The sequence below is a fragment of the Streptacidiphilus jeojiense genome (assembly GCF_000719095.1).
Taxonomy (GTDB): Bacteria; Actinomycetota; Actinomycetes; order Streptomycetales; family Streptomycetaceae; genus Streptacidiphilus; species Streptacidiphilus jeojiensis.
The window spans coordinates 114,558-342,519 of the sequence record NZ_JOEH01000006.1; the positions used below are offsets into that span (position 1 = coordinate 114,558).

A 227,962-nucleotide genomic window follows, 5' to 3' on the forward strand; every position below is an offset into this window, starting at 1 on the left:
CGCCGCGGTCCTGGCGGAGCTGCTGGAGCAGGTGCCCGACCTGGACACCCCGGTCGAGCAGCTGTCCCTCAGCGACCGCCAGGCCTGCGGGATCGCCCGCGCCCTGGTGCGCGGCCCCAAGGTGCTGATCCTGGACGAGGCCACCAGCGCCCTGGACGTGGCCACCCGGGACCGGCTGTTCCGGGCCGTCGCCCGGCGCAAGGCGGAGGGCATGTCGGTGCTGTTCGTCTCGCACCGGATGGACGAGGTGGACGCCATCGCCGACCGGGTGTCGGTGCTGCGCTCCGGCGAGTCGGTGGTCACCCTGGACGCGGCCGAGGCCACTACGGCCGAGCTGGTCCGGCTGATGACCGGCTCCGAGCACCTGGCCGGCGCGTCCGCGGCCGACGTCGCCGGGCGCGCACCGGACCCGGCGGCTCCGGTGCTGCTGCGGGCCGCCGGGGTGCGGCTGCACCCCGGCGCCGAGCCGGTCGACTTCGAGCTGCGGGCCGGTGAGGTGGTCGGCCTGGCCGGACTGGAGGGCCACGGCCAGGACGCCTTCATCAAGGCGCTCTGGGAGGGACCGCCCGGGGAGGGCTCGGTGCTGCGCACCGTCGACGGCACCGGGGCGCCGATCCGCTCCGAGCAGCAGGCCGCCGCGGCGGGCATCGGCTACGTTCCGCGGGACCGCAGGGCCGAGGCCTTGTTCGGGACCATGTCGATCAGGGAGAACTTCAGCGCCGCGACGCTCCGTCAGGACCGCCGCTCCGGACTGCTCTCCCGCAGGGCCGCGCAGGAACGGTTCGCCCCCTACCGCAGCGCGCTGAAGATCCGGATGGGCCGCGGGTCGGACCCGGTCTCCACCCTGTCCGGCGGCAACCAGCAGAAGGTGGTCATCGCCCGCTGGCTGGCCCGCGACCCGCAGGTGCTGCTGCTCAACGACCCGACCCGGGGCGTCGACATCGGCGCCAAGCGCGACATCTACGCGCTGCTGGCCGAACTGACAGCCCGTGGGGTGGCGGTGGTGATGCTGTCGACCGAGGTCGACGAGCACATCGAGCTGATGGACCGGGTGCTGGTCTTCCGCGAGGGAGCCCTCTCGGCGACCCTGACCCGGGCCGAGCTGACCCGGCAGTCCCTGGTCGCCGCCTTCTTCGGCCGCACCGTCGACGAGGGCCCGGTCAGCGGCACCGTCGCCGGCCCTGACGCCGGCCCCACCACCCCCGCACTCACACCGGACGGTGCCGCATGACCGCCCTCGCCTCAGTCCGGGCCCTGCTCGCCCGGCGCCCCTACGCCTTCGCGGCGCTGCTCACGCTCACCCTGCTGCTGATCGACATCGCCGTGCAGCCGGCCTTCGCCGCTCCCTCCAACTGGCCCGCCGTACTGGCCTCCTTCGCCCCGCTGGCCTGCGCGGCGATGGCCAGCACCCCGGCGATCCTGTCCGGCGGCGGCGGTATCGACATATCCATCGGCCCGGTGCTGACCCTGGTCAACATCGTCATCGTGGCCGACCTGCTGCCCAACGGTCTGACCTCGCCGCTGCTCGTGGTCCCGATCTGCCTGGCCGTCGGCGCCGCCATCGGCGCGATCAACGGCTTCATGGTCGCCGTGCTGCGGTTCCAGCCGGTGGTCGCCACCCTGTGCGCCAACATCGTCGTCGGCGGCCTGGCCACCCAGGTCCAGGGCGGCTCGGTGCCCACCGGCAGCACCGGCTGGACCAAGGACCTGGCCGGCTCCTTCGGTCCGGTCCCCGGCGCGCTGCTCACCATCGGCGCGCCGCTGCTGATCTGGGTGCTGCTGGCCCGCACCCCCTTCATCAAGGCCCTCTACGCGGTCGGCGGCGACGACGCCACCGCCTACTCGGCCGGGATGAACGTCCCGGTGGTGCGGATCGCCGCCTACGCCCTCGGCGGCCTGTACGCGGGCATCGCCGGCATCGCGCTGATGTCCCTGATCAGTGAGGGCGCGGCGAGCATGGCCACCCAGTACACCCTGCTGGCCATCGCCTCGGTGGCGCTCGGCGGCACCGCGCTCAGCGGCGGCCGCGGCTCGCTGGTCGGCTCGCTGCTGGGCGCAGGCAGCATCTACCTGATCAACAACCTCCTCAATGAAGTCAATGTGTCCACCCTGTGGTCCACCGCGATCTACGGGGCGCTGCTGCTCTTCGCCGTGGTCGTCGGAGCGGTGCTGACCAACACCCGCCGGAGGACCGCATGAGCGACACCGCGCTGACCGACACCCCCGCCGCTCCGGAGACCGCCGGCGGACGCCCGCCGCTGGTGGCCCAGCTCTCGGACTGGCAGCGCCGCTTCCCGCTGCTGCAGATCGTCGCCCTGGTCGCGCTCTACGGGTACGGGCTGGCCACCATCGACGGCTTCGGTTCGCACCGGGTGCTCTACGCGATCCTGATCAACGCCTCGCTGCTCGGTCTGGCCGGCGCCGGACAGACCATCGTGGTGCTGGTCGGCGGCATCGACTTCTCCATCGCCGCCTTCATCTCGGCCGGCGACGTGGTCATCGCCGAGCTGTGCGGCACCTACCACTGGTCGGTGCCGGCCGCGGCGGCGGTCGCGCTGGCCGTGGGCGCGGCCGGCGGGCTGGTCAACGGGCTGCTCTCGTTCCGGTTCAAGGTCGAGCCGCTGATCGTCACGCTGGGCGTGAGCGCCCTGGTCTCCGGACTGCTGCTGAAGTGGATCAACGGCGCCGCCACCGGGGTCACCCCGGCCTGGCTCGGCGACCTCACCGCCGCCAACGGCACCACCTTCGGCCTGGCGATCCCCCCGGTGGTGCTGATCTGGGCGCTGGTCGCCCTGGTCATCGGCCTGGTGCTGACCCGTACCCGGGCCGGGCGCCACCTCTACCTCACCGGGGTGAACCAGCAGGCCGCCAAGCTGTCCCTGGTGCGCGTCGGCCGGACCTGGATCTGCGCCTACGTGGCCAGCGCGGTGCTGGCGGTCTGCGTGGGCATCCTGCTGGCCGGCTACTCGGGCTCGGGCAACGTCACCGTCGGCGACCCCTACCTGTTCCAGTCCCTGGCCGCGGTCATCGTCGGCGGCACCATGTTCGGCGGACGCGGCGACTACTGGCGCACCGTCCTCGGCGCGCTGGTGCTCTCGGTGGTCGCGCTGCTGCTCAGCGCCGCCCAACTGCCCTCCGCCGAGCAGCAGATGATCACCGGCGGACTGATCCTCGCGGTGGTCGGCCTCTACGGTCGCGAACGCCGCCTGCGCGACCGCATCTGACCAACCGTCACCCCATCCTCCAGGCCAGTCGCCTGGACCACTGACCTGCCGTCATTCCCGACGGCACCGGCCGGTCACTTCGTGCTGCGCCGGTACGGACGACAAAGGAGTTGTTCATGACCTTCTCCCCCCGCACCAGCCGGGTCTCGCGACGATCGATCATCGTCGCCGGCTCGGCGGCAGCAGGCGCACTGCTGCTCAACCCGGTCACCGCCGTCGCCGCCCCGAGTACGGTCGGCGGGGGCCGGGAGCTGACGGTGGGGGCCGGCGAGTCCCTGACCGTCTCGGCCACGACCAGGCTCAGCCGCCTCACCATCGCCTCCGGCGGCTCGCTGGTCGCCCCGGACGGCTACAACCTGACGCTGACCGTCGGCGGCGTGGAGACCGGACAGCTGCTCACCGCGACCGGCGGCACCGTCACCACCATCCAGCCCGGCGTCTACCGGGGCGACGTCGTGCTGACCGTGGCCGTGGCCAACCCGATCGCCTTCGGCAGCCTCACCTTCCCGTTCCGCCAGGCCCTGTACGTGGACGGCGACGGCGTCTCCCGCACCAAGTCCGTGCTGGCCGGCGTGGTCGGCGGCCAGGTCACCGACTCCTACGCCCGCAACATCCGGCTGCAGTCCACCGGCGAGGCCTACAACGGCGTCTACGTCGCCGGCGGCTCCTACGCCCTGCGCAGCCCCGGCGTCGCCTTCGACGGCAACGGCCGCTGCGACTTCGTCGGCTACGGCGCGGCGATCGTCGGCACCGGCACCACGACCACCCTGGTGGTCGAGGACGCCACCATCGACAACACCGGCGTGGTCCGCACCGGCGTCATCGCCGACGGCGGCGCCAACATCGTCGTCAAGAACTCCACCATCAGGGTCAAGGACGGCGTCCTGCCCTCCGACTACCGGTCCACCGTCGACACCTCGGTGATGGAGTCGGCCCCCTGGATGCTCAGCATCGGCGGCAACGTCCGCGCCACCAACCTGCTGGGCACCGAGACCCGTGCCTCGTACGTCAACTCCAGCATCGAGTCCGAGAACTGGGGCGCGCTCTCCACCGACAACGGCCAGGACGGCACCCTCACCGCCATCAACTGCCGAGTGGCCAACACCGGCACCGCCGGCGGCTACGGCTCCTACGCCATCGGCAACGCCACCGAGAACTTCCTCGGCTGCCGGTTCGACGTGGCCAGCTACGCCACCATCAACCGTGGCGGGACGGTCTACTACGCCGACAGCACCCGCGCGGCGGTGGCCGCACTCAACACCAGTCTGGAGCTGGGCCTCAGCGCCCGCGAGCTGGCGGCGATCCCGGTGCGCAACACCGTCATCGACTCCAAGCGCTTCGGGGTGATGTGGCACGGCGCCGGCAGCGTCGACATCAGCGGCGGCACGGTGCTCAACTCGCGCACCGCGACCTTCCTGGACAAGGGCCAGCAGGTCTCCATCGTGGTGGACGGCTCCGGCGGCGCCCGGCTGAACCCGGGCAACGGCATCCTGGTCCAGGTGATGGAGAACGACGACCCGGGACCGCAGATGGTCAACGGCGTGCTGCTGAACACCGGCGTCTACACCGAGCCGACCACCGCCGCCAGCAAGGACAGCAGCTTCGACAACACCGCCGCGCACGACACCGACGCGGTCGCCGCCTTCACCGACATCCGGCTGAAGGGCGACTTCTACAACGGCATGCGCGGCGGCCTCAACCTGGTGCTCACCTTCACCCGCAGCCAGGTCGAGGGCGTGATCTCGGCGACCACCACCAAGCACCACATCGACAGCATCGGCGCGGACCAGTACCTGCAGCTCGGCGAGGTCACCAACACCCCGGCCGCCGCGGTCAACAACGGCGTCGTGGTCTCGCTGGCCGCCGGCTCCCGCTGGACCGTCACCGGTACGTCCTACCTCACCAGCCTCACCCTCGCCGCGGACGCCGTCGTCACGGCCCCGCGCGGACGCCAGGTCACCATGACGGTCGACGGCACCACCACCGCCATCGCCGCGGGTGCCAGCTACAGCGGCGCCATCGTCGTCCAGGCCGGCTAGCCGGCAACGCCAGAAGGCCCGGCTGCTCTCCGGCAGCCGGGCCCTTGCTGTTGCGGTCTCAGGACGGGGCGATCATCCCCGCCGACAGGTCGATGTCGGCGCCGCAGAGGCCGGGCATGCCCAGCATGGCGATGAGCGCGGCGGCGACCTCGTGGTTCTCGACCAGGCGGCCGAGGGCGGCGCGGGACGCGAAGGCGTGCTCGGCGGCTTCCGGGGTGGTGCCGGTGAGTTCCGCCTCCAAGCGGAAGTTCCGGGCCATCCGGGGGCCGCGGATCGGGCCGGGGGAGAGGGAGTTGACGGCGACTCCGGCTGGGCCGACCTCCCCGGCGAGGGTGCGGGTGAGCCCGAGCAGGGCCATCTTCGAGGCGGTGTACGGGGTCCGGTTGAGCAGCGGGCGCTTGCCGCTGACCGAGGCGACATTGACCACGTCGCCCCGGCCCGCCGCCAGCATCGGCGGCAGGAAGGCGCGGCAGAGCAGGTAGACGCCCCGGACGTTGGCGGCGAACACCTCGTCCCATTCCGCCGGGTCGATCTCGACCAGCGGTTTGACCGGTCCGGCGATCCCGGCGTTGTTGACCAGGACGGAGACCTCCTCCCCGGCCTGCGTCAGCCCGGCCGCGAGCGCGGCCACCGAGGCCGGGTCGGCGACGTCGGCCAGGGCGGTGCGTCCGCTGCCGCCGGCCTGCTCGACCCCGGCCAGGGTCTCGGCCAGGGTGGCGGGATTGCGGCCGACCAGGAGCACCCGTACCCCCGCTACGGCCAGCGCCAGTGAGAAGGCACGGCCGAGCGGGCCGCCCGCGCCTGTCACCAGAGCAGTCCTGCCTGACAGCGCGGTACGGCCCGCCAAGGGCGCAGCGGTGCTCACCGGCCTTCCGCCCAGGGCAGCTCGTCGCCGGCCGCCCTGGAGGCGCGCAGGTCGCCGGAGCGGGCGTGGCCCTCGAACAGCTCCACCCGGGCCGCGCGCCCGCACAACCGGCCCAGCAGGGCCTGCGAAGCGGTGTCGGTGACCTCCTGGTAGGTGACCGTTTTCAGGTACTTGCCCACCCACAGCCCGCCGGTGTAGCGCGCGGCGCCCCGGGTCGGCAGCACGTGGTTGGTGCCGATCACCTTGTCGCCGAAGGAGACGCAGGTGCCCTCGCCGAGGAACAGCGCGCCGTACTGGGTCATCCGCTCCAGCGCCTCGCGCGGGTCCGCGGTCAGCACCTCCACGTGCTCGAAGGCGAAGGCGTCCGCCAGCTCGTACAGCTCGTCCAGCGAGTCGACCACGACGACCTGGCCGTGGTCGCGCCAGGCCGGTCCGGCGAAGTCCCTGGTGGGCATGGTCGGCAGCAGCCGTTCGACCTCGGCGACGGTGGCCTCGGCGACCTCGCGGGAGGTGGTGATCAGCACGGCCGGGGAGTCGGGTCCGTGCTCGGCCTGGGAGAGCAGGTCCACCGCGCAGGTGAACGGGTCGGCCCCGTCGTCGGCCAGGACCAGGATCTCGGTGGGCCCGGCGAACAGGTCGATGCCGATCTGCCCGAAGAGCTGACGCTTGGCCTCGGCGACGTAGGCGTTGCCGGGCCCGGCGATGAGGTCGACCGGCTGCATGGTGCCGGTGCCGACGGCCATCGCGGCCACCGCCTGCACCCCGCCCAGCAGCCAGATCTCGTCCGCCCCGGCCAGGTGCGCGGCGGCCACGGTCGCGGCCGGGATCTCACCGCGGATCGGAGGGGTGCAGGCCACCACCCGGGGCACCCCGGCCACCTTGGCGGTGACGATGGTCATGTGCGCGGAGGCGGTCAGCGGGTAGCGTCCGCCCGGGATGTAGGCGCCGGCGGCCCGCACCGGGATGTGCTTCTGGCCGAGGCGCACCCCCGGCAGCGTCTCCACCTCGAACTCGCCCATGGAGGCGAGCTGGTGCTGCGCGAACGCCCGGACCTGGTCCTGGACGAAGCGGATGTCCTCGATCACCCGGTCCGGGACGGTGGCGACGATCTCGGCGACCTGCCGGTCGCTGAGCCGGAAGGACTCCGGGGACCAGTTGTCGAACTTCTCGGAGTACTCCCGGACCGCCGCGTCGCCGCGCTCGCGGATGTCGGCAATGACGCCGGTGACGGTCGCCCGCACCGCGTCCAGGTCGGCGGCGACGCTCTCCTGGGAGACGGCGTGCTTGAGAACGGTCTGTGCCATGGTGGTGGCCTTTCGGGGGAAGCTGAGGGGGAGGCGAACTGACGGGGGGTCACACCGGCGGGGCGGTGAAGAGCACGTCGGGGTCGTTGAACTGGTCCTTGGCCACCGACTCGCTCATCGGGTCGGCCGTTCCCCACTGGTCCTGGACCATCGGGTCGTCCACGTCGTGCCGGCCCGGGTGCCACAGGTCCTCGTCCAGGATCGCCAGTTCGGTGGTGTACTCCACGGTGTTGCCGTGCGGGTCGTGGAAGTAGGAGAAGGTGTTGTCGCCGGCCAGGTGGCGGCCGGGACCCCAGGTCAGCCGGGTGCCGGCGCGCAGCGCGCGGCCGGTGCCGCGCATGTACTCCTCGACGCCGCGCATCTCGAACGAGGCGTGGTGCAGCGACACATGGGGGCCCCGGGCGATGGCGAAGCTGTGGTGCAGCCGGTTGCAGCGCATGAAGTACATCAGGTCGCCCATGTGGTCGGAGTAGAGCGTGTCGGTGAGCCGGAACCCCAGGTGGCGGGCGTAGAAGTCACGAAGGCGTTCCGGCTGCCGGGAGTTGACGACGCAGTGGGAGAGCCGGACCGGGATCGCCTCGCGCTCCTCGATCCTGCGGTGGGTGCGGGTGGCGACGTCCGCGGACACCTCGACCACCCTCCCGTCCGGGTCGAAGAAGCGCAGGCCGTAGCCGCCGCCGGGGGTGTCCATCGGGCCCGGCTCGCGGACCAGGGCCACTCCTGCCGCGATCAGCTCGGTGGCCAGCCGGTCCACGTCGGCGACGCTGCCGGCGCCGAAGGCGACCAGGTCCATCCGCTTCTGCCGGTCCTTGCGGACCCGGACCACGTACTGCTCGGGGCTGCCCTCGGCGGCGAAGAAGGCCAGCCCGCTGTCGTCGGCGACCTCGGTCAGGCCCCAGGTGTCCCGGAAGAAGGCCCGCTGACGCTCGAAGTCCGGTACGGCGAGCGCGAAGTGACGCAGATGGGTGACGGGTTGGAAGGTCATCGGGGTTGGCTCCTCATGCTGCGGTGGTCGTCCTGGGCGGTCATGCTGCGGTGACGGTGTTGCGCTGCCGGCCCAGGCCGGTGATGGTGCCTTCCAGCACGTCGCCGGGCTGGAGGAAGACACCCCAGTGCGCGCCGTTCCCGGCCGGGGAGCCGGTCAGCAGCAGGTCGCCGGGGAGCAGCGTGGTGGTCGCGGAGGCGTACTCGATCAGCCGGGGGATGTCGAAGATCATGTCCTTGGTGGACTCGTCCTGCCGGACCACGCCGTTGTGGCTCAGGGTGATCCGCAGGTCGCCCGGGTCCCCGACGAAGGCGGCCGGGACCAGGTAGGGGCCGAGCGGCAGGAAGGTGTCGGCGTTCTTGGCGGTGAACCAGTCGGTGCCGATCGCCTTGAGGTCGGGGCGGTAGAGCCGGTCGCGGGTGGTGAGGTCGTTGCAGATGGTGTAGGCGGCGACATGGTCCATCGCGTCCTGGCGGCGGATGGAGCGGCCGCCACGCCCGATCACCAGCGCCAGCTCCAGCTCCCAGTCGTGCTGGACGCCCTCGGCGGGCAGCACCACCCGGTCGTAGGGGCCGCAGACCGCCCGCGGGCTGCCGAGGAACAGGTACGGGACGCCGTTGCGGGCCCGCTCGGCCATCATCAGCTCGGCGTCGGCGCGGGCCTCCGCCGGGGTGGCGCCGTGCACGCTCTGCTTCTCGGCGGCCACCAGGTCCACCACGTGCCGGCGGTAGTTGGCGCCGCTCTGGAGGATCTGGCCAGGGGCGATCGGGGCCAGGACCCGCAGCGCGGACCGGTCGTGCCAGTCGCCCGAGGCGGTGTCCGCGGCCAGCCCGGTCAACTGCGGCAGCACGGCCTCCCAGTCGGCGAACAGCGCGAAGGTGCTGCCCGCCAGCGGGGACAGGTCCCGCACCCGGGCGCCGGCCAGCAGGCCGGGGAAGGCCGGCCCGCCGCTGGAGAACGTCCCCAGCGCGAAGGGACCGGCGAGGGCGGGATCGGCGTCGGTGGTGGGCGGGGCGGTCTCGGGCACGGCGGCTCCTAGGCGGTGCTGGGGTTCTCCTCAGAAAGCTAGGCAGTCGCGGCGGGCGGCGGAAATGCCCATCCGCGATGCCTGGCATCGGGCCGGGCATTGCCGTGCGGGATGGAAGACCTTGCGCGAGGCGATAGCTCCATCCGTTGACGTTGGATCGGGCCCGACGCCAGGGTTCCCACCAGGACTCCAACCCCCCTGCGAGCTGCCGCCGTCCCGCACGGCCGGCACCGCTGCCTCCTGAAGCGACTGAACTGACTCTGAGGAATACCTATGGCCGTCTCGAAGGTGCTCGTCGTCGGCGGCGGCATCACCGGAAGTGTGCTCGCGCTCGCCCTGGCCCGGCGCGGGGTGGCGGTGGACCTCGTGGAGATCTCACCGCAGTGGTTCGGCGTCGGCCACGGCATCACCGTCCAGGGCAACGCGCTGAAGGCGCTGCGCAGCGTCGGCGTGCTGGACCGGGTGCTGGCCAAGGCGGTCCCCTTCGACCTGATGCGGCTGCGCCGGGCGGACGGCGGCCTGATCGTGGAGCTGGAGACCCCGCACACCGGCGGCGAGGAACTCCCGTCCACCGCCGGCGCCCTGCGCGCGGACCTCCAGGACGCCCTGTGCGACGCCGTCTACGCGGCGGGCGTGCGGGTGCGGCTGGGGCTGAGCGTGACCGGCTTCAAGCAGGACGAGGACGAGGTGGAGGTCGCCTTCACCGACGGCACGTCCGGGCGCTACGACCTGGCGGTCGGTGCCGACGGGCTGAACTCGCAGATCCGCGGGCTGCTGGGGATCGGGACCCGGCCGCGTCCGGTCGGCATGAGCATCTTCCGGGTGGTCGGCGAGCGGCCCGCGGAGATGGACTGCGCCGAGGTCTACTACGGCGGCCCGCGCTACAAGGCCGGCTACTCGCCGATCTCCGACACCCAGTGCTACGCCTACCTGCTGGACGAGAACCTGGACCCGGCCCTGATCGGCCCGCGCGCCCCGCTGGCCCTGCTGCGCGAGCGCGGCGCCGGCTACGGGGGGACCTGGGGGCGGGTCATCGCCGGCCTGCCCGAGGACGCCGCCGTGGACTACCGCTGGATCGAGTCGGTGCTGGTGGACCAGGACTGGTTCCGCGGCCGGGTGATGATCGTCGGCGACGCGGCGCACGCCTGCCCGCCGCTGATCGCCCAGGGCGCGGCGATGTGCGCGGAGGACGCCGTGGTGCTGGCCGAGATGGTCACCGGCGAGGGCGAGTTGGCCGGGATACTGAAGGCCTACATGCAGCGCAGGATGCCCCGGGTGCGCGCGGTGCTGGACAACTCGCTGCAGCTGGCCGAGTGGGAGATCCATCCGGAGACCGAGGGCGCCGACCCGGCCCGGATCATGTCCGAGACGCTGGAGTTCCTCAAGGCGGAGGCGTGACCGCCGCAACCGCCCCCGCCGGGGCGGCCGTGGTGGACTTCCACGGCCACCTCGCCGTCCCCGAGGCCGACGCCCTGGTCGCCGGGACGGACGGCTTCGCCCGCGAGCTGACGGCGGAGCAGCGCTCCCACTCGGCCGAGTCGCTCGTCCTGAACCGGCATCAGCTGGCGAGCAGGGCCCGGCAGTTGACGGACGTCCGGCGGCGCATGGCCGACCTCGACGCGATGGGCGTCGACGTCCAGGTGGTCGGCCCGATGCCGATGCACCACTACTGGGCCGGCCCCGCCCTCGCCGCCGAACTGGCGGAGACCGTCAACGCCGCCGTCGCCGCGCACTGCGCCCAGGCCCCGGAGCGGCTGCGCGGCCTGGGCACCGTCCCGCTCCAGCACGTCGACCTGGCCGTGCGCACCCTGCACCGGGCCCTATCGGTGCACGGGCTGGACGGGGTGAGCGTCTCCACCACCGTCGAGGGACGGGAGCTGGCCGACCCGGTCCACGACCCGTTCTGGGCGGCGGCACAGGAGGCCGGAACCCTGGTCTTCCTGCACCCCTGGGGCTGCTCGCTGGGCGAGCGGCTGGCCACCCGCTACCTCGGCAACACCGTGGGCCAGCCGGTGGAGACCACGGTGGCGCTGTCGCACCTGATCTTCACCGGGGTGCTGGACCGCTTCCCCGGGCTGCGCCTGGTGGTGGCCCACGGCGGCGGCTACCTCCCCACCTACCTGGGCCGCTCGGACCACGCCTGGCAGCACCGCCCGGACGCGCGCGGCTGCGCCGAACCGCCGTCCGCCTACCTGGAGCGGCTCTGGTTCGACGCCCTGGTCTACACCCCGACCGCGCTGCGGCAGCTGGTGGCGGCGGTCGGCCCGGACCGGCTGGTGCTGGGCACCGACTACCCCTTCGACATGGGCGTCGACGATCCGGTGCAACGCCTGGACGCCGCCGGCTTCGCACCCGGGATCCGCGCCGCCATCGCCGGAGGCACCGCGCTCCGGCTCCTGCAGCAGAAAGGCCACCGACCATGACCACGCTCGGCCCGATCGAGGAGGAGCTGGCCAAGGCCCGCGCCGCCTACCGCAACTGGGGCCGCTGGGGCCCGGACGACGTGCTGGGTACGCTCAACCACCTCGACGACGCCAAACGCGCCCACGCCGCCGGGCTGGTGCGACGCGGCCGGGCGATCTCGCTGGCGCTGGAGTTCAACGAGGACGGTCCGCAGCGCGGCTTCCGCGGCCGGATCAACCCGGTGCACTACATGAAGGACACCGGCACCGACGCCGCCGCCGACCGGCAGGGCTTCCCGCACGGCTTCGGCGGCGCCGACGACCACGTGGTGATGCCGCTGCAGGCCGGCACCCAGTGGGACGGCCTCGGCCACATCTACGACAACAAGCGCGCCTGGAACGGACGTTCCTGCACCATCGTGAACGGGAACGGCGACAGCGTCACCGGCATCGAGCACATGGCCGACGACTTCGTCGGCCGCGGCGTGCTGCTGGACGTCGGCCGGGTGGTCGGCGAGGACGGGATGGAGCTGCCGGACGGCTTCGCCATCACCGAGGAGCACCTGCGCGCCACCATCGAGGCGCAGGGCCCGACCTCCAGCGTCCGCCGCGGCGACATCGTGCTGATCCGCACCGGCCAGATCAACCGGGTGCGTCGCAACGGCGGTTGGGGCGAGTACGCGGCCGGGGCGGCGCCCGGGATGTCCTTCTCCACCCTGGGCTGGCTGCACCGCACCGAGATCGCCGCCGCCGCCACCGACACCTGGGGGTTCGAGGTGCGCCCGTACGAGTTCCCCGACCCCTGCATGTCGCCGCTGCACCAGATCGCCATCCCCAACATGGGCCTGCCACTGGGCGAGATGTTCGACCTGGAGGCCCTGGGCGCGGACTGCGAGGCCGACGGGGTGTACGAGTTCCTGCTGGTCGCGGCGCCCATCCCGGTGACCGGGGCGGTCGGCGCACCGGTCAACCCGATCGCGGTCAAATGAACGGTTTCACCGGCACCCTCCACCTGCCCGGGGACCGGGACTTCGAGCAGGCCTGCGTCGGCCGGGTCTTCAACGCCCGCCGCCCCCCGGCCACCGAACGCCGACCCGCCGCGGTGCTGGAGGCGGCCACCGAGCAGGACGTGGTCGAGGGCGTGCTGCTGGCCCGGGAGCGCGGCTGGCAGGTCGCGGTCCGCTCGGGCGGCCACAGCTGGGCCGCCTGGAGCGTCCGCGAGCAGGCACTGCTGATCGACCTGGGCCGCTTCCACGAGCTGCACTACGACCCCGACACCGGCATCGTCGTCGCCACCCCCTCGGTCCGCGGCGGCGACGAGCTCAACCCCTACCTGGCCGGGCACGGTCGCTTCTTCGCCGGCGGGCACTGCCCCTCGGTGGGCATCGGCGGCTTCCTGCTCCAGGGCGGGCAGGGCTGGAACGCCCGCGGCTGGGGCTGGGCGGCCGAGAACGTCGTCGCCGTCGACGTGGTCACCGCCGAGGGCGAGCTGGTCCGCGCCGACGCCGAGCAGAACACCGACCTCTACTGGGCGGCGCGTGGCGCCGGACCCGGCTTCCCCGGCGTGGTCACCCGCTTCCACCTGCGCACCCGCCCGCTGCCGCAGGCGCTCACCCACACCGTGCACGCCTATCCGCTGGAGCTGTTCGACCAGGTGATGACCTGGCTGCACACCGTCCACCACACCGTGGGCGACTGCGTGGAGATCGTCGCGCTGACCCAGACCCCGCCCGGCCACGAACGTCCGCTGTTGCTGGTCACCGGCCTGGCCCTGGCCGACACCCCGGCCGAGGCGGCCGAGGCGCTGGCCCCGCTGCACGCCAACCCCCACCGCGAGCAGGCCCTGTTCCGGGTCGAGGCCGAGCCCACCACCTTCGCGGAACAGCTGGCCGGGCAGCGCACGGCCAACCCCGAGGGCCACCGCTACCTGGTCGACAACGCCTGGCTGCGCGGCAGCGCGGCCGAGGTGGTCCCGGCGATGCGGACGGTCTTCACCGGGCACCCGGTGCCGGGGGCCTTCACCATCTGGTTCTCCATGGCCCCGCTGCGGGCGCTCCCGGAGATGGCCTTCAGCCTGCAGTCGGAGATCTACTGCGCGGCCTACGTGGTCCATGACGACCCGTCACAGGACGCCCGGCTGCGCGACTGGCTCGACGGCGCCATGGCCGAGCTGCAGCCGGTGACGGCGGGTCAGTACCTGGGCGACTCCGACTTCACCAACCGTCAACTGCGCTTCCTCGGCGACGAGCAGTGGGACCGGCTGCAACGGATCCGCGCCGACCGCGACCCCGGCGCGCTGTTCGCCGGCTACCTCACCGCCACCGGGGACGCCCCCGCCAACCGCAACCACTGGGAGTCCTGAGATGCGCTTCGCCACCTACGAGAGCAGCGGGGCCGAGCACTCGGCCGTCCTGGACGCGGACGGCGACCGGCTGCACCCGCTCGACGAGAGCCTGACCGCCCTGGTCACCCGCGGCGACCCGGACGCCCTGCGCGCGGCGGGGGAGCGAGCCCTGGCCGGCCCGGCCGGCCCCCGGCTCGCGGAGGTCCGGCTGCTCGCTCCGTTCCAGGCCCCCAGCATCCGCGACTTCGTCGGCTTCGAGGCCCATATCGAGGGGGTGTCCAAGAGCCTGGACGGACTGGAGCACGTCCCCGAGGTCTGGTACCGGGCGCCCGCCTTCTACTTCACCAACCCGCACGCCTCCTACGGCGCCCACGACGGCGTCCCGGTGCCGGCCGGCTGCCGGGTGCTGGACTTCGAGCTGGAGGTCGGCGCCGTCATCGGCCGCTCCGGGCGGAATCTGACCCCCGATCAGGCCGGTGCGCACATCCTCGGCTACCTGGTCTTCAACGACTGGTCGGCCCGCGATCTGCAGAAGCCCGAACGGGAGCTGGGGCTCGGCTTCAGCAAGGGCAAGGACTTCGCCAACACCCTGGGACCCTGGCTGGTCACCGCCGACGAGGTGGAGCAGCACCGGGACGCCGACGGCTATCTGGACCTGGCCATGAGCGTCAGCCTGAACGGCGGGCTGATCGGCCGGGACACCCTCGCCAACGCCTCCTGGACCTTCGAGGAGATGATCGCCTACGCCACCCGGGACGCCTGGGTCCGGCCCGGCGACATCCTCGGCTCGGGCACCTGCGGCTGGGGCGCCCTGGCCGAACACTGGGGCCGCAACGGCGAACGCACCCCGCCGCCGCTGCAGCCCGGGGACGAGGTGACGCTGACCGTCGAGGGCCTGGGCACGGTGAGCAACCGGATCCTGCCCGGTCCCGAGCAGGCCTATCTGCCCCGGGCCCGCAAGCGCGGCCGCAGCCCGCGCCCCTGAGCGTGACCGTGACCGTGTGGGCAGGCTGTCAAAGCCGGATCGGACCTTCCCGGCAGCCGGTCGGCTGGTTACAGTCACATTTCGTTCGACCGGTGCGGACGACGACGTCCCACCGGGTTCTGGAAGGACGTGGGCGGATGGGCCTGGGAGCGATCGACCTGAACCTGCTGGTGGCGCTGGAAGCGCTGCTGGAGGACCGCAATGTCACCCATGCGGGGCTCAGGCTCTGCACCAGCCAGTCGGCGATGAGCGGCTCACTGGCCCGGCTGCGCCGCCACTTCAACGACGAACTGCTGGTCCGGGTGGGCCGCGAGTACGAGCTGACGCCGCTGGCCGAGCGGCTGCTGCCGCTGGTGCAGGACACCCTGCACAAGGCGGAGGAGGCACTGTCGCTCACCAAGCAGTTCGACCCGGCCCGCAGCCTGCAGCGCTTCTCCGTGGTGATGTCGGACTACATGATGTCGGTGCTGGTCCAGCCGCTGCTGGAGGCCATCGGCGCGGAGGCCCCGGACGTGCGGATCGACTTCCATCCGCTGGTCTACGGGCAGCCCGAGTCGGACACCCTGCTGCGCTGCCACGACATGATGCTGGTGCCGCTGGGCTACCAGCTGCCGGGCGTGAGCGAGGCGGTGATGCACGACCGCTTCGTCTGCATCCTGGACCGGGACAACCCCCGGCTGAAGGACGGCCGGCTGACCCTGCGCGACCTGGCCGAGATGCCGCATGCCGCGGCGTCGTTCGGCAAGAGCCAGACCCCGGCCGGACGGCAGCTGGAGACCCTGGGGATCAACCCCAAGGTGCAGGTCAGCGCGCCCGGCTTCGGCGTGCTGCCGTTCCTGGTGGCCGGCACCGACATGGTCGCCCTGGTGCCGGAGCGGCTGGCGCGCCGCTTCGAGGACTTCACCAGGGTCGTGGTGGTGCCGACCCCGTTCCCGGACGTGCCGCTGGTCGAGGCGCTGTACTGGCACCACAACCGGCACGCCGACCCCGGCCACACCTGGCTGCGCGAGACCATCCGCCGGGTGGGCGCCGAACTGGACGCCGGCCGTCCCGCCCAGGACGCGGCGACTGTCGGTCCCGTGGATGAGACCCATCAGGACCGTGAATTTCCGACCCTGGTCAAGGCCTCCTAGGTTCAAAGGGGCGGGTGTCCACCGCATCCGCCCCCGAACCGGCAACAGGAGGACAGCGTGAGCCGCAGGCGTCTGGAAGGCCGTACCGTCGTCATCACCGGTGCGTCGCAGGGACAGGGCGCCGCTGAGGCCGAGGCCTGCGCCCACGAGGGGGCCAGAGTGGTCGCCACCGATGTGCTGGACGAGGCCGGCGAGAAGCTCGCCGCCTCGCTCCGGGCCCAGGACCTGGACGTCGAGTACCGGCACCTGGACGTCACCGCGCCGGAGGACTGGTGCGCACTGGCCGACTGGCTGGCGGAGCACCGCACTGCGATCCATGGACTGGTCAACAACGCCGGCATCCCGATGCGGGCCCGGCTGGGCGCGGTGGAGACCGCCGACTGGAACCGGGCCTTCGCGGTGAACACCACCGGCCCGATGCTGGGCATCCAGGCACTGGCACCGCTGATGACCGCCGGCGGATCCATCGTCAACATCGGTTCGGTGGCCGGGCTCACGGCCCACCACGCGGTCGCCTACACCGCCAGCAAATGGGCACTGCGCGGCCTCACCCGGGTGGCGGCCCTGGAGCTGGCGCCGAAGGGGATCCGCACCAACATCGTCCACCCCGGCTTCATCGACACCCCGCTGATGGCCTCGGCCAACCCGGTCTTCGCTGCGGCACATCTCTCGCTGACCCCCCAGGGCCGTCCGGGCCTGCCGGAGGAGGTCGCCCCGCTGATCGTGCACCTGCTCTCGGACGAGTCGAGCTACACCAACGGCGCCGAGATCACCGTGGACGGCGGCTACGCCGCGCACGGCGGGGTCAAGGCGATCACCAACGCGCTGGACGCCGACCGGTAGCACGCGGACGGCCCGCTCCCCGTTGCCGGGAGGCGGGCCGTTGTCGGGTGCTGATGGTGAATCAGACGTCCTTCCCGATCAGTTCGATGAGGTTGCCCTCGGGGTCGGCGACCCAGGCCATGTGCACCCCCGGCTCGGGAGAGGGGCCGGGGGCCATCACCTCGGTCGCACCGTGGCCGACCAGGGTGTCGTAGAGCGGCCGCAACTCGGGGACGGTCAGCGCGAAGTGTCCGTACCCCTCGTGCAGGGCCGCCTCCAGCGGGTTGGCGCCGCGCGGGCCCGGCGCGGAACCGGTGCGGTGCAGCAGCTCGATCCGCCAGCCGCGCGGATGCTCCAGCACCACGGCGGACAGGCCGGGCCCGTCCAGGGTGAACTCGAAGACGGTGCGCAGCCCGAAGGCCCTGCTGTACCAGGCGGTGGCCGTCGCCAACTCCCGGACGTTGATGCCCACATGGTCCAGTCGTGCTCGCTGTGTCGTCATCGCTCAGCCCGCCATCGCGCTGTCGCCGCCGTCGACCATCAGATTGGCGCCGTTGACGAAGGCCGCCTCGTCCGAGCAGAGGAACGCCGCCGCGCGGGCGATGTCCTCGGGCTGTCCGATCCGCCCCACCGGGATGCGCGCCTCCAGAGCCGCCCTGGGGCCGTCCGGGTCGTCCAGGAACGAGGCGGTGGCCGAGGTGCGGGTCATGCCGGGGGCGATGGAGTTGACGCGGATCCGGTGGGGTGCGCCGGCCGCGCACAGGTGCTTGGTCATCGCCAGCACTCCGCCCTTGGCGGCGCCGTGCGGCACCATCGGCATGAACAGCGCGCCGCGCTCGGCCGCCACCGAGGCGACATTGAGCACCGCGCCGCCGCCCCGGGCGATCAGATGGGGCCAGGCGGCCTGGGTGCAGAAGTAGGGGATGTCCAGCTCGTTCCTGAGCGTGAAGTACCAGTCCTCGGCGGGCATCGAGGCGAACGGGCCGTTCCGCAGTGCGGAGGCGTTGTTGTAGAGGATGTCGATGCCGCCGAAGGCCTCGATCCCGGCCTCGATCCAACTGCGGGCGCCGTCCTGGGTGGACAGGTCGACCGGGGCGAGCGACCGCATCCGGCCGCCGGCCTTCTCGACCAGCTCCACGGTCCCGGCGTCGGCCTCGGCGTCGATGTCGCAGCCGAAGACCCTGGCCCCCTCGGCGGCGAACACCAGCGCGGCGGCGCGGCCGATGCCGGCCCCCGTCCCGCTGATGAACGCGGTCTTCCCGTCAAGCCGTCCCATCGCACGCACCTCTCCTCGTCCGCACTGTCGCGGCGCTTGCAGAGTAGGAACAGCGCCGCTACGGGAACAAGGCCTCACCTGCGGTTTCGGCATCACACCTGGGTATGCCTGGCATCTATGTCTCCTGGCTGCGGACCGTAGTGGGCTGGTCGCGCACGCTGTTAAATCAGCAGAGCCCCGCGCCCCTGGGGGCTGCAACTGAACCGCTGTGGGTGAGTTGCAGGACCGTTGGGGGCGCGGGGAACTGCGCGACCCTAGCCCTGCACCGCGGCGAACCGTCCCGCGACCCGAAGATCCGCCTCGATCCGCCCCGCGGCCTCGCGCAGCGCGGGCAGGACGTCCGCCAGGGTCTGCTCCGGGCTGTTCCGCTGAGCGTGCATCGCGGCGTTGACCGCCGCGACGGTGCGCCCCGCTCGATCGCGGACCGCAACGGCGATCGAGCGCAGGCCGTGCTCCAGCTCGTCGCTGACCATGGCGTAGCCCTGCGCCGCCACCCGGTCCAGCAGTGCGGCCAACTCGGCGCGGTCGGTGCCCCCGCGCTGTCCGGCCAGCAGTACCTGCCCCATCGCCGTCGCCTCGGCCGGCAGCCGGGTGCCCACGTCGATCCGTACGGCCATGATGCGTTCGCTGGCGGCCCTTGCGGTGTAGCGGATGTCGGTGCCGTCGAGCACCGCCATCGACGCGGAGTCGTGCAGCCTGGAGCAGAGGTCGCGCAGGTGCGGCTGGGCCAGTTGAGGCAGCGTCAGCCGGGAGAGCGGGGCGAAGCCCAGGTCGAGCACCTGCGGGGTGATGCCGAACTCCCGTCCCTCCTGGGCGATGTAGCCGAGGTGGTGCAGTGTGATCAGGGCCCGTCGGGCGGTGGCCCGGGGAAGCCCGGTGGCCTGGGCAACGGCACTGAGGGTGAGCCAGGACCGCCCGCTGCCGAAGGCGGTGAGCACCGAGAGCCCGCGGGCCAGCGACTCCACGAAGTCGGAGCCCGCCTCCTGCTTGGCGTCCGCAGTCCAGGCGACCGTTGGCCGTTCGGACTCCGTAGTCGGGGGAGGGCCGTGGCGCAGCTCCAGCTCCATCTCCCCGGTCGCCGCCAGCAGTTGCGGCAGCAGTGCCGCTCGCAGGTCCTCGGCGGTGTGCCTGCTGGTGTGGCTCACCACGCTGACCGCGCACACCTGGCGTCCGGCCGGATCCCGTACGGGGGCCGCCAGGGCCACCAGCCCCGGCTCGATCAGCTGGTCGTCCACCGACCAGCCGTCGCGCCCGGCCTGCTCCGTCCGCTGCTCGAACGAGAGCGAGGCACCGGCGGCTGCGGAAGGCGGCGGCAGCGCGGGCCAGTCGTGGGGCTCGTGGGCCGGGCGGCCGCGGTCCGCGGCGAACAGCGGACCGGGTGCGGTGCGGTCGGCCGGCAGCAGGTCGCCGATCCGGAAGCTGAGCGACAGCGAACGGCGCCGGGTCGCCTGGTGCACGAAGCGGATGCCGTCGCGGTCCGGCACGGCGATGGAGACCGACTCGTCCAGCGCGTCGGCCAGCCGGTCGGCGTGCGGGCCGAGCAGGTCCGGCAGGCCCACCGCGAGCAGGTAGGCATTGCCCAGCTCCATCAGCGGCGGCGCGAGGACGACCTCGCGGCCCTCGGTGCGGACGTAGCCGATCCGGGCCAGGGTCGCCACGATCCGGTCGACGGTGGAGCGGGCCAGGGCGGTGCTGCGGGCGAGCTCGCCGGGGCTGCGACGGCCGCCGGGGGCGGCGGTGAGCTCCCGCAGCACCGCGATGCCACGGATCAGCGGGCCGACGGCTTCGGCGGGCGGAGGCAGCGGAGGCAGCTGGGGCATGGGCTCCTCGGGTGTTGACAGGGTCGCCGGGTCTGCGCAGACTGCGGGTACGGCATTTGCGAACAATAGTTCACCAGGCGAACACCGTATGTCAACGATGACAGATCTGTCGAAGGACCGGGAGTCCGATGAGCACCGCCCCGCCCTCCAGCCCCGCCGGGGTCCTGACCCAGCAGGACATCGACCGCGAGATAGCCGCCGCCCGCAAGGCGTACCAGGCCGAGGGCGTGCCGCGGCAGCACCCCGCGCGGGACTACCCGCCCTATCGCAGCAGCACCCTGCGGCATCCCACCCGGGCGCTGGTCAGCCTGCGCGACCCGGAGGCCGCCGAACTGCGCGGGCCGGTCTTCGGCGCCACCGACGTCACCGACCTCGACGCCGACCTGACCCGGCAGCACCACGGTGAACCGCTGGGGGAGCGGATCACCGTCACCGGCCGGGTCCTGGACCGGGCCGGACGTCCGGTCGCCGGCCAGCTCCTGGAGATCTGGCAGGCCAACGCCTCGGGCCGGTACGCCCACCAGCGCGACCAGCACCGGGCCCCGCTGGACCCCAACTTCACCGGCTCGGGACGCTGTCTCACCGCCGCCGACGGCAGCTACTCCTTCACCACCATCAAGCCGGGCCCCTACCCCTGGCGCAACCACGACAACGCCTGGCGCCCCGCACACATCCACTTCTCGCTCTTCGGCACCGCCTTCACCCAGCGGCTGGTCACCCAGATGTACTTCCCCGGCGATCCGCTCTTCCGGTACGACCCCATCCTGCAGTCGGTCACCGACAGCGCGGCCCGCGAGCGGCTGGTCGCCGCCTACGAGCACGACCTGTCGCGGTCCGAGTGGTCGCTCGGCTACCGCTGGGACATCGTCCTGGACGGCCCGGCCGCCACCCTGACGGAGGAGGAGCACTGATGGCCCAGCAACTGCCCACCCCGGAACATCCTCTGACTCCGGCGCAGACCATCGGCCCCTTCTTCGGCTATGCGCTGCCGCACCCGGCCGGCGGTGACATCGCCCCGGTCGGCCACCCCGACGCCGTCACCGTGCACGGCACGGTCCTGGACGGGGCCGGGCAGCCGGTACCCGACGCCGTGGTCGAGACCTGGCAGGCCGCCCCGGACGGCAGCCTGGACGGCGCGCCCGGATCGCTGCCCCGCAACGGCGTCGACGGCGGGCCCCGGCCCCGCAACGGCGTGGACTTCACCGGCTTCGGCCGGGCCTGCACCGACGCCGCCGGGCACTGGTCGGTGCGCACCCTGCCCCCGCCTGCGGACCGCCCCTACCTCGCCGTCTGCGTCTTCGCCCGCGGTCTGACGCACCATCTGTTCACCCGCGCCTACCTGACCGATCCCGGACCGGGGGACCTGCTGCTGGACGATCTGGACGCGGCACGCCGTGACACGCTGATCGCCCGTCGGCAGCCGGACGGCACGCACCGGTTCGACATCCGCCTGCAAGGGGAGAAGGAGACGGTCTTCCTTGACTTCCCCGAACAGTGATTCCCCGAACAGTGACGACGTGGGCCTGCTGGCACCGGTCAGCGCGGGCAGCGAGGCCGAGTCCGCCACCGGCGACCGGGCCTTCCTCCAGGCGATGCTGGACGCGGAGGCCGCACTGGTCCGGGCCCAGGCCGCTGTCGGCCTCGCCCCGGCCTCCGCAGCCCGCGCGGTGACCGAGGCCGCCCGGGCCGAGCGGTTCGACCCGCGTTCGCTGGCGCTGCGGGCCCGCGCGGGCGGCAACCCGGTGATCCCGCTGGTCGCCGACCTCGCCGCGGCCCTGCCGGAGGCCGCGGCAGCCCGGGTGCACCAGGGTGCGACCAGCCAGGACATCATGGACAGCGCGATGATGCTGATCGCCTCGCGCACCCTGGCACCGCTGCTGGACGACCTGGCCGCCACCGCGGACACCCTGGCCGCGCTGGCCGCCGAGCACCGGGCCACCCCCATGCCCGGACGCACCCTCACCCAGCACGCCGTGCCCACCACCTTCGGCCTGAAGGCCGCCGGCTGGCGGGCGCTGGTGCTGGACGCGCACGCCAGGATCGCCACCGTCCGCGCCTCGCTCCCGGCCCAACTCGGCGGAGCGGCAGGCACCCTGGCCGCCTTCCACGCCTACGCCGAGGCGACGGGACAACCCGTGCAGCCGCAGCCGCAGTCGGAGGACATCGGCCTTCGCCTGGTCGCCGCCTACGCAGCCGAACTCGGGCTGGCCGAGCCGCAGTTGCCCTGGCATGTGCTGCGCACCCCGGTCGCCGACCTCGGCGCCGCGCTGGCCTTCACCGCCGGTGCACTGGGCAAGCTCGCCGCCGACGTCCTGGTGCTCTCCCGGACCGAGATCGCCGAACTGGCCGAAGGCACGGGCGGCGGCTCCTCGGCCATGCCGCACAAGAGCAACCCGGTCCGGGCCACGCTGATCGCGGCCGCCGCCCGTCAGGTCCCGGCCCTGGCTGCCATCCTCCTCGGCTCCATGGCAGCCGAGGACGAGCGCCCCGCCGGCGCCTGGCACGCGGAGTGGCAGCCGCTGCGCGACACGCTCCGGCTCACCGGCGGCGCAGCCCGCGACGCGGCCGAACTGGTCGCCGGACTGAAGGTCAACAGTCATCTGATGTGGAGTCATCTCACGCTGACCGACGGTCTGCTGGTCTCCGAGCGGCTCAGCACGGTGCTCGCCCCGCTGCTCGGCCGGGACCGGGCCCGCACGCTGCTGGTCGGCGCCTCCCGCCGGGCGGCCGAGCTGGGCATCCCACTGGACGAGGCGCTGCGGGAACTGCTGGACGAGTCCGACGAGTTGCTTCCCGACGGGCAGTCGCCGAAAGACCTGCTCCCGCCCGCCCGGCTTCGGGAGCTCACCGACCCCACCGCCTACCTCGGCTCGGCCGTGGCACTCACCGACCGGGCCCTGCGCCGAACCGCCGTTCACAAGGACGACCTCCGATGACCACCTCGCTGCTGCACCACCGCTCGGACGGCGCGTCCGGGGCACCCGCACTGCTGCTCGGCCCCTCCCTCGGCACCAGCCTCGCCCTCTGGGACGCGCAGGCGGCAGCTCTGGCCCGCGACTTCCATGTGGTGCGCTGGGACCTGCCGGGCCACGGCGGCTCCGCCGCCGACCTGGTCGCCGCCGGTGCCACCGTCGCCGACCTGGGCCGGCTGGTGCTCGACCTCGCCGACTCCCTCGGCCTGGAACGGTTCTCCTACGCCGGGGTCTCCCTCGGTGGCGCGGTCGGCAGTTGGCTCGCCGCCGAGCACCCCGAGCGGGTCGGCGCGCTGGCACTGATCTGCACCTCCGCGCACTTCGGCGGCGCCGAACCCTGGCGCGAACGCGCGGCCTTCGTCCGGGCCGAGGGCGACCGGGCCATGGCCGAGCTGGCCGGCTCCGCCCCGGCCCGGTGGTTCACCGACGGCTTCGCCCCGCCCGACCGGCTGATCCACGACCAGCGCACCGCCGACCCCGCCGCCTACGCCGCCTGCTGCGACGCCCTCGCCGCCTTCGACCTGCGCGGATCGCTGGCCCGGATCACCGCTCCCGCACTGGTCCTGGCCGGACGCGAGGACCGTGCCGCACCGCCATCGCATTCCCGCGAACTCGCGGACGGCATCGCCGGATCGACCCTGCTGGAGCTCCCCGGCGCCGCCCACCTGGCCCCGGTCGAGCAGCCCGGAGCAGTCCTGCACGCCCTGCGCACCCACTTCCTGAGTGACCGTCATGCTGCCGGGATGTCCGTCCGCCGTGCGGTCCTCGGCGACGCGCACGTGGACCGGGCGGTGGCCCGTACCACCCCCTTCACCGCTGACTTCCAGGACTTCATCACCCGCTACGCCTGGGGTGAGATCTGGACCAGGCCCGGTCTCGACCGCCGCACCCGCAGCTGCATCACCCTCACCGCGCTGGTCGCCGGCGGCCACCACAACGAGCTCGCCATGCACGTCAGGGCGGCGCTGCGGAACGGGCTGACCCCGGACGAGATCAAGGAGGTGCTGCTCCAGTCCGCCGTCTACTGCGGAGTGCCGGCCGCCAACTCCGCCTTCGCCGTCGCCGATGCCGTGCTTCAGGAAGAGGCCACCCCATGACCGCCCCTGCCCCTGCCCACGCTCCCACCCGCACCACCGTCGGCATCGTCGGAGCCGGCCCGGCCGGCCTGCTGCTCGCCCGCCTGCTGCACGCGTCCGGCATCGACTGCGTCGTCCTGGAGAGCCGTGACCGCGGCTATGTCGAGCAGCGGCAGCGCGCCGGAATCCTCGAACAGGGCACGGTGGACGTACTGCGCGAGTCCGGCGCCGCCGAGCGGCTGGACCGCGAGGGCCTGCCCCACGACGGCATCGAGCTGCGCTTCGACGGTCGCGCGCACCGGATCGACTTCCCGGCCCTGACCGGCGGCCGCCGGGTCTGGGTCTACGCCCAGACCGAGGTGGTCAAGGACCTGGTCGCGCTGCAACTCACCCACGGCGCACCGCTGTTGTTCGAGGCCCAGGTCACCGCGGTCGAGGATGTCGAGAGTGCGCAACCCGCCCTCCGCTACACCCACCAGGGCGTCGAACGCCGGCTGGAGTGCGACTACGTGGTCGGCTGCGACGGCTTCCACGGCGCGGTGCGCGAGGCGATACCCGCCGGGGCCAGGCAGACCTTCGAGCGCGGCTACCCCTACTCCTGGCTGGGTATCCTGGCCGACGTGGCACCGTCCAGCGACGAGCTGGTCTATGCCCACTCCCCGCGCGGCTTCGCCCTGTTGAGCATGCGGTCGCCGACCGTCAGCCGGCTCTACCTCCAGGTGCCCAACGGCACCGACCCGGCGGACTGGTCCGACGAGCGCATCTGGGACGAACTCGACGCCCGCTTCGCCCTCGCCACCGGCGACTGGAAGCTGGCCCGGGGCCCGATCACCGCCAAGTCCGTTCTGCCCATGCGCAGTTCGGTTACCGAGCCGATGCGCCACGGCCGGCTCTTCCTGGCCGGCGACGCCGCCCACATCGTCCCCCCGACCGGGGCCAAGGGCCTCAACCTGGCCGTCGCCGACGTCACCGTCCTGGCCCGGGCCTTCACCGCCCTGCACCGATCCGGCTCCACCGAACTCCTGGACGGCTACTCCGCCACCTGCCTCAACCGCGTCTGGCGGGCCGAGCACTTCTCCTACTTCATGACCAGCACCCTGCACACCGCCCCGGAGCAGTCCCCCTTCGACACCCGCCTCCAGCTCTCCCAACTCGACCGCATAGCCGCATCCCCGCACGCAGCCGCCGAACTGGCGGCCAACTACGCGGGCCTGCCGCTGGTCTGACCGCTGTCCGTGGTGACCTGTCCGACTTCGGGGAGCCGCCGGTCCTGCGCCGAGGTGGGGACCATCCGCGCGACCGCGTCGGGCATCGCGCCGACCGTGAACACCCGGATCCGGTCGTCGACGGCGACGGTGACGAAGGAGGCTTCGGACGGCACCAGGTCGGGCAGTGCGGTCGTGTGGGACCCGGCCTCCAGATCGCCCTCGAAGACCCGCAGCGAGGTGCTCCTGGGCTCGGGAGGAGTGAACGAGGTTGCCCACAGCGCCTCGACGGTGACATGCGCGGGCTCGTCGAGCGTCAGTTGCACACTCCGGCCTGCGTCGTCGTAGGCGATGGCGGCACGGTCGGGGCCGCTTCGCGCGTCGGAGGCGGCGGCTTCGACCTGGGCCGCGATGAGGCCGGCGATACCGGCCAGTCCCTGGACGAAGCCCACCCGCGGGTTGCGCCTGGAGACCTCGTCCCGCAGGTACTGCTTGGTCTCGGCCGGAACCATCCCGCCGAAGACCAGGAGGTCGAGTTCGGTGACGTCGTAGTCGTCGAGGACACGGTCGAACTGGTTGGTCGCGTCGGCGGTGTAGCCCTTGGCGCGCAGGATGTCGACGGTCGCGACCAGCACGCTGGGGCTGCGGCCGACCACCAGGACCCGTTCGGGGTGGTCGGCGGGTGGAGCGTTCATCTTCGCTTCCTCCATGTTGGCCTTACCAATGTTGGTTCAACCAACATAGAACATGTTGGCCGCCCCCACAATTGGTAGCCTGCAGGCATGCCTGCGCATCCCGTTCAGCCCGGCCGCACGCCGGACCGGCTCAAGTCCCGTCCGACCTGGCTCGTCAGCCGCGCCTACGCGCGCTCCGCGGCGCTGCTGGTGGCCGGGTTCGAGGCCGAGGGCAACGGCCTGCGCGGCTACCACTACCGGCTGCTCGCCGCGCTCGAACAGTGGGGGCCCGCGAGCCAGGCCGACCTCGGCCGCGACACCGGGATCGACCGGAGCGACGTCACCGCGGCGCTCACCGAGCTCGAAGCGCGCGACCTGGTCGAGCGCAGGGCCGACCCCGAGCACGGGCGCCGGAAGATCGTGACGATCACGCCCCGGGGCCTGGACGTCCTGGCCGATCTCGACACCATGGTCGACCGGACCCAGGACGCCCTGCTGGCGCCGCTGACGCCGGCTCAGCGACGCCAGTTCGTCAGCCTCCTGTCACGGCTGCTCGACTAGATGATCTATTCCAAGCATGCGGAGGGTAGTCGACTGCACAATCGTGGCTGTGACTGAGAATTTCGATGGGCTGGCTCGCTGTTGGTGGGAGGGTCAGCGGTTGGCCACAGGCACCCGTGTCGAGCGAGAGCGCTGGAGCCTGGGAGAACCGTCCGCGGTGTTCGCGGGCTACGAGGCGGCCAGGGAGCGGATAGATCAGGGCGGCGTGAGGGCCCTGGACTTCGTCATGGCCCTGCTGCAGTCGTCCCCGGACGATTCCGGAGGGGCTCAGGTGGGTGCAGGGCCCTTGGAGGACCTCATCACCGAGCACGGGAACGAGCTCTCGCTGCAGATCGAGGAGCTGGCGCGCCGCAGTCCGCCGTTCCGTCGTGCCCTGGCCTCGGTGTGGCTGGACAACGGGACGCTGGCGCCGGCGGCCGAGGAGCGGCTGGCTCGGTGGATACCCGCGGTGAGTGCCTGTAAGCGCCAGGGCCGGTAGCCGAGGCATCCACGGCAGGCTTGTCGCAATCTCCTGCGCAGTCGAAGTGAGGGAGTCCAACGTCGGTGTGTGAAGACAGGGTTGGACTCCCTCGCCACCGCACTCTATGTGAAGACCGACGACCTGCTGAAGGATTCGCCGCAGTTCGGCCCGTGGCGGCCGGCCGTGGGCATTGCGCCGCAGCTCAGCGACGCCGAACTGGTGACCCTGGCGATGATGCAGGCCATGCTCGGCTTCACCTCCGAGGCCCGGTGGTTGCGGCACGCCCGCGCCCACCTGCGGCACCTGTTCCCCTACCTGCCCCAACAGCCCGGCTACAACAAGCGGCTACGCAAGGCTGCCGACCTCATCCGGCGCGTCACCCGCACGCTGGCCCGGGACACCACACTGTGGGTCGTGGACTCCACGCCCGTCGAGTGCGGGCGCTCCCGCGAGACCGTCAAACGCTCCGACCTGGCCGGATGGGCCCAGTACGGATACTGCGCCAACCGGCGCCAAAGCAGATGAGCGCCAGACGCTGCTGGACCTGCTCACGGTCGAGCCCCAGCTCACCGCTGAGCGTCCGGGGCAGGCGCTGATCGGAGACAAGAACTACTTCGGCCGCGAGTTCGAGCAGCAACTGGCCGAACTGGACATCCGGCTGCTACGGCCAGCCCGCAAGGGCGAGGCCGAGCGGCCCGGATCCCAGCTGTTCAAGCCACTGCGACAGGTCATCGAATCGATCAACGAGACCTTCAAGGGCCAACTCGACCTCGAACGACACCGCGGCCGCACCCCTGGCGGCGTGGCCGTCCGCGTAGGTGGCCGCTGAACTGCCGGAGGCGTCGAGACGCCAGAGGATGCCGTGCTGGTTGACCCCGCCGCGGGCGTCGTCGACGTACCACTCGCCGTTGTGGGACAGAGCGCCCTGTAGGCCGACCGCCGCGGTCTGCTCCACCTCTTCGGCCACTGCTTGGCCGCTGGAGTTGGTGTCGAGGAGGTAGTCACCGGCACTGCCGATGCCGTAGCGGAGGAGTCGGGCGGGCGTGGTGCCCCCGGAGGAGAACCACTCGTTGGCCACCAGGCTGGGCGGGTTGGAGCTGCGGTCGAGCGATACCGAGGCCAGGCAGGGCAGGTGGGTGTCATCCGTGGAGGTGCACTTCTGAGCAGTGGCGTAGCTGTAGGAGCCGATGGCCGGCATGACGTACTGGTACGAGTCGGCCGAGTAGCCGCCGGTGACCTTGCCGACCGAACTGGAGTTCACCGTGGCCTGGAGGATCTGCGACATGCTGAAGACGTACAGGGCGTTGTAGTCGGCGTCGCCGTTGGAGGCGGTGACGATGAGCTTGTCGCCGTACCAGACCATCCCGCCCAGGTGGGAGACCAGCGGACGGAAGTCGGTGCCGCCGTTGGTCGGCACGACGAGGAGAACCCAGCGGTAGCTGAGTGCTGACGGACTGTCAGCGTCGATGAAGGCGACCCGGGCCCAGTCGTCCTTGGTCGCATCGTGTCCGGCGGGGTCGGTGCTGGTGTTGTAGGACCAGCCGGACAGCAACACCTTGTGCGAATGCCACAGGCCGTCGGCGGACGCGTCGCCCGAGGAGGTGACCGACTGCGGCAGCCAGAGCTGGGTGTCGGCGTCGCCGCTGTCCCAGCAGTACGCGGACGAGGCACTCGGGTTGATCGGCAGCGCGGCGGTCTCCGTGCTCGCGCAGTCCGCGAGGTTCCGCATCGGGTGATTGGCGCTCGCCAGCACGTCGGAGGCGTCGACGACGGGCATTTCGGAGTCGAGTTGGGTGAGAGTGGAGGGTGCGTCCTGATGCGGGATCAGGGCCGTCTTGGCCAGGTCCGAGGCCGCGGTCAACGGGGTCAGCGCGCCGGGCGGATCTCCCGGGTCGGCCCCGGCTCCGGTGGCCCCGGCCAAGAGCGTCACGAACGAGAGCAGGAGCGCCGCTACGGCCCTCGCGGAAGCCACGGTCACGGAACTGCGCATGGGTACGCTCCCCCTCCGGTCACCCACATGCCGGGCCGTCCCGCACGGCACTCGGGTGAGGATCCGGTGAGAACCGTAACAGGTCTGACGGACCGGAGGACCTGACTCCTGATCTTGGATCCCCGCGACTTACAGGGCGCGGTGCATGATGTGCAGCCCGACGTAGCCGGCGGTCGGGTGCCGGAAGCCCTCCGGCAGGGTGCCCAGCACCTCGAACCCGAGCGACCGGTACAGCTGGACCGCGTGCACATTGGTCTCGACGACCGCGTTGAACTGCATCGCCCGGAAGCCGGCCGCCCGTGCCCACTCCAGGGTGTACTCGCACAGGGCCCGACCCACGCCCTGGCCGGTGTGCGCCGGATCGACCATGTAGCTGGCGCTCGCGACGTGCGAGCCGTTGCCCATGTGGTTGGTGTTCATCTTGGCCGTGCCCAGGACCGTCCCGTCCCCGTCCCCGTCGACGGCGACGACGGTGCGGTTCGGCGCGGACAGTAGCCACCAGTCGCGACCCTGCTCCTCGCTGAGATCGGTCGGATAGGTGAACGTCTCGCCCGCGGCGACGATCGTGCGGAAGAACGGCCAGATGGCGGACCAGTCCTCGACCCCGGCTTCCCTGATCAGCATGGGAACAGCATGACGGTGGGGCTCGCAGGTCCGCCAACCCTTTCCCCGCCCGGCGCCGGCAGGCTCAGGCCGCGACGGTGGGGTGTACCCGGCGCAGGCGTTCCGGGGTGGTCGGTGGCGGGGTCTTGTGCAGGAAGGCCCGGCGCAGTTCGTGGTAGGGCTCGTCCGGGGCGTAGAAGTTGCGGTACATGTGGGCCAGCTCCTCGGACCGGTACCAGGCCAGCGGCCGCTGGGCGTCGGCGTGTTCGCGGGCGCGGCGCTTGGCGGCGAGGCGGCGGGGCCAGTCCGCGGAGCCGGCCAGTTCCTGGCCCAGGGCGGCGGCCTCCTCGGTGAAGCGCTGCGGGGCGCAGCCCAGCACCCGGTCGATCAGGCCGAGCCGCAGCGCCTGCGTGGCGATCAGCGGCAGGGCCTCACCGGTGAGCCGTTCGGCGGCGTCGGGGCCGACCCGGCGCGGCAGGGTGCTGGTCCAGTACTCCGATCCGTACAGGCCCATCAGCCGGTAGTGCGGGTTGAGCACCGCGCCGTCGCGGACCCAGACCTCGTCCGCGGCGAGGGCCAGCATCAGTCCGCCGGCCGCCGCGTTGCCGCCGAGCGCGGCGACGGTGATCCGGTCGCGGGTGTTGAGGACCGCCTCGACCACGTCGTCCATGGCGTTGATGTTGGCCCAGGACTCGCGGGCCGGGTCGGCGGCGGCCTCGATCGCGCCGAGGTGGATGCCGTGCGAGAAGACGTCCCGGGAGGCGCCCAGCAGCAGCACCCGGGTGGGCCGGTCCAGGGCGTACCGGTAGCCGGCCAGCAGCCTGCGGCAGTCGCCGGTGCTCATCGCCCCGCCCGGGAAGGAGAAACGGAGCAGGCCGACCGGCCCCTGCTCCTCGTAGCGCACGGTGCTCCAGGTCAGCCGGGATCCCGACGTCCCGGACGGTAACGGAACGTGCGGAGCGGGCAGCTCCGGGACGCCGCGCAGCTGCCCGGCGAGGGCGTCCGCGGCCGGGGCCTTGGCGGTCGGCGGTCCGCCGCGCAGGCGGCGCGGCCGGGCGGAGGTGATCCAGACCGCGCCGTCGGCGGTGGCCCGGCAGACCGCTCCGCCCCGGGTGGCCAGGAAGGCCCCGGGCCGGTGGCGGCCGGGCAGCAGCGGTCCCTCCTCGGGCTGTCCGCCGAAGAGGAAGTAGCGGCGTCCGCCGATGCTGTCCAGGACGCCGGGGCTGGAGTCGGCGATGCGCAGCGCCCGCGACGCGGTGGCGGTGCTGTCGCCGGTCCAGTCGATGCGGCGGGCCTCCTGCCGGTAGTACGGACGGGCCACCCCGGGCGGCGCCGGCCTGGGCCGGAAGTCGCCGGCGGCGAAGCGCCGTACCGCGCGCTCCACGGCGCGGGAGGCCGCGTCGGAGAGCTCGTTGCGGTAGACGTCGCTCTTGCTGATGCCGCCGGGCAGCTCGGGGATGTCGAACGGCTCGGCCGCCCAGATGTCCCCGGCGTCCATCTCGCCGACGGCCTGCAGCACGGTGACGCCCCACTGCCGCAGGCCGGCGCCCAGCGCCCAGTCCAGCGAGGAGGGGCCGCGGTCCCCGGGCGGGCCGGGGTGGACGATCAGGCAGGTGCGGGTGGTCCAGACGTCCTGGGGGACGACGCTGGTCAGCATCGGGCAGACGATCAGCTCGGGGTCGTGTCTGCGGACGGCCGCCCGCAGCTCCGCGCCGGTGTCCAGGGCGAGGGCGACGGCGGTGTCGTGGCCCAGCGCCGCGAGCTCCAGGGTGATGCGCTGGGTGAGGCTGTTGAACGCGCTGGCGAAGACGAGGATGCGGAGTCGTCGGGCGTGCAGTCGTGGGGACATACGAGCCTCCGGCGGAACGGTGGGGTGCGTTGCGGAAGGGCGTCTGCACAGGCGTGCCTGCATATGACGCCGTCCCTACCCGACCGCAGGATCGCTACGCTTCGAAGTCGTCATGTGACACTGCGTCAGAGGTCTTGACTCCGATGTGCGGTGACGGACCGTGTCGGCACACCAGCCCCAGGCCCCGACCTCGGACCTCTGGCACCCCACCTGTTGCCGCCTCGGTGCCGACCGGTCGCTCCCCGCAGCCGTCGCCGACCGAAGCGCGCCCCGCCGACCGACCGCCGCCCGCGCTCCCGCACGCCCCCGCACAGCCCTTGCACACCCCCGACACACGTTCGGCGCCCGATTCATGTCCTCCTTGAGGAGGAGAACGGGTGCATCGCTCGAACCACCCCCACCGCCGGTTCGGTACATCGCTGGCGGCTCGTGGCGGGGCGGCGCCGGAAACTAGCGTGAGGACGTCCGCAGATACGCCCGCTGAAGTCCGTCGAGGAACCCACGTCATGATCGAAGCTGTCGGCCTGACCAAACGCTACGGCCCCAAGACCGCGGTGGAGGACCTGAGCTTCACCGTCCGCCCCGGCATCGTCACCGGCTTCCTCGGCCCCAACGGCGCCGGCAAGTCGACCACCATGCGGATGCTGCTCGGGTTGGACGCCCCCACCGCGGGCCACGCCACCGTGAACGGCCGCCGCTACGCCGACCACCCCGCGCCGCTGCGCGAGGTCGGCGCGATGCTGGAGGCCCGCGCCGTGCACACCGGGCGCAGCGCCTGGAACCACCTGGCCGCACTGGCCGCCACCCACGGCCTGCCGATGCGCCGGGTGGACGAGGTGGTCGACCTGGTGGGCCTGCACGAGGTGGCCCGCAAGCGCGCCGGCGCCTTCTCGCTCGGCATGGGCCAGCGCCTCGGCATCGCCTCGGCGCTGCTCGGCGACCCGGCCACGGTGATCCTGGACGAGCCGGTGAACGGGCTGGACCCGGAGGGCATCCTCTGGATCCGCAACCTGATGAAGTCGCTGGCCGCCGAGGGCCGCACGGTGCTGGTCTCCTCGCACCTGATGAGCGAGATGGCGCTGACCGCCGAGCACCTGATCGTGGTCGGCCGCGGTCGGCTGATCGCCGACACCTCGGTCGCCGAGTTCACCTCGCGGGCCTCGGTCGGCCAGGCCGTCCGGGTCCGCACGCCCGACTCGGTGCGGCTGGGCGAGCTGCTGCGCGAGCAGCCGGGCGTGGTGGTGACCCCGGACCAGGACAGTGCGGACGTGTTCGACGTCAGCGGCGCCGACAGCGAGCAGATCGGCCGGCTCGCGGCCCTGAACCAGCTGGTGCTCTTCGAGTTGACGCCGCATCAGGCCTCGCTGGAGGAGGCGTTCATGGAACTGACCAAGGACGCAGTCGAGTATCAGACGGGCACTGCCCGGACCGGCACCGCGCAGCGGACCGCCGACGAGCGTGTCAAGGAGACCGCAGCATGAGCGCCGTCCTGGAAGCAACCCCCATCGCCACCACGCTGCCGCCCGAGGCGGAGACCCGGGTGACCCTGGTCCGGGTGCTGAAGTCCGAGTGGATCAAGTTCCGCTCGCTGCGCTCCACCTACTGGACCCTGGCCGCGGGCATCGTGCTGACCGTGGGCTTCGGCGCCCTGCTCTGCTGGGCCATGCTGGACCACTTCAACCAGCTGCACGCGGACGAGCGGGCCTCCTTCAACCCGACCGACCACAGCCTGCGCGGCTACTACCTGGCGCAGATGGCCATCGGCGTGCTCGGCGTGCTGATGTTCACCGGCGAGTACTCGACCGGCATGATCCGCGCCACGGTCTCCGCCGTGCCCAAGCGGCTGCCGGTGCTGTGGGCCAAGGCGCTGGTGTTCGGCGCCGCCACCTGGGTCGTCGGCACGCTGTCCGCGCTGGCCGCCTTCTTCATCGGCCAGGCCATCTTCAGCAGCAAGCACCTCGGCGCCTCCTTCGGCGACCCCGGTGTGCCGCGCGCGGTCTTCGGCCTGGGCCTCTACCTCACCGCCATCGGCCTGATCGCGGTGGGCCTGGGCGCGCTGCTGCGCAACACCGCCGCCGGGATCGCCTCGCTGTTCGGTCTGCTGCTGGTGCTCCCGCTGCTGGTCGAGGCGCTGCCCAGCAGCTGGCAGAGCGACATCTCGCCGTACCTGCCGGGTGCGGCCGGGGCGGCGCTGTTCACCCTGCACGGCGATCCGGGCCAGCTCAGCCCCTGGGTCGGTTTCGGAGTGCTGTGCATCTACGTGGTCGCGGCCCTGGTCGGCGGCGCGGCGGTGCTGCGCCGTCGGGACGCCTGACCACAGCTGGCACACAGCCGCCGCACGGCCTGCCACGGCCGTGCGGCGGCCCCCGCGGAGAAGGGTGTGAGACTGGTGGACATGACCGGGAAGCGTCTCGACCTCACCCCGCTGCGGGGGCTCGTCACCAGTGCGGGCCGCGGCCGCCATGCGACGGCCGTCGACACCGTGGTCGCCCTGCTGCTGATGCTCACCTCGCTGGGGCACGCCTTCGCGGCCCACGGGCCGGGTCTGCTGCTGCTGAACGCCGCCCTGGTGCTGCCGCTGGCCCTGCGCCGCACCGCGCCGTTCCCGGTGTTCTGCGTGGTCGCCGCGGTGGCCTTCGTGCAGTGGCTCACGGTCAGCGGCGGCATGCCCAGCGACGTTGCCGTACTGCTGGCGCTGCACACCGTGGCGGTGCACTGCCGCCGGGCCCAGACCTGGCTCGCCTACGGCGTCTGCGAGCTGGGAGCCCTGCTCGCCGCGCTGAGCTGGCCCGGCCTGAACCACCGCTACGGCGACGGGGTCCCGATGGGCCAGACCGATGTGATCGTCAACACCATCAAGGTGTTCCTGCTGTTCTCCGGCACGGTCACCACCGCACTGGTGCTCGGCTTCAACGTCAGGGCCAGGCGCGGCCGGCTCGCCAGCCTGGAGCAGCGCGCCCTCGACCTGGAGCGGCAGCGGGACCAGCAGGCCGCGCTGGCGGTGGCCGAGGAGCGCTCGCGGATCGCACGTGAGATGCACGACATCGTCACCCACAACCTCTCGGTCATGGTCGCCCTGGCCGACGGTGCCGTCTACGCCAACCCGCACGCCCCCGAGCGTGCCACCGCAGCGATGCGGCAGTCCGCGGAGACCGGGCGCCAGGCGCTGACCGACATGCGCCGCTTCCTGGGCGTGCTGCGCGCGGACGAGCCGGAGGCACTGCGGCACCCGCAGCCCGGGATCGGACAGCTGGAGGCACTGGTGCGGCAGGTCCGCGCCGCCGGGCTGCCGACCGAGCTCGCGGTGTCCGGGGCGACGGAGGCGGTCTCGCCCGGCGCCCAGCTGACGGTGTACCGAGTGGTGCAGGAGTCGCTGACCAACACCCTCAAGCACGCCGCCGGGGCCACGGCGGCCCGGGTGGCGGTCCAGGTCGAGGGCGCCTCGATGACGGTGGAGATCAGCGACGACGGCCACAGCGGGGCAGTCGTGTCCGACGGCGAGGGCCACGGCCTGATCGGCATGCGCGAGCGCGCGGCCGCGTTCGGCGGCGGGCTGACGGCGGGACCCGGGCCCGGCGGCCGGGGCTGGCGCGTCAGTGCCACCTTCGACCTGGCCGAGCCCGGCCTGGAACCCGCACCCGCCCCGATCCCTGCGACCGCCCCCGCCCCTGCCCCTGCCCCTGCCGCCTCCCCCGAGCCGGAACCGGCGCTCCCGGACCCCGCCCGCCGTCCCGAAACCGCCGAACTGGAGCCCGCGTGACCATCCGGGTGCTGCTCGTCGACGACCAGCCGCTGCTGCGCGTCGCCTTCTCCCTCGTCCTGGAGTCCCAGCCGGACCTCGCCGTCGCCGGCGAGGCCGCCGACGGTGCCGAGGCGGTCCGGCTCGCCCTGCGGGAGAAGCCCGAGGTGGTCCTGATGGACGTGCGGATGCCCGGCATGGACGGGATCGAGGCCACCCGCCGGATCGTCGCCGAGTGCCCCGGCACCAGGGTGCTCATCCTCACCACCTTCGACCTGGACGAGTACGCCTTCGCCGGGCTGCGCGCCGGCGCCTCCGGCTTCCTGCTGAAGAACGCCCGCCCGGAGGAGCTGCTGGAGGCGATCCGGGTGGTCGCGGCCGGCGAGGCGGTGGTGGCGCCCAGGATCACCCGCCGGCTGCTGGACACCTTCGCCTCCCGGCTGCCGGTCGAGGGCGGCGAGGCGGCGACCGCCCTGCAGTCGCTCACCCCGCGCGAGCAGAGCGTGCTGGTCCAGGTGGCCCGCGGGCTCTCCAACGCCGAGATCGCCGGCGTCCTGAACCTGGCCGAGAACACGGTCAAGACGCATGTCAGCCGGGTGCTGATGAAACTGGGCCTGCGCGACCGGGTGCAGGCCGTGGTCTTCGCCTACGAGAACAACCTGGTGTCCTCGGCCTGACCGAGCACGACCGATCCGGCGTGTGATCGCCGGTGATCGGGCAGAGTTGGGGCATGGGTACGGGATTCAGCGGTGAGGTGGCCGAGTACTACGCCAAGTACCGGCGCGGGTATCCCTCCGGGCTCTTCGACGCGCTGCAGGCGGAGTTCGGATGGACCAAGGACGACGCGGTTCTGGATCTGGGCTGCGGGACAGGCCAGTTGGGCGTTCCGGCGGCGGCCAGGGTGGGCGCGGTGATCGGACTGGACCCCGAGCCGGACATGCTGCGGTTCGCCGGGGAGGCCGCCGCGGCGGCCGGGGCCGGCAACACGGTGTGGGTGCTGGGGTCCGACGCGGACCTGCCGGAGATCGGAGCCCAGATCGGCACGGGGAGACTGGCGACGGTCCTGGTGGGGCAGGCACTGCACTGGATGCGCCACGAGGTGCTGTTCCCCCGGCTGTTGCCGCTGCTGCGCCCCGGGGGAGGGGTCGCGGTGGTGGCCGGCGGAGCCCCGCTCTGGCTGCAGGACTCCGACTGGTCGCATGCGCTGCGGGACTGCCTGGAGGCCTACTTCGGCACCCGTCCTGGTCCGACCGGCGGCGGCTCCCCGCACGACCGGGCCCGCTACGCCCGGGCCCTGGAGGCCGCCGGGTACCGCGACGTGGGGGAGATCGCGCTGCGCCACACGGACGAGTTGACGGTGGATCAGCTCATCGGCGGACTGTTCTCGACCTTCTCGGCCGAGTCGCTGCCCCCGGAGCCGCAGCGCACCGAGTTGGCCCAGCGGATCCGCTGGTCGCTGCCGTCCGGGAAGCCGCTGATCCAGGACGTCGAGGTCACCGCGGTGCTGGCACACGCTCCGTCAGGTCCGCGCTGAGCGAAGGCTCGTGGAGCAGCGGTTCCTGGCGCAGCAGCTCGTCGGCCGACCGCTCACCGGGCCCCGCCGCGGTCCGGCGGGCCCGGGCGACGGCCGCGTACGCCTGGGCCGTCGCCTCCGCCGGGGTCCCGGTGAGCCGGATCGGGGCGCCGAAGTGGACGTGCAGGTCGGGGCGGCGCAGCGGTGCGGTGACCAGCCCGGCGAGCTGCTTGCCACGGCTGCCGGAGGTGATCCTGCGGGCGCCGGTCTGGCCGACCGGGACCACCGGCGCCCCGGTGGCCAGCGCCAGCCGGGCCAGGCCGGTGCGGAAGGGCTCGGGGTCGCGGTCTCCCGAGTCGCGCCGGCGCGGCAGCCGTCCCTCCGGGTAGATCACCACCACCCGTCCGTCCGCCAGCGCCTCGGCCGCCGTCACCAGGGCCTCCGCGGCCCGCTGCTCGCCGCGGCGGACCGGGATGTGGCCCTCGGCGCGCAGCCGTCCGCCCAGCACCGGGATCCGCCACAGCCCGGCGGCGGCCAGCACCACCGGGTCGGGCACCCCGCGCCGGGCCAGCGCCGCCAGCACCACGCCGGGATCGATCAGCGAGCTGTGGTTGGCCGCGACGATGCTGCCGGGCGCGGGACCCTCTGGGGCGTCGCCGGTGACCTCCAGATGTCCGAGCAGAGGCAGGACGCGGCGGGCGAAGTCGCTGAGCATGGGCCCCATTCTGGCCGAGGGCACGGCGGCCGTCGTGAGTACGCCTACCCGGGTAGTGCTGCCGATTTTCCCCTGACAGAAGGTGTCAGTGGATGTTCCGACACTGATGGCATGAACCTCAGCCACCACCACCACCAGCGCCGGGCCGAGCGCCTGCTCGTGCCGGCCGCCTTCGCCACCGCCCTCGGCAACAACGTCCAGCTGATCGCGGGAGCGCTGCTCATGATCAGGGAGCAGCGGACGATGATGGCCGTGGGCTGGCTGTTCATCGCGGTCGCCGGACCGCAGGCGCTGCTGTCGCCCCTCTTCGGACGGATCGCCGACCGCTTCGACCGGCGGGCGCTGTGGATCGGCTGCGACGCCACCAGCGCGGTGCTGGCCCTGGGCCTGCCGCTCTGGCTGGCCTGCGGCGGCGCCCAGGGCCCGGGCGTCTACACCGCCAACCTCGCTCTCGCCGTCGTCAGCGCCCTGTTCTTCCCGGCCAGCTCGGCACTGATCAAGGAGCGGGTGGCACCGGAGCGGCTCCGGCGGTTCAACGCCCACTACGAGACCGGGACGCAGGCGGGGATGCTGCTGTCGGCGACGGTGGGCGGGCTGGCGGTGCAGGCCTTCGGCGCGGTGCCGCTGCTGGTCTTCAACGCGGGGACCTTCGCCGTCTCCGCGCTCTGCGTCGCCGCGGTGGGACGCCGGACCGAGGCCGCCGCGCAGACAGCCCCTGCCGATGCCCCTGCTTCCCCCGTCGTACCCGCCATGCCCGCTGTCCCCGCGCAACCGCTGCGGGTCCGTCGCTTCATCCTGCTCTACGCCCAGGGCAGCGTGGTCGTCACGGTCTTCAACGCACTGCTGCCCACCGCCGTCATCGGCGAACTCCACCTGGGCGCCGGCATGTTCGGCGCCGTGGACGCCCTCGGCAGCCTCGGCTTCCTGGCCGCCACCGGGTGCTACCGGATCGTCAGCAGGCGCTACCCGGACCTGCGCATCGCCGTGGTCGGCTTCCTGCTGTGCAATGTCGGGCTGGTGCTGCAGAGCCAGTTCGGGATCGCCGGCTACCTGGTCGGGGTGCCGCTGGGCGCCTTCGTCTTCGGCCAGGCCAGGATCGCCTCCCGGACCATGCTGATGGCCTCGGCCGACGACGCCTCGGTCGGCAGGGCGTTCGGCCTGGCCAACGGAGGCGGGCTGGCGGCCACCGTCGGGGTGATGTTCCTGGTGGCCGGGGTCACCGACCACAGTGACACCCGCTACGGCTTCGCGGTGCTGGCCGCGCTCGCACTGCTGGCGACACTGGCCTCGGCGCTGCTGCTCCGGACTCCGTCCCCGGCCGGCCGGTACCGGGCCAGGACCGCCGCCGCCGTCCCGGCGACCGCGCGACGCAGTTCCTCCGGGGCAAGCACCTCGACCTCCGGTCCCAGCGACAGCAGCGTCGGCACCGCGAGCTCCACCGACTCCAGCGGGACCGTCACGGTGACCCAGCCCTCGGCGTCCGGCGGGCCGGCCGAGGCCTGGACCGCCCGCACCAGGGCCGCGTCCAGCCGGTCGGGGAGCGCCGAGAACATCGCCGGGGCGATCCGGACCGAGGCCTGAAGCCGCAGTCGGCGCGCGTCGTAGCCGTCGAGGTAGTCCCGCCAGAACGCCGCGAGGTCGAACCCGGCGGGACGCTCGAAGCCGGTCCCCTCGTCCACCTCCAGGCGCAGGATCTGCGACACCCGGTAGGTCCGCACGGCGTCCTGCGTGCCCGCCACCGCCGCGACCAGGTACCAGACACCCGCCTTGAGGACCAGGCCGTACGGGTCGAGCTCGCGCTCGACCTCCTGCGGGGCCGCCCAGCGGTGGTAGCGCACCCGGATCCGGCGCTGGTTCCACACGGCGTCGGCGAGCACCGCGAGGCCGGGCGGCGAGTCCTGCTCCCGGTACCAGCCGAGGGCGTCCAGGTGGAACCGCTCGCGGATCCGTCCTGACCGGTCCCGCAGCGGGGCCGGCAGCGCCGCCGTCAGCTTCAGCTGGGCGGCGGCGAGCACCTCGCCGAGGCCCAGATCGGCCGCCGCGCCCGGCAGCCCGGCCAGGAACAGCGACTCCGCCTCGTCGGCGTGCAACCCGGTCAGCCGGGTCCGGTAACCGTCGAGCAGTTGGTAGCCGCCGCGGTGCCCGGCGTCCCCGTACACCGGGATGCCCGCGCCGCTCAGCGACTCGATGTCCCGGTAGACGGTCCGCACCGAGACGCCCAGTTCCCCGGCGAGCTCCTCCGCGGTCAGCCGCCCCCGGTTCTGCAGCAGCAGGACGAGGGACAGCAGGCGCGCTGCGCGCATCGCCGGCCCTCCTCCGCTCTTCCCCGCTCCGTTCCAGGCCAGCCAGGCTATCCGACCGATCCGGTGCCGGAGCTCAACGCCGCGGGGCGACCCTGCGGCCGCCGTCGACCAGCAGGTCGGTGCCGGTGACCCAGGCGGCGGCGGGGGAGAGCAACCAGACCACGGCCGCAGCGATGTCCTCCGGTTCGCCGAGACGCCGCATCGGGGTGGCGGAGGCCAGTTGCCGCTCGGCCGGCTCCCAGTAGTGCCGGGCCAGTTCGGTGCGCACCAGGCCCGGGGAGACCGAGTTGACCCGCACCCCGGGGGCGAGTTCGGCGGCCAGGTGACGGGTGAGCTGCAGCAGCGCCGCCTTGCTGGTCTCGTAGGCGGCCAGCCCGGGGCCGGCGCCGTGGACGCCCTCGGTGACCACGTTCACCACCGCGCCGCCGTGCTCCCGCATCCAGACCTGCCAGGCCGCCCGGACCAGGGCGAGCGGGCCGTGCACATTGACGGCGAAGGTGTCCAGCCAGACCGCCGGATCGCCGTTGACGGCCGGGGCCAGCGGCTGGTTGGCCCCGGCGTTGTTCACCACGAAGTCGACGGAGCCGAACAGCTCCAGGCAACTGCGCACCCAACGGTCGGTGGCGTCCGGGTCCCCGGCCGAACCGGTACGGCCCTCGACCCGGCCGCGCCGCTCACCGCTGCCTCCGCCCGCCCTCAGCCGCTCGACGGCCTCCTCGACTCCGATGCCGTCCCGCGCCGTCAGCAGCACATCGGCACCGGACGCCAACAGCCCCTGGGCGACCGCGAATCCGATGCCCCGGGAACCCCCGGTGACGATCGCCGCCCGTCCGTCCAGTCGCATGGAGACAGGTTGGGTCGCTCGGCGGAAGAAGGGAAGTCCCGGGCCCGCCTATTCCGTTGCCAGCAGGGCGTGCACCCGGGACCAGGCGTCGTCGGCGGTGTCCGGGTCGGTGCCCAGGAAGCCGTGGCCGCGGTCCGGGTAGGTCACGAACTCGTGGCGGACGCCTGATTCCTTGAGCGCGGAGGCGATCGCCTGCTGTTCGGCTGTGGAGATGACGTGGTCGTCGGCGCCGACCAGGTAGAGCAGCCTGCCGGTGATCCGGCCGGTGCGGGAGAGGGTGGGTTCGGGGCGGCTGAGCGGGATCTCGCTGCCGGTGAGCCAGCCGCCGTAGAAGACCGCGACGGCGTCCAGGTCGAACTCGGTCGCGGCCAGGTAGGCGATGTGGCCGCCCATGCTGAGGCCGACCATGCCCACCCGGGGGCTGCCGAGAGAGTATACGAAGTCGATGGACGCGCCGACGTCGGCCAGCACCTGATCCCGCGTCAGAAGTTGCAGCAGCTCGAACCCCCGGTCCCGGCCCGCCTGTTCGCGGGGCAGCTCGACGCCGGGATCGGTGCGGTGGTGGAAGTCCGGCGCGAGGGCGACGAAGCCGAGTCCGGCCAGGTGGTCGCAGACATCGCGGACATGGGAGTCGACGCCGAAGAGTTCCATCGCGACCAGCACGGCCGGGAACACCCCTGCGGAGTCCGGTCGGGCGAGGTAACCGCCCATCGGCGCGGAGTCATCGACGCCCACCGGGACGGTGACGTGTTCGGTGCGGATCGGAACAGGGCGCGCGGAAACGGAGGTCATGCCGAGAACCCAACCACCTCCCTAAGGTGGTAGCCACAGCACACTCTTCCTAGTAACCGGAGTACCAGGATGTCGCAGGCCGCGATCCGGGCCAAGGAATTGGGCGAGCTGCTGCGCTCCCGCCGCGAGCGGCTGCGGCCGGCCGACGTCGGCCTGCCGGAGGGCTCCCGGCGGCGCACCCGGGGGCTGCGCCGGGAGGAGGTGGCGCAGCTAGCCGCGATCTCCTCGACCTACTACGCCTATCTGGAGCAGGGACGTGAGTTGAACCCCTCCCGCCAGGTGGTCGACGCGCTGGCCGCGGCGCTGCGGCTGGACACCGCCGAGCGCGCGCACGTCCACGAACTGGTGCACGGCGTCCCCGCGACGGTCCCTGGCGTCGAGCGGCTCTCGCCCGCCGTGGTGGCGCTGGTCGACCGGCTGGACCCGTGCCCCACCTACGTCACCGGCCGCCACTGGGACGTGCTGGCGTCCAACCGCGCCGCCCGCGCCCTGTGGACGGACTGGCCCGCGCTCCCGGCCGCCGAGCGCAATCTGCTCTGGTGGATGTTCACCGCCCCCGCCGCCCGCGAGGTCCTGGTGGACTGGCCGGGCGAGGCCTCCGCCCTGCTCGGCCGCTTCCGCTCCGCCGCCGCCCGGCACCCTGGCGACCCCGGCTTCGCGGCCCTGATCGACCGCCTCCACGCCGCCAGCCCCGAGGTCCGCGCCTGGTGGCCCCGCCACGACATCACCCCGCTCGGCTCGGGCACCAAACTGCTGCGCCACCCCCTCCTCGGCGAACTGACCCTCACCCACGTCGTGCTGCAACTCGCCGACGACGCCGAACAGAAACTCGTCACCTTCTCCGCCCCGCCCCCCGACCTGGCCCGCATCGCCGATCTCGGCTGAAGCACCGCCGCCGGGCGCGCACACTGGAGGTATGTGCCGAAGCATCAAGACGCTCCGCCCGCCGGTCATGCCCGTGGTGGAGGACGAGGACATCAGGGCGGCTGCCCTGCAGTACGTGCGGAAGGTGTCGGGGTTCCGGGCGCCGGCCGCGCACAACAAGGACGCGTTCGACGCGGCCGTCGAGGCGGTGGCGGAGGCCACCAGGACGCTGCTCGACGAGCTGGTGGTCAGGGGCACGCCGAAGGCGGAGGTCGCAAGCTGACCGCTGATCGCCTGCCGGGTCAGGCCGGGGTGGCCGGGGCGTGTTCGGTGGCGAGTCTGACCGCGAGGGCGCCGAGGACCGTGCCCATCAGGTAGCGCTGGATCCTGAGCCACGCCGGGCGGCGGGCCAGGAACAGCGCGATGCTGCCCGCGGCGAGGACGATGGCCAGGTTCACCGCCAGGCTGACGGCGATCTGCACGCTGCCCAGGACGAAGCCCTGGAGCAGTACGTCGCCCGCCCTGACGTCGATGAACTGCGGGATCAGCGAGAGGTACATGACCGCGATCTTGGGGTTCAGCAGATTGGTCAGCAGTCCCATCGAGAAGAGCCGCCGGGGTGAGTCCGGGGCCAGCGGCTGCGGGGTGAAGACCGAGACCCCGCCCGGGCGCAGCGCCTTCCAGGCGAGCCAGGCCAGGTAGCCGGCCCCGGCGAGCTTGACCGCGAGGTAGAGCCCGGGGACGGCCAGGAACACCAGCGACAGCCCGAGGTTGGCCGCGCAGAGGTAGAGCAGGAAGCCGACGGCGACCCCGGCCAGCGAGACCGCCCCGGCCCGGCGCCCCTGGGTGATGCTGCGCGAGACCAGGTACATCATGTTGGGTCCTGGCGTGAGCACCATGCCGAGCGCCACCGCCGAGACGCCCAGGAGCGCGTTGGTTCCGATCATGGATCCAGGATCGGCGCTGCCGAGCATTCAGCACCATCGACGATTGCTATGCCGAACCATGTAGGGCTCCTACACGGTCCGCCGGGGATCCGTCCGCGCGGCCGCTGCAGGAGCACACTGGACACCATGGCCGTCCCCGAAGCACACGAATGCCGAACCTGTACCGACGACAGCTCGCTCGGAACGACCGTCCACGAGGACCTGGTGCTCGGTGCGCCGTTGTCCATGGAGGAGCTCGACGACGCCCACCGCCTGGAGCGGTTCGCGGGCAAGTACGCCCATGACGGCTGCCAGGTGATCGAGGTCCGGAAGGTGGCCTCGACCACCCTCAGCGGTTTCGGCTGGGCCGTCCGCTTCATTGAGGAGGGGAGCGGCCACCTGGTCCACTGACCACCGTCGGACGATCACATGATCGGACGGTCAGGCCCTCTGGAGCTCCTCCCGGTCCGGGGGGTTGGCGCCGGCGCGGGAGACGGTGAGGGCGGCTGCCCGGCCGGCGTGGGTGAGGATCCCGTGCACCGTGTCGGCGGTCAGAGCTGCCAGGTTCGGCCGGGCCGGGGCACCGAGCAGGTCGAGGGTGGCCAGGGCGTCCAGAGACGCGGACATGAAGGAGTCGCCGGCGCCGACGGTGTCCACGACGGTGGTGCGGACCGCGGCTGCGGTCACCGTGTCGCTGCTGGTGAAGCCGGTGGCGCCGGCACCGCCCCTGGTGACCAGTACCAGCTCGGGGCCCAGCGCCAGCCAGCGCGCGGCGACGTCCGGCACCGGGACCCCGGGGTAGAGCCAGTCCAGGTCCTCGTCACTGGCCTTGACCAGGTCGCTCAGCGCCACGCAGCGCTCGACCCGCCGCACCGCCTCCGGCCGGTCACCCATCAACGCGGGCCGTACGTTGGGGTCGTAGCTGACCGTGGCCCGCCCGCGCAGCGATCCGGCCAGGGCGGCGACGGTCTCCGACCCCGGGTCCTTGACGGCCGCGATCGACCCCAGGTGGACATGGCACGGCGTGAACGGCAGCGGGGTGGGACGCAGCGTCCAGTCGATGTCGAAGGTGTAGCCGGCCTGGCCGCGGGCGTCCAGGGTGACCAGCGCGGTCGACGTCCGCACGTCCTGCTGGCCGTCGGACAGCAGCGACACCCCGGCCGAGCGCAGATGGGCGGAGATCAGCGCGCCCATGGCGTCGTCCCCGAGCTGGGTCAGCAGCGCGGTGTCGCGGCCGAGCCTGGCCAGGCCGTAGGCGACGTTGGCGGGGCTGCCGCCGGGGTGCGGCACATCGGCCTGCCCGGGCGCTCGGACGATGTCGGCGATGCTCTCGCCGATTACCAGGAAGTCGGTCATCGGGCCATTCTGCACAGCCGGGGGAGCACGGGAGCGGGGAAGGCGGATGCGAGACTGCCCGGGTGAACCCCGCCTGGCTCGATCTCCCGGTCCGCAGCGCCCTGCCCGAGCTGCGGCGCGCTCTCGCGGAGCGCGGCGCGGCCGTGCTCGAAGCACCGCCCGGGACCGGCAAGACCACGCTGGTGCCGCTGGCGCTGGCCGGGCTGGTAGACGGCGACCCCGGCGCTGGTACCGCGGGCGCCCCGGGTGAGCGGCGAAGGGTGCTGGTCGCCGAGCCGAGGCGGCTGGCGGTCCGCGCGGCCGCGCGGCGGATGGCCTGGCTGCTGGGGACTCCGGTGGGCGAGGACGTCGGCTTCACCGTACGCGGGGAGCGCCGGATGGGGCCGCGCGCCGTGGTCGAGGTGGTCACCACCGGGGTGCTGCTGCAGCGGCTGCAACGGGACCAGGAGCTCTCCGGCGTGGACGTGGTGCTGCTGGACGAGTGCCACGAACGGCATCTGGACGCGGACACCGCACTGGCCTTCCTGCTGGACGTACGGGCCGCGCTCCGCCCGGAGCTGCAGCTGCTCTGCGCCTCGGCGACCTCCGACACCGCGGCCTGGGCGGCGCTGCTCGGGGACGGCGCTCCGGCGCCGGTGGTGGCGGCGCAGGGGATCCAGTACCCGGTCGAGGTGGTCTGGGCGCCGCCGCCGCGTCCGGTCCGGCCGCCGCAGGGCCTGCGCACCGATCCGGCGCTGTTGGAGCAGGTCGCCGCGACCGTGCTGAGGGCGCTGCGCGAGCGGGACGGGGACGTGCTGTGCTTCCTGCCCGGCGCCGGCGAGATCACCAGGGTCGCCGGACTGCTGGCCGGCGCCGGGGGAGCGGCGGAGGTGCTGCAGCTGCACGGCCGGGCCGACCGCGCGGTCCAGGACGCGGTGCTCAGCCCGGCCGGCGACCGCCGCCGGATCGTGCTGTCCACCTCCGTGGCGGAGTCCTCGCTGACCGTGCCGGGGGTGCGCAGCGTGGTGGACTGCGGGCTGGCCAGGGAACCGCGCACGGACCATGCGCGCGGGCTGTCCAGCCTGGTCACCGTGCGGGCCTCGCTGGCGACCGGGCGGCAGCGGGCGGGCCGGGCCGGACGCGAGGGCCCCGGCGCCGTCTACCGATGCTGGGCCGAGGTCGAGGACGCCAGGGCCCGGGCCCTGCCCACGCCGGAGATCCTCCAGGCCGACCTGACCTCCTTCGCGCTGCAGGCCGCCTGCTGGGGCGCCCCCGGCGGCCAGGGGCTCGCCCTGCCCGACCCGCCGCCGGACGGTGCGATGGCCGCCGCCCGGGAGACGCTGACCGCGCTGGGCGCGGTCGACGCCGACGGGCGGGCGACCGCCCGGGGTACCCGGATCGCCCGCACCGGGCTGCACCCCCGGCTGGCCCGGGCGCTGCTGGACGGTGCCGCGCCGGTGGGCGCGGAGCGGGCGGCGGAGCTGGTGGCGCTGCTCTCCGAGGAGCCGCCGCGGGCCCTCGGCGACGATCTGACCGCAGTCTGGCGCACCGTCAGGACCGGGCGCGACCCCTATGCGGCCCGCTGGCGCGAGGAGGTCCGCCGGCTGCGGCGGCAGCCGGACGCCGGGGACTCCAAGGAGGACGGTGCCGGGACCCGGCGTGCGGACCGAGCGGTGCCCGATGCTACGGCGGCCGGCCTGGTCGTCGCGCTGGCCTTCCCCGAGCGCATCGCCAGGGCGCGCGGCGGCGCCCCCGAGCCGGGAGCCCGCGCCTCCTATCTGATGGCCTCCGGCACCGCCGCCGAGTCCGCGGCCGGCTCCGCCCTGTCCGGTGCCGAGTGGATCGCGGTGGCCGTCGCCGACCGTCCGGCCGGGTCGCCGTCCGCGCGGGTGCAGCTGGCCGCGGCTCTCGACGAGGCCACCGCCCGACGTGCCGGCGCCTCGCTGCTGACGGTGCGTGAGGAGGTCCGCTGGGTTGTGCCGCCGGGATCCCGGCGCGGCGATGTGGTCGCCCGCAGGGTCGAGTCGCTGGGGGCGGTGGAGCTCGCGGCCGAGCCGCTGCCCGCCCCGGACCGGGCCCTGCTGCAGGCGGCCCTGCTGGAGGGGCTGGCCGCCGAGGGTGTCGGCGGGTTGCTGACCTGGTCGGCCGAGGCAACCGGACTTCGGCAGCGGCTGGCGTTCCTGCACCGCGAGCTCGGCGAGCCCTGGCCCGACGTCTCCGACGGGGCGCTGCTGGAACAGGCCGACGCATGGCTGGAGCCGGAGCTCTCCCGGGCCCGGCGCCGCTCGGACCTGGAGCGCATCGGTACGGCGTCGGCGCTGGCCAGGCTGCTGCCCTGGGCCTCGGGCCAGGCCGGACGGCTGGACGAGTTGGCCCCGGAGCGGATCACCGTTCCCACCGGATCACGGATCCGGGTCGACTACTCCGCTGACCGGCCGGTGCTCGCGGTCAAGCTGCAGGAGCTGTTCGGCTGGCAGGAGACCCCGCGACTGGCGGACGGACGCGTTCCGCTGACGGTGCATCTGCTGTCGCCCGCGGGCCGTCCCGCGGCCGTCACCGGTGATCTGGCGTCCTTCTGGCGCGACGGCTACCGCGCGGTCCGGGCCGACCTGCGCGGCCGCTACCCGCGGCATCCCTGGCCCGGGGACCCGGCCACCGCGCAGCCCACGCGACGCGCCAACCCGCGCCGGGACGGCTGACCGGCGTCCGGCGCTGCGGCGACTCGGCACGGCAGCAGGCTCAGCGCCGCAGTGGGCTCAGCACCTCAGCGGGTTCAGCACCACAGCAGGCCGAACAGCCCGGACGCGCGGGGTGCCGGGCGGGCCGGCGTCAGCTCCGCCGGGCCCGGTCCCGGGACGGTGACGGGATCCATGCCGAGGACGATCCGGTCGTAGGCGCGCAGCTGTGCGCGTCCTGACCCGCCGTCCTCGACGGACCCGGCAGCCGGGCCCGGCCTTCGGGTGTCCCTCGAGTGCCGCTGCGGTACCACGGTTCGGTCTCCTTCGCCCCAGGGGTGCGTGCGCTGCTACGCCCCGGGCGGTCGCGAACGGCCGTCGGACCACCCGCCCCCGTGGGTTCTGGCCGGGCCCAAGAGTACGCCAAAGCACGAGAGTTGGGTGCATATGCCAGACGGCGGCGGTCCCGGCCCGGAACGGGCCTCCCGCAGGGCGGTGCGCGCGGCGGCGATCGGGTACTGTGGCGCTCGGCCAGTAGAGACACCGACCGAGGAGGTGGGACCCATTACCGCTGTCGCAGTCCGGGTGCTCCGCTCCCCGGCCTCCGGGACTCCTCCGAGGCCCTGACGGGACGAGCGCCCTTCGGTATCCCGAAAGGCTCCCTGTGTCCTTCCCCGTTCTGCCCTCTTCCCCCGCCGCACCGGCCGACGGCCTCGACGCCGTGGTCTCCCGGCTCCGTGCCGCGGGCTGCGTCTTCGCCGAGGACGAGGCGGCGCTGCTCGTCGCGGCCGCCACCACCCCGGCCGAGCTCGACTCGATGGTCCGCCGCCGGGCCGCCGGCCTCCCGCTGGAGCACATCCTCGGCTGGGCCGGGTTCTGCGGCCTGCGGGTCGCGGTGGACCCGCAGGTCTTCGTGCCCCGGGTGCGCACCGAATTCCTGGTGCGGCAGGCCGCAGCGCTCGCCCCGCCGGACGCCGTGGTCGTCGACCTGTGCTGCGGCACCGGCGCGGTGGGCCTGGCGCTGCTCGCGGACCTGGCCGCCGCCGGAACCCCCGCCGCCGAACTGCACGCCGCCGACATCGACCCGGCGTCGGTGCGCTGCGCCCGCCGCAACCTCACCGCCCCTGGCAGAGGCGCGCCCGACTGCGGCGCCATGAGTATCGCGGTCCACCAGGGCGACCTCTACGACCCGCTGCCGGAGCGGCTGCGCGGTCGGGTCGACCTGCTGGTCGTCAACGCCCCCTACGTGCCCACCGAGGCCATCGCCCTGCTGCCGACCGAGGCGCGGGTGCACGAGGCCAGGGTGGCCCTGGACGGCGGCCCGGACGGCCTGGACCTGCACCGGCGGGTCGCCGCCGGGGCGGACCGGTGGCTGGCGCCGGGCGGCAGCCTGCTGATAGAGACCAGCGAACGCCAGGCCGAGCAGACCGCCGCGGTCTTCGCCGCCGGCGGTCTGCTGTCCCGGATCACCGGTTCGGACGAACTGGACGCCACCGTGGTCATCGGCACCAGGCCCTGACCGGACCACCCGGCTGAACCGTCCGGCCCCGCCGTCGCGGTCACCCCTGCGCCAGCGCCTCCCGCAGCTGCTCGGCGGTGAGGTGCGGGCCGTAGGCGGGCTTGTCCCGGTCGAAGCGCCGGCCCTCGGCCAGCGGGCCGGCGTCGACCACGTCGAAGCCGAACTCCTCGATCAGGGCGGCCACGGTCTTCTTGGCCTCTGCGTCGTCCCCGGCGATCGGCAGCGCGCGCCGGTTCGGGGTGCCGGCCGGGGCGGCCTCGTCGCCGATCGCGGCGGCGGCGATGTTGTTGAACGCCTTGACCACGTGGGAGTCCGGCAGATGGGCGGCGAGCACCTCGCTCACCGAGGTCCGGCCGCTGTCGATGTCCGGGAAGTGGCCGTCCCGCTCGAAGTAGTAGTTGTTGGTGTCGATCACGGTCTTGCCGCCCAGCGGCTCGGCCGGGATCCGGGTGTAGTTCTTGAACGGGACGGTGACCACGACCAGGTCGCCCGTCGCGCCCGCCTCCGCCGCCGTGGCCGCGCTCGCCAGCGGGCCGAGCGCGGCCACGACGTCGGCCAGGGTCTCCGGGCCGCGCGAGTTGCTGAGCACGACGTTGTGTCCGTGGGCGACCGCCTGCCTGGCGATGGCCTGGCCGATGTTGCCGCTGCCGATGAGTCCGATGGTTGCCATGGATGGAGTCCTCCCCCGTTGCGGCACGCTGAACCAGCGATCCCCCCGTACGGCGGCTACGTTGGTGCGATGTGCTGGAGTTCGACCGCCGACCTGGTCGCGGGCGGCGCCGTCACCGCCGTCGGGGTGGTCACGCTGGCCTCGGTGCGGCGCGGCCGTGACGCACTGCTGGCCGCGCTGCCGCTGGTGCTGGGCCTGCACCAGCTGATCGAGTCGGTCGTCTGGCGCGGCGCAGAAGGCGAGGTGGGTGCCGGTACGGCCGCGGTGGCGCGGACGGCCTGGGCCGTGATCGCCTATCCGCTGCTGCCGCTGCTGGTGCCGGTCGGGGTGCTACTGGCGGTACGGGCCGCGGTCTCGCCGGCCCGGCGCCGACTGCTGCTGGCGCTGGTGCTCCTCGGCCTGGTGGTCTCGGCGGTGCTGGCCGTCGCGGTGGCCCGGCACGGGGCCAGTGCGCAGATCGACGGGCACACCCTGCGCTACGGCGTCGGGGTGGGCCGTCCGGTGCCGATCGGTACCGGATACCTGCTGGCCACGGTGGGCGCGCTGCTCGCGAGCGGGCAGCGCGACATCCGTGCGGTGGGGGTGGCCTGCGGTGTGGGGGCGGTGGTCTGCCTGCTGCTGTGGCAGACGGCCTTCGTGTCGACCTGGTGCGCGTTGGCCGCGGTCGCCAGCCTGCTGGTGCTGCGCTGGGTCCGTCGCTCCCGGACCGCGGACCGGCGGGTGCCGCTCGCCGCTCAGTAGCCGCCGTAGCCGCCGGAGCTGCTGGGCGAGGTGCTGGGTGCGCTCCCGGAGCCGGTGATCGCGCTGCCGTCGGGGGCGAGCAGGTACCAGGCGCCGCCGAAGGCGGTGACGCCCTGGCCGTTGATGTCACCGGCCTTGGTGTCCTTGACGAAGTAGTAGAGCGGATGGCCGCCGTAGGTGACCTGGGTCGACTTGTCGGCCCTGGTGCTGGTGCCGACCATCGAGGCGGTGAGCCCGCTGGTGACCGGTGTTCCGGTGGCGTGGTCCGGCGGCCAGGCGACCGCGCAGGCGCCGTTGCAGGCGGAGGTGGTGCCGGTGTCGGCCTCGAACAGGTAGAGCGCCCGCCCGGACCCGTCGACCAGGATCTGGCCGTCGGCCGAGGAGGCGGTCTTCAGGGTGGTGCTGCCGCCCGCCGCGGATCCGCCGGCCGGCGATCCGCTGGCGGCTGCCGTGGTCGGCGCGGACGAGGAGGCACTGCTGGTGCCGCTGCTGGAGCAGCCTGCCGCGAGGGCCGCGACGGCGCCTGCGGCGAGCACTCCGGTAAGGACACGATTCTTTCGGATCATGACGGATCTTCTTCCGCCGGGACCGCCGCCGCGCCCGTTGCGTCGCAGCCGGTCCACCGGCCCGCCTAGGCGGGTCCGCATCCTCAGGTACGCGCAGGCGACAGCACAGGTTCAGCACAGATCCGGTACAGGTTCAGGCCCGCAGCCCGCGCAGCCAGGCTCGTACGGCGGTGGTGTCGGCGGCCGTCGGCACGCCGGGGGGCGGGGCGGGGCGGGTCACCACGACCACCGGGATCCCGGCCTCGCGGGCGGCGGCGAGCTTGGGCGCGGTGGCGGTGCCGCCGCTGTCCCTGGTGACCAGGACGTCGATTCGGTGCTCGCGCAGCAGCGCGCGCTCGCCGTCCAGGGTGAAGGGGCCCCGGTCGAGCAGGACCCGGACCCGGGCCGGCAGCGGCGGCTCCGGGGCGTCGACGGAGCGCACCAGGAAGTGCTGCGGCAGCCCGGCGAAGGCCGCCAGCCCGCCGCGTCCGGTGGTCAGGAACACCCGCCGGTCCGCGGCGGCCGTGGCCGCCGCGGGTCCGGGCGTCAGCCCGGGTGCGGACAGCAGCGCGGCGGCCTGCTCCAGCGAGGCGGCCGGATGCCAGCGGTCGCCCGGACCCGCCGTCCATCCCGGCCGGCGCAGCGCCAGCAGCGGCACTCCGGTGGCCGCCGCGGCCCCGGCCGCATTGGCGCTGATGGTGGCGGCGAAGGGATGGGTGGCGTCGACGACCGCCGCGACCCGGTGCTCGCGCAGCCAGCGGGCCAGGCCCTCGGCGCCGCCGAAGCCGCCGATCCGGACCCGGCCGGGCGGCAGCAGCGGCTGGGCCACCCGGCCCGCCAGCGAGCTGGTGACGGTCAGTGACGGGTCGTCGGCGAGTTCGGCGGCCAGCAGCCGGGCCTGGGCGGTGCCGCCGAGGACCAGGACGTGCAGCGGGTGTGACGGGCTGGGGTGCGGCGGGCTGGTCACGGCCGGCGCAGCAGATAGGTGTCCATGATCCAGCCCTTGCGGGCCCGGGCCTCCGCCCGCAGCGCCACGATGCGTTCGGCGACCTCGGCGAGCCGTCCCGAGACCAGGATCTCGTCGGTGGTCCCGATGTAGGCGCCCCAGAAGATCTCCAGCTCAGGGTCGAGACCGGCGAAGGACTGGTGCGCGTCCAGCATCACCACCAGGTCGTCCACGCCCTCCGGCAGCCCCCCGGCCTCGGCCAGCCTGCGGCCGGTGGTGATCTGCACCGGCCGGCCCACCCGGTTCAGGCCGGTGCGGTGCCGGGCGGCCAGCGCGGAGACGCTGCTGATGCCGGGGACCACCTCGCAGTCGAAGTCCACCGCGCCCCGCCCGCGCACCTCGGCCAGGATCGCCAGCGTGCTGTCGTAGAGCGAGGGGTCGCCCCAGACCAGGAAGGCGCCGCAACCGCCCTCCGGAAGTTCGTCCCTGACGAGCCGTTCGTAGATGTCGGCCCGGCGGCTGCGCCAGTCGTCCACGGCCGGGGTGTAGCCGGGGGTGGCGGCGGTGCGGTCGCGCTCGGGGTCGGTGGCCTGCACCACCCGGTAGGGGTGGTCCACGTGCCGGTCCAGGATCTCCTCGCGCAGCCCGGTCAGATCGGACTTCTCCCGGCCCTTGTCGAGCAGGAAGAAGACCTCGGCGCGGTTGAGCGCCTTGACCGCCTGAAGGGTGAGATGGTCCGGGTCGCCCGCGCCGATGCCGACGACGCAGATCGTCCTTCTGTCGTTCATGGCCGAGAGTCTGCCAGGCAGGAGATAGGTTGCCTGGTACCGGGTCGTCGCCCGGTACCAGGCACGATGGCGGCCGGCGGGCCGGGAGCGGTGGGAGGCGGAGGATGCCGGGGGAGCAGCGGAAGTCACGGTGGGGCTGGTTCCTGGTACTGGCGGCGGTCGTGGTGATCGGCTGGATCGCCCGGCCCGGCGGCCATGACTCCGGCACGGCGGCTGCGGCACCGTCACAGTCCGCCCCCGCCGGCTCCGCGTCCAGAAGCGCTTCGGAGGCCCCCTCCGGTTCGGCCTCCGCCCCGGAGACCGGGGTGGTCCAGCCCTACGACCCGGCGCACTACGCCGCCGACACGGTCAGGTACGGCAGGCAGGCCGGGATCGACCCGCAGCTGCTGATGGCGATCCTCTACAACGAGTCCTACAAGCCGCACGACGCCGCCAGCGAGCGGGCCTGGCAGAAGCTGAAGCCCGGCGCGTCCTTCGGCATCGCCAACATGCACGAGGCGGCCTTCGACGAGACCAAGCAGGGCCGCTCCTTCGCCGATCGCAGCTGGACCGAGCTGCCGGACCATCCGGACCTCGCGATCGAGGCCGAGGCCTGGTTCCTGCACGACCTCAGGACCCAGCTGCCCGCGCAGCACACCGGCAGCCTGACCCAGGACGAGCTGCTGGCCCTCGGCTACAACACCGGGGCCTCCAACATGCGGGCCTTCGCCCGCGGGGTGAAGCTCGGCTCGATGGCCCAGTCGTACCTGGACACCCTGCGGCAGAACTGGGACAAGGCCGGCCGGGCGGTCGCCTCCGCCACGTCGGGCTGAGACTGGCCGATCCGCCACCGTTGCGCGCCAGTTGAGTATCCGTCAGGGTGGCTTGGACGGGAGGGGGTCGGGCGATGATCGTACTGATCGCCATCGCACTGCTGTGGGGCGGGTCGATGGGGATGACGCGCCGTTGCGGGGCCTACGACCGGGCCACCAGGGCCCGCTGCCGCAATCCGGCGAAGGGCTACTTCAAGCGCTGCCCGCAGCACACCGCCCGGGTGGCGGTCGGCTCGGACCTGGTGGCGGTGGTGTTGGTGGTGGCCGCGGTGGTGGTCGCGATCAACACGGTGCACCGCTGACGCCGACCCGGCTGACCCGCCGGTCAGGCTGACCCGGGTGGCGGCGTCAGCTGTCCTCAATATCCTGAATGTCGGTTTCGCTGTGACAGTCTGACCCTATGTCGGACTCCGGTCGCTCCCCGCTGCTCTCCTGGACGGTCATCGCCCCGGCGATCGCACTGGTCCTCCTGGTGCTGACCTGGGGGCGGCACATCGACCCGGTGCTGGCCGTGGTGATCGCCGCGGTACTGGCCGCGGCGGTGCTCGCCGCCGTGCACCACGCCGAGGTGGTCGCGCACCGGGTCGGCGAGCCGTTCGGGTCGCTGGTGCTGGCGGTGGCGGTCACCGTGATCGAGGTGGCGCTGATCGTCACCCTGATGATCTCGGGCGGCGACGACAGCGCCTCGCTGGCCAGGGACACCGTCTTCGCCGCCGTCATGATCACCACCAATGGCATCGTCGGGATCTCGCTCCTGGTCGGCGCGCTCCGCTACGGGATGGCGCTGTTCAACTCCGAGGGCACCGGGGCCGCGCTGGCCACCGTTACCGCGCTCAGCGCGCTGAGCCTGGCGCTGCCGACCTTCACCACCAGCGCCCCCGGGCCGGAGTTCTCCTCCACCCAGCTCACCTTCGCCGCGCTGGCCTCGCTGGTGCTCTACCTGCTGTTCGTCTCCACCCAGGCGGGCCGGCACCGGGACTTCTTCCTGCCGGTCGCCCCGCCCGAGGCGCCCGAGCAGCCGGAGGCGCACGCGGCCCCGGCCAGTCTCAAGGCCGCGGTGATCAGCCTGGGGCTGCTGCTGGTCGCCCTGGTCGACGTGGTCGGGCTGGCCAAGGTCGAGTCCCACACCATCGAGGACGCCGTCGCGGCGGTGGGCTTCCCGCCGTCCTTCGTCGGTGTGGTCATCGCCCTGCTGGTGCTGGCGCCGGAGACCCTGGCGGCGGTGCGGGCGGCCCGCCGGCACCGGGTGCAGATCAGCCTCAACCTCGCCTACGGCTCCGCCATGGCCAGCATCGGGCTCACCATTCCGGCCATCGCCGTCGCCACGATCTGGCTGAAGGGCCCGCTGCTGCTGGGTCTCGGGCCGACCCAACTGGTGCTGCTGGGGCTGACGGTGGTGGTCAGCATCCTCACCGTGGTCCCGGGGCGGGCCACCCGGCTGCAGGGCGGAGTGCACCTGGTGCTGCTGGCGGCCTTCCTCTTCCTCGCCATCAACCCCTGATTCCTCGCCGTCGATCCCTGGCCGGCCGTCACCCCCGATGTATCGGCGGGGCGAGGTTGGCAGCGGATCCACTGTTAGCTAAGGTAAGCCTTACCTAATCAGATGGAGGTCGAGTGAAGCCTGCCGAGAACGCCGCCGAACCTGTCGAGCCCAGCGAAGCCGAGCGGGTGCGCAGCGTGCTGCAGGCCGCCACCTCGCTGACCGCGGCCGCCAACGGCGGCCGGCACGACCTCCACGGTCCGGACCTGGTCGTCGCCGACGCCGCCGGTCTGGCCCTGCGCGCCCCGGCCGAGTGCCGGCTCACCCGGGAGGTGGTGGTCGCGGGCTCGGCCGGGCTGCCGGTCCTGCTGGAGTGGACCGACCTGGCCCCGCTCCCGGCCGGCAACCGGGTCCGCGCCCAGGTCTGCATCGCCGGACGGCTGCGCGCCTCCCGGCCGACCCGGGACGGCCTGCGGCTGCTGCGGCTCGACCTGCGCCAGATCGTCCTGGACGCCGACGGCGCCGAGACCCTGGTCGACCCGGCCCGGCTGCTCGCGGCCGAGCCGGACCCGCTGGCGGCCGTGGAGGCGGCGCTGCTGCTGCACCTCGACGAGGACCACCAGGACCACGTGACCGCGCTGACCGGACTGATCGGACCGCAACTGCTGTGCGGCGCCCGCCGACTGGTGCCGTACGCGCTGGACCGCTACGGCATCGTGCTGCGGCTGGAGTACGCCGGCGCGCACCGGGACGTCCGGCTGGCCTTCGGCGAGCCGCTCCCCGACGCCGAGCAGGTCGGCCACCGGCTGCACGCCCTGATCGCCGCCGCGGCGGCGGCGCCGACCGGTTCCGGGGCCGGCCACCGGCACGGCTGACCGCACTGCTCCGACCCCTGACGATCAAGTCGGGTGTTGAAGTATGTTGACTACTGTTTCCAGTCTCTGTTCTGATCTGTTATCGCCCTGCAGTCAGGCAGTCGGGCCGAAAGTGGGAGTCGTCGTGCCGCAGATCGTCCACGTCCCGGAACAGCAGCTCTGGATCCTCAGCGGACCGCAGTCCAGCTACGTGTTGCACCTCGACGGCGAGGGTCTGCTGCACGGACTGCACTGGGGTCCCCGGCTGGACGCCGAGCAGGCGGTCTCGCTGCTGGACTTCCCGGCGCCGGTGCACCGCGGCTTCCAGGTCGCCGCCGACGGCCGACTGGACCTGGCGGCGGCCGGCGGCGCCCGCTTCGGCCATGCCGGACTGCAGGTCCGCTTCGCCGACGGAACCCGGGACCTGGAACTGGAACTGACCGGGCACCGGATCGAGGGAGGGGCCGACGGAGCCCCCGCCGAGCTGGTGCTGGAGTTCGCCGACGGCTACTACCCGCTGGCGGTCGAGACCCGCTACCTGCTGCGGCCCGGCAGCGACGTCATCGAGCGCCGGCTGCGGCTGCGGCACACCGGTCCGGTCGAGGGGCGGCCGGAGACGGCTGAGCCGGTGGCCGTCCTGCGGGCCGACTCGGCCACCTGGGTGCTGCCGCCGCTGGACGGCTACCGGCTCAGCCAGGTGCACGGCCAGTGGGCCGCCGAATCGCAGCTGACCCGCAGTGAACTCGCCTACGGGGAAACGGTGCTGACCAGCCGTCGTGGAGTGAGCGGCCACCATGCGCAGCCCTGGGCGATGCTCGACGACGGCACCGCCACCGAGACCGGCGGCGCGGTCTACGGCTGCGCGCTGGCCTGGAGCGGCAGCTGGCAGCTGACGGTGCAGCGGCTGCCCGCCGGCCAGGCGTCGGTCTCGGCGGGTGTGCAGCACACACCGATGGTGCAACTGCTGGCCCCGGGGCAGGAGCTGGAGACTCCGGCCAGTCTCGGCCTGTACAGCGAGGGCGGCTTCGGCGCCGCCAGCCGTGCCTGGCACCGGCACATCAGGTCCGAAGTACTGGAGCACCCCGACGAGTTGCGCCCGGTGCTGTACAACTCCTGGGAGGCCACCTACTTCGACATCGGCCTGGAGAACCAGAAGGCGCTGGCCGACCGGGCCGCCGCGATGGGCGTGGAACTGTTCGTGATGGACGACGGCTGGTTCGGCGCCCGCACCAACGACTCCGCGGGGCTCGGCGACTGGACGCCCAACCCGGACCGCTTCCCGGACGGCCTGGCCCCGCTGATCGACCATGTGCACGGCCTGGGCATGGAGTTCGGCCTCTGGGTCGAGCCGGAGATGACCAACCCGGACAGCGACCTCTACCGCGCCCACCCCGACTGGGTGCTGCACCAGCCGCACCGCCGTCGCACCGAACTGCGCAACCAGCTGGTGCTCAACCTGGCCAGGCCGGAGGTGGCCGACTGGCTGCACGGCACCATCGACGGGCTGCTGCGCGACAACGCCATCGACTTCCTCAAATGGGACATGAACCGTCCCTTCACCGAGGCCGGACCGGTCGGCGCGGGCGGCGACGACCGGCTCTGGACCGACTACACCCGGAACCTCTACGCGGTGCTGGACCGGCTGCGGGCCGACCACCCCTCGGTCCGGATCGAGGACTGCTCCAGCGGCGGCGGTCGGACCGACCTCGGCCTGCTCGCCCGTACCGACCAGGTGTGGACCTCCGACAACACCGACCCGGCGGACCGGCTGCACATCCAGTACGGCTTCTCCCAGCTGCACCCCGCGCAGGTGATGGGCGCCTGGGTCACCGACAGCCCCAACCCGTTCACCCGGCGCAGCACCCCGCTGGACTTCCGCTTCCACTCGGCGATGGCCGGAGCCCTGGGCATCGGCGGCGACCTGGCCGAGTGGACCAAGGAGGAGCTGGCGCGGGCCGCCGAGCTGGTGGCCGCCTACAAGGCGGTCCGGCCGCTGGTGCAGCAGGGCGAGCAGTACCGGCTGCGCGGGCCCGAACAGGAGCTGAGCGCGGTCCAGTTCGTGGCGGCGGACGGGACCGAGAGCGCCGTCCTCGCCTACCGGCGGTCCCGCTCCATGGGCGAGGGCGCACCGGTGCTGCGGCTGCAGGGGCTGCGTCCGGACGCCCGCTACCGGGACGCGGCCACCGGCCGGCTGCACCACGGCGCGGTGCTGCTGGCCCGCGGTCTGCCGCTGGAACTGCCGGAGGGCGACTGGGCCAGCACCCTGGTGCACCTGACGGCCGTCCGGTAGGCCCGCGTCAGCCGGCCCGCCGTCCGGTAAGCCGCCGTCAGATCCAGTCCCGGCGCCGGAAGACCAGGTAGAGCAGGACCGACAGCACGACCATGACCACCGTCGACACCCAGAAGCCGACGTGGGTGCCGAAGCCCGGGTAGGGCACGTTCTGGCCGTAGAAGCCGGTGACCGCGGTCGGGACGGCGATGATCGCCGCCCAGCTGGTCACCTTCTTCATGATCAGGTTCATCCGGTTGCCCTGGACGGTGAGGTTGGTCTCCATGACCGAGGTGACCAGGTCGCGCAGCGACTCGGTCCACTCGGTGGCCCGCAGCACATGGTCGTAGACGTCCTGGTAGTACGGCATCATCGTGTCGCCGACCACATGGAGGTCGCGCCGCAGCAGGGTGTTGACCACCTCGCGCATCGGCAGCACCACCCGGCGCAGCCGTACCAGGTCCCGGCGCAGCTCGTAGGAGCGGCGCTGGACGGTCCTGATCGCGTCGCCGTGGTCCTCGAACAGCAGGCCCTCCAGCGCCTCGATCTGCTCGTCGAGTCGCTGCACGGCGGTGAAGTGGCTGTCCACGACGTAGTCGAGCAGCCCGTGGAGCAGGTAGCCGACGCCCTCCTTGGCCAGGTCGGGGGAGTCGTCCCAGCGGGTCACCACCGGGTCGATGTCGAATTGCCCCTCCTTGCGGATGGTGATCAGCGCGTTCGGGGTGATGAAGGCGGCGATCTCGTCCGCGCTCCCGGGCCCGACCGAGTAGGCGCTGAGGAAGAGATGGGTGCGGTAGCGGTCCAGCTTGGGCCGCTGCCGCTCGTCGCCGGCGTCCTCCACGGCCAGGGCGTGCAGCCCGAACTCCTCGGTGATCATGGTGAAGTCGTCGGAGGTGGGGTCGCAGAGGTCCAGCCACACCGTGCAGTCCGGTTGGCAGACGTAGTCGGAGATGTCCTCGACCGGGAAGTCCTCCAGGTCCAGCCTGCCGTCGCGGTAGAGCCTGGTGCGGGTCACCGCCCGCTCTCCTCGCCCGCCTCCAGCAGGTTGGCCGCCGCACCGACGATCCGCGGGTCGGGCACCCCGACGATCGCGGCGTCCTTGTCGGTGTAGTCGAAGCGGTCCAGCACGCTGCGCATCGCCTCGACCCGGGCGCGCTTCTTGTCGTTGCTCTTCACCACGGTCCAGGGCGCCTGCTTGGTGTCGGTCTCCTGGAACATGGCCACCTTGGCGGCGGTGTACTCGTCCCACAGGTCGAGCGAGGCCAGGTCCATCGGGCTGAGCTTCCACTGCCGCACCGGGTCGATCTGACGGATCGTGAAACGGGTGCGCTGCTCCTCGCGGGAGACCGAGAACCAGAACTTGACCAGCGCGATGCCGTCGTCCACCAGCATCTGCTCGAAGGCCGGCGCCTGCCGCATGAACCGCTCGTACTCGTCGTTGCTGCAGAAGCCCATCACCCGCTCCACCCCGGCCCGGTTGTACCAGGAGCGGTCCAGCAGCACGATCTCGCCCGCGGTGGGCAGGTGCGCGACGTAGCGCTGGAAGTACCACTCGCCGCTCTCCCGCTCGGTCGGCTTCTGCAGGGCGACGACCCGGGTGCCGCGCGGGTTGAGGTGCTCGGTGAAGCGCTTGATGGTGCCGCCCTTGCCGGCGGCGTCCCGGCCCTCGCAGAGGATGACGATGCGCTGGCCGGTGGTCTTCACCCAGCTCTGCAGCTTCAGCAGCTCTATCTGCTGCTGCCGCTTGTGGTGCTCGTACTCGGGGCGCTGCATCCGGTGCTGGTAGGGGTAGTTCTCCCGCCAGGTCTCGACGGCGCTGCCGTCCGGGCGGATCAGCACCGGCTCGTCCTGGTCGGTGTAGTCGATCCGCAGGTCGGAGAGCAGGTCGGTGCCGTGGATCAGCGCCCGCTCGGAACCCGGGCCGCCGTCGTCCAGTGCCATGGGACTCTCCCCTCGTCGCGCCCGCCGTCTGTGGCCCTCTGCCCCACGCCGGCGATCCCCAAGCGTCCTGGCGACGCCTCCCGCCATCGTCGGCGACCGTGCTCGGTGCATGCCACCCCGTGGAGTTTGCCACCGTATGGCCGTCAGATGGCCGGTCTGCGGCAAGACCGGACGGGGTGTCGCGCCGGATGGGAGAGTTGGGCCCACCGAATCCGTCCGACGGAAGGCCGCCGCAGATGAGCCCCTGGCCCACAGTCAGCCGACGCCAGCTCACCGAGGGCCGCTTCATCAGCGCCTTCCAGGACGAGGTCCTGATCGCCGAGGGGGTCACCGGCACCTGGGAGTGGGTCGACCTGGCCGACGCCGTGCGGGTGGTCGCGGTCGACCCGGACGGCCGGATCGCGCTGGTGGAGGACGAGTTCTACCTGCAGCGGCGCCGGCTGCTGCTGGTCCCGGGCGGGGGAGTGGAGCGCACCGAGGAGCCCGAGGCGGCGGCCCGGCGCGAGCTGGAGGAGGAGACCGGCTGGCGCGCCGGACGGCTGGACCCGCTCGGCGTCGTCGAACAACTGCCCACCGCCACCCCGGCCCGGGCGCATCTGTTCCTGGCCCGCGACCTCACCCCCGGCACGCTGGCCCGGGAGGCGAGCGAGGAGGGGATGACACTGCACTGGCGGACCGTGGCGGAGGCGGTGGCGGCGGTGCGCGGGGGCGAGATCACCGAGGCCGGCAGCGTCAGCGCGATCCTGCTGGCGGCGCTCAGTCTCTAGAGGCTCAGTCCTCAGGGGCTCAGGCTTTGGGGGCTCAGCCTTCAGGGGCTCAGCCTTCAGGGGCTCAGCCTTTGGGGAGCGCGCCGGGGATCTCCTCGATCCGGTCGATCGCGTGACCCGGGGCGTCCTCGTCCAGATCACTGCTCTCGTTGCGTTGCGCCGCCCGCACCGCTGTCCCGACCACCGCTCCGACCACGCCGGCGGCGACCAGCACGGCCAGTCGGACCGCCGAGGTGTGCCCGTCCCAGCCGAGGACTCCCCAGCGGCCCAGGTCGAAGCCGTCCAGGAACAGCCAGAACACCAGGCCGACCAGCACGCTGCCGGCCAGGTCGGCGGCGCAGCCGACGGCGAAGGCCGCCAGCGACATCACCACCAGCTCGAACACCGGGTAGGGCCGCTCACCGACGGCGGCGAGCAGCACCGACAGCGGAGCGGCGACCGCGAAGGAGAGCACCGCCAGCATCGGGGCCCGCAGGCCGGCCCGCCGGCCGGTCGCGGTGGCCACGGGGAGGGCCCTGCTGCGGGCTGTGGGGCGGAGGAGTGTGTACGACATGGTGGCCTCCCGCTCGCCTGGTCTAGGAGTGCACCTCCATTACAGGGCGGGCCGGGGCGGCGGTGGGCGGCGTTGACGGCGCCCTGACGGGGCCGTAGCGGATCCTTACGCGATCCTGACGCGCCGCTGTGTGGCGCCCCGTCGCCCGGCGCCCCGTGACCCCGCGCCCGCCGCTCAGTCCGGGTGCGAGCGGCTCAGGTCCAGCGCGTCCGGGTTGGTGTGCTGCACCAGCCGCCGCAGCAGCCCGGCGAGTACGGCCTCGTCCTCGTCGGAGAGGGTCTCGAAGAGGTTGGCGTTGGACTCCTCGATGGCCACCTGGGAGACCTGGACCAGGGCCAGTCCGGACTCGGTCGGGTGGAGCTGCATCACCCGGCGGTTGGTCGGGTGCGGCCGGCGTTCCAGCAGCCCGCGGTCGAGCAGGCCGTTGACGGCGGTGCCCATGGACTGGGCGGTCATCCCGGCCCGCCGGGCGACGGCCGCGCTGGAGATCCCGGGCGACAAGGCCACCTGCACCAGCGCGTTGTGCTGGGCGAGGCTGAGATCCAGCGGGCGCAGCGTCCGCTCCAGTCGCAGCGCCACGGCCTGCGCGAACTGCCAGGCCAGATAGCTGGTTCGGGTGGACGGGTCGTCGATCACCTGGGGGACTCCTGGCTCCGGGAATGTTATAAGGCGCCTGATGGTTGGCTGTTACGATCAACAGGCACCTTATATTTAACTATTACGAGAGGACCGCACGTGTCCCCAGTCGTGTCCGACCATGATGCCGAAACCACGGCGCGGCACGCCCGCCCCGAGCCGCACCCGCACGCACATGTCGTCGTGCACGAGCACGTCGTGGACGAGCCCGCCGCCCGCGTCGGCGCGACCGGGGCCAGGGGAGCGCTGCTGCCCGCTCTCATCGTGCTGGTGATCGGGGCGATCTTCGTCAGCGTCTACCTCGCCGCCTTCCACGCACCCCGGCCGCATCAGCTGCCGGTGGCCGTCGTCGGGTCCACCTCCCAGCAGGCCGCGTCCGCCGAGCACGCCGGCTTCGACCTGCGGGTCTACCCCGACCTGGACTCGGCCCGCAGCGCCGTGCAGCACCGCGACGTCTACGCGGCCTACGACGCCACGGGCCCGAACGGCAGCCCGGTGCTGCTCTACAGCAGCGCCAACGGACCCTCGGTCACCGCGCTGCTCGAAGGGACCTTCCTGCACGGAAAGACCTCGGCCGCCCAGGACGTCCGGCCCGCCTCCAGCGGGGACACCCGCGGCCTGTCCGTCTTCTACTCCGCCTTCGGCCTGGTGCTGGCCGGCTTCCTGTTCGGCACCATGACCTACCAGATGGCGCCCAGGCTGGAGTTCCGCTGGAGGATGGCCGGTCTGGCCTTCTTCAGCGCGGTCGGCGGGCTGGCCGTGGCCGCCATCGCCGGCACCGCCTTCGGCGCGCTGCCCGGTCCCTTCCTCGCCGTCGCCGGGCTCACCGCGCTGATGGCGGCCGCCGTCGGCGGGGCGACCATGGCGCTGGTGCGGCTGCTGGGCCCGGCGGGGGTCAGCGTCTCCTCGGTGCTGCTGCTCATCCTGGGCAACGCCACCAGCGGCGGCATACTGCCCCCGGACTTCCTGCCGGCCTGGCTGCACCCGCTCTCCGCGGTGCTGCCGGTGGGCGTCGGGGTCCGGGCCGTCCAGGGCGTGGCCTACTTCGACAACGACGGCGTGGTCAGGGCGGTCGTGGTGCTGGCGGTGTGGATCGCGGTGTGCGTGGGCGTGCTGTGGCACCGCGACGTCCGGTCGGCGCGGGTGCGCGTCGGCTGACGTTCGCGCCGTCCCACACCGGGCACATGTAGAGACATGAGTGGGACGGACACGGGCCGCCGCGCCCCCAGGCGCGGGTCACTGGTACTGCTGGTGCTGGTGGTCGTCCTGGTGGCCGCGGTCTGGGCGAGCAGCAGGAACGGGCACGGCAGCGGCCGCACGGCGGGACCTGGCGGCACGGCGAGCGGTACGGCCGGGCGGAGCGGATCCGCCCCGCCCTCCGCCGAGGCCGCGCTCACCCTGGCCACCGTCGAGAAGGGCCTGGTGGACATCAACGTGGTGCTCGGCTACCAGGGCGCGCGGGCGGCGGCCACCGGCATGGTGCTGACCCCCTCGGGCGAGGTGCTGACCAACAACCACGTGGTCAACGGCGCCACCGAGATCTCCGCCGTGGACGTCGGCGACGGACGCAGCTACCCCGCGACCGTGGTCGGCTACGACCGCGGCCACGATCTGGCCGTGATCCAGCTGAAGGGGGCCTCGGGGCTGGCCACGGTGCGGCTCGGCGACTCGACCCGGCTGGCGGTCGGCGACCCGGTCACCGCGGTGGGCAACGCCGGCGGCAAGGGCAGCGTCCCCACGGCGGCCGCAGGGCAGGTGACGGGTCTTCAGCGGTCGATCACCGCCGGGGACGACGCCACCGGGGAGTCCGAGCAGCTGACCGGCATGATCCAGGTCGACGCCGCGGTGCAGCCCGGCGACTCGGGCGGACCGCTGCTGGACCGCTCCGGCTCGGTGGTCGGCGTGGACACCGCCGCGTCCGAGGGCTTCAGGTTCCGGGGCGGCACCGGCAACGCCGGGTCGGCGGGCTTCGCCACCCCGATCGCCACCGCCCGCACCGTGGTCGACGCCATCGAGGGCGGCCGGGCCGTGGACGGCATCCACATCGGGGCCACCGCGATGCTGGGCCTCCAGGTTGACGCCACCTTCGACGGCTCGCCCGGGGCCGTGGTCGCCGGAGTGGTGGACGGATCCCCGGCGGCCCGGGCGGGCCTGGTGGCCGGGGACCTGATCACCTCGTTCGACGGCCGGTCGGTGACCGACCCGGGCGCGCTCACCACCCTGGTGACCGGCCACCGCCCCGGTGACCGGGTCACCGTCCAGTGGACCGACCAGGCCGGTGCGACCCACAGCCGGACGGTGACCCTGGCCGCCGGGCCGGCCGACTGAGGCCGGCCCGGGAGTGCCGGGGGCTCAGTCGGCCGGTCAGCCGTTGGGTCAGCCGTTGGGTCAGCCGTTCGGCAGGATCACGGCGCGGCCGTTGATCCGGCCCTCGTGTAGCCGCTGGTAGGCCTTGGGGGCGTCGTCCAGGCTGTAGGTCTCCACGTGGACGTCGATGGCGCCGGACCGGGCCAGGTCCAGCACCTCGATCAGCTCGGACCTGCTGCCCCAGTAGGGGGAGCGGACCGCCGCGTCGTAGGGGGTTGAGCCGAAGCCGACGGTCGCGGCGCCGCCGCCGATGCCGACGATGGTGACGTCCGACTCCACGGCGGCGCAGGCGGTCGCGGTGGCCACGGTGGGCGGCGCGCCGACGAAGTCGAACACGGCCTGGGCGCCCAGGCCGCCGGTCAGTTCGCGGACCTTCGCGGCCGCGTGCTGGTCCGACAGGACGGTCTCGTGCGCGCCGACCTCGCGGGCCAGCGCCAGCTTCTCGTCGTTGACGTCCAGGGCGATCACCCGCGCCGGGGTCAGCGCGCGCAGCAGCTGGATGGCGACGTGCCCGAGACCGCCGGTGCCGATCACCACGGCGGTGCTGCCGGGGACCAGCTTGGGCAGTGAGGTCTTGATGGCGTGATACGGCGTCAGACCGGCGTCGGTGAGCGGCACCGCGGTGACCGGGTCGAGGTCGCCCAGCGGGACCAGGTGGCGCGGGTCGTCCACGATCATGTACTCGGCGATGGCGCCGGGCGCGCCCAGGCCGGGCGGCCGGATGCCCAGCTCCTCGGCGCGCAGGCAGTAGTTCTCCTTGCCCTGGGCGCACATCAGGCAGCTGCCGCAGCCCCAGGGCCCGTACACCGCCACCGAGTCGCCCAGCTCGAAGCCGCTGACCCCCTCGCCCAGCGCGGCGACCGTGCCGGCGCCCTCGTGCCCGAGGGTGAGCGGCAGCGGGAACGGCAGCGCCTCGGCCGGCCAGCTCATCACGGCGATGTCGGAGTGGCACACCCCGGCGGCGGTGACCTTCAGCAGCACCTGCCCGGGGCCGGGCTCAGGGCGGTCGACGGTGACCACCTCGGGGTCGGCGCCGACGGCGCGGTACTGGACGGCCTTCATCTTCTCGGTCGGTACTGCGGCGGACATCATGAACCCACTTTCCGTGCTCTGTGTCTCTGCTCTGTGTCTCTGTTCCCGACTCTGCTTCTCAGCGCGCCGCGTAGGCGCCGTCGACCAGGTGGTAGCTGCCGTTGACGAAGGAGGCGCGGTCGGAGAGCAGGAAGACGGTCAGCTCGGCGACCTCGGCGGCGGTGCCCAGACGGCCCTGCGGGTGCAGCGAGACCAGGTACTCGCGCTGCGGGGCGTCGGCGTTGCGCAGCAGCGGGGTGTCGATGAAGCCGGGGCCGACGGCGTTGACCCGGACGCCCTTGGCGGCGTACTCCACGGCGGCGGTCTTGGTCAGGCCGACCACTCCGTGCTTGGCGGCGGTGTAGGCGGGGGAGCCGGCGAAGCCGTTGGTGCCCAGGATCGAGGCCATGTTGACGACGGCGCCGCCGCCGGAGGCGAGCAGCTGCGGCAGTTCGTAGCGGAGCGAGTAGAAGACGCCGTTGAGGTTGGTGTCGATCACCCGCTTCCAGTCCTCGACCGTGTACTCGCCGGTCGGGGCGGCGATGCCGGCGATCCCGGCGTTGTTGACGGCCAGGTTCAGGCCGCCGAAGGTGCGCACGGTGAACTCGACCGCGGCGCGGACCGACTCGGGGTCGGAGACGTCGACGCGCACGGCGGCGGCCCGGCCGCCGGCCGCGGTGAGCTCCGCGGCGGCGCGCTCGGCGCCCTGCTCGTCGTAGTCGGCGATGACCACGGCGGCTCCGCCGGCGGCCAGGCGGCGGGCGGTCTCCAGGCCGATGCCGGAGGCGCCGCCGGTGACGAAGGCGGTCCTCCCGGCGAACTCGGCGGGGTTGACGGGGGCGATGGTGGTGGGGGCGTTGGACATGGTGGTACCTGGTTTCACTCGGTGGTGGTACTGGTGCTCGGCGCGGGTTCGGCGGCCAGGGCCGCGAACGCCGCGTCGATGAGCTGCGGGAGCGGGGCGGTCGCACCGGGGGCGATCCAGAACTGCACGGCGGTGCTGAAGGCCCCGGCCGCGAGCGAGACGGCCAGCGCGGGGCGCAGGTCGTGCTCGGCGTCCAGGCCGAGGCGTTCCGCGACGATCCGCACCGAGGCGGTCTGGGCCTCGTCCCTGACCCGCAGGTAGGCGGGCAGCAGTGCGGTCTCCCGGTGCAGCAGCCGCAGCAGGTCGGCGGAGCGCTCCAGCCGCGGCCAGGCGGTCGGTTCGCCGTCCAGCCAGACCCGCAGTGCGCGGTGGTAGGCGGTGAGCGGGTTCTCCGCGGCGGGTCGGGCGGCGAGCGCCGCGTTGATCCGCGCGAAGTCCGCCCGCAGCCCGTCGACCACCGCGTCCTCCTTGCCGGCGAAGTACCGGGAGAAGGTCCGGCGGGAGACGTCGGCGCTCTCGCTGATGTCCTCGACGGTGACCCGGTCCAGCCCGCGGTCCAGCACCAGGTTCACGGCGGCGCACGCCATGGCCCGGCGACTCTCCTGGACCTTGCGGACCCTGCGGCCCTCGTTGCTGCTCATGCTCCCGACTGTACTCCTCAAACTGTCCCAGTGGGACAGATGACTCGCCGGGACAGTATGAGACCCGGGTAGGAACACCCTCCGAACGGGCGTGACCGGACGGCCGCAGGCATGGAGATCACCGGAACCGGGAATGCGGGCGGCATGAGCACCCCGAGCACCAGCGTGGGCCTCGGCCTGCCGGACTCCATCTCGGCCTGCCTGTTCGACATGGACGGAGTGCTGACCCGCACCGCCGTCGTCCATGCCGCGGCCTGGAAGCAGATGTTCGACGCGTTCCTGCGCGGCCGCGACGGCGACGGCTTCACGCCGTTCGACGCGACCGAGGACTACGACGAGTACGTGGACGGCCGGCCCCGCGCCGACGGCGTCCGCAGCTTCCTGGCCGCCCGCGGCATCCAACTGCCCGAGGGCGCCCCGGACGACCCGCCGGAGCGCGACACCGTGCAGGGCCTGGGCAACCGCAAGAACATCCTGGTCCAGCAGAAGATCCGGACCGAGGGCGTCGAGGCCTACCCGGGGACGGTCCGCTACCTCAAGGCGGTCCGCGCGGCCGGGCTGGCCACGGCCGTGGTCTCGTCCAGCGCCAACTGCCACGACGTGCTGGTCTCGGCCGGGATCGAGGACCTGCTGGACGTACGGGTGGACGCCGGTGTCGCCCAGCGGCTCGGGCTGCCGGGCAAGCCGCATCCGGACACCTTCCTGGAGGCCGCCCGGGAGCTGGGCGTCGAGCCGGCCGCCGCCGTCGTCTTCGAGGACGCCCTGGTCGGCATGGAGGCCGGCCGCTCCGGCCGGTTCGGCTACGTGGTCGGGGTGGACCGGGTCGGCCAGGCCGACGAACTGCGCGCCCACGGCGCGGACACTGTTGTGCAGGACCTCGCCGAACTGCTGCCTGGAGGGGCTGGATGATCCCGCACCCCGCGTACACCGTCGATCCCTGGACGCTGCGCGAGACCGAGCTGGACCTGGACATGCTGGCGCAGAGCGAGTCGCTGTTCGCGCTCTCCAACGGCCACATCGGCTGGCGCGGCAACCTGGACGAGGGCGAGCCCAACGGCCTGCCGGGGAGCTACCTCAACGGCTTCCACGAGCTGCACCCGATGCCCTACGCCGAGGCCGGCTACGGCAACCCGGAGTCGGGGCAGACCGTCGTCAACGTCACCAACGGCAAGATCATCAGGCTGCTGGTCGACGACGAGCCCTTCGACCTGCGCTACGGCGTGCTGCACAGCCACGAGCGGGTGCTGGACCTGCGCGCCGGGGTGCTCCGCCGCAGCTGCGAGTGGACCTCGCCGGCCGGACGCACCGTCAGGGTGACCTCCACCCGGCTGGTCTCCTTCAGCCAGCGCGCCGTCGCCGCCATCGCCTACGAGGTCGAGCCGATCGACGGCGCGGCGCGGATCGTGGTCCAGTCCGAGCTGGTCGCCGCCGAGCAGATGCCCAGCCAGTCGGCCGACCCCCGGGTCGCCGCCGCGCTGGACCGCACCCTGCAGCCGGAGGCCGGGTACGCGACCGGGACCCGGCTGGCGCTGGCCCACTCCACCCTGCGCAGCGGGCTGCGGATGGCGGTCACCGCCGACCACATGGTGGACGGACCGGAGGGCACCACGACCTTCGCCGAGTTCAGCGAGAACGTCAGCCGACTGCTGGTCACCTCGGTGGTGCAGCCCGGGGGACGGCTGCGGCTGGAGAAGTTCGTCGCCTACGGCTGGTCGGCGGAGCGTTCGCTGCCGGCGCTGCGGGACCAGGTCGAGGCGGCGATGGCGGGCGCCCGCAGCACCGGCTGGAACGAGCTGCTGCGGCAGCAGCGCGAGTACCTGGACGACTTCTGGGAGCGCGCCGACGTCGAGGTCGAGGGCGACGCGGAGATCCAGCAGGCGGTGCGGTTCGCCCTGTTCCACGTGCTGCAGGCCGGGGCCAGGGCCGAGCAGCGGGCGCTCGGCGCCAAGGGCCTGACCGGCTCCGGCTACGACGGGCACAGCTTCTGGGACACCGAGACCGTGGTGCTGCCGGTGCTGGCGGCCACCCTGCCCGAGGCGGTGTCGCACGCGCTGCGCTGGCGCCACTCCACCCTGGGCGCGGCCCGCGAACGCGCCCGACTGCTGGGGCTGGAGGGGGCCGCGTTCCCCTGGCGCACCATCAACGGCGAGGAGGGATCCGGCTACTGGCCGGCCGGAACGGCCGCGTTCCACATCAACGCCGACATCGCCGACGCCGTGGTGCGCTACACCGCTTCCAGCGGCGACCCCGACTTCGAGCGCGAGGTGGGGGTGGAACTGCTGGTGGAGACCGCCCGGTTGTGGCGCTCGCTGGGCCACCACGACAGCGCCGGCGCCTTTCACGTCGACGGGGTCACCGGCCCCGACGAGTACAGCGCGGTCGCCGACGACAACGTCTACACCAACCTGATGGCGCAGGCGAACCTGCGCGCCGCCGCCGACGCGGTCGAGCGACACCCGGAGCAGGCGCACACCCTCGGCGTGGACGCCGAGGAGACCGCCGCCTGGCGCGACGCGGCGGCGGCGATCGCCCTGCCCTACAACCACGACCTCGCCGTGCACGAGCAGTCGGCCGACTTCACCGGCCACCAGACCTGGGACTTCGACCACACCGACCCGGAGCAGTACCCGCTGCTGCTGCACTTCCCCTACTTCGACCTGTACCGCAAGCAGGTGATCAAGCAGGCGGACCTGGTACTGGCGATGTACCTGCGCAGCGAGGCCTTCGACCAGGGCCAGAAGGCACGCAACTTCGCCTACTACGAGCCGCTGACGGTCCGTGACTCCTCGCTGTCGGCCTACTGCCAGGCGGTGATGGCGGCCGAGGTCGGCCACCTTGAGCTGGCCTACGACTACCTGGGCGAGGCCGCCCTGATGGACCTGAACGACCTGGAGAACAACACCAGCGACGGTCTGCACATCGCCTCGCTGGCCGGCACCTGGACGGCCCTGGTGGCCGGACTCGGCGGCATGCGGCTGCGCGGCGACCGGCTGGCCTTCGCCCCCAGCCTGCCGCAACGCCTCAGCCGGCTGGCCTTCCGGCTGCAGTTCCGCGGCCGCAGGCTGCAGGTGGAGATCACCCCGTCCGGCGCCACCTACACCCTGGCCGACGGCCAGCCGCTGGAGCTGTACCACTGCGGCGAGCCCGTCACCGTGAGCACCGACAAGGCGGTCAGCTGCGACCTGCACACCCTGCCCCACCTCCCGGACCCGTCCCAGCCCAAGGGCCGTCAGCCCCTCAAACGCCGCCTGGGCCCGCTGCCCTGACCGTCGACGACACCCCCATAGCAGACGTAAGGAATCGTTGGGCTGAACTCGTTCGACGCGGCAGGCCCGCACCGCGTGTGCGGTGCGGGCCTGCCTCTTGCGCGGTCGGTTTGGGTTCAGGAGTCGGTGAGGCCGGTGGTGTACAGGGTGGTGATCTGCTGTTGCGTGAGGAGGGTCGGGAAGGTCTGGACGTCAGCAACGCTGCCGAGGAAGGAGCCGGTGCTGCTGTTGTTTGCGTTGTCCTGGCCTCCGATGAGGAGGGGGCCGTTGGCGGTCCAGGGGGAGGCGTTGTGGGCGACACCGGCGGCGGTGCCGTTGACGTACAGGGTCATGGTCTGGGTGGTGGCGTTGTATTCACCGACCAGATGGGTCCACTTGTTGAGTGTCGCGGCGTGGCTGTCTGCGGCCTGGGCGTTGCCGCCGGGGGCCGGGTACACGTCGGAGCTGGGGGCCACGAAGGTCCAGCTACTGGTGTAGTGGGAGTACTGCAGGTAGGCGCCGCAGCGCTTACCGGTGGCGTCGCGCTGGCACAGGGCGGTGTAGGTGCCGGTGGTGGGGTTGTAGCTGGGGTCGAGTTTGACCCAGGCCGACAGGGTGTAGTCGGTGCCGGTGTCCACAGCAGCGGGTGTCTTGGCGCCGGGCGAGGTGTTGGAGGCTGACAGGTAGTTGGTTCCGTTGAAGGTGGCCCCGCGCTTGGTGAGGTTGGCGCTGTCGGTGTTGGTGCCGTAGGTGGGGGTCCCGGTGGGGGTGGCCGGGCTGGTGTTGTCGCCGTCGGTGGTCATGACGGCGCCGGCGAAGTTGTTCGCTGGCTGGAGCCACCTGTTACTGGCGCCGGTCGTGGCTCCGAGGACGTTGGTCGGTGCGGTGTTCCAGGTGTACGCGGTCGGTGCGTTGTTGGTGCCGGCTGTGGTGGTGGGGGTCCATTCGGCGAGGGTGCCGGTGGTGTCGGCGGTCCAGATGTCGGGAGTGCCGGTGGAGTCGGTGAGGTCGCCGTCGGAGCTGATGACAGGGTAGGTGGCCAGGGGGAAGGTCGTGTTGCCGAGCGAGGCTGGTTCGCTGATCGCGGTGACCTGGGGCAAGAGGATGGGGTTGCCTGACGTGTCGACGGCGGGGTAGCCGTAGGAGTCGGTCTCGGCGATGGTGGCGACGGTGAGGGTGTAGCCGGTCAGGGCGCCGGTGGTGCGGTTGCGGGCCCACAGGCCGGGCTGGTTGAGCGGTTTGCCGGTGCTGTCGTTCTGGTGTGCCCAGTCGCCTGGGGACAGCAGATCGAAGTTGGCCCAGTTAGTGGTGGTGTCCAGCAGGATCGGCTGGCCGAAGGTAGAGGCGGAGTACATGGGGAAGTACCACAGTTCGGTCTTGCCGGCGCTGGGGCTCTCCACGGTGATCAGACCGGTGCGGTTAGCGAAGGTGCCGCTGGTCTGGGACAGGGTGGCGTTGCCGACGTCTCCCAGGGCGACGATCTGCTGGGTCTTGGACCAGTCGTTGGTGTAGTCGGCGCAGTGGTGGTCATTGGTGTTGTTCGGGTCATTGGTGCAGATCGGTCGTGGCAGCGGGTCGTTGTCGTCGAGTAGGCCGTCGATGTGCTCGTTGCCGGGGTTCTTGTAGTAGTACAGGGTGGCGTCGGCGGGTTTGTGGACGATCAGGGTGTCGACGTTGGTGCCGCCGGTGACGCTGCCGCGATGGGTGAGCTGGTAGCCGTTCCAGCCGTCGTTGTGGGGGCTCTGGTTTGCCAGGGAGACCAGGGAGGTGGTGGGGGTGGTGGAGGAGGAGGTGGGCAGGGAGTGCGCGTACAGGTTGCCGTCCTTGCCCACGGCCAGGGCGTCGGGGATGGTGTCGCCGGTGACGTCGCCGAACTTGGGCGCGGGTCCGTTGGCGTTCCAGGGGGCGTAGTAGGCGTAGGCGTAGATCTGGCTGAAGTTCTGGGCGTAGTCGTCGGCCTGCAGGTAGAGAATGTTGGTGCCCCAGTGCGGGGCGATGATCTGCAGGGTGCCGATGGCGCTGCCGCATACGGTCCTGGCGTTGGCCATGGCGGGGTCCGCGCTGTAGTCCAGGCACTGGACGCCGGAGGTCTGTGCGGCCAGGGCGTCACCGGTGTAGCCCTTGGGGGCCGGGTCGGTGACCGAGATGCCGATGGTGCCGTACTGGCCGACGTACTTGGTGGGGGTGATGCCGCTGTCCGAGGGCGGGAAGTCGCCGGTGTTGGTGATGGTGATGGTCGGTGCGGTGGCGTCGACACGGAAGTGGCAGATGCTGGAGTTGGCCGAGTCCGGGGCCAGGCCGTCGGAGGCGGTGGTCAGCCAGCCGTAGGCGTGCCCGTCCTGAAGATAGCCGCCCAGGGTGAGGGGATCGGAGCCGACCGTGGTACCTGAGTTCGCCCAGCCGCTGGTGTGGTCGTAGGTATCGCCGGCTTTGGTGCTGGAGTCGTCCCAGAGGCGGTAGTTGGTCTGGTACTGGGTCTGGCGGCCGCTGGGGACGGTAGCGTCCAGGGTGGTGCCGGTGGAGTTGACCCAGGGCCAGTTGGAGTCGACGCCCACCGCGCCGGCGGTGCAGTACTCGAAGGGCACCCAGTTCGGATCCTTGTAGTAGCCGGCTGCGATGTTGCTGCTGTGTAGGTTTGAGGGGGCGGGCGGGGTGAGGTCGTAGGAGATGGTCAGACTCGCCGCGTGGGTGAAGCGCTTGAAAGCGTTGATGTTGCTCTCGTCGCCGTGCAGGCGCATGACCAGGTGGTCGATAGTGGCCTGGCTGGCGAACAGGGCCTTCAGTCCGCTGGTGATGTCGAACTGCACCGGCACGGGGTCGGCGCAGCCGCTGCGGGCGGCTCCGCCGACGTACTTGGTGAGACTGAACTGGGCGGTGTCGCCGCCGGGCGGATTGTTCCAGCTGGTCTTGTTGTCGATGGTGCCCCAGATGCCGGCGGCCACGACCGGGTAGGTGTTGCTGCAGGACGCGTCGGCGGAGTATTTCTCCGAGACGCCGAAGATGACCTGGTGGATGGTGGCGTTGTTGTAGGGGGTGACGGAGAACTGGTAGTAGGAGCGCTCGGTGTCATTGGGGGAGCAGCCGGTGCCGTTGCCGTAGTCGCCGCAGACGCCCACGCCCGGGTAGGAGGCGGTGGAGGTGCTGTCGTCGTTGCCGTTGGCCAGGTTGTTGGTGTCGGTGTAGGCGCTCTGGGTCCAGGTGGCGCCCTGCGCATCGAGGTTGTCGCTGTGCCAGGCGGGGTCCACGAAGACGGGATAGGTCACACCGGATCCGACCAGCGAACCCGCGGGCGGTGTCAGGGTCAGGGTGTCGCCGCTTGCCGCGGCGGCGATCTGGGCCACCTTCGCGCCCGCACCGGGGCCGTCGGTGCTGCTGGCGTCCGTCCCCGCAGCCGCTGCATCTGTGGAAGTGGATGTCGCGCTGGGCGTGGCCGAGGTCGTGGTGCTCAGCGCGTTCAGACGGGCGCCCTGGGCGGCGGGTGCAGCACCCGCTGCGGCCGTCGGGGTCGCGGTTGCCGTCGAGCCGCTGCTGGTCGTGGTGCTGGAGTCCCAGACCTGGGGTGTGGGGGCGCTGAAGACCGGGCTGCCGTTGCTGTCGGCGGCGGTCAGGCTGCCGTCGGCTGCTGCGGTGACGCTCACGCCAGTGCCCGCGGTGGTGAACGTCAGATGGGTCAGCAGCGGGTTGGCCGCGGCATCAGCGTTCTTCACGATGAATACGGTCGAGAACCCGCCAGTGGGGGTGGCCTGCACACTCAAGTCGATTCCGGCGGCGACATCCGGATACAGGGCGGTATCGCCGGTCACCGTCGGGGTGGGCAGGGCGAATGGCGCGGTCAGCGCCAGTTGCTTGCCGTCGGTGGTACTCATCGTGGCCAAGGGCCCGCTGCCGCCCGCGGACAAGGTCAACGGCTCGCTACTGACCTTGGGCGACAGACCCCCTGCGGCCGACACCAAGGTGGCGTCCAGATCGGTCCAGACGCCGTCCTTCTGTACCCGCTGGGGCTCAGCGGACTGGGTCTGAGTGAACGTAGTGCCGTCCGGATTGGCAACGGTGGTCGAGTAGGGGTCCGTCAGCGCCGCCACTGGAACAGCCTGCCCCGTGGCCTTGGCCTGCGCCGAGGCCTGCTGCTGCGCTGTCAGCGTCGGCGAGGTCCCAGAGGCGGGCCAGGTGGGGCCGCTGGCGAGGTGCGCTGATTCGACGGCGGCCGGGTCCGGTGTGCCGGTGTCGCCCCAGGCCGCCGGTGCGGCGGTGAGGAGCCCGGCCCCGAGGGCAAAGGCCGTGACGGTGGTCCCCAACCGACGGCGCCTCGTGGCGCCGCGCGCGGCCGGGGAAGAAAGGCGGGGCAGCGATGGCATACGGGCACTCGTTCCTGCGCTGTGCGGTGGGTAGAGGTCATGCGCACTCTGGGACCGGGAGAAGCAAGGGGTCAAGCGCCATAGTTGGGACACAGACTGAAGCATGACGATGTGTCCGGAATTGCACAGGACAGTGACATGAATCACTCAGTTGGAGGGGAGGGTAAAAGTCCAAATCTTCTTGACGGGGTGTCCACAGAACAGTCACAGTTCCTCCGATCTGCGTGTGCAGTTGCCGCGTGGGCTTGGCGCACGCAGGGGGGCTTTCGGTGATCAAGCGGGGCGGGCGGTTGCGGGCCGGGTACTGGCTGCGAGGAGAGCACCGGCTTCTGCGGGCGGCCACGGTACTGGCGGCGACGGCGACCCTTTTGGGTCCGATCACTGCGCAGGCCACGGCAGTTGACCCGCACCAGGTCTGGTCCCCGCCGAACACTGCTCTGCCGCACACCGATTCGGTGTCCGGCTATGCACTTGGACTGCCCGACCCGGTCAAGCCGAAGTATCCCGTTCCCGCCATCTGGGAGCCCTCGGCAGCAAGTGACCCTGCTCCGGGCAGCGCCACTGTTGCGATCCCGGCAGCATCCGCTGGAGCGAAATCCGGCACGAACGCGAACGCGAAATCCTCGGCTACGTCCGCTGCTTCGGTCCGGGCGGGGTCCCTGCCGGTGTGGGTCGCTGCCCATCCTGCGGCGACGGCGCGCAGCACCGGAACGCCGACGGCTAGTTCAGCGGCAACGGTGACAGCAACCGTGGTCGACGCGGCGCACACCCGTGCCACGGGCACGCACGGCCTGGTCGTCACCCTGGCGCCGGGCAGCGCGGCAGCATCCAGGGCTCCGGTGCAGCTCGGCCTGGACCTGAGCAGTCTGGACGCCGCCTACGGTGCCGACGCGGCGAGCCGGTCGAGGCTGGTGGAGCTGCCCGCCTGTTCACTGACGACCCCTCAGGTGGAGGGTTGCCTTGCGGCCACTCCGGTCGCCTCGCACTACGACCCGGCCAGCAAGCGCCTGGTCGCGGACGTGACCCTGCCAGCAGCCGCGGCGGCTACGACCACGAGCAGCAGTGCGCTGGTCGCGCAGTCCCGCGCAGCCGTGGGCGCGGCCGGTGTGCAATCGTTGGCGGCGCCAATGGTGTTGGCCGCGCAGCCAACCTCAGGGGGCGGGAACGGCTCGTATGCGGCCACCAGCCTGCAGCCCAGCTCGAAGTGGACGGCCGGTAGCTCCAGCGGTGGCTTCACCTACAGCTATCCCATCCAGGTTCCGCCCTCGCTGGGTGGTGCGGCGCCCCAGGTGGCCCTGGACTACGACTCCTCCTCCGTCGACGGTCGCACCTCCAGTACCCAGGCCCAGGCCTCGGCGGTCGGGGACGGGTGGGATCTGTCCGCGGGCGGCTATATCGAGTGGTCCTACAAGTCCTGCGACAAGGACGGCATCACCGGATCCGGCGACCTGTGCTGGGGTGGCAATGTGGCCACCCTGTCCCTGGACGGGCACTCCGGCGAACTGGTGCGCGACGACACTTCCGGCGTGTGGCACCTGAGCGGTGACGACGGCACGAAGGTCGAGTTCGTCAGCTCCCTGACCGGCGGCAACGGCGGCTCCTACAGCGACTACGTCAAGGTCACTGACACCTCCGGCACCGTCTACTACTTCGGGAAGAACCACCTGCCCGGCGGGGACGGCACCGACCCGGCCACCAACAGCAGCTGGACCGAGCCGGTCTACTCGCCCAACAGCGGCGACCCCTGCTACAGCGCCGCCGCCGGCCAGGGCTCGTGGTGCAGCATGCCCTGGCGGATGAACCTCGCCTACGTGGTGGATGCGCACGGCAACCTGGTCACCTACACCTACACCCCCGACGCGACGAACTACTACGAGCGCGGCGCCGGACAGAACCAGGGCACCGGCACCCTCACCGGCTACACCCCGGGCGGCTCGCTGACCCGCATCGACTACGGCCAGACCCTGGCCGGACAGGTCGCCGCCAAGGGCAAGGCCACCATAGCCGCCAGCGTGCTGTTCAACCTGGCCCCCGAGGGCCGCTGCGACACCGCCAACAGCTACACCTGCGCCGGCGCCACACTGTCCAGCACCAATGCAACGCACTGGCCCGACGTGCCCTACGACCAGCACTGCGCCAGCAGCGGAGCGTGCACCAACTACAGCCCCAGCTTCTGGTCGAACCAGAAACTGGCCTCGATCACCACCCAGGTCACCATCGCCGGAAAGGTCCAGCAGGTCGACTCGTACGCGCTGACCCAGTCCTTCCGCGATCCGGGCGACGGCACCAAGCCGCCGCTGTGGCTGGACTCGGTCCAGCGCACCGGCCAGAACGGCAGCACCACGGTTCCCCTGCCTGCGGTGAAGTTCACCCCGGTGATGATGCCCAACCGGGTCGACGGCACGAACCTGGTCCCCGCCCCGGCGATCTTCAACCGGCCCCGGATCCAAGACATCACCACCGAGACCGGCGAGAGCATCAACGTCGACTACAACCTGCCCGACTGCAGCCGCACCAGCAAGACCATGCCCGCCTCACCCGACAGCGACACCATGGGCTGCTACAACGTGCTGTGGTACCCGCCGGGCTCCACCGCCGGCGACCCCCCAGCCAGTGACTGGTTCAACCACTACACCGTTGCCTCTGTCACCGCCAACGACACCGTCGCCAAGGCCCCGGAGCGCATCACCACCTACTCCTACGGCCCGGCCGCCTGGCACTACGACGACAACGAGCTGACCGACTCCGCGGTGCGCACCTGGGACCAGTTCCGCGGCTTCGCATCGGTCACCGCCGTCACCGGCTCGGGCGGTGACGGCACCCAGGGCAAGACCGTCACCTACTACATGCAGGGCATGGACGGCGACCACAACGCCGACGGCACCACCAAGAGCGTGCAGGTCGGCACCGGCACCCTGGGCGGCGCAGTCACCGACGACGACTGGCTGGCCGGAACCGTCCTGGAGACCGACACCTACAACCACCCCGACGCCACCGGCAACCCCGGCACCGTCGTCGCCTACACCACCACCCGCGACAGCGGACCGTTCACCACCGCCACCCACGCCCGCGGCAACTCCCTGCCCGACCTGGTCGCCCGCTATGCCGCCACCCAGGTCACCGCCACCAGCAAGGCCCTGAAGGCCGACGGCACCTGGCGTACCACGACCAGTGTCACCAGCACCGACTCGGCCAACGGCAACCGCCCGAAGACCCAGGACAAGACCGGTGACGGGCTGACCGAGACCTGCACCCGCACCAAGTACGCCACCAGCTCCAACGCCCAGATCCTCGACCTGGTCGACGAGACCCTGACCGTATCCGGTAGCAGTGCCTGCACCGCGACCGCGACCGCGGCCAACACCGTCTCCGGCAGCCGGATCCTGTACGACAGCCTGGCCTTCGGACAGGCCGACGGCACCGGGGACCCGACGGGCAGTCAGGCCCTGGACTCCTACGACGGTAGCGGCAACCCCGTCTACGTCACCAAGTCCACGTCCACCTTCGACTCCTACGGTCGCCCGGCCACATCCACCGACCCGAACGCCACCGACAGCGCCCACCCCAGCGGTGCGACCACGGCGACGACCTACACGTCGGCCGCCGCAGGCGAACTGCCAAACGAAATCGACACCACCACCCCAGCCCCGGGCAAGACCACTACGTGGCTGGCAAAGCAGACATTGGACCCGGCCCGAGGGCAGGTCCTCACATCCTCGGACGACAACGCCAAGGTCACCACCACCAGCTATGACGCCCTCGGCCGGCTCACCGCGGTATGGAAGCCAGGCAACACTTCCGCCAACGCCGACATCTTGTACACCTACGCGGTGAATGGGACCAGCGCCCCCTCCAGCACGACCACGGCTACGTTCGGGCCGCTGGGCACCAAGCGCCTGTACAACATCCAGATCTTCAACGGCTTCGGCGAAATCGCCCAGACCCAGTCCACCCCGGGAATCTCCGCCTACACCGGCCGGATGATCACCGACAACTACTACGACTCGCAAGGGCGGGTCGTCAAGGCCCACGCCGCCTGGTACAACAAGGACACCGGGCCCAGCACCACGCTCTACGCCACCAGCGACACCCAGGTCCCCACCGAGACCACCACCGTCTACGACGGACAGGGGCGAGCCACCCTGTCGACCTTCCTGTCGCTGGGCCAGCCGCAGTCCTCCACCAGCACCACCTACCGCGGCGCGGACCAGACCGATGTGACCCCGCCCACAGGCGCAACGCCGACGACCACGGTCACCGACGCCGCCGGCCGCGTCAGCCAGACCTGGCAGTACCGCACCACCACCGCCACCGGCCACGCCACCGACGCCGACGTCACCACCACGACCTACACCCCAGGAAGCAAGCCCGCCTCGCGGACCGACACCACGGGCAAGAACACCTGGACCTACAGCTACGACCTACAAGGCCGTCCGACCAAGTCCACCGACCCGGACACCGGCACCAGTTCCACGACCTACACCGCTGACGGGCAGACCGCCACTACCACCGACGCCCGCAAGCAGACCCTCGCCTACACCTACGACCTACTGGGTCGCAAGACCGGCGAGTACAACGGCACCGTCACAGCAGCGAACCAGCTCGCGGCCTGGACCTACGACACCGTCACCGGCGCACTCGGCCAGCCCGCCAGCTCCACCCGCTACACCAGCGGCGCCACCGGACCGGCCTACACCGAAGCCGTTACCGGCTACGACAACGCTTACCGGGCCACCGTCACCCAGGACACCCTGCCCGGCGCCCTCATCGGCCAGACCGCGGCCCTGACCTACACGACGAACCACACCTACGACCCCTACAGCGGCGTCCTGACCGCATCGCGTGACAGCGCCGCCGGCGGTACTCCGGCCGAGGCCCTGAACTACAGCTACGACGTCAACGGGCCACTGTCCAGCTACGGCTCCGCTAGCAGCACCTACGACCTGTCCACCGACTACGACCCCTGGGGCCGGCCGATCCGCACCACCCTCAACCCCTGGGGCACCGAGGTCGTCTCCACCTACAACTACGACCAGGGGACCGGGCACGTCCTGTCGGACTTCATCGACAAGCAGACGGCCCTGACCGGTGCAGTCGACCAGTACAACTACACCTACAACCAGGCCGGACAACTCACCTCGGCCCAGGACATCCCCGACAACACCCCCGCCCAGAACGACACCCAGTGCTTCAGCTACGACTACCTGGGACGCCTGAGCACCGCCTGGAGCGACACCGGCACCACCCAGGTCGCCCCCTCGCCCTCGGTCGGCGGTATCGGCGGCTGCACCAACACCACCCCCACCTCCGGTGCCGCTTCCGGTAAGACCACCGTGGGTGGACCGGCCGCGTACTGGACCAGCTACACCTACGACCTGACCGGCAACCGCACCAGCAGCACAGCACACAGCCCCACCGGCAACACCGCCCAGGACGTGACCACCACTCAGACCTACCCGGCCGCTGGCACAGCCAACACCCCCACCACCGCGGCCAACACCGGCGGCGGCACCGGAGGACCCCACGCCCTGCTGACCACCACCAGCACCGCTGGCTCCACCGCCTACCAGTACGACGCCGACGGCAACACCACCGCCATCACCGCCACCGCCGGCACCACCAACCTGACCTGGGACGCGGAAGGACGCCTGGCCTCCGACAAGGCCACCGGCGCCGCCGGACCGACGACCTACCTCTACGACGCCTCCGGCGCCCTGCTTGTGCGCACCGGCCCGGACAAGACCAACACGATCTACCTCGGCGACGACGAGATCACCTACACCCCCGGCGGCGCTGCTGCCGACACCCGCACCTACACCACCCCCAACGGCCTGAGCGTCATTCGCCACGGCACCGCCGAAAACTTCCAGATCAGCGACGCCCACGGCACTGCTTCCCTGAACATCAACGCCACCACCCTGGCCGAGACCCGCCGCTATCTGGACCCCTTTGGCAACCCTCGCGGCACCACCGCCACCGGCTGGACCACCGCCAACGGCTACGGCGACAGAGGCTTCGTCGGCGGCGTCCAAGACCCCACCACCGGCCTGACCAACCTCGGCGCCCGTGAATACCAACCCGCCACCGGACGCTTCCTCAGCGTCGATCCCCTGTTCAATCCAGCCGACCCGCAGTCCTGGAACGGCTACGCCTATAGCGACAACCAACCCCCCAACCTCGCCGACCCCACCGGCCTGGCCACCGCTTGCGAGGACTCCTGCCACCCCCACGTTGACCCCGACTCCGGCAAGGAGGTAGACAACCAGAGCGACGTCAATGGGCAGGTCCATACATCGCACCCGGCTACTGACGGGACGCACTTCTGCCTCCGGACATGTGAAATGGAGAGGGCACGCGAGGCACTCGCGGCCTACCATCACTACAGCGCGCGTTCCTGGCTATTCGGCGATCTGGCAGGGGCAGCCAAGGGGGTGGTGGCCGGCGAATGGGCTAGTCCCAACTGCTGGTTCTGGTCAGGGGACTGCAGCTCTTGGCAAAAGAGCGCGGATCAATCCATAGACTCCTGGGCCGCTGGACATGGAGCCGACCCGAACTCAGCCGTATACCAAGCCTCCGAGGCAAACGGGGGGGCAGCCCTGTGGATCCTAGTTGGGGGAAAATACTTCGACGATAATCCTGAGAGCCCGACATTCGGCTGCTACGCCAATAGCTTCCCCGGCACCGTCCAGGTACTCCATGCTGATCATATGGGTGAGCCGATCGGCGCTGTCAGAGTCGGCGATCACGTCCTCGCTACAGACCCCCTCACGGGGCAGACGAAGGCCCAAGAGGTTAACGCGGTCATTAAGACCCTTACCGACACTGACTTCACTGACCTTGCCATCAGCATCACAGGCGGCTCCCGCGAGCTCACCTCCACGCAGCATCACCCTTACTGGGACGTCACCACTCAACGCTGGACTAACGCCGCCGAACTCCATCCCGGCGATCACCTCCTCGAACCTGACGGCCACACCGCTGTAGTCACCCACGTTCGCAACTACATCGGTCACGTTCTGACCTACAACCTGACGGTCGCCAACACCCACACGTACTATGTGGTCGCGGGCGATACGCCAGTGTTGGTTCATAATGCTTCTTGCGGTGTTGACGTGGAAGGCGTGATGGCTGAGCTTGCCAACAAGCGTGTCACGACTGGTCGAATATTTGACTCCGCTGGTAATTCCATCGCTGATGAGCTTGAGGCGGGTGGCAGTAGCGATCTCGTTAAGGCCACCGATGCGTATCTGAGGCAACATGGTGCCCCTATCAACCCGAGGGCCGCTTACTACCCGGCGTCTCAGCATGTCGAATCACAGTACGCGATGTGGATGCGCCAGAATGGCGTAACAGACGCGACGGTCGTCATGAATAACGCCGAAGGCGTATGCGGTGGTACATATGGATGCCAAGGTGCGGTTCAGACAATCCTTCCTGAAGGCTCAACGATGACCGTATGGTATCCTGGCGCCACAGAGCCTGTAGTTATTGGAGGGGTCGGCACGCCATGATTCTGAATGCAGTGATCCACGGCAGCTATTGTTATGCCGAAAGCTGGCCCGAGAAGGCTGCACTCATTACGGAAGTCATGGAGAACCTTCGGTTCGAGCGTCGTGACCAGCAGTGGGTCAGCCCTGGGGAAGTCGCAACGTTCATGTTCGCCGCCCGGCGCCACTCGGAATTGGTGCGCGACTGGTGGCCCGATAACGCCCTTCAAATTGCGGTCAATTCGGAGACCGGCTATGGCGGGCTAGTTTGGTACGCGACACAAGAGCGAATTTCGAAGGATGAAATCTCGGAGTACATTTGGGTGTCGGATAATCCAAATCCTCCGGATTTTGACCCGCGTGTGGTGTCGGATTCTGGGGTCCCGTACTTCTTTGATCCCAGGAGCACTCTTCCGATCATTCGGATTCGGGCTGCACTTGAGGAGTTCTGCCGTCTCGGGACTGGCAATCGACCTGAAAGTATTGAGTGGGTTCATGGGGAGATGAATGGTCAGCGGAATGGCTGATCTGTGTAGTCATATTTTTTGAGGTCTGTATCGCTCGAAAAGTCATCGCTGCACGGGAATTGTCTCCACCACCGTCGGCTCGTACTGGCAGTCCTTCAGCTATAACGCCATAGGAGGGTGATCCAGATGAGTTTCGATGTTTGCTTCTGGTGGCGAGGTGCTCTATCTACGCAGGAGCTTTATGAGGGTGCGGCTGACGGCAATTCTGATAGCTTTGAGTCAAGCCTAGCCGTAACTGAATTTCGTGAGCAATTGACCATTCGTTGGCCGGGGATTGAGCAATCGCTTGAGCCACTAGCTTATGATCCGGATTTGGATGTGCAGGAGGATCTGTCAAGATTCATCCTCATCACCTTACCTTTCGATCAGACTGATAGGCTGCCAGGGATTATTGAGTTGGCGCGGTCTTTCGGGCTGGCTGGATACGATCCTCAAACTGATCAGGCGATTGGCTGAGCCTGGGTGCACCGATCGGTGATGGGCTGCGGGTGGGGCTGACGCAAACAGGGACGCGCCCACTGAACTGGGTGATGGGAGTTCTCACGCTTTCACCAGGTCCGATTGGGAAGGCACCTCGTGAAGGCCTCCCAGGGTTTCGGGGCCTTCGAATTTGGGCGGTGTGGAGGTGTCCGCGAGCTTGGCGGGTGGCGACGTAGCGTGTGCGTAGGCATTGGCCTCGACCTCGATTGTTCAGTGGCCTGATCGTGGGGCTCAGCTCGGCTGTTTTGCCCGGTTTGTCCTCGGCCGTTCGAGGCGGGTCCGTCGCGTGACGCCGCGGTGTGCGCCGGGTTCCACGGCCCGGTGGCCCGCCGGTCTGCTCCTTCCTGCTCCTCGTCGGAGTAGTGACCGGCCCTCAGGTGAGGGCCGGAAGCTTGGTGGCCCGCCGCCAGGCGGTGGTGAACGCGTGCCCCCAGGGCCATGACCGGTCCAGGTGGAGGACGCGGCGGCGGGCGTGGGCGGTGAGGCGGGCCGGGAGGTGGTAGAGCTTCGTGCGGATCGTGGCCGGCTAGGCCTTGGCCAGCTCCGGGGTGTCGTGCAGCAGCAGGGGCCGCGTTCAGGCGTCGAGGTCGGCCGCGACGGTCGCGGCCAGCACCCAGGCCGCGTTGACCTGCCAGGACTTCGAAGGCAGCAGGCCGAGGCCGACCCGCTTGATTGCTTTCACGCGGTCCTCCACTTCGGCGTGATCACGGTAGAGCGCATCAAGGAACCACGCCTGTCCGGGGCCGGGCACGGCAGAAAGGCCTTGGTGGGCGGGGAGGTTGGTGGCAATGATCTGGTAGCGCCAGCCCGTCTTCCTCTCGAAGTCGGTGAGCTTCTTCGCGTCGCGCCGCGAGGGCTTGACCCTGCGCACGATCAGCCGTAGCCCCTGCGGCCAGCCCGCGAGGTCGCGCACTCCGGTGAGCTCGGCGACCTGGTAGGTGACCGGTTTCCCGTCCTCGCCGGTGATCTCGTGGGCCTGGCCGTCCTGCCGCAGTGCGGCCGCCCAGACGCTCTCGGGCAGCAGGGCGATGGCCTGTTCGTCGGCGGCGTTGACGGCCCAGCCGGTCACGAACCGCACCCGGCGCCGGGTGGTGGTGAGCGCGTGCAGGTGGTCCAGGACGCCGTGGCTGAAGGCCGCGCCGTTGATGCGGACCAGCAGTTTCGACCACAGCGGCAGCGGCAGCGGGAGCTGGCGCAGGCCGGCGGCCAGCACGGTCCGGTGGTCGGCGACGTCGTTGGGTGCGGCGTTTCCCGGACGCAGCAGCATCGCGACGCACTCGCGGGTGTTGGCCAGCCGGGCGCCCAGCGGCATGTGGCCGAAGCCGCCCTTGTAGGTACCCGTTGCGCCCTCCTTCCTGCTGGTGCAGGTCACGATGGTGGCGTCCAGGTCCAGGACGTACCAGCCGACGAGTTCCCGTCCGGCGACCGTGATCCAGGGGAAGCCGCCGGGCCGCAGGTGCAGCCAGGTCCACACCGCGCGGCGTATCGCACCACGGGCCCGCTCGATCCGGGCCGCCGTCGGGGCGTCGATCGCCTCCAGCGTGCGGCGCAGGGTGCTGTCGGAGACCGGGTCGCCGAACAGGCGCCGCCAGTGGCCCTGGAGCCGCTCGGCCTCCAGCACGTTCGTCGCGCCGAGCACGATCGCGCAGGCGAGCTGGACCAGCACCACGCCGCGGTCCCGCCACCCCGGCCCACCGCCGGAGGGGATCACCGCGCCGAGCGCGCGGGTCAGCCCGGTACGGTCCGCGACCTTCCGCAGCAGCACGATGCCCGCGTGGCCGACCAGATTCCCATCATCGACCCGCACCGCGAGCCGCCTGTCCCAGCTGGTAGCTTTCACCCGGAGGGTGCCTCTTCCGATCGATGAACTTGATCTCGACAATCCAGATCATCGCAGGTGAGAGGCACCCCCTTGCTGTTGGGGCGTCAGCTCGGATTTCCAGCCGAGCAACTGAGGTTGAGACGTTTAGCCTCCAGGGGTGTTTCAAATTCCCCATGAGCGGGTGAGTGCGCACGTCGTCGCTGGTGGGCCACGGGACTTGCCCGTCATGAACGCAACGAAGCTCCGGTTGAACGGGGTGACCTTTTCAAGTCGCCCTGACCGGGCACTGTCCACACTCGGGACATTCCTGCGCGCGTTCTCCTGGGTACATGTGCGGTAACTGGAGTCCGCGGCACGGGCGTTCACCTGCAACCTGGCCCGGCACTGCAACCTGCTGGCCGGTGGCGACCAGGTAGTGCACCTGGACATCGACTCCAAGGTCAAACAGGTCTACCGTGCCGGCAAGCAGGGCGCGGAGTACGGCTACACCAAGGTGCGCGGCCTGCACTTCCAGATCGTCACCGCCTCCACCCCGCTGTCCGCGCCGGTGATCGTGGCCACCCGCCTGTGCAAGGGCTCGGCCGGATCCACCAAGGGAGCGTCGGTCAGCTGCGACCTGCACACCCTGCCCCACCTCCCGGACCCGTCCCAGCCCAAGGGCCGCCAGCCCCTCAAACGCCGCCTGGGCCCGCTGCCCTGACCGTCGACGACACCCCCGTAGCCCCTGATGTGACATGCACTCAGTGTGGTTATCCTGGTCGACACATGTGTTCGACGGACGGGGGTGTCCATGGCGATCGAACTACCGGGGGCGGTGGTGACCTTCCTTCAGGTCATCGGCATCAAGTGGCCTCAGGTGAACGAGGACTCGGTGCGTGAGTTCGCGACGCACGTGCGGGACTTCGCCGCCGAGATCGACGGGACGCACCGTCAGGCGACCGCGACGGTGACCGCGATGAAGGAGTCGTACCAGGCCAACTCGTACGAGCTGCTGGTGTCGAAGTGGGCGCACCTGTCCCAGGGGCACATGAGCGAGCTGCAGACCGGCTGTTCGCTGCTGGCGACGGCGCTGGACGCGGCGGCCGACTACATCGTGGCGATGAAGCTGGAGTGCATAGCCGACCTGGTGGTGCTGGCGGCCTCGTTCGTCGCGGACCAGGCCGCGGCGGTGGTGACGCTGGGTCTGGCCGAGGCGGCCGAGGCGGCCATCGTCGAGGCCGCGGACCTGGCCGTGGAGTACCTGAAGCAGATGGTGATCCAGTACATCACCGCGCAGGTGATCGAGGCCGCGCTGACGCCGCTGCTGGGCACGGTGGAGAAGGCGGTCGCGGGGATGAGCTACTCGGCGCTGGAGGACATGCTGGGCGTGTCCGGGAGCGGGCCCGGCGACGGCTTCCGGATACACCCGGCCGATCTGACCGCGCACGCGCAGGTGCTGGGGCAGCACGCGCAGACCGTCCAGGGGCATGCCGAGGTGTTCGCCGGCAAGTTCGCCGGGCTGGACTTCTCATGAGCGGCGAGATACACGAGGTCTTCAAGGACGCGGCCACGAAGGTCGGCAAGGGACTGGTCAAGGACTTCACCGATGCGTACCACGGCATCCTCAAGGACACCGAGAGCGGGGCCGGCCAGGTGGCGAAGAACGCCGCCGAGGCCGACGCCGAGCACGCCGCGAAGCTGGCGGCGCTGGAGAAGGCCCGTGAGGACCTGCACGGGAAGATCGGGGACACCCCGGTCTACCGCCTCAACGACGACCTGACGGTGGACCGGCTCACCCCGCACGGCGCCGTGCCGCTGACCGACGAGGAGCGCGCCAAGCTGCCGCTGGGCCTGGACGAGGACGGCAAGGTACCCAAGCGGCCGGTCGGCAAGGACAGCCCGTACAACCTCCCCAAGATCGAGGAGGGGGAGACCCGTCCGCACGTGGACTCGGCCGAGATACCGGTCGGCAGTACCGACCTGGCCGCGGCCACCCAGCTGGCCAGGCACGAGGCGGGCGACTACGGCACCTACCGCGGAACGAAGTTCACCAGCAAGAACTACGCGGCCGTCAGGTACGGAAAGCCCGGCGACGCGGACGGATTCATCCTGGTCGGACGCAGCAAGTACCCCACGCATTCCGAACGTGCGCTGGGAATCCCTTTTCTGCAGGAGAAGACGGCGGCGGGGGTCACCGAGCTCTACACCGAAAGAGCACCCTGTACAAACAGCGTCAACTGCAGTGCCTGGATGAGCGAGTACATGGACCCCAACATGAAGGTCTCGCACAGCATCGAGTACGGCAGCACCGAGGCGTCGCGCACGGCCGGCAACGAGGCGATGCGCAAGTACCTCGACGGACTGGTGCCCGGCGGGCGCTGAACCGGCGTACCGGAACAGATAGGATGTGAATCATGCCGCAGACCGTCGACCGGGCTCTGATGGAGTCGGTCTTCCCAGCCGATGACCTGGTCACCGTACCGGAGGGCGCACTCGCACCGGTCTCCCACGCCCGGACCCGCGAACTGCTGCGCGACGTCGGCCTGCCCGACCAGCCCACCGGATGGTTTCAGACGGTCAAGGACCTGTCCGTCGAGATCGCGGACAAGGGCTGGCCGCGCGGCCGCGCCCTGCACCCGTCCTCGGACCTGGTCTTCGACGAGTGGATCGCGATCGGCGGAATTCCCTACGACACCATGGTGGTCGACGCCGGCAGCGGCGCCGTGTACTGCATTCCGGGGAGCGGCGCCGAACCCTATCTGTTGAACAGCAGCCTGGACGACTTCCTCTACTTCCTCTACAGCGTCGAGGCCGAGCGTCCCAACTACGACGCCGAATTCGCCGAGGAGAACGGCTTCGAGGACGACGGGGAATTCGGCGTGGGGGTGGACGAGCGGCTGCTCGCGGTGATGCGCGAGGCCGATCCGGTCGCCCTGCAGAACCCCGGATCGACCTGGTTCACGGTGCTGGAGTACGTGAGGACGTTCGGCGAGTGAGCCATCCCGAGAGCGACCGGCTCGACGAGGCGATGACCGCCCGGTTCGGCGCCGCAGGGCTTCGCCGGTTCGGCGTCGACGCGGCGGCGGGCGACCCGGTGGCCCCGGAGGCCGAGGCGCTGTCCCGGATCGCCGCGCTGACGCTGCCGCTCCAGGTCGGCCCGTACTTCCGCACCGCCGCGGGCGAACCGGCCGCGCTGCGCGAGTACGCGGTGGAGACGTCGAAGTCGCTGCGCTCCGCCGACCACCTGTCCTGGACGCGGCTCGGGTCGGACTCGGCCTACCAACTCGTCGCCGACCCCGACGGGCGGATCCAGGCGATGCTGCTCGGGTACAGCGAGCCGCTGCGGTTCGTCAGCTCCAGCCCGGAGGAGTTCGCGGCCGCGCTGCTGGACCTGGACGGACTGCTCTCCTTCCTCGGCGCGACGGACAGCCCGCAGGCGGCGCAGGCAGCGTTCGAGGACTTCCAACGGCGGCTGCAGGAGGCCGATCCGGCGGCTTTCGTCGACCGGGAGAGCTGGTGGCCGCTGGTGCTCGACGATCTGCGGGACACCGCCGGGGTGGAGAACTTCGCCGCGTTCGAGGTCGTCGACGGGAGCGGCCAGAAGAAGATCCTCACCGCTTCCGGCGCGATCGCGCTGCACCCGGAGGAACGCCTGTGGGCCTCCCTGAAGGGCGCCGGGGTCGCACCGGAGCAGGTGACGGGCATCCACACCGACCTGCAGCCCTGCTTCCTGCCGGGCCACTACTGCTCGATGTGGCTGGCGGTGCGCTTCCCGCAGGCCAAGCTCACGCACTCGTTCCCCTACGGCGAGACCGCCGCCTCCAGGGGCGAGGGGATAAGCCGGCTCCGGGCCGCCGCCGCGCAGCAGTCGCAGTCGCAGTCACAGTCGCTGGGGCCGGCGTGACCCAGCCGCCGCGGGTCGCCGACTGGCCCGCGCTCGAGGGACCGTCGGTGCTGCTGGCACCGGCGCTGCTGGACTGGGCCTCCCGCACCGACCCGGCCTGCCCGAGGGTCTGCCTGGTCACGGGTGGGCGGGGCAGCGGCAAGAGCCATCTGCTGGCCTGGCTGCTGGCCGGTTCCCACCAGCACCCGGCCACCACCGTCCATGCGACGGTGCCCGCGCAGGGGCACATAGCCGTGACGATGGCCTGGGAGATCGGACGGCAGCTCGGATACGGGCCTACCGGTCCCGAGGAACTGCTGGCGCGGGTCGAGGCCGACCCACGACCGCTGCGGATGATCGTCCCGGACCTGCACCTGTCCGGCCGCGGCTCGGGTGACCTGCCGTCAGCGACGCCGCAGGCGGTGGTCACCGATCTGCTGGGACCGCTGCTGTCCCTGCCCGGGGTCCGGGCCGCGATAGAGGTGGACCGGGCCGAACTGCTGCCGCCGGAGTTCCAGCCACTGGTGCTGGCGCTGCCGCCGGGCGGGCCCCCGTTCCGCCGCCGCGCCTTCGCCTCTGCGTCCGTTGCCGCTTCCACTGCCGCCGTTCCGCAGGACGCAGCGCCGCCGGCGCCGGGCGCGGACTGGCAGGCGGCCTCGGCCACCGCCCGGGAGACCGCCCTAGACCTGGCACTCCGTCAGGGTGCAGCCTCCCGCCTGCTGATGGACCCCGGCTACCTGGCATACGGATCCCCGGTCGCGATAACCGCAGCCCTCGCCGACACCAGGATCGCGGTGCCGCGCAGCCTGCGCACCGTCTGGGCGTCGGCCGGCCCCGCGCTCAGCTCGACCGAACTCCTCGACCCCGAACGCGTCGCGGTGCTCCACACCGCGGCCGTGGCGGTCGATCCGCGGCTCGCCGAGTTCCTGCGCCCCCGCGCGGAGCAGCACTCCTGGACCGCGCGCTGGTCCCGACCGGGACTCCGCACGGCCGGACTGGCCCTGGCCGAGGGGGCGCCGACCGAGGGCGCGCTGCTGGCCGCGGACCTGATCGGCCGACTGCACCGGCACGACCCGGCGGACGGATCGCTGACCGGACGCATCACCACCGAACCGAGCCTCCGCCCGGTGCACATAGCCGCGGTGGACCCGGAACACCTGATCACGCTGGACGCGACGGGTCACCTGCGACTTGTCCCCGTTTCGGAGACAGGTTCGGCCGGTGCGCAGGATCCGGCCCCGGCCGGCCTCCACGCATTCGTGCAGGAACACAACGCCTCCGTGCTCGCCCGCGGGAACCCCCCGGTCACCGCGGTCGCGGCGGATCGCGGGACGGTGGTGATCGCCGACGCCGACGGCAGCTTCCACCTCTGGCAGGTCGGCAGCCGGACCGCTGCCGCCGGACACACCCACCGTCCGCACCAGGTGCCCGTCACCGCACTCAGCTGCCTCGCCCTGCCGGAGGTCCGCGACGGCCTGGTCCTGGTGTTCACCGGCGCCGGGGACGGCACCGTCCGACTCTGGGACTCCGCCAGCGGCCGGTCCATGCCCGAGCCGATCGAACGGCGCAACGCCCTCCCCACCGCCCTGGCCTCGGTGAACACCCCCACCGGTCCCGCCCTCGCAGTCGCCTGGTCCGACCGCCGCCTGCACCTCTGGCGCCCGACCCAGGGCCGCATGACCCCGCTACCCCTGGTCCAGCACACCGACGCCCTCGCCCTGACCCCGGACGGCCTACTGATCTGCGGCGGCAACCAGGGCACGGTAGCCCTGGAACTCGACCTCGACGCACTCTAGGCCGGGCGACGAGGCTCCTCGCGGGAACTGTTCGGCTGCCCCGTCGAGGATTCGGGTGCCTCCGCGTGGGCTATTCCCGCCAGCCCGCTGTCGTGGCGGCGCGTTCCTGCCACTGCCGCACGCCCGGGCCGTTCGGCTCCCAGCGGTGGCAGAACAGCTCCAGCTCGGCGAACCTGGCCAGCATGGCTGCCCGGCGCAGCGGCCACGCGGGCACCGGGTCGCCGTAGGAGTGGAAGAAGCGGTCGAGCGCTTGGCGGTGTTCGGGGTGGTGCGTCCGCACGATCCACTCGCACCAGGCGAGGTCCTCGACCGGGTCGCCGAGGTGGGCGAACTCCCAGTCGACCACGGCGGTGACCTGGAACGTCACCGGGTCCAGGAGCAGGTTGTTGGGCCCGAAGTCCCCGTGGACGAGCACCTTGCCGGCATCGTGAGGGCCCGCCCCGAGTATGTTCGGCGTGGTCTCGTGGATGCGGCGCAGCAGGGTCCCGCAGGCTTCCAGGACCTGCTCGGCGCTGCCGGCGTCCATCAGTTCCTGGCCAGGGGTACCGGTGACGAACCCGAGGGTGAGGGTCCCTTTGTCCAGGCCGTGGACCGGGGGTACGGGCAACGTCGCCTGCAGTCGGGTCAGGAGTGTGTGCTCCCGTGCACGCCGTAGTTCCGCGTCGGGGCCTTCGTAGGTCTTCTCCACCACGGATCCGTCGCCGACGGTGTGGTTGGTGTAGCCGTGCTTCAAGGGACGCATCCAGAGATCATCGAGCACGGCACCCCACTGCATCCACACCGACCCCGACTTCCGGCGAGAGCCCGTTGACGGGGTCGGTGTGGGCGGTCGAAGATCACTTCGGGGGAGTGGAGCCAGTGATCAGCGAGGGAGTCCATCCGTATGTTCACCACCCGACCGACTCTGCAGGGCACCTTCGGCATGGTTTCCAGCACCCACTGGCTGGCCTCGCAGTCGGCGATGGCGGTGCTGGAGGGTGGTGGCAACGCCTTTGACGCCGCGGTGGCGGCCGGGTTCGTGCTGCATGTGGTCGAGCCGCATCTGAACGGGCCCGGCGGCGAGGTGCCGATCGTGTTCGCGCCGGCCGGGGACGGGAACCGGGTGCAGGTGTTGTGCGGGCAGGGTCCCGCGCCGGCCGGGGCGACCGTGGAGCACTACCGCTCGCTGGGGCTGGACCTGGTGCCCGGTACCGGGCCGATTGCCGCGGCCGTTCCCGGGGCGTTCGACGCCTGGATGGTGCTGCTGCGCGACCACGGCACCAAGTCGTTGGCCGAGGTGCTGGACTACGCCATCGGGTACGCGGAGCGGGGCCACCCGGTGGTGGCCAAGGTGACCGCGACCGTGGAGACCGTGCGGGAGCTGTTCGAGAGCGAGTGGACCAGTTCCGCCGCGGTCTACCTCCCCGCGCCGAAGCCGGGCGAGCTGTTCCGCAACCCGGCGCTCGCCGCGACCTGGCGGCGGCTGCTGGCCGAGACCGCGGGCCTGCCCCGGGAGGCCGCGATCGACGCCGCCCGGCGGATCTGGCGCGAGGGCTTCATCGGCAAGGCGATCGTGGACTTCGCCGGCCGCCCCACGATGGACAGTTCGGGCCGCCGCAACGCCGCCACCCTCAGCGGGGACGACCTCGCCGGCTACCGGGCCGGCTACGAGGAGCCGGCGAGCTACGACTGGAACGGCTGGACGGTCTGCAAGGCCGGCGGCTGGAGCCAGGGCCCGGCCTTCCTGCAGCAACTCGCGCTGCTCCCGGAGGAGTTGGCTTACGGCACGCCCGAGTACCTGCACACCCTGGTCGAGGGCACCAAGCTGGCCATGGCCGACCGCGAGGCCTGGTACGGGGACGCGGGGGAGGGCGGCGCCGGGTCCGTTCCGCTGGCCGACCTGCTGTCGCGCGAGTACAACGACGAGCGGCGCAAGCTGATCGGGGACACCGCCTCGTACGAGCTGCGCCCGGGCAGCCCCGGGGGACGCAGGCCGGTGCTGCCGGAGCTGCCCGCCGAGGGGGCCGGGACGGCGCCGGGACTCGGCGAACCGACCGTATCAGCAGGCGGTCTGACGACCCGTCCGGACGGGGTGACCCGGGGCGACACTTGCCACCTCGACATCGTCGACCGCTGGGGCAACATGGTCGCGGCCACGCCTAGCGGCGGATGGCTGCAGTCCAACCCGGTCATTCCGGCGCTGGGCTTCCCGCTCGGCACCCGGCTGCAGATGACCTGGCTGCAGCCCGGCCTGCCCAACTCGCTGACCCCGGGCCGCCGTCCGCGCACCACCCTGTCGCCCTCGCTGGCACTGCGCGAGGGGGAGCCGGTACTGGCCTTCGGCACCCCCGGCGGGGACCAGCAGGACCAGTGGTCGCTGCACTTCTTCCTGGCGGTGGCCCTCGGCGGGCTCAGCCTCCAGGCCGCCATCGACGCGCCGAACTGGCACAACGACAGCTTCCCCAGCTCGTTCCACCCCAGGACCACCGAGCCCGGCAGCGTCACCGTCGAGTCCCGGGTCGGCGAGGCGGCCGTTGCCGAGCTGCGGCGGCGCGGCCACCTGGTCACGGTGGCGGACGCCTGGTCCGAGGGACGCATGTGCGCGGTCGCCCGCGACCCCCGGACCGGGGTGCTGTCGGCGGCGGCCAACCCGCGTGGGATGCAGGGGTACGCCGTGGGGCGGTAGCCGCAGGGAGGCCGGCGAAGGGGCTCATGCGGCCGCCACCAGTCCGCCCATGGCTGCCCGGACCTGGGCCAGGGTCTCGTCGGCGATGGCGTTGGCGCGGGCGTTGCCCTGGTGCAGGATGCGGCGGACGTGGCCCAGGTCCTGGGCGAGTTCCGCGCGCCGTGCCCTGGCCGCGGCGAAGTAGTCGTTGACGGCGGTGGTGACCAGCCGCTTCAGGGCGGCTGATCCGGCGTCACCGATCTGCTCGGCCAGCTCGTGCGGGTCGCGCTCCAGGCAGAGGCCGGCCAGCAGCAGCAGGCTGGAGACCTCGGGACGGCTCTCCGGGTCGTAGCTGATCCGGCGTTCGGCATCGGTCCGCGCACCGCGGATCAGCCGGGCGGTCTCGTCGGCGGAGGCGCTCAGGGCGATGGAGTTGCCCCGGCTCTTGCTCATCTTGGCGCCGTCCGTCCCCAGCAGCAGCGGCGCCTGCGACAGCAGCGCCTCCGGCACCGGGAAGACCTGCCCGTAGCGGTCGTTGAAGCGGCGGGCGATGGTGCGGGTGATCTCCAGATGCGGCAGCTGGTCCTGGCCGACGGGCACCAGACCGGCCTTGCAGTACAGGATGTCGGCGGCCTGGTGCGCCGGATAGGTGAACATCAGACCGCTGACGGCGGACTGCCGGGAGTGCGTGATCTCGTCCTTGACGGTGGGGTTGCGGCCGAGCTCGGCGACCGACACCAGGCTGAGGAAGGGCAGCAGCAGTTGGTTGAGGGCGGGGACCGCGCTGTGGGTGAAGATCGTGCTGCGCTCCGGGTCGACTCCGAGGGCGAGGTAGTCCAGCACCAGCCCCTCGATGTGTTCGCCGAGCCGGTCGGCGACGTCGCGGTCGGTCAGCACCTGGTAGTCGGCGATCACCAGCATCAGCTCGGCGCCCTGCTGCTGCAGCCTGACCCGGTTCTGCAGGGTGCCAAAGTAGTGGCCGAGGTGCAGTCGGCCGGTGGGGCGGTCGCCGGTGAGGACCCGGGTGCGGGTGGCGGCGGGAGCAGGGGTGCTGTTCACAGGGGCGGTGTTCATGGGAGGCCTCCTGGCCGTTGGCGGGGGTGGTGGCTGGGCGTCCGTGCGGACGGGGGCCTCCACCCGGCCGTCGGGCCGGGGCATGCGAAAGGGCCGTCCTCGCGAACGGCCCGTCTCGTCGTGCGTGCGTGGGAGTGGCCGCTCCTAGGAGGAGCGCCACCAGCTCAGGCGACAGGACGACGAATGCATACTCCAAGGCTACAGGGACGTGGCGGCGGTCTCAACGGTCCCCGGTGGGCGAGACTGGTCGTTCACATCAAGGCACTGGAACAGCAGGACAGCAGGGCACCAGAACAGCAGGGGAGGCGGCCGGGCCATGGGTTTCGCGACGCTGGCGGTGATCGCCCTGGCGGGGCTGCTCGGTCCGCTGCTGGCGCTGCCGCGCCGCTGGCACCTGCCGGTGGTGCTGGGGGAGCTGGCCGCCGGGGTGGTGCTCGGGCCCTCCGCGGTGGGATTCCTGCACGCGTCCGACCCCACCTTCGGCTTCCTCGCCGACATCGGCTTCGCCCTGGTGATGTTCGTCGCCGGGGCGCACGTCCCGATGCGCGACCCGAACCTGCGGGCCGGGCTGCGCACCGGAACGCTGCGGGCGCTGGCGGTCGGTGCCGTCGCCGTCGGACCGGCGCTGGCAGTGGCCGACGGCTTCGGCACCGGGCACGCCGCCCTCTACGCGGTGCTGATGGCCTCCTCCTCGGCCGCCCTGGTGCTGCCGGTCGTGGACGCGCTCGGGCTCGGCGGCCCGCAGGTGCTGGGGCTGCTGCCGCAGGTGGCGGTCGCCGACGCGCTCTGCATCGTGGCGCTGCCGCTGGTGATCGACCCGGACCACGCCGCCCGTGCGGCGCTGGGTGCGCTGGCGGTGCTGGGCTGCGCCGGGGCGCTGTTCCTGGTGCTGCGCCGGCTGGAGCGGGGCGGCTACCAGCGCCGGCTGCACCGGCTGTCGCAGGAGCGGCAGTTCGCGCTGGAGCTGCGGATCAGTCTGGTGATCCTGTTCGCGCTGGCCGCGCTCGCGGTCCGGACGCATGTGTCGATCATGCTGGCGGGCTTCTCCTTCGGTCTGGTGGTGGCGGCCGTCGGCGAGCCCAGGCGGCTGGCCAAGCAGTTGTTCGCGCTGACCGAGGGCTTCCTCGGACCGCTGTTCTTCATCTGGCTGGGCGCCTCGCTGGACCTGCGCGAACTGGGACGGCACCCCTCCTTCGTGCTGCTGGGGGTGTGCCTGGGAGCGGGCGCCGTCGCGGTGCACGCGCTGATGCGGGTGAGCGGCCAGCCGGTCGGTCTGGGTGTGCTGGCCGCGGCCCAACTGGGCGTGCCGGTTGCGGCGGCCGCGCTGGGCACCCAGCTGCACCTGCTGGCGCCGGGGGAGCCGTCGGCGCTGATGCTCGGCGCGCTGCTGACCATCGCCGCCGCGATCGCCGCGGGCTCGGTGACGGCGGCACGAAGCTGAGTATTTGCTCATTTCGATATTGTTCTTGCTGAAGGCTGGTCAATCTTCTGCGCTTGACAGCAAACTGGGCCGCATTGTTTCGCGAGCACAGGGGGAGTCGCGTGGCTGTCAGGGCAGTGAGGGCATCGTCGCGCCGCCGTCTGCCGCCCGCTGTCCGCGGCTCCGCGCACCACGGACTGGTGCTCGCCGCGGCCGCGCTGACGGTGCTGCTCGCAGCGACCGTGCTGGCGGCGCTGGCCGCCCTGGCCACCGGCGCGGTGAACGCCGGCGCCGCCGCCCGCCTCGACGCCGATGCGCGCGCCGAGGTGCAGATCAGCGCCCTGGTCCGGAACGGCGGCCGGGACGCGGGCCAGGACGGGGGGTTCGCCGCCGCCGACCGGGCCGTGCGCGCCGCCGCCGCGGTCGCCTTCGGCGACGTCCCCGAGCGGACCAGCGCCGCCCGCTACGGCCTGGACCCGCTCGCGATCGCCACCGCGCCGCCCGGATCCGCGCAGGCCCAACTGCAGTTGCACCCCATCGCGGTGCAGGACGCCGCGGTCCACGCCCGGCTGGACTCCGGCAGTTGGCCGACCGGCGCCGCCGCGGCCCCGGTCGCCGCGATCACCGCGGACCGGTCCGACGCGGCCGTCGGGACGGTGGACGCGGCGCTGCCGGTGTCGCTGGCCCGGCGCCTCGGCGCCCGGCCCGGTACGGTGCTGGTCCTCGCCGACGCCGCGCGCCGCACCGTCCGGGTGCGGATCACCGGCGTCTACACCGCGACGGCCACCCAGCCGGGCTTCTGGCCCGGCCTGGTCGGCGACCCGCTCCAGGGCGACCTGCGGGCCGGCAGCCTGCTGGTGGTGGCTCCGGCCGCGTTCACCGCGACCCCGGCCTTCGACCAGGCCGTCAGCGCCCGGTGGACCGTCCTGCCCGACCTCTCCGCTCTGGACACCGCCAGGCTGCCCGCGCTGCGGGACCGGATCGCCGGCTTCGCCGCCAGCGACACCGGCCGCTCGGTGTATCTGGGGCGGACCCCGGCGCTGCCGCAGCTCGCGGTGGTCTCCGCACTCCCCGACGCCGTGGACGCCCTGTCGCTGCCGCTGGTGGTGGCCCGTTCGGCGCTCTACCAGCCGACCGCACTGCTGGCCGTGCTGGCCCTGACCGCCCTGGTGCTGACCGCCCGTCAGCCGGCCGAGCACCGGCGGATCGAACTGATGCTGCGTCAAGTACGCGGCGCCGGAACCGGAAGGCTGCTGCTCTCGGCCGCGGGCGAGTGGGCGCTGGTCGCGCTGCCGGCCGGCCTCGCCGCACCCTTCCTGGCCGGGGCGCTGCTGCGGCTGCTGCACGCGGCCGGGCTGCTCGCGCTCCGTCCGCCCGACAGCACCCTGGGCGGCGCGGTCCGGGCGGCGGTCGCCGTCACCGTGCTGGTGCACGGGCTGGCGACGCTGCTGCCGGTGCTGGCGACCGTGGTCGGCGGCGGCGCCCTGGCCCGGCTGCGGATGCGCGGCGCCAGGGCGGCGCTGGCCCAGCGCGTCGGCGCCGATCTGGCACTGCTCGCGGTGGCCGTCCTCGGCTACCTCCAACTCGCCCACTACCGCACCACGGTGACCGGATCCGCTGCCGACGGGGCGGCCGACGTGGACCCGGTGCTGGTACTGGTCCCGGCCGTGGCCACGCTGGCCGCCGCACTGCTGCTGCTCCGGCTGCTGCCGCTCACCTCCTGGGCCCTGGACCGCTTCGGCCGGCGCCGGCGCGGCCTGGTGCTGCCGCTGGCAGCCTGGCAGTTGAGCCGCCGCTCGGCCCGCAACGCCGGTCCGGTGGTGCTGATGTGCCTGGCGGTGGCCGTCGGCGGACTGGCCGACACGGTGCTGGCCGGACTGGACGGACTGGCCCACGACCAGGCGGTGTTCAGCGTCGGCGCGGATGTCGGGGTGGACCAGGTCGACCCCACCGACCGGCCGCCCGAGGTGATGCGCGCGGCCCTCGCCGCGCTGCCCGGGGTGACCGGGCTGACACCGGTGACCAGCACCGGGGGCAGCAACGCCGACAGCGACACCGACCAGGTCGTCGGCATCGACACCCGCCCGCTCGCCACGGCCGGCTCCACCCCGGCGACCGCCGCCCCGCCTACCTCCACCCCGAACGCCCCCACGCCCACCCCCACCCCCGCCACCGCCGCCCCGCTGCTCCGCGCCGACCTGGCCGGCCCCGCCCTCCCGGCCGAGCTGGCCGCCCTCGGCGCCCGCGTCCCGGTGCACGGACTGCCGCTGGCCGGGCGACCGACCTCGCTGCTGCTGGACGAGACGCTGGCCAGCGACAGTGACCGGTCGCCGCCGCAGCTGCGGGTGACCCTGGAGGACGCCGCCGGACTCAGCTCCAGCGTGACCGTGCCGCTGCCCGCCGCGGACGGGGCCCGGCACCTGGTCCCGGTCCCGCTCACCGGACCCGCGGACGGGGGAGCGGTCCGCAGCTACCCGCTCACCTTGACCGGGCTGGCCGTGGTCATGCCCACCGAGCAGCCCAGGGCGGTGCTGACGCTGACCCTGCACCGGATCGGCTCGGCCGCAGGCTGGACTGGCAGCCCGCCGGCCGGGACGGTCTGGGTGGACCGGACCCCGGCCGCACTGGAGTCGAGCTCGGGCGGGGCCTGCCTGCCGTCTGGTGGGTCGGTGCCCGAGTTCGGGGAGGGGAACCCCGGGCTCTGCTCGCTCCGGAGCGGTCCGGACCTGCTCCGGCTGGTCTTCGGGACCTCCGAGGCGGCGGCGTCGCAGGCCGGGGCCCAGCTGGAGTTCGGCCTGGCGGCCACCGGTGTTGCCGCGACGACGCTGCCGGGCCCGGTGCCAGCCCTCGCCGACTCCGCCGCGGTGGCCGAGCAGCAGCTGGTCCCCGGCAGCGTGGTCCGGCTGACCCTCGACGACGGGCATCTGCTGTCGCTGCGGGTGACCGGCACCATCGCCGGCGTCCCCGGCACCGACCGCGGCCAGGGCCACTTCCTGGTGGACCAGCACGCGCTGGCCGCCGCCGAGGCACTGCTGGCCAGTACCCCGGAGCCGGCCACGGTCTGGTGGCTGAGCAGCAGCGACCCGGACCGCACCGCGGCTGCGGTCGCTGCCGACGGCGGCCTGGGCACCGCGCGGACCGTCGGCGCGGCCCAAGCGGCCCTGCGCGCCGATCCGTTCCGCAGCGGGATGCGCGCGGTGCTGGCGCTGTGCCGGCTGCTGGCGCCGGCCTTCGCGGTGGTCGGCTTCACCGTCCACGCGGTGATCGCCACCCGGGAGCGCCGCCGCGAGTTCGCGCTGCTGCGCGCGATGGGCATCCGCAGCCGCAGGCTGTCCGCGCTGCTCTGGGCCGAGCAGTTGAGCGTGGCGCTGTTCGCGCTGGTCCCCGGGGTGCTGCTGGGTACCGGCCTGGCCGCGCTGGTGCTGCCGACGGTGACCGTGGACGACTCCGGCGGCCCGCCGTTCCCGCCGCTGCTGGTGCACGTCCCCTGGCTGCGGGTGGCGCTGACGGCGCTGGTCACCGCCGGGGTGATCCTGCTGGTCGTGGTGGGCCTGGCCAGGCTGCTGGCCAAGGTCGACCTGGTACGGGTGCTGCGGGCCGGGGAGGGCGAATGAGACGCGGAACCGGGGCCAGGGCCGGGCTGTCGCCGGCGCGCCGGGAGGCCCGGGGCGACCTGCCGATGCTGGTGGTGCTGGCGGTACTGGTGGCCGCGCTCACCGCGCTGAGCGCCTGCGCACCGCCGCTGATCGGCCGTCAGCAGGACCGGGCGCTGCGCCAGCGGATCGCCACCGCCCAGACGCAGGGCCCGCTGCTGACGGTCGGCACCCGACTGCAGGGCCTCAACACCGCGCTGGGCCCGGCGAACAGCCACGAGCCGATCGGCGCGGTGCTCTCCGAGGTCGGCGACCAGCTGGTCGGGGCGGCGGCCGCGCCGCTGCGCGGATCGCTGGCGGTGGCGCGGACCGGCGCCGACTTCGCCCCGGTGCGCACCAGCGTGCCGTCCACCCCGGCGACCGCCGGGGTGGACTCGGTGGTCACCGGGCTGACCTACCTCAGCGACGCGGGACCGCACGTCCGGATGGTCGCCGGCGCGTTCCCCGCGGCGCACACCGCCAAGCGGCAGGACCCGCAGCTGGCGCTGTCGCACGACGCCGCCGCGCGGCTCGGACTGTCCGCCGGCGGGCGGATCGGCGTGAGCTTCAGCACCGGCAACGGCGAGGCCACGATGGACTTCACGGTGTCGGGGATCTTCGAGCCGCGGCAGACCGGCGACGGCTTCTGGAACAGCAGGCCGCTGCTGGACACCCCGCTCACCTACCCGCAGCCGCCGCCGCTCGGCATCCAGGTCTATGTGCACGCACTGATCAGCACCGACGGCGTGGACCGGCTGATGGCGGCCGGACTGGACACCCCCCAGCTCAGCTGGCAGCTCTCGGTCGCCCCGGCCCGGGCGGCGGTCGCGCAGAGCCGGAGCCTGGCCGGACCGCTGGCCGGCTACGGCGCAGCCATGACGGCGGTGCTGTGCCAGGGCCCCGGCGGCACCGTCGGCTGCCAGGCGGACCAGGAGGCGGCCGACCGGTTCAGCTGGACCGACGGGCTCACCCCGCTTTTGGACGCGTTCGGCCGGGAGCGGCTGCAGGCGGAGGCGGTCCAGTCGTTCGCCCTGGTGGCCCTGGTCTGCGTGGTCCTGGCCGCGGCGTTCACGGCGGTACGGGTACTGCTGCGGCGCCGGGACGGCGCGCTGAGGCTGCAGCGCTCGCGCGGGGCCTCGCCGCTGCGGCTGGTGCTGCTGCGGTCGGCGCCGGCGCTGCCGGTGCTGCTGTGCGCGGCCGGGGCCGGCTGGCTGCTCGGCCTGCGGTCCGCGCCCACCGGCGGTTCCGTAGGGCCGCGGCCGCTGTGGGCGGTCGCGGCCACCGCCGCCGTCTGGGCGCTGCTGCCGCTGCTCACCTGGGTCCAGACCAGGGAACCGCGCCGGCCCCGGCGCAGCGTCCGCGCGGTACGGCACCGCTTCGGCGGCCGGGCGGTGCTGGAGGCCACCACGCTGCTGCTGGCCGCGGCCGGGGTGGTCGCCCTGCGCGGGCGTGGTGCCTCCGCCCCGCAGGGCGTCGACCCGCAGCTCAGCGCGGTGCCGCTGGTGGTCGCGGTGGTCGCGGTGCTGGCCCTGCTGCGGATCTACCCGCTGGTGCTGCGGCTGCTGGCGGCCCGGCTGCGCCGCGGCCCGGGGGTGCTGGCCTTCCTGGGTCTGGCGAAGGCGGGCCGGGAGGCGACCGCGACCGGGCTGGCGCTCTTCGTGCTGGTGCTCACCCTGGGCACGGCGGTCTTCGGCGGAATGGTCTCACAGACCGTCAGCGACGGTGCCGCGGCCGGGGCCGACTGGTACGCGGGGGCCGACGCGGTGGCCCTGTCCAGCGGGAACAGCGCACCGGCGCCGGGCGTCGCCCGGGGCGTCAAGGTGGTCGGCGAGCAGCTGCGGGCCGTCGGCCTGACCGCGGACCGGGACGGCGCGGCGCTGCCGGACACCCCGCTGCTGACCGTCGACGCCCGGGCCCTGGTCGCCGCCGACCCCGGCTCGCCGCTCGGACGGGCGCTGCTGGCCGCCTCGGCGGCGCCGGTGCGCCGCGCCGACGGCTCCGTCGAACTGCCGGTGCTGGTCAGCCCCGCGGTGCTGGCCGCCGAACCCGCCGGCGACTTCGTCTCGGAGCCGTTCAGCAACGCCGACCACCTGCACAGGGTGCGCTACCGGCCGGTCGGCACGCTCACCGCTGCGGAGCTCGACGATCCGGCGCTCGGGCCGATCACCGACCAGCTGGCCCCGGGGAGCCGGCTGCTGGTCACCGGCTCCGCGGCGGCGCCCGCCCTGCTCCAGCCCCAGGTCGCGGGCCGCAGCGCGGCCCTGCTCTACGGCGACGGCGAGGACCCCGCGGCGCTGCGCACCGAGGGTGCGGCGGTGCTGGGTCCGCTGGGCACGGTCCGGCTCCGGTCCGACCGGCTGGCGGCGGTGCGCACGGACGGGCTGGTCGGCGGCATCCAGCGGGTCTACGCCGTCAGCACCGGGCTGGCGGTCTGCTTCGGCTTGCTGGCGGTGCTGCTGGAGCTGGTGCTGACGGCCGAGGAGCGCGGCCGGACCGCCTCCTTCCTGCGCACCCTGGGCCTGGGCGGCCGGGCCGCCGGGCTGCTCCAGCTCACCCAGCTGCTGCCGCTCGCGGCGGCCGCCGCCGCGGGCGGCGCGATCCTTGGGCTGGTCGAACCAAGGCTGCTGGCACCGGCCCTGAATCTGCGTCAGTTCACCGGCGGCCCGGGTCAGCCGGCCCTGCACACCGACTACCGGCTGACCGGGGCGCTGGTGCTCGGGCTGGTGCTGCTGGTGGTCGCCGCCGCGGCGGTGGAGACGGCGGTGTCGCGGTACCGGCGGCTGGGGGCGCTGCTGCGGCTGGGCGACGCCTGACCGGCATCTGACCGGCACCGGGCCGGGATAGGGTGCGGCAATGGCGAATCCGACCACGGCGACCGGCCCGGGACCGGCTCCCTCGCTGCTGCGGGACCGCAGCGGGGCGCAGCGGGTCACCTTCCTGGAGCTCTTCTTCGACCTGGTGTACGTCTTCGCGGTCACCCAGCTCTCGCACCTGCTGCTGGCCCATCTGGACTGGGCCGGGGCGGCGGAGACCCTGGTGCTGCTGACGGCGGTCTGGTGGGCCTGGAACTTCACCGCCTGGTTCACCAACTGGTTCGACCCGGACCAGCTCGCGGTGCGGCTGGCCATCATCGGCATCATGCTGCTCGGCCTGGTGATGTCGGCGGCGCTGCCGCAGGCGTTCGGCGACCGCGCGCTGGTCTTCGTCCTGGCCTACCTGGCCATGCAGGTCGGCCGGCACCTGTTCGCGACCGTCGCGCTGCGCGGGGACCAGCTCTCCCGGGAGTACGCCAGGGCGATGGTGTGGTTCGGCTTAAGCGCGGTGTTCTGGATCGCCGGGGCGCTGGTGCACGGCGTGGCCGTGCGCGGCGGGCTGTGGGCGGTGGCGGTGCTGGTCGAGTACCTGGCGGCGGGGATCGGCTTCCCGGTGCCGGGACTGGGGCGGTCCAGCACCACGGCCTGGAACATCTCGGGGGAGCACTTCGTCGAGCGGTGCCGGCTGTTCGTCATCATCGCGCTGGGCGAGTCGGTCCTGGTCACCGGGCAGACCTTCGGCAGCGGCCGGTTCGACGCCGGGCGCACGGCGGCCTTCGTCACGGCCTTCGCGACGGCGGTCACCATGTGGTGGATCTACTTCGCGCTGGCCGGCCGGGCGGTGGACTCCGTGGTGGAGACCACGAGCGACACCGGGCGGATGGGGGTGCGGATCACCTACGTGCACCTGCCGATCGTGGCGGGCGTGATCGTCACCGCCGTCGGCGACGAGGTCGTCATCAGCCACCCCGGCGGCCATCCGGCCGGTTTCACCACGGCGCTGGTGCTGGCCGCCGGGCCGGCCCTGTTCCTGGCCGGGCACCTGCTGCTGAAGCGGGTGATGTTCGGCTACTACAACCGCGCCCGCCACATCGGCCTGCTGGTGCTGGCGCTGCTGGTCCCGGTCGGCACGGTGCTGCCGCCGCTGGTGGTGGACATCGCGACCACGGTGGTACTGGCCGCCGTGGCCTGGGCGGACGTGGCGGCGGTGCGCCGGATCACGGCTGCTGACGAGGTGTCAGTCGAGCTGTGAGGACGGCCCCCTCCTCCGGGGTGAGGTCGAGCCGGAACTCCTCGCGCAGCGCGGCGACCACCGCGGCGTCGGTGAGCTCCACGCTCTCGGCGGGCCGGCCCGGCACCATCCGGGAGAACCGGCGCCCGATCAGCTCGCGGGAGGACCCGGCCTCGCGCCGGACCACGATCGGCCGCTGCCGGAACGGGGAGCTGGGCCAGGTGGTGGTGTAGTGGTTGGACATCACCACGTCCACCGCGTGCTGCGGTTCGTCGGTGAAGCGGTAGCGGGTCTGCCACTGCCCGGCGTCGAGCTCCTGGAAGCGCCGCACCCCGTCGCGGTCCGGGCCCAGCGTCCGGTAGGTCCACACGCCCTGCGGCTGCGGACCGTCGGGGTCCAGCGGGATCGGCTCCAGCAGGCCGTTGCCGAAGCCGGTGTCGGCCAGCAGCCGGCGGCCGTCGACCTCCACCGAGAGCGTCATATGGGTGCGCGGGCGCAGCGCCTCGCTGTCGGAGCCGACCCGGGCCAGCAGCCGGTCCACCCGGAAGCCCAGCCGCTGCAGTACCGCGCCGAACAGGGTGTTCTGCTCGTAGCAGTAGCCGCCGCGGCCCTGGTGCACCAGCTTGTCCTGGACGCTGCCGAGGTCGGTGCGGACCGGCTGGTCCAGCATCAGCGCCAGGTTCTCGAACGGGATGGCCGCCACATGCGCCCGGTGCAGGGCGGTGAGGGTGGCGGCGTCGGCGGCGAGGCCGCCGGTGCGGTCGAGGCCGATCCGCTTCAGATAGGCGTCGAGGTCGAGCAGGTCGTTCTGCCACTCGTCGGCCGGCTGGTCAACTGTCCCCATGGGGCCGATTCTGCCACCAGGCCGCTCAGCGGGTGGCGGTGATCAGGATGAAGGGGGCCCGTTCGCGCTCGGCGGTCCAGGGGCGGGAGGCGATCAGGGCGGGGTCGGCGATGCCGTGGGCGTCGGCGAGCACCGGGGTCAGCTCGGTGTACGCGCCGAACCCGGCAGCGGTGAGCGCCTCCTGGAAGGTCTCCCGGGGCCAGTAGGTGTTGGTGATGGTGGCCCAGCTGCCGTCCTCGCGGCGGACCCGGACCGGGAGCGTGTCGCCGGAGCGGTAGCGGGCGCCGGGCTCGCCGCGGTGGAAGCCCTCGAAGGAGGCGTCGTGCATCTGGTCCGGGTTGGGCATCAGGATGGTGAAGCGGCCGCCCGGGCGCAGCACCCGGGCCATCTCGTCCACCAGGGACTGCAGGAGTCTTCGGTCCGCTATGCAGGTGAACAGGAAGGAGGCCATGGCCGCGTCGGCGCAGCCGTCGGCGAGGAAGGGCAGGCCGTCGCCGGCGGTGAGCCGGTAGTCCACCGCCGGGTGCGGGTGCTGGGAGCGGGCCAGGTCGAGCATGGCCGTGGAGGTGTCCACGGCGGTGGTCCGCACCGGGTGGCGGTCGGCGATCCAGCGGGTCAGGTCGCCGGGTCCGCAGCCGAGGTCCACCAGGTGGGCGCCGGGCAGCTGGTCCAGGCCCAGGGCCACCGGCAGGAACGGGTAGCCGAGCAGCCAGCTGCCGGAGTCGTCCCAGCGGCAGTAGTCGTCGGCGACCCGGGGGGTCTGGTAGGAGATCACGCCGGTCATGAGCGGATCGGCGGTGAGCGTCGCGGTGTCCTGCACGGGTGGTCGCCGTCCTTCGTCCCGATGGGTGATCAAAGTCGGGCAGAGCATAACCACGCCGCCTGTCCGCACCGGCGGGGGCGGCGGACGGCCTCCGGTGCGGGCAATTGCGGGCAAGCGGAACACCGCGGTCCGCACATACCAGGATTGAACTGCGGAATAAGCTCCTGTTAGGGATGGGGCCAGAGGTGCGGATCCGGTCAGTTCCGTCGAAAGAATGACTGAAAATCGTACGGTTGAGCCACCGTCAGGGCTGTTTTCCGCCCCGGGCGGCCAGTGTCGCCAGCAGTTCCTCGATCGCGGCCAGCCGGGCCTGGATGGCCTGGACGTCGCTGTGCGTGGCGGTCTGGTCCGCCTCCTTGAGGGTCACGATCAGCTGGCCGCCGGGCTCCAGCCGGGCGTCGGCGACCTCCTCGATGCTGTCGCCGTTCTGCACCCGCACCGCGTGCTCGATCTCGCTGGTGCGCAGGGCCAGCCGCCGCAGCGCGCCGGGCACGAAGGCGCCGTCGCTGACCAGGGTGGTGGCGGTGCCCTCCAGCAGCCGCTCGGCCCGGGCGTCCGAGGCCACCCAGCGGTTCATCCCGGCGTTGACGGCGACCAGGGTGACCGCCCCGATCACCCCGCCGAGCAGGCTGTTGTCGGCGCCGATGATGGCGTTCTGGACCACGTTGGACAGCAGGAACATCACCACGAAGTCGAAGGTGTTGAGGTTCGCCAGACCGCGCTTGCCGGCGAACCGGAACAGCAGCAGCACCAGTGCGTACACCAGCACGGTGCGAATGATCTTCTCGAGGATGGGGATCTGGACGGACCACAGGTCATGACTGATCATCGGAAGGTCCTCCTGGGTTGACGGCCGCCGGCGGGCCTGCGCTGTAACGTACGTGATCAGTGGTCACCGTCGGTCCCCGTCTCTCGTCGGCACACCGAACTCTCCCATGACGGGCAGGTGATGAGCAGGTGGTCAGCACTGGTGGCGCGGGTGGCGTCCGGCTGTCCGGGGCGGCCGGGCGCTGGGTGCTGCTGGCGACCGTCCTCGGTTCGGCCATGGCGATGCTCGACGGCACCGCCGTCAACGTCGCCCTGCCCCGGATCGGCGCGACCCTGCACGCCTCCATCGGCTCCCTGCAGTGGGTGGTCAACGCCTATCTGCTGACCCTGGCCGGGCTGATCCTGCTGGGCGGCGCCCTCGGCGACCGCTACGGCCGGCGCCGGGTGTTCGTGGTCGGGGTGGTCTGGTTCGCGGTCTGCTCGGCGGTCTGCGGTCTGGCGCCCGACGTGCAGGTGCTGATCGCGGCGCGGGCCCTGCAGGGCGTCGGGGGCGCGCTGCTGACGCCGGGTTCGCTGGCGCTGATCCAGGCGGTGTTCCATCCGGACGACCGGGCCGCGGCGGTGGGCCTGTGGTCAGGACTGGGCGGCGTCGCGGGCGCGGTCGGCCCGGTGGTCGGCGGCTGGCTGGTCGGCGGTCCGGGCTGGCGCTGGGTGTTCCTGATCAATCTGCCGCTGGCGGCGGCCGTGGTGGTGACGGCGCTGCGCCACGTCCCGGAGAACCGCGACGACAGCGCCACCGGCCGGTTCGACCTGCGCGGCGCGGTACTGGCGGCGCTGGCGCTCGGCGCGCTCACGGCGGCGCTCACCAGCGCCGCAGGCGACCCGCTCCAGGCGGCCGTCGCCGCGGTGCTGGCGGTGCTGGCGGGCACGCTGTTCGTGCTGACCGAGCGCCGGGCGGCGGCGCCGATGCTGCCGCTGGAACTGTTCGCCTCCCGGCTGTTCACCGTGGTCAACATCGCCACCGTGCTGATCTACGGGGCGATGGGCGGGCTGCTGTTCTTCCTGGTGCTGCAGCTGCAGATCACCGCGGGGTTCACGCCGCTGCTGGCCGGGCTCGGCACCCTGCCGCTGACCCTGCTGATGCTGGTGTTCTCGCCCCGGGCGGCCAAGTTGGGCGAGGTGATAGGGGCACGGGTCCCGCTCACCATCGGCCCGCTGCTGGCGGCCACGGGGGCGCTGCTGATGCTGCGGATCGGCGCGCACGCCTCCTACCTGACCGATGTGCTGCCGGCCTCGATCGTGCTGGGCGCCGGGATGACCCTGTTGGTGGCCCCGCTGACGGAGACCGTGCTGAATGCGGTGGAGACCCGCCGGGCCGGTATCGCCAGCGGGGTCAACAACGCCGCCGCCCGCACCGGCAGCCTGCTCGCTGTCGCCGCCCTGCCGGCGCTGGTCGGCCTCAGCGGCGAGCAGTACCGCTCGGCCCACGCGGTCGACCACGCCTTCCGCGCGGCGGTCGTCGGCTGCGCCGGGCTGATGGCCGCCGCCGCGGTGCTGTCCTGGACGGCCATCCCGCACCGGCTGCCCGAACGACCGGAACCGTCGCCCCCCGAGCCTGACGAACCACCCGGGCCGGACCAGCCGGACCAGGCCGGAACCGGGACACCGCCCGGCATGATGGGGCCGTGACCGACGATCAGTACGCCCAGGACTGCTACAGCTGCCGGATGGACGCGGCCCACGACCGACTCCCGCCCCGCGAGCGGATAGCCGCCGACCGGCACTGGCGCGCGGCGCACGCGGTGAACACCGCGCTGCCCGGCTGGCTGGTGCTGCTCCCGCGCCGCCATGTGACCACCGTCGCCGGGCTCACCGACGAGGAGGCCGCCGGCCTCGGACTGTGGCAGGTACGGCTCTCCCGCGCGCTGGAGGCGGTCACCGGCTGCGCCAAGACCTATGTGGTCCAGTTCGCCGAGGCCGAGGGCTTCGGCCATGTCCACTTCCACCTGGTCCCGCGCCCGGCCGACCTGCCGCAGCCGCTCCGCGGCCCCGGGGTCTTCGGCCTGCTCAACAGCCCACCGGAGCAACGGGTGCCGGACACCCGGATGGACGAGCTCGCGCTGGAGCTGCGCGCGGCGCTGCGATGACTTCGGCGGGATCGGGGAGTCTGCCCCTGCAGTGACCGCCACGGAACGGTCACGGGACGGGAGAGACAGCCGATGGCGACCTACGTACTGATTCACGGAGCAGGATCCGACGCCCGGTACTGGCACAGGGTGGTTCCGCTGCTGCACACCGAGGGGCACCGGGTGGTGCTGCCAGAACTGCCGGTCGACGACGACGCGGCCGGGCTGGCGGAGTACGCCGACGCGGTGGTGGCGGCGGTCGACGGGAGCCCCGGGACGGACGGTGACCTGGTCGTGGTCGCCCAGTCGATGGCCGGCTTCACCGCGCCGCTGGTGTGCGGAAGGCTGCCGGTGCGGCTGCTGGTGCTGGTCGCAGCGATGGTTCCCGCGCCGGGCGAGTCGCCGGGGGACTGGTGGGCCAACACCGGCTTCGCCGAGGCCAGGGCCGAGCTGGACCGCAGCGAGGGCCGTGATCCGGCCGCCGGGTTCGACCCGCTGGTGACCTTCTTCCACGACGTCCCTGCGGAGGTCACTGCCGAGGCGATGGCGCAGGCCCCGCGAGGCCAGTCCGACACGCCGTTCGCCAAGCCGTGGCCGCTGGACCGCTGGCCCGACGTCCCCACCCGTTTTCTGCTCGGCCGCCAGGACCGCTTCTTCCCCGCCGCCTTCCAGCGCCGGGTGGTGCGGGAACGGCTGGGCTTCGCCCCGGACGAGATGGACAGCGGCCACCTCCCGGCGCTGTCCCGACCGGAGGAACTGGTCCGGCGGCTGGAGGCATACCGGACGCAGGCCGGGCTGCGGTAGGGCCCGGTGCTCGTGTCCGGGGGTTGCTCTGCCTCCAGGCCTCAGGCCTCCAGATGCGGCATCACCCGGTCGCGGAACAGCCGCAGGCTCTCCCAGCCGGCGTCGACGGGGAGTCCGCCGCACAGCGGGTGCAGCAGCAGACTGCCCATCGGGCCCTCAGCGGCGGCCAGGGCGAGGCACTCCTCCGGGGTGAGGCAGGCGTAGATGCCCTCGGCGCGCAGCTGCTCGGGGGTGGCCGAGGCGGAGGCCATCGCCGAGTGGATGTCGGAGGTCTGCCAGCCGGCGTAGGTGCGGGCCTCGTGCAGGAAGCACTCGCCGTACTCGGCCCAGGCCTTGTCGGGGTCCTCGGTGCAGTGGATCATCGCGGTGCGCTCCGGGGGCAGCGTCGCGAAGCCGCCCTCGAAGCCCGCCTCGGCGGCGAGGGAGTCGTAGTAGTCGACCAGTCCGGGATCGTGGGCCGAGGTGAAGAACGGCAGTCCCAGCCGTACCGCCCGGCGGACGGCGACTCGCGAGGAGCCGCCCACCATCAGCCCGGGGTGCGGGGTGGTGCGCGGCGGCGGGGTGACCCGGACCGTGCGGCCCCGGTACTCGAACGGCTCGCCGGTCCAGGCGGCCAGCAGGGTCTCCAGCACCTCGTCCTGGAGCCTGCCGCGCTCGGACCACTCCTTGCCCAGCATCACGTACTCGTCGGGGCGGTAGCCGATCCCGGCGACCACGGTGAGCCGCCCGGCGCCGAGGTGGTCCAGGACCGAGATGTCCTCGGCGAGCCGGAGCGGATCGTGGAGGGGCGTGATCAGTGCGCAGAGCATGACGCCGAGCCGCTGGGTGGAGCCGAGCACGGCTGCCGCGGTGAGCATCGGCGAGGGGCTCCAGCCGTTGTCCGCGCCGTGGTGCTCCTCCAGGGTGACCAGGTCGAACCCGGCCTCGTCGGCGAAGACGGACATCTCCACGGTGGCCCGGTAACGGGCGGAGAGGTCGCGGCGGTCCAGGCCGGGGGAGACCTGGTTGAAGCGCAGGGTGGTGATGGTCATGGGCACGCACCTCCAGAGCTGACGGTGTGTCAGACAAGGAGATGCCTACCATTCCCCGGGTGCGACCTCAATGGCCGTGCAGGAGCCGTGGTCTGTCGGTCCGTCAGGGGCCGTCGTAGTAGCGGCGCTCCTCGACGTACTCCGGCGGGGTGCCCGCGCGTCCGCCGGGGAAGCGGCGGCGGTAGATGCCCGCGTAGGTGACCAGGCCGAGCAGGCCGGCGGCCATCAGGATCACACCCACCACATGGACGTTCATGCCGCTGATATGCCAGTCGACGCCGAAGGTCAGGATCGCCCCCAGGGCGAACACCACGATGCAGCCGCCGATACCCATGGTCGAGACCTCCGTTGCTTGGTGGAGCAGCCGGCACGGGAACGTGTCACTGCCGTCGTCCTTCATCAGGGCGACTAGCCTGAAGCGGCCGTTCCAAACCAGGCACGCACGACACGGTGGACAACGGATGTTGTCGCACGAACCGGCCAGGGCATACGCTGAGCCACATGCCCGGGACCCATTTCGCACTCGTCCTGTCCGAAGCCGAGATCGCGGCCGTCGCTGACGCCACGGTCGCGGACCTGGCGCACCGGCTGGCCGCCCGCGCCTTCCGTCCGCTGGGTGACCCGGACCTGCTGCCGGGCGGCGCCGAGGAGAGCGACGCGCTGGCGCACCTGCACGCCCTGGTGCACCTCCAGCGGGCCGTGGAGCGACAGGTCGACCGGGCCGCCGAGCACGCCGCCGACGTCGGCGCCGGGTACCCGCAGCTCGGACAGGCCTGCAACATGAGCCGTCAGGGCGCCCGCCGGCGCTGGCCGGGACTGGTCACCCCGGCCAGGCCCACCCACGCCGCAGCGCTCCGGGCCGTCCGGGACGGGGACGCGTGACCCCGGCGGCGCTCCCCGCCGCGCGCAGATGCGACATCCTGCTGGTCGAGGACGACGCCGCCGACGCGATGCTGATCGAGGAGGCACTGCTGGGGCACGGCCTGGCCCGGAACCTGCACAAGGCCGTTGACGGCGTGGCCGCGCTGGAACACCTGCGGACACCGGGGGTCGACCGGCCCGACCTGATCGTGATGGACCTCAACATGCCCCGGATGAACGGGCTCGAGCTGCTGGCGGTGCTGAAGGCCGACGAGCAGCTGAAGGTCATTCCGGTGGTGGTGCTCACCACCTCCAGCGCGCCGCAGGACATCGCCGGGGCCTACCGGAGCCACGCCAACGCCTTCATCACCAAGCCGGTCACCCTGGACGAGTTCGCCCAGGCCGTGCGCAGCATCGACGCGTTCTTCCTGGACACCGCGACCCGGGTGCCGAGGGACTGGGAGCAGGGCTGAGCCCCTTCCCCCGGCGGCCGGAACGGCCTGGTGCGTACGGGGGGGAAGGGGCTCGGCCCGCGGGGCGCCGCTGCCCGGTTCAGGCGTCCAGGAGCTGGTTCAGCATGGACCGGTACTGCTGCAGCGTGGTCCGCAGCTGCTCGGTGGGGAAGCCGCTGTCGTCGGCGGCGCTGCCGGCCCCCTGCTTGTCCCAACCGTCGCGCAGGGCACGGCGGTTGGCCGTGATGGCCGCGGTCAGCTGACCGGCCACCTGCTCGACCAGGGTGTCGGCCTCCTCGACCGCGTGGCGCGGGTCGTCGACGAAGTCGATCTGGATGTGCTGCCAGCGGTCGCGCAGCTTCTCACCGGATCCCTCCGGGAAGAGCCGCCCGCCCGGAGCCACGGCGGCGGGGCCGACGGGACCGGCCGAGTCACTGGAGGCGGGAACGTCGGCGAACGACGCCGGGGCGGGTAGCGGGGCGTCAGGCTCCACCGTGCCGGCTCCGAGGCTGGTCCGGTCGTCCACGTCGGGGTGGGAGAGGGTGTCCTCCGCCTCGGGCTTCGCCTCGGGCTTCGCCAGGTCCGTCCGCTCGGCATCCGGGGTGTCCAGGGCGTCCGGGGTGTCCAGGGCGTCCGGAGTGTCCAAGGCGTCCAGGTCCGTCCCGTCGCGCGCGTCGCGCTCGTCGTGCTCGTCGGTCTCGGGGGACTCCTCGTCCCAGCGGGCCCGGTCCTGCAGGTCCTCGTGCTGCTCGGGGAAACGTCGGTCGGACATCAGGCCGTCCTCTCGTTGCTGCTGGTGGAGGTCGTCGCGGTCTCGGCGCCGACCAGTTGGTCGAAGGTCTCGCGGGCGTTGACGAACGCCTTGCGCAGTTCCTCGGTGGTGGCCTCGCCCCGCTGGGCGCGTTCGGCGAACTGCCGCGAGGTGCGGTACCCCGGCAGTGCGCGGGCGTGGTGCACGGACAGCGCCGCGTAGCGGTCGTCCTGCGCGTCGTCGTCCGGGAAGCCGCGGTCCCGCATGACCTCGCCGAGCAGCCGGTCGGCGTCGATGACGGCCTTGGCCGGCGAGTCGACGAACTGCTCCTGCAGCGTGTTCCACTGCGCCAGGGCGCGCTCGCGCTGTGCCGGGTCCAGCGGACGGATGTCCAGGTCGCCGGCGCGCTTGACCCGTTGCTCCAGTACCTGGTCGGTCGCCCTGGTATCGCCGTCGTGCTGGGCCAGTTCGCGGTCGTACTCGGGGCCGAACTGCTGTCGCAGCCTCCGGTTGCGCTGCTGCGGACGCATGAAGGCCAGGGCGGCCAGTGCGACGACAGCGACCACAACGACGACGATCACGATGATCAGACCTGTGGACATGCCGTTCCTCTCCTACGAGTTGGGGCGCGCGGGTCGTCAACGCGTCCCTTCTGTAGGGCGACTAGCCGAATCCGACCGGAGCAAACAAGCTGGGTCCAGCCAGAAGTGCGGCCCCGGCGCATCGCGCCGGGGCCGGTCCGATCAGTGGTGCTGTTGTTGCCGGAGCGTCACCAGGTCGCCGGGTCCTCGCGCAGCTTCACCATGGCACGGGCCGTCAGTTCGTCGTCAGGCGCGGGCGCCTGCTCGGGGTGCGCCAGCGACCAGCGCTTGAGGTAGGGGCAGAGCGGGACCACGCCCTGCCCGGCCTCCGCGGCACGCCGGTAGAACTCGGCGGCCAGCTTGCCCGCGATGCCCTCGCCCTGGTGGTCCGGGTCGACCTCGGTGTGCACGCCGACCCGGGCCGTCGGCGGCTGGTCCAGTACGAAGTAGTCGATCTTGCCGATCTGCTGTCCGTCCTGCAGGGCCCGGAGCCGGGTGCGGCCGTTGTCGTCGAACTCGATGTCTGCCATGTCGTCCACCTCTCCCTCAGTGACCGTCAGAACTGCTCGGCGGCCTTGTCCTCGGCGTTGGCACGGTCCGCGGCCTGTTCGGCGGCCTTCACCCGGGCCTCGACCTCCTCGGCCGGACGCCGGTGCAGCGCCGCGCCGTGACGGGCCGCCAGCTCGTCGGCCGGCCCCTGGTCGGACTCGCTGATGTCGACGATCAGCTGGCTGGTGTCGTCCTCCACCTCGGCGCCGAAGAGGATCAGCGTGGCGAAGGAGTCCTGGGCCTGGTGCGCCTCGCTGGTGCCGCCGAGCCAGGCACCCGCGGTCGCTCCCACGAAGGAGCCCATCGGACCGGCGAGCAGGCCGATCAGGGCGCCGACCGCGCCGCCGGCGGCGGTCGCCGCCCCCACGTGGTGGACCCAGCTCTCGGCGATGTCGAAGTCGCCGTCGGCCGAGCGGGTGAGTGCCGCCGCCTGGTGCACCCCGGGCAGCTTCTTGGCCTCCTGAAGCGCGGGCAGCGCCGCGTCGGGATCGTCGAACTCAAAGAACAGCACGCTGTGGACAGCGGACACGGTGGTTCCTTTCGTGGCGGACGGACCCGCCCAGTCTCGTTCACCGGGGGCTGATCCTCCACCTGATGCCCCGGTCCATGCCTGGTCGATCCCTACCGCATCCTCGCCGCCGGCGTCCTGGTGCGGGCCACCAGCGTCTCCACCACCGCGGCCGCCAGCACCAGCAGCCCGGCCGCCAGGCCCAGCGCCACGGTCAGCGCCGGATCCGAGTGCAGGGCCGGCCGGCCCGGTCCGCCGGTGAAGGCGCGCAGGTCCAGCGCCGGGCCGAGGATCCGCGGCTCGACCAGGCCCAGCACCACCCCGCCCAGCGCGGCGACCGGGACCAGCGGCAGCAGCTGCACCAGGTGCAGGGCGGCCGCCCCCCGACCGGTCAGCCCGAGGGCGCGCAGGTAGGAGGTGGTCCGCCCGCGCTCGGGTGCGGTCAGCACCAGCTCCAGGCCGACGGCGAGCAGCGCGAACAGCACCGCCAGCAGGGTGCTCCCGGTGTAGAGGACGCCGACGCCCCGGGTCAGTCCGTCCCCGCGCAGGGCGGCCAGTTCCTCGGTGCGCACGGTGACCTGCGCCAGCGGTCCCAGCACCCGCGCGGCGGCGGCATGCAGCGCCGCCGCGTCCGCGCCGCCACCGAACAGCAGCACCGCGGTGTGCCCGGAGGACAGCTGCGGCAGCCGCTGCTCCACCGCGGCGGTGGTGACCAGCAGCGGGGTTCCGTCGGCGACCAGTGACACCAGCGGGCCCAGCACCGGGTCGTCCCGCTCGGCGGTGGTCAGCGTCCCGGTGGGGCTGAACCGCAGATGGACCACCGGCTTCCGGTACGGCTGGACGGTGGCGCTGAGGCTGCCGCCGGGCGCCGTCGCCAGCAGGTCGGGCGAGCCCAGCGCGGGCAGCTGCACGGTGCCGTCGGAGAGGGTGCGGGCGGGCGCGGACAGCGCCGCGCGCAGGGCGCGGACGGCGGCCGAGCCGGGGTCGGCGGCGGCGAGCGCGGCGGGGTCGACCGTGATCACCGCGACGCCGCCGATCCCGGCGCCGTTCCGGTCGCCGATCAGGTTGAAGGTGCGCAGCTGCTCGGTGACGGTCCGGATCCCGCCACCGGGCCCGGCGGCGGTGGTTGATCCGGCGGCGGCTGATCCGGACGTGGTGGTCAGCGGGGTGGTGTTGCCGAGCTGCACCGCGACCGCGTCGGCCCCCGCGGCCCAGGCCGCGCCGGTCCTGGCGCCCGCGCCGACGGTGCTGGAGACCAGGCCGCCGAAGACGGCCGTACCCAGCGTCAGCACCAGCACGAACAGGGCCATCGCGGTCGCCGGTGCGTCCCCTCCGGCGCGCGCCAGGCCGACGTACCCCAGCAGGCCGCGCCCCCGGCGCAGCCGACCGGCGCACCAGCGCAGCACCGGTGGATACAGCCGCAGCAGCACCAGGACGGCGGCCAGCGCCACCACCACCGGTACCGCGCTGAGCCGGACGTCCCCCTGGCCCGCGGCGTCCTGGGCGGAGCCGGCCGGGGTGGAGGTGCGCAGCGCGGCCACCCCGGCGACGGCGAGCAGCAGCACGGTGGCCTCCAGCACCACCCGCCGGGCCGGGGAGGGGCCATCGCCGCGCAGCCGGCCGTCGTTCCTGACGGCGGGCCAGGTCAGCAGCGGAAGCAGCAGCCAGGCGGCGCCCGCCAGGACGGCGGCGAGCAGCGGTCGCGGCGCTCCTGACGTCCCGTCGGGGGCGAGTATCAGGCCTACCGCCCAGCCCGCCGCGCCCGCCACCGCGACCACGGGTGTGGCCACGGCCAGCCGCAGCAGCACCAGCCGCGGCCCGGAGGCGCCCCGGGCCCGCTGCAGTCGCAGCTCAACGTCGCGCCGGCGCAGCAGCAGCCGTACCGCCACCACGGCGGTGGCCAGCGCGACGGCGAGCAGTGAGGCGATGGCGTAGGAGGCGACGGTGTGGGCCTGGGCGTCCTCGGCGGTGAAGGCGGCCAGCAGCGGTCCGAGGCCGTCGGCGAGCAGCAGTGGATCGGTGAGCTGCCCGTCCAGCACGCAGCTGGACTGATCCAGCATCGGGTTCTCGGCACACAGCGCGGAGTCGAGCCTGGTGCTCCAGGACGCGAGCGGCTGCGCGATGCGGGCGGCCTGGGTGACGGCGTCGCTGCCGAGGGTGACCCGCAGCTGCCAGCTGAGGGCTGGTTCCGTGGGCACCTCGGCGTTCATCGCCGCGTCCACGCCGTCGGCGGCGACCAGGCCGCGCGCGGAGATCAGCTGCTTGGTCGGATCGGTGTCCTTGGGGTACTCGATCGGCTGGTCCAGCGATGCCTGCTCGTTCCAGAAGTCGTCCCCGGTCCGCTGCGGCTCGAAGATCCCGGCGAGGACGTAGGAGGACGGTGCCCCGGCGGGGTCGCCGGTCCCGACCAGGCTCAGCCGCTCGCCGACGTGCAGTCCCAGCAGGGTCGCGGTGGCCCGGGAGAGGGCGATCTCGGGCGGGCTGCTGTGGGCGGTGGAGCGCGGTCGCGGTCGCGGTGCACGGCCGGCCGTGATCCGCAGGTGCGCGTCGGCGTCGGTGATGTAGGCCAGGGCGAGACTGGTTCCCACCACACTGGCCTGCGGCACGGCCGGGGAGGCCAGCGTCGCCGGGTCGAACTGGGCCTCGGCGCGGGAGACGGTCAGTGTCGCGGCGAGCCGGGGGTCGGCGTGTGCGATCAGTTGCCGGCCGCCCTTGGCCAGCAGGGCGGCGGTGTCGACCGGGGTTCCCGGTGTCGCCGCCGGCAGCAGGTTCTCGCTCGGCATGTTGGCGGGATCCTCGGCGGTGGTCTGCACGGTCAGCAGTGCGTCCTGCTGCTGGGCCGTCACCAGTCGCTGCCGCAGCGCCCGGTCCTCCTGACGGGCCGCCAGCACCGGTGCCAGCGCCGCCAGCGCGGTCAGCACTGCCACCAGCACCGCGAGGCAGCCCAGCAGCGGCAGGTCGCCGCGCGCCTCGGCCCTGATCAGCCGTCCGTTCACGCTGTTCACGCCGCCGTTCATGCGCTCTCCCCGGCTCGCAGCACCCGGACCAGGTCCACCCGGGCGAGCAACCGGGACAGGGCCATGACGACCAGGCAGATCGCCGCGGCCGTGCCCAGCGCCGACAGGGTGACCCCGCCCCAGGGCACCCGTACCCGCAGCGGCGGGAACGGCGGCTGCCCGGAGTCGTCCACCGTGATCAGCGGCAGCACCTGGGCGGCGAGGACGGTGCCCAGCAGGGCACCCGGCACCACCGCGAACAGGGCGATGCTCAACTGCTCGGCCCACAGCAGCGTCGACAGCGACCTGCTGCGCGCCCCCATGGCCCGCAGCAGCGCGAACTCCCGGCGCCGCTCCCGGGTCGAAACCACCGCGTGCACGGTGAAGCCGATCACGGCGAAGGCCGGGGCGAGCAGCCGGCACAGCGTCAGCACCTTCCGCAGCCCGCTGCGGAAGGGGTCGCCGCGCAGCTGCGCGGCGGACTGCGCCACCGTCAGCGGGCTGCCCAGGGCGGGTCGGGCGGTGACCGCGGCGGCGGTGCGGGCGCTGTCGGTGCTGGTCAGCCGCCACAGCGCGGGCGGCTGCTGGTCCACGCCGGCCGCGGCCAGGGCGGCGGCGAGGGTGCGCTGGTCGGCGGTGAACCAGCCGGTGGTGCGGGTGGATCCGAGACCGGGGACGGCCGCGACGCTGCCGGTGATCCGCACCGCCAGGCTCCGCCCCGACCCCAGGTCCAGGTTGACGGTGTCGCCCACGGCGTGGTGCAGGGCGGCCAGGGCCCGAGGGTCGGCCAGCACCGGGACGGGTGCCGCCGGGGTGGACGACGCGGTGGACACGGCTGGGGCGACGGCGATCCGCAGCCGGGTGCCGGGGTCGGTCTTGATGGCGGGGATACCGGTGCTGACCGTCGCCGAGAACAACCCGTCGGGGTCCGAGGAGAGCGAGCACACGCCGGGCGGCTCCGGCTGGTACGGGTCGGCCGCGTTCGCGGCGGTGTCGCAGGCGGTGGTCCTCGAACCGGTGGCGGACAGGGTGCGGTCGGCCCAGGCCAGCCCGGGCGGCAGGGCCCCGGCCCAGCTCGTGGCGGCGGTGGAGCCGGGCGCCGGGACGGAGTCGGAGCCGATGCGGTGCAGCACCAGCCGCAGCCGGGCCGCGTCCTGGCCGGACTGCGGCACCAGGGTGATCGAGGTCAGCGTCAGCGGGTAGTCGCGTGGCCGGCCGCCGCTGCCGTTCACCGTGAGCGGGACGGTGACGGTGTGTCGGGCCCCGTCGGCGTCCGGCAGTGCGGCGGTGACGGAGTCGGTGAGGCCCGAGGCGTCCTGGAGGGTCAGCTCCAGGGTGGGGGCGGCCGTGGCGCCGTCGCTGGTCAGCGTCTCGTCCAGGCTCAGCCCGCTCGGACGTCCCGGTAGCCGCACACCGTCGGGGGACGCCGCGGTCCCGCTGTCGGTGCCCACGATCTGCAGGGTGGTCCCCGCCGCCGAGGTGACCGGGGTCAGTGTCACCGGAGTCACCGCGGTGACTCCGGGCAGTGCCCGGTAGGCACCGGCCAGGACCGAGGGGGCGTAGCCGCCGCCGGCCGAGGTGTCCACCCGGACGTCCGCGCCGACGGTGAACCCGGCCTGGTCCAGCGCCAGCCCGTCCAGGCAGGCCAGCGCGGTGCTGGCGAGCGCCCCCACCGCTGCGGCCAGGCACATCAGCAGCACCGGGCCGGCGTTGCGGGCCGAGCGCCGGCTCAGCTGCCAGCCCGCGAGCGGCAGCACCAGTCCGGTGCGGCGGCGGCCGTAGCGGTCCAGCAGCCGTGAGGTCAGCGGCATCAGCCGGAACAGCAGCAGCGAGGCGGCGACACAGGCCACCACCGGGGCGAGCACCAGGACCGGATCGACGGCCGGCACCGCGACCGGACCGGCGGCGACCGGGGTGCCCTGGACCACGGCGTGATGGTGCGCCAGTTCCGACCAGCCCAGCACCGCGACCACGGCCAGCGCCAGATCCAGACCGGCCCGCTGCACCGCCACGGTCCGGGCCCCGCGACGGCCGCCACGGGGCCGCAGCCGCGGTATTCGTCCGAAGAGCGGCCGCAGGGCCGGATACAGCACCGGCAGCAGTACGGCCGCGCCCTGCACCACCAGGGTCAGCAGGGCCGCCGTCCATCCGGCGGAGCCGAGCGCGCCGTGCACGAGCGACTGCGCCAGGAACGGTGCGGCGACGGCAGCGGGGACACCGGTCAGCGCCCACTCGGCGGTGGCCGCCCGCAGCAGTCGGACCGTCCCGGCGCCGCGTGCCTGTTGCAGCGCCAGCTCACCGCTCCGGTGCTCGGCCAGTTGACGCGCCGTCAGGACCAGTGCGGTGAGGGCGAGTACGGCGAGCAGGGCGGTGGGTTGGTAGAGCGCGGAGCGGGCCACCGCGACGGGTGCGGCCAGCGCGTCCACGGCCTGGGGCAGTGCGGAGACGACGGTCATTCGGCTGCTGAAGGGGGAGGGCGCCCCGTGGAAGACGGAGAGGTCGGCGTGGCTCCCGGCGAAGGCGCCGACCCGGTCCCGCAGCCCGGCCAGCTGGTCCGAGGCGGCGCCGGCGAAGTCGCCCTGCACGCTCCAGCCGACGCTGACCTGGCCGTTCAGTGCGGCGGTTCCGTTCAGTGCGGCGGGGGAGACGACGAACAGGGAGTCCGCCGCGCCCTGGGTGGCGGTCGGGTCCCCGGCCATGCCCGGCCAGAACCCGGCGTTGCCCTGGGCGGCGTAGACGCCGGTGACCCGTACCGTGACCGGGCGCCCGAAGGCGTCGCTGAGCGCGAGCCTCCCCCCGGGGCCGACGCCGAGCAGCTGCGCCAACTGCCGGGGCAGAGCCGCGTCCACGGTCGATGGCGCACCGGGAGCGGAGCTGCCGGCGGAGACGTTGGGCAGGCTGGTGAAGGCAGTTGACGGAGCGTCGGCCACTCCGGCGGGCCAGCTGCCGGAGAGCAGTCGGCCGAAGCGTGCGGCCCCCTGGACCGCGACCGGATGCAGCACCGCCCCCTTGCCGTTGCTGTCGGCGCCGCCGCCGACGACCAGCGGCCCGACGCCGAGCAGCCCCAGGTAGGTGTGCTCGGGCACGCTGCCGAAGACCTGGGCGGTGGCGTTCCGTACCGCGAGGTCGGCGGCGGCCAGGCCGGTGCTCTGGAAGCCCGCGCCGACCTGCACCTGGGCCCGTGGATCGGCGGCCAGCCGGGTCCCGGCCCCCTGGTCGACGGCGTTGCCCGCCAGCGCGGCCAGTGCGGCCAGCACCGTCGCCGCGAGCAGGACGGTCACCGCGACCGCGGTCAGCACCAGTCCGTGGTGCGCGGACCGCCGCACCGAGGGCGGCAGCCTCCGGACCTGCGCGGCCCGGACCGGTCGGACCTCCGTCGCGACCACGCACGTCTCCTTGGGCCTTGTGTTCCGTGTTCTGCGCTTCTGTGCTCGTACTGTGCGCCTGCCCGGCTCAGTGTTTCCCGCGGTGCAGGTGGGGCGCAAGGGATTGCAGAACCCGGGGGTCCTTTTTGCGCGGAGGGGTCAGGCAGGCGGTTCGGAGGGCGGCGGACCGGGGGTCGCCCCGTCCGGTGCCGGCGTGGGCGAAGGCGCTGCCGTCGGCTCCAACTCCCTTGCCAGCAGGGTCGCTCCGGCCACCGCGCCCGGCATGAGGAGGACGGCGACGAAGGGGATCAGGAACAGCAGCACCAGCGGGACGCCGAAGCCCAGGGTGAGTCCGAGCCGGCTCCGCAGCCTGCGTATCCGCTGCCGGAAGGTCAGGCCGCGGCGCTGCAGGGCCACGGCGGCCAGCTGCTCGGTCAGGAAGAATCCGGAGACGCAGAAGGCGGCGGCGGGGACCACGGTCTGCCCGATCGCCGGGACGAAGCCCAGGACCAGGAGCAGCAGGCCGATGCCGGCGGTCAGCAGTACCGAGCCCAGGCCCTCGCGGGCGGCGAACACCAGCTGCTGCCAGAGGGACTGGCTCGGTGCGGGTGGGGCACCGCCCTCGATCTCCTCCACCCGCTCGGACAGCGACTCGTAGAACGGCTGGCCGATCAGCAGGGTGACGGCGGTGAAGGTGACGACCGCGAGCAGCAGGCTGCCGCAGACCAGCAGCACGGCGAGCAGCGCCCGCACCGCCGAACGCCAGTCGGCGGACCAGCTGTCGGCGAACGGGGTGGCCCAGCTGGCGATGTCGGTGGCGTAGGTCGCCAGGGCGACCAGGGCGGCGATGTAGAGGACCAGTGCCACCAGCCCGGGCAGTAGCCCGAACCCCCACCAGCGGCCGTGCCGCAGCACCCACCGCTGCCCCTTGAGCAGGTGTCCGAGGCCCTTTCCGAGATCATGCATGCGCGCAGTCTGCCGTAGCGGACCGACAGACTGCGCATCCGGCCGGGACCCGGACGGTTCGGGGGCCCGGAATCAGCCGCCGAGGACGGGAAGCACCGGCACGCACAGCGGTGCCGTGGCGTGCGCCGGGTCCAGCGCGTTGCTCACGTCGTGCAGGGCCACCGGGTCGTAGATCACCGCCAGGTGGTCCGCGAAGTCCAGGCCGCACTGGTCCTGCAGCGTGATGTCGCTGACCTGCCCGCTGCTGCCACCGGTGAGGAAGGCCGAGGTGTAGGGGGTGACCACCTCGTCGTACCTGGTCTCGATGACGGTGTAGTGGACGCCGGGCACGGTGTCGCCGCCCGCGTTGAGCGCGGTGATGAACGGCGAGCCGACGACCTGCTGGCCGCAGGCGGCGCACAGCGAGCTGACGAACGAGGAGCCGCCGGGGAAGGCGGCCAGCAGCCCGGTGAGCCCGTCCAGGTCGGTGCCGTGGTTGGACGGGGCCAGGCCGACCAGGGTGTGCACCTTGGCCGCGCCGCCCAGGTTCTTGAGGTAGTAGCGCGGCATCATGCCGCCCTGCGAGTGGCCGACGATGTCGACCTGCGCGGCCCCGGTGGCGGCCAGCACCTGGTCCACGAAGGTCGCCAACTGCGCTGCGCTGGTGGGGATGTCGCCGTAGCCCTGGAACAGGTTGCCGGGCGAGCCGCCGTAGTTGAGGGCGAAGACGCAGTAGCCCTGGTTCGCCAGCAGCGGGGACAGCGCCTGCCAGCTGTCGGTCATGTCGCCGAAGGTCCCGTGGACCAGCACGACCGGCCGGGGATGCGCCGAACTCGGCTTGCAGGACCAGTTGTTGGAGCCGGGGGGAGCGCTCCCGGGCGCCGCCAGCTCGGCGGCGACGCCGGCGGCGAAGCTGTAGGGGACGGGGTAGGTCGAGGCGTGCGCCGGCGCGGTGGCGAGGCCGAGGGCCGAGGCCGTCGCGGTGCCGAGGGCGAGCAGGGAGGCGGTGAGGCGTCGGGGGCCGGGCCGGGAGCCGGGCCGGGATCTGGGCATGGGCATGGGCATGGGCAGGGACATGGAGGGCCTCCTGGGTGGGGGAGGATCCGGCTACCGATCGGTAGACTTACTGGAGAGTAGGAACGTCGGAACGAGAAGGCAATGCGGATGACACCGCAACTTCATGATTCTCGCGAGCCGGTCCGAGCGTCGGCGGTCAGGCGCGCTGCGGAGCCGCTGACGACCACTCGAACGGGTTGCGGCGCCCGGAAGCTGAGCCTTCGGATTCCTCTGCACGGCCTCCCCCTCCTCGCGTACGCTCCAGTTCTCGATGACTGACACTTGGGACACCATCGCCGACTGGTACGCGGAGCGCCTGCGGAAGGGCTCCGCGATGCACGAGTTCGCGCGCGACATCCTGCTGGAGCAGATGCCGGACGATCTGACCGGCCTCCGGATCGTGGACCTGGGTTGCGGCGAGGGAATCGTGGCCCGGGCGCTCGCCCTGCGCGGGGCCGGAGTGCGCGGTGTGGACCTCTCCCCGCGCATGATCGCGCACGCCTGGATCGCCGAGGCCGAGCACCCGACCGGCGCCGTCTACACGGTCGACGACGGCTGCTCGCTGGCCACCATCGGTGACGGCACCGCGGACTGCGTGACCGCCGGGCTCTCCCTCAACAACGTCGTCGACCTCAAGGCCGCCCTCGCCGCCGTCGAACGGGTGCTGCTCCCGGGCGGGCGGCTGGTGTTCACCATCCCGCACCCCTGCTTCGAGGCCCCGGGCGCGGGCTGGGCACCCGAGACGGTCGACGACGACCCGCCGGACAGCCGTCGCCGTCGCCGCACCGTCGGCGACTACCTGAGCGAGGGCTTCTGGCGCTCCGGCAACCCCGAGGGCTTCCGCCGCGCGGGCAACCAGCACCGCACCCTCTCCACCTACCTCGGCGCCCTGCTGGACCAGGGCTTCGCCCTGGAGGCCATCGCCGAGCCCGCCCCACCGGAACCACTCCGCGCCGAACAGCCGCTGCGCGAGGGCCTCCCACCGTTCCTGGCGGCGACGGTACGACGCGAGGGCTGAGCGGGCGGTTCACCGGGGGCGGCCCGCGCCGGTGCTGGGCGGGTAGGTCACCAGCGGGCCGGCCGCCTTGATGGTGCGCAGCACCGGTGCCGTCTCCAGGGTGTGGATGGCGTCCAGGGCGCCCAGGCGGTGGGTGAGGTAGCGGTGCAGCGAACCCGGGTCGGGGCACAGGGCCTGGGCGACCAGGTTGGTGGGGCCGGTGGTGGCGCCGACGAAGGCGAGTTCCTCGTGGCCGGCCAGGGTGGTCGCGATCCGCTCCAACTGGGCCGGGGCCACGGCCATCCAGAGCAGCGCCTGGGTGCCCGCGCCGAAGACCGCGACGTCCAGTTCGACGTCGAAGAACAGCGCGCCGCTGGCCCGTAGTTCGGCCAGGCGGCGGGCCACGGTCGCCGGGGTCCAGCCGGTCGCCGCGGCGAGTTCGGCGTTGCCGGTCCGGCCGTCGTGCTGGAGCGCGGCCAGCAGCGGTCCGTCGGCGTCGGTGATCGCGGCGTCGCCCTCGGCGGGCGTCACGGCCGGGCGCAGCATTTCCTGCTGCTTCTCGTCCAGTGCCCCGGTGCGTCCGCGCCAGGCCGTGGGGCCGCCGAAGTAGGTGTGCAGGACGTAGTGCGCGGACACGGAGGTGACGCTCGCGGTGCGCGGTATGTCGCGCAGCAGCAGCGAGTGGCTGCTGGCGGTGGCTCCGGTCGGGGTGTGGATGATCGCGACGATCTCCGTGCCGCCGGAGGCCAGCTTCACCCAGGAGGTGTCGTTGCGCCGGGCCAGTGCGTGGGCGACGTCCTGCGCCTGGTGCGGGACGGCGGTCAGCCGGACCAGCCACTGGGCCTGGCCGGCCCGGTGCGGGTCGGGCAGGCCGACCACGCGCAGGGCGATGCTGTCGCGCAGTTTCCGGTAGCGTCGCGCCACGGTCTGCGTGGACACGCCGAGTGCGGCCGCGATCCTGGTGTACGGGGCGCGGCCGTCGATGTGCAGGGCGTGGATCAGGCCCCGGTCGATAGCGTCGAGCATGGAGCCATTCTTCGCCATCGGCCTCGGCCATGGAAGAAATCACGCAACTTCCCCGCGTGGATGGAAGCGGTCCGGTGGGTGCCAGCACGCTCGTGGTGAGAGCGAGACGTCCTGGAAGGAGCCCCCGATGACCCTCCCCACCGCTGCGCCGCGGACCGCCCCGGCAGCGGCCGGACCGCACCCGCGCCGCTGGTTCGCGCTGGCGCTGCTGCTGACCGCCGAGGCGATGAACCTGCTGGACTCGACGATCGTGCAGGTCGCGGCCCCGGTGATGCACGCCCGGCTCGGCGGTCCGGTCGCCGACATCCAGTGGTTCAGCGCCGCCTACACCCTGCCGTTCGCCGTACTGCTGGTCACCGGTGGGCGGTTGGGCGACATCGCCGGGCGCAGGCGGATCTTCCGGATCGGCGTGGCCGCGTTCCTGCTGGCCTCGCTGTGCTGCGCGCTCGCGCCCTCGGCCGGACTGCTGATCGCCGCCCGGGCGGTGCAGGGCGGGGCGGCGGCGCTGGTGATCCCGCAGACCTTCGGACTGATCAAGGCCATGTTCGACGGCGGCGAGCTGTCCCGGGCGCTGGGCACCATCGGCCCGGTGATGGGGCTGGCCGCGGTCTGCGGGCCGGTGCTCGGCGGGGTGCTGACCCATGCGGACCTGTTCGGCTCGTCCTGGCGGGCGGTGTTCCTGGTCAATCTGCCGCTGGGCGCGGCCGTGCTGGCCGGCTCCTCGCTGCTGCGCGAGGATCGGGCCGGGCACCGGCCGCGACTGGACCTGGTCGGCACCGCGCTGCTGGTGCTGGGCAGCGTGCTGCTGGTCGCCCCGCTGATCGAGGTGGACGCCGTCGCGGGCGTGGTGCCGTGGCTCGCTGTCGGCGCGGGTGTCGCCGTGCTGCTGCTGTTCGGACTGCACCAGCGCGGGAAGAGCCGGCGGGGCCGCAGTCCGTTGGTGGAGACCAGCCTGTTCGCCAACCGGGGTTTCCCGGCCGCGCTGGCCACCTCCACGCTGTTCTTCGCGGTGATGAACGGTCTGATGCTGGTCGTGGTGGTGCAGGTGCAGCTGACCCGGCACGCCGGAGTGCTCACAGCGGGGCTGACGCTGCTGCCCTGGTCCTGCGGGATGGCCGCTGCCTCGCTGTGCGCCGGGACCTGGCTGGTGCCCCGCCACGGTGCGCGGGTCATGTTCGCCGGTCTCGCGGTGCTGGCCGGCGGGGTCGGCGGTGCGGCGGCCGACTACGCCGCCGGTCCGGCCGGAGCGGGGTCCTGGCTGCTGTGGGCCGCCCTCGCGGTGAGCGGTGCCGGGATCGGGCTGTTCACCGTGCCGTTCTTCACCACCGCCCTGCACCGGGTCCGCCCGCAGGAGAACGGCTCCGCGGCCGGACTGCTCAACGCGGTCCAGCAGTTCGGCGGAACGATCGGGGTCGCCCTGCTGGGCACCGTCTTCCTGCGCGTCGGTGCGGCGGACGGTGCCTGGACGGCCTGCTGCGTCGCGGTCGGCCTGCTCGCCGCGACCGCGCTCACGGCGCGGCTGATGACCGCTCCGGAGGCCTCCTGATCCGCCTGGTCCGCGCGGGTGTCGGGGCGGCCGGTCAGCTGCGTGCGGGGGCCGTTCCGCCGGCCCGTCCCAGCGAGCGGTCCAGCACGCTCGCGGCGAGCAGCAGCAGGGCGCAGCCCAGCATCACCAGCGCCAGGACGTGCAGTCCGGCGCTGGTGGCGCCGGTGGTGAAGACGGCGGCGATGACCGCGGAGGCCAGCATCGCGCCGCTGTACTGGAAGGTGCGCAGCAGGCCGGAGGCGGTGCCGATGCGGTCGGCGGGGGCCTGGTGGTAGAGGGCGTTCTGGTTGGCGAGGCTGTTCAGGCCCTGCGGGACGCCGTAGACCAGGACCACGCCGATCAGCGCCCAGGCCGGGGTGTGCGGGCCGAGCAGGAGCAGCAGCGCCGAGCCGACCGCCATCGCGGTGCTGCCGACCACCAGCTTGGCCCGGATTCCCTTGCGGCGTCCGGTCGCTGTCGCCACGCCGATCGCCACCAGCGACATCGGCAGCAGCACCAGCCCGGCCGCGGACTCGCCGAGGCCGCGGCCCTGTTCCAGCCACTGGGTGAAGCCGTAGAGCACGGAGTAGGAGACGGTGCAGGTCAGCGCGTGTCGGGCGTAGGTGACCAGCAGCGGCCCGTTGGCGGCGAGCATCCGCAGGTCCAGGAACGGGTCGTTGACCCGCAACTCCCGAGCGACAAGCGCGGCGGCGGCCACTGCGGCGATCAACAACAGGTACCAGCTGGAGGTCTGAGGGGCCATCAGGAAGAGCAGTGCGGCGGTCATGGCGGCGGAGAACAGCGCCATCCCGGCCAGGTCCAGGCCGCTGCGCCCGCCGTCCGACGGACGCTCGGGGGGGATGGCGGGCAGCCGGCGCCGTCCCATCACCAGACAGGCCAGCGACAGCGGGATGTTGACGGCGAAGACGGTGCGCCAGCCGCCGACGCCGATCAGCAGGCCGCCGAGGGTGGGGCCGATCGCCGAGCTGGCCTGGGCGGCGACGGAGAGGGCGGTCAGGATGCCCGCGGGCGTGCTGAGCCCGGTGCGGGCCGCCTCGCTGCGCACCAGGTGCATGGCGGCGGGGTAGGCGGCGCAGGTGCCGAGGCCGAGCAGGACCCGGGCCACGATCAGCAGCCCCAGCGACGGCGCCAGCGCGCCCAGCAGTCCGGCGATCCCCACCAGCGCGGTACCGGCCAGGTAGACCGGGCGGGCGCCGTAGCGGTCGACGAGGCGTCCGACGGCGGGCTGGCCGACGGCGGTGGCCAGGTAGAGCGCGGAGACCAGCCAGAGCGTGGTGGACGGCGGTGCGCCGAAGGCCGCGCCGATCGGGACCAGGGTCACCGCGATCATCGAGGAGTTGACCGGGTTCAGCAGCGAGCCGAGGACCAGCGGCGGGGTGAGCCTGCGGTCGAAACCGGCGGCGCTGTCGTCGGCGGGCCGGGCGTCGCGGCGGGGGAGGAGTGCGGTGATCCGGCTCATGCCCGGTCCAGCCGTTCCAGCAGTGCCAGCGCCTCGACGACGGTGGCCCGCTCGGCCGCGGTGTAGCGGTCCTGCAGCGCGCGGGCCAGCCACTCCTCGCGGACCCGGCGGGTGCCGGTGATCGCCTCGGTGCCTTCGTCGGTGAGCGAGACGACCTGGCGCCGCCCGTCGGCGGGGTCGGGGCGGCGCTCGATCAGGGCGCGCTCCTCCAGCGCCGCGAGCGTGGCGCCCATCGACTGCGGTCGTACCCGCTCGGCCGCCGCCAGCACGCCCGGCGCTGCCGGGCCCTCCCGGTCCAGCCGGCTCAGCACCGACAGTTGCGAGGCGGTGATCCCGTCGGTGTTGTCGACCTCCTTGAGCCGCCGCCGCAGCCGTCCCAGCAGTACCCGGAGGTCGGCCGCCGCTTGGGCGGCGGTGCTGCTGACGGCGGGCTCGAGAGGATCCATGCCCTCTACACTAGTTTCATCAGTCCAGACTTACAAGTTTGACCTGACAATCAGAACGCTCCGGTCAGAACCCTCCGAGCAGCCCGGCCGCATGGCTGACCTGGACGGTGTGGGTGGCGCAGCCGCCGTCCGCGGTGAGCAGGTGCAGCAGGAAGCCGGTCGGCTCGTCCAGGTAGCCCATGGGGGAGCCGTCGCGCATCGACAGCGAGCTCTGGCGGTAGGTGCTCGGCGCGACCGCCAGCGTGCTGCCGCCGAAGGCGCAGGTGATCGGCCGGTGCACATGCCCGGCCAGGACCCGGACCACCCGGGGGTGCGCGGCCACCACCTCGGCCAGCGCCTCGCCGTCCTCCAGCCGCATCCCGTCCAGGAAGGGGATGCCGACCGGCACCGGCGGATGGTGCACCGCGACGAAGGCCGGCACGTCGGGGCGCTTGCCGAGCACCGCGTCCAGCCAGCCGAGCTGCTCCGCGCCGAGCAGGCCGCCGGGCTTCCCGGGCAGATTGGAGTCCAGCACGACGACGGTGGCCGCTTCGTGCTCCACGACGTAGTGGACGCCCTGCTCACCGCTGTCGAGCAGGCCGCTGCCGGCGAAGGCGGCCAGCATGGCGTCCGGGCTGTCGTGGTTGCCCGCGACCAGGTGCAGCGGCAGCGGGAACCGCCCGATGATCCGCCGCAGCTCCTGGTACTCCTCGGGACGGCCCTGGTCCACCAGGTCCCCGCTGATCACCACTGCCACCGGTTGCGGATCCAGCGCCAGCACCCGGGCGAGCGCCAGCTGCAGCCCGGCCGCCGGGCCGGCGCCGAGCGGTCCTGTGGTGATGTGCGGGTCGCTGAGGTGCGCCACGGAGAAGGAAGAAGTCATGGCTGAACGCTTCCCCGACCCACCGTGCCCGGACAACCCGTCAAGCTGACGGCGTAACGAACAACTGGTGACGCGGGGTCACACCGCCGGACCCGGGGCGCCGAGCAGCACGGTGCGCGACCCGGGGGTGAACGCGGCGAAGGACTGCCCCCAGCTCTCCTCGGGCCAGTGGTAGTCGACCCGGCCCTCGGAGGGCCGGTAGTCCGCCGTGTAGACCGTGCCCAGGCCCTGGTCGTAGTCGACCTGGTAGAGCGGCGGCCTCAGCATCGCGGCCACCTCGGCCCCCGAGGCGCGGACGGCGGACAGCCGCTCCTGGGTACGGGTGACCTTCTCCTGCTCGTCGGGCACCGGCAGGTGCTGGTGGTTGGTGGCGCAGGAGTCCGGCGCCGGGGTCATCGGGAGGTCGGGGCCGACGTAGACCGTCACCGCCCGCTCCGGATCGACCAGGGTGACGTTCTGGGCGAGCGAGACCGGGACGGTCGCCAGTTTCGCGAGGGCCTGGTCGACGGTGTCGCAGGTCTCCAGCAGATAGCGGAGCACCAGCAGGATGGCGAAGCCCGGACCGTGGACGAACCGGCCGCCGAAGGTCAGCGAGACCGCGAGCCCGGCGTCGTTCATCCCGTCCAGCAGACCCCAGCCGGCATCCTGCATGCCGATCACCGGGCGCAGGAAGTGCGAGGAGACGATGGTCCCCTCGCAGTCGTCCGGCTTGAAGTCGTAGTTGCGCAGCAGCCGGCCGCTGCCGCCGATCTGGGTGCAGCCCGCGAAGAACGGCCGCAGCGCGGTGAGGGTGAGGAACGCCTCGCCGTGCGGGCGGTCCAGCTGGCCGACGAGCCGGTCGAGCACCGGGACCAGCTCCGGCATGTGCGTCTCGAACATCGCCCGGGCCCGCACCGCGCCCTCCGCGGTCCGCCCCTCGTCGGTCAACCAGCCTTCGGCGAGCGGCCACTGCGGCTGCACATGCGCCGCCCACCGACCGTCGCCACCGTCGCCCACCTCGATGGCCCGGAACGTCTTCTGCTGGCCCACTACTGCCGCCCCCTGCCGCACGTCGGATCGCATCCGGCGCCAACCTAGCCAATTCCGCCGGGGAACCAACAGTGGTGCGGTGCGGTACAACGAAAATCGGTTGCCCGCGAAGGGGCTGTTTGCTGCACTGTCCGACGACAACGGATCAATCGAGGAGTCCCGATCATGTGCGGATCGTTCATGTCCATCCCGGAAGGAACTGCCATCCACCTCAAGGACATGACACTTCGTGCGAACGCTGAACCTGGGAATCCTGGCGCATGTTGACGCCGGTAAGACGAGCCTGACCGAGCGGCTGCTCCATGCGACCGGCGTCATCGACGAGATCGGAAGCGTCGACGCGGGCAGCACCCGAACCGATTCCATGGCGCTGGAGCGACAGCGCGGCATCACCATCAAATCCGCCGTCGCCTCCTTCGTCGTGGACGACGTCACGGTCAACCTGATCGACACACCCGGCCACCCGGACTTCATCGCCGAGGTGGAGCGGGTGTTGAGCGTGCTCGACGGCGCAGTGCTGGTCGTCTCGGCGGTGGAGGGCGTGCAGGCGCAGACCCGCGTGCTGATGCGGACCCTGCAACGGCTGCGCATCCCCACGCTGCTCTTCGTGAACAAGATCGACCGCGGTGGCGCCGACACCGAAAGCGTGCTGGGGGGCATCGCCGAGAAACTCTCCCGGGCGAGCATCCCCATGGCCTCGGCCGACGGGCTGGGCACCCGTGGCGCGCGCACCGTGCCGTACAGCGCTGCCGACACCGGCTTCACGGCCGGGTTGCTCGACCTCCTGGCCGACCACGACGACACCGTGCTTGCCGCGTACCTGGACGATGCGTCGACGCTCTCGTACCAGCGGCTCCGCAGCGAGCTCGCGGCGCTGAGCCGACGGGCGGTGGTGCATCCGGTGTTCCTCGGCTCGGCGATCACGGGGGCGGGCGTGGACGAGCTGATCTCGGGCATCACCGAGCTACTGCCCGCTGTCGATGGCGCAGCCGACGGTCCGGCCTCGGGGACCGTCTTCAAGGTGGAGCGCGGCCCGGCCGGGGAGAAGATCGCATTCGTCCGCATGTTCTCGGGTACGGTGCACGTCCGCGAGCGACTGCCTTTCGGTGAGGCCGAAGAGGGCAAGGTCACTGCGATCAGCGTCTTCGAGCGTGGCTCGGACCTCCCGTGCGACTCGGTCTGCGCCGGGCGGATCGCCAGGATCTGGGGACTCGGTGACATCCGGGTCGGCGATGCCGTCGGCAGACCTCACCCGACGGCGTCCGGCGGCCGCCACCACTTCGCTCCGCCCACCCTGGAGACGGTCGTCGCTCCCTGCCGCCGGGCCGACCGGGGAGCACTGCATGTCGCGCTCTCCCAACTCGCCGAGCAGGACCCGCTGATCAACCTGCGGCAGGACGACCTCCGCCAGGAGACATCGGTCTCCCTCTACGGCGAGGTGCAGAAGGAGGTCATCCAGGCGACCCTCGCTGACGACTACGGCATCGACGTCGCCTTCCGCGAGACGACGACCATTCATATCGAGCGACCTGTCGGCACCGGTACGGCCGTCGAGGTCATCCGGGTCGGATCGAATCCCTTTCTCGCGACCGTCGGGCTGCGCATCGAGCCGGCCCCGATCGGCGCGGGCGCGGAGTTCCGGCTCGGCGTAGAACTCGGCTCGATGCCCTTCACCTTCATCAGGGCGGTCGAGGAGACAGTGGCGGAGACGCTGCGGCAGGGGCTCAACGGGTGGCAGGTCACCGACTGCACGGTCACCCTCACGCGCTCCGGCTACTGGGCCCGACAGAGCCACGCCCACGCCGTCTTCGACAAGAGCATGTCCAGCACCGCGGGAGACTTCCGCAACCTGACACCGATGGTGCTGATGAGCGCCCTGCAGCAGGCCGGCACCCAGGTGTACGAGCCGATGCACCGCTTCCACCTCGACATTCCTGCGGACGCGTTCGGGCTGCTGCTTCCGGCACTGGCGCGGGTGGGCGCGGTACCGCGGTCTTCGTCGCCGCGAGGTACGTCGTACCTGGTCGAGGGCGAGATCCCGGCCGCGTCGGTGCACGGGCTGGAGCAGACACTGCCGTCGCTCACCAGCGGCGAGGGAGTGCTGGAGTCCGCCTTCGACCACTACCGGCCGGTCCAGGGGCCGGTCCCGGTCAGACCCAGGTCGGCCCGCAACCCGCTGAACCGCGAGGAGTACCTGCTGCATGTCGCGCGCCGGGTCAGCGGGCGTGGTTGAGGGGAGCGGACGTTTGCCACAATCGGCGCTATGAAGATCGAAGAGACTCCCTGGTCGGACCCAGACGCCACCGAGCTGCGGCGGCGGCAGCGGGCCGAGGTGGCCGAGCGGTACGGGACCCCGGACAGCGAGCCGGGGACGCCGCCGTCGGCCGCGGACATCGAGGTGTTCTTCGTGGCCCGGGAGGACGACGGAACGGCGGTCGGGTGCGGCGGCCTGCGCCGGCTCGGGCCCGGGGTCGGGGAGATCAAGCGGATGTACGTCGACCCCGGCCGGCGTGGTTCGGGAGTCGCGGCGGACATCCTCCGCACGCTGGAGGACTGGGCCCGCGAGCAGGGGTGGACCACCCTCCGGCTGGAGACCGGCGACGCCCAGCCCGACGCCATCCGCTTCTACACCCGTGCCGGATACCGGCGGATCCCCAACTTCGGCGGATACGTCGGCGCGAAGCGCTCGCTCTGCTTCGAACGCTCGCTCTGAGTCCCCGGCCGCAGGGCCGCAGCCGGATGAGAGACTGCGACGATGAACTCAGAGACGATCACTGCGAAGGACTCCGGCACCTGGAAGCTGGGCGATCTGACGGTCAACCGGATCGGCTTCGGCACGATGCGGCTCACCCAGGACGGTGCGGCCCTCGACCCCCGGGCGGTCCCCAGCGACCGCGGTCGGGCGCTGTCCGTGCTGCGCCGGGCGGTCGAGCTCGGGGTGAACCACCTGGACACCGCGTCCTTCTACTTCTCCCGGCTGCGCTCCGCCAACGAACTGGTCAACAGCGCGCTGGCGCCCTATCCGGACGACCTGGTGATCACCACCAAGGTCGGTCCCGGCCGGGACCAGCACGGCGAATGGACGGACGCGGCCACCCCGGACCAACTGCGCGGACAGGTGGAGGAGAACCTGCGCCAGCTCGGTCGGGACCACCTCGACGTGGTCAACTACCGCCGCCAGCGGCCGGGTTCGATCGCCGAGCACTTCGGTGCGCTGGCCGAGCTGCGCGAGGCGGGGCTGATCCGCCACCTCGGGCTGTCCAACGTCGGCCCCGAGCACCTGGCCGAGGCCCAGGCCATCGCACCGGTGGTCTGCGTGCAGAACAAGTACGGCCTGGGCGCGGCGAGCCCGGAGAGCGACGCCTTCCTGCGCTCCTGCGGCGAGCAGGGCATCGCCTTCGTCCCGTTCTACGCCATCGCCGGCCACGCCGGGGAGCGGGGTGCGGCCGGTGCGGCCCAGGACGCCGAGGTCCTCGCGGTGGCCGCGGCCCACGGGGTGTCCGCCGCCGAGATCCGGCTGGCCTGGTCGCTGCACCTGGGCCCGCACGTGCTGGCCATCCCCGGCACCGGCAACCCGGCCCACCTGGAGGCCAATGTGGCCGCCGGCGCGCTGAAGCTCTCCGATGAGGAGCTGGCCCGACTTGACGCGGTCCACCGCGCCTGAACGACGGGGCTGAACGGCTGACCGCGGTGCGTTCAGAGGCCGGCGAGGTTGTCGGCCAGGTCGTCGAGCCCGAACGAGCCCTGGACCAGCGCCTTCATGTGCCACGCCTTGAGGTCGAAGGCCGCCCCCGCGCGCGACCTGGCCGCCTCGCGGCCCCGGAGCCAGGCGCGCTCGCCCAGCTTGTAGCCGATGGCCTGGCCCGGCAGCCCGAGGTAGCGGACGATCTCGCTGTCGCGGCGGGCTGCCGGGCTGCCGTGGTGGGCGGCCATGAAGGCGGTGGCCAGCTCCGGGGTCCAGCGCTCGCCCGGGTGGAAGCCCGAGTCGGCCGGGACGGCCAGCTGCAGGTGCATGCCGATGTCGATGATCACCCGGATGATGCGCAGCATCTGCTTGTCGAGGTAGCCGAGCCGCAGCCCGGCGTCGGTGAGGAAGCCCAGGTCGTCCATCAGCCGCTCGGCGTACAGGGCCCAGCCCTCGACGTTGGCGCTGACCTTGCCGAGGGTGACCTGGTAGCGGCTGAGCCGGTCGGCCGCCGCGGTCCAGGAGGCCAGCTGCAGGTGGTGGCCCGGAACTCCCTCGTGGTACCAGGTGCTGACGATCTGCCAGGTCGGGAAGGACTCCCGGCCCAGGGTCGGCAGATAGGTCCGGCCCGGGCGGCTGAAGTCCAGGCTGGGGCCGGAGTAGTAGGGCGCGGCCGCGCTGCCGGCCGGGGCCAGGCAGGACTCCACCCGGCGCAGCGGTCCGGTGATGTCGAAGTGGACGCCGTCCAGTGCCTCGACGGCGTCGTCCATGAGCTGCTGCAGCCAGGCCCGGACCTCCTCCTGGCCCTTGATCGCCGGACCGTGCTCGTTCAGGTGGGCCATGGCCTCCAGCACGCCGGCTCCGGGCAGGATCCGTTCGGCCTCGGTGCGCATCGCGGCGAGGGTGGTGTGGAACTCGCTCCAGGCCCACGAGTAGGCCTCGTCCAGGTCGAGGTCGGCGCCGGTGGACCAGCGGGCCGAGCGCAGGTAGCGCTCGCGGCCGACGGCGTCCGGGGTGCCCTGGGCGGCGGGCAGGTAGTCGTCCCGGAGCCAGTCGCCGAGCCCGGCCGCCGCGCCGGCGGCCTCCCGCGCGGCCGCGTCCAGTTCGGGGCGCAGCCGCTCCGGGGCGGGGGCGACGAAGTCGGCGAACCAGCCCGCGCCGCCGGTGTCCTGGCCGCTCCAGGCGGCGAGCTGGCCGATCACCACCTCGGCCTGCCGGGGCGCGGCGAGCAGTCCGCGGGCGATCCCCTCGGTGAGGCTGGCCCGGTAGCCGGCCAGGGCGCCGGGGACGTGGCGCAGCCGTCCGGCCACGGTCGCCCAGTTCTCGTCGGTGTCGGTGGGCATCACCGTGAAGATGTTCCGGACCCCGTGCAGCGGCGAGTTGATGTTGCGCAGGCTGCGCAGGTGGTCACCGGCGTCGTGCAGTTGGAGCTCGGCGGTGAGCCGCTCCCGCAGCAGCCGGGCGCAGGCCTGCTCGGCGGGGTCCTCGGTGCTACCGGCCGGAATGGCGTCGAGGGCGGCGAGCGTCGTCCTCGCCGCTTCGGCCTCGGCCTCGAACCCTTCGGGGGAGAGGTCCGCCTGCCGGTCGTCGCCCGGGTTGAGGCCGAGCCAGGCGGCTACGCCCGGGTCCAGGGCGACCACCTTCTCGACGTGCTGGTCTGCGATCCGGCGCGGTGTCATCTCATCATCCGACATCCGGCCATCCTGCCTGACCGGCGGCCCGGGCCGCCAGCAGCGACGGTCCGTGGCCGCCGGTCACACGGCTGCCGCGCGGCTCCCGCAGGGGAGTTCGAGGTCGGATCCGGGGCGCGACCACGTTTGAGTGACATTGCCGGGGAGGACGCGTTCCGCGGTGATAGATCTTCGGATTCGACGTCCACGAACCACGGGGAGCTCCTCGACATGTCCATCGACACCGCCCTGCCGCCGCAGGTCGAGCTGGAAGCGCCCCCGGTGGTGGTGTCCGAGCACACCCTGACCTTCGACGGGTTCCGCTACGTCGCCAGGGTCGTCCGCCAGGGGGAGAGCGTCACCGCGCCGCTGCTGCTGCTCGGCGGCTCCTCCCAGGACCGCTTCTCCTGGATCCGGCACCAGGCCGCGCTGCTGCCGCTGTGCGACGTGGTGACCGTCGACCTCCCCGGCTACGGCGACGCCGACCAGCTGCCGCCCCGCTACGGCACCGACTTCCTGGCCGCCGCCACCCGGCACCTGGTCGACGCCCTGGACCTGGGCGAGGTGAACCTGTTCGGCGGCTGCTTCGGCGGCTCCATCGCGCTGCGCTTCGCCCAGCACTACCCGGAGCTGGTGGAACGGATGGTGCTGGTGGGGATGACGACCACGGTCCCGTCGGAGTACGAGCAGGCGGCCACCCGCTGGCTGGGCATGCTGGACGAGGGCCGCTACGAGGAGATGGCCGGGGAGCTGGTGGCCCGCTTCATGGCTCCCACCGGCAGCGGCACCATCCGCAGGCACGCCGCGATCGGGCGGCTGATCCACCGTCAGTTCGTGGAGCAGACGCCGCGCCAGTTCGAGATGGCGGTGGCGGACCACAACCGCCGGCTGATGCGCCACGAGTGGTACCGCCCCGAGCCGGTCCCGGCGGTGCCGACCCTGGTCTTCACCGGCGAGCACGACTCGCTGACGCCGCCGGAGATGGGGCGCGGCGTCGCCGCGGTGCTCCCCGGCGCGGTGTTCACCACCGTCAAGGACGCCGACCACCTGGTGCACATGGAGCGCAGCGAGGAGTTCACCGACCTGCTGGCACACTTCCTGACGGACTGTCCGATCGACTCGCTGCCCTACTGCACACCGCTGGAGTGCCCCTCCGCGACGGGCTGAGCAGTGAGGGCCGGAGCAGTGAGGGCCGGTGCGGTGAGGTCCAGCGCGGTGAGGTGGATCCGGGTCACGCCGCTGACGTAGCGTCCGCCGCAGCGGTCCTGCGGCACCACCAGCTGCGGCCCGCAGGCGTCCAGCGGCTGCCCGTCGGCGCGGGTGGCCAGCAGCACCGGCTGGTGGGCGAAGTCGGGGTCGATCTCGCCCCAGGACAGCACGGCGTGGTGGCCGTCGGCCCCGGTCACCGACAGCAGGAAGCCGGCCCGGTCCTTGCGTCGTCGCAGCTCGAAGCCGGGGGCGGCGGCCAGCACCACGTCGTGCAGCAGCGGGCCCTGGAAGCGGTGCCGCTGGATGCCGCTGGTGGCGCAGGCGAAGGTCACCTCGGCCTGGTGCAGCGGCCGGCGGGCCAGTTCGGCGACGTCGATGAGCGACGGCCGGGCGAACGCACCGGTCAGTTCCAGGACGGCCGTCCGCTGTGTGCGCGACGAGTGCTCCACGGCTGCACCTCCACCGGCGTGATGCCCCGTCGGGAACGGGCTTACCCGCATCTGCCGGGAAACCGCCCCGACGGCCTCGGATCTGCGGCCCGGTCACCCCTGTACGGTTGGCAGTTGCGGATCGTCCCCGCGGGCTTCCGTGTTGGCCGTGGCACCGGCCTCCGCGGCCTCGGCGAGCTGCTGCCAGATCCGGTCCCGGGTCAGCGGCAGCCGGGTGAAGCGGAGCCCGGTGGCGTCCCGCAGGGCGTTGGCCAGTGCCGGGGCGACCGGATTGAACGGGCTCTCGCTCATCGACTTGGCGCCCAGCGGGCCGATGGCGTCCGAGGTCTCCATGAAGTGCACCTCGGTGCGCGGGACGTCGGCGAAGGCGGGCAGGTGGTAGCGGCGGAAGGCGGCGGTCTCCACCGCGCCGCGCTCGTCGATCCGCACCTCCTCCCAGAGCGTGGCGCCCAGCGCCTGGGCGATGCCGCCCTCGACCTGGCCCCGGCACTGCATCGGGTTCATCACCTTGCCGGCGTCGGCGGCGTGGACGCTGCGCAGGATCCGCAGCTCCCCGGTGTCCGGGTGGACGGCGATCCGGAACCACTGGGCGTTGAAGGCCACCGAGCGCGGACTGCCGCCCCAGTGGCCGGCCGCCGAGGTCTCCCGCCCGGCCGCGACCATGGCGGTGTGCAGGTCCTTGAGGGCGAGCCGGCGGCCGCTGCCGCAGCGGACCGAGTCCGTCTCCAGCCGGCACTCCTCCGGCGGCGTGCCGGTGTGCTCGGCGGCGAAGGCCAGCAGCGCCTCGGCGAGCGCGTTGCCCGCCTGCAGCACGGCCTTTCCGGCCACCACGGTGCCGGTGGAGCCGAAGGCGCCGGTGTCGTGGCGCACCACGTCGGTGTCGGACTGCCGGACGGTGATCCGGTCGGCGGTGGTGCCCAGCGCGCCGGAGGCGATCTGCTTGTGCACGGTGGTGGTGCCGTTGCCGAACTCGGCGGTGCCCACGGCCAGGTCGTAGCGGCCGTCGGAGAGCAGGCTCAGGGTGGCGTCGGCGAAGTGGCCGCCGGGCGGACCGGTGGCGATCATCGCCAGCGCCGATCCCTCGCCCACCAGCCAGCCGTCCGGCAGTTCCGGTTCCGGGTGCGCCGGTTGTTCGGCCGCCGCCGCGCGGACGATGTCCAGGCACTGGTCCAGGCCGTAGGAGGCGATGTGCAGGTCCTCCTCCTCGCCGCCCGCGGTGATCATCGGCTCGCCGGGACCGATGACGTTGCGGGCCCGGAACTCCAGCGGGTCGATGCCCAGCCGTCGGGCCAGCTCGTCCATCACCTGCTCCATGGCGAACACCACCTGCCCCAGCCCGTAGCCGCGGAAGGCCCCGGCCGGAACGGTGTTGGTGTAGACGGCGAAGCCGTCGGCCTTCTTGTTGGGGCAGCGGTAGACCGACAGCGACTCGCCGCAGCCGTGGAACAGCACGGCGGGGCCGTGGTTGCCGTAGGCGCCGGTGTTGGAGACCACCCGCAGCTGAAGGGCGGTCAACTCGCCGTCCGCGGAGGCTCCGGCCTTGACCTTGACGGTGAAGGGGTGCCGGGTGGTCGCCGAGGTGAACTGCTCGGCGCGGGTGTACTCCAGCTTGACCGGCCGTCCGGTCCGCAGCGCGGCCAGCACCACGATGTCCTCGACCAGCATCTCCTGCTTGCCGCCGAAGCCGCCGCCGACCCGTCCCGCCAGCACCCGAAGCCGGTCCTCGGGCAGGTCGAACAGGGTGCACAGGGCGCGCCGGGTCAGGAACGGGGTCTGCGTGCTGGAACGGACCACCAGCCGGCCGTCCTCCTCGAACCAGGCCACCGCGCCGTGCGTCTCCAGGCTGGCGTGCTGCACCCGCTGGGTGCGGAACTCCTCCTCGTACACCACGGCCGCCTGCGCGAACCCGGCCGCGACGTCGCCGACCTCGCCGTGCACCTCGCCGACGGCGTTCACCGTGCTGCCGGAGACCGGGTGGATCACCGGCGCGTCCGGCGCCATCGCGAGCTCGGGGTCCACCACGAAGGGCAGCAGCTCGTACTCGACCTCGATCCGCCGGCAGCCCTCCTCGGCGGCGCCCTCGCTCTCGGCCACGACGGCGGCGACCCGCTGGCCCACGAAGCGGACGGTGTCGTCCAGGACCCGGGTGTCGTAGGGGTCCTCGTCCGGGTGCTCGTGCCTCGCGGTGGAGAACAGCCGGTCCGGGGCGTCCTGGTGGGTGAGCACCGCGACCACGCCGGGGACGCGCAGCGCGGCCGAGGTGTCGATGGAGCGGATCCTGGCGTGCGGATGCGGTGACCGCAGCAGCTTGAGGTGCAGCAGGCCCTCCACCGTCAGGTCGAAGGTGTAGCGGGCGGTGCCGGTGACCACCTGCGGTCCGGCCGGCGCGGCCAGCCCGCGGCCGACAGCCCGGCCGGCCTCCGGCTCCTCGGTGTTGCAACGGCCGCGGACGGCGTCCTCGATGGCCCGGTAGCCGGTGCAGCGGCACAGGTTGCCCTTGAAGGCCCGCGGCAGGTCGGCGCTCAGCTCGTGGTCCAGTGCGGCGGTGGTCATCAGGTAGCCGGCCGTGCAGAAGCCGCACTGGAACCCCTGGGCGTCCAGGAACCGCTGCTGCACCGGATGCAGCTCGCCGCCCGGCCTGGCCAGCCCCTCGACGGTGGTGACGGACCGGCCCTCGGCCCGGAAGGCCGGGTAGAGGCAGCTGTGCACCGGCTCGCCGTCGACGTGCACGGTGCAGGCGCCGCAGTCGCCGGCGTCGCAGCCCTTCTTCACCCCGAACCAGCCGCGCTCGCGCAGATGGGTGCGCAGGCACTGGCCCGGACGCACCGGCAGCTCGGACTCCTCGCCGTTGACCGTCAGCCGCATGCCTCGCCCCTCTCCTCCGCCGCGTCGCGCAGCTCGCCCGGTTCCCGCAGTTCGCCCGGTTCCCGCAGCTCCCAGCGGATCTCCTCGGCCAGTCGCAGCGTCATGTGGCGCCGCCACTCCGGGAGCCCGTGGATGTCGTCGAACCACTCCCCGCGCGGCACGGCCGCCTCCACGGCGGCGCGCAGCTGCGCCGCACCGGGGTGCAGCGGGAACCACAGCCGGACCGGACGCACCGTCGACGCGGTGATCGTCAGCGTCAGCGAGCCGTCGGCCGGGTCGGTGCGGCCGATCAGCAGGGCGGCCGAGCGGCCGTGCTCGTGCAGCGAGGCCCGGCGGAAGGCGGTGCGCTGCCGCAGCGCGGCGTCCGGCAGGGTGACGGCGCGGAGCAGCTCGCCCTCGCCGAGGACGTTGCGGTTGTCGCCGGTGACGAACTCGGTGACCCTCACCCGGCGCTCGGAGCCGTCCATGGCCCGCAGCGTGCAGACCCCGTCCAGGGCGGCGGTCAGCGAGATCATCGGGCCGGCCGGGAGGGCGTTGGCCAGGTTGCCGCCGACCGTGGCCATGTTCCAGATCTTGAACGAGGCCAGGAAGGACCGGCAGCACTGCTCGACCAGCCGCTGGTTGTGCGCCCAGCGGTCCGGGAGCACCAGTCGCGACAGTTGTGCGACCGTACAGGTCGCGGCGATCTCCAGGCCCTCCGGGCGCTCGGTCAGCGGCGGCCAGCCGGCCGTGGAGAGGTCCCGCAGCCGGCGCAGCCAGGGCTGGGGTTCGGAGAACAGGTAGGTGCCCCCGCCCAGCCAGGCGTCACCGGGCCGCCAGGGCTCGGCCCAGTGCACCGGCCCGGACTCGGTCACGGTGTGCAGATCCATCCGGCGCTCGGTCCTCTCCCGTCTCCCGGTCCCGGCTTCCCGGTCCCGACCCAGCCGATTGAACCAGCGGCTTGTTACAACCGACGACTGTCGGAGCGCACCAGCGCCGACCAGCGTTACTGGTGGATCGACCAAGAGGGATTCTCACCGATCCGGCTCGCATCTACGATGCTGGGGCGCGCCCTGCCCTCGCTTCTGCGGATGGACACCCCGGTCCAGGCAGCCGGTGCGCGGCACCGAGGAGCGACGCGTGATCGTGGGAGACCTGCTGCGGCTGGAGGACCTGGACCTGGGCCTGGCCTGGGGCACCGACGAACTGCTGGAACGCAGGGTCACCGGGGTGACCTCGACCGACCTCCAGGACCCGGCCCGCTACCTGCGGCCGGGCGAGCTGGTGCTCACCGGCCTGGTCTGGTGGCGGCCGGACGCGCGGCCCGGGGCCGAGCTGCGGTTCACCACGGCGCTGCGCAGCGCCGGCGTCGCCGCGCTGCTGGCGGGGGAGGGCATCCACGGCGAGGTCCCGCCGGCGCTGGTGGACGCCTGCCGTACCCACGGCATACCGCTGCTGGCAGTGCCCTCCGGGACCAGCTTCCGGGCCGTGACCGACCGGGTCTACCTGCGGCTGTGGGGCGGCCTTCAGGCCGAGGCCGAGCAGCCCGGCGCGCTGCCGGGGGACGTCCGGCGGGAGCTGGCCGCGCTGCTGGAGACCGGCGCGCCGCTCGCCGAGGTGCTGGCCCGGGCCGTCGCCCTGGTGGGACTGCCGCCCTGCGCCGTGGTCAGCGGCAGCGGACGAGTGGTCGCGGCGGTGGCCGGAGCCGACCTGGGAGCGGCGTCGGTGCCGATCGGGGCCGAGGGCGCCTCGCCGTTCGACGGCTGGCAGCTGACCGGGGGCAGCGGCCCGATGCTGCGCGACCTGGCCGAGCTGCTCGCCCCGCTCGCGGCCTCGGCCCGCGCCGAAGCCGCCGCCCGCCGCACGGCTGCCGCCCGCCTGTTCGACACGCTGGGCGGTGACGGCGGCGGTGGTACCGGCAGCAGTGGTGGCGGCGCGGCCCGCCCCGCGGAGGCGCTGGCCGCCTGCGGCCTGCCCGCCGGCGCCCCGCTGACCCTGGTCACCGCCCGCATCGACCACGCGCCCACGGTCTGGGCCGTGGACGCCCTCGCCGAGGCGCTCCTCTGGCTCGGGGTGCCGTTCACCGCCGGCACCGACGACAGCGGTGACGCCACCGCGCTGACGACCGGGCCGCTGGCCGGCCTGCCCGAGCAACTGGCCCGACTGCAGAGCAGGCTGCCGGACCGTCAGACCCTGCGGATGGCGCTCTGCGCCGCCCCGGAGCCGGGCGGCGCGGGTGCCCCGGCCGTTTCGTGGGAGGCCGGCCTGCGGACCGCCCGGGTCCGCGCACGCCATGCGCTGGCCGGCGCGGCGCCCTTCGCCGACGCGGACGCCCTCGACTCGCTCCCGGGCCTGCTCGCCGGGCTGCCGCCGGAGGTGACCGCGGCCTTCCACGACCGGCTGCTGGCGCCCCTCCTCGACCAGGACGCCCGCACCACCGTCTCGCTGCTGGACACCCTGGCCGTCTTCCTGGAGCACGACGCCTCCTGGGCCCGCACCGCCCGCAGGCTCCACATCCACGTCAACACCGTCCACTACCGGGTCCGCCGCATCGAGCAGCTCACCGGCCGCGACCTCTCCGATTTCGCCGACCAGACCGACCTCCGAGCCGCGCTCCTCTGCGCCCCGCAGCCGGTCGGCGGCCTAGGCTGGCGGCATGACTGATTCCGTTCTCCTCGACCGGCTCGGATCCGGCAAGTACCTGCTGGTCACCACCTACCGCAAGGACGGCAGGACCGTGCCCACCCCGGTGTGGGTGGTGCGTGACGGCGACACGCTGGGGGTGTGGACCGTCGCCGACTCCGGCAAGGTGAAGCGGATCCGCAACCGCGGCGAGGTGCTGGTGGCCCCCTGCGACGTGCGCGGCAACCGGACCGGGGAGGACGTCGCGGCCAAGGCCGAGGTCGGCCCCGCGGAGCTCGCCGGGCACTACCGCGAGCTGCTGAAGCGCAAGTACGGCCTGGTGGGCCGGATGACCCTGCTCGGCAGCAGGCTCCGCCGCGGAGCGGAGGGGACGGTGGCGATCCGCATCACCCTGGACGACGGCGACAGCGGGGGCGACAGCGCCGGCGTCGGCGAGGGCGCGGCGGAGCAGGGGTAGGGGGCTCCACCTATGCCTTGACTTCTCATGGTCAAGGTTCCACGTTGTCAGCTGACGCATCGTCAGGAACGGTGCGCGACTGACCCGGAGGGCCCCAGCCATGGACCTGAGCAGCAGAGACGCCACCGGTCCGAGCCGCAGGGCGCTGCTCGGCGGGGCGGCGGCCGCACTGGCCGCGACCGCGGTGCAGTGGACCCCGCTCGGACGCATCCCGGCCGCCAGCGCGGCCAGCACACTGGCGACGCCGCCGTCGTTCCCCGCCGGCATCAGCCTCTACCAGCAGACCTTCCAGAACTGGTCCGAGGAGGTCACCGTCGACGGGCTGTGGACCTGCGCCCCGGCCACCCCCGCCGACGTGGTGACCCTCGCCAACTGGGCCCATGCGCAGGGCTGGCGGCTGCGCCCGCTGGGCGCCGCCTACAGCTGGTCGCCGGTGGTGGTCGACCCGGCCACCCCGGCCGCCAACACCCTGCTGGTGGACTGCACCCAGCACCTCACCGCGGTCACCGTCCACCCGGCGAGCGGCTCCACCCCGGCCAGCGTGACCGCGCAGCCCGGCGTCACCATGGACACCTTCCTGGGCACCCTGAAGACGGCCGGCTACGGCCTCACCGGCTTCCCGGTCCTCGGCGCCGCCACCCTCGGCGGGGTCCTCGCGACCGGGGGCCGCGGCACCGGCGTCCCGGCCACCGGGGAGACCAAGCTCGCCGGGCACACCTACGGTTCGGTCGGCAACCTGGTCGTCAGCCTCACCGCGGTGGTCTGGGACGCCGGCTCCTCCGCCTATGTGCTGCGGACCTTCCAGCGCACCGACCCGCAGATCCAGGCCCTGATCACGCACGTCGGACGGGCCTTCGTCACCGAGGTCACCCTGCGCGTCGGCGCCGACCAGCGGCTGCGCTGCCAGAGCTGGTTCAACGTCACCGCCGCCAACCTGTTCGCCCCGCCGGCGAGCGCCGGATCGCAGTCGCTGGCGAGCTATGTCAACGGCTCGGGCCGGGTGGTGTGCATCTGGTTCCCCAACACCACCTCGCCCTGGCTGCGGGTGATCACCCCGACCCCCAGCCAGCCGTGGACCAGCCGCGCCGTCAGCAGCCCCTACAACTTCCCCTTCAACGACATCGTCCCCAAGAGCATCTCGGACCTGCTGGCCGAGATCATCGGCGGCGACGCCGCGGCCACCCCCAGCTTCACCGCCGCGCAGATGGCCGGCGTCAGCGCCGGGCTGATCTCCACCGCCAGCTGGGACATCTGGGGCTGGTCCAGCGACGTGCTGCTCTACGTCCGCCCGACCACCCTGCGGATCACCTCGACCTGCTGGAACGTGGTCACCAGCCGGGCCAATGTGCAGCGCGCGGTCAGCGAGTTCTACGCCGCCTACTCGGCCAAGCTGGCCGCCTACGCGGCCCAGGGCCTGTACCCGATGAACGGGCCGCTGGAGATCCGGGTCACCGGTGTGGACGACCCGGCCGACTGCCAGGTCACCGGCGCGCTGGGGGCCCAGCTCTCCACCCTCCGCCCGCGCCCGGACCACCCGGAGTGGGACACCGCCGTCTGGTTCGACATGACGACCATCCCGGTCACCCCCTACGACCACCAGTTCACCGGCGAGATGGAGGCATTCGTCCGCAGCAACATGGGTGCCTACGGGCAGGTCCACGCCGAGTGGTCCAAGGAGTGGGCCAACACCCCCTCAGGCGCCTGGACCGACGCCGCGGTGATCAGCGGCCCCATCCCCGACTCCTACACGGCCGGCCAGGCCGCCGGCGACGGCTGGGCCGCAGCGGTGGCGACGCTGAAGACGCTCGACCCGTCCGGAGTGTTCAGCAGCGCCTTCCTGGACCGCGTCCTGCAGTGACCCCCTCCTTCCCCTTCTCTTCTTCGGCCGCCGTCCGCACACTGGCGCCCATGCTGACGCTTCAGGAGATCTCCGACCGGTTGGAGATCCAGGATCTGATGGTCCGTTACGCCCATGCGGTGGACACCCGCGAATGGACCCTGTTCAAGGAGCTGTTCACCGAGGACGCCGTCATCGACTACACCGCGTTCGGCGGCCCGCGCGGGACCGTGGACGAGGTCACCTCGTTCCTGGCGCTCACCCTGCCGCTGTTCTCGGCCACCCAGCACCTGGTCGCCAACTGCGCGGTCACCCTGGACGGTGACCGCGCCACGGCCCGCACCATGTGCCACAACCCGATGGCCGTCACCGACTCGGAATCCGTGCTGGTCTGCGGGCTCTGGTACGTGGACACCCTGGTGCGCACCCCGGACGGGTGGCGGCTGCGGGAACGCTCCGAGGACAAGGCCTACTCGGCCGTGCTGAATCCACAGCCGCCCGACGAGCACTCGTAACGGTCCGTTCTTCCGCTGGGGCGTGATCCGCTGTCAGACTCGTCACCGTGCCCGAATTCGACATGCTCGTCATCGGTTCCGGACCCGGCGGCCAGAAGGCCGCCATCGCCGCCGCCAAGCTCGGCCGCAGGGTCGCCGTCGTCGATCGCCCCGACCGGGTCGGCGGGGTGTCCATCCACACCGGCACCATCCCGTCCAAGACGCTGCGCGAGGCGGTGCTCTACCTCACCGGGCTGACCCAGCGCGACCTGTACGGGCAGAGCTACCGGCTCAAGGACGAGATCACCGTCGCCGACCTTACCGCCAGGACCCAGCACGTGGTCGGCCGGGAAGTGGATGTGATCCGCAGTCAGCTCTCCCGCAACCAGATCTCGCTGATCGCCGGGACCGGCCGCTTCGCCGACCAGCACTCCGTCCTGGTGACCGATATCGCCGGCCAGGAGCGGCTGCTGACGGCGGAGAACATCGTCATCGCCACCGGCACCCGGCCAGCCCGTCCCGACCTGGTGGAGTTCGACGAGCAGACCATCCTGGATTCCGACAACGTCATCAACCTGGAGCGGGTGCCGCGCTCCATGGTGATCGTCGGCGCCGGGGTGATCGGGCTGGAGTACGCCTCCATGTTCGCCGCGCTGGGCAGCAAGGTGACCGTGGTCGAGCAGCGGGCCAGGATGCTGGAGTTCTGCGACGAGGAGGTGGTGGAGGCGCTCCGCTACCACCTGCGGGACCTGGCGGTGACCTTCCGTTTCGGCGAGAAGGTCGCGGCGGTGGAGCGGCATCCGCGCGGGGCCCTGACGGTGCTGGAGAGCGGCAAGAAGATCCCCGCCGACGCGGTGATGTACTCGGCCGGCCGGCAGGGGCTGACCGACGGCCTCGACCTGGAGAAGGCGGGGCTGTCGGCGGACGCCCGCGGCCGGATAGCCGTGGACGAGCACTTCCGCACCTCCGTCCCGCACATCTACGCGGTCGGCGACGTCATCGGCTTCCCGGCACTGGCCGCGACCTCGATGGAGCAGGGTCGCACGGCGGCGTACCACGCCTGCGGCGAGCCGGTGAACCCGATGCCCGAGCTGCAGCCGATCGGGATCTACACCATCCCGGAGATCAGCTACGTCGGCCGCACCGAGGACCAGCTCACCGAGGACTGCGTCCCCTTCGAGGTCGGCGTGGCCCGCTACCGCGAGCTGGCCCGCGGCCAGATCATCGGCGACGCCCACGGCATGCTCAAGCTGCTGGTCTCCCCGGAGGACCGCAAGCTGCTCGGCGTGCACTGCTTCGGCACCGGGGCGACCGAGCTGATCCACATCGGCCAGGCCGTGATGGGCTGCGGCGGTACCGTGGACTACCTGGTGGACGCGGTCTTCAACTATCCGACCCTGGCCGAGTCCTACAAGGTCGCGGCGCTGGACGCGACCAACAAGATCCGCCAGATCGACCGGATGCGGGACTGACGGCGGGCCGGCGAAAAGATTTCCAAGAACCTCCGCCCTTGGTGTCGAGCGGCGGCCTGCGGCGTCGACCTCGCTGTGAAAGGCTCCCCAGCAGGGGTGCCGACACCGCGAGGAGTGAGTCCCCATGAAGTTCATGCTGATGATCTACGGCAACCAGGAGACCTGGAGCGCCTACCCCGCCGAGGAGTGGCCCAAGGCCATCGCCGCGGTCGACGCCTTCAACAGGAAGTTCTTCGAGACCGGCGAACTGCTCGGCGCCTACGGCCTCGCCGACGCCGTCCAGGCCAAGACCGTCCGGGTGCGGGCCGGGGCGCCGGCCGTCACCGACGGGCCCTACCTGGAGACCAAGGAGTACCTGGCCAGCTACTACCTGCTGGACTGCGTGGACGAGGCCAGGGCGCTGGAGATCGCCGCCGAGATGCCCTACGCCGCCGAGAACGCGGTCGAGCTGTGGCCGGTCATGAACGAGGCGGCCCCCCAGCTGTGACCACGGAACGGACCGGCGACCGGCGCGTCGAGGACCTGCTGCAGCGGCTGGCGCCGCGGGTCCTCGGCGCGCTGGTGCGCCGCTACGGCCAGTTCGACGCCTGCGAGGACGCCGTGGCGGAGGCGCTGCTCGCAGGCGTGTTGCGGTGGCCGGAGGAGGGTGTGCCGGACAACCCGCAGGGCTGGCTGTTCACCGTGGCCTCACGCCGGCTGATCGACCAGATCCGCAGCGAGAGCGCTCGTCGGGAGCGCGAGCGGAGGCTGATGGCGGCCACCCCGGCAGCCGAGATGCTTGCTCCAGGGCCGGAGGAGCAGGCCGACAGCGGGACCGACGACACCCTCGCCCTGCTCTTCCTCTGCTGCCACCCGGTGCTCACCGCGCCCTCGCAGATCGCGCTGACCCTGCGCGCCGTCGGCGGGCTCACCACCGCCGAGATCGCCCGCGCCTTCCTGGTCCCCGAGGCGACCATGGCCCAGCGGATCAGCCGCGCCAAGCAGCGGATCCGCGACGCCGGCGCGACCTTCGCCATGCCCGAACCCGAGGACCGCCCGGAACGGCTGAAGGCCGTGCTGCACGTGCTCTACCTGATATTCAACGAGGGGTACGGCACCTCCGCCGGCAGCAGCCTGCAGCGCCTCGACCTGACCGCCGAGGCGATCCGGCTGACCAGGCAGCTGCGCACCGTCGCCCCGCTGGACGGCGAGGTCCAGGGCCTGCTGGCACTGATGCTGCTCACCGACGCCCGCCGGGCGACCCGCACCGACGCCCAGGGGAACCTGGTGCCGCTGGCGGAGCAGGACCGCAGCCGCTGGGACGCCGCGCTGGTCTCCGAGGGCGTCGACCTGATCACCCGGGCGCTGACCAGCACCCGGCTCGGCCCGTACCAGGTGCAGGCGGCCATCGCCGCCGTGCACGACGAGGCGGAGTCCGCGGAGAAGACCGACTGGCCGCAGATCCTGGCCCTGTACGAGACGCTGGAGCGGCTCACCCCCAACCCGGTGGTCACCCTCAACCGGGCGGTGGCCCTGGCCGAGGTCAGCGGTCCGCAGGCCGGGCTCGACCTGCTGGCGGCGCTGGAGCGGGAGAGCGCGGCGCTGGCCGACAACCACATGCTGCACGCCGTGCGCGGCCATCTGCTGGAGGCGGTGGGGGAGCGCGACGCGGCCAGGGAGGCGTACCGCACGGCGGCGCGGCGCACCCGCAGCCTGCCGGAGCAGCGCTACCTGGACGCCCGCGCCCGCAGACTGCAGCCCTGAGGGGTCTTCGGCTGCGGACCGTAGCTGGTTTCACGCGCACGCTGTTGCATCAGCAGAGCCCCGCGCCCCTGGGGTGCTGCCCCGTTACCGCTTGATCCCCATCCCGGCCCACACCGACCGCGGAGTGGGGTCCGCCCCCGCCGCGGGGCGCCAGTGCGGGGCCGAGACCAGGCCGGGCTCCAGGAGCTCGACGCCGTCGAGGAAGCGGGCGACCTGCTCCCGGGTCCGGTAGGTGATCTTCTGCGGCATCAGCGCCCGCATCACCGCGGCGGTGCTGGCCATCACCTCGGTGTGGATGTCGGCGGCCGGCTGGGACACCGTCAGATAGCTGCCCGGGGCCACCGCGTCCAGCACCGTCGCGACCAGGCCGGCCGGATCGTCCTCGTCCGGGATGCAGTGCAGCAGGCCGACCATCATCACCGCCACCGGCCGGTCGAAGTCCAGCACCCGGGCCGCCTCGGCCAGCACCGTCGCGGTGTCCCTGGCGTCGGCGTGGATGTAGCAGGTCGCGCCGTCCGGGTGGCTGGTCAGCAGGGCCCGGGCATGGGCCAGCACGATCGGGTCGTTGTCGACGTAGGCGATCCGCGACTCCGGGGCGATCAGCTGGGCCACCTCGTGGGTGCTGTCGACGGAGGGGAGCCCGGTACCGATGTCCAGGAACTGCCGGACCCCGGCCTCCGCGGAGAGGTACCGCACCGCCCGGCCGAGGAAGGCGCGGTTGGCCCGGACGTTCTCGGTCACGGCGTTGCCGGTGGCCAGGACCTGGTCGCCGACCTCCCGGTCGGCGGCGAAGTTGTCCTTGCCGCCGAGCCAGTAGTCGTAGACCCGGGCGATGTGCGGAACCCCGGTGTCCAGCACGGTGCGCTCCGGCACCTCGGCCATCGGACTGTTCCAAGCCTCCGCCATGCCCCTGCCCCCGCCTCTGCCGCCCCGTGCGCCGCCCCTGCCCCCGGGGCCGTGCGCCAGAAGCATCGTAGTCGTACGGATGTCCGGGCGGCAGGAGTGCGCGAAGATCCTTCAGCTGCGGCGGCCGGCCGCCTCCACGCTCTCCGTGTCCTCCACCGAGGTCCGCTGGGACGGCAGATGGGCCGCCGCCACCTTGCCTGCGCCGCCCCCGCGGCGGCGCAGGCGGCCGGTCAGCCGCAGCAGCGGACCGGTGGCCCAGAGACCCAGCAGTGTCACCGCGACGCCCGCGACGGCGTCCAGCAGGTAGTGGTTGGCGGTGCCCATGACCACCATGGCTATCACCGCCGGGTAGGCCAGGCCCAGCACCCGCACCACCCGGGACCTGCTGTAGCGGAACAGCAGCAGCCCGCACCAGAGCGCCCAGCCGACGTGCAGGCTCGGCATCGCCGCGAACTCGTTGGTGACGTTGCCGAACCCCTTGGGCGTCCCGCCGCCCCCGCCCCACCAGCCGATCGAGGCATGCTCGGCCAGGGTGTCCACGAAGTCGTAGGAACCGCCCAGCATCCGCGGCGGCGCCGTCGGGAAGGTGATGAAGCCGACCAGGCCGAGCATGGTGGTGAGCCCCAGCCAGGTGCGGGCCTGCCGGTAGGCCTCGCGGTGGGACTTCCACAGCCAGAACAGCACCACCACGGTGAGGATGTAGTGCAGCGTGGCGTACATGTAGTCGGCGGGTATGCCGAGCCAGGCGTGGTCGTAGAAGGCGTGGTTCAGCCAGTGCTCCGGGCTGAGGCCCAGGTGCCGCTCGACCGAGAGGATGTCCCGGCCGTGCTGTTCGGCCACGTCCTGCTTGCCGTGCACCAGCAGCCGGCTGCCGTCGTAGACGGCGTAGACGACCAGGAGGATCTCCCACTGCCAGGTCGAGCGCCAGCGCCATCTGAGGCGCCGGGTCTTCGGGGTTCGCACGTCTTCGGACGCACTCTCCCGCGAGTTCACGGGAGCTTCATCGGAGCCGGGCGGAACCGGCAGGTCGGTAGACACCCGGGTATCCTCTCGTCTCCCTGTGCGAATCGCTGCATCCGGGTCGGTACCAGTGGAAGTACGCAGGTCAGTGCCGGGTCGGCGGGGTGTCGTCGGCGATCGGAGCGCGCTGCGGGGATCGAACGCACGACCAGCGGGCATGATGTCCGGGCAGCACCTCCCGTCGCTCCCATCGATCATGATGGAGCGGTACACGACGCGCGACCGACAGCACGGACACGAAGGAGCAGCGATGGTGCACGATCGAGCCGGTCAGCCGGCCCAGCCCGGGGACCTGGTGGATGTCGCCCGGCTGGTGACCGCCTACTACTCGCTCACCCCGGACCTCGCCGACCCGGCCCAGCGGGTCGCCTTCGGCACCTCGGGCCACCGCGGCTCCTCCTTCGCCACCGCCTTCAACGAGGCCCACATCGCCGCCACCAGCCAGGCGGTCTGCGACTACCGGGCCCGGCAGGGCACCACCGGGCCGCTGTACCTGGGCATCGACACCCACGCCCTGTCCGAGCCGGCCCGGGCCACCGCCCTGGAGGTGCTGGCGGCCAACGGCGTCACCGTCCTGCTCGACAGCGAGGACGGCTACACGCCCACCCCGGCCGTCTCCCACGCCATCGTCTCGTACAACCGCGGCCGCACCGTCGTGAACAGCGCGGCGGCCCTGGCCGACGGCATCGTGGTCACCCCCTCGCACAACCCGCCCGGCGACGGCGGCTTCAAGTACAACCCCCCGCACGGCGGCCCGGCCGACTCGGCCGCGACCTCCTGGATCCAGGACCGCGCCAACGAGCTGATCGAGAAGGGCATGTCGGAGGTCCGCCGGATCCCCTACACCCGGGCCCTGGCCGCCGACACCACCGGCCGCTTCGACTTCCTCGGCTCCTACGTGGCCGACCTGCCCTCGGTGCTGGACCTGGACGCGGTCCGCGAGGCCGGCATCCGCATCGGCGCCGACCCGCTGGGCGGGGCCTCGGTGGCCTACTGGGGCCGGATCGCCGAGCAGCACCGGCTCGACCTGACCGTGGTCAACCCGGAGACCGACCCGACCTGGCGGTTCATGACCCTGGACTGGGACGGCAGGATCCGGATGGACTGCTCCTCCCCGTACGCCATGGCCTCGCTGATCTCCAAGCGGGACGAGTACCGCATCGCCACCGGCAACGACGCCGACGCCGACCGCCACGGCATCGTCACCCCCGACGCCGGGCTGATGAACCCCAACCACTACCTGGCCGTCGCCATCTCCTACCTCTACCGGCACCGCGAGGGCTGGCCGCAGGGCGCCGGGATCGGCAAGACCCTGGTCTCCTCCTCGATGATCGACCGGGTGGCCGCGGACCTGGGCCGCCGGCTGGACGAGGTCCCGGTCGGCTTCAAGTGGTTCGTCCCCGGGCTGACCGACGGCAGCGTCGCCTTCGGCGGCGAGGAGTCGGCGGGCGCGTCCTTCCTGCGCCGCGACGGCTCCACCTGGACCACCGACAAGGACGGCATCCTGCTGGCGCTGCTGGCCTCCGAGATCACCGCGGTCACCGGCAGCACCCCCTCCGAGCACTACGCGGCCCTCACCGACCGCTTCGGCGCCCCCGCCTACGCCCGGGTGGACGCCCCGGCGACCCGCGAGCAGAAGGCCGCCCTGGCGGCCCTGTCGGCGGACCAGGTCACCGCCGGGGAGCTGGCCGGCGAGCCGATCACCGCGGTGCTCACCCGCGCGCCGGGCAACGACGCCGCCATCGGCGGCCTCAAGGTCTGCACCGACTCCGCCTGGTTCGCGGCCCGCCCCTCCGGCACCGAGGACGTCTACAAGATCTACGCCGAGAGCTTCCAGGGCGCCGACCACCTGGCCCGGGTCCAGCAGGAGGCCCGCGACCTGGTCGGGTCGGTCCTCGGCCAGGACTGACCCCGGGGCCGACCGGTACGCCGGGGCAGCGGGTCAGCCGCCGTCCTGCTGCTGGGCCATCAGGCGGCGGTGCAGCTCGGTGGTCATGGCGTGGATGGCGCGGGTGAGCTCGGTGTTGGTCTTGAGCTCCAGCTCCTGCTCGACGAAGTCGTGGTCGGCCTTGGCCTGCTGGAAGGCGGCCTGCCGGTTCTGACCGATCATCACGAAGGTGGACAGGAAGATCGCCTCCAGCGAGACCACCAGGGTCAGCGTCGGCCAGGGGCTGCGCTCCACCCACAGCATCCACACCGTGAACAGCACCGCGTGCAGATAGACGAAGAGCATCGAGCCGGCGAACTTGGTGATCGCATCGGCGATCCGTACCTGCAGGTCGGAGGCGCGCCGGGCCTCGTGGGCCAGCACCACGGGATGGTGCTTGGCCTTGGGATCCAGCGGGAGGTCGGGCTTGAACACGACGGAGGGCCTTCCTGCTGACGCGGGCGGTCAGGCCGTCAGGCCTGGTGCGCAGCATCATCCCGGACCGGGGCGGGCTTCGGCGAGCGGTCCGTGCCGCGACCGCCGTCCCGGTGGGTGTCCCGGCCGCGCAGCAGCGAGGCGGTGGCGGCGACCACGGCCATGGCCGCGGCGGCGATGAAGACCACCGCCAGCCCGTGGTGCAGCGGCCCCGAGATGAGGTGCGGGAAGAACTGGGTGCCGGTCAGGGTGTCGGCGTTGTGCCGGGGGAGGGTCTTCAGCACGCCCGAGGGCGCCAGCAGGTGGCCGACCGGGTTCTGCCCCAGGAAGGCGGCGAACAGGGTGGAGACCGGTGGCAGCGAGGCGACCTGGCCGGCCACCGGGCCGGGCACGCCCTGTGCCTGCAGGCCCGAACTGAGCGTCTGCGGCAGGGATCCGGCCAGTCCGGTGACCATCAGCGAGAAGAAGATGCCGATGGACAGCGACATCCCGGAGTTCTGGAAGGTGGCCCGCATCCCCGAGGCCGCGCCGCGCCGCTCCGGCGGCACGCTGCCCATGATGGCGGAGGTGTTGGGCGCGGAGAACATGCCCTGGCCGATGCCGTTGGCGAAGACGATGACGGCGAAGACCGGGTAGGAGAAGTCGACCGGCAGGAACAGCAGCCCGACGAAGGAGGCGGCCATCAGCAGCAGGCCGCTGCTGGCGAAGGTGCGCGCGCCGAAGCGGTCCGAGAGGTAGCCGCTGACCGGTCCGGCGATCAGGAAGCCGGCGGTGAGCGGGATCAGTGCGATCCCGGCCCACAGCGGGGTGGACTCGTAGGCGTAGCCGTGCAGCGGCAGCCACACCCCCTGCAGCCAGATGATCAGCATGAACTGCAGCCCGCCGCGGGCGATCGCGGTCAGCAGCGAGGCGGCGTTGCCGGCCGCGAAGGCCCTGATCCGGAACAGCCCCAGATGGAACATCGGATCGGCGACCCGGTTCTCCACCAGCCCGAACACCGCCAGCAGCAGCACCCCGCCGCCCAGCATGGCCAGCACCATCGGGTTGGTCCAGCCGGTCGGGTGGCCGCCGTAGGGCTGGATGCCGTAGGTGATCCCGGCCAGCAGGGCCAGCGCGCCGCAGGTGAAGGTGAGGTTCCCGGCCCAGTCGATGCCGGCCGAGCGCTTGGCGCCGATCTCGCGCAGGCTGCGGTAGGACCAGACGGTGCCGACGACGCCGATCGGGACGTTGACCCAGAAGATGGCCCGCCAGTCCACGGTGGCCAGCAGCCCGCCGGCGACCAGGCCGAGGAACTGCCCGGCCAGGCCGGCGATCTGGTTGACGCCCAGCGCCATGCCGCGCTGCTCGGTGGGGAAGGCGTCGGTGAGGATCGCGGCGGAGTTGGCCATCAGCATGGCGCCACCGACGGCCTGCAGGATGCGGAAGCCGATCAGCCAGAGCGCGCCGCCGGCGCCGTGCATCGGGTCCAGCGACAGCGCCAGCGAGGTGGCGCTGAACACCGCGAAGCCCAGGTTGTAGATCCTGACCCGGCCGTAGATGTCCCCGAGCCGGCCGAGGGCCACCACCAGCACCGCGGTGACCAGCAGGTATCCCATGATCAGCCAGAGCAGGTAGCTGATGTTGCCGGGGGCCAGCGGGTCCAGGCCGATGCCCCGGAAGATAGCCGGCATGGCGATGATGACGATCGAGGCGTCCAGGGTGGCCATGAAGACGCCGAGAGTGGTGTTGGACAGCGCGACCCACTTGTAGCGCGGGCTCAGGGGAAGGGTGTCGGATACACGCACCTGATCATCGTATGAACATTAGTTGGCATAAGCAATGGTGCGGGGGCGCCCCCGGCTGGGAGCGCCCCCGCACCTTCGGTCAGGCCGTGCCTACGGGTTCACAGTGATGGTGAACGTGGAGGTGGTGTTCTGGATGTTGACGTAGTTGTTGCTCTCGGTGAGGTGGTTGAACACCGCCGTGCCCACCGCCGGACCCTGCCCCGCCTCGGGCAGCTGGTTGGCCCAGATGCCGTAGCCGGACTTGGCGTTGTAGGCGTCACCGCTCTGCTGCGCCCCGGTGATCGACACGTCGGTGAAGATGGTGTCGGTGACCGGGTACTGCGCGGTGCTGCCCACGTAGTCCGTCTGGAACATGATCCCGGAGTAGGTCGGGTCGGTGATGTCGACGCTGTTCACCCTGATCCCCTGGAACGGCTGGGTCGCCGAGAAGACCCAGATCGCCGGGAACACCTGGCCGTTCCAGAAGTGCCCGCCGTCGCGTACCAGCGAGACGTTCTGGATGGTCGTCGGCTGGGTGCCGAAGCCCTGGAACGGGTAGCCGAAGTTCAGCGAGCTGATGGTGATGCCCGCGTAGGTGAGCGTGTCGGCCACGTACAGGTTCTGCATGATGTTGTTCTCGCCGCCGTAGACGGCGATGCCGGCCGCGCGCCAGGGGGTGAGCGCGGACAGGTTCTGGAAGGTGTTGTTGGTCAGGTCCGAGGAGTTGTGGTCCTGGGCCGCGAACAGCGCGAAGCTGTCGTCGCCGGTGGACCTCGCCTCGTCATTGCTGACCAGGTTGCCCGAGCTGCCGTTGGTGAGGTTGATGCCGTCGGCGAAGGTGTCGCGGATCCGCATGTTGGTGGCGGTCAGGCCGGTGACATGGGTACCCCAGATCGCGACCACCTGGTGCTCGATCCAGATGTTGTCGATGGTGAGGTTGGAGACGTCGGTCAGGTCGAAGACCTTGCCCGGCCCGTCGATGCGGGAGGTGTAGTCGCCGAACCAGCCGAAGCCGCTGAACGAGGACCCGTTGGCGCTGGACTGCACGGACCAGCCGACGTCCGTGTTGTCCTGCGTGGTCGGGGCGTTGAACTGGGTGTACCAGGGACCGGCGCCGACGACCTTGACCGCCTTGCCGCTGACCTGGAACTTGCTGGTGGTCTGGTACTGCCCGGCGGGCAGGTAGACGCCCACCAGCTTGCCGGTGGTGTCGTTGGCGACCTGGGTCAGGGCGTTCTGCACGTCCTGCTGCCCGAAGCCGGCCGGGGTGACGTAGGTGGCCGGGTTGGGGTTGGCCACCGGGGCGACCATCTCGGTGTTGATGTAGTCGATGGCGTACTGGGAGGTGTTGGCGGCGTCCTTCTGCAGCTTGATCACGCTGTCGGCGGGCACCGTCTGGTTGAGCATGATGTGCGCCTCGTCGTAGACGTGACGGGGCGAACCGGCGCTCGGGTCGTTGCCGGGACCGGTCTCGGCTCCGTACAGCCACTCGTACTTGGAGTTGAGGGTGATGGTCTGCAGGAACGTTCCGTTGACGTAGACGTCCAGGGTGGCCGTGGTGCCGCCACCGCCGGGTGCGTCCGGGATGTTGAAGCGGGTGACCAGGGTGTTGGTCGGGTCGGTGGTGTTCCACTGGACGTAGGAGCCGGTGCTGTCCAGGGTCACCGCCTTGCGGCCGGAGGCCTCGCCGGCCAGGTCGCCGATGGTCCGGTTGGGACCGACCACGGCCGCGCCGCCGCCGATCATGCCGTTCTCGGCCTCGTACACGTCGTACGGCATGTTGGCGCCGCGGCCGACGTAGAACGGGGTGTCACTGATGTTGTTGGCCTGCTTGACCGACAGCTCGTTGGCGTCGATGGCGATGACCGTGTGCAGGGTGTACTTGCCGTTCACGGCGGTCCAAGTGCCCATGGAGACCGGGGCGCCGGTCGCCCCCGGGGCCAGGCTGCCGCTGTAGGAGCCGTTCAGCGTCTTGACCACGCTGTTGTTGCTGTCCAGCAGGGTCAGCGTGATGGCGTGCGCACCGGAGGCGCTGGCCACGGTGCCCTGGTTCTTCAGCGTCACCGAGAAGGTGACGGTGTTTCCGGCGGACGGGGTGCCCGGGCTGGAGCTCACCGCCGAGGCGATCAGGTCCGAGGACTGCACCGGGGCCACGACCAGGTTGGTCGGGTTGGTGTAGCTGTTGTTGCCGTCGTTGAGCTCGATGACGGTGTTGGCCTCGTCCACCTTGGCCGTCAGCGGGTAGCTGCCGGCGGTCTGGGTGCCGATGTTCGCCGAGACGGTGCTGGAGGCACCGACGGCCAGCGCGCCCACGGCGGCGGTGCCGACCTTGGTCGTGCCCAGGTAGAAGTTGACGTTGGTCGCGCCGGAAGCGGCCGTACCGGAGTTCTTCACCGTGGCGGACACGGTGACCGGGTCGGTCTCCACCGGGGAGGTCGGCGACCAGGAGGAGGAGCTGACCACCAGGTCCGGGTTGGGTGCCGGGGTCCCGATGACCTGGAACTCGGCGACCTGCCCGCCCGGGGCGCCGCTGTTGCTGGTGATGCTCAGCTCGACGTCCGAGACCCGCGCGCTGACCGGGATGGAGACGCTGTTCCCGGTGCTCGGGTTGAAGGTGTACGTCTGCGCAGCGGCGATGGTGGTGAAGCCGGTCGCGCTCTGCTCGCGCCCGAGGACCGCGATGGTCTGGGTACGGGTGGACCAGGCGGCGTCCGGGTTGAGCTTGACGACCACCGACGTCACGTCGGCGTTGGCGCCCAGGCTCACGGTGAGCTGGCTCGGGTAGGTGGAGCCCTCGAAGTAGGTGGTCAGGTCGTTGTCGTTGGCGTTGGCAGGGGCGTAGGTGAAGGTGTTGGCGGTACCGGTGATCGGCTTGCCGACGGCCAGGTTGCTGCCGGTCCCGCCGCTGCCGGTACGGGTGACGGTGTTGGACGCCGAGGACTGGTTGCCGGCCGCGTCGTGCGCCTTCACGTAGTAGGAGACGGTGGCGGTGTCCGGCTGCGCGTCGGTGTAGGTCAGCGTGGAGCCGCCGACCGTGGTGGCCAGGGCCCCGTTGCGGTAGATGTCGTAGCCGGTGACACCGACGTTGTCGGTGGCGGCGCCCCAGGTCAGCGCGATCTGTCCGCTCTGCGGCTGGGTGTACGCCAGGTTGGTCGGAGCGGTCGGCGCCGTGGTGTCGCCGCTCTGTCCGGTACGGGTGACGGTGTTGCTGTTGCCCGACTGGTTCCCGGCGGCGTCGTGCGCCCGCACGAAGTAGCTGACCGTCGCGCTGGCCGGCTGGGTGTCGGTGTAGCTGAGCACACTGCCCGCGACGCTGGTCAGCAGGCTGTTGTTGGCGTAGATGTCATAGCCGGTGACACCGACGTTGTCGGTGGAGGCGCTCCAGGTCAGCGCGATCTGCCCGGTCTGCGGCTGGGTGTAGGCCAGGTTGGTCGGGGCGCTGGGCGGGGTGGTGTCCCCACTCGTCGGCCCGTACACCTCCAGCTCGGAGATCTGCCCGGCCGGCCAGCCGGTGTTGGCGGTGATGGTGATCCGGATGTACCGGGTGGTCGTCGCCGTGAAGCTGATCGTCGACGTGTTCCCGGTGCTCGGGTTGAAGGTGTAGCCGGCGGAGGGGACCAGGGTGGAGAAGGTCGACCCGTCGCTGCTGCCCTGGACCGTCAGGGTCTGCGTCCTGGTCGCCCAACTGGTGTCGGCCGGAACCTTCAGCACGACCTGGTTGACGCTGACGGAGGCGCCGAGGTCCACCTGCAGCCACTGCGGGAAGGCGTTGTTGGTGCTCTCCCAGTAGGTGGCCTGGTTGCCGTCGTTGGCGTTGCTCGCGGCGTAGGTCTGGCTGACGCCGCTGGAGCTCATGGTCTTGCCCAGCGCCAGGTTGGCCGACGTCCCGTTGGTACCGCTGCCGTAGACCTCCAGCTCGGAGATCTGCCCGGCCGCCCAGCCGGTGTTGGCGGTGATGTTGATCCGCAGGTAACGGGTGCTGGTGGCCCCGAAGTTGATGGTCACCGCATTGGAGCTGGACGGGTCGAAGGTGTACCCGGCCGAGGCCACCACGGTGCTGAAGGTGGAGCCGTCGGTGCTGCCCTGCACGGACAGCGTCTCGGTCCTGGCGCCCCAACTGCTCGGCAGCTTCAGCACCACCTGGTTGACGGAGGTCGCCGAACCGAGGTCGACCTGGGCCCAGGCCGGGAAAGAGCCGGTGCTCTCCCAGTAGCTGTCCTGGTTGCCGTCATTGAGATTGGCGGCCACGTACTGGCCGTTGGCACTGCTGGCGGTGGCGGTCTTCCCGAGGGCCAGATTGCTGCCCGCAGCGGATGCCGGCACCAGGTTCAGCACCGGAACCATGGAGACCAGCAACCCGATCAGGGTCAGGACCACGGTCCTGACCCGCAGGGATCTTCCTCTTCTGCGCATGCTCGTCCTCTGCTTGTGCTGTCGCACACGGGTGGGGATGCGGGAGCAGGAGCCCGGACGGGTCACTCGGAATTTGCAGAGCCTGTCCTGACACCTGAACTAGTAGTGACAAGAATTTGCGGCTATCGGGCAGGAAGTTACAGAGGCGCCATGGCTCCGTCAATGGATCGCACAGGGTTCCGGTGAGTGCATCACGGACATCTGCACTAGGGAAGAGGTGGCGAGTTGACGATTGCTCAGCCTGTTGCGGCATCCATGCGCTGATCAGGCACAGTGCGGTCGGAATTTTGCGATACGGGGTGGCAGGGCCGGACGTGCGAAGGGAGGCGGGCAGCCGTGCCTGGTCGCTCCGGCCCGGGACCGACCCGCCTGCCCCACGAAGGTGACGGACGGTCAGCGGGAGCTACATCTGGTGCTGGTACCGGGGAGCCGTCCGCGGGCCCGACGACAGGGCGAAGCGCGGGTGGGCGACGGACTTGCCCAGTGCCAGGTCGGCCGCCATCCGGCCGAGCAGCGGGGCGAACTTGGCGCCGTGGCCGGAGCAGGCCGAGACGATCACCAGCGAGCCGGCCCGGTCCAGCACGAAGTCCCTGGTCGGGGTGGAGGTGATCAGGCAGGACGATTCCGCCACCGGTTCCGGGTCCAACCCGGGGAGCCGGTGCCGGACGTAGTCGCTCACCGCATGGCGGACCAGCGGCTCGACCACACCGCTGCGCGTCCCCGCGGTGGTGCTCCGCCCGCGACCGGACAGCCCGACCTTGAACGTGCCGCCGCCCCCGCCGTCCGCGCCCGAGGGCAGTCCGTACGCCTGCAGGAGCCCGGCCGCGTGGAGGAAGGCCGGCCATTCCGGGCCGCTGTCCTCCCGCCACCGGTCCTCCCGGCGCCGGAAGTGGAAGACCTCGTGCTGACTCACGGTCAGCGGCGGCAGCCGGAACGGGAGTCCGAACCCGGGGAGCCAGGCGCCCGCCGCGACGACCACCCGCTCGGCGCGCACCACGGCGTGGTCGAGGCCGGGACCGTGCAGCCGTACCTGCCCCGAGGGCAGCCGCTCCAGGCGGCTGACCCTGGTGCCGCTGCGCAGCTCCGCCCCGTGGGCGACGGCCCGCTCCACGCAGGCGGCGACGGTCGCGTCCGCGTCCAGCCGGCCCGCGTCGGGGTGGTACAGGACCGGGCCGCCGTCGTAACGCAGCTGCGGCCAGCGCTCGGCGGCCTCCCGTGCGGACAGCAGCTCGTGCGGCACCCCGGCGGCGGCCAACTGCTCGGCCAGGCGCACCGGGTCGCGCCGGGTGCCGAAGTCCAGCATGCCGACGCGGTGCCGCAGGCGCGTCCCTGCGTCGGACTCCAACTCGTCCCAGCAGTCCGCCGCCTGCCCGGTGAGCTCCACGTACAGCGGGTCGGCGTAGCTGCGCCGGAAGATCCGCGAGCTGCCGTGCGAGCTGCCCTGCCGGTGCCCGGGGTGGAAGGCCTCGACCAGGAGCGTGGCGACACCGCGCCGCGCCAGCTCCCAGGCGGTGGCCGCGCCGGCCAGTCCCGCGCCGATGACCGCGACGTCATAACCGTCGGAGTCCGCGAAGGGGGCCATCATGCCCACCTCCAAACGACTCTGATCGGCTGTCAGTTTCCATTGGACGGCCGTGGTGTTGCCTGGAGGTTTCCTGGCGGAAAGCAGACGGTTGCCGTTCGGGCCGCAGCCGACTCTCCCTCGGTCAACTCCGGTGCAGCGCCGGGTGGTCGGCGACCACCGTGCAGGAGCCCGGAGCGACCTCGGTGAAGCCGGCGTCGCGCACCATCGGCAGCTCCTCGGAGGCGGCCAGCACCGCCCACTGCTCCGGGCTCGCGGTGCGGACGGCGAGCGGGAAGCCGGCGTCGCGCCACGCCACGCGCTGATCGGCCGTCAGCGCCCACCAGGCGAGCTGTGCGCCGTGGCCGGCCTGCGCCATGGACTTGCCGGTGGACATCTCCACCTCCGGGTTGAACCACAGCACCGGGATCCCGGGGTCGGCCGGGCCCGGCGGCTCGGGGTCGTCCAGCTCGGTGCCGGAGACCTGGAGCTTCGCCAACTCCTTCGGCCAGCCGTCCAGCGGGACCGGCACGAACACCCGCACCTCGGCGGACTTGCCGGTGAGCGTGATCCCGTCCAGCTCCTGCGCCCTGCGCCACTCGCCGCCCCTGGCCCGGCGGACCACCTTGCGGATCCTGGCGTCCTCCCAGGCGTGCACGCGCTCGGCCCACTCGCCGTCCGCAGCCGTGGTGCGCTCGTCCGAGAGCAGCGTCAGCACGGCGCGGGCGGCGGTCTCCAGCGCGTCGGTGTGGGAGGGCGGATCGGTGCGCTCGATCCGGACCACCAGAGGCAGGACGAACTGGGGAGCGGAGTCGCGGTCGACGGCACGGTCGGCGAAGGGGCTGCTGGTCACGGACCCAGAATAGGCCGCCGACGGATCAGTCCTTGAGCCGGCAGACCCAGAGCAGCGCTCCCAGCAGATGCGCGCGGAAGGCCGGGTCGGAGTAGGCCTCGTCGAAGTGGCCCAGCGCGGTGTAGAAGCTGCGGCCCTTCCCCTCGGGCTCGCGGCACCAGACCAGCGGATGGTCCGTGCCCATCCGGCCGCCCTGGTACCGGCTCTCGTCGACCGTCGCCAGCACCCGCACACCCTCGGCGGACCGGGGCGGGCTGCGGAAGTCGTACCACTCGTCGGTCCAGTCCCACTGTTCCGGGAGGTGCGCGGTGGCCGGGTGGTTCCGGTCCTCGACGGTGACCGCGGCGGGCTGGGCCGCCGGGTGGCTGTGGAAGCGCGAGCCCAGGAGCTCGCCGTAGAAGGGCCAGTCGTACTCGGTGCCGGCGGCCGAGTGGATGCCCAGGAAGCCGCCGCCGGCCGAGAGGAACCGCTCCAGGGCCTGGCGGCCCTGATCCGTCAGCACCTCTCCGGTGGTCGACAGGAACACCACGGCGGTGGTCCCGTCCAGCCCGGCCTCGGTGAAGGCCCCGGGGTCCTCCGTCGCGGTCAGCTCCAGCCCCTGGCCGGCGGCCAGCTCGCCGAGCGCGGCGATACCGGCCGGGATGGAGTCGTGGCGGAACCCGGCAGTGCGGGTGAACAGCAGGACGCGGGGGAGAGGAGGCATGGCGGGGACGGCTCCAAGGGTTCGGGCGGGCTGCGCGCTGGCTCAGGGAAGCTCGGCAAGCGCTTTCCAGAGCCTCAGGCTAAGGACGGCGCCGCCGGGCGGTCAAGGCGTCCCGGTGCTGGCCCGCAGCATCGGCTCGACCGGCAGCCGCAGCGTCCGCACCGGTCCGGACGGGCCGTCGTCCTGGCGGCCCAGTGCCAGGCCGACGGCCTCGGCGCCCATCTGCAGCAGCGGCATCCGCACCGTGGTCAGCGCCGGAGCGAGGTCCGCGGCCAGCGGGATGTCGTCGAATCCGGCGACGGCGATCCCGCCCGGGACGTCGATCCCGCGCTTGCGCAGCTCCGCGAGGACGCCGACCGCGCAGACGTCCGACAGCGCCAGCACCACATCCGGACGGCCCTGGTCCCGGTCCCGCCCCCCGGCGGCGCCGTCCAGCAGCCGGCCCACCGCCCCCCGTCCCCCGGCCCTGCTGAACTCGGCCTCCTCGACCCTGATCTGATCCATGGTCAGGCCGACCTCGGCCAGCGCGTCGGCGACCCCGGCGAGCCGCTCCGCCGACACCCGGAACCGCTCGGGCCCGGCGATCACGGCCGGTCGGCGGTAGCCCAGGTCGAGCAGGGCCCGGGTGAGCGCCGCCGCGCCGCCGCGGTTGTCGGGCAGGACGGTGTCGTACCCGTCGCCGTGGTCGCTCACGGCGGTGACGGCGCCGCCCTCGGCGCGGTAGAGCGAGAGCGCGGCGTCGATGGCGGCGGTCGCGCCCGGGTCGGTGTAGCCGGAACCCGCCAGCACGATCGCCCGCACCCGCTGGGCGTGCAGCATCCGGATGCAGCGCAGTTCGACCTCGGGGTCGCCGCCGGTGTTGAGGACCATGGTGAGCAGCCCGGCGTCGGCCGCCGTGTCGGTGGCGCCCTTGGCGAGGGCGCCGAAGTACGGGTCCGCGATGTCGTGCAGCAGCACCCCGATGGTCGCGGTGCTGGCCCTGGCGAGGGCCTGGGCGGGGGCGTTGGGGAGGTAGCCGAGCTCGTCGGCGCTGGCCCGGACCCGGGCGGCGAGCCCGTCGCCCACGGTGCGCGCGGAGCCGTTCAGCGCGCGGGAGGCCGTCGCCAGGGAGACCCCGGCATGGCGGGCCACCTGGCCCAGGGTCACCGCCATGGTCTCCACCTCTCCGATCGGACGAGTCGCCGTGCGCCGTGCCTGGTGCGCTGTGCGCTGTGTGAGGGGAAGGCTACCGGGTCCGAGGCTCTTGACCTCCTCGGCGCACCGCTCTAGGTTCAACCGTTGGAAAGCGCTTTCCAGCACTGGATACCCGGAAGGACAGAGATGACGACCCGTAGGACCATCGGCATCGTGATGAACGGCGTGACCGGGAGGATGGGCTACCGGCAGCACCTGCTGCGCTCGATCCTGGCCATCCGGGAGCAGGGCGGCCTCCCGCTGGAGGACGGCACCCTGTTGTGGCCCGAGCCGATCCTGGTCGGCCGCAGCGAGGCCCGGCTGCGGGCCCTCGCCGAGCGCCACGGCCTGGAGCGCTGGACCACCTCGCTGGACGACGCCCTGGCCGACCCGATCACCGAGGTCTACTTCGACGCGCAGGTCACCCCGGCCCGGGAGAAGGCGCTGCGCACCGCCATCGCCGCCGGAAAGCACATCTACACCGAGAAGCCCACCGCCGAATCCCTGGAGGGCGCGCTCGACCTGGCCCGGTCGGCCCGCGAAGCCGGCGTCCGCAACGGCGTGGTGCAGGACAAGCTCTTCCTGCCGGGCCTGCTGAAGCTGAAGCGCCTGGTCGACAGCGGCTTCTTCGGCCGGATCCTCTCGGTCCGGGGCGAGTTCGGCTACTGGGTGTTTGAGGGCGACTGGCAGTCGGCCCAGCGCCCCTCCTGGAACTACCGCGCCGAGGACGGCGGAGGCATGATCCTCGACATGTTCCCGCACTGGCGCTACGTGCTGGACGAGATCGTCGCCCCGGTCCGCTCGGTCTACGCGCACAGCAGCACCCACATCCCGGAGCGCCGCGACGAGCAGGGCGCCGCCTACCCGGCCACCGCCGACGACGCGGCGTACGGGATCTTCGAGCTGGAGGGCGGCGTGGTCGCCCAGATCAACTCCTCCTGGGCGGTCCGGGTGGACCGCGACGAACTGGTCGAGTTCCAGGTGGACGGGACCGAGGGCAGCGCCGTCGCCGGACTGCGCAACTGCCGCTACCAGCACCGGGTCGGCACCCCCAAGCCGGTGTGGAACCCCGACCTCGCGGCCACCGAGGACTTCCGCTCGCAGTGGCACCAGGTGCCGGACAACGAGGTGTTCGACAACGGCTTCAAGGTGCAGTGGGAGCTGTTCCTGCGCCATGTGGTCACCGGCTCGGACTACCACTGGGACCTGCTGGAGGGCGCCAAGGGCGTCCAGCTGGCCGAACTCGGGATGCGCTCGGCTCGCGAGGGCCGCCGCCTCGACGTCCCCGCACTGGAGCTGTGAGGCCCGCCATGACCCACTCCTCCTCCGCTCCCTTCTCCTCCCGTACCGCCTATGCGGCCGCCCATGTGGTGGCCGACCCCTACGGCGGCAACGCGCCGGGCGCGCCCGCCGCCGTCGACTGGGACGCCACGCTCGCCTTCCGCCGCCACCTCTGGTCGCTGGGCTTCGGCGTCGCCGACGCCATGGACACCGCCCAGCGCGGCATGGGCCTGGACTGGGCCGCCACCAGCGAGCTGATCGCCCGCAGTGGGGCCGAGGCAAGGGCCGTCGGCGGCCTGCTCGCCTGCGGCGCCGGCACCGACCACCTCCCGGCCGGCCCGGCCGCCGACCTGGCCTCGGTACAGGCGGGCTACGAGCAGCAGGTCGAGGCGGTCGAGGCCGCCGGCGCCCGGGTGATCCTGATGGCGAGCCGCCAACTCGCGGCCACCGCAACCGGACCCGGGGACTACCACCAGGTCTACGGCGCGCTGCTGCGGCAGACTCGCCAGCCGGTGATCCTGCACTGGCTCGGCACCATGTTCGACCCGGCCCTCGACGGCTACTGGGCCGGCCCGGGGGCCCGCCTGGACGCAGCGGCCGACAGCGTGCTCGCACTGATCAAGGAGCACGCCGACCGGATCGACGGGATCAAGGTCTCGCTGCTGGACGCCGACCGGGAGATCGCCCTGCGGGCCGCCCTCCCCGCCGGTGTCCGGCTCTACACCGGCGACGACTTCCACTACCCGGAGCTGATCCGGGGCGGCAGCGACGCCCTGCTCGGCGTGTTCGACCCGATCGCCGTCCCGGCCGCCGCGGCGCTGCGCGCCCTCGACGCGGGGGACACCGAGCGCTACCAGGAACTGCTGGCCCCCACCGTGCCGTTGGCCCGACACCTGTTCGCCGCGCCGACCTTCCAATACAAGACCGGCATCGTCTTCCTGGCCTGGTTGGCCGGGCACCAGGACCACTTCGGGATGGTGGCCGGTGCGCAGAGCGGACGCTCCGCCGTGCACCTGCTGGAGCTGCACCGCCTCGCCCTGGCCGCCGGGATCCTCCCCGACGAGGACCTGGCCGCCGCCCGACTGCGCCAGTACTGCGACCTGATGGGAGTCGGCCGATGACCGGCAGCACCACCGAGGGCATCGAACGCCTCTCGCTGAACCAGATGACCACCCGGGGCTGGTCCCTGGCGGAGGCCGTACGCGGCTGCGCGGAGGCAGGCATCGGCGGGATCGGGGTGTGGCGGGACAGGGTCGAGGAGGCGGGCGGTGCCGTCGCCGCCGCGAAGCTGGTCCATGACGCCGGACTGAGCGTCAGCAGCCTCTGCCGGGGCGGGTTCTTCACCACCCCGGGTGCGATCGAGGACAACCGCCGCGCCATCGAGGAGGCCGCCGCGCTGGGCACCGACACCCTGGTGCTGGTCTGCGGCGGACTGCCGGAGGGCAGCCGGGACCTGGTCGGCGCCCGCGAGCAGGTCCGGGACGCCCTCGGCGAGTTGGCCCCGTACGCCGGGGAGCACGGCGTGCGGCTGGCCGTGGAACCGCTGCACCCGATGTTCTGCGCCGACCGGGCCGTGGTGTCCACCCTCGCCCAGGCGCTGGACCTGGCCGAGCAGTTCCCGGTGGAGCAGGTCGGCGTGGTGGTCGACAGCTACCACGTCTGGTGGGACCCGGAGCTGTACCAGCAGATCGACCGCGCCGGTGCCCGGATCGCGGCCTACCAGGTCTGCGACTGGACCCTGCCGCTGCCCGCCGACGCCCTGCTCGGCCGGGGCCACGTCGGCGACGGCGTGATCGACTTCCCGCCGCTCAGCCGGGCGGTGGCCGCGGCCGGCTACACCGGCTGGATCGAGGTCGAGCTGTTCAACCAGGAAGTCTGGGACGCCCCGGGCGAACTGACCCTGTGTCGGATGATCGAGCGGCATCGCGAACACGTGGCGCTGCGATGAGAGTCGTCCTCCGACGCTCTTGACGGTCCGGCACGGGCTCAGTACGGTTCCGAAACAAGTAAGGAAAGTTAACTAACTGACAGACTTGTTTCGTGTCCCGAGGAGCTCCGCATGGGATCGCCGACCCGAAGAAGAGCCCTGCTGGCAGCCGTCGCCACGGCCGGGCTGGCGGCGGCGCTGGTGCCGCTGACCTCCGCGCAGGCCGCGACCACCGGCCTGCTGCGCGTCGACCAGGTGGGCTACGCACCCGGCGACACGAAGATCGCCTATCTGATGACCAGCGCCGCCGTGACGGGGGAGACCTACAAGGTCCTCAACTCCGCCGGCTCCACCGTCGCCAGCGGAAAGGTCGGCAGCGCCAGCCGCGGCAACTGGAACTCCGCCTACCCCGACGTCTACCCCGTCGACTTCTCGTCGGTGCGTACCGCCGGCAGCTACCACATCGTCACCAGTGGTGCGGCAAGCGCTACTTCGCCCACGTTCAAGGTCGAGTCCGCCGCCAAGCTCTACGGCACCCTGGTCGCCGACGGCGTCAACTTCTACCAGAACCAGCGGGACGGCTCCGACGTCATCCCCGGGGCGCTCAAGCGGAAGCCGGCGCACCTCAACGACAGGTCCGCGACCGTCTACAAGCTGCCGAACTTCGACACCAGCAGCGACAACGGCGACATCATCAAGGACAGCTCGCTGACGAGGATCGGCGGCCCGGTCGACGTCTCCGGCGGCTGGTTCGACGCCGGCGACTACCTGAAGTTCACCTTCACCACCGCCTACGCCGACGACCTGCTCTACGCCTCGGCCCGGGCCCTGGGCAGCAGCGCGCCCGCGTCGCTCCCGGCCGAGGCGAAGTACGGCACCACATGGCTGAACAAGATGTGGAACGCCGGCACCAAGACGCTCTACCTCCAGGTCGGCATCGGCAGCGGCAACGCCTCCGGGTCCTTCCTCGGCGACCACGACCTTTGGCGGCTGCCGCAGGTCGACGACTCCGACACCGCGAGCGCCGACAAGTACGCCGCCAGGAACCGCCCGGTCTTTGAAGCCGCAGCACCCGGCGCCAAGATCGACCCGGACATCGTGGGCCGGGTCGCCGCCTCCTTCGCACTCGCCGCCCAGGCCGACGCCGCCTCCGGCGACACCGCGGGCGCCACCACCGAACTCGCCTACGCGACCTCCCTCTACGCGCAGGCCAACACCAAGCCGGGCAGCACCCTGGAGACGGCAGCGCCCGACGCCTACTACCCGGAGTCCATCTGGCACGACGCGATGGAACTGGGAGCGACCGAGATCGCCCTGGCCCAGCAGGCCCTGGGCCGGTCCAGGGCGACCTACCTGCCCTACCTCACCCAGGCGGCGACCTGGGCCAAGGACTACATCGCGAGCGACTCGGGCAAGGACACCCTCAACCTCTACGACGTCAGCGCCCTCGCCCACGCCGACCTGGTCAGCGCGATAGCTGCGGCGGGCAGCCCGAGCGGCCTGGCCGTCACCAAGGCCGGCCTGGTGGCCGACCTCAAGGCCCAGGTCGCCTCGGCCGCCAAGACCTCGGCGGCCGACATCTTCCGTGCCGGCGGCGACTACACCAACTTCGACGTCGACTCGCACAGCTTCGGCTTCATCTCCACCGAGGCCCTCTATCGCAAGGTCAGCGGCGACAGCCGGTACGCCGCCTTCGCGGGGGAGCAGCGCGACTGGCTGCTCGGCGGCAACGCCTGGGGCACCAGCTTCATGGTCGGCGCCGGCACCACCTTCCCGGACTGCACCGGTTCGCAGATCCCCAACCTCTCCGGCTCCACCAACGGCTCCGCGCCGATCGACACCGGCTCGGTCGTCAACGGCCCCAACGGGACCGACAACTTCACCGGAGGTCTCGGCGACCTGCAGGACGGCATGAAGAAGTGCGAGCACGACTCGTACACCGCCTTCACCGGCCACGGCGGCGAGTACGTGGACGACGTCCGCTCCTGGCAGTCCAGCGAGCAGGCGCTCGACATGACCGGCAGCGCGGTCCTGGCCAGTGCCCTGCAGTCGGCAGCGGCCGGGACCCGCTAGGCGGCCGGAGCAGCATGGTCGCTGTAGGTGTGGCCGGTGGGGGCGGTCCAGGTGACGGTGCCGGTTTCGGGCTGGTAGCCGATGTGCCAGCCGGCGCGGTGCTTGGTGAGGTGGTGTCGGCGGCAGAGGGGGATGAGGTTGTCGGGGGTGGTCAGGCCGCCGGTGTGGGGGTTGGTGTGGTTGAAGGGGGTGACGTGGTCCAGGTCGCAGTGGCGGGAGGGGCGGGTGCAGCCGGGGAAGCGGCAGTGGGGGTCGCGGGCGGTCACGTGGCGGGTGACCTCGGTGGTGGGGCGGTAGGTGGTGGGGTCGGTTTTGAGGATCTGGCCGGTGGTGGGGTGGGTGAGCAGGCGGCGCCAGATGCTGCCGGGGCGGGTGGCCAGTGCTCGGGCCTGGGTCGGGGTGATGGGGCCGTGGCCCTGGAGGTCGGCGGGGTGGTCGGCGGTGCCGATCAGGGTGTCGTAGGGGACGGTCACGATGATGGTCGGGGCAGGAGCGGTTGAGGTTGTCCCCGTTTTGGAGACAAGTTCGACCAGGGCGTCGGCGCAGCGTTGCGGCAGGGTGCGGCCGTCGGGGTTGAGGGTGTGGGCGTGGGCGGTGACGGCGGCGTCGACCAGGGCGGCGTCGCCTGCGGTGAGCAGGGCGCCGTACCAGGCCATGCCCTCGGGGTGGGGCTGCAGGGTGGTGCGCCGGTCCTCCTGGGCGCGGGTGTGGCGTTGTTCGGCGCCGGCCGGGTCGGCCTTGATCACCGCGCGGCTGATCGCCTTACGCGCCGCGCCCACCGTCTGGGTCGGGAGCTTGGGTAGGACCAGGGCCTCCACGCGGGTGGCGGTCTCGTCGTCGAGGGCGGCGGTGTGTTCCAGCAGGGCTTTGAGGTGCATGATCTGCACCTGGCCCTGGGCCAGCAGCCCCACAGCGGTTGGGAACCGGCTCGTGAGCTGCTGGGCCTCGACCAGGCGTCCACGCGCGGTGTCCGGGGAGATCCGCAGCGCACAGGCGACCTGCTCCTGGGTCTCCAGGAAATCCCCCAACGCATCCGGCCGTCCGGGGATGCAGGTCAGCGGCTGCTCCTGCAGTCCGGCGAGCATGGCGATCTGTACGGCCTCCAGCCAGCACCGCGCCCGCGCCACCGCCACCAGCGCATCGATCCGCGCCGTCGCCGACAACCCCAGCCCCTCCAACGCGGCGATCCCGGCCACACTCTCCGCGCCGGGCACCGCCCGCGCCAACCCCGCCGCCCGGACGTTCACGTCCTCGAACCGGTCCATCCCGACCACCCCCTCCAGGTGCTCCGTACACCCCTGATTCTATCCTGACCCACCGTCAAAACCCTCACCGATAGGGCCCCTGACCTGCATGAACGGTTGCAAGTCGAACCTCCGCACGCCCACCGAAAGCGCTCTTTGTCCGAGGCCCAACCTGTCCCCGAAACCGGGACAAGCCCGCCCCCTCGTGGTTGCCGCGAGCGCGAGCGAGCCACCCCGGCCGTGCATGGACCTTCGTGCCCCACGGAGATGACGGTGGTTCAGTTGGAGCAGACACGCACGGGTTGCACGCTCCCTGGAAGGGGGCTCGGTCGCCGGCAGACCGGCGGGGGTCACCCAGGACTGACGCCAGGGTGACCTATGACGGCCGCTCGTCGAAGCGGCGGACGAAAGTGCGCTGCCAGGGGGTTTCCACCGCACCGGTCGCATAGTGGGCGCGGACGTAGGCGACCGCCCGGTCGGCGGGGACTCCGTCCAGGACGGCGAGGCAGGCGAGTGCGGTGCCGGTACGGCCGCGGCCGCCGCTGCAGGCGAGCTCGACGCGTTGCGTCGCGGCTCGGGACCAGGCCTCCTGCAGCGCCTCCGCGATTACCGCACGGTCGGCAGGCAGCCGGAAGTCGGGCCAGTGCAGCCACCTGGCCTCCCAGTCGACCCGGGGTGGCTGACGGCCCAGCAGATAGAGCGCGAACTCCGGCAGCGGACCTGCCGGGAGTGGGCGGCGCAGCGCCCGTCCGCGAACGAGCCGACCCGAGGGGAGCCGGAGCACCCCCGCGGCGCCGGGGTCCCAGGTGGCCGCTACGGGCCCGCTCATCCCGGCCCCTTGCCGGAGATCCAGAAGGCCTTGTAGCTCAGCGCCGGGTGGCGGTGCGGCCTACGCGTCCGTCCCGTCACGCAGGACGGGCCGCCGCTCCACAGGCTGCCGCTCGACGGGCCGCCGCTCGACGGGCTGCCGCTCGACGGGCCCCCTGGCAGGATGGACGAGCCGTAGGACGCCACCTCCTGTTCGAGGGTGTCCCGGTCGGTCTCCTCGTTGAAGACGCCGACGATCAGACGGCCGCCGGGTACCAGCACCCTGGTCATCAGATGCTTGAGATAGGCGGGCCGCGTAGCCGGCGGGACGTAGTCCAGGCCGGTGCGGACGATGTCGAAGCGGCGCGGCGGCTGCCAGCCCATGGCGTTGGCGGACCAGATCCTGTCGGCCCACTGCGGGCAGCGTTGCCGGCCCAGGGAAGCCAGGCGCGGGGAGATGTCCACGCCGTAGGGGTCGATCACGGTGCCGCGTTCGGCGGCCCAGTCCGTCAGGGTCTCCATCAGATGGCCGTTGGCGCAGCCGATGTCCAGGAAGCTGCCGCCCTGCTCGGGCAGCGCATAGACGAGCAGGCCCCGGGCCCGCCGCCAGTGGGCGGCGTCACCGCTGTGGCCGGACTGCGCGCGGGGGTTGTCCGCGGCCAGATAGGCCGGTTCCAGTACCGCGAGGACGGCGGCGTGCCAGCCGGCCTGGTCGAGTTCCCCGGCGGCGAAGGCGGCGTCGATCGCCGCCATGGTGCGCCAGGAGCGCTCCTTGGCGGCGGCCAGTTCCTCGGCCCCGGTCACTGATCCGGTAGCGGTCTCAGCCTCGGCGTCGCTCATGTGCGGTGCACCCCTCCGGTCGGCGACCTCTCCGGTCGACGGCCCCTCCGATTGGTGACCCCGCCGATCGGCGAACCCCCCGATCGGCGAGCATGCGGTCCCGCGCCGGGATCGGCCCCGCGCCGGGATCGGTCCCGCGCCGGGATCGGTCCCGCGCCGGGATCGGCCCCGGCAGAGGGGGATTCACTCCCTTGCGGAGCCAAGGTCGGTGCCGCCCGCGCCCAGGTCTCCCTGCGGGTACAGGGCGACCAGCACCCCGTGCACGGGCTCGTCGGCGCCGGCCTCCTCGGTGGTCTCCACCAGGCGTTCCAACTCGGCTCTCAGGCGCTTGGCCTGAGCCTCCGTCAATCGGACGTGGCGCAGCAGCAGGAGCGGCTCGCCGGTGGACTCGTCGAGTTCCTCGGCGACCGCGCCGAACATCGCGGCGGTGGCGGCGGACTGGTGGCCGGCGAAGGTCATCCGGCGGGCGGTGCGCTGGTAGTACTGCTCGGTTCCGCCCCGCACCTGGCGGGTCTCCACGACGCGGACCATCCCGGCGTCACGCAGCACCCGGAGGTGGTGCGCGACATTGCCCTTCTGGGCGCCGAGTGCGGTGGCGAGCTGGCTCATGGTGGCGCGGCGGGCGAGGGCGAAGAGCAGGCGCTGCCGCAGCGGGTGCGAGAGGGCTTTGAACTGGACCGCACTGTCGACCTCCAGGAGTTCGTCCGCAGGGGGCAGGTCGCGTGTCTGCAAGGGCTCCATGGCATCCAAGTGTCTATGTCTCTTGACGCTTTTTCAAGTGGCGTGCTCTACTCCTGCTGACGGAAGCACCGACACACTGGTTCCACTCACGGGGAGTCTCCATGGCCGCGCTCGACACCGACCGGATCGTCACCGACACCGCCAAGCTGATAGCCGAGCACTACGTCTTCCCCGAGGTCGCCGAGCAGCTGTCCGCGCTGCTGCTGGCGAACCTCGGGACGGGCCGCTACGCCGCCGCCGGCACCGCCGAGCAGCTGGCCGTGCTGGTCACCGAGGACCTCCGGTCCGTCAACGGCGACCAGCACCTGCGGCTGAAGTTCCACGCGGAGCAGGTCCCGGAGGAGCCCGGCGGCGCGGTGCTGGCCGAGGTCACCCGGGAGGCCGACGGATCCCTGAACGGCGTGCCGCTGGTGCAGCGGCTGGACGGCGGGGTGGTGCTGCTGGAGCTGGCGCCGATCATCTTCCCGATGACGCTGAAGGACGGTGCGGTCGGGGAGACCCTGATCGCCGCGCTCAACCTGGTCGCCGGCGCCGAGGCCCTGATCATCGACCTGCGCCGGAACCGCGGCGGCAGCCCCGACACCGTCGCCTTCATCTGCAGCTACCTGCTGGACGAGTCCACCCACCTCAACACCAACTACTGGCGCGACGGCGACACCTACGCCCAGTCCTGGACGCTGCCGTACGTCCCCGGCCCGCGCTTCGGCGGCAGCAAGCCGCTGTACGTCCTCACCAGCGGCACCACTTTCTCCGGCGCCGAGGAACTGACCTACAACCTGCAGCAGCTCGGCCGGGCCGTGGTCGTCGGCGAGCGCAGCCGGGGCGGTGCCCACCCCCGCGAGGGCTATACCGTCCACCCGCACCTGGAGGCGACCATCCCCACCGGACGCTCCGTCAACCCGGTGTCCGGGACCGACTGGGAGGGCGTCGGCGTGCAGCCCGACATCGAGGTCCCGGCGACCGAGGCGCTGCACCGGGCCCACCACGAGGCGCGGGCCGCGCTGGCCGCCGCATCCGCCTGAAGCCGGGCGTGTCTGTGAGTCAGGCAAACGGAATCCCTGCTCCGCGTCAAGAAAACACCATATTTACCTGGTAAGTCCGGATTCGTCGTGTTGCGTGCCGGGGCCCCCGACCGGGGCCCCGGCAGACTCCGAGCCATGGCAACGATCGCGACGAGCACGGCTGTCCCAGCCCCCCGGACCGAAGCAGCACCGCAACCCCGCTACGCCCGCCCCGCCCTGATAGTCATCACCGCCGTCGCGACCCTGCTCTACGCCTGGGACATCGGACACAGCAGCTACCACCCCTTCTACGCGGACGCGGTGCGCAGCATGGCGGGGAGCTGGAAGGCCTTCGTCTACGGGTCCTTCGACCCCGGCAACACCATCACCCTGGACAAGCTCCCCGGCTTCCTGTGGCCGCAGGCCCTCTCCGCCCGCGTCTTCGGCTTCCACGCCTGGGCGCTGACGCTGCCCCAGGTCATCGAGGGCGTGCTCAGCGTGCTGGTGCTGCACCGGGCGGTGCGGCGCTGGGCCGGCGTCAACGCGGCGCTGTTCGCGGCCGCGTTGTTCACGCTGACGCCGGTGGTGGCCGGGCTGTTCCGCACCGCCGTCGAGGAGCCCGCCTTCACCCTGCTCCTGCTGCTCGCCGCCGACGCCACCCAGCGCGCCGCGCGCGACGCCAGACTGCGGTCGCTGCTGCTGGCCGGGGTCTGGGTCGGGCTGGCGTTCCAGGCCAAGATGCTGGAGGCCTTCGCGGTACTGCCGGCACTGGCGCTGGTGTACGGGCTGTCCGCCCCGGCGAGGCTGCGGCGCAGGCTGCTCCACCTCGGCCTGGCCGGAGCGGTCACGCTGGCGGTGTCGGCGTCCTGGATGCTGCTGGTCACCCTCACCCCGGCGCAGGACCGTCCCTATGTCGACGGCAGCACCGACAACTCGGCCGTGAGCATGGTCGTCGGCTACAACTTCCTCAACCGCTTCTCCTCCGTGGGCGTCAACGCCGCCGACACCGGCAGCGTGCAGACCGTGCGCGCCGGAGGAATGGGCGGCGGGGGAGCCGCAGGCGCCCACCACGGCGCCGCGAACGCCGGCACCGGCACCGGCACCGGCGCCGGCGCCGTCGCCCAGGGCGCCGGACACGGCGGTAGCGGCGGTAGCGGCAGTGGCGGCGGCAGGGGCGACGGTGGCTGGACCAAGCTGCTGACCGGTCCCATGGCCGCACAGACCGGCTGGTTCTATCCGCTGGCCCTGGCCACCCTGCTGCTCGGCTTCCTCCAGCGCCGCCGCGCCCCGCGAACCGACACCCTGCGCGCCGGGCTGCTGCTCTGGGGGACCTGGTTCGCGGTGTTCTTCCTGGTCCTCAGCGCCGGGAGCGTCAACGGCCACACCTACTACCTTGGGGTGGTCGCCGCCCCGCTGGCCGCGCTGGGCGGCGCGGGCCTGGTGCTGCTGTGGCGCGCCTACCGGCGCGGCGGCGCCGCTGCCTGGGCGCTGCCCGCCACCGTGGCCGTGACGGCCGGATGGGGAGCACGGCTGACCCACGGCTACCCCACCTTCCTGCCGCTGCTCATGCCCGCGGTGCTGCTGGTCGGCCTGGTCTCGGTGCTGCTGCTGGCCGTGCCGCTGGCACTGCCGGGGCTACCCCGGTTCCGCAGCCTCGGTCGCCTGGCCGCGGCCGGGTTCGCCGCCGGGCTGGTGGCGATGCTGGTCGCCCCCGCCGCCTGGAGCTCCTCGGTGCTCGACCCGGCGTACGGGCACTCCGGCATGGGCGCGGTCGGGCCCCCGGCCCGGCGGATGTGGGGCTTCGCGCCCAAGACGGTGGACCCCGCCATGGCGGCCTTCGCCGGGGTGATGCGCGGATCGGGGACACTGACGACCGCTCAGCGGAGCCTGCTCGGCTACACCAAGGCCAACCGGGACGGCGCCCGCTACCTGTTCGCCACCAACAACTGGGCGCTGGCCTCCCCCTACATCCTGGCCTCGGACGCGGCGGTGCTGCCCATCGGCGGATTCACCAACCAGGCGCCGTCGCCGACCCTCGCGTCACTGAAGCAGCAGGTCAGTGCGGGTGAGCTCGGCTACGTGCTGCTCAGCGACCGGCCGCTGGACTTCGGTGCTGGTGGGGGTGGCGGTGGCGGCGGCGGTGCGGCCGGCGGAGGCGGCAGCTTCGGCGCCGGCCACGGCACCGGCAGAGGCGCCGGCGGTGCCGGTGACGCGGTCGCCACCACCGTCGCCGCCCAGGCCACCGGCTGGGTCACCAGCAACTGCACCGTCGTCCCGCCCGCCGCCTACGGCGGGGGCGTGGCCGGCAGCAAGCTCTACCACTGCTCCCCGAAACAGAGCTGACCCGCCGTCAAGAATGTTGAGCGTCAGGAGGGCTGTAGGGCTGTCCGTCAGGGAGGCAGTCCGTCGGGAAGGCTGTCCGTCAGGAAGGCTGTCCGTCAGGAAGGCTTGGGGATGCCGAGGAGCCGGATCGACTCCTCACGCATCTCCACCTTCCTGATCTTCCCGGTCACCGTCATCGGGAAGGCGTCAACCAGGTGCAGATAGCGCGGGATCTTGAAGTGCGCCAGCCGCCCGGTGCAGAACTCCCGCAGCGCCGCGACGGTCAGTTCGGGCGCGCCGGGGCGCAGCCGCACCCAGGCCATCAGCTCCTCCCCGTACTTCTCATCGGGGACGCCGACGACCTGGGCGTCGATGATGTCGGGGTGGGTGAGCAGGAACTCCTCGATCTCGCGAGGATAGACGTTCTCGCCGCCCCGGATCACCAGGTCCTTGATCCGGCCGGTGATGGTGACGTAGCCGTCCTCGTCCATGGCGGCCAGGTCGCCGGTGTGCATCCAGCCCTCGGCGTCGACCGCCTCGGCGGTGCGCTCCGGCTCGTCCCAGTAACCGAGCATCACCGAGTAGCCCCGGGTGCACAGTTCTCCGTTGCCGCCGCGCGGAACGGTGGCCCCGCTGTCCGGGTCGACGACCTTGACCTCCAGATGCGGTCCGACCCGGCCGACGGTGGAGACCCGCTGCTCCAGGGTGTCGTCGATGCGGGTCTGGGTGGAGACCGGCGAGGTCTCGGTCATGCCGTAGCAGATCGACACCTCGCTCATGCCCATCCGCTCGACCACCTGCTTCATCACCTCGGTGGGGCAGGGCGAGCCGGCCATGATGCCGGTCCGCAGGCTGGACAGGTCGTGGCCGCCGAAGCCGGGGTCGTTCAGGACGGCGATGAACATCGTCGGCACGCCGTAGAGCGAGGTGCAGCGCTCGGCGGCGACCGCGGCCAGGGTGGCGGCGGGCTCGAAGGAGGGGGCCGGGATGACCACGCAGGAGCCGTGGGTGGTGGCTGCGAGGTTCCCCATGACCATGCCGAAACAGTGGTAGAAGGGCACCGGCACGCAGATCCGGTCCTGTTCGGTGTAGTGGCACAACTCGCCGACGAAGTAACCGTTGTTGAGGATGTTCCGGTGGGAGAGGGTGGCTCCCTTGGGGAAGCCGGTGGTGCCCGAGGTGTACTGGATGTTGATCGGGTCCTCCGGGTCCAGCTGCGCCCCGATGGCGGCGAGCCGGTCCGGGTCGATGTCCGCAGCGGCGCGGCCGACGCGGACCAGGGCGTCCCAGGACTCGGTGCCGATGAGCACGGTGTCGCGCAGGGCCGGGCAGTCGGGGGCTGCCTCGGCGAGCATCGCCGCGTAGTCGGAGCTCTTGTGCGCCGGCAGGGCGACCACGGTGCGGATTCCGGCCTGGTTCAGGACGTACTCCAGCTCATGGGTCCGGTAGCCGGGGTTGACGGTGACCAGGATCGCGCCGATCTTCGCGGTGGCGTACTGGAGGAAGACCCACTCGGGGCAGTTGGGGGACCAGATGCCGACGCGGTCGCCCTTGGCCACCCCCAGGGCGAGCAGCCCGTGGGCCACGGCGTCGACCTCGGCGCCGAAGGCCCGGTAGGTCCATCGGCGTCCGGTGGGGACGTCGACCAGTGCCTCGCGGTCGCCGTACCGGGCCGTGATCCGGTCCAGGTCGGCGCCGATGGTGGTGGTCAAGAGCGGAGTGTCGGCGGGGCCGGTGGCATGACTGGTGGCATGGCTGGGGGCAGACATGCGGACACGGTATATCCGCTACCACTCCGACGGACAGACGTCGGCGCGGACACGCTGCGGACCGGCTGCGGCAGCACGACGGCCCCGACCCGGGGTGTCCGGGGCGGGGCCGTCGTGGGTGACCGGGGAGCGGTGCGCGCTCGTCAGATGGACTGCCAGCTGGGCTTGGCGGCCCAGGTCGCGCGGAAGTAGTCGGCCAGCTTGAGGCCGGAGGCGGCGGCCTCGTCGACCACCACGGTCGCGTGCGGGTGCAGTTGCAGCGCCGAGGCGGGGACCACGGCGGAAACCGGGCCCTCGACGGTGAGGGCCACGGCGTCGGCCTTGCCCTCGCCGGTGGCCAGCAGCACCAGGTGGCGGGCCTCCAGGATGGTGCCGATGCCCTGGGTGATGACGTGGTGCGGGACCTCGTCCAGGTTGTTGAAGAAGCGCGCGTTGTCGACCCTGGTCCGCTCGGTCAGCGTCTTGATCCGGGTGCGGGAGGCCAGCGAGGAGCAGGGCTCGTTGAAGCCGATGTGGCCGTCGGTGCCGATGCCGAGCAACTGCAGGTCCACGCCGCCGGCCGCGGCCAGTGCCTGGTCGTAGGCGAGGCAGGCGGCGGCGATGTCCTCGGCGCTGCCGTCCGGACCCATGAAGGAGGACTCGGTCAGGCCCAGCGGCTCGACGACCTCGCGCAGCACCACCGACCGGTAGGACTCGGGGTGGCCCTTGGGCAGGCCGACGTACTCGTCCAACTGGCAGATCCGGGCCCGGCTGACGTCCAGGTCGGTCTCACGGACCTTGGTGGCCAGCGCCTCGTAGATCGGCAGCGGCGTGGAGCCGGTGGCCACGCCCAGCAGGGCGTCCGGCTTGCGGATCAGCAGGTCGGCGATCGCCGCCGCGATGAGCTCGCCGCCGGCGGCGGCGTCGGGAACGATCACAATTTCCATGCTGGTCCCATCACAGTCGAGGCAAAGTCGGGCAAAGCCGAAAAAAGCATTGTGGTATAGACCAATTTTAGCAGAAAACGGGGCTCCTCGCGCCCCGGGCGGGCCGTCCGGGGGAGCGGCGGATCAGAAGCCTTCGGCCTCGCGCCGGTAGCGTCCGGGCGTGCTGCCGAAGGCGTGCCGGAACGACTCCACGAAGGCGCTGGTGCTGCTGTATCCGCAGGCGGTCGCGGTGGTGGTGACGGAGGCTCCGGCGGCCAGCAGCTTGAGCGAGTGGTGCAGCCGCAGCTGGGTCCGCCACTGCGGGAAGGTCATCGCGGTGTGCTCCCGGAACAGCCGGCTGAGGGTGCGTTCGCCGGCGCCGATCGCGGCGCCGAGCTGGGCCAGGGTGCGCGGGTCGGACGGGTCGGCCAGCAGCAGCTCGGTGATGTCCCGCAGCCGGGGGTCGCTGGGGGAGGGCAGATGCAGCGGCAGCGCCGGCACCCGGCGCAGCTGGTCCAGGGCCACCCGCTCCAGGTTGGCCCTGGCCTGCTCGTCCGCGTCCCGGTCCTCGATCAGCGCGGTGATGACCTCGCGCAGCAGCGGGCCGACCGCCACCACGGTCGGCTGGTCCACGCGCAGCGGATTGACCGAGGCCTCGAAGATCAGGTTGTACATCTGGGTCGGGCCGTGCGCCTGGTGGGCGTGCGGCACCCCGGCCGGCACCCAGACCGCGCGGTGCGGCGGCACCACCCAGGCGCCGAGGCCGGTGGACACCTGGAGCACCCCGGACCTGGGGTAGATCAGCTGGTGGACCTCGTGGTCGTGCCACTCGACCCGTTCGCGGTGGGTGAGCGACTTCCGGTCCGGGCCGGGCAGAGGCAGGCGGGTTACCGACACAAGTAGGCAGGATACTGGTAGCCCGCACCAGGACGTCGGCGAAATCCTGGGTGCATGCAGAGTCCTCCCCGTTCTCCCGGTTCTCCCGGTTCGACACTGCCCTCCCGGCCCGCTGCGGCCGGTTCCGGGCCGACCACCTGGCAGCGGATGCGCCTGTGGGGCGCGGCCCATGCCGTCGACGACCTCTACCAGGGCCTGGTGCCCGCGAGCGTGCCCTACTTCGTGCTGGACCGGCACTACGGCTACGTCGCCGCGGCCGGGCTCACCATGGCCGCCACGCTGGGCAGTTCGGTGCCGCAGCCGTTCATCGGGGTACTGGTGGACCGGCTGCGCCCCGGCTGGCTGGCGGCCGCCGGGGTCGGCCTGGCCGGCCTCGGGCTCGGACTGTCGGGGCTGGTCCCGACGTATCCGCTGGTGTGGACGCTGATCCTGCTCTCCGGGCTCGGCGTGGCCATGTTCCACCCCGCCGCCGGGCGCTCGGCCCGGGAGGCGGCCGGCGACAGCGCCGGGGCGATGAGCATCTTCGCCGCGGGCGGCAGCGTCGGATTCTTCCTCGCCCCGGTCCTGGCCACCCCGGCACTGGTGGCCTGGGGCGTCGGCGCCACGGCGCTGTTCATCCCGCCGGCCGTGCTGATGGCCTTCGCCCTGCTGCGGAACCGCCGCCGGCACGGCGAGCTCACCGCCGGCGCCCCGGCCAGGTCGGGCCGCGACCAGTGGAACCCGTTCCTGGTGCTGACGGCGATCGAGGTGGTCCGCTCGGTGGCGTTCTTCGGCGTCAACACCTTCATCGAGCTGTACTGGCTGCGCGAGCTGCACACCGGCCGGGCGCTGGCCGGCACCGCGCTGGCCTGCTTCCTCGGCGGGGGAGTGCTGGGCACCCTGCTGGGCGGGCGGATCTCGGACCGGATCGGCATGGTCCGCACCGTCCAGCTCGGCGCCGTCCTGGCCGTCCCGCTGCTGGTCGGCCTGCGGCTGACGCCGGGCGGAGCACTGCCGCTGCTGTTCGCGCTGCTGTCCGGGGTCGCGCTCAACATCCCCTTCGCGGTGCTGGTCAAGCTGGGGCAGGACTACCTGCCCTCGCGTCCGGGAACCGCCGCGGGCGTCACCCTCGGACTGGCCGTCAGCATCGGCGGGCTGATCTCCCCGGCCTTCGGCGTGCTTGCGGACGCGCACGGGCCGCAGGCGGTGCTGGCCGTCATCTGCGTGGTCCCGGTGCTGGCCCTGGGACTCGGGCTCTTCCTGCGCGAACCCGACACCGATGTCTAGACCGATCGCGCCTGGTCGCTGACGGCGGTTCAACTGCCGTGACCACGTGTTCACCCATGGATCTGCCATGTCCCCTACCGATCACAGTGACGAGGCGTCACTCTAGGTGTCAGGCGTGCCGCGTCGGCGCGCCCGAGGGGGAGGGCCATGGGCCCGCAGTCGCGCGACGCCGCTCCCGCCTCCGCCTCCGCCGCCGGGCGGACGATGCGGCGGCGGCACGGCGCGCTGCCCGGATGGCGGCCGGTGCTGGTACGCGGCTGCGCCGGGCTGGTCCTGCTGCCGGCGCTGCTGGCCGGGCTGCCGCTGGTGCTGTTGTACGGGACGCTGGCACTGGCCCGGGACGGCGGACCGTTCGGCGGCCAAGGCCTGGGCGGCTTGATGAGCGCCCCCGACCAGGGGCAGTTGCTGGTCTGGGTGCTTGCCGCGATCGGCTGGCTGGCCTGGGCCGGCTTCGCGCTGGGGGTGCTGGTCGAACTCGCGGCACGGATCGGCGGACGGGTCCCGCGCCGGATCCCGGCGCTGGGCTGGTCGCAGCGGTCCGCCGCCGCGCTGCTCGGTGCGGTGTTCGCACTGCTGCCGGCCTCGGGAGCGTTCGCTGCCGCGCTCCCGGCACCGGCCGCGGCGGTCTCGGCGACCGCGCCGCCGGCCGTCGCGCCGACAGGTGCCGCGAAGGCCGCCGCCACTGCCGCGGCCTCCTATACCGTGCACACCGTGCAGGCGGTCCGCCCGGCCGAGACGCTCTGGTCCATCGCCGAGTCCCGGCTGGGCAGCGGTGACCGTTGGCAGGAGATCGCCCGGCTCAACCAGGGGCGGGTGATGGACGCGACCGGAGCGGTCTTCCTGGCGGACGCACCGCTCTCGCCCGGCTGGCAACTGGCCATGCCGGCCGATGCGGTGACGGTTACTCAGAAGGGTTCACCCGAAACCTCAACCACGGTGACGGTGCACCAGGGTGACACCCTCACCGGAATCGCCGAGGAGCACCGTGTCAGTGGGGGCTGGGAATCCGTCTATGCCACCAACCGGCAGGTCATCGGGGCCGATCCGGATGTGATCCAGCCGGGCGAGCAACTCCGGCTCCCGGGTGCGGCGCCCGCGTCCGCCCGTCCCACTGCGGCACCGACACCTACGCCGACACCCACGCCTACGCCGACGCCGACGCCGACACCGACACCCGCTCCCGCGCACCGGTCCGTACCCGAGGAGGCGGTGCCGGACCCTGCCGCCGCCGGGGCCGCTGCCCAGGGACCCGCCGCGCCGGCGCCGGTCGCGCCGCACGCCGGAGATCCGGTCCGGCTCCCCGCCCTCGGTGCCGCCGCGCTCCTCGCCGCCGGCCTGGTCGGGCTGCTGGTCCGCAACCGGGTCCGCCAGCAGCGCCGCAGGCCCCCGCGTCGGCGCATCCCCATGCCCGACGTCGAGGAGCAGCAGTACGAGGCGTTCCTCCGGGCCGTGGCCGACCCGACCGGGCTGGACCTGCTCGACCGCACCCTGCGCACCCTGGGCATGACCTGCCTGGAGACCGGGGCCGAACTGCCCCCGCTGACCGCCGTGGCCTTGCGCCCCGGCGGCACCGTCGACCTGCACCTGGCGGTTCCGGCGCCACCGCTCGCGCCCTTCGAGGGTTCTCCGGACGGGCGGATCTGGCGCTGCCGCGCCCGTGAGGCCGAGCTGATCGCCCAGGAGCGGGCCGGCGTCGTCCCGGCCCCCTATCCGGCGCTGGTCACCCTGGGCCGCACCCTGGACGGGGTGCACGTCCTGGTGGACCTGGAGCAGGTAAGGCATCTGCACCTGGACGGCAGCCCGGAGGAGGTCGCCGCCGTCAGCCGGGCGCTGACAGCTGAACTCGCGGCGAGCCCGCTCGCGGACCGGATCCGGCTGTTCGCCGTCGGCAGCCCTGGCCCGGCCAGCGCCGAGGAGGCCTTCGGCGGCGACCGGATGGCCGTCTGCGGCAGCACCGACCAGGCCCTCTCCGGTCTGGCCGGACACCGGTCGGCGCTGGTCGACTCATTGACGGAATGTCAGGTCCCCCACCCTCGCTCGGCCCGCTCCCAGGGCGTGGCCACCGAGCTCTGGGTGCCCGCCCTGCTCTGCACCGACCAGACCTTGACGGAGGGTCAGCTGGCGCAGCTAGACTGGGTCCTGTCCGGGGAGGAACACCGCTGCATCGCCGCGGTCACCCCGGCGACGGCCGGGCCTGGACTCCATGTCGACGCCCGCCCCGGTCATCACGGCTCGCCCGACGGGCTGCCTTTCGCCGTCGAGCTGCAACGCCTGACGGCGGACGAGTACGCGGCGGCGCTGAGCCTGCTCGCCACCAGCCGACGGCCTTCCGACGAACCGGCACCGGACTGGACCGGCCACGATCCGGAGGCCGAACCCGACCGGGACGACCCCTTCGTCATCCCGGTACTGGCCACCCGTTCCCGGGCGACCGGTGGCGGCACCCCGGCCTCGGCCACCTCCGTCCCGCTGCTCGACCCCGACCTGCCGGGCGCGGGCCGGCCCGTCCCGGGCCACCGGGGCGGACTGATCCCGTCACTGAGCGGCGGCCTGAGGGCGCATCAGGCAGCGGAGGGGCAGGGACACGGCGAGCGCCAGCGCCAGGGTCAGGGCCAGGGCCAGGGCCAAGGCCAAAGCCACGGCCACGGACCGGCATCGGTACAGGGCCGGCTGCCGCAGCCCCCGGTACCGCCTTCGCGTACCGGGCCGCCGCCGCCGCTCGGCGAGGACGGCTGGCCGCTGGCTCCGGCCCCGCGCATCCTGCTGCTCGGGCCGGTGCGGCTGATTGGCACCAACGGCTTCGCCGAACCCGCGCTCACCAGCCAGTTGACCGCCCTGGCCGCACTGCTGGCGGCCCATCCGGACCCCGACCCCAGACTCGTGGACGCGGTGATCCATCCCGTCCCCTACGCCGCCCGACGACCGGCCGCGGTCGGCCGCAGGGCCCAGCAGATCCGCACCGCGGCGCTGTCCCGGCTGCGCGACTGGCTGGGGGTCGCGCCCGGTGGTGTTCCCTATCTGGACCCGGCCGCCAGGCGGCTGCACCCCGCCGTGACCTGCGACTGGACCGACTTCCACGACCTGTACCGGCACGGTATGAACGCCTCGGGCCCGGCGGAGGACGCGGCGCTGCGCCGGGCGCTGGACCTGGTGCGCGGAGGCCCGTTCGCCGGTTCGCACCACCTGTACCCCTGGGCTGAGCCCTACCGCCAGGACATGGTCTCGGCGATCATCGACGCCTCCCACGAACTCGCCAAGCGCCGCCTCGCCGTCGGCGACCTCAACGGCTGCGAGACCGCGCTGCACAGCGGGCTCGCGGCCGTCCCCGAGGCCGAGATCCTGCACCGGGGTCTGATCCGCCTCTATGCCACCTCGGGGCTCGGCAACCACGTCGCCGCCACCATCACCAGGCTCGCCCAGGTCAACGACGCCCTGGGGTGCCTCGACTACGAGCCGGAGACCCTCGAACTCCTCGACTCGATCGCCGGCCGGGGGCGTACGCACCGGCGCAGACCAGGATCCGGACACCGGTACCGCTACAGACGCATCTGACGCAGACCCGATACCTCTCTGCGATTTCCCACGACCTGTCACCACTGTGAGGAGCCCACGGCATGATCCCTTCGAACGGACGCCACCGCAGACCGCAACCGCCCAACGCCGCCGGCGTCACCCTGGCCAAGGCCGCGGGCGCGACCGCCGTCGGCGCCGCGATACCGGTGCTGGTCGCTGCACCCGGCCATGCCGCGACGTCGTCGGTCTGGGACAAGGTGGCCGCCTGCGAGTCGGGCGGCGACTGGCAGATCAACACCGGCAACGGCTACTACGGCGGACTCCAGTTCACCGCCGCCACCTGGGCGGCCTACGGTGGCGAGCACTACGCGAGCACGGCGAACCGGGCGACCGAGGCCGAGCAGATCACCGTCGCCCAACGGGTGCTGCAGGGTCAGGGGCCGGGGGCCTGGCCGGTCTGCTCGGTCCGCGCGGGACTGACCCGCAGCAACGGCGCTGCGGCGGCGGCCGAGAAGCCCGCCCCCAAGCCTGCGGTGAAGGCCGCCACGAAGAAGGCCACTGTCAAGAAGGCCGCCACCAACAAGGCCAGTGTCAAGAAGACGGCCGTCAAGAAGGCGGCCGTCAAGGCGCCGAGCACCTCCGGGAAGACCGAGGAGCACACCGTCCGCCGCGGCGATACGCTGTCCGGCATCGCCGAGAGCCTGCACATCAGCGGCGGCTGGCAGGCCCTCTACGCGGCCAACCGCTCCGTCGTCGGCAGCGACCCGAATCTCATCCTGCCGGGCGAGCGCCTCACCTGGACCGGGTCGGCCGCGGCCAAGCCCGCCGCCGAGGTCACCGTCGCGACCAGCGTCGTCCACCACACCACGTCCACTGCGAAGTCCAGCAAGGCTGCCGCCTTCGTCGCACCGATCAGCGCCCACTACGTGATCTCCGAGGGCTACGGCGTCCCCGGCGCCTGGGCGGCCGGTCACCACACCGGTGTGGACCTCGCCGTCCCGGTCGGCACCACGGTGCACGCGGTCGGCGCCGGCACGGTGGTGAAGGCCGAGTGGGGCGGTGCCTACGGGAAGATGGTCGAGATCCGGCACGCCGACGGCCGCTACAGCCTCTACGCCCACCTCTCCCGGATCGATGTGCACACCGGCGAGACCGTCTCGGCCGGCACCGAGCTCGGACTGTCCGGCGCCACCGGCAATGTGACGGGTCCGCACCTGCACTTCGAGGTGGACACCACCGAGCAGTACGGCTCCGACATCAACCCGATCAGCTGGCTCGCCGCCCACGGAGTCAGTCTGGGCTGAGCCGCAGGGCTGAGCCGCAGGGCTGAGCGGCCGGGCTGAGCGGCAGGGCGGCGACACAGCGAGAGGGACACATCCGTCACAGGGGCCGCGTAGGGTGACCTCCGGTGCTGACCCGGTGCCCACCCGGTGCGGCGCGGACGGAAGGAAACCACGTGCGGCCCCTGCTCGGAGTGATCGGCGCCCTCGCCGTCCTCGGTGTGTTCTCGTCGGTGGTGCGCACCCTGGTGATGCCCCGGCCCTCCAGCTCCGGCTTCACCCGGGTGGTGCTGGCGACGCTGTTCGTGCCGTTCCAGCTGCTCGCCGACCGCTGCTCCAGCGTGGAGCGCAAGGACAAGGTGCTGGCCCCGGTCGCACCGCTGTCGCTGCTGGTCACGCTGGTGCTGTGGCTGCTGTCGTTCCTGGTCGGTTACGCCCTGCTCGAAGCGGCGGTCAGCGATCTCGGCGTCAAGGCGGCGCTGGACGAGGCCGGGTCGTCGCTGTTCACCCTGGGCTTCGCCAGCAGCAACCGCAGCGCGCTCACCGCCGTCGACTTCTGCGCGGCGGCCACCGGCCCGATCGTCATCGCGCTGCAGATCGGCTACCTGCCCGCCCTCTACAGCGCCTACGCGGCCAGGGAGGCGGAGGTGACCCTGCTCCAGTCGCGCTCCGGCAGCCCGCCCTGGGGGCCGGAGATCCTGGCCCGCTACTCCCAGGCGGAGCTGTTGGACTCGCTGGACCAGTTGTTCAGCAACTGGGAGCGCTGGGCCGCCCAGGTCAACGAGAGCCACACCACCTATCCGGTGCTGATCCAGTTCCGCTCGGCCCGCGCCACCCGCAACTGGATGGTCTCGCTGCTGTCGGTCCTCGACGCGGCTGCCCTCAGCTTGGCCTTCAACCCGTCCCGGCGTCCGCAGACCCCGGCCCGGATGGCGCTGCGGGCCGGCTACGTCTGCCTGCGCGACCTCGCCGACGTCCGGGGCATCCCCTACAGCGCCGATCCGATGCCGGACGACCCGCTCGACCTCGACTACGGGTCGTTCCTGGAGGGCGTGGAGCGGATGCGCCAGCAGGGCTTCCCGATGGAGCGCACCCCGGAGCAGGCCTGGCCGCACTTCCGCGGCTGGCGGGTCAACTATGAGAACCTCGCCTACCGCCTCGCCTACGACATCGACGCCGTCCCGGCCGCCTGGTCCGGCTCCCGCCGCACCCCCTCGGTCATCCTGCGACCGACGACCCCGAAGGACCGCCAGCCGGCCGCCCGCTGACGCCGGGTGGTACGGCGCCGGCGAGGACCCGGCCCAGTACCTCCGCCAGCCGGCGCAGCAGCTCGCCCTCCGGGTCGTGGTCCGGGTTGACCTCGGTGACCACCAGGCCGGCGAAGGCCGGGCTCGCGCACAGGCGGGCCAGGACGGATTCGGCCTGATCGAGTGTCAGGCCGTTGAAGTGCGGGAAGTTCGCGAGCGGGAAGGCGCCGGTGTCCAGCACGTCCACGTCGAAGTGGACCAGCACCGACTCCGCCCGTGCCTCGACGTGGGCGAGCGCCGCCACGGCGGCGCCCGCCGGGTCGGCGCGGACCGCCGCCACGGGCGTGGCGTGCAGGCGGTGGGCGGCCAGCCGGCCCCAGTGCTCGGTGCTGAGTTCGGCGGGGTCGAAGCCGAGCAGCGCGATGTGGTCGGCGGGGAGCAGCGGGTGGCGGCCGCCGAGGCGGGCGAGGGCGGGGGCGCCGTCGCCGAGCAGATGGGTCGTCCCCATGGTGTCCAGGACGGCGGAGTCGGTGGTCTCCGGGGTGCTCAGGTCGGCGTCACCGTCGAAGTAGACCAGGCCGGGCGTGGTGCCCCGGGCCGACAGCCCGGCGACCGCGCCCAGGGTGATGGTGCAGTCGCCGCCCAGCACCAGCGGCAGCCGTCCGGTCGCCACGACCGCCGCGACCTCGGCCGCGGTGCGGCCGGCGGTCTCCGCCACCCGCTCCAGGTCGCGGACGCCGTCCACCGGTGGGCTGGGCCGGTGCCGCTGTACCGGCAGGTCGCCGAAGTCCTCCACCGCGAGGCCGTGCCCGCTGAGTTCCTTGAGCAGGCCCGCCGCGCGCCAGGCGGCCGGGGCCTTCTCCTGGCCGGGGTTGTGCGAGCCCGCGCTGGTCGGGACTCCCAGAACGCCCAGCCCTCGTTCCGCGCTCCTCGTCCGCGTGTTCGTCGCCGTCATGCGCTTCCCCTGCCCGCCCTCCGTGGCGCTCAGTCCTCCAGGATCGGCGGGGCGTCCAGCACCGGCTGGACGTGGATCGGCATGTTCAGCGGGCGTCCGCCGGGGCCGGGTGCGGTGGAGAGGTAGGCGGCGAGGTCGTAGGCGGCCTCGGCGGTGGGGCAGTCGACGATCCAGTAGCCGGCCAGGAACTCCTTCGTCTCGGGGTACGGGCCGTCGGTGATGACCGCTGCGCCGCCGTCGGCACCGGCCCTGACGATCCTGGCCTGGTCGGGGGAGGCGAGGCCCTGGGCGTCGACCAGCTTGCCCCGGGCGGCGATCTCCTGGTCGGCGTCCCGCATGAACCCGATGTGCGCGGCGATCTCGTCCTTCGTCCACCGGTCCATCGACGGGAAGCCGGCGGAGACCTGGCTGAACTGCATCAGCAGCATGTACTTCATGGTGTTCTCCCTCAGGGTCGGTGTGTCGGTGTGTCGCTGTGTCGCTGCGGTGGTGCGTCCTTCGACGCTCTCGCTGACTGGTCGGAGCCGGGACCGGTTTCTCTACATCCCCCCGGAAGCAATCCGAGAAAACTTCCGGCGTGCGCCGGAGTGGTCCCTGTCTCCCCACACTGCAAGTCCTGGGGGTGCGCTGATCCGATCAGGTGACAATCGATACCCTGCCTGGGAAGGTTGTAGGTAGCAACCACTGAAATGGAGTCCCCATATGGTCGGCGATTCATCGCCCTCCCGGTCCGCCGCCTCCCCAGCAGCGGAGGGACCGCAGGGTCACCCAAGTCCGCACGGCCCGCACTACAAGTGGATCGCACTGTCCAACACCACCCTCGGCATGCTGATGGTGATGATCAACCAGTCGATCGTGCTGATCGCACTGCCCAACATCTTCGACGGCATCAAGCTCAACCCCCTGGACCCCCACAACACCAGTTACCTGCTCTGGATGATGATGGGCTTCATGGTGGTCACCGCGGTGCTGGTGGTCTCCTTCGGCCGCCTCGGCGACATGTTCGGCCGGGTCCGCATGTACAACATGGGCTTCCTGCTGTTCACCGTCTGCTCCATCCTGCTCTCCCTCACCTGGGGCAGCGGCAGCCAGGCGGCGCTGTGGCTGATCGGCTGGCGGATCGTGCAGGGCGTCGGCGGCGCGCTGATCTTCGCCAACTCCACCGCGATCATCACCGACGCGTTCCCGGTCAACCAGCGCGGCACCGCGCTGGGCATCAACGTCATCGCTGGTATCGCCGGCGGCTTCATCGGACTGATCCTCGGTGGCGTGCTCGGCCCGGTCGGCTGGCGCTGGATCTTCCTGGTCTCGGTCCCGGTCGGCATCTTCGGCACCATCTGGGCGTACCTCAAACTCAAGGACACCGGCACCAGGCAGCCCGCCACCATCGACTGGTGGGGCAACCTCACCTTCGCGGTCGGGCTCATCTCGATCCTGGTCGGCATCACCTACGGCATCCAGCCCTACGGCGGCAGCACCACCGGATGGGGCAACCCCTGGGTGATCAGCGCACTGGTCGGCGGGCTGATCGTGATGCTGCTCTTCGTCTGGATCGAGACCCGGGTCGAGGACCCGCTGTTCCGGCTGTCGCTGTTCAAGATCCGGGCCTTCACCGCCGGCAACCTGGCCAGCCTGCTGACCGCGCTGGGGCGGGGCGGCCTGCAGTTCATCCTGATCATCTGGCTGCAGGGCATCTGGCTCCCGCTGCACGGCTACAGTTTCCAGGACACCCCGCTCTGGGCCGGCATCTACATGATCCCCATGACGGTGGGTCTGCTGGTGGCCGCGCCGATCTCCGGCATCCTCTCGGACCGCTTCGGCTCGCGGATCTTCACCGTGGCGGGTGCGCTGCTCAACGCGCTCAGCTTCGGGCTGCTGATGGTGCTCCCGGTGAACTTCCCGTACTGGGCCTTCGCCGCGATCCTGGTGCTGAACGGCCTCGGGGCCGGGCTGTTCGCCTCCCCGAACCGGGCCCAGATCATGAACGCGATCCCGGGCCGCCAGCGCGGCGTGGGCGCGGGGATGACGGCGACCTTCCAGAACGCGGCGATGGTGCTGTCGATCGGCATCTTCTTCAGCCTGATCGTGATCGGCCTGTCGCAGAACCTGCCGTCCGCGATGTACAGCGGACTGACCGCGCAGGGCGTGCCGGCTGCCTCGGCCCACTCGATCTCACAACTGCCGCCGCTGGCCGTGCTGTTCGCGGCGTTCCTGGGCTACAACCCGATGCAGCAGCTGCTCGGGCCGGTGCTGCACCAGATCCCGGCGGACAAGGCGAGCTACCTCACCGGCCGCAGCTTCTTCCCGCACCTGGTCACCGGGCCGTTCCAGGACGGCCTCAGCGTGGCGTTCTGGTTCGCGCTGGCCGCCTGCCTGATCGCGGCGGCGGCGTCCGCCATCACCGGCGGCGTCAAGCCGGTGAGGGCCGGTGCCGTGCCGGTGGAGCGCGAACTCCCCTCCCCGGTCGGCGACGAGCCGGTCTCGGCGGAGGACGTGGAGGACGTGGTGGAGGACGTGGTCGACTCGCTGCGCAGCGGCGGGGGCGGCGAGAACTGACGTACCGTCTGGTCTGAAGCAGGAAACAGTACCGGGCCCGCCGACCGATCCGCAGCCGGCCGGCGGGCCCGGTCCGTTCAGTCCCCGCCCTCAGCGCTGGTGCATCTGGAAGAACTCGGTCAGCACCGGCGCGACCGCGTCCGGCTTGAGCATGTGCGTCTGGCCGGGCAGCGTGCGGTACTCGGATCCCGGTAGCACGTCGGCCAGTTGACGCATCCCGTCGCGCATCGGCTGCGGGCTCTTGCCGCCGTCCATCACCAGCGTCGGGAGTGTCGCCCCGGTCCAGCGGTCGGTCGGCAGTGGACGGCCGGATCCGGTGTCGCCGAGCACCCGCATGTCGTAGGGCAGGGTGTGCGCCACCCCCTTCAACTTCGACCAGACCGGCAGCAGTTGCATCACCAGCAGGGCGGCGGACGGTACGCCCACGGTGCGCAGGAACATCTTCACGGTGGCGCCGCGCTTGCCCGCCGCGACCAGGGCGTCCATGGTCTCGATGTAGTCGGCCGGACGCACCGGGCCGTTGGCGTCCACGGCCAGCGGGTACTCGTAGAGCGCCAGCGAGAGGAAGTCGGGCAGGACGTTCGCCGCCTCCAGGGCCACGGCCGCGCCCGAGGAGATCCCGTACAGATGGGCGCTGCCCCCGGCCGCCTCCAGAACCGCGGCCAGGTCCTCGACCTCGCGCTCGACCGCGTAGGGCAGCGTGTTGCCGCTCTCGCCGCGGCCGCGCCGGTCGTAGGTGTAGACGGTGAAGTGCCGGGCGAGCGCGGCGGCCAGCGGACGGGCCGGCCCGGACGCGCGGTAGCAGAGGGCGCCGTCGACCAGGATCACGGCCGGGCCGCTCCCGATCCGCTCGTAGGCGATGGCGGTGCCGTCCTTGGAGGTGGCGAAAGCGGTCGGGGTGGGGGCGGTGGTCGGAGCGGTGGAGGTCATGATGACTCCCTGGGGACGGTCGGGTCGTTGAGGGTGTCGAGCCAGGAGCGCCACTCGGCGGTGGTCCGGTCCAGGTCGGCGGCGGGGTCGAACAGGTGGTGCGCCAGCATCACGCCGTTCTCGGGGAACAGGAGCAGGAAACGGAACAGGCCCGCGTCGGTGCGCACCGCGAGGGCGGCGGGCTCGGCGTGGTAGACGGTGCCGGAGGCGAGGGCGGCCAGGGCCGGTGACGTCGTACGCACAGCGGTGCCGGTGCCGGGGTGCACCTCGCGCCCCGCACCCAGGCCGAGTTCCTGGAGGAGCCGCGTCCGGGCGTCGGCCCAGCGCAGGCCCGGCGCGCCGAAGAGGGTGAGCGGGCGGGCGGTGCGGCCCGCGAAGTGGGTGAGCTGCTCGACCAGGGTGCGGAAGAACAGGGCGATGCCCTGGCCCATGGCCTCGAACTCGCCCTCCCAGTCGTCGCCGGGCAGGAATCCGCTGGTCGACAGGCGCAGCACGGTGCTCCCGCTGTCCCGTCCCTCGATCAGGAACTCGTAGGCGATGAAGCGGCCGTCGGGCCCGGTCCCGCTGCGGTGCTCCAGGAGCTTCAGCGGATCCCAGCCGGTCACCGTCGAGTCCAGCGGCCCGCGCCTGGCGTGGGTGCGGATCAGGCCGCCCGGTCCGGCCTCGACCTCGTTGCTCCCCATGAACCAGGAGTCCATCCCCGGACCGGTGGCGATGGCCTCCCACACCTGCTCGGGTTCGGCGGGGACCTCGGCCTCGTGGCGGATCACATAGTCATGACCCATGGTCAGGCCTCTTCCGCGGGTTGGCGGTCGGCGCTGGGATGGACGGCGACCACGAAGCGGTGGCTGCGACCGCCCGGAGCCTTCTCGTCGTGGTACCTGCCGACCAGTGCGGTGACCGCACCGGAGAGCTCCTCGGCGAAGGCGGCCCGGTCGGCGGCGCTGGCGAAGCGCACCTCGGTGTCGATGGCGAAGGTCGCCAGCGGCTTGCCGGCCCGGGAGGCGCCGGTGAGCAGTTCACCCACCTCGCGCACCATCCGCGCGGCGAGTGCCAGCAGCCAGCGTGCGGAGAGCCGGTCGGGAGCGCGGTCGGGATCGGGCCGCATCACGGCTAGCGCCTGGGGCGAGATGACATAGGAGGCGGCGGTGGCCCGCAGCATCCGCTCGGTGACATTGCCCTTGCGGCGCTCCTCGACCAGCTCCACCAGCCCGTGCAGCTCCAGTTCGCGCAGGTGGTAGTTGACCTTCTGCCGGGCCAGCCCCACCCGGGCGGCCAGCATCGTCGCCGAGGCCGGCTCGGCGAGCTCGGCCAGCAGACGGCTCCTGATCGGATCGAGTGACGACGCCGCTGCCGCGGCGTCGTCGATCACGGCTACATCAAGCATGCTTCCAGGATCTCGCCGACAATTATTTCTGTCAAGACAAGTGGAAGTGTCGGGTGCCGGCCGGTGCGGGCTGTCAGCCTGTCGGGACCCGGTGTCGGGTCAGGTGCCGCGCCGGGTTGTCGCTATCCGCGCTCGGCGATCAGGAACCCCTCGCTGCCGGCGGGTGCGGGGCGGCCGTAGGCCTGCTCCAGTTCGGCCTTGCCGTGGACGGTCACCTGCCAGCCGTGCCGGGGGAGCCAGTCGGCCGCGGGTTCGCCGAGGCCGCCCTTCCAGAGGCCGGCCAGGGCCTGCAGGCGCTGGTCGGCACCGTTCTCGGCGACCATCCGCTTCGGGTCCCGGCCCTCGGTGAGCGAGAGCAGACTGCCCGCGGCGGAGAGCCCGGTCAGCGTGGAGAGCAGGGACGTGGCCTGGTCCGTCTCCAGGTAGACCAGCAGTCCCTCGACCAGCCAGGCGGTGCGCGCCGCCGGGTCGAATCCGGCCTCCCGGAGCGCCGCGCCCCAGTCCTCCCGCAGGTCGGCGGTCAGCACGGAGCGCTCGCAGGTCGGTACGGCGCCCTCCTCGCGCAGCACCCGCTCCTTGAACGCGACCACCGGAGGCAGGTCGAGCTCGAACACCCGGGTGCCCTCGGGCCAGGTCAGCCGGAACGCCCGGGTGTCCAACCCCGCCGCCAGCAGCACGACCTGACGGCATCCGGCTGCGGTCGCCCGCAGCAGGTAGTCGTCGAAGAACCGGGTCCGCAGCACGATCCGCGCGGCCAGCGCGGCCCCGCCCGCGCTGCGCTCCCTCGGCGCCGCGTGCTCCGCCTGCGACCGCGCCCCGGTCGCGGCCCGTACGAACGCCTTGGCGTAGGGATCCGCGAACAGCCGATCCTCCCGCCGACTCTCGGCCGCTCGTACCCGAGCGACCCCGACTGCGGTCCGCTGCACCCCGTCGGGCAACAACTGGTTCCCCACGACAACCTCCTCCTCGGCGGACCCGGGCGCCCCCGCACCGGTCCGCGCGTGACGTTACACCTGGTTGCTGAGGGTGCTCGGGGGTGGGGGAGGCGGGGCGCCGTCGTCGGTGTGGTGGGGTTCGTCTGGCGGCCGAGCCCCCGTCCCGCTGCCGTATCTGACGTGCGTGTTCGCTCCCGCTGACTGTGCGTCGCCTCCGTGGGGCACGGGGGTCGGTCCCGGGCTGGGGTGGCTCGCTGTCGCTCGCGGCCAACTGCGCGGAGGGGGAGGGTGGTGGGGCGGGCGTTGCCGGGTGGCGGGTCGGTGTCCTTTCGGGCGGGGGTCTGGGGAAACGTTCCTGCGTGGCGCCTTCCGCTGAACCGGGGTCACTTTTGGTACGTCGGGTCATTCTTGGTACGGGCATGTGCGGATGAATCGGACATAGCGGCAAGGTCAAGTGACACCTTGTCCCGAAAGTGACCCCGGTTTGCCCTGGTCACCCGGGGCCCAGATCGGCGCACGCGCCCCAGCTCAGCCCCGCGCCCCCGCCGCACGCTCCGCGCCGGGCCCAGGCACCCCCCGCTCCTGTTGCCGGCGCGAAGCGCCTTCTTTCCGGGCGTGAGCCCGGGAGACGGTGGGTCAGGTCGGGGCACGGGTGTTGCCGTTGCAAGCGTGGGGCGTCCACCGACGCGACGTCATGCCGCCTTGGTGGTCTGGGCTCCCGTTGTGCTGCCGGCGACCCACTGGGCCCAGGTGAGGTTGAAGGCGGCGTAGCCGTTGTCGGCGTCGGCCTTGCCGCGGGGGGAGCCGGTGATGGTGACCGGGTCGCCCTGCTTGGAGTAGTCGTAGAACCAGATGGCGTCCGCCAGGGAGAGGTGCACGCAACCGTGGGAGCCGAAGCTGTGGCCCGGGTGCGGGTCGGCGCCGGAGTAGTGGAGGTAGGTGCCGGAGTAGCTGATGTGGACGTCCCAGGGGAGGTTCTCGTCGTAGAAGTCGGGGCTGTTCTTGTTGCAGGTGATGCCGGCGCTGCAGGAGGTCATGTGGACGGTCTTGGACTTGTCGATGACCGCCATGGTGCCGTCCCAGGTGGGGAAGCTGGAGCTGCCGGCGTCGATGGACATCTTCCGGACGACCTTGCCGGCGTTGGTGACCTGCATGGAGTGCCCGGTCACCGAGACGGTGGTCTCGACGTCGGCGCCGACGGTGAAGCTGTGGGTGTAGGCATGGGCGCCGAAGTCGCCGTTGCCGTCCGGTACTCCGGTGAAGTCGGCCTTCACGGTGACGGTGGTCCCGGACTTCCAGAAGGTCTGCGGACGCCAGTCGACCCGGCGGTTGCTGAACCAGTGCCAGGCGCCGGTGACCGGGGTGGAGGTGGTGACGCTGAGATGCTGCTCGATGGCCTTGCGCGCGGAGTCGGCGACCGGCTTGGTGAAGACGATCGAGATCGGCATGGCCACGCCGACGGTGGCGCCGGCGGCCGGGGTGATCGAGTCCAGCAGCATGGGCGGACCGGAGGGGGACGGACTGGCGCTCGGGCTGGGGCTCGCGCTCGCCGGTGAACTGCCGCTGGCTGCACCGCTCCTGCTGCCGCTGGAGCCGGCGGACTGCGCCTGCGGCGACTTGCTGGTGCAGGCGGCGGCGCCTACCAGAACCACGCCCGCCAGCAGGATGATGCCTGTACCGTTCCTGGTTCGACCCACGTGCCTGCTCCGCTCACGTATCGTCAGATCGTCGGGTTCTCGGCATGCTGGATGACGCCGGGGCAGGCCCCGGTGGTTCCGGGCGCGGCCGGCGTCGGCTGTTGACCGACTGTCTTCCCGGATCCGGGCGTTATGAACATGAACGCCGTTGGAGCAGGAAGACGGCGACGTCGTCGGCGCGGGGGTGCTGCGCCTGGCAGGGGCGGACCAGGTGGTCGGCGAGGCGTTCGAGCCGTTCGGGGGCCGGGGAGTCGGCCTCGTCGCGGGCCTCGTCGCGGGTCCAGTCGGTGACCGTGGCCAGCAGGCGGTCCAGTGAGGTGTCGATGGACTCGCCGCGGCATTCGATCAGGCCGTCGGTGTAGAGCAGCAGGGTCTCGCCGGGGGCCAGCACGGTGACCGTCTCGGGGTAGAGCGCCTGCGGGTCCACGCCGAGCGGCGGGCCGCCGGGGAGGTCCAGTTCGACGGCGGTGCCGGGGTCGGTCATGCCGGTGTCGGTCATGCCCGCGCCGGACACGCCTGTGCCGGACGCGCCCGCGCCGATCCGGACCGGTAGTGGGTGTCCCGCTCTCGCGGCCTCGATCACTCCGGTGGCCGGGTCCAGGGAGAGGTAGCAGCAGGTGGCGAAGAGGTCGGTGTCCAGGTCGGCGAGCAGCCGGCCGGTGCGGGCCAGTACCGCGCCGGGGGTGTGGCCCTCGGCGGCGTAGGCGCGCAGTGCGATTCGCAGCTGGCCCATCACGGCGGACGCCTCGACGCTGTGGCCCTGGACGTCGCCGACGACCACGCCGACCCGGCCGTCCGGGAGCGGCAGCACGTCGTACCAGTCGCCGCCGACGGCCATCCCGGTGGTGCCGGGGAGGTAGCGGACGGCGGTGTCGTGGCCGGCGACGGAGGGGACGCCGCGGGGCAGCATGGCGCGCTGCAGCTCGGCGGCCCACTGGTGCTCGCGGTCGAAGAGCCTGGCCCGGGCCAGCGCGTGGGCGAGGATGCCGGCGACGGCGGTGAACAGGGTCCGCTGCCCGTTGTCGAAGGTCCTGGCGCCGGCGAAGTCGAAGAGGCAGGCGCCGCGTCCGTCGTCGGTGCCGGTGAGCGGGAGCACGGCCCAGGAGCGGACCACGGAGGGCCCGCCGTCGTCGGGGGGAACGGCCGCGCCCTCCAGGAAGAGCGGCTGGTCGTCCCGGACCGCCCGCTGCATCGCCTCGGTGGCCGCCCGGCCGACGACGGCGCAGGGGTGCTCCGGGTTGTGCGCGTCGGCCTCGATGAGGAGGTGGTCGGCGTTGAGCGCCGGGCGGGCGATGTCCGTCATCACCCGGGTGACATCTGCGACGCTGGCCGCCTTGGACAGCGCCCGGGTGAGGGTGAGCATGATGGAGTCGGCGGAGCTCGCGGCGGGGTCGCCGCCGCGCCGGGGCAGGGCGCCGCGGAACCAGGGGGCGCGGGGTCGGACCACGGGGGTGGGGGCGAGCGGGCGGCCCGGCTCGCGGCCCTCGTCGGTGCGGTCCAGCAGCAGCCCGGTGACCCGGTGCGGACGCCCGTCCGGACCGAGCAGCACCTCGCCGCGCTCCTCCAGCTGCCGGACGCTGCCGTCGGCGTGGACGACCTCGTAGCGGTTGCGGTAGCTGCCGCCGCGCTCGATGGCCTCGGCGGTGGCGGCGGCGAGCCGGGTGGCGTCGTCCGGGTGCAGGGCGGCGAAGAACGCCTCGGCACGGCCCTCGAAGTCTTCGGGGGCCGTGCCGACCATCCGGCAGGCGGCGTCGTCCCAGAGGATGTCTCCGGTGACCAGGTCCCACTCGTAGGCGCCGGCGCGGGCGGCGCGGGCGGCTGCGGCGAGACGGGGTTCGGTCGGGTCGACGGCCGCCCGCTGCTGGGGCGCCTGCTGGGGCTGGGACTCCATGCCGGGGTGACTCTCCGCTGGGGTCGGGGCTCGATCAGGGGCGTCTGGCGATTTGCACCAATTTGTGGGCTTCCTGTGAATGATACGTAGGATGTTGGGATGGTAGGGCGCGTTGTGGCAGGCCTCACGTCGGCCGGATGCCGCTCGCAGGCGGGTTCCGGGGGCCGGGGTTGCCCGGGTGTACGGGCCTCAGGGGGCCGGAGCGTCCGCCGCCACCTCCCGTGAGGCCGCGCTCACCGGCACGTCGGGGTCGCGGAACCAGCTGCCCTGGACCGCCCACTGCACCAGCATCAGCACCAGGCCCAGCACCAGCGCGCCGATCCCGATCACGGTCACCCCGCCGACGTCGCCGACCCAGGGCAGGTTGACCGAGGTGTAGCCGTAGTTCGGGTCCGCGTAGACGTCGAAGGCGGCGTAGCAGAAGAAGAACAGCAGCATCAGCGCGCCCAGGCCCGGCAGGATGCCCTTGAACCAGAGGTCCCTGGCGCTGCGGGTGAGCACCCTGCGGAAGTACCAGACGCAGGCGAAGCCGGTGAGGCCGTAGTAGAAGGCGATGCCCAGGCCGACCGAGGCGATGGAGTCGTTGAGCACATTGGTGCTGACCTTCACCAGCAGCACGTAGAACGCGATCGACGCCAGGCCCATCGCGACGGTGGACCAGGTCGGGGTGAGGAAGCGGCGGTGCACCCGGGCGAAGTGCGAGGGGATCGCCTTGTGCGCGGCCATCGAGAAGGTGGTCCTGGCGGTCGGCAGGATGGTGGTCTGGGTGGAGGCCGCCGAGGAGGTCAGCACCATGAAGATCAGCAGCTTGGCCAGGAACCAGCCGAGCCCCTTGCCGCCGAAGACCGCGTTGCCGAGGCCGGAGAGCACGTCCCCGGAGTTGTCCGGGTTGGCCAGTCCGATGCCCTTGTCGCCGACCCCGGCGAAGGCCTGCGCCGAGGTGGTCACCAGGGCGTAGATGATCAGCAGCAGCACGGTGGAGATGACCGCGGCCCGGCCCGGGGTGCGCTCCTTGTCGGTGGTCTCCTCGTTGACGGAGACCGCGGTGTCCCAGCCCCAGTAGATGAAGACGGCGGCCAGGATGCCGGCGGTGAGGGCGCTCCCCGAGGACACGTCGAAGGGGTTGAACCAGGACGCGGAGATGTGGATCGACCCGCTGGGCGCGCCGCTGGAGTAGACCTTGACCAGCGCGGTGATCGCGAACACCGCCAGCATCGCCACCTCCACGCACAGCAGCCAGCGCTGCAGGGCGGCCGAGACCTCGATGCCGACGTAGCAGATCGCCGTCATCACGATGATCCAGATCACCCCGGCGACCGTGGTCCACAGGGTGCTGGAGGCCAGGCCGCCGAAGCCGAAGAGCTGGAAGCCGTAGGAGCCGGCGATCTGGGCCAGGTTCGCCATCACGATGACGTCGGCGATGACGATGCCCCAGCCGCCCATCCAGCCGGTGCGCGGCCCGAAGGCCCGGGCGGCCCAGACGAAGGTGGTGCCGCAGTCCGGGTCGACCTCGTTGAGCTCCTTGTAGGCGTAGGCGATCAGCAGCATCGGGATGAAGGCGAGGATGGTGATGATCGGCGCCTGCAGCCCGACCCCGGCCACGATGATGCCGAGGGTGGCGGCCAGGCTGTAGGCGGGGGCGGTGGAGGCCAGGCCGATGGCGACGGAGGAGAACAGGCCGAGGGCGTTGCCCTTGAGGCCTTTCTCCCCGGCGCCGGAGCCGGTGGCTTGGAAGGTTTCGGCGGTGGGGGGTGTGGTCATCTGCGGATCCCGTCCCTCTCGCGGTCGTGGCGACTGGCTGCGAAACGGCGGGAAACGAACTGACGCGCCGTCATGGCCGGATGGTAAGGCCCGAGGGAGTCATCCGGTGATATCGACGGCGCGTCAGTTTGTAAAAGCTTCAATCGCTTTGGGTCGATGTGGGCAGCTGTGGGCTATCCGGCGGAGGCTTCCAGCAGCGCCAGGATCTCGGCGGTGGTGGCGGTCTCACCCAGACGGGGGAAGATCTTGCTGACGCTGTGGTGGTGCGAGTCGGCGTCCAGGTCGGAGGACGCGTCGGTGGCGATGGTCACGTTGTAGCCGTGCTCGTGCGCGGCGCGGGCGGTGGACTCCACGCCGATGCTGGTGGCGATGCCGGTCAGGACGATGCCGGTGATGCCGCGGCGGCGCAGCTGCACGTCCAGGCCGGTGCCGTGGAAGGCGCCCCAGTTGCGCTTGGTGATCCGCAGGTCGGTCGGCTGCACGTCCAGCTCGTCGACCAGCTCGGCCCAGCCCTCGGGCAGGGCGCCGCGCGAGGCCGGACCCTCGGTGCGGCCGGGCGGGACGTCGCCGCCGTCGGCGGAGAAGTCGACGTTGACCAGGACGACCGGCAGGCCGCGCTTGCGGAAGGCGGCGGCCAGCTCGGCGGAGCGGGCGATGGTGTCGGCGGCGGAGTGCGGCTGGACGGGGTGGCCGGTGATGCCGCGCTGGAGGTCGATGACGACCAGGGCGGTGCGGGGGTCCAGTGTGGTGGCGGGCATGGGTGCTCCGTAGATCGGTTGTGCGGGGGGTTCGGTGCAAGGGGTTCGGTGCGAGGGGTGTGCTCAGGACTCCACGAGGCGGCGCAGCAGGGCGACCGAGGCGATCAGGGTCCGCTGCTCGTCGGGATCGAGCCGGGTGGCGATGGCGTCGAGCAGCCAGCCCTCCTTGGCGGACCTGATCTCCTCCAGCAGCCGGCTGCCGGCCTCGGTGGGCGTCATGACCACCTGGCGGCCGTCGGTCGGGTGCCGTCCGCGGACGACCAGGCCCTGCTCCTCCAGCGCGCCCAGGGTCGCGCCCATCGACTGCGGGCGGACCCGCTCGGCGCGGGCCAGGGCGGCCGGGGTGTGCGGGCCCTCGGCGACCAGCCGGTAGAGGACGGCGGCCTGGGAGAGGGTCAGTGCTGCACCCTCGTGCGCGGCGCGCATCCGCCGCATCAGCTGTCCGAGCAGCTGGTGCAGCTCGGACACGGTCGCGGCGAGGTCCTCGCGGTCGGTGTCCATGCTTCGAGGGTACGTGAATGACAGGAAGACTGACAAGTTCAGCTGAGCAGTTCAGCTGAGCAGTTCGGCTGATGACATGGCAGTGCCCCGTGCCGGAACGGATCCGGTACGGGGCACTGGGGCGCCGGGACGGCGTCAGATCACGCGGATGTTCTCCGCCTGCGGGCCCTTCTGGCCCTGCGCGATCTCGAACTCCACGGCCTGGCCCTCGAGGAGCTCCCGGTAGCCGGTCGCGTTGATGTTGGAGTAGTGGGCGAAGACGTCGGCGCCGCCGCCGTCCTGGGCGATGAAGCCGAAGCCCTTCTCCGAGTTGAACCACTTCACAGTGCCGGTGGCCATGCTGCTCCCTCTGTCAGGAGAAAGGGGCGTGCCTGGTGCGCGCCCTCAGGGTTGAGGTGATCGCCCTGGTCCTCCGACTGGTGCACAGCACAGCGCCCACGGTGCTTGACCGTGGGCACATGAGACTTCGGAACCACGACTGCTGCCAGGAAAGGTATCGGATGCGCGTTCGCCTGGCTACGGTGCGCAGGCGGCAAATCGGACAACTGCCCGTGATCTTCCCTGGATTGTCTCGCTGATCGGCTGCTCGCGGCCCGATTCCGCCGTTAGACTCCGGCCGTGACGCTGCGGATCGTCATCGCGGAGGACTCGTTCCTGGTCCGCGAGGGTGTGCGCCAAGTACTCGACCGCCAGCCGGATCTGGAGGTGGTCGGGGTCTGCGGCGACCTCCCCGGACTGCTCGCCGCGGTGGACGCCGCGGGCCCCGACGTGGTGGTCACCGACGTCCGGATGCCTCCCACCTCCACCGACGAGGGGATCAGGGCCGCCGTCCGGCTGCGCCGCAGCCACCCCGGGATCGGTGTGGTGGTGCTCTCCCAGTACGCCGAACCCGCCTACGCCACACCGCTGCTGGCCGAGGGCAGCGCGGGACGCGCCTATCTGCTGAAGGAACGGGTGGGCGAGCCGGGGCAGTTGGCCGGTGTGGTGCGCAGTGTGGCGGTGGGCGGCTCGTACATCGACCCGGTGGTGGTGGAGGCGCTGGTCGCCGACGCGGTGCAGGAGCGCCGCTCGCCGCTGGCCGGGCTGTCCCGCCGGGAGGGCGAGGTGCTGGCGCAGATCGCCCAGGGCAAGAGCAACGCGGCGGTCGGCGCCGCGCTCTACCTGTCCGAGCGCGCCGTCGAGAAGCACATCAACGCGCTCTTCGCCAAGCTCGGGCTGACCTCGGAACCGGACGTCAACCGCAGGGTGAAGGCGGTGCTGCTGTACCTGGCCGCACACCCGGGTGCTGGCACCCCTGGTACGGGTGCGGCGCAGGGATGATCCTGGCGGTATGGAGCGTACCGTCCTGATCGTCGACGACCAGCCGCTGTTCCGGTCGGTGGCCCGGATGATCGTGGCCCGGATCCCGGGCTGGCGGATCCTGGCCGAGGCCGCCTCCGGCGAGGAGGCGGTGGACCGGGCGGCTGGCGCCGCGGTGGTGCTGATGGACATCAACCTGCCCGGTATCGACGGGATCGCGGCCACCCGCCGGATCCTGGAGCGGCAGCCGGGCACCGCGGTGGTGCTGCTGTCCACCTACGCGGCCGAGGACCTGCCGGCCGAGGCGGCGCGCTGCGGCGCGGTCGGCTACGTCCACAAGGACGACCTGACCCCCTCGCTGCTGCGCGAGCTGGTCGGCGGTGCGGCGGGGACCGGGATCTCGCCGCCCACCGCGGTGCCCTGACCCGGGCGGGACTCCACGGTGAGGCGGCCGCCGATGGCGCCCAGCCGGTCCGCCATGTTGACGAAGCCGCTGCCGGCCGCCGCGCCGTCGGCGGCGAAGCCCCGGCCGTCGTCGCTGACCCGGAACCGCAGCATCCCGTCGTCCGCCTCCACCAGCACCGTGACCGAGGCGTCCGGGCCGGCGTGCTTGCCCGCGTTCTGCAGCGCCTCCAGGCAGCAGAAGTAGACCGCCGCCTCGGCGGCCTCCGGGTAGCGTCCGGGCAGCTCGACCGAGACCGTGCAGGGCAGCACCGAGCGCCGGGTGGCCGAGCGCAGCGCCTGCCCCAGGCCGTGGTTGCGCAGCAGCGGCGGGTAGATGCCGTGCGCCAGCTCCCGCACGGCGGCGACGGTGCCCTGGACGTCGGTGCGCAGCTCCTCCAGCAGCGCGGTGACGGTGGCCCGGTCCTCGTCGCCGCCGTCGGCGGTGTCGACGAGCTCGCGCACCAGCGCGAGCTTCACCGACAGGGCGACCAGGTGCTGCTGGGCGCCGTCGTGCAGATTGCGCTCGATCTCCCGGCGGGAGGCGTCGGCCGCGGTGACCAGGCGCAGCCGGGAGTCCCGCAGCTCCTGGTTGCGGGACCGCAGTTCCTGCAGCGAGGCCTGCAGCGCGGAGTCCAGCCGGACGTTGTGCAGGGCCAGGCCGACCTGGCGGGCCAGCTCCACCAGGACCCGGTCGTCGGCCTCCGAGTAGGGCGCGGCGTCGGCCGGCCGGCGTACCAGCAGCAGGCCCAGCAGCTCGCCGCCGTGGGCGGCGGGGGCGACCCGGACCAGCGGGTCGCCGTCCGGCCCGGGGTCCTGGCCCGGCTCGCGGTCGGGGTCGGGGTCGCGGTCGGGGTCGGCCAGCAGGTCCGCCATCCAGATCGCGGTCCAGCCGGCTCCGCCGATCCTGGTCCGGCCGACCACCGCCCGCTCGTGCTCGGTCAGCCTGATCCGTCGCTGTGGCCGGTCGGGGACGCTGACGGTGCGGGTCAGCAGGCCGTCGCCGCCGACCCAGATCTCCGCCCCGGCCGGGCCCAGCGTGGCCCGCAGTGACTCCGCCAGCTGCAGCAGCAGCTCGTCGAACGGCAGGGCGCGGGTCATCCTGGCGCCGAAGCCGGACAGTGCCTCCTCGGGGGCCAGCTCGCCCAGCCGCAGCAGGGACCGGCCCAGCGCGTTCAGCCGCAGCCGCACCGGCAGTGCCAGGGCCGCGCAGACCAGGGCGGCGGTGACGCTGTAGGCGAGGACGTCGTGCTCCCGGCCGACCGGGGCCCGGCCCAGGCCGACGACGGTGACCAGGTAGACGGCCACCACCAGGCAGGCCAGGCCGGAGGTGGTGACCGCCTCCAGCAGCGCCCGCTCGGCGAGCCTGGCGGTGGACGGCAGCTGCCCGAGCAGGCTGCCGACCGGGATCAGCACCAGGGCCGCCAGCGCCCAGGGGGCCAGTGCGGCCGGGAGGCCGACCAGGATGTGCAGCGCCAGCAGCACCGCGTCGGCCGCCCCAGCCGTCACCGTGCCGGCGGCGACCCACTGCAGCACCCGGCGGCGCGCGGCCCCGGCCTGCCGGCAGCGGCGGGCCACCCCGGCGACGATCACGGCGGTGGCGGCCAGCACGCCCGCCGCGGTGATCCCGGCAGCGGGGCCGTGGGCGGCGGTGGACCGCCAGGCCAGGACGGTCCAGGCGGTGGCGACGGCGTAGACCAGGGCGACCGCGGTGCGGCGCCGGGGGTGGTCCAGCCGGCCGTCGGGCAGCGCCAGACCGCCCCAGGTCCAGGCCGCCAGGGTGAGCGGCGCGCTGGACGGCCATACTGCAGCCGCAGCTTGACTGATCGTCAGCACGGCGGCCAGCCGCGCCGGAGCGGTGAGCCGGGCCCGGTCGCAGCCCGCCGCGGTCAGCAGCCAGCCGACGGCGACCACGGTGGAGGCGGTGCGCAGGCCGTCCGGGCGGCGCACCGCGTCCACCGCCGTGGCCAGTACGGCGAGGGCGGCCAGGACGACCGGCAGCCGCGAGGACTTGGGGACCCGCGAGGACTTCGGGGCCATCGGTTCACTCCGCTCTGAGGGTCTGTCCGACATGGAGCCGCGCGGCGCGGTGGCCCGGCCAGGCGGCGAGCAGATTGGCCAGCAGCAGCGCGACCGGTCCGGCCAGCAGCAGCGTCAGCAGGGCCAGCGGCGGGTGGTAGGCCAGCGGGGTGCTGTCGGCGACCTGGCGCCACAGGGTGCGGCCCAGCGCCAGGCCCAGCGGGATCCCGAACACCAGCCCGACCAGGGCCAGCACCGTGGCCTGGACGACCACCACCAGCCGGGACTGACGCCGTGTCATGCCCAGGGCGCGCAGCACCGCCACGTCATGGCGGCGCCGCCGCACCGCGGTGGCCAGGGCGTGCCCGACCGCCCCGGCCGCGAGCAGCAGCAGGAAGCCGCCGAGGAACAGTGGGAGGGTCTGCACGTCCTGGATCTCGGCGAGCTGCTGCGGCGCGGTCACCTGCTGCAGGCCGATCGACTGCCCGCCGGTCAGCGGTGCCGCCTCGTGCTGCAGCCGCTGGGTCATGGCGGCGGTGACGCTGCCGGGGCGCAGCGCGATCTCGGCGAGGTGGAACTTGAAGGTGGTGCCGAACAGTGCGCGGTAGCCGTCGGTGGTGGCCCAGGCGCCCGCGTCGTAGTCGTTGTGCGAGCCCTCGGGGACGAAGCCGATGCCGGTCACGGTGAACTCCCGCCGGGCCCGCGCGGCACCGGTCAGGGTCACCCACGACCCGACCTCGGCGTGCAGCGCCCGGGCGCTGGTGGGCGCGAGCATGATCTGGTCCGCGGCCTGCGGCAGCCGGCCGGAGACGGTGACCACCGACAGCGGCTTCCCGCCGACCGGGTCGACGGTGTAGGTGGTGATGGAGGTGTCCCCCGACTCCGCGACCGCGATCCTGGCGTTGTTGACGGCGGTGACCGCGGGGTCGGCGGCGATCCGCGCCAGCACCGGGTCGACCTTCCCGAAGTCGGTGCTGTTCAGGCCGAGGAAGCTCTCCAACTGGTGGGTCTGGCCGAACCTGGCCGGGTTGGCGGCGGCGTCGGCGACGGCGGCCGCGAAGGTGAAGGCCGCCAGCACGCCCAGCACCCCGATCACCGCACCCAGCAGGGCCGGGCGCACCGGTACGGCGGTGCGTCCGCGTCCGGGCTCCAGCGCGAACCGGGTGCCGACCACGACCGGCACCGGGAGCCCGGCCCTGGCGGTGGCCACGGCCACCGCGGAGCGCCTGGGCGCGGTCCGGTTCTGCGCCGAGGCCAGCGCCAGCCAGGCCGAGGCCACGGATCCGGCCAGGGCCAGCAGCGGCGTCAGCACCAGTCCTGCTCCCAGCACCAGCCAGTCCACGTCGAAGCCCGGGCTCGGCTCGTAGAGGGCCGCGGCGCCGATCGGCATCCACCGGGACACCAGGACCGCCCCGGCGGCCCCGAGCAGGCTGCCGAGGAGCGCCGCGATCACCGGCCCGGCCGATGCCGCCGCGAGGGCCTGCCGGTTCCCCAGTCCGACCCCGCGCAGGGTCTGCAGGTCGGCGACGGTGGCCGAGGTGTAGCGCAGCACCGACTGGCCGACCAGGAACAGCGCGGCGATCAGCGCCGCACCCGCGAAGCCGAGCAGGCAGTCGCCCTCGAAGGTGTTGACCCTGGTGGCGTGGCGTTCCAGCTCGGCGTTGTCCCAGATGTCGATGTCGGTTCGGCCGGAGACCCGGGCCAGGTCGGCGCGGAACTCCGGGATCGTCTTCTCGCCGCCTTTGAGCCGGACCAGGGCGTTGAGGTAGATCTGGTCGGTGCTGCCGACGAAGTTCGCCCTGTGGTTCAGGTAGAGCGCGGCCGACACCGCGACGCTGCCCTGGTCCCGGACGTTGTCGTGGTACCAGGGCGAGCGGACCACGCCGACGATGCGGGCCCGGATCGAGGGCCCCGCCGGGGCGCCCGGGTCGGCCCCGGTGACGTAGGTGTCGACCTGCGCGGGGGTGAACAGACGGATCGTCAGGTAGTCCCCGACGCCCTTGTGGAACGCCCCCGGGAAGTGCGCGCTGACCACCACCTCGTCGTCGCGCGCCTGGTCGGCGAGCCGGCCCTGCAGCACGATCGGCCGCTCGATGGTGCGCATGTTCGCGTCGTCGGCGACCGCGAAGCCGGTGGAGTTGTCCGGGACGCCCTCGATCTGGAAGGAGGAGATCACGAAGGTGGTGAGGGCCTCGACCTCGGGCAGCGCCCTGATCCGGTCCCAGTCGAAGCCGTGCTGGTTGGGCAGCACGGTGATGTCGGCCGGGCTGGTCCGCGCCACCAGCCGGTCCACCGCGGTGTCCCCGCGCCGTGCCCCGGCCACCGAGGCGAGCACGGCGGTGCCGGCCAGCGCCACCAGCAGGGCCAGCACGACCAGCGAGCGCCAGCGCCGCCGCAGTTCCAGGCGCAGCCAGAGGGCGGTGAAGGTCATGACGGACCGCCGGCCGCGCCGGACTCGGCTGCGTCGGAACCGGCCGCGGTGGGCCCGGTCGCGGTGGCCCCGTCGTCGACCACCCGGCCGTCCCGCATCCGCACCGCGCGGTCCGCGCCGGCCGCGACCTCGGGGGAGTGGGTGACCATCACGATGGTCTGGCCGTCCTCGTGCAGCCGCCGGAAGAGCTCCAGCACCTCCGCGCCGCCCTCGCTGTCCAGCGCCCCGGTCGGCTCGTCGGCCAGCAGCAGCCCCGGCCGGTTGACCAGGGCCCGGGCGATCGCCAGCCGCTGGCGCTGGCCGCCGGACAGGCTGGACGGCAGCTGCGCGGTGCGGTCGCCGAGCCCGAGGATGTCCAGCAGGTCCCGGCCGCGCGACTCGGCCGCCCTGCGCCCCATCCCGCCGAGCACGCCCGGCAGCACCAGGTTGTCCAGCGCCGAGACGCCGTCGAGCAGGTTGAAGAACTGGAACACGAAGCCGATCCGGTGCCGCCGGAACCGTGCCAGCCAGTCCTGGTCCCGGCCGTCCACCCGCTCCCCGGCCACCTCCACGGTGCCCTCGTCCACGGTGTCCAGTCCGGCGATCACATTGAGCAGGGTGGACTTGCCGCAGCCGGAGGGTCCCATCACGGCGACGAACTCGCCGGGACCGACCTCAAAGTGCACGCCCCGCAGTGCCCGCACCGGTGCGAGCTCGGCGGCGAAGACCCGGCGGGCGCCGGTGATCCGCACCGCGGGGACGGCGGGCCGCGCCAGGTCCTCGGCCGGGGTGTCGAGCGCGGTCATGGGCGGGCCTCCAGAGCGGGATCGGGAACGGCGGCCGGATCGGGGCCGGCGCCGACCGGCAGTCGGAAGGCGACCACCGGTGCGCTGTGGCCCTTGACGCTGCAGGGTCCCAGCGGGTCCCAGGGCCAGCTCCCGTCGGCGGTTCCGGCCGCGTCCACGGTGCCGGCGGTGGCCACCGTGGTCCCGGCCGGGCGGGCCAGGTCCTGCATCCGCTGGGCCAGGTTCACGGTGTCGCCGACCAGGGTGTACTCCAGCCGCTCGGCGCTGCCCAGCAGCGCCGCCGCGACCTCGCCGGTGCTCAGCCCGATGCCGAGACCGAACGGGACCAGGCCCAGCGCCGCCCACTCCCGGTCCAGCTCGTGCTGGCGGCGGTGCATCCCCCGGGCCGCCCTGACGGCCCGTCGGGCGTGGTCCGGCTGCGGCTCGGGCGCGCCGAACACCGCCATCACCGCGTCGCCGACGTACTGCATCACGGTGCCGCCCTCGCCCAGCACCGCCGCGTTCATGGCCCGCCGGTGCGCCCCCAACTGCCCGGCCAGGTCCGCCGGATCGGTGCGCTCGGCGATCGAGCAGTAGCCCCGGACGTCGGACATCAGCACGGTCACGGTGAGCCGCTCGGTGCGGGTGGCCGCGCCGCGGTCCGCGCGCAGCTTCTCGGCCAGGCCGCCGGGCAGCAGCCGGGACAGCGTCTCGCCCTGCTCCTCGCGGCGCAGGATCGCGGTGTGCAGCAGCCGCAGCCGCCGCAGCGCGCTGTCCCTGGCCCCGCCGGAGCCCCCGCCCGCGTCCTTGGCCAGCCGCAGGAACAGGCTCTCCACCGCGTCGTTGACGGCCGCCGGCGGCTGGCCCAGGCCCGCGGCGATGGCCTTCACCGGCCGCCCCTCGGCCACCTGCCGCAGCAGGTCCTCCTCGTCGGCCGACAGCTCGCCCTCCCGCCTGGCCGGCTCCATCAGCTCCCGGACGATCTGCGGGTCGATCATCGAGCCGCCGCCGGCGACCGCGCGGATCGCCCGCCCCAGCAGCCCGGCGTCGGCGATCCGGTCCTTGAGCAGGTAGGCGTATCCGGCCTCGCCCTCGGCCAGCAGCTGCACCGCGTAGTCGGGGTCGTCGTACTGGCTGAGCACGACCACGCCCGTCCCCGGGAACTGCTTGCGCACCCGCTGCGCCGCCCTGATGCCCTCGTCCTGGAAGTCCGGCGGCATCCTGATGTCGGTGACCAGCACCTGCGGGCGCAGCCGTTCGGCCCCCTCGACCAGTTCGTCGTAGTCGGCGGCCAGGCCGACCACCTCCACGCTGCGGTCGCGGGACAGCAGTGCGCGCACACCCTCGCGGACGATCAGGTTGTCGTCGGCGAGCAGCACCGTGATGCTCTCCATGACGGACCATTACACAGTGTCGCCGGTCGGCTTCCCAGGGTGCTGGCACCCCCGGTCCGGTCGGGCAGCACTCCTGGGTGCCGGCTGCCGCTGCTCCTAACGTCGTTGGTGTGAACGGACCCTGACGGATGATCACACCTCATCGGAGCAGACCATGCGGATCGAGTCACGGACCACCTCGCTGTCCTGGATACCCTCCGAAGCCGTGAAGGGGGTCGCCCGCGGCGCCTTCACGGCCGGCGTCAGCCACTACGACGACCCGCCGCCCGACGTCATCAAGGACTTCGACGGGCTGCGGGCCGCCGACGGCTTCCGCTTCGCCAACCAGCTCACCGGCTGGGCCGAGTTCGGCGACGACGGCGCCCTGCTGGACTGCGGGGCCGGCGGCGGGCTGCTGATGGGCTCGACCACGGTGCGGCTCGGCCCGCTCGGCGCGACCTTCGCCGCCGTGGTCATGCCCGAACTGCGCGGCGAACCCGAACGCGGGGACGGCTGGGTGCGCTTCACCCAGACCGTGGGCGGTCGCACCGGAGTGCCGCTGCCGCGCCGGATCCCGGGCCGCCCGCTGATCCGGCTGCAGGCCCCCTTCGTCTGGTCCACCCTGACGCTGACCCTGCACGCCGACGGCCGGGCCGTGCCGATGCTGGCCGGAGCCAGCCCGTTCCCGAGGCACTGGGTCTACGACGGGGAGGACCGGCTCTGCCTGAAGGCCGGCGTCGCCGACTGGCAGGCCTGGAGCGGCCAGGACTCCTGGCGGCACACCCCGTGGGGCGACGAGGACTCCCCGGTGCTGGTCACCGCCGCCGAGACGGCCCTGGAACGCGAGCTGTCGACGCTGATCATGCGCGGCGGCCGCCGCCCGGCGGTGCGCGAGCTCGCGGCCGGCGAGGTGCTGATCCGTCAGGGCGACCCGGGGCGCTCGCTGTTCCTGCTGCTGGACGGCCTCGTCGCGGTGGAGGTCGACGGCAGCGGACTGGCGGAGCTGGGTCCGGGCGCGGTGGTCGGTGAACGGGCCGTCCTTGAGGGCGGTCTGCGCACCTCCACGCTGACCGCGGTGACCCCGGTCCGGGTCGCCGAAGCCGCCGCGGAGACCGTCGACACCGCGGCCCTGCGGGCGCTGGCGGCGGGCCACCGCCGGGAGGAGGGCCGGGCGGAATGCGGGTGATCCTGCTCGGCGTGCGCGGCTCCACCCCGGCGCCGGGGCCCGCGTTCCTCCGCTACGGCGGCCACACCAGCTGCGTGGCGGTGGTGCCGGACGGCGCGGAGGTGCCGACGCTGGTGCTGGACGCCGGGACCGGGCTGCGGGACCTCGGTGCCCGGCTGGGCGGGGCGGAGGCGTTCCAGGGCTCCGTGGTGCTCACCCATCTGCACTGGGACCACGTCCAGGGCCTGCCGTTCTGTCCGGCCGTCGACCGCAAGCAGGCCAGGGTCGACCTGCTACTGCCGGTCCCGGTGGGCGGTCCGGAGCCGGCCGGGCTGCTGGCCCGGTCGATGTCGCCGCCGCACTTCCCGATCGGACCGGAGGGTCTGCTGGGCGGCTGGCGCTTCCTCAGGTCGGTCCAGGGGCCTTGCCAGGTAGAGGAGTTCACCGTGACCACGGCCGAGATCAGGCACAAGGGCGGCCTCACCCACGGACTGCGGATCGAGTCCGGCGGCGCGGTGCTCGCCTATCTGCCCGACCACGCCCCGGCCGGGGGTTCGGCCGTCGCCGAGGCGCTGGCGGACGGCGCGGACCTGCTGCTGCACGACGGCCAGTTCCTGGCCGGGGAGCGGTCCCTGGCCGACGGCTACGGCCATGCCACGGTGCCGGACGCGGTGGCCTTCGCGGCCCGCTGCGGCGTCCGCCGGCTGGTGCTCACCCACCATGCGCCGACCCGGACCGACGACCAGCTCGACCTGCTGCGGGCCGAGTTGGACGACCTGCGGTGCGGCGGCGGCCGGGTGGAACTCGCCCGCCAGGGCGACACCCTGACGGTCAAGGCTACTTGAGCATCCGTCAGGTGGCGCTGCGCTCGTCCGCCCCGCCGGTGTCCGGCAGCGCGCCGTCCCGGCCGCTGCGCAGCAGCTCGCGCCACTGGTCGGCGCTCCAACTGCCGGGCGGGGTGCTCTCGATGAAGTCCTCGACCAGTTCCAGGAAGCGGCGCGGATCGCTGTGGAAGGGGAAGTGCCCGGCGCCCTCGAAGACCTCCAGCCGGCTTCCCGGCATCGCGGTGTGGGCGCGGTGCGCGTGCTCCACCGGGACCACGCTGTCGCGCGAGCCCCAGAGCAGCAGGGTGGGCATGCCCTGCACCAGGTAGCAGCGGTCCAGCATGGTGACCACCTGGCCGCGCCAGTCCACCACCGCGCGCAGGGTGCGGATGAAGGCGCTGCGGGCGGTCGCGTCGGGCAGCCCGTCCACCAGGTTGAGCAGGTCGGCGGCGTCCAGGCCGAGGTCGGTGCCGAGCAGTTGCATCAGCTGGATCACCGCGTTGCTCTGCAGTCGCATCCCGGGCAGCCGCAGCGAGGAGAGCATCAGGTCGGCGCCGGGCAGCGACACGGCCCGCAGCACCGGGTTCACCTCGCGCCCCACGCCGCCGGTGCTGACCAGCACCAGCCGTTCGGTGCGCTCCGGGAACTGGTAGGCGAACTGCATCGCCACCCCGCCGCCGAGCGAGTGCCCGACCAGGGTGGCCCGCTCGATGCCGAGCACCCCCAGCAGATCCCGCATGCCGTTGGCGTAGGCGGCCACCGAGTAGTCGGCGCGCGGTTTGTCGGAGGCGCCGTGGCCGAGCAGGTCGGGGGCGATGACGGTGTGCTTCCTGGCCAGTCCCGGGATCAGCTCGGCCCAGGTGGCCGAGGAGTCGCCGATCCCGTGGATCAGCAGCACGGCCGGCCCGGAGCCGGCGATCCGGTAGGCCCGGCGGTAGCCGTGCACCACGTGGTAGTGGAGTTCCGCGTCCGTGTCGGCCACGGAGCGCAGCCGTCCGGTGCGGGGCGAGAGTTCCCTGGGCGTGTCGAACACGGTCCCACCTCCTCCTGCTGCTTCGAGCGTAGGGCGCCCGAAGCACAGGGGATTACCAGTGGGTTTCGGCGTCGAAACGGCGCTGTGCGAGTTCGGCCGCGATCCGCTGCAGGTCCCGGTCGGGCGGGCCGACGCGGCTTCCGCTGAGGGAGGAGGACGGGCCCTGCTGGCGGCGGTGGTTCCGCTCCAGGGCGTAGGCGAGGAGGGCGATCAGGACGAGGGCGATGGCTGCTGTGGTCATGGCAGTAATTGTTCTCCCGTCGGGATCCTGCCAGAAGTGGCAGGAGAGCCCTATGCCAACAAAATCCTGCCAGCTATGCTGACGGCATGCTGAAGACCGTCGCTGTGATGCTGATCGACGACTCCGCCCCGTTTGAATTCGGCGTTGTCTGCGAGGTGTTCGGGATCGACCGCACCGAGGACGGCGTCCCCCCGTTCGACTTCCGGGTCTGCGGCGAGCGGGCCGGCGAGCCGGTGCGGCTCAGCATCGGCGCGCAGATCGTGCCCGAGTACGGGCTGGAGGCGCTGGAGGACGCGGACCTGGTCGCGCTCCCGGCCGCCTTCATCCGGGAGGAGTACCCGCAGGCCGTGCTGGACGCGGTGGTCGCCGCCCACGCCCGGGGCGCGGTGCTGCTCTCGGTCTGCAGCGGCGCCTTCGTCCTGGGAGCGGCCGGGCTGCTGGACGGCCGCCGCTGCACCACCCACTGGCGGCACACCGACCAGCTCGCCAAGCGCCATCCGGAGGCCGTGCTCGACCCGGACGTGCTCTTCGTCGACGACGGCGAGATCATCACCAGCGCCGGCACCGCCGCCGGCATCGACGCCTGCCTGCACCTGGTCCGCCGCGAGCTCGGCACCGCCGCGGCCACCGCCATCGCCCGCCGGATGGTGGTGCCGCCGCAGCGGGACGGCGGGCAGCGCCAGTACGTCACCGCACCCATCCCCGAGTGCGAGGCCGACAGCCTGGAGCCGCTGCTCAGCTGGATGCTGGAGACCCTGGACACCGAGCACACGGTCGCCTCGCTGGCCCGCAAGGCGCAGCTGTCCACCCGGACCCTGGCCCGGCGCTTCGCCGCCGAGACCGGGACCACCCCGCAGCGCTGGCTGGCCACGCAGCGGGTGTCGCACGCCCGGCGGCTGCTGGAGGAGACCGGCTGGGGCGTCGACGAGATCGCCCGGGTCTGCGGCTTCGGCAGCGCCGCGCTGCTGCGGCACCACTTCCGCCGCGCGGTCGGGGTGACCCCGATGGACTACCGCAGGACCTTCGCCCAGTGCTGAACCGGGCCCCGCGGGCCTCTGTCAGTGGCCCGGTGTTCAATGGGCCGCATGGCGAACCGACCCCGTGCCCACAAGGCTCCGCACATGACCGCCCCGGAACCGACGGACCCGGGACTGGTGGTGCGTGACGAGGACTGGTACGCCCGCGAGCTGACGGCGGCCGACCGCTTCACCGGCTACAGCTTCCTGGACACCGACTGGACCGAGGTCGTCAGCAGCGGCACCGTCTTCGACGAGTGCACCTTCGCCGGGGTGCGCTTCAACGCCTCCCGGCACTCCGGCGCGGCCTTCACCAACTGCACCTTCCGCAACTGCACCTTCTTCGACACCCGGTTCACCGACTGCAAGCTGGTGGGCAGCGTGTTCCAGCGCTGCACCTTCAACCTGTTCCAGGTCTCCGGCGGCGACTGGTCCTACGTCGGGCTGGCCGGCGCCGACCTGCGGCAGGCGACCGTGGAGGACGTCCGGATGCGGGAGGCCGACCTCGGCGCCGCCCGCCTGGACAGGGCCGTGCTCACCGGCACCGACCTGTCCGGCGCGGTGCTCCAGGGCGCCACGTTCACCGGCGCCGACCTGCGCGGCAGCGACCTGTCGGCGCTGGACCCGCTCACCGTGGAACTGCGCGGGGCCAGGATCGACCTGCCGCAGGCCGCGGTGATCGCCACCGCGCTCGGGCTGCGGGTGGAGTGAGGACGGCCTCAGGTCCTGTCCGGAGTTCCGGCGCGGCGTCCCGGCGCCCGGCACGCTCCCCCAGCCTTCGGCCGGGAGGTGCCCCCTCTCGCCGCACCGGCCAAAGGCCCAGGTAGCTCCGCTACAAGGACCTTCGTCCGGCACGCCGAGGACACGCACCGACCGCCGCTCCTTCCTCCACGCCGGAACTCCGGACAGGACCTAGGGTCGAAGGCATGCGTACTGTCATCGCCGGAGGACACGGCCAGATCGCCCTGCACCTGGAACGCCTGCTCGCCGACAGCGGCCACACGCCGGTCGGCCTGATCCGCAACCCCGCCCAGTCCGACGACCTGCGTGCGGCCGGGGCCGAGCCGGTCGTCTGCGACCTGGAGTCGGCCACCGTCGAGGAGGTGGCGGCGGCCCTGGCCGGCGCCGACGCCGCGGTCTTCGCCGCGGGCGCGGGACCCGGCAGCGGCGCCGGCCGCAAGGACACCGTGGACCGCGCCGCCGCCGTGCTGTTCGCGGACGCCGCCGAACTGGCCGGGGTGCGCCGCTTCGTGGTGGTCTCCTCGATGGGCGCGGACCGCGAGCCGGCGCCCGGCACCGACCCGGTCTTCGCCGCCTACCTGCGCGCCAAGGCCGCGGCCGACGCCGACGTCTCCGCCCGCAAGGGCCTTGACTGGACCGTGCTGCGCCCCGGCGCCCTCACCGACGCCCCGGCGGCCGGCCGGGTCCTGCTCGCCCCGAGCACCGGGCGCGGCAGTGTCCCGCGTGCCGACGTCGCCGCCGTCATCGCCGCCCTGCTGGACACTCCGGCGACCGCCGGGCTCACCCTGGAGCTCATCGCCGGCGAGACGCCGGTGCAGGACGCGGTGGCGGCCCTGGTCGGCCCGTCCTGACCAGCGGCTCCGCCTGACCTCCCGCTCCTCCCCGCCGAGGTGCCGATCCGGGCCGGTACTAGGGTTGTGATCGCTAACACGGGGCAGCGCCAATCGAGGAGCGGGAATGTCGGGCACAACCACCGAGGCGGGTCGCACCAACTGGGCCGGCAATGTCACCTTCGGCGCCTCGCGCCTCGCGCGCCCCGACACGGTCGACGAGCTGCGCCGCACCGTCGCCGGGAGCGACGCCGTGCGGGTCCTGGGCACGGGGCACTCCTTCAACCGGATCGCCGACACCGCCGGGACCCTGGTCTCCCTGGAAGGGCTGCCGCCGCGCTGCGAGAGCGACCGCGAGCGCTCGACGGTCACCGTCTCGGCGGGCATGCGCTACGCGCAGGTGGCCGAGCTGCTCGAACCCGAGGGGCTGGCGCTGGCGAACCTGGCCTCGCTGCCGCACATCTCGGTGGCCGGTGCCGTCGCCACGGCCACGCACGGTTCCGGCGTCCGCAACCGCGGCCTTGCCTCTGCCGTGGCCGGACTGGAGTTCGTCGGCCCCGGCGGCGACCTGGTCCGGCTGGACCGGGACAGCGCCGACTTCGCCGGCGCGGTGGTCCACCTGGGCGCGCTCGGCGTGCTCTCGGCGGTGACCCTGGACGTGGAGCCGACCTACCAGGTCGCCCAGCACGTGCTGACCGGCCTGCCGCTGGACGCCCTCACCGAGGGCGCCGCCGACGAGGTGTCGGCGCTGCTGGCGGCCGCCTACAGCGTCAGCGTCTTCACCGACTGGCACACCCCGGTGGCCCAGGTCTGGCTGAAGCAGCGGGTGGAGGCCGGTACGCCCCGGCTCGACTGGTTCGGCGCGACCCCGGCCGACCGGCCGCTGCACCCCATCCCCGGGGTGCCGGCCACCCACTGCACCGAGCAGCTCGGCGTCCCCGGCCCGTGGCACCAGCGGCTGCCGCACTTCCGTCCGGACTTCACCCCGAGCGCGGGGGAGGAGCTGCAGTCCGAGTTCCTGCTGCCGCGCGCCGCCGCGCAGGCCGCCTTCGCCGCCCTGCGGGAACTCGGCGGCAGCATCGCCCCGGTGCTGCAGGTCTCCGAGATCCGCACGGTGGCCGCCGACGACCTCTGGCTCAGCGCGGCCTACGGCCGTGACTGCGTCGCGCTCCACTTCACCTGGCACAAGGCGCCGGAGGCGGTCGCCCCGGTGCTGGCCGCGGTGGAGTCGGCGCTGACGCCGCTGGGGGCCCGCCCGCACTGGGGCAAGCTCTTCACCGCGACCCCGGGTGCGGCCGCCGATCTGTACGAACGGGCCTCCGACTTCCGCGAGTTGATGGACCGCCAGGACCCGGACGGCAAGTTCCGCAATGCGTTCGTGCAGAGCGTGTACGCGGGGGAGAGGTGACGGCTCAGTAGGTCGGTCTGTGCTGCGGTCGTTCCGTGCCGAGCCCCCGGCCGCCACCGGGGGCTCCTTCGACCGCAGCTGGTGCCTGCAATACCTGTCGCGTGACAGAAATTAGGGACGAGAGGTTTCCGCCCTGTGTCGCGCCCGTGTCGGCGCCGTAAGGGGCGTTCCCGGAGCTGGGCGCGGGCGGGGATTTCTGCGTCCGTAACGCCTCGTTAGCGCTCCGGCAACAATGGGCCGGTTCCCTGACTGCCAATCAACCGCCTGCCGGTCAACCGCCCGCCGCCATCGGGCCGTGCCACCTGTCGCCGCGCGCCGGCGTCCGCCGTCGCCGTCACATGTCACTCACGGAAGCGACAGGGGACAGCCATGTCCGATCCCGCTCTCAGCGGCACCACCGTCCAGACCCTGGGCGTGGACGCGCCTCCAGCAACCGGCACCGAGGGGACCGATGCAGTCGCCCTGGCCGCCTTCGGCTACCGGCAGGAACTGCACCGCAGGCTCGGCAGGTACGCCTCCTTCGCCGCGGGTTTCTCCTTCATCTCGGTGCTCACCACCGTCTTCCAGTTCTTCGCCTTCGGCTTCTCCTTCGGCGGGGCCGCCTTCGTGTGGACCTGGCCGGTGGTCCTGGTCGGGCAGCTCGCCGTCGCGGCCTGCTTCGCCGAACTGGCCGCCCGCTACCCGATCTCCGGGGCCGTCTACCAGTGGGCGACCAGGCTGAGCACCCCCACCTTCGGCTGGTTCGCCGGATGGCTGATGGTCATCGGTCAGATCGTCGTGGTCTCCGCGGCTGCCCTGGCGCTGCAGGTGGTGCTGCCGGCGATCTGGTCCGGCTTCCAACTCGTCGGCGGCGACCCCTCGCCCACCACCCACACCGGTGCGCAGAACGCGGTGCTGCTGGGCCTGGTGCTGCTGGTGCTCACCACCGTGGTCAACGTCGTCGACATCCGGGTGATGTCGGTGATCAACAGCGTCGGCGTGACCTGCGAGCTGCTCGGCATCGCACTGATGGCGGTGCTGCTGTTCACCCACACCGAGCGCGGACCGGGGGTCACCCTGCACACCGGCCATGTCTCCGGCGGCTACCTGGGCGTGTTCCTGATCGCCTCGTTCAGCGCCGCCTACGTGCTGGTGGGCTTCGACAGCGCCGGCGAGATGTCCGAGGAGACCCGCTCGCCCCGGCGCACCGCACCGCGCACCATCCTGGGCGCGGTGGCCGCGGCCGGGCTCGGCGGCGGGCTGATCCTGCTCGGCGGGGTGCTCGCGGCGCCCAGCCTGACCGACGGTCACCTGTCCGGGGAGGGGCTCTCCTACGTGCTGACCAGCCGGCTCGGCAGTGGCCTGGGCCGGGCGCTGCTCGCCGACGTGGCGGTGGCGGTGTGCGTGGCGACCCTGGCGATCCAGACCGCAGGAGCGCGGATGGTCTTCTCGATGGCCAGGGACGGCGCGCTGCCGGCCTCGCGCCGGCTGGCGGCGGTGGGCACCCGCACCGGCACCCCCAAGGCACCCGCCGTGGTCGTCGGGGTGCTCGCGGCGGCGGCGATGGCGATGAGCCTGGTCTCCCCGTCGGTCTACCTGGCCCTGGGCACCACCTGCATCGTGCTGGTGTACGCCGCCTACGCGATGGTCACCGGACCGATGCTGCTGCGCCGGCTGCGCGGGATGCCGCTGGGCGGACGGGACGGCGCGGACGAGACCGGCCGCCCGGTGTTCTCGCTGGGCCGCTGGGGCCTGCCGGTCAACGTCCTGGCGGTGCTGTACGGGGTGGCGATGGCGGTCAACCTGGCCTGGCCGCGGCTGGCGGTCTACGACCCGCAGGGCGGGCACTGGTACCTGCAGTACTTCACCCTGCTGTTCCTGGCGGGCGCGCTGCTGCTGGGTGTGGTCGCGCACCGGGCCACGCTGGGGCGCCGGCAGGCGGCGGAAGGCTGAGGCTCCGTCGGCCGGGGCCGGCCCGCGGGGGCTAGACGTGCAGGGACTGGAAGTGCAGCGGCTAGACGTGCAGGGTGCCCAGCAGACGGGCGCCCTGCACCGCCGCGTCGGCGACGGCCGGCTCCGGGGCCCCGGACAGCCGCAGCGCGGCGTCGGCCGCCGCCGGGGCCAGCACCTCGGCCGGCTCGGCCGGGGTGCCGCGCCGGATCAGGATGACGCCCTCGATCAGGCCGAACAGCAGGTCGCCGCGGAGTTCCAGCTCGGGGCCGGCCAGTGCGGCGCCCGCCGCGGTGGCCGCAAGCAGCTCCCGGTAGGCCGCCTTCAGCGCCGCGCGCACCCGGTGGAAGGCGGCGAACCGCTCCGCGCCCACCTCGGGCAGCAGGTAGAGCGCGCCCAGGTTGTGCGGACCACCGCAGAGCAGCGCCACGTCGGCGCGGCACAGCGCCCACAGCCGGGCCTCCGCGCTGGGCTCGGCACGCGCCGCCAGCACCCGGGCCAGGTCCAGCGAGGGCTGGACGGTGCCTTCCAGCAGCTCGGCGAGGATGTCCTCCTTGCCGGCGAAGTAGTGGTACATCGAGGCCTGGCGCAGCCCGGCGCGCTCGGCGATGGCGCGGGTGGTGGTCGCGGCGTAGCCGTGCCGGGTGAACAGCTCGGCGGCGGCTGCCAGCACACCGTCCCGGGGGGCCAGACCGTCGGCGGCGGGGCCCTGGGCCCTGGGCCGGCCGACCCGTCCCCGGTTCGGGCCTGAGGCGCGGGCAGTGGTGGGCATGGAGCGATCCTCGCATACCGGCCTACCCGCGTTACCAGTCAGAAACGTCGGGGCAACGGGGCGGAAGCGCGGCCCGCCTAATTTCTGTCAAGCGACAGAAATTAGCGCAGCCCCATCGAACTCCTCGCCCACACCAGGAGGCTGACCGTGCGTTCGGCGACCGACACCACCCATGGCGCCCGGGACCACGCCCGTGCCCAGGCAGCCCCCGTCGACCGTCCCGCCGCGCCAGCGGGAGTGCCGGCCGAGGACGTGGTCTGGGCCGAGACCGTCCCCGGCGGCAACTACACCCACAAGGTCCTGGCCCGGGGCACCTCGCTGCGGCTGGCCGACCCGCTCGGCGACGCCTGCGCCCATCTGCTGCTGTACGTCGCCGACCGGCCCTGGGAGCGGCTGAACGTCGCCGACACCACCAAGGTCCAGTGGAACGCCTACCTCGGCCCGGGCAGCCTGCTCCTCTCCGACCAGGGACGGGTCCTGGCGAGCATCACCGAGGACGGCTCCGGCCGGCACGACGCCCTGTGCGGCACCTCCACCCTGGCCCGCAACAGCGACCGCTACGGCGCCGGCGCGCCCGAGTCGGCCAGCCCGGCCGGGCGCGAACTGCTGCTGCTCGCCGCTGCCAAGAACGGTCTCGACCGGCGCGACCTGGCCCCCTCGCTCTCCCTCTTCAAGGGCGTCAGGGTCAGCGCCGAAGGCGCGCTGGAGTACACCGGCTCCGCCGGTCCCGGCACCGCGGTGACGCTGCGTGCGGAGCAGCCGCTGACCGTCCTGATCGCCAATGTCCCGCATCCGCTGGACCCGCGCCCGGAGTACCAGTGCGGCCCGCTGGAGCTCACCGCCTGGCGCGGCCGGCCCACCGCACCGGGCGACCCGCTCTGGGAGGCGACACCCGAGGGCCACCGCGCCTTCCTGAACACCGCCGAGTTCTGCGCCGCAAGGGGGCTGTGAGATGACCACCACTGACGTTTCGACGGGCTCTGACATTTCGACGGGCTCTGACGTTGCGACAGGCCCTGTCGTTTCGAGCGCCACCGTCCCGGCCCGGGCCGCCTGGTCCGCCGTGCTGCGCGCCGGGCAGTCGCTCACCGTGACCGACCTGGCCGGCAACCAGGCGGTGGACTTCCTGGTCTACGACCGGCACGACCTCTCGGTCCGCTACAGCGCGGCCGACACCCTGCAGGCCCAGGGCTCCATTTTCCTCACCACCGGCAGCGTGCTGCTCTCCAACGAGCACACCCCGCTGATGACCGTCAGCGCCGACCAGGTCGGCCGGCACGACACCATCGGCGGCGCCTGCAGCCGGGAGTCCAACACCCTGCGCTACGGCCACCACACCTGGACCCAGCACGCCTGCGTGGACAACTTCCTGGCCGAGGGCTCGCGTTGGGGCCTGGGCAAGCGTGACCTGGTGGGCAACGTCAACTGGTACATGAACGTCCCGGTGGAGGCCGACGGCACCCTCGGCATCGTCGACGGACTGTCGGCCCCGGGGCTCTCGCTGACCCTGCGGGCCGAGACCGACGTGCTGGTGCTGGTCTCCAACTGCCCCCAGGTGAACAACCCCTGCAACGGCTTCGACCCCACCCCGGTCCAGATGACGATCACCGACGGAGCGGCCTGAGATGCCCGATCGCGCCTTCGACACCCTGCTGGTGGCCAACCGCGGCGAGATCGCCGTCCGCATCATCCGCACCGCCCGCCGTCTGGGGCTGCGCACCGTCGCGGTCTTCGCCGACCCGGACCGGGGCGCACCGCACGTCCGGCTCGCCGACCACGCGGTCCGGCTCGGCCCTGCGCCGGCCAAGGACAGCTACCTCCGCGCCGACCTGGTCCTGAAGGCGGCACTGGAGAGCGGCGCCGGGGCGATCCACCCCGGCTACGGATTCCTGTCCGAGGACGCGGAGTTCGCCCGCAGCGTCGAGGACGCCGGGCTGGTGTTCGTCGGCCCGACCCCCGAGCAGCTGGAGGTGTTCGGCGCCAAGCACACCGCCAGGGCCGCCGCCGAGGCCGCCGGGGTGCCGCTGCTCCCCGGTACCGGCCTGCTTCCTGACCTGGCGTCAGCCGTCGCGGCCGCGGAGGCCCTCGGCTATCCGGTGATGCTCAAGGCCACCGGGGGCGGCGGCGGCATCGGCATGCGGGCCTGCCACACCTCCGACCAGCTCGCCGAGGCCTGGGACAGCGTCCAGCGGGTCGCCGCCGCCAGCTTCTCCGGCGCCGGACTGTTCCTGGAGCGGCTGGTCGAGCAGGCCCGCCATGTCGAGGTGCAGGTGTTCGGCGACGGGGCCGGGCGGGTGGTCACCCTCGGCGACCGCGACTGCTCGCTGCAGCGGCGCAACCAGAAGGTGCTGGAGGAGGCCCCGGCCCCCGACCTGCCGGACGCCGTCCGGACCCGGCTGGCCGAATCGGCCGTCGCGCTCTGCGCCTCCATCGACTACCGCTCCGCCGGAACCGTCGAGTACGTCTACGACGCGGTCCGCCAGGAGGCGGCCTTCCTGGAGGTCAACACCCGGCTGCAGGTGGAGCATCCGGTCACCGAGGCGGTCTTCGGCGTGGACCTGGTGGAGTGGATGCTCCGCCTCGCCCAGGGCGACCGCGACGTGGTCCGCCCGGTCGGGCCGCCGCGCGGCCACGCCGTCGAGGCCCGGGTCTACGCCGAGGACCCGCACCGCGACCACCGGCCCAGCGCCGGCCTGCTGACCCGGGTCGCCTTCCCCGAGGACGTCCGGGTGGACACCTGGGTGGAGACCGGCACCGAGGTCGGCACCAGCTACGACCCGATGCTCGCCAAGGTCGTCGCCCACGGCGAGGACCGCGCTGACGCCCTGGACCGCCTGAACGCCGCGCTGGCCGACAGCAGGATCGACGGCATCGAGACCAATCTGGGGCTGCTCCGCGCCGCCACCGCCGCGCCCGCAGTCCGCGCGGCCGTGCACACCACCGCCACCCTGGCCGGGATCGGCGACCCGCTGCCCAGGATCGAGGTGGTCCGGGCCGGCACCCTCACCACCGTCCAGGACTGGCCCGGGCGCACCGGCTACTGGCATGTGGGCGTGCCCCCGTGCGGGCCGATGGACGACCTGTCGTTCCGGCTCGGCAACCGCGCGCTCGGCAACCCCGAGGGTGCGGCCGGACTGGAGTGCACCCTGGAGGGGCCGGCCCTGCGCTTCAGCGCCGCCACCACCGTCTGCGTCACCGGGGCCCCGGCCGAGGTCACCCTGGACGGGGTCCCGGTGCCGCAGTGGGAGCCGCTGACGGTACCGGCCGGATCCGAACTGGCCGTCGGCGCACCGGAGCAGGCCGGGCTGCGCAGCTACCTGCTGGTCGCCGGCGGGCTGGACGTGCCGGACTTCCTGGGCAGCGCGGCCACCTTCACCCTGGGCCGGTTCGGCGGCCACGGCGGCCGTACCCTGCGCGCCGGCGATGTGCTGCACGGCGGCCGGACCGCTGCCGTGACCCGGCCGGTGCCGTTCGGCGAACGCCCGGTCCTGACCCGGTCCTGGCTGCTGGACGCCGCCGAAGGACCGCACGCCGCACCGGAGTTCTTCACCGGGGAGGACATCGCCGAGTTCTACGCCGCCGAGTGGAGCGTGCACTTCAACAGCGCCCGCACCGGCGTCCGCCTGGTCGGCCCCAAGCCGGCCTGGGCCCGTCGCGACGGCGGCGAGGCGGGGCTGCACCCCTCCAACATCCATGACACGCCCTACTCGGTCGGCGCCGTCGACTACACCGGTGACATGCCGGTGCTGCTGGGGCCTGACGGACCGTCACTGGGCGGCTTCGTCTGCCCGGCCACCGTGCTCACCCGGGACCGCTGGAAGCTGGGCCAGCTGCGGCCCGGGGACACCGTCCGCTTCCGCCCGGTCACCGTCGACGGCCGCGACCGTCCGGCCATCGTGGACGGCGGCATCCTGGCCCGCACCCCCGAGGGGGAGGACCGGCCCGCCGTCGGCTACCGCCGCAGCGGCGACGACAACCTGCTGGTCGAGTACGGGCCGATGCAGCTCGACCTGGCGCTGCGGATGCGGGCGCACGCCCTGGCCGAATCGCTCGCCGCCCTGGACCTGCCCGGCGTGGTCGACCTCACCCCGGGCATCCGCTCGCTGCAGATCCACACCGACCCGGCGGTGCTGCCGCTCGCCGAACTGCTGCCGCTGGTCCAGCAGGCGGAACGGCGGCTGCCGCCCACCCGCGAACTGCGGGTGCCCTCGCGGACCGTCCATCTGCCGCTGTCCTGGGACGATCCGGCGACCCGCGAGGCCATCGCCCGGTACATGGCCGGGGTGCGCGACGACGCGCCCTGGTGCCCGTGGAACATCGAGTTCATCCGCCGGGTCAACGGGCTGGGATCGGTCGACGAGGTGTACCGCACCGTCTTCGACGCCGAGTACCTGGTCCTCGGCCTCGGCGACGTCTACCTCGGCGCACCGGTGGCCACTCCGCTGGACCCCAGGCACCGGCTGGTCACCACCAAGTACAACCCGGCCAGGACCTGGACCGCGGAGAACTCCGTCGGCATCGGCGGCGCCTACCTGTGCGTCTACGGGATGGAGGGCCCCGGCGGCTACCAGTTCGTCGGCCGCACCGTCCAGGTCTGGTCCGGCTGGCAGCAGCGCGGCCCGTTCGAGCCCGGGAAGCCCTGGCTGCTGCGCTTCTTCGACCGGATCAAGTGGTACTCGGTCGGAGCGGACGAACTGCTGGAGATGCGGGCCGACATGGCCGCCGGACGGCTCGCGGTCACCATGGAGGAGGGCGAGTTCGCCCTCGCCGACCACCTGCGCTTCCTGGAGGACAACGCCGCGGACATCGCGGCCTTCCGGGAGCGGCAGCAGACCGCCTTCGGCGCCGAGCGCCAGGCCTGGGAACTGGCCGGGGAGTTCGACCGGGCCGAACAGGCACAGGTCGCCGTGGTGCCCGCCGAGGAGATCGTGGTCCCCGCAGGGGGCAGACTGATTGAGGCTCAGTTCACCGCCTGCGTCTGGAAGGTGGACGTCGAGCCCGGGCAGCTGGTCACCGCCGGACAGCGGCTGATGGCGGTGGAGGCGATGAAGATGGAATCAGTACTGACGGCACCTCAGGATGGTCTGGTGGAGAGACTGCTGGTGCGAGCGGGGGACCAGGTGGAGGCAGGCGCGCCGCTGCTGCTGCTGGCCCCCGCCGAGGTCAGGGAGACAGTCGAGGCCACGATCGGAGACGCCGCATGACCGAGGGACCCGCACTCGCCCGCGTCCGGGCCGCCTACCGCCGGATCGCGGAGGTGGACCGCCCGGAGGTCTGGATCGACCTGCGCCCGCAGCCGGAGGTGGAGGCCGAGGCGCGGGCGCTGGACGCGCGCACCGCCGCCGGGGAGCGGCTGCCGCTGGCCGGGACGGTGCTGGCAGTCAAGGGCAACATCGACGTGGCCGGGCTGCCCACCACCGCGGCCTGCCCGGGCTACGCCTACCACCCGGGTCAGGACGCCACCGCCGTCGCCCGGCTGCGCGCCGCGGGCGCGATCGTGCTGGGCAGCACCAACCTGGACCAGTTCGCCACCGGCCTGGTCGGCACCCGCAGTCCGCACGGCCCGGTCCGCAACGCCGTCTACCCCGACCGCATCTCCGGCGGCTCCAGCTCCGGCTCCGCGGTCGCCGTCGCCCTGGGCATCGCCGACCTGGCCCTGGGCACCGACACGGCGGGGAGCGGCCGGGTCCCTGCCGCCTTCAACGGCATCGTCGGCCTCAAGTCGGCGCCGGGGGACGTTCCGACCGACGGCGTCGTACCCGCCTGCCGCAGCCTGGACTGCGTCAGCGTCTTCGCCCGCACCCTGCCCGAGGCCGAGCAGGCGCACGCACTGCTGCTGGACGCACCGCCCGAGCCCCCGGCCCGCCGCCCCGGGCCCTGGCGGGTGGCGGTGCCGGACGTGTCGCAGCTGGGCGAACTCGACCCCGGTTGGGACGCCGCCTGGGCCGCCGCGGTCGCGCGACTCGCCGAGGGCGGGGTCGAACTGCTGCCGCTGGACCTGGAGCCCTTCAGCCGCGCGGCGGAACTGCTGTACCAGGGAGCCTTCGTCGCCGAGCGCTACACCGCCGTCGGCGCCTTCGTCGACAAGCACGCCGCCGACTCGAGTGCGGGCGTCGACCCGGTGGTCGCCGGCATCATCGCTGCCGCCCGCGACATCCCCGCGCACCGACTCTTCGCCGACCAGGAGGAGCTGGCCCGGCTGCGGGCCACCGCACTGGCGGAACTGGGGGACGCCGACGCCCTGTTGCTGCCCACCACGCCCGGCCACCCGACCCTGGCCCAGGTCGCCGCGGACCCGGTCGGCAGCAACTCCCGGCTGGGCCGCTTCACCAACTCGACCAACCTGTTCGGCCTGTGCGCCCTCGCCGCCCCGGCCGGGACCGTGCCGCAGGTCGCCGGGCCCGGCGCCGCGGGGCTGCCCTTCGGGGTGATGCTGATCGGCCACCCGCACACCGAGACCCGCCTCGGCGCCATCGCCCGGCAGTTGGCGGCCCCCACAGCGGTCCGGCTCGCGGTGGTCGGCGCCCACCTCAGCGGCGAGCCGCTCAACGGCCAACTCCTGGACCTGGGCGCACACCTGGTCGCGGCCACCGCCACCGCCCCCGTATACCGGCTGCACGCCCTGGCCACCGACCCGCCCAAACCGGGCCTGGTCCGGGTCGCCGAAGGCGGCGCCGCGATCGAGGCCGAGGTCTGGGAGCTCCCGGCCGAGGGCCTGGGCCGACTGGCCGCCGCCCTGCCCGCACCGATGGCCCTGGGCCGGGTACGACTGGCCGATGGCAGCACAGTGACCGGCTTCCTCTGCGAGGGCCTGGCCGTGGACGGCGCACCGGACATCACCGCGTACGGCGGCTGGCGCGCCTACCGCGCGGCGGAATCCGGCCCGGCGGGACGTCAGGACTGACCTGACCCGGCATCTCCCGGTCCGCAGGTGCGGATGTTGTGCAACGGCGTCAATGCACCCTGTTGCAGGGGTGTTTCAGTATGCCGAGCAGGGTGCTGAAGGTGTTGCCGGGGCGGCTGCACGACCTTTACGTTGATCATGACCGGTCGACAGGCGTCCGCAGGCGAGACGGCGGCAGAGACAGGGGGAGGGGACGGGCATGGGCAAGGGCCGGTACGGCGACAGCGTCTCTTCAGGGCTCGTCGACCATTCCTTCGCCGGCGCCACCTCGCGCCGCCACGTGGACCTGCTCCGGGTCAGCAGCGCGCTCTGTCCCGCCGTCTCTCTCCGGGCGATGCGCCGACCGTCCGGCCCCGCGCGCTGACCGCACGCTGAACACGTCGCCGCGAACCCCGCCGCGATCGCCCGGCAGCCCACTCGGCCAACCCCCAGTCCGTCCCGTTCGGCGGCCCCGCCGCCAGGAGGTCATTCCGCCATGCCTGCGAACCAGCCCGACTCCCCTGCTGCAAAGTCCCGTTCACCGCGCCGCACCGGCATCGCCACCGGCGCGGCGGTCGCGGCGGCTGCCGCAGCTGTGATCTCCCTGCCCGGGAGCGCCGCCCACGCGGCCACCGCCACGCCGCTGTTCGGCCCGCTCCAGGTCACCACCGACAGCCCCCGCGCGGACAACGGTGACATCTTCCTGACCCCCACCAGCGCCACCGCCTCCGGGGTGGAGATCCTCAGCCCGGACGGCAGCAGGGTCGTCTGGTCGCACCTGGTACCCGCCGGTGAGACCGCCGCCGACTTTCGCGAGCAGACCTATCGCGGGCACCAGGTGCTGACCTGGTGGCAGGGGACCGGTCTCGGCGGCGTGGCTGCCGGAGAGGACGTGATCTACGACGAGAACTACCACCAGATCGCGACCGTCCGGGCAGGCAACGGATACTCCGCCGACGGGCACGAGTTCACCATCACGTCCAAGAACACCGCCCTGATCGTCTCCTACACCACCGCGACCGCCGACCTCACCTCGATCGGCGGCCGGGCCGACCAGGAGGTGATCGACGGCCTGGTGCAGGAGATCGACATCCGCACCGGCAAGGTCCTCTTCCAGTGGAACAGCGCCGACCACGTCCCCTACGGCCAGAGCGAGCAGCCGCTTCCGGCCTCGTCCTCGACGCCGTGGGACTGGTTCCACGTCAACGCCGTCAAGGTGGACACCGACGGCAACCTGCTGGTGGACGCCCGGGACACCTGGACCACCTACAAGGTCAACCGCCGGACCGGCCGGATCATCTGGCAGCTCGGCGGAAAGGCCAGCAGCTTCAAGCCGGTCGCCGCACCCGGGCAGTCCCTCAACACCGCAGGGACGATCTTCGCCTGGCAGCACGACCCTGAGCCGCTGGGCGGCGACCGCTACTCCGTCTTCGACAACGAGTCCGCAGGCACAGCCAATACGGGCCAGAACAGCCTGAGCGAACTGCCCTGGAGCCGCACGGTCACGGTGAAGCTGGATCTGAAGCACCGGGTGGCCACCCTGGTCTCGTCCAACGACTCCCCCGACCGGCTCAGCTCGCCCTCCCAGGGAGACGCTCAACCACTCTCGGGCGGGCACCAGTTCGTGGGCTGGGGAGCGCAGAACTACGTCTCGGAGTTCGACGCCCACGGCAAGCTCGTCTTCCAGGCCGAGCTGCCCGCCGAGATCTCCTACCGCGCCTACCGCTTCTCCTGGAAGCCCACCGTGTAGGACGTCTCTCCCCGCCGCACGACCTGGACTTCCGGGAGCGCTGGTTCGACGGCCTCGGCCTGTGCGGGCCGACCGCCACCAAGCTGCACGTTCCCTACGCCGTGAGGGCGGTCTGCAGCCGACCCGCTGACAGCGAGCACCACCAGCGCCGCGCCCAGCGCGAACAGCAGCGCGGGCAGTGGCTGGAACCGCCCCTGGTAGGCGAAGCCGGTCACTGCCCAGCGGGCCAGCGCCACCACACAGGCCACCAGTCCGAGACCGCCGAGCACCGGCCGGCGTACCGGCCCGTCCGGACGGGTCCTCAGATACGCCTGCGTCAGCCCCCGCTCCAGCGGCCGGAGCAACAGCACCAGCCCGACGAGCACTGTGCTGAGCAGCAGCAGCCACGGCAGCCTGAGCAGCCACCACAGCCCGGCGCCGTAGGCCGGCTCCGGGGCCAGGTCGGTCAGATACAGCGCCGCCGCCAGCACCAGTACCGGCACCATATGCCAGAGGTAGAGCGTCATGCTCGCCCCGCCCACCGGCCGTACCGACCGCCACACCCGGTCCCGCGCCAGCAGCCGCCGGGCTGCCGGGGCCAGCAGCAGGCACAGTCCGGTCTGTGCGACCGCCCAGGCCAGCATCGCCGCCGACGGGGGATTGGTGTTGCTCACGGTCTCGTCACTGACCAGGATCAGACTCACCGGGAACGGCCCGAACCCCACCAGCGCCGCGAACGCCGCCGCACCGCCCGCCGCCATGGCGAGCTGAGGCTGACGGGGCGTCAGCAGCCCGTCCCGCCAGCAGAATCCCAGCTGGTACGGCACGCCCCAGACCAGGACGTAGTCGACCAGTCCGACGTACGGGGTGTGCGCTGCCACGGTCAGCACATCGGCGACCACGGCCACCACGCCCATGGCCACCGGCACCAGCAGCCCCCAGCGCCGGTGCGCCGCGTGCAGTGCCGGCGTGAGGGCGCTGAGCAGCAGATACACCGGCAGGAACCAGAACTGCATCCCCAGCGCCCAGCCCACCAGCGCCAGCGTCCCCGGATCGACCCCTACCCCCGCGCAGACTGCCACCGCGAGCAGCACCAGCCCCGCGTACGCCGCCGTGGGCAGCAGCAGCCGCAGCGCCCGCCCACGCACCCACACCGCGGCCTCCCCGCTGGCGGCCGACCACCGCGCCCAGGAGCCGCCGGCCGCATACCCGCCGGCCAGGAAGAACAGCGGCATGATCTGGAAACCCAGGGTCAGCCACTGCGTCCAGTGAAGGGTGGCCAACAGCTCGGGCGCGCTGATGGTCCCGTCCGGCTGCCGCACCAGCCCGGTGATCAGCCAGTGCCCCAGCACCACCAGGCAGATCGCCAGTGCGCGCAGGAAGTCGATGTAGCGATCCCTCGTCATGTCGCGCATGCTGCCCCAGCACCGCACCCCACGACCCCGAAAACCAGGTGCCGCAACCAATCCGTGGCCGCAACAATGCCGCATGCTGACCAACCACTGGCCGCTGTCCGGTCTCCGCCTGCGCACTCCCCGTCTGGAGCTGCGCCTCCCCGACCATGAGGAACTGGCCGAACTCGGCGAGTTGGCGGCCCAGGGCGTGCACGACCCGTCCGTGATGCCGTTCACCGTCCCCTGGACGGACCTGCCCCCGGCCGAGCGGGCGAGGTCGGTCATGCAGTTCACCTGGCGTACCCTCGGCAATCTGACCCCCGAGAAGTGGCAGCTGCCCTTCGCGGTGTTCCACGAGGGACGCGTCGTGGGCCTCCAGGAGATCAGCGCAGAGCACCTGTCGGTGACCCGCGAGGTCGACACGGGCTCCTGGCTCGGTCGCGACCACCAGGGCAAGGGTCTTGGCACCGAGATGCGAGCCGCCGTACTGCACCTGGGCTTCACGGGCCTGGGCGCCGACTTCGCCACCTCCGGCGCCTTCTCCGACAACCACGCCTCGCAGGCCGTCTCCCGCAAGCTCGGCTACGAACCCGACGGCATCACCCGCCTCGCCGTCCGCGGCGAACCGGTCACCTGCCAGCGCCTCCGCCTCACCCGCGCCCGCTGGCAGCAGACCCCCCACCCGGCTACCACCATCGAAGGCCTCGAACCCTGCCTGCCGCTCCTCGGTGCCCCCGGCCCTACAGCCAGTTGCGGCGCTTGAAGATGACGTAGAGGCCGCCGCAGACCACGCCCATCAGGGCGATGGCGAAGGGGTAGCCGAAGGCCCACTTGAGTTCGGGCATCTCGCGGAAGTTCATGCCGTAAACGGTGCCGATCAGGGTGGGGGCGAAGAGGATGGCGGCCCAGGAGGAGATCTTCTTGATCTC

Annotated in this window: 189 protein-coding genes and 3 pseudogenes (2 of these 192 only partly in view); 101 read left to right on the forward strand and 91 right to left on the reverse strand. The window is 72.5% G+C overall.

All coding sequences use genetic code 11. The features are described from left to right. The 4 genes from IF29_RS0109020 to IF29_RS0109035 form a co-directional block, all read left to right on the forward strand. A protein-coding gene (locus IF29_RS0109020) for a sugar ABC transporter ATP-binding protein (protein ID WP_051725080.1) crosses the window boundary here: on the forward strand, positions 1 to 1,231 show its 3' portion. 386 nt of this gene lie to the left of the window's left edge; only the last 1,231 of its 1,617 coding nucleotides appear in the window; the start codon falls outside the window, past its left edge; it ends in the stop codon at positions 1,229 to 1,231. Next, complete coding sequence (locus tag IF29_RS0109025; RefSeq protein ID WP_030252114.1) at positions 1,228 to 2,199, forward strand: ABC transporter permease; 972 nt, start codon at positions 1,228 to 1,230, stop codon at positions 2,197 to 2,199. The genes IF29_RS0109020 and IF29_RS0109025 overlap by 4 nt, the downstream gene beginning before the upstream one ends. Further along, complete coding sequence (locus IF29_RS0109030) at positions 2,196 to 3,224, forward strand: ABC transporter permease (RefSeq protein ID WP_051725081.1); 1,029 nt, start codon at positions 2,196 to 2,198, stop codon at positions 3,222 to 3,224. The genes IF29_RS0109025 and IF29_RS0109030 overlap by 4 nt, the downstream gene beginning before the upstream one ends. A gap of 116 nt (positions 3,225 to 3,340) precedes the next feature. Beyond that, positions 3,341 to 5,263 (forward strand): hypothetical protein, encoded by a 1,923-nt coding sequence (locus tag IF29_RS0109035; protein WP_030252118.1) that lies wholly within the window; start codon positions 3,341 to 3,343, stop codon positions 5,261 to 5,263. Between the two features lie 58 nt (positions 5,264 to 5,321). Here the strand turns inward: IF29_RS0109035 and IF29_RS0109040 are convergent, their stop codons facing one another. From IF29_RS0109040 to IF29_RS0109055, 4 genes are read right to left on the reverse strand one after another with little or no spacing between them, the layout of a single operon-like run. Then, complete coding sequence (locus IF29_RS0109040) at positions 5,322 to 6,071, reverse strand: SDR family NAD(P)-dependent oxidoreductase (protein ID WP_232242076.1); 750 nt, start codon at positions 6,069 to 6,071, stop codon at positions 5,322 to 5,324. A 53-nt stretch (positions 6,072 to 6,124) separates the two neighbouring features. Beyond that, positions 6,125 to 7,432, reverse strand: coding sequence for a histidinol dehydrogenase (gene hisD, locus IF29_RS0109045; protein WP_030252122.1), 1,308 nt, complete (start codon positions 7,430 to 7,432; stop codon positions 6,125 to 6,127). 49 nt (positions 7,433 to 7,481) lie between these two features. After that, positions 7,482 to 8,417 (reverse strand): VOC family protein, encoded by a 936-nt coding sequence (locus IF29_RS0109050; RefSeq protein ID WP_030252124.1) that lies wholly within the window; start codon positions 8,415 to 8,417, stop codon positions 7,482 to 7,484. 40 nt (positions 8,418 to 8,457) lie between these two features. Next, positions 8,458 to 9,444, reverse strand: a complete 987-nt coding sequence (locus IF29_RS0109055; RefSeq protein WP_037594679.1) for a fumarylacetoacetate hydrolase family protein — start codon at positions 9,442 to 9,444, stop codon at positions 8,458 to 8,460. A gap of 273 nt (positions 9,445 to 9,717) precedes the next feature. On the opposite strand from IF29_RS0109055, the gene IF29_RS0109060 reads away from it, so the two are divergent. From IF29_RS0109060 to IF29_RS0109090, 7 genes are all read left to right on the forward strand, one after another. Next, positions 9,718 to 10,842, forward strand: coding sequence for an FAD-dependent monooxygenase (locus IF29_RS0109060; protein ID WP_030252127.1), 1,125 nt, complete (start codon positions 9,718 to 9,720; stop codon positions 10,840 to 10,842). Then, positions 10,839 to 11,867, forward strand: coding sequence for an amidohydrolase family protein (locus IF29_RS0109065; RefSeq protein ID WP_030252130.1), 1,029 nt, complete (start codon positions 10,839 to 10,841; stop codon positions 11,865 to 11,867). The genes IF29_RS0109060 and IF29_RS0109065 overlap by 4 nt, the downstream gene beginning before the upstream one ends. After that, the gene (locus IF29_RS0109070) at positions 11,864 to 12,835 is read left to right on the forward strand and encodes a cyclase family protein (protein ID WP_030252133.1); all 972 of its coding nucleotides are present in this window, start codon (positions 11,864 to 11,866) and stop codon (positions 12,833 to 12,835) included. Before IF29_RS0109065 ends, IF29_RS0109070 begins: the two co-directional genes overlap by 4 nt. After that, positions 12,832 to 14,208: an FAD-binding oxidoreductase gene (locus IF29_RS0109075; RefSeq protein ID WP_030252135.1), complete on the forward strand. Its 1,377-nt coding sequence runs from the start codon at positions 12,832 to 12,834 to the stop codon at positions 14,206 to 14,208. The genes IF29_RS0109070 and IF29_RS0109075 overlap by 4 nt, the downstream gene beginning before the upstream one ends. 1 nt (position 14,209) lies before the next feature. Further along, positions 14,210 to 15,175 (forward strand): fumarylacetoacetate hydrolase family protein, encoded by a 966-nt coding sequence (locus tag IF29_RS0109080; RefSeq protein WP_030252136.1) that lies wholly within the window; start codon positions 14,210 to 14,212, stop codon positions 15,173 to 15,175. A gap of 137 nt (positions 15,176 to 15,312) precedes the next feature. Next, complete coding sequence (locus tag IF29_RS0109085) at positions 15,313 to 16,308, forward strand: LysR family transcriptional regulator (RefSeq protein ID WP_030252138.1); 996 nt, start codon at positions 15,313 to 15,315, stop codon at positions 16,306 to 16,308. 57 nt (positions 16,309 to 16,365) lie between these two features. Next, positions 16,366 to 17,151 (forward strand): SDR family NAD(P)-dependent oxidoreductase, encoded by a 786-nt coding sequence (locus IF29_RS0109090; protein ID WP_030252141.1) that lies wholly within the window; start codon positions 16,366 to 16,368, stop codon positions 17,149 to 17,151. A 61-nt stretch (positions 17,152 to 17,212) separates the two neighbouring features. Here IF29_RS0109090 and IF29_RS0109095 read toward each other — a convergent pair whose 3' ends face one another. From IF29_RS0109095 to IF29_RS0109105, 3 genes are all read right to left on the reverse strand, one after another. Beyond that, entirely contained in the window at positions 17,213 to 17,632 is a 420-nt protein-coding gene (locus IF29_RS0109095) for a VOC family protein (RefSeq protein ID WP_030252143.1), read from the reverse strand. Positions 17,633 to 17,635: 3 nt separating this feature from the next. Then, positions 17,636 to 18,406, reverse strand: coding sequence for an SDR family NAD(P)-dependent oxidoreductase (locus tag IF29_RS0109100; RefSeq protein ID WP_030252145.1), 771 nt, complete (start codon positions 18,404 to 18,406; stop codon positions 17,636 to 17,638). Positions 18,407 to 18,660: 254 nt separating this feature from the next. Beyond that, complete coding sequence (locus IF29_RS0109105) at positions 18,661 to 20,226, reverse strand: IclR family transcriptional regulator domain-containing protein (RefSeq protein ID WP_030252148.1); 1,566 nt, start codon at positions 20,224 to 20,226, stop codon at positions 18,661 to 18,663. Positions 20,227 to 20,354: 128 nt separating this feature from the next. On the opposite strand from IF29_RS0109105, the gene pcaH reads away from it, so the two are divergent. The 5 genes from pcaH to IF29_RS0109130 are packed head-to-tail and all read left to right on the forward strand — an operon-like array spanning position 20,355 to position 25,500. Further along, entirely contained in the window at positions 20,355 to 21,137 is a 783-nt protein-coding gene (gene pcaH, locus IF29_RS0109110) for a protocatechuate 3,4-dioxygenase subunit beta (RefSeq protein ID WP_030252150.1), read from the forward strand. After that, positions 21,137 to 21,724, forward strand: a complete 588-nt coding sequence (gene pcaG, locus IF29_RS0109115) for a protocatechuate 3,4-dioxygenase subunit alpha (protein ID WP_030252153.1) — start codon at positions 21,137 to 21,139, stop codon at positions 21,722 to 21,724. The genes pcaH and pcaG overlap by 1 nt, the downstream gene beginning before the upstream one ends. After that, the gene (gene pcaB / locus IF29_RS0109120; RefSeq protein WP_030252155.1) at positions 21,705 to 23,162 is read left to right on the forward strand and encodes a 3-carboxy-cis,cis-muconate cycloisomerase; all 1,458 of its coding nucleotides are present in this window, start codon (positions 21,705 to 21,707) and stop codon (positions 23,160 to 23,162) included. Before pcaG ends, pcaB begins: the two co-directional genes overlap by 20 nt. After that, entirely contained in the window at positions 23,159 to 24,295 is a 1,137-nt protein-coding gene (gene pcaDC / locus IF29_RS0109125; RefSeq protein ID WP_030252157.1) for a bifunctional 3-oxoadipate enol-lactonase/4-carboxymuconolactone decarboxylase PcaDC, read from the forward strand. Before pcaB ends, pcaDC begins: the two co-directional genes overlap by 4 nt. Next, entirely contained in the window at positions 24,292 to 25,500 is a 1,209-nt protein-coding gene (locus IF29_RS0109130; protein ID WP_051725082.1) for a 4-hydroxybenzoate 3-monooxygenase, read from the forward strand. The genes pcaDC and IF29_RS0109130 overlap by 4 nt, the downstream gene beginning before the upstream one ends. Here the strand turns inward: IF29_RS0109130 and IF29_RS0109135 are convergent. Next, positions 25,476 to 26,174 carry a hypothetical protein gene (locus IF29_RS0109135; protein ID WP_030252161.1) on the reverse strand — a complete coding sequence of 233 codons (699 nt, stop codon included), beginning with the start codon at positions 26,172 to 26,174 and terminating at the stop codon, positions 25,476 to 25,478. The genes IF29_RS0109130 and IF29_RS0109135 overlap by 25 nt on opposite strands. A gap of 87 nt (positions 26,175 to 26,261) precedes the next feature. Here IF29_RS0109135 and IF29_RS0109140 point away from each other — a divergent pair, with 87 nt between their 5' ends. From IF29_RS0109140 to IF29_RS41690, 3 genes and pseudogenes are all read left to right on the forward strand, one after another. Beyond that, positions 26,262 to 26,714, forward strand: coding sequence for a MarR family winged helix-turn-helix transcriptional regulator (locus IF29_RS0109140; RefSeq protein ID WP_030252163.1), 453 nt, complete (start codon positions 26,262 to 26,264; stop codon positions 26,712 to 26,714). Positions 26,715 to 26,814: 100 nt separating this feature from the next. Further along, positions 26,815 to 27,192, forward strand: a complete 378-nt coding sequence (locus tag IF29_RS0109145) for a DUF6869 domain-containing protein (protein WP_157623663.1) — start codon at positions 26,815 to 26,817, stop codon at positions 27,190 to 27,192. Positions 27,193 to 27,261: 69 nt separating this feature from the next. Further along, positions 27,262 to 27,991 (forward strand): annotated as a pseudogene (locus IF29_RS41690) (transposase family protein); the annotation flags it as partial. A gap of 1,302 nt (positions 27,992 to 29,293) precedes the next feature. Here the strand turns inward: IF29_RS41690 and IF29_RS0109160 are convergent. Together IF29_RS0109160 and IF29_RS0109165 are read right to left on the reverse strand one after the other, a co-directional pair. Continuing rightward, positions 29,294 to 29,788 (reverse strand): GNAT family N-acetyltransferase, encoded by a 495-nt coding sequence (locus tag IF29_RS0109160; RefSeq protein ID WP_030252169.1) that lies wholly within the window; start codon positions 29,786 to 29,788, stop codon positions 29,294 to 29,296. Positions 29,789 to 29,852: 64 nt separating this feature from the next. After that, a complete protein-coding gene (locus IF29_RS0109165; RefSeq protein ID WP_030252171.1) occupies positions 29,853 to 31,616 on the reverse strand; it encodes an enoyl-CoA hydratase-related protein in 1,764 nt (587 codons plus the stop codon). A 506-nt stretch (positions 31,617 to 32,122) separates the two neighbouring features. On the opposite strand from IF29_RS0109165, the gene IF29_RS0109170 reads away from it, so the two are divergent. The 5 genes from IF29_RS0109170 (at position 32,123) to IF29_RS0109190 (ending at position 36,889) form a co-directional block, all read left to right on the forward strand. Continuing rightward, positions 32,123 to 33,097, forward strand: coding sequence for an ABC transporter ATP-binding protein (locus IF29_RS0109170; protein WP_051725083.1), 975 nt, complete (start codon positions 32,123 to 32,125; stop codon positions 33,095 to 33,097). Further along, a complete protein-coding gene (locus tag IF29_RS0109175; RefSeq protein WP_030252175.1) occupies positions 33,094 to 33,930 on the forward strand; it encodes an ABC transporter permease subunit in 837 nt (278 codons plus the stop codon). The genes IF29_RS0109170 and IF29_RS0109175 overlap by 4 nt, the downstream gene beginning before the upstream one ends. 81 nt (positions 33,931 to 34,011) lie before the next feature. Continuing rightward, a complete protein-coding gene (locus tag IF29_RS0109180; protein WP_157623664.1) occupies positions 34,012 to 35,376 on the forward strand; it encodes a sensor histidine kinase in 1,365 nt (454 codons plus the stop codon). After that, entirely contained in the window at positions 35,373 to 36,032 is a 660-nt protein-coding gene (locus IF29_RS0109185) for a response regulator (RefSeq protein ID WP_030252180.1), read from the forward strand. The genes IF29_RS0109180 and IF29_RS0109185 overlap by 4 nt, the downstream gene beginning before the upstream one ends. A 53-nt stretch (positions 36,033 to 36,085) precedes the next feature. After that, entirely contained in the window at positions 36,086 to 36,889 is an 804-nt protein-coding gene (locus IF29_RS0109190) for a class I SAM-dependent methyltransferase (RefSeq protein WP_030252183.1), read from the forward strand. Here IF29_RS0109190 and IF29_RS0109195 read toward each other — a convergent pair. Further along, positions 36,849 to 37,583, reverse strand: coding sequence for a lysophospholipid acyltransferase family protein (locus IF29_RS0109195; RefSeq protein ID WP_063757460.1), 735 nt, complete (start codon positions 37,581 to 37,583; stop codon positions 36,849 to 36,851). The genes IF29_RS0109190 and IF29_RS0109195 overlap by 41 nt on opposite strands. A gap of 111 nt (positions 37,584 to 37,694) precedes the next feature. On the opposite strand from IF29_RS0109195, the pseudogene IF29_RS0109200 reads away from it, so the two are divergent. After that, positions 37,695 to 38,867, forward strand: a pseudogene (locus IF29_RS0109200) (MFS transporter); the annotation flags it as partial. Here IF29_RS0109200 and IF29_RS44735 read toward each other — a convergent pair. The 3 genes from IF29_RS44735 to IF29_RS0109210 all read right to left on the reverse strand — a co-directional run bounded on the left by IF29_RS44735 (position 38,822) and on the right by IF29_RS0109210 (position 41,522). Further along, positions 38,822 to 39,886: a helix-turn-helix transcriptional regulator gene (locus IF29_RS44735; protein WP_084713797.1), complete on the reverse strand. Its 1,065-nt coding sequence runs from the start codon at positions 39,884 to 39,886 to the stop codon at positions 38,822 to 38,824. The pseudogene IF29_RS0109200 and the gene IF29_RS44735 sit on opposite strands and share 46 nt — an antisense overlap. A 73-nt stretch (positions 39,887 to 39,959) precedes the next feature. Further along, on the reverse strand, positions 39,960 to 40,730 hold the full coding sequence (locus IF29_RS0109205; RefSeq protein WP_030252188.1) for an SDR family oxidoreductase: 771 nt from the start codon (positions 40,728 to 40,730) through the stop codon (positions 39,960 to 39,962). A 48-nt stretch (positions 40,731 to 40,778) separates the two neighbouring features. Further along, entirely contained in the window at positions 40,779 to 41,522 is a 744-nt protein-coding gene (locus IF29_RS0109210; RefSeq protein ID WP_030252191.1) for a dienelactone hydrolase family protein, read from the reverse strand. Between the two features lie 69 nt (positions 41,523 to 41,591). Between IF29_RS0109210 and IF29_RS0109215 the strand changes: the two genes are divergently transcribed. Further along, entirely contained in the window at positions 41,592 to 42,407 is an 816-nt protein-coding gene (locus IF29_RS0109215) for a helix-turn-helix transcriptional regulator (protein WP_030252194.1), read from the forward strand. A gap of 31 nt (positions 42,408 to 42,438) precedes the next feature. Continuing rightward, positions 42,439 to 42,669 (forward strand): DUF2277 domain-containing protein, encoded by a 231-nt coding sequence (locus tag IF29_RS0109220; RefSeq protein WP_030252197.1) that lies wholly within the window; start codon positions 42,439 to 42,441, stop codon positions 42,667 to 42,669. A 19-nt stretch (positions 42,670 to 42,688) separates the two neighbouring features. Here IF29_RS0109220 and IF29_RS0109225 read toward each other — a convergent pair whose 3' ends face one another. Continuing rightward, the gene (locus IF29_RS0109225) at positions 42,689 to 43,333 is read right to left on the reverse strand and encodes a LysE family translocator (RefSeq protein ID WP_030252199.1); all 645 of its coding nucleotides are present in this window, start codon (positions 43,331 to 43,333) and stop codon (positions 42,689 to 42,691) included. 126 nt (positions 43,334 to 43,459) lie between these two features. On the opposite strand from IF29_RS0109225, the gene IF29_RS0109230 reads away from it, so the two are divergent. After that, entirely contained in the window at positions 43,460 to 43,723 is a 264-nt protein-coding gene (locus IF29_RS0109230) for a hypothetical protein (protein WP_037594684.1), read from the forward strand. Between the two features lie 30 nt (positions 43,724 to 43,753). Here IF29_RS0109230 and IF29_RS0109235 read toward each other — a convergent pair whose 3' ends face one another. Next, positions 43,754 to 44,668 (reverse strand): carbohydrate kinase family protein, encoded by a 915-nt coding sequence (locus IF29_RS0109235; protein ID WP_030252202.1) that lies wholly within the window; start codon positions 44,666 to 44,668, stop codon positions 43,754 to 43,756. Positions 44,669 to 44,730: 62 nt separating this feature from the next. Between IF29_RS0109235 and hrpB the strand changes: the two genes are divergently transcribed. Beyond that, positions 44,731 to 47,346, forward strand: a complete 2,616-nt coding sequence (hrpB, locus tag IF29_RS0109240) for an ATP-dependent helicase HrpB (protein WP_030252204.1) — start codon at positions 44,731 to 44,733, stop codon at positions 47,344 to 47,346. Between the two features lie 74 nt (positions 47,347 to 47,420). Here hrpB and IF29_RS0109245 read toward each other — a convergent pair whose 3' ends face one another. Next, positions 47,421 to 47,636 carry a hypothetical protein gene (locus tag IF29_RS0109245; protein ID WP_030252205.1) on the reverse strand — a complete coding sequence of 72 codons (216 nt, stop codon included), beginning with the start codon at positions 47,634 to 47,636 and terminating at the stop codon, positions 47,421 to 47,423. A gap of 350 nt (positions 47,637 to 47,986) precedes the next feature. Here IF29_RS0109245 and IF29_RS0109250 point away from each other — a divergent pair, with 350 nt between their 5' ends. Continuing rightward, the gene (locus IF29_RS0109250; protein WP_232242077.1) at positions 47,987 to 48,841 is read left to right on the forward strand and encodes a putative protein N(5)-glutamine methyltransferase; all 855 of its coding nucleotides are present in this window, start codon (positions 47,987 to 47,989) and stop codon (positions 48,839 to 48,841) included. Between the two features lie 40 nt (positions 48,842 to 48,881). On the opposite strand, the gene IF29_RS0109255 is transcribed toward IF29_RS0109250, so the two are convergent. After that, positions 48,882 to 49,712 carry an NADPH-dependent F420 reductase gene (locus tag IF29_RS0109255; protein WP_269664996.1) on the reverse strand — a complete coding sequence of 277 codons (831 nt, stop codon included), beginning with the start codon at positions 49,710 to 49,712 and terminating at the stop codon, positions 48,882 to 48,884. On the opposite strand from IF29_RS0109255, the gene IF29_RS0109260 reads away from it, so the two are divergent. Next, the gene (locus IF29_RS0109260; protein WP_269664997.1) at positions 49,638 to 50,252 is read left to right on the forward strand and encodes a DUF6629 family protein; all 615 of its coding nucleotides are present in this window, start codon (positions 49,638 to 49,640) and stop codon (positions 50,250 to 50,252) included. The genes IF29_RS0109255 and IF29_RS0109260 overlap by 75 nt on opposite strands. Here IF29_RS0109260 and IF29_RS0109265 read toward each other — a convergent pair. From IF29_RS0109265 to cobF, 3 genes are all read right to left on the reverse strand, one after another. Then, the gene (locus IF29_RS0109265) at positions 50,246 to 50,818 is read right to left on the reverse strand and encodes a COG4315 family predicted lipoprotein (protein WP_030252213.1); all 573 of its coding nucleotides are present in this window, start codon (positions 50,816 to 50,818) and stop codon (positions 50,246 to 50,248) included. The genes IF29_RS0109260 and IF29_RS0109265 overlap by 7 nt on opposite strands. A 133-nt stretch (positions 50,819 to 50,951) precedes the next feature. Then, on the reverse strand, positions 50,952 to 51,764 hold the full coding sequence (locus tag IF29_RS0109270; RefSeq protein ID WP_051725085.1) for a cobalt-precorrin-6A reductase: 813 nt from the start codon (positions 51,762 to 51,764) through the stop codon (positions 50,952 to 50,954). After that, the gene (gene cobF, locus IF29_RS0109275) at positions 51,761 to 52,531 is read right to left on the reverse strand and encodes a precorrin-6A synthase (deacetylating) (protein WP_030252216.1); all 771 of its coding nucleotides are present in this window, start codon (positions 52,529 to 52,531) and stop codon (positions 51,761 to 51,763) included. The genes IF29_RS0109270 and cobF overlap by 4 nt, the downstream gene beginning before the upstream one ends. 104 nt (positions 52,532 to 52,635) lie before the next feature. Between cobF and IF29_RS0109280 the strand changes: the two genes are divergently transcribed. The 5 genes from IF29_RS0109280 to IF29_RS0109300 all read left to right on the forward strand — a co-directional run bounded on the left by IF29_RS0109280 (position 52,636) and on the right by IF29_RS0109300 (position 57,967). Continuing rightward, positions 52,636 to 53,343 carry a transglycosylase SLT domain-containing protein gene (locus IF29_RS0109280; RefSeq protein WP_030252219.1) on the forward strand — a complete coding sequence of 236 codons (708 nt, stop codon included), beginning with the start codon at positions 52,636 to 52,638 and terminating at the stop codon, positions 53,341 to 53,343. 74 nt (positions 53,344 to 53,417) lie between these two features. Then, positions 53,418 to 53,645, forward strand: coding sequence for a hypothetical protein (locus IF29_RS0109285; protein ID WP_030252221.1), 228 nt, complete (start codon positions 53,418 to 53,420; stop codon positions 53,643 to 53,645). 98 nt (positions 53,646 to 53,743) lie between these two features. Beyond that, positions 53,744 to 54,844, forward strand: a complete 1,101-nt coding sequence (locus IF29_RS0109290) for a calcium:cation antiporter (RefSeq protein ID WP_030252223.1) — start codon at positions 53,744 to 53,746, stop codon at positions 54,842 to 54,844. Positions 54,845 to 54,957: 113 nt separating this feature from the next. After that, positions 54,958 to 55,698, forward strand: a complete 741-nt coding sequence (locus IF29_RS0109295) for a DUF2470 domain-containing protein (protein ID WP_037594689.1) — start codon at positions 54,958 to 54,960, stop codon at positions 55,696 to 55,698. Between the two features lie 124 nt (positions 55,699 to 55,822). After that, positions 55,823 to 57,967 (forward strand): alpha-galactosidase, encoded by a 2,145-nt coding sequence (locus IF29_RS0109300; protein WP_030252227.1) that lies wholly within the window; start codon positions 55,823 to 55,825, stop codon positions 57,965 to 57,967. A 37-nt stretch (positions 57,968 to 58,004) separates the two neighbouring features. On the opposite strand, the gene IF29_RS0109305 is transcribed toward IF29_RS0109300, so the two are convergent. Continuing rightward, entirely contained in the window at positions 58,005 to 58,961 is a 957-nt protein-coding gene (locus tag IF29_RS0109305; RefSeq protein WP_030252230.1) for a magnesium transporter CorA family protein, read from the reverse strand. Further along, on the reverse strand, positions 58,958 to 59,887 hold the full coding sequence (gene ppk2 / locus IF29_RS0109310) for a polyphosphate kinase 2 (protein WP_051725086.1): 930 nt from the start codon (positions 59,885 to 59,887) through the stop codon (positions 58,958 to 58,960). Before ppk2 ends, IF29_RS0109305 begins: the two co-directional genes overlap by 4 nt. A 236-nt stretch (positions 59,888 to 60,123) precedes the next feature. Between ppk2 and IF29_RS0109315 the strand changes: the two genes are divergently transcribed. Beyond that, a complete protein-coding gene (locus IF29_RS0109315) occupies positions 60,124 to 60,654 on the forward strand; it encodes an NUDIX domain-containing protein (RefSeq protein WP_030252235.1) in 531 nt (176 codons plus the stop codon). Between the two features lie 64 nt (positions 60,655 to 60,718). Here IF29_RS0109315 and IF29_RS0109320 read toward each other — a convergent pair whose 3' ends face one another. Then, positions 60,719 to 61,207, reverse strand: coding sequence for a hypothetical protein (locus tag IF29_RS0109320; protein ID WP_157623665.1), 489 nt, complete (start codon positions 61,205 to 61,207; stop codon positions 60,719 to 60,721). Between the two features lie 174 nt (positions 61,208 to 61,381). Next, on the reverse strand, positions 61,382 to 61,843 hold the full coding sequence (locus IF29_RS0109325) for a MarR family winged helix-turn-helix transcriptional regulator (RefSeq protein ID WP_051725087.1): 462 nt from the start codon (positions 61,841 to 61,843) through the stop codon (positions 61,382 to 61,384). Positions 61,844 to 61,942: 99 nt separating this feature from the next. Here IF29_RS0109325 and IF29_RS0109330 point away from each other — a divergent pair, with 99 nt between their 5' ends. Together IF29_RS0109330 and IF29_RS0109335 are read left to right on the forward strand one after the other, a co-directional pair. Next, positions 61,943 to 63,001, forward strand: coding sequence for an ABC transporter permease (locus IF29_RS0109330; protein WP_232242078.1), 1,059 nt, complete (start codon positions 61,943 to 61,945; stop codon positions 62,999 to 63,001). Positions 63,002 to 63,037: 36 nt separating this feature from the next. Beyond that, positions 63,038 to 64,171: a S1C family serine protease gene (locus IF29_RS0109335; RefSeq protein WP_084713814.1), complete on the forward strand. Its 1,134-nt coding sequence runs from the start codon at positions 63,038 to 63,040 to the stop codon at positions 64,169 to 64,171. 60 nt (positions 64,172 to 64,231) lie between these two features. Here IF29_RS0109335 and IF29_RS0109340 read toward each other — a convergent pair whose 3' ends face one another. The 3 genes from IF29_RS0109340 to IF29_RS0109350 all read right to left on the reverse strand — a co-directional run bounded on the left by IF29_RS0109340 (position 64,232) and on the right by IF29_RS0109350 (position 66,787). After that, the gene (locus IF29_RS0109340; RefSeq protein WP_030252245.1) at positions 64,232 to 65,272 is read right to left on the reverse strand and encodes an NAD(P)-dependent alcohol dehydrogenase; all 1,041 of its coding nucleotides are present in this window, start codon (positions 65,270 to 65,272) and stop codon (positions 64,232 to 64,234) included. 88 nt (positions 65,273 to 65,360) lie between these two features. Beyond that, positions 65,361 to 66,146 carry an SDR family NAD(P)-dependent oxidoreductase gene (locus IF29_RS0109345; protein WP_051725089.1) on the reverse strand — a complete coding sequence of 262 codons (786 nt, stop codon included), beginning with the start codon at positions 66,144 to 66,146 and terminating at the stop codon, positions 65,361 to 65,363. A gap of 14 nt (positions 66,147 to 66,160) precedes the next feature. Further along, complete coding sequence (locus IF29_RS0109350) at positions 66,161 to 66,787, reverse strand: TetR/AcrR family transcriptional regulator (RefSeq protein WP_030252249.1); 627 nt, start codon at positions 66,785 to 66,787, stop codon at positions 66,161 to 66,163. Positions 66,788 to 66,931: 144 nt separating this feature from the next. On the opposite strand from IF29_RS0109350, the gene IF29_RS0109355 reads away from it, so the two are divergent. Both IF29_RS0109355 and IF29_RS0109360 read left to right on the forward strand, forming a co-directional pair. Then, complete coding sequence (locus tag IF29_RS0109355) at positions 66,932 to 67,696, forward strand: HAD family hydrolase (RefSeq protein ID WP_030252251.1); 765 nt, start codon at positions 66,932 to 66,934, stop codon at positions 67,694 to 67,696. After that, positions 67,693 to 70,053, forward strand: coding sequence for a glycoside hydrolase family 65 protein (locus IF29_RS0109360; protein WP_030252253.1), 2,361 nt, complete (start codon positions 67,693 to 67,695; stop codon positions 70,051 to 70,053). Before IF29_RS0109355 ends, IF29_RS0109360 begins: the two co-directional genes overlap by 4 nt. A 116-nt stretch (positions 70,054 to 70,169) precedes the next feature. Here IF29_RS0109360 and IF29_RS0109365 read toward each other — a convergent pair whose 3' ends face one another. Next, entirely contained in the window at positions 70,170 to 74,327 is a 4,158-nt protein-coding gene (locus IF29_RS0109365; protein ID WP_030252255.1) for a LamG domain-containing protein, read from the reverse strand. 797 nt (positions 74,328 to 75,124) lie between these two features. On the opposite strand from IF29_RS0109365, the gene IF29_RS41695 reads away from it, so the two are divergent. The 3 genes from IF29_RS41695 (at position 75,125) to IF29_RS45885 (ending at position 82,857) form a co-directional block, all read left to right on the forward strand. After that, positions 75,125 to 81,898, forward strand: coding sequence for a DddA-like double-stranded DNA deaminase toxin (locus tag IF29_RS41695; protein ID WP_157623666.1), 6,774 nt, complete (start codon positions 75,125 to 75,127; stop codon positions 81,896 to 81,898). Further along, entirely contained in the window at positions 81,895 to 82,401 is a 507-nt protein-coding gene (locus IF29_RS44740; protein WP_084713816.1) for an Imm1 family immunity protein, read from the forward strand. The genes IF29_RS41695 and IF29_RS44740 overlap by 4 nt, the downstream gene beginning before the upstream one ends. Positions 82,402 to 82,527: 126 nt before the next feature. Further along, a complete protein-coding gene (locus tag IF29_RS45885) occupies positions 82,528 to 82,857 on the forward strand; it encodes a hypothetical protein (protein WP_157623667.1) in 330 nt (109 codons plus the stop codon). A gap of 598 nt (positions 82,858 to 83,455) precedes the next feature. Here the strand turns inward: IF29_RS45885 and IF29_RS41700 are convergent. Next, complete coding sequence (locus IF29_RS41700) at positions 83,456 to 84,721, reverse strand: transposase (protein ID WP_269664999.1); 1,266 nt, start codon at positions 84,719 to 84,721, stop codon at positions 83,456 to 83,458. A 262-nt stretch (positions 84,722 to 84,983) separates the two neighbouring features. Here IF29_RS41700 and IF29_RS49215 point away from each other — a divergent pair. From IF29_RS49215 to IF29_RS0109405, 6 genes and pseudogenes are all read left to right on the forward strand, one after another. Beyond that, positions 84,984 to 85,307: pseudogene (locus tag IF29_RS49215) on the forward strand (IS1380 family transposase); the annotation flags it as partial. A gap of 186 nt (positions 85,308 to 85,493) precedes the next feature. Beyond that, positions 85,494 to 86,216 (forward strand): WXG100-like domain-containing protein, encoded by a 723-nt coding sequence (locus tag IF29_RS0109385; protein ID WP_030252260.1) that lies wholly within the window; start codon positions 85,494 to 85,496, stop codon positions 86,214 to 86,216. Beyond that, on the forward strand, positions 86,213 to 87,064 hold the full coding sequence (locus IF29_RS45890) for a nucleic acid/nucleotide deaminase domain-containing protein (RefSeq protein WP_030252262.1): 852 nt from the start codon (positions 86,213 to 86,215) through the stop codon (positions 87,062 to 87,064). The genes IF29_RS0109385 and IF29_RS45890 overlap by 4 nt, the downstream gene beginning before the upstream one ends. A gap of 32 nt (positions 87,065 to 87,096) precedes the next feature. Then, positions 87,097 to 87,678, forward strand: coding sequence for an SUKH-4 family immunity protein (locus IF29_RS43345; protein WP_051725091.1), 582 nt, complete (start codon positions 87,097 to 87,099; stop codon positions 87,676 to 87,678). Then, the gene (locus IF29_RS0109400) at positions 87,675 to 88,586 is read left to right on the forward strand and encodes a nucleic acid/nucleotide deaminase domain-containing protein (protein WP_030252267.1); all 912 of its coding nucleotides are present in this window, start codon (positions 87,675 to 87,677) and stop codon (positions 88,584 to 88,586) included. Before IF29_RS43345 ends, IF29_RS0109400 begins: the two co-directional genes overlap by 4 nt. Next, entirely contained in the window at positions 88,583 to 90,361 is a 1,779-nt protein-coding gene (locus IF29_RS0109405) for a hypothetical protein (RefSeq protein WP_051725092.1), read from the forward strand. Before IF29_RS0109400 ends, IF29_RS0109405 begins: the two co-directional genes overlap by 4 nt. 70 nt (positions 90,362 to 90,431) lie before the next feature. Here the strand turns inward: IF29_RS0109405 and IF29_RS0109410 are convergent, their stop codons facing one another. Further along, positions 90,432 to 91,103, reverse strand: a complete 672-nt coding sequence (locus tag IF29_RS0109410; RefSeq protein WP_030252272.1) for a phosphotransferase family protein — start codon at positions 91,101 to 91,103, stop codon at positions 90,432 to 90,434. A gap of 141 nt (positions 91,104 to 91,244) precedes the next feature. Here IF29_RS0109410 and IF29_RS0109415 point away from each other — a divergent pair, with 141 nt between their 5' ends. After that, on the forward strand, positions 91,245 to 93,026 hold the full coding sequence (locus IF29_RS0109415) for a gamma-glutamyltransferase family protein (RefSeq protein WP_030252274.1): 1,782 nt from the start codon (positions 91,245 to 91,247) through the stop codon (positions 93,024 to 93,026). Between the two features lie 24 nt (positions 93,027 to 93,050). Here IF29_RS0109415 and trpS read toward each other — a convergent pair whose 3' ends face one another. Next, complete coding sequence (gene trpS / locus IF29_RS0109420) at positions 93,051 to 94,079, reverse strand: tryptophan--tRNA ligase (RefSeq protein WP_051725093.1); 1,029 nt, start codon at positions 94,077 to 94,079, stop codon at positions 93,051 to 93,053. Positions 94,080 to 94,395: 316 nt separating this feature from the next. Here trpS and IF29_RS0109425 point away from each other — a divergent pair, with 316 nt between their 5' ends. From IF29_RS0109425 to IF29_RS0109440, 4 genes are all read left to right on the forward strand, one after another. Further along, positions 94,396 to 95,520 carry a cation:proton antiporter gene (locus IF29_RS0109425; RefSeq protein WP_030252278.1) on the forward strand — a complete coding sequence of 375 codons (1,125 nt, stop codon included), beginning with the start codon at positions 94,396 to 94,398 and terminating at the stop codon, positions 95,518 to 95,520. A gap of 101 nt (positions 95,521 to 95,621) precedes the next feature. Beyond that, on the forward strand, positions 95,622 to 99,113 hold the full coding sequence (locus IF29_RS0109430) for an ABC transporter permease (protein WP_232242080.1): 3,492 nt from the start codon (positions 95,622 to 95,624) through the stop codon (positions 99,111 to 99,113). Then, the gene (locus tag IF29_RS0109435; RefSeq protein ID WP_051725094.1) at positions 99,110 to 101,944 is read left to right on the forward strand and encodes a hypothetical protein; all 2,835 of its coding nucleotides are present in this window, start codon (positions 99,110 to 99,112) and stop codon (positions 101,942 to 101,944) included. The genes IF29_RS0109430 and IF29_RS0109435 overlap by 4 nt, the downstream gene beginning before the upstream one ends. 40 nt (positions 101,945 to 101,984) lie before the next feature. After that, the gene (locus IF29_RS0109440) at positions 101,985 to 103,196 is read left to right on the forward strand and encodes a low temperature requirement protein A (protein WP_030252284.1); all 1,212 of its coding nucleotides are present in this window, start codon (positions 101,985 to 101,987) and stop codon (positions 103,194 to 103,196) included. Here IF29_RS0109440 and IF29_RS0109445 read toward each other — a convergent pair. The 3 genes from IF29_RS0109445 to IF29_RS0109455 all read right to left on the reverse strand — a co-directional run bounded on the left by IF29_RS0109445 (position 103,162) and on the right by IF29_RS0109455 (position 105,671). Beyond that, the gene (locus tag IF29_RS0109445; RefSeq protein WP_037594691.1) at positions 103,162 to 104,019 is read right to left on the reverse strand and encodes an arylamine N-acetyltransferase family protein; all 858 of its coding nucleotides are present in this window, start codon (positions 104,017 to 104,019) and stop codon (positions 103,162 to 103,164) included. The two genes, IF29_RS0109440 and IF29_RS0109445, sit on opposite strands and share 35 nt — an antisense overlap. Before the next feature lie 25 nt (positions 104,020 to 104,044). Then, complete coding sequence (locus tag IF29_RS0109450) at positions 104,045 to 104,839, reverse strand: class I SAM-dependent methyltransferase (protein WP_030252288.1); 795 nt, start codon at positions 104,837 to 104,839, stop codon at positions 104,045 to 104,047. 247 nt (positions 104,840 to 105,086) lie between these two features. Then, positions 105,087 to 105,671 (reverse strand): DUF421 domain-containing protein, encoded by a 585-nt coding sequence (locus IF29_RS0109455; protein WP_030252290.1) that lies wholly within the window; start codon positions 105,669 to 105,671, stop codon positions 105,087 to 105,089. A 128-nt stretch (positions 105,672 to 105,799) separates the two neighbouring features. Here IF29_RS0109455 and IF29_RS0109460 point away from each other — a divergent pair, with 128 nt between their 5' ends. The 3 genes from IF29_RS0109460 to IF29_RS0109470 all read left to right on the forward strand — a co-directional run bounded on the left by IF29_RS0109460 (position 105,800) and on the right by IF29_RS0109470 (position 108,540). Beyond that, positions 105,800 to 107,299 carry an MFS transporter gene (locus IF29_RS0109460; protein WP_051725095.1) on the forward strand — a complete coding sequence of 500 codons (1,500 nt, stop codon included), beginning with the start codon at positions 105,800 to 105,802 and terminating at the stop codon, positions 107,297 to 107,299. After that, positions 107,296 to 107,757, forward strand: coding sequence for an HIT family protein (locus IF29_RS0109465; RefSeq protein ID WP_232242081.1), 462 nt, complete (start codon positions 107,296 to 107,298; stop codon positions 107,755 to 107,757). The genes IF29_RS0109460 and IF29_RS0109465 overlap by 4 nt, the downstream gene beginning before the upstream one ends. 72 nt (positions 107,758 to 107,829) lie before the next feature. After that, on the forward strand, positions 107,830 to 108,540 hold the full coding sequence (locus IF29_RS0109470; RefSeq protein WP_030252294.1) for an alpha/beta fold hydrolase: 711 nt from the start codon (positions 107,830 to 107,832) through the stop codon (positions 108,538 to 108,540). 41 nt (positions 108,541 to 108,581) lie between these two features. Here the strand turns inward: IF29_RS0109470 and IF29_RS0109475 are convergent, their stop codons facing one another. Together IF29_RS0109475 and IF29_RS0109480 are read right to left on the reverse strand one after the other, a co-directional pair. Beyond that, positions 108,582 to 109,571, reverse strand: coding sequence for an LLM class flavin-dependent oxidoreductase (locus IF29_RS0109475; protein WP_030252297.1), 990 nt, complete (start codon positions 109,569 to 109,571; stop codon positions 108,582 to 108,584). 103 nt (positions 109,572 to 109,674) lie between these two features. Further along, positions 109,675 to 109,905, reverse strand: a complete 231-nt coding sequence (locus IF29_RS0109480) for a hypothetical protein (protein ID WP_030252299.1) — start codon at positions 109,903 to 109,905, stop codon at positions 109,675 to 109,677. Between the two features lie 167 nt (positions 109,906 to 110,072). On the opposite strand from IF29_RS0109480, the gene IF29_RS47450 reads away from it, so the two are divergent. Both IF29_RS47450 and IF29_RS47455 read left to right on the forward strand, forming a co-directional pair. Then, positions 110,073 to 110,453 (forward strand): hypothetical protein, encoded by a 381-nt coding sequence (locus IF29_RS47450; RefSeq protein ID WP_051725096.1) that lies wholly within the window; start codon positions 110,073 to 110,075, stop codon positions 110,451 to 110,453. Then, positions 110,450 to 110,905, forward strand: a complete 456-nt coding sequence (locus tag IF29_RS47455) for a response regulator (RefSeq protein ID WP_051725097.1) — start codon at positions 110,450 to 110,452, stop codon at positions 110,903 to 110,905. The genes IF29_RS47450 and IF29_RS47455 overlap by 4 nt, the downstream gene beginning before the upstream one ends. A gap of 79 nt (positions 110,906 to 110,984) precedes the next feature. On the opposite strand, the gene IF29_RS43355 is transcribed toward IF29_RS47455, so the two are convergent. The 8 genes from IF29_RS43355 to IF29_RS0109530 form a co-directional block, all read right to left on the reverse strand. Next, the gene (locus tag IF29_RS43355) at positions 110,985 to 111,656 is read right to left on the reverse strand and encodes a hypothetical protein (RefSeq protein WP_051725098.1); all 672 of its coding nucleotides are present in this window, start codon (positions 111,654 to 111,656) and stop codon (positions 110,985 to 110,987) included. Continuing rightward, positions 111,656 to 112,237, reverse strand: coding sequence for a hypothetical protein (locus IF29_RS0109500; RefSeq protein WP_063757461.1), 582 nt, complete (start codon positions 112,235 to 112,237; stop codon positions 111,656 to 111,658). The genes IF29_RS43355 and IF29_RS0109500 overlap by 1 nt, the downstream gene beginning before the upstream one ends. 167 nt (positions 112,238 to 112,404) lie before the next feature. After that, positions 112,405 to 112,755: a GNAT family N-acetyltransferase gene (locus IF29_RS0109505; RefSeq protein ID WP_332262528.1), complete on the reverse strand. Its 351-nt coding sequence runs from the start codon at positions 112,753 to 112,755 to the stop codon at positions 112,405 to 112,407. A gap of 17 nt (positions 112,756 to 112,772) precedes the next feature. Then, positions 112,773 to 113,294: a hypothetical protein gene (locus IF29_RS0109510; protein WP_051725099.1), complete on the reverse strand. Its 522-nt coding sequence runs from the start codon at positions 113,292 to 113,294 to the stop codon at positions 112,773 to 112,775. Between the two features lie 92 nt (positions 113,295 to 113,386). Then, complete coding sequence (locus IF29_RS0109515; RefSeq protein WP_030252309.1) at positions 113,387 to 116,290, reverse strand: hypothetical protein; 2,904 nt, start codon at positions 116,288 to 116,290, stop codon at positions 113,387 to 113,389. After that, on the reverse strand, positions 116,287 to 119,655 hold the full coding sequence (locus tag IF29_RS0109520; protein ID WP_232242082.1) for an ABC transporter permease: 3,369 nt from the start codon (positions 119,653 to 119,655) through the stop codon (positions 116,287 to 116,289). The genes IF29_RS0109515 and IF29_RS0109520 overlap by 4 nt, the downstream gene beginning before the upstream one ends. A 138-nt stretch (positions 119,656 to 119,793) precedes the next feature. After that, positions 119,794 to 120,600: an EI24 domain-containing protein gene (locus IF29_RS0109525; protein WP_030252312.1), complete on the reverse strand. Its 807-nt coding sequence runs from the start codon at positions 120,598 to 120,600 to the stop codon at positions 119,794 to 119,796. A gap of 72 nt (positions 120,601 to 120,672) precedes the next feature. Further along, positions 120,673 to 121,656, reverse strand: coding sequence for an esterase/lipase family protein (locus tag IF29_RS0109530; RefSeq protein WP_380523169.1), 984 nt, complete (start codon positions 121,654 to 121,656; stop codon positions 120,673 to 120,675). A 250-nt stretch (positions 121,657 to 121,906) separates the two neighbouring features. On the opposite strand from IF29_RS0109530, the gene IF29_RS0109535 reads away from it, so the two are divergent. Further along, positions 121,907 to 122,653, forward strand: a complete 747-nt coding sequence (locus tag IF29_RS0109535; RefSeq protein ID WP_030252314.1) for a class I SAM-dependent methyltransferase — start codon at positions 121,907 to 121,909, stop codon at positions 122,651 to 122,653. Between the two features lie 9 nt (positions 122,654 to 122,662). Here IF29_RS0109535 and IF29_RS0109540 read toward each other — a convergent pair whose 3' ends face one another. Beyond that, positions 122,663 to 123,658, reverse strand: a complete 996-nt coding sequence (locus IF29_RS0109540) for an Lrp/AsnC family transcriptional regulator (RefSeq protein ID WP_030252315.1) — start codon at positions 123,656 to 123,658, stop codon at positions 122,663 to 122,665. A gap of 127 nt (positions 123,659 to 123,785) precedes the next feature. On the opposite strand from IF29_RS0109540, the gene IF29_RS0109545 reads away from it, so the two are divergent. Beyond that, complete coding sequence (locus tag IF29_RS0109545) at positions 123,786 to 125,204, forward strand: MFS transporter (protein ID WP_030252316.1); 1,419 nt, start codon at positions 123,786 to 123,788, stop codon at positions 125,202 to 125,204. A 34-nt stretch (positions 125,205 to 125,238) separates the two neighbouring features. Here IF29_RS0109545 and IF29_RS0109550 read toward each other — a convergent pair whose 3' ends face one another. The 4 genes from IF29_RS0109550 to IF29_RS0109565 all read right to left on the reverse strand — a co-directional run bounded on the left by IF29_RS0109550 (position 125,239) and on the right by IF29_RS0109565 (position 129,033). After that, positions 125,239 to 126,663 (reverse strand): MFS transporter, encoded by a 1,425-nt coding sequence (locus IF29_RS0109550; RefSeq protein ID WP_030252317.1) that lies wholly within the window; start codon positions 126,661 to 126,663, stop codon positions 125,239 to 125,241. After that, positions 126,660 to 127,109 (reverse strand): MarR family winged helix-turn-helix transcriptional regulator, encoded by a 450-nt coding sequence (locus IF29_RS0109555; protein WP_030252318.1) that lies wholly within the window; start codon positions 127,107 to 127,109, stop codon positions 126,660 to 126,662. The genes IF29_RS0109550 and IF29_RS0109555 overlap by 4 nt, the downstream gene beginning before the upstream one ends. Positions 127,110 to 127,173: 64 nt before the next feature. Beyond that, positions 127,174 to 127,971 carry a phosphodiesterase gene (locus tag IF29_RS0109560; protein ID WP_030252319.1) on the reverse strand — a complete coding sequence of 266 codons (798 nt, stop codon included), beginning with the start codon at positions 127,969 to 127,971 and terminating at the stop codon, positions 127,174 to 127,176. A 78-nt stretch (positions 127,972 to 128,049) separates the two neighbouring features. Next, entirely contained in the window at positions 128,050 to 129,033 is a 984-nt protein-coding gene (locus IF29_RS0109565; RefSeq protein WP_051725101.1) for a C45 family autoproteolytic acyltransferase/hydrolase, read from the reverse strand. A gap of 196 nt (positions 129,034 to 129,229) precedes the next feature. Here IF29_RS0109565 and IF29_RS0109570 point away from each other — a divergent pair, with 196 nt between their 5' ends. From IF29_RS0109570 to IF29_RS0109580, 3 genes are read left to right on the forward strand one after another with little or no spacing between them, the layout of a single operon-like run. Then, positions 129,230 to 131,233 carry an elongation factor G gene (locus IF29_RS0109570; RefSeq protein WP_030252322.1) on the forward strand — a complete coding sequence of 668 codons (2,004 nt, stop codon included), beginning with the start codon at positions 129,230 to 129,232 and terminating at the stop codon, positions 131,231 to 131,233. A gap of 30 nt (positions 131,234 to 131,263) precedes the next feature. Continuing rightward, the gene (locus tag IF29_RS0109575; protein WP_030252323.1) at positions 131,264 to 131,713 is read left to right on the forward strand and encodes a GNAT family N-acetyltransferase; all 450 of its coding nucleotides are present in this window, start codon (positions 131,264 to 131,266) and stop codon (positions 131,711 to 131,713) included. A gap of 42 nt (positions 131,714 to 131,755) precedes the next feature. Beyond that, positions 131,756 to 132,664, forward strand: a complete 909-nt coding sequence (locus IF29_RS0109580; protein WP_030252325.1) for an aldo/keto reductase — start codon at positions 131,756 to 131,758, stop codon at positions 132,662 to 132,664. A gap of 32 nt (positions 132,665 to 132,696) precedes the next feature. On the opposite strand, the gene IF29_RS0109585 is transcribed toward IF29_RS0109580, so the two are convergent. Next, positions 132,697 to 134,379: a DUF885 domain-containing protein gene (locus IF29_RS0109585; protein ID WP_030252327.1), complete on the reverse strand. Its 1,683-nt coding sequence runs from the start codon at positions 134,377 to 134,379 to the stop codon at positions 132,697 to 132,699. A 207-nt stretch (positions 134,380 to 134,586) separates the two neighbouring features. Here IF29_RS0109585 and IF29_RS0109590 point away from each other — a divergent pair, with 207 nt between their 5' ends. Beyond that, positions 134,587 to 135,522, forward strand: a complete 936-nt coding sequence (locus IF29_RS0109590) for an alpha/beta fold hydrolase (protein ID WP_051725102.1) — start codon at positions 134,587 to 134,589, stop codon at positions 135,520 to 135,522. Here IF29_RS0109590 and IF29_RS0109595 read toward each other — a convergent pair. The 3 genes from IF29_RS0109595 to IF29_RS0109605 form a co-directional block, all read right to left on the reverse strand. Continuing rightward, entirely contained in the window at positions 135,483 to 136,013 is a 531-nt protein-coding gene (locus IF29_RS0109595) for a molybdopterin-binding protein (RefSeq protein ID WP_063757462.1), read from the reverse strand. The genes IF29_RS0109590 and IF29_RS0109595 overlap by 40 nt on opposite strands. Positions 136,014 to 136,106: 93 nt before the next feature. Further along, positions 136,107 to 138,878: a molybdopterin-dependent oxidoreductase gene (locus IF29_RS0109600; protein ID WP_030252334.1), complete on the reverse strand. Its 2,772-nt coding sequence runs from the start codon at positions 138,876 to 138,878 to the stop codon at positions 136,107 to 136,109. Continuing rightward, positions 138,869 to 139,747: an FAD binding domain-containing protein gene (locus IF29_RS0109605; protein ID WP_051725103.1), complete on the reverse strand. Its 879-nt coding sequence runs from the start codon at positions 139,745 to 139,747 to the stop codon at positions 138,869 to 138,871. The genes IF29_RS0109600 and IF29_RS0109605 overlap by 10 nt, the downstream gene beginning before the upstream one ends. Before the next feature lie 250 nt (positions 139,748 to 139,997). Between IF29_RS0109605 and IF29_RS0109610 the strand changes: the two genes are divergently transcribed. The 7 genes from IF29_RS0109610 to IF29_RS0109640 all read left to right on the forward strand — a co-directional run bounded on the left by IF29_RS0109610 (position 139,998) and on the right by IF29_RS0109640 (position 147,503). Further along, a complete protein-coding gene (locus IF29_RS0109610) occupies positions 139,998 to 141,521 on the forward strand; it encodes a PucR family transcriptional regulator (protein ID WP_051725104.1) in 1,524 nt (507 codons plus the stop codon). Next, entirely contained in the window at positions 141,514 to 141,957 is a 444-nt protein-coding gene (locus IF29_RS0109615; RefSeq protein WP_051725105.1) for a PPOX class F420-dependent oxidoreductase, read from the forward strand. The genes IF29_RS0109610 and IF29_RS0109615 overlap by 8 nt, the downstream gene beginning before the upstream one ends. Positions 141,958 to 142,057: 100 nt before the next feature. Next, on the forward strand, positions 142,058 to 143,815 hold the full coding sequence (locus IF29_RS0109620) for a cholesterol oxidase substrate-binding domain-containing protein (protein WP_030252342.1): 1,758 nt from the start codon (positions 142,058 to 142,060) through the stop codon (positions 143,813 to 143,815). A gap of 50 nt (positions 143,816 to 143,865) precedes the next feature. Further along, on the forward strand, positions 143,866 to 144,309 hold the full coding sequence (locus tag IF29_RS0109625; RefSeq protein ID WP_037594777.1) for a nuclear transport factor 2 family protein: 444 nt from the start codon (positions 143,866 to 143,868) through the stop codon (positions 144,307 to 144,309). Between the two features lie 47 nt (positions 144,310 to 144,356). Further along, positions 144,357 to 145,760 (forward strand): Si-specific NAD(P)(+) transhydrogenase, encoded by a 1,404-nt coding sequence (gene sthA, locus IF29_RS0109630; protein ID WP_030252346.1) that lies wholly within the window; start codon positions 144,357 to 144,359, stop codon positions 145,758 to 145,760. Between the two features lie 124 nt (positions 145,761 to 145,884). Next, complete coding sequence (locus IF29_RS0109635) at positions 145,885 to 146,247, forward strand: YciI family protein (RefSeq protein WP_030252348.1); 363 nt, start codon at positions 145,885 to 145,887, stop codon at positions 146,245 to 146,247. Further along, positions 146,244 to 147,503, forward strand: a complete 1,260-nt coding sequence (locus IF29_RS0109640; protein WP_030252350.1) for an RNA polymerase sigma factor — start codon at positions 146,244 to 146,246, stop codon at positions 147,501 to 147,503. The genes IF29_RS0109635 and IF29_RS0109640 overlap by 4 nt, the downstream gene beginning before the upstream one ends. An 84-nt stretch (positions 147,504 to 147,587) precedes the next feature. Here IF29_RS0109640 and IF29_RS0109645 read toward each other — a convergent pair whose 3' ends face one another. Then, entirely contained in the window at positions 147,588 to 148,409 is an 822-nt protein-coding gene (locus IF29_RS0109645) for an SAM-dependent methyltransferase (protein ID WP_232242084.1), read from the reverse strand. A 111-nt stretch (positions 148,410 to 148,520) separates the two neighbouring features. Then, positions 148,521 to 149,372 (reverse strand): phosphatase PAP2 family protein, encoded by an 852-nt coding sequence (locus IF29_RS0109650; protein WP_063757463.1) that lies wholly within the window; start codon positions 149,370 to 149,372, stop codon positions 148,521 to 148,523. Positions 149,373 to 149,679: 307 nt separating this feature from the next. On the opposite strand from IF29_RS0109650, the gene pgm reads away from it, so the two are divergent. Then, a complete protein-coding gene (gene pgm, locus IF29_RS0109655) occupies positions 149,680 to 151,338 on the forward strand; it encodes a phosphoglucomutase (alpha-D-glucose-1,6-bisphosphate-dependent) (RefSeq protein WP_030252356.1) in 1,659 nt (552 codons plus the stop codon). Positions 151,339 to 151,371: 33 nt separating this feature from the next. Here the strand turns inward: pgm and IF29_RS0109660 are convergent, their stop codons facing one another. The 7 genes from IF29_RS0109660 to IF29_RS0109690 all read right to left on the reverse strand — a co-directional run bounded on the left by IF29_RS0109660 (position 151,372) and on the right by IF29_RS0109690 (position 162,236). Continuing rightward, positions 151,372 to 151,791, reverse strand: a complete 420-nt coding sequence (locus tag IF29_RS0109660) for a DUF1003 domain-containing protein (protein ID WP_232242085.1) — start codon at positions 151,789 to 151,791, stop codon at positions 151,372 to 151,374. 38 nt (positions 151,792 to 151,829) lie between these two features. Next, the gene (locus tag IF29_RS0109665) at positions 151,830 to 153,497 is read right to left on the reverse strand and encodes an MFS transporter (protein WP_084713846.1); all 1,668 of its coding nucleotides are present in this window, start codon (positions 153,495 to 153,497) and stop codon (positions 151,830 to 151,832) included. 168 nt (positions 153,498 to 153,665) lie between these two features. Then, complete coding sequence (locus IF29_RS0109670; protein WP_030252362.1) at positions 153,666 to 157,967, reverse strand: discoidin domain-containing protein; 4,302 nt, start codon at positions 157,965 to 157,967, stop codon at positions 153,666 to 153,668. 403 nt (positions 157,968 to 158,370) lie between these two features. Then, positions 158,371 to 159,552: an FAD-dependent oxidoreductase gene (locus IF29_RS0109675; protein ID WP_063757464.1), complete on the reverse strand. Its 1,182-nt coding sequence runs from the start codon at positions 159,550 to 159,552 to the stop codon at positions 158,371 to 158,373. Between the two features lie 121 nt (positions 159,553 to 159,673). Then, positions 159,674 to 160,381 carry a peptidyl-tRNA hydrolase gene (locus tag IF29_RS0109680; protein ID WP_030252366.1) on the reverse strand — a complete coding sequence of 236 codons (708 nt, stop codon included), beginning with the start codon at positions 160,379 to 160,381 and terminating at the stop codon, positions 159,674 to 159,676. A 25-nt stretch (positions 160,382 to 160,406) separates the two neighbouring features. Beyond that, positions 160,407 to 161,084 (reverse strand): ThuA domain-containing protein, encoded by a 678-nt coding sequence (locus tag IF29_RS0109685; RefSeq protein ID WP_030252368.1) that lies wholly within the window; start codon positions 161,082 to 161,084, stop codon positions 160,407 to 160,409. Between the two features lie 102 nt (positions 161,085 to 161,186). Beyond that, positions 161,187 to 162,236: a LacI family DNA-binding transcriptional regulator gene (locus IF29_RS0109690; protein WP_030252371.1), complete on the reverse strand. Its 1,050-nt coding sequence runs from the start codon at positions 162,234 to 162,236 to the stop codon at positions 161,187 to 161,189. 168 nt (positions 162,237 to 162,404) lie between these two features. On the opposite strand from IF29_RS0109690, the gene IF29_RS0109695 reads away from it, so the two are divergent. From IF29_RS0109695 to IF29_RS0109710, 4 genes are all read left to right on the forward strand, one after another. Then, the gene (locus IF29_RS0109695; protein ID WP_030252372.1) at positions 162,405 to 163,559 is read left to right on the forward strand and encodes a Gfo/Idh/MocA family protein; all 1,155 of its coding nucleotides are present in this window, start codon (positions 162,405 to 162,407) and stop codon (positions 163,557 to 163,559) included. Positions 163,560 to 163,567: 8 nt separating this feature from the next. Then, a complete protein-coding gene (locus IF29_RS0109700; protein WP_037594697.1) occupies positions 163,568 to 164,659 on the forward strand; it encodes a dihydrodipicolinate synthase family protein in 1,092 nt (363 codons plus the stop codon). After that, positions 164,656 to 165,486: a sugar phosphate isomerase/epimerase family protein gene (locus IF29_RS0109705; RefSeq protein ID WP_030252378.1), complete on the forward strand. Its 831-nt coding sequence runs from the start codon at positions 164,656 to 164,658 to the stop codon at positions 165,484 to 165,486. Before IF29_RS0109700 ends, IF29_RS0109705 begins: the two co-directional genes overlap by 4 nt. Positions 165,487 to 165,597: 111 nt before the next feature. Beyond that, entirely contained in the window at positions 165,598 to 167,538 is a 1,941-nt protein-coding gene (locus IF29_RS0109710; protein WP_030252380.1) for a glycoside hydrolase family 9 protein, read from the forward strand. Here IF29_RS0109710 and IF29_RS0109715 read toward each other — a convergent pair. The 4 genes from IF29_RS0109715 to IF29_RS0109730 form a co-directional block, all read right to left on the reverse strand. Beyond that, entirely contained in the window at positions 167,535 to 168,803 is a 1,269-nt protein-coding gene (locus tag IF29_RS0109715) for an HNH endonuclease signature motif containing protein (protein WP_063757467.1), read from the reverse strand. The two genes, IF29_RS0109710 and IF29_RS0109715, sit on opposite strands and share 4 nt — an antisense overlap. A gap of 355 nt (positions 168,804 to 169,158) precedes the next feature. Beyond that, complete coding sequence (locus tag IF29_RS0109720; RefSeq protein ID WP_030252383.1) at positions 169,159 to 169,611, reverse strand: protein-tyrosine phosphatase family protein; 453 nt, start codon at positions 169,609 to 169,611, stop codon at positions 169,159 to 169,161. Further along, entirely contained in the window at positions 169,608 to 170,429 is an 822-nt protein-coding gene (locus IF29_RS43360; protein ID WP_051725108.1) for a class I SAM-dependent methyltransferase, read from the reverse strand. The genes IF29_RS0109720 and IF29_RS43360 overlap by 4 nt, the downstream gene beginning before the upstream one ends. Positions 170,430 to 170,612: 183 nt before the next feature. Then, positions 170,613 to 171,170, reverse strand: a complete 558-nt coding sequence (locus tag IF29_RS0109730; protein ID WP_051725109.1) for a winged helix-turn-helix domain-containing protein — start codon at positions 171,168 to 171,170, stop codon at positions 170,613 to 170,615. A 101-nt stretch (positions 171,171 to 171,271) separates the two neighbouring features. Between IF29_RS0109730 and IF29_RS0109735 the strand changes: the two genes are divergently transcribed. Then, positions 171,272 to 172,192 (forward strand): S41 family peptidase, encoded by a 921-nt coding sequence (locus IF29_RS0109735; RefSeq protein ID WP_030252389.1) that lies wholly within the window; start codon positions 171,272 to 171,274, stop codon positions 172,190 to 172,192. A gap of 135 nt (positions 172,193 to 172,327) precedes the next feature. Continuing rightward, positions 172,328 to 174,514 carry an ArnT family glycosyltransferase gene (locus IF29_RS0109740; protein WP_157623669.1) on the forward strand — a complete coding sequence of 729 codons (2,187 nt, stop codon included), beginning with the start codon at positions 172,328 to 172,330 and terminating at the stop codon, positions 174,512 to 174,514. A 95-nt stretch (positions 174,515 to 174,609) separates the two neighbouring features. Here IF29_RS0109740 and IF29_RS0109745 read toward each other — a convergent pair whose 3' ends face one another. The 3 genes from IF29_RS0109745 to IF29_RS0109755 form a co-directional block, all read right to left on the reverse strand. After that, entirely contained in the window at positions 174,610 to 176,262 is a 1,653-nt protein-coding gene (locus IF29_RS0109745) for an AMP-binding protein (protein ID WP_030252393.1), read from the reverse strand. Between the two features lie 143 nt (positions 176,263 to 176,405). After that, positions 176,406 to 177,188, reverse strand: a complete 783-nt coding sequence (gene nagB, locus IF29_RS0109750; protein WP_030252394.1) for a glucosamine-6-phosphate deaminase — start codon at positions 177,186 to 177,188, stop codon at positions 176,406 to 176,408. A 123-nt stretch (positions 177,189 to 177,311) separates the two neighbouring features. After that, on the reverse strand, positions 177,312 to 178,064 hold the full coding sequence (locus tag IF29_RS0109755) for an AraC family transcriptional regulator (protein ID WP_030252396.1): 753 nt from the start codon (positions 178,062 to 178,064) through the stop codon (positions 177,312 to 177,314). A 54-nt stretch (positions 178,065 to 178,118) separates the two neighbouring features. On the opposite strand from IF29_RS0109755, the gene IF29_RS0109760 reads away from it, so the two are divergent. The 4 genes from IF29_RS0109760 (at position 178,119) to IF29_RS0109775 (ending at position 185,391) form a co-directional block, all read left to right on the forward strand. Then, on the forward strand, positions 178,119 to 179,330 hold the full coding sequence (locus IF29_RS0109760; RefSeq protein ID WP_030252397.1) for an MFS transporter: 1,212 nt from the start codon (positions 178,119 to 178,121) through the stop codon (positions 179,328 to 179,330). A gap of 147 nt (positions 179,331 to 179,477) precedes the next feature. After that, on the forward strand, positions 179,478 to 182,882 hold the full coding sequence (locus IF29_RS0109765) for a LysM peptidoglycan-binding domain-containing protein (RefSeq protein ID WP_030252400.1): 3,405 nt from the start codon (positions 179,478 to 179,480) through the stop codon (positions 182,880 to 182,882). A 62-nt stretch (positions 182,883 to 182,944) separates the two neighbouring features. Continuing rightward, the gene (locus tag IF29_RS48470) at positions 182,945 to 184,147 is read left to right on the forward strand and encodes a transglycosylase family protein (RefSeq protein WP_030252402.1); all 1,203 of its coding nucleotides are present in this window, start codon (positions 182,945 to 182,947) and stop codon (positions 184,145 to 184,147) included. A gap of 152 nt (positions 184,148 to 184,299) precedes the next feature. Next, complete coding sequence (locus tag IF29_RS0109775) at positions 184,300 to 185,391, forward strand: hypothetical protein (RefSeq protein WP_030252404.1); 1,092 nt, start codon at positions 184,300 to 184,302, stop codon at positions 185,389 to 185,391. Here the strand turns inward: IF29_RS0109775 and IF29_RS0109780 are convergent. Together IF29_RS0109780 and IF29_RS0109785 are read right to left on the reverse strand one after the other, a co-directional pair. Then, entirely contained in the window at positions 185,342 to 186,325 is a 984-nt protein-coding gene (locus IF29_RS0109780) for an arginase family protein (protein ID WP_051725110.1), read from the reverse strand. The genes IF29_RS0109775 and IF29_RS0109780 overlap by 50 nt on opposite strands. A 29-nt stretch (positions 186,326 to 186,354) precedes the next feature. Further along, on the reverse strand, positions 186,355 to 186,762 hold the full coding sequence (locus IF29_RS0109785) for a YciI family protein (protein WP_030252408.1): 408 nt from the start codon (positions 186,760 to 186,762) through the stop codon (positions 186,355 to 186,357). 265 nt (positions 186,763 to 187,027) lie between these two features. Here IF29_RS0109785 and IF29_RS0109790 point away from each other — a divergent pair, with 265 nt between their 5' ends. Further along, positions 187,028 to 188,881 (forward strand): MFS transporter, encoded by a 1,854-nt coding sequence (locus tag IF29_RS0109790; protein WP_084713824.1) that lies wholly within the window; start codon positions 187,028 to 187,030, stop codon positions 188,879 to 188,881. A gap of 90 nt (positions 188,882 to 188,971) precedes the next feature. On the opposite strand, the gene IF29_RS0109795 is transcribed toward IF29_RS0109790, so the two are convergent. From IF29_RS0109795 to IF29_RS0109840, 10 genes are all read right to left on the reverse strand, one after another. Further along, positions 188,972 to 189,811 carry an alpha/beta fold hydrolase gene (locus tag IF29_RS0109795; protein ID WP_051725111.1) on the reverse strand — a complete coding sequence of 280 codons (840 nt, stop codon included), beginning with the start codon at positions 189,809 to 189,811 and terminating at the stop codon, positions 188,972 to 188,974. After that, complete coding sequence (locus tag IF29_RS0109800; protein ID WP_030252413.1) at positions 189,808 to 190,596, reverse strand: SRPBCC family protein; 789 nt, start codon at positions 190,594 to 190,596, stop codon at positions 189,808 to 189,810. The genes IF29_RS0109795 and IF29_RS0109800 overlap by 4 nt, the downstream gene beginning before the upstream one ends. 2 nt (positions 190,597 to 190,598) lie before the next feature. Further along, complete coding sequence (locus IF29_RS0109805; RefSeq protein WP_030252414.1) at positions 190,599 to 191,198, reverse strand: ArsR/SmtB family transcription factor; 600 nt, start codon at positions 191,196 to 191,198, stop codon at positions 190,599 to 190,601. Between the two features lie 122 nt (positions 191,199 to 191,320). After that, positions 191,321 to 192,151 (reverse strand): SAM-dependent methyltransferase, encoded by an 831-nt coding sequence (locus IF29_RS0109810; RefSeq protein ID WP_030252416.1) that lies wholly within the window; start codon positions 192,149 to 192,151, stop codon positions 191,321 to 191,323. 674 nt (positions 192,152 to 192,825) lie between these two features. Next, positions 192,826 to 193,830, reverse strand: coding sequence for a L,D-transpeptidase (locus IF29_RS0109815; RefSeq protein WP_030252418.1), 1,005 nt, complete (start codon positions 193,828 to 193,830; stop codon positions 192,826 to 192,828). Positions 193,831 to 193,960: 130 nt separating this feature from the next. Then, on the reverse strand, positions 193,961 to 195,721 hold the full coding sequence (locus tag IF29_RS0109820; RefSeq protein ID WP_051725112.1) for a SpoIIE family protein phosphatase: 1,761 nt from the start codon (positions 195,719 to 195,721) through the stop codon (positions 193,961 to 193,963). Positions 195,722 to 195,910: 189 nt separating this feature from the next. Beyond that, positions 195,911 to 197,482 carry an APC family permease gene (locus IF29_RS0109825; protein ID WP_051725113.1) on the reverse strand — a complete coding sequence of 524 codons (1,572 nt, stop codon included), beginning with the start codon at positions 197,480 to 197,482 and terminating at the stop codon, positions 195,911 to 195,913. A 173-nt stretch (positions 197,483 to 197,655) separates the two neighbouring features. Further along, positions 197,656 to 198,240, reverse strand: coding sequence for a hydrolase (locus IF29_RS0109830; protein ID WP_030252424.1), 585 nt, complete (start codon positions 198,238 to 198,240; stop codon positions 197,656 to 197,658). Positions 198,241 to 198,303: 63 nt separating this feature from the next. Further along, on the reverse strand, positions 198,304 to 198,741 hold the full coding sequence (locus tag IF29_RS0109835) for a MarR family winged helix-turn-helix transcriptional regulator (RefSeq protein ID WP_030252426.1): 438 nt from the start codon (positions 198,739 to 198,741) through the stop codon (positions 198,304 to 198,306). A 135-nt stretch (positions 198,742 to 198,876) separates the two neighbouring features. Continuing rightward, entirely contained in the window at positions 198,877 to 199,080 is a 204-nt protein-coding gene (locus IF29_RS0109840) for a cold-shock protein (RefSeq protein WP_030252428.1), read from the reverse strand. A gap of 285 nt (positions 199,081 to 199,365) precedes the next feature. On the opposite strand from IF29_RS0109840, the gene IF29_RS0109845 reads away from it, so the two are divergent. Next, positions 199,366 to 200,061: a response regulator transcription factor gene (locus IF29_RS0109845; RefSeq protein ID WP_198037363.1), complete on the forward strand. Its 696-nt coding sequence runs from the start codon at positions 199,366 to 199,368 to the stop codon at positions 200,059 to 200,061. Between the two features lie 10 nt (positions 200,062 to 200,071). Then, positions 200,072 to 200,464 (forward strand): response regulator, encoded by a 393-nt coding sequence (locus tag IF29_RS44755; protein ID WP_030252432.1) that lies wholly within the window; start codon positions 200,072 to 200,074, stop codon positions 200,462 to 200,464. Here the strand turns inward: IF29_RS44755 and IF29_RS48475 are convergent. From IF29_RS48475 to IF29_RS0109870, 4 genes are read right to left on the reverse strand one after another with little or no spacing between them, the layout of a single operon-like run. Further along, positions 200,368 to 202,521: a sensor histidine kinase gene (locus tag IF29_RS48475; RefSeq protein WP_051725114.1), complete on the reverse strand. Its 2,154-nt coding sequence runs from the start codon at positions 202,519 to 202,521 to the stop codon at positions 200,368 to 200,370. The two genes, IF29_RS44755 and IF29_RS48475, sit on opposite strands and share 97 nt — an antisense overlap. Positions 202,522 to 202,525: 4 nt before the next feature. After that, positions 202,526 to 204,931 (reverse strand): ABC transporter permease, encoded by a 2,406-nt coding sequence (locus tag IF29_RS0109860; protein WP_030252436.1) that lies wholly within the window; start codon positions 204,929 to 204,931, stop codon positions 202,526 to 202,528. Further along, positions 204,928 to 205,716, reverse strand: coding sequence for an ABC transporter ATP-binding protein (locus tag IF29_RS0109865; protein WP_051725115.1), 789 nt, complete (start codon positions 205,714 to 205,716; stop codon positions 204,928 to 204,930). Before IF29_RS0109865 ends, IF29_RS0109860 begins: the two co-directional genes overlap by 4 nt. Further along, positions 205,713 to 207,089 (reverse strand): adenylate/guanylate cyclase domain-containing protein, encoded by a 1,377-nt coding sequence (locus IF29_RS0109870; RefSeq protein ID WP_051725116.1) that lies wholly within the window; start codon positions 207,087 to 207,089, stop codon positions 205,713 to 205,715. Before IF29_RS0109870 ends, IF29_RS0109865 begins: the two co-directional genes overlap by 4 nt. Before the next feature lie 154 nt (positions 207,090 to 207,243). Between IF29_RS0109870 and IF29_RS47480 the strand changes: the two genes are divergently transcribed. Beyond that, positions 207,244 to 208,254, forward strand: coding sequence for a cyclic nucleotide-binding domain-containing protein (locus IF29_RS47480; RefSeq protein WP_030252441.1), 1,011 nt, complete (start codon positions 207,244 to 207,246; stop codon positions 208,252 to 208,254). Continuing rightward, positions 208,245 to 209,078 (forward strand): MBL fold metallo-hydrolase, encoded by an 834-nt coding sequence (locus IF29_RS0109880; RefSeq protein ID WP_051725117.1) that lies wholly within the window; start codon positions 208,245 to 208,247, stop codon positions 209,076 to 209,078. The genes IF29_RS47480 and IF29_RS0109880 overlap by 10 nt, the downstream gene beginning before the upstream one ends. 7 nt (positions 209,079 to 209,085) lie before the next feature. On the opposite strand, the gene IF29_RS0109885 is transcribed toward IF29_RS0109880, so the two are convergent. After that, entirely contained in the window at positions 209,086 to 210,090 is a 1,005-nt protein-coding gene (locus IF29_RS0109885; RefSeq protein ID WP_084713826.1) for an alpha/beta fold hydrolase, read from the reverse strand. A gap of 52 nt (positions 210,091 to 210,142) precedes the next feature. Further along, positions 210,143 to 210,331, reverse strand: a complete 189-nt coding sequence (locus IF29_RS0109890) for a hypothetical protein (protein ID WP_030252447.1) — start codon at positions 210,329 to 210,331, stop codon at positions 210,143 to 210,145. Between the two features lie 86 nt (positions 210,332 to 210,417). Here IF29_RS0109890 and IF29_RS0109895 point away from each other — a divergent pair, with 86 nt between their 5' ends. From IF29_RS0109895 to IF29_RS0109915, 5 genes are all read left to right on the forward strand, one after another. Continuing rightward, positions 210,418 to 211,368, forward strand: a complete 951-nt coding sequence (locus IF29_RS0109895) for a helix-turn-helix domain-containing protein (RefSeq protein WP_030252448.1) — start codon at positions 210,418 to 210,420, stop codon at positions 211,366 to 211,368. Positions 211,369 to 211,452: 84 nt separating this feature from the next. Beyond that, a complete protein-coding gene (locus IF29_RS0109900; protein ID WP_030252450.1) occupies positions 211,453 to 212,058 on the forward strand; it encodes a pentapeptide repeat-containing protein in 606 nt (201 codons plus the stop codon). A gap of 215 nt (positions 212,059 to 212,273) precedes the next feature. After that, positions 212,274 to 212,939, forward strand: a complete 666-nt coding sequence (locus tag IF29_RS0109905; protein ID WP_030252452.1) for an NAD(P)H-binding protein — start codon at positions 212,274 to 212,276, stop codon at positions 212,937 to 212,939. 106 nt (positions 212,940 to 213,045) lie between these two features. After that, entirely contained in the window at positions 213,046 to 214,326 is a 1,281-nt protein-coding gene (locus IF29_RS0109910) for a D-arabinono-1,4-lactone oxidase (protein WP_030252454.1), read from the forward strand. Between the two features lie 369 nt (positions 214,327 to 214,695). Beyond that, a complete protein-coding gene (locus IF29_RS0109915; RefSeq protein ID WP_030252456.1) occupies positions 214,696 to 216,258 on the forward strand; it encodes an amino acid permease in 1,563 nt (520 codons plus the stop codon). A 61-nt stretch (positions 216,259 to 216,319) separates the two neighbouring features. On the opposite strand, the gene IF29_RS0109920 is transcribed toward IF29_RS0109915, so the two are convergent. Then, the gene (locus IF29_RS0109920; protein WP_051725118.1) at positions 216,320 to 217,027 is read right to left on the reverse strand and encodes a TetR/AcrR family transcriptional regulator; all 708 of its coding nucleotides are present in this window, start codon (positions 217,025 to 217,027) and stop codon (positions 216,320 to 216,322) included. A gap of 147 nt (positions 217,028 to 217,174) precedes the next feature. Here IF29_RS0109920 and IF29_RS0109925 point away from each other — a divergent pair, with 147 nt between their 5' ends. The 6 genes from IF29_RS0109925 to IF29_RS0109950 all read left to right on the forward strand — a co-directional run bounded on the left by IF29_RS0109925 (position 217,175) and on the right by IF29_RS0109950 (position 225,660). Continuing rightward, complete coding sequence (locus tag IF29_RS0109925; protein ID WP_030252459.1) at positions 217,175 to 217,978, forward strand: urea amidolyase associated protein UAAP1; 804 nt, start codon at positions 217,175 to 217,177, stop codon at positions 217,976 to 217,978. Position 217,979: 1 nt separating this feature from the next. After that, complete coding sequence (locus tag IF29_RS0109930; protein WP_030252461.1) at positions 217,980 to 218,651, forward strand: urea amidolyase associated protein UAAP2; 672 nt, start codon at positions 217,980 to 217,982, stop codon at positions 218,649 to 218,651. Between the two features lies 1 nt (position 218,652). Then, positions 218,653 to 222,231: a 5-oxoprolinase/urea amidolyase family protein gene (locus IF29_RS0109935; RefSeq protein ID WP_051725119.1), complete on the forward strand. Its 3,579-nt coding sequence runs from the start codon at positions 218,653 to 218,655 to the stop codon at positions 222,229 to 222,231. Then, a complete protein-coding gene (locus IF29_RS0109940; protein ID WP_030252464.1) occupies positions 222,228 to 223,931 on the forward strand; it encodes an allophanate hydrolase in 1,704 nt (567 codons plus the stop codon). The genes IF29_RS0109935 and IF29_RS0109940 overlap by 4 nt, the downstream gene beginning before the upstream one ends. A 199-nt stretch (positions 223,932 to 224,130) precedes the next feature. Further along, positions 224,131 to 224,295, forward strand: a complete 165-nt coding sequence (locus IF29_RS48935; RefSeq protein ID WP_380523199.1) for a putative leader peptide — start codon at positions 224,131 to 224,133, stop codon at positions 224,293 to 224,295. 111 nt (positions 224,296 to 224,406) lie between these two features. Next, positions 224,407 to 225,660, forward strand: coding sequence for an arylsulfotransferase family protein (locus IF29_RS0109950; protein ID WP_051725120.1), 1,254 nt, complete (start codon positions 224,407 to 224,409; stop codon positions 225,658 to 225,660). Here the strand turns inward: IF29_RS0109950 and IF29_RS0109955 are convergent. Beyond that, on the reverse strand, positions 225,630 to 227,045 hold the full coding sequence (locus tag IF29_RS0109955; protein ID WP_198037357.1) for an acyltransferase family protein: 1,416 nt from the start codon (positions 227,043 to 227,045) through the stop codon (positions 225,630 to 225,632). The two genes, IF29_RS0109950 and IF29_RS0109955, sit on opposite strands and share 31 nt — an antisense overlap. Before the next feature lie 82 nt (positions 227,046 to 227,127). Between IF29_RS0109955 and IF29_RS0109960 the strand changes: the two genes are divergently transcribed. After that, complete coding sequence (locus IF29_RS0109960; protein WP_030252469.1) at positions 227,128 to 227,796, forward strand: GNAT family N-acetyltransferase; 669 nt, start codon at positions 227,128 to 227,130, stop codon at positions 227,794 to 227,796. Here the strand turns inward: IF29_RS0109960 and IF29_RS0109965 are convergent. Continuing rightward, on the reverse strand, positions 227,774 to 227,962 hold the 3' end of the coding sequence (locus IF29_RS0109965) for a magnesium and cobalt transport protein CorA (protein WP_030252471.1). It continues 990 nt past the right edge of the window; the window shows 189 of its 1,179 coding nt (coding positions 991-1,179); the start codon falls outside the window, past its right edge; it ends in the stop codon at positions 227,774 to 227,776. The two genes, IF29_RS0109960 and IF29_RS0109965, sit on opposite strands and share 23 nt — an antisense overlap.

What these genes read in the sequence shown, in the direction of transcription:
- IF29_RS0109710 (WP_030252380.1), top strand. Translation starts at nt 165,598, where the DNA reads ATGGGATCGCCGACCCGAAGAAGAGCCCTGCTGGCAGCCGTCGCCACG.
- IF29_RS0109730 (WP_051725109.1), bottom strand. Translation starts at nt 171,170, where the DNA reads ATGGAGCCCTTGCAGACACGCGACCTGCCCCCTGCGGACGAACTCCTG.
- IF29_RS0109935 (WP_051725119.1), top strand. Translation starts at nt 218,653, where the DNA reads ATGCCCGATCGCGCCTTCGACACCCTGCTGGTGGCCAACCGCGGCGAG.
- IF29_RS0109705 (WP_030252378.1), top strand. Translation starts at nt 164,656, where the DNA reads ATGACCGGCAGCACCACCGAGGGCATCGAACGCCTCTCGCTGAACCAG.
- IF29_RS0109210 (WP_030252191.1), bottom strand. Translation starts at nt 41,522, where the DNA reads ATGACCTCCGTTTCCGCGCGCCCTGTTCCGATCCGCACCGAACACGTC.
- IF29_RS0109435 (WP_051725094.1), top strand. Translation starts at nt 99,110, where the DNA reads ATGAGACGCGGAACCGGGGCCAGGGCCGGGCTGTCGCCGGCGCGCCGG.
- IF29_RS0109915 (WP_030252456.1), top strand. Translation starts at nt 214,696, where the DNA reads ATGTCCGATCCCGCTCTCAGCGGCACCACCGTCCAGACCCTGGGCGTG.
- IF29_RS48935 (WP_380523199.1), top strand. Translation starts at nt 224,131, where the DNA reads ATGGGCAAGGGCCGGTACGGCGACAGCGTCTCTTCAGGGCTCGTCGAC.
- IF29_RS0109320 (WP_157623665.1), bottom strand. Translation starts at nt 61,207, where the DNA reads ATGTCGTACACACTCCTCCGCCCCACAGCCCGCAGCAGGGCCCTCCCC.
- IF29_RS0109530 (WP_380523169.1), bottom strand. Translation starts at nt 121,656, where the DNA reads ATGTCCCTGCCCATGCCCATGCCCATGCCCAGATCCCGGCCCGGCTCC.
- IF29_RS0109735 (WP_030252389.1), top strand. Translation starts at nt 171,272, where the DNA reads ATGGCCGCGCTCGACACCGACCGGATCGTCACCGACACCGCCAAGCTG.
- IF29_RS0109280 (WP_030252219.1), top strand. Translation starts at nt 52,636, where the DNA reads ATGCCGGGGGAGCAGCGGAAGTCACGGTGGGGCTGGTTCCTGGTACTG.
- IF29_RS0109440 (WP_030252284.1), top strand. Translation starts at nt 101,985, where the DNA reads ATGGCGAATCCGACCACGGCGACCGGCCCGGGACCGGCTCCCTCGCTG.
- IF29_RS0109625 (WP_037594777.1), top strand. Translation starts at nt 143,866, where the DNA reads ATGCTGACGCTTCAGGAGATCTCCGACCGGTTGGAGATCCAGGATCTG.
- IF29_RS0109050 (WP_030252124.1), bottom strand. Translation starts at nt 8,417, where the DNA reads ATGACCTTCCAACCCGTCACCCATCTGCGTCACTTCGCGCTCGCCGTA.
- IF29_RS44735 (WP_084713797.1), bottom strand. Translation starts at nt 39,886, where the DNA reads ATGCGCGCAGCGCGCCTGCTGTCCCTCGTCCTGCTGCTGCAGAACCGG.
- trpS (WP_051725093.1), bottom strand. Translation starts at nt 94,079, where the DNA reads ATGAACACCGCCCCTGTGAACAGCACCCCTGCTCCCGCCGCCACCCGC.
- IF29_RS0109930 (WP_030252461.1), top strand. Translation starts at nt 217,980, where the DNA reads ATGACCACCACTGACGTTTCGACGGGCTCTGACATTTCGACGGGCTCT.
- IF29_RS0109540 (WP_030252315.1), bottom strand. Translation starts at nt 123,658, where the DNA reads ATGCTCGACGCTATCGACCGGGGCCTGATCCACGCCCTGCACATCGAC.
- IF29_RS0109780 (WP_051725110.1), bottom strand. Translation starts at nt 186,325, where the DNA reads ATGACGGCGACGAACACGCGGACGAGGAGCGCGGAACGAGGGCTGGGC.
- pcaG (WP_030252153.1), top strand. Translation starts at nt 21,137, where the DNA reads ATGGCCCAGCAACTGCCCACCCCGGAACATCCTCTGACTCCGGCGCAG.
- IF29_RS0109345 (WP_051725089.1), bottom strand. Translation starts at nt 66,146, where the DNA reads ATGTCCAACGCCCCCACCACCATCGCCCCCGTCAACCCCGCCGAGTTC.
- IF29_RS0109830 (WP_030252424.1), bottom strand. Translation starts at nt 198,240, where the DNA reads ATGCCCGCCACCACACTGGACCCCCGCACCGCCCTGGTCGTCATCGAC.
- IF29_RS0109805 (WP_030252414.1), bottom strand. Translation starts at nt 191,198, where the DNA reads ATGCTTGATGTAGCCGTGATCGACGACGCCGCGGCAGCGGCGTCGTCA.
- IF29_RS0109715 (WP_063757467.1), bottom strand. Translation starts at nt 168,803, where the DNA reads ATGGACCGGTTCGAGGACGTGAACGTCCGGGCGGCGGGGTTGGCGCGG.
- IF29_RS43360 (WP_051725108.1), bottom strand. Translation starts at nt 170,429, where the DNA reads ATGAGCGACGCCGAGGCTGAGACCGCTACCGGATCAGTGACCGGGGCC.
- IF29_RS0109785 (WP_030252408.1), bottom strand. Translation starts at nt 186,762, where the DNA reads ATGAAGTACATGCTGCTGATGCAGTTCAGCCAGGTCTCCGCCGGCTTC.
- IF29_RS0109635 (WP_030252348.1), top strand. Translation starts at nt 145,885, where the DNA reads ATGAAGTTCATGCTGATGATCTACGGCAACCAGGAGACCTGGAGCGCC.
- IF29_RS0109165 (WP_030252171.1), bottom strand. Translation starts at nt 31,616, where the DNA reads ATGTCCCCACGACTGCACGCCCGACGACTCCGCATCCTCGTCTTCGCC.
- IF29_RS0109890 (WP_030252447.1), bottom strand. Translation starts at nt 210,331, where the DNA reads ATGACCACAGCAGCCATCGCCCTCGTCCTGATCGCCCTCCTCGCCTAC.
- IF29_RS0109470 (WP_030252294.1), top strand. Translation starts at nt 107,830, where the DNA reads ATGGCGACCTACGTACTGATTCACGGAGCAGGATCCGACGCCCGGTAC.
- IF29_RS0109180 (WP_157623664.1), top strand. Translation starts at nt 34,012, where the DNA reads ATGACCGGGAAGCGTCTCGACCTCACCCCGCTGCGGGGGCTCGTCACC.
- IF29_RS0109585 (WP_030252327.1), bottom strand. Translation starts at nt 134,379, where the DNA reads ATGTCGGATGATGAGATGACACCGCGCCGGATCGCAGACCAGCACGTC.
- IF29_RS0109160 (WP_030252169.1), bottom strand. Translation starts at nt 29,788, where the DNA reads ATGCTGATCAGGGAAGCCGGGGTCGAGGACTGGTCCGCCATCTGGCCG.
- IF29_RS47480 (WP_030252441.1), top strand. Translation starts at nt 207,244, where the DNA reads ATGCGGATCGAGTCACGGACCACCTCGCTGTCCTGGATACCCTCCGAA.
- IF29_RS0109645 (WP_232242084.1), bottom strand. Translation starts at nt 148,409, where the DNA reads ATGGCGGAGGCTTGGAACAGTCCGATGGCCGAGGTGCCGGAGCGCACC.
- IF29_RS0109900 (WP_030252450.1), top strand. Translation starts at nt 211,453, where the DNA reads ATGACCGCCCCGGAACCGACGGACCCGGGACTGGTGGTGCGTGACGAG.
- IF29_RS0109190 (WP_030252183.1), top strand. Translation starts at nt 36,086, where the DNA reads ATGGGTACGGGATTCAGCGGTGAGGTGGCCGAGTACTACGCCAAGTAC.
- IF29_RS0109335 (WP_084713814.1), top strand. Translation starts at nt 63,038, where the DNA reads ATGAGTGGGACGGACACGGGCCGCCGCGCCCCCAGGCGCGGGTCACTG.
- IF29_RS0109075 (WP_030252135.1), top strand. Translation starts at nt 12,832, where the DNA reads ATGAACGGTTTCACCGGCACCCTCCACCTGCCCGGGGACCGGGACTTC.
- pcaDC (WP_030252157.1), top strand. Translation starts at nt 23,159, where the DNA reads ATGACCACCTCGCTGCTGCACCACCGCTCGGACGGCGCGTCCGGGGCA.
- IF29_RS0109760 (WP_030252397.1), top strand. Translation starts at nt 178,119, where the DNA reads ATGCAGAGTCCTCCCCGTTCTCCCGGTTCTCCCGGTTCGACACTGCCC.
- IF29_RS0109825 (WP_051725113.1), bottom strand. Translation starts at nt 197,482, where the DNA reads ATGACCACACCCCCCACCGCCGAAACCTTCCAAGCCACCGGCTCCGGC.
- IF29_RS0109700 (WP_037594697.1), top strand. Translation starts at nt 163,568, where the DNA reads ATGACCCACTCCTCCTCCGCTCCCTTCTCCTCCCGTACCGCCTATGCG.
- IF29_RS44755 (WP_030252432.1), top strand. Translation starts at nt 200,072, where the DNA reads ATGGAGCGTACCGTCCTGATCGTCGACGACCAGCCGCTGTTCCGGTCG.
- IF29_RS0109575 (WP_030252323.1), top strand. Translation starts at nt 131,264, where the DNA reads ATGAAGATCGAAGAGACTCCCTGGTCGGACCCAGACGCCACCGAGCTG.
- IF29_RS0109235 (WP_030252202.1), bottom strand. Translation starts at nt 44,668, where the DNA reads ATGACCGACTTCCTGGTAATCGGCGAGAGCATCGCCGACATCGTCCGA.
- pcaH (WP_030252150.1), top strand. Translation starts at nt 20,355, where the DNA reads ATGAGCACCGCCCCGCCCTCCAGCCCCGCCGGGGTCCTGACCCAGCAG.
- IF29_RS0109315 (WP_030252235.1), top strand. Translation starts at nt 60,124, where the DNA reads ATGAGCCCCTGGCCCACAGTCAGCCGACGCCAGCTCACCGAGGGCCGC.
- IF29_RS0109745 (WP_030252393.1), bottom strand. Translation starts at nt 176,262, where the DNA reads ATGTCTGCCCCCAGCCATGCCACCAGTCATGCCACCGGCCCCGCCGAC.
- IF29_RS0109425 (WP_030252278.1), top strand. Translation starts at nt 94,396, where the DNA reads ATGGGTTTCGCGACGCTGGCGGTGATCGCCCTGGCGGGGCTGCTCGGT.
- IF29_RS0109230 (WP_037594684.1), top strand. Translation starts at nt 43,460, where the DNA reads ATGGCCGTCCCCGAAGCACACGAATGCCGAACCTGTACCGACGACAGC.
- IF29_RS0109545 (WP_030252316.1), top strand. Translation starts at nt 123,786, where the DNA reads ATGACCCTCCCCACCGCTGCGCCGCGGACCGCCCCGGCAGCGGCCGGA.
- IF29_RS0109620 (WP_030252342.1), top strand. Translation starts at nt 142,058, where the DNA reads ATGGACCTGAGCAGCAGAGACGCCACCGGTCCGAGCCGCAGGGCGCTG.
- IF29_RS48475 (WP_051725114.1), bottom strand. Translation starts at nt 202,521, where the DNA reads ATGGCCCCGAAGTCCTCGCGGGTCCCCAAGTCCTCGCGGCTGCCGGTC.
- IF29_RS0109290 (WP_030252223.1), top strand. Translation starts at nt 53,744, where the DNA reads ATGTCGGACTCCGGTCGCTCCCCGCTGCTCTCCTGGACGGTCATCGCC.
- IF29_RS0109865 (WP_051725115.1), bottom strand. Translation starts at nt 205,716, where the DNA reads ATGACCGCGCTCGACACCCCGGCCGAGGACCTGGCGCGGCCCGCCGTC.
- nagB (WP_030252394.1), bottom strand. Translation starts at nt 177,188, where the DNA reads ATGGAAATTGTGATCGTTCCCGACGCCGCCGCCGGCGGCGAGCTCATC.
- ppk2 (WP_051725086.1), bottom strand. Translation starts at nt 59,887, where the DNA reads ATGGCACTGGACGACGGCGGCCCGGGTTCCGAGCGGGCGCTGATCCAC.
- IF29_RS0109070 (WP_030252133.1), top strand. Translation starts at nt 11,864, where the DNA reads ATGACCACGCTCGGCCCGATCGAGGAGGAGCTGGCCAAGGCCCGCGCC.
- IF29_RS0109910 (WP_030252454.1), top strand. Translation starts at nt 213,046, where the DNA reads ATGTCGGGCACAACCACCGAGGCGGGTCGCACCAACTGGGCCGGCAAT.
- IF29_RS0109060 (WP_030252127.1), top strand. Translation starts at nt 9,718, where the DNA reads ATGGCCGTCTCGAAGGTGCTCGTCGTCGGCGGCGGCATCACCGGAAGT.
- IF29_RS0109835 (WP_030252426.1), bottom strand. Translation starts at nt 198,741, where the DNA reads ATGGACACCGACCGCGAGGACCTCGCCGCGACCGTGTCCGAGCTGCAC.
- IF29_RS0109940 (WP_030252464.1), top strand. Translation starts at nt 222,228, where the DNA reads ATGACCGAGGGACCCGCACTCGCCCGCGTCCGGGCCGCCTACCGCCGG.
- IF29_RS0109670 (WP_030252362.1), bottom strand. Translation starts at nt 157,967, where the DNA reads ATGCGCAGAAGAGGAAGATCCCTGCGGGTCAGGACCGTGGTCCTGACC.
- IF29_RS0109790 (WP_084713824.1), top strand. Translation starts at nt 187,028, where the DNA reads ATGGTCGGCGATTCATCGCCCTCCCGGTCCGCCGCCTCCCCAGCAGCG.
- IF29_RS0109340 (WP_030252245.1), bottom strand. Translation starts at nt 65,272, where the DNA reads ATGAAGGCCGTCCAGTACCGCGCCGTCGGCGCCGACCCCGAGGTGGTC.
- IF29_RS0109085 (WP_030252138.1), top strand. Translation starts at nt 15,313, where the DNA reads ATGGGCCTGGGAGCGATCGACCTGAACCTGCTGGTGGCGCTGGAAGCG.
- IF29_RS0109895 (WP_030252448.1), top strand. Translation starts at nt 210,418, where the DNA reads ATGCTGAAGACCGTCGCTGTGATGCTGATCGACGACTCCGCCCCGTTT.
- IF29_RS0109080 (WP_030252136.1), top strand. Translation starts at nt 14,210, where the DNA reads ATGCGCTTCGCCACCTACGAGAGCAGCGGGGCCGAGCACTCGGCCGTC.
- IF29_RS0109590 (WP_051725102.1), top strand. Translation starts at nt 134,587, where the DNA reads ATGTCCATCGACACCGCCCTGCCGCCGCAGGTCGAGCTGGAAGCGCCC.
- IF29_RS0109555 (WP_030252318.1), bottom strand. Translation starts at nt 127,109, where the DNA reads ATGGATCCTCTCGAGCCCGCCGTCAGCAGCACCGCCGCCCAAGCGGCG.
- IF29_RS0109690 (WP_030252371.1), bottom strand. Translation starts at nt 162,236, where the DNA reads ATGGCGGTGACCCTGGGCCAGGTGGCCCGCCATGCCGGGGTCTCCCTG.
- IF29_RS0109920 (WP_051725118.1), bottom strand. Translation starts at nt 217,027, where the DNA reads ATGCCCACCACTGCCCGCGCCTCAGGCCCGAACCGGGGACGGGTCGGC.
- IF29_RS0109445 (WP_037594691.1), bottom strand. Translation starts at nt 104,019, where the DNA reads ATGGGGACAGTTGACCAGCCGGCCGACGAGTGGCAGAACGACCTGCTC.
- IF29_RS0109960 (WP_030252469.1), top strand. Translation starts at nt 227,128, where the DNA reads ATGCTGACCAACCACTGGCCGCTGTCCGGTCTCCGCCTGCGCACTCCC.
- pgm (WP_030252356.1), top strand. Translation starts at nt 149,680, where the DNA reads ATGGTGCACGATCGAGCCGGTCAGCCGGCCCAGCCCGGGGACCTGGTG.
- IF29_RS0109105 (WP_030252148.1), bottom strand. Translation starts at nt 20,226, where the DNA reads ATGCCCCAGCTGCCTCCGCTGCCTCCGCCCGCCGAAGCCGTCGGCCCG.
- IF29_RS0109355 (WP_030252251.1), top strand. Translation starts at nt 66,932, where the DNA reads ATGAGCACCCCGAGCACCAGCGTGGGCCTCGGCCTGCCGGACTCCATC.
- IF29_RS0109665 (WP_084713846.1), bottom strand. Translation starts at nt 153,497, where the DNA reads ATGGCCACCCTGGACGCCTCGATCGTCATCATCGCCATGCCGGCTATC.
- IF29_RS0109225 (WP_030252199.1), bottom strand. Translation starts at nt 43,333, where the DNA reads ATGATCGGAACCAACGCGCTCCTGGGCGTCTCGGCGGTGGCGCTCGGC.
- IF29_RS0109100 (WP_030252145.1), bottom strand. Translation starts at nt 18,406, where the DNA reads ATGGGACGGCTTGACGGGAAGACCGCGTTCATCAGCGGGACGGGGGCC.
- IF29_RS0109685 (WP_030252368.1), bottom strand. Translation starts at nt 161,084, where the DNA reads ATGCCTCCTCTCCCCCGCGTCCTGCTGTTCACCCGCACTGCCGGGTTC.
- IF29_RS0109030 (WP_051725081.1), top strand. Translation starts at nt 2,196, where the DNA reads ATGAGCGACACCGCGCTGACCGACACCCCCGCCGCTCCGGAGACCGCC.
- IF29_RS0109795 (WP_051725111.1), bottom strand. Translation starts at nt 189,811, where the DNA reads ATGACCTCCACCGCTCCGACCACCGCCCCCACCCCGACCGCTTTCGCC.
- IF29_RS0109135 (WP_030252161.1), bottom strand. Translation starts at nt 26,174, where the DNA reads ATGAACGCTCCACCCGCCGACCACCCCGAACGGGTCCTGGTGGTCGGC.
- IF29_RS0109265 (WP_030252213.1), bottom strand. Translation starts at nt 50,818, where the DNA reads ATGATCCGAAAGAATCGTGTCCTTACCGGAGTGCTCGCCGCAGGCGCC.
- IF29_RS0109170 (WP_051725083.1), top strand. Translation starts at nt 32,123, where the DNA reads ATGATCGAAGCTGTCGGCCTGACCAAACGCTACGGCCCCAAGACCGCG.
- IF29_RS0109220 (WP_030252197.1), top strand. Translation starts at nt 42,439, where the DNA reads ATGTGCCGAAGCATCAAGACGCTCCGCCCGCCGGTCATGCCCGTGGTG.
- IF29_RS0109615 (WP_051725105.1), top strand. Translation starts at nt 141,514, where the DNA reads ATGACTGATTCCGTTCTCCTCGACCGGCTCGGATCCGGCAAGTACCTG.
- IF29_RS0109905 (WP_030252452.1), top strand. Translation starts at nt 212,274, where the DNA reads ATGCGTACTGTCATCGCCGGAGGACACGGCCAGATCGCCCTGCACCTG.
- IF29_RS0109950 (WP_051725120.1), top strand. Translation starts at nt 224,407, where the DNA reads ATGCCTGCGAACCAGCCCGACTCCCCTGCTGCAAAGTCCCGTTCACCG.
- IF29_RS0109095 (WP_030252143.1), bottom strand. Translation starts at nt 17,632, where the DNA reads ATGACGACACAGCGAGCACGACTGGACCATGTGGGCATCAACGTCCGG.
- IF29_RS0109360 (WP_030252253.1), top strand. Translation starts at nt 67,693, where the DNA reads ATGATCCCGCACCCCGCGTACACCGTCGATCCCTGGACGCTGCGCGAG.
- IF29_RS0109025 (WP_030252114.1), top strand. Translation starts at nt 1,228, where the DNA reads ATGACCGCCCTCGCCTCAGTCCGGGCCCTGCTCGCCCGGCGCCCCTAC.
- IF29_RS0109860 (WP_030252436.1), bottom strand. Translation starts at nt 204,931, where the DNA reads ATGACCTTCACCGCCCTCTGGCTGCGCCTGGAACTGCGGCGGCGCTGG.
- IF29_RS0109695 (WP_030252372.1), top strand. Translation starts at nt 162,405, where the DNA reads ATGACGACCCGTAGGACCATCGGCATCGTGATGAACGGCGTGACCGGG.
- IF29_RS0109385 (WP_030252260.1), top strand. Translation starts at nt 85,494, where the DNA reads ATGGCGATCGAACTACCGGGGGCGGTGGTGACCTTCCTTCAGGTCATC.
- IF29_RS0109580 (WP_030252325.1), top strand. Translation starts at nt 131,756, where the DNA reads ATGAACTCAGAGACGATCACTGCGAAGGACTCCGGCACCTGGAAGCTG.
- IF29_RS0109410 (WP_030252272.1), bottom strand. Translation starts at nt 91,103, where the DNA reads ATGCGTCCCTTGAAGCACGGCTACACCAACCACACCGTCGGCGACGGA.
- IF29_RS0109565 (WP_051725101.1), bottom strand. Translation starts at nt 129,033, where the DNA reads ATGCGATCCGACGTGCGGCAGGGGGCGGCAGTAGTGGGCCAGCAGAAG.
- IF29_RS0109130 (WP_051725082.1), top strand. Translation starts at nt 24,292, where the DNA reads ATGACCGCCCCTGCCCCTGCCCACGCTCCCACCCGCACCACCGTCGGC.
- IF29_RS45885 (WP_157623667.1), top strand. Translation starts at nt 82,528, where the DNA reads ATGAGTTTCGATGTTTGCTTCTGGTGGCGAGGTGCTCTATCTACGCAG.
- IF29_RS0109175 (WP_030252175.1), top strand. Translation starts at nt 33,094, where the DNA reads ATGAGCGCCGTCCTGGAAGCAACCCCCATCGCCACCACGCTGCCGCCC.
- IF29_RS43345 (WP_051725091.1), top strand. Translation starts at nt 87,097, where the DNA reads ATGCCGCAGACCGTCGACCGGGCTCTGATGGAGTCGGTCTTCCCAGCC.
- cobF (WP_030252216.1), bottom strand. Translation starts at nt 52,531, where the DNA reads ATGAACGACAGAAGGACGATCTGCGTCGTCGGCATCGGCGCGGGCGAC.
- IF29_RS48470 (WP_030252402.1), top strand. Translation starts at nt 182,945, where the DNA reads ATGATCCCTTCGAACGGACGCCACCGCAGACCGCAACCGCCCAACGCC.
- IF29_RS0109955 (WP_198037357.1), bottom strand. Translation starts at nt 227,045, where the DNA reads ATGACGAGGGATCGCTACATCGACTTCCTGCGCGCACTGGCGATCTGC.
- hisD (WP_030252122.1), bottom strand. Translation starts at nt 7,432, where the DNA reads ATGGCACAGACCGTTCTCAAGCACGCCGTCTCCCAGGAGAGCGTCGCC.
- IF29_RS0109140 (WP_030252163.1), top strand. Translation starts at nt 26,262, where the DNA reads ATGCCTGCGCATCCCGTTCAGCCCGGCCGCACGCCGGACCGGCTCAAG.
- IF29_RS0109525 (WP_030252312.1), bottom strand. Translation starts at nt 120,600, where the DNA reads ATGCATGATCTCGGAAAGGGCCTCGGACACCTGCTCAAGGGGCAGCGG.
- IF29_RS0109720 (WP_030252383.1), bottom strand. Translation starts at nt 169,611, where the DNA reads ATGAGCGGGCCCGTAGCGGCCACCTGGGACCCCGGCGCCGCGGGGGTG.
- IF29_RS0109035 (WP_030252118.1), top strand. Translation starts at nt 3,341, where the DNA reads ATGACCTTCTCCCCCCGCACCAGCCGGGTCTCGCGACGATCGATCATC.
- IF29_RS0109415 (WP_030252274.1), top strand. Translation starts at nt 91,245, where the DNA reads ATGTTCACCACCCGACCGACTCTGCAGGGCACCTTCGGCATGGTTTCC.
- IF29_RS0109675 (WP_063757464.1), bottom strand. Translation starts at nt 159,552, where the DNA reads ATGATGGCCCCCTTCGCGGACTCCGACGGTTATGACGTCGCGGTCATC.
- IF29_RS0109455 (WP_030252290.1), bottom strand. Translation starts at nt 105,671, where the DNA reads ATGATCAGTCATGACCTGTGGTCCGTCCAGATCCCCATCCTCGAGAAG.
- IF29_RS0109535 (WP_030252314.1), top strand. Translation starts at nt 121,907, where the DNA reads ATGACTGACACTTGGGACACCATCGCCGACTGGTACGCGGAGCGCCTG.
- IF29_RS0109475 (WP_030252297.1), bottom strand. Translation starts at nt 109,571, where the DNA reads ATGACCATCACCACCCTGCGCTTCAACCAGGTCTCCCCCGGCCTGGAC.
- IF29_RS0109215 (WP_030252194.1), top strand. Translation starts at nt 41,592, where the DNA reads ATGTCGCAGGCCGCGATCCGGGCCAAGGAATTGGGCGAGCTGCTGCGC.
- IF29_RS0109285 (WP_030252221.1), top strand. Translation starts at nt 53,418, where the DNA reads ATGATCGTACTGATCGCCATCGCACTGCTGTGGGGCGGGTCGATGGGG.
- IF29_RS44740 (WP_084713816.1), top strand. Translation starts at nt 81,895, where the DNA reads ATGATTCTGAATGCAGTGATCCACGGCAGCTATTGTTATGCCGAAAGC.
- IF29_RS0109840 (WP_030252428.1), bottom strand. Translation starts at nt 199,080, where the DNA reads ATGGCCACCGGCACTGTGAAGTGGTTCAACTCGGAGAAGGGCTTCGGC.
- IF29_RS0109205 (WP_030252188.1), bottom strand. Translation starts at nt 40,730, where the DNA reads ATGCGACTGGACGGACGGGCGGCGATCGTCACCGGGGGTTCCCGGGGC.
- IF29_RS0109600 (WP_030252334.1), bottom strand. Translation starts at nt 138,878, where the DNA reads ATGCGGCTGACGGTCAACGGCGAGGAGTCCGAGCTGCCGGTGCGTCCG.
- IF29_RS0109870 (WP_051725116.1), bottom strand. Translation starts at nt 207,089, where the DNA reads ATGGAGAGCATCACGGTGCTGCTCGCCGACGACAACCTGATCGTCCGC.
- IF29_RS45890 (WP_030252262.1), top strand. Translation starts at nt 86,213, where the DNA reads ATGAGCGGCGAGATACACGAGGTCTTCAAGGACGCGGCCACGAAGGTC.
- IF29_RS0109800 (WP_030252413.1), bottom strand. Translation starts at nt 190,596, where the DNA reads ATGGGTCATGACTATGTGATCCGCCACGAGGCCGAGGTCCCCGCCGAA.
- IF29_RS0109500 (WP_063757461.1), bottom strand. Translation starts at nt 112,237, where the DNA reads ATGTCCACAGGTCTGATCATCGTGATCGTCGTCGTTGTGGTCGCTGTC.
- IF29_RS0109195 (WP_063757460.1), bottom strand. Translation starts at nt 37,583, where the DNA reads ATGCTCAGCGACTTCGCCCGCCGCGTCCTGCCTCTGCTCGGACATCTG.
- IF29_RS0109515 (WP_030252309.1), bottom strand. Translation starts at nt 116,290, where the DNA reads ATGAACGGCGGCGTGAACAGCGTGAACGGACGGCTGATCAGGGCCGAG.
- IF29_RS0109820 (WP_051725112.1), bottom strand. Translation starts at nt 195,721, where the DNA reads ATGGAGTCCCAGCCCCAGCAGGCGCCCCAGCAGCGGGCGGCCGTCGAC.
- IF29_RS0109740 (WP_157623669.1), top strand. Translation starts at nt 172,328, where the DNA reads ATGGCAACGATCGCGACGAGCACGGCTGTCCCAGCCCCCCGGACCGAA.
- IF29_RS0109880 (WP_051725117.1), top strand. Translation starts at nt 208,245, where the DNA reads ATGCGGGTGATCCTGCTCGGCGTGCGCGGCTCCACCCCGGCGCCGGGG.
- IF29_RS0109480 (WP_030252299.1), bottom strand. Translation starts at nt 109,905, where the DNA reads ATGGGTATCGGCGGCTGCATCGTGGTGTTCGCCCTGGGGGCGATCCTG.
- IF29_RS0109765 (WP_030252400.1), top strand. Translation starts at nt 179,478, where the DNA reads ATGGGCCCGCAGTCGCGCGACGCCGCTCCCGCCTCCGCCTCCGCCGCC.
- IF29_RS43355 (WP_051725098.1), bottom strand. Translation starts at nt 111,656, where the DNA reads ATGTCCGACCGACGTTTCCCCGAGCAGCACGAGGACCTGCAGGACCGG.
- IF29_RS0109350 (WP_030252249.1), bottom strand. Translation starts at nt 66,787, where the DNA reads ATGAGCAGCAACGAGGGCCGCAGGGTCCGCAAGGTCCAGGAGAGTCGC.
- IF29_RS0109550 (WP_030252317.1), bottom strand. Translation starts at nt 126,663, where the DNA reads ATGAGCCGGATCACCGCACTCCTCCCCCGCCGCGACGCCCGGCCCGCC.
- IF29_RS0109560 (WP_030252319.1), bottom strand. Translation starts at nt 127,971, where the DNA reads ATGACTTCTTCCTTCTCCGTGGCGCACCTCAGCGACCCGCACATCACC.
- IF29_RS47450 (WP_051725096.1), top strand. Translation starts at nt 110,073, where the DNA reads ATGCCCGGGACCCATTTCGCACTCGTCCTGTCCGAAGCCGAGATCGCG.
- IF29_RS0109605 (WP_051725103.1), bottom strand. Translation starts at nt 139,747, where the DNA reads ATGGATCTGCACACCGTGACCGAGTCCGGGCCGGTGCACTGGGCCGAG.